At 49.2% G+C, this 230,686-nt stretch carries 176 protein-coding genes and 1 tRNA gene (2 of these 177 cut by a window edge); 81 read left to right on the top strand and 96 right to left on the bottom strand.

Features of this window, described 5'->3' with window-relative positions; all coding sequences use genetic code 11:
- The 5 genes in view from Enr17x_RS05780 to Enr17x_RS05760 are tightly spaced (at most 58 nt apart) and all read left to right on the top strand, a layout consistent with a single transcriptional unit that may run on beyond the window.
- Positions 1 to 4, top strand: partial view of a hypothetical protein gene (locus Enr17x_RS05780; protein WP_145306754.1) — the end only. The gene continues 1,133 nt to the left of window position 1, outside the view; only the last 4 of its 1,137 coding nucleotides appear in the window; its start codon lies beyond the left edge, outside the window; the stop codon is at positions 2 to 4.
- Between the two features lie 58 nt (positions 5 to 62).
- Positions 63 to 1,229: an NPCBM/NEW2 domain-containing protein gene (locus Enr17x_RS05775; protein ID WP_145306752.1), complete on the top strand. Its 1,167-nt coding sequence runs from the start codon at positions 63 to 65 to the stop codon at positions 1,227 to 1,229.
- A gap of 54 nt (positions 1,230 to 1,283) precedes the next feature.
- Complete coding sequence (locus Enr17x_RS05770; RefSeq protein ID WP_145306750.1) at positions 1,284 to 3,032, top strand: S1C family serine protease; 1,749 nt, start codon at positions 1,284 to 1,286, stop codon at positions 3,030 to 3,032.
- Between the two features lie 29 nt (positions 3,033 to 3,061).
- Positions 3,062 to 4,105, top strand: a complete 1,044-nt coding sequence (locus Enr17x_RS05765; protein WP_145306748.1) for a S1C family serine protease — start codon at positions 3,062 to 3,064, stop codon at positions 4,103 to 4,105.
- A gap of 20 nt (positions 4,106 to 4,125) precedes the next feature.
- Positions 4,126 to 6,120 carry a PDZ domain-containing protein gene (locus Enr17x_RS05760; RefSeq protein WP_145306746.1) on the top strand — a complete coding sequence of 665 codons (1,995 nt, stop codon included), beginning with the start codon at positions 4,126 to 4,128 and terminating at the stop codon, positions 6,118 to 6,120.
- Positions 6,121 to 6,175: 55 nt separating this feature from the next.
- Here the strand turns inward: Enr17x_RS05760 and Enr17x_RS05755 are convergent, their stop codons facing one another.
- The 3 genes from Enr17x_RS05755 to Enr17x_RS05745 all read right to left on the bottom strand — a co-directional run bounded on the left by Enr17x_RS05755 (position 6,176) and on the right by Enr17x_RS05745 (position 17,305).
- Positions 6,176 to 12,865 (bottom strand): hypothetical protein, encoded by a 6,690-nt coding sequence (locus tag Enr17x_RS05755; RefSeq protein ID WP_145306744.1) that lies wholly within the window; start codon positions 12,863 to 12,865, stop codon positions 6,176 to 6,178.
- Positions 12,862 to 16,212, bottom strand: a complete 3,351-nt coding sequence (locus Enr17x_RS05750) for a hypothetical protein (protein WP_145306742.1) — start codon at positions 16,210 to 16,212, stop codon at positions 12,862 to 12,864. Before Enr17x_RS05750 ends, Enr17x_RS05755 begins: the two co-directional genes overlap by 4 nt.
- Before the next feature lie 307 nt (positions 16,213 to 16,519).
- Positions 16,520 to 17,305 (bottom strand): inositol monophosphatase family protein, encoded by a 786-nt coding sequence (locus Enr17x_RS05745; protein ID WP_145306741.1) that lies wholly within the window; start codon positions 17,303 to 17,305, stop codon positions 16,520 to 16,522.
- A gap of 627 nt (positions 17,306 to 17,932) precedes the next feature.
- Here Enr17x_RS05745 and Enr17x_RS05740 point away from each other — a divergent pair.
- From Enr17x_RS05740 to Enr17x_RS05710, 7 genes are all read left to right on the top strand, one after another.
- Positions 17,933 to 18,505, top strand: coding sequence for an A24 family peptidase (locus Enr17x_RS05740; RefSeq protein ID WP_145306739.1), 573 nt, complete (start codon positions 17,933 to 17,935; stop codon positions 18,503 to 18,505).
- A gap of 54 nt (positions 18,506 to 18,559) precedes the next feature.
- Positions 18,560 to 18,976, top strand: coding sequence for a TadE/TadG family type IV pilus assembly protein (locus Enr17x_RS05735; RefSeq protein WP_145306737.1), 417 nt, complete (start codon positions 18,560 to 18,562; stop codon positions 18,974 to 18,976).
- Between the two features lie 114 nt (positions 18,977 to 19,090).
- The gene (cpaB, locus tag Enr17x_RS05730) at positions 19,091 to 20,191 is read left to right on the top strand and encodes a Flp pilus assembly protein CpaB (protein WP_232100963.1); all 1,101 of its coding nucleotides are present in this window, start codon (positions 19,091 to 19,093) and stop codon (positions 20,189 to 20,191) included.
- Between the two features lie 76 nt (positions 20,192 to 20,267).
- Positions 20,268 to 21,527, top strand: a complete 1,260-nt coding sequence (locus tag Enr17x_RS05725; RefSeq protein ID WP_145306733.1) for a hypothetical protein — start codon at positions 20,268 to 20,270, stop codon at positions 21,525 to 21,527.
- 15 nt (positions 21,528 to 21,542) lie between these two features.
- Positions 21,543 to 22,904 (top strand): CpaF family protein, encoded by a 1,362-nt coding sequence (locus Enr17x_RS05720; protein ID WP_145306731.1) that lies wholly within the window; start codon positions 21,543 to 21,545, stop codon positions 22,902 to 22,904.
- A gap of 2 nt (positions 22,905 to 22,906) precedes the next feature.
- The gene (locus Enr17x_RS05715) at positions 22,907 to 23,767 is read left to right on the top strand and encodes a type II secretion system F family protein (RefSeq protein WP_145306729.1); all 861 of its coding nucleotides are present in this window, start codon (positions 22,907 to 22,909) and stop codon (positions 23,765 to 23,767) included.
- Positions 23,768 to 23,817: 50 nt separating this feature from the next.
- Complete coding sequence (locus Enr17x_RS05710; protein ID WP_145306727.1) at positions 23,818 to 24,927, top strand: type II secretion system F family protein; 1,110 nt, start codon at positions 23,818 to 23,820, stop codon at positions 24,925 to 24,927.
- Between the two features lie 83 nt (positions 24,928 to 25,010).
- Here Enr17x_RS05710 and Enr17x_RS05705 read toward each other — a convergent pair whose 3' ends face one another.
- Complete coding sequence (locus Enr17x_RS05705; RefSeq protein ID WP_145306725.1) at positions 25,011 to 26,336, bottom strand: Gfo/Idh/MocA family protein; 1,326 nt, start codon at positions 26,334 to 26,336, stop codon at positions 25,011 to 25,013.
- Positions 26,337 to 26,652: 316 nt separating this feature from the next.
- Here Enr17x_RS05705 and Enr17x_RS05700 point away from each other — a divergent pair, with 316 nt between their 5' ends.
- A complete protein-coding gene (locus Enr17x_RS05700; RefSeq protein WP_145306723.1) occupies positions 26,653 to 27,342 on the top strand; it encodes a hypothetical protein in 690 nt (229 codons plus the stop codon).
- A gap of 52 nt (positions 27,343 to 27,394) precedes the next feature.
- Here the strand turns inward: Enr17x_RS05700 and arsC are convergent, their stop codons facing one another.
- The 5 genes from arsC to Enr17x_RS05675 all read right to left on the bottom strand — a co-directional run bounded on the left by arsC (position 27,395) and on the right by Enr17x_RS05675 (position 33,699).
- Positions 27,395 to 27,736 carry an arsenate reductase (glutaredoxin) gene (gene arsC, locus Enr17x_RS05695; protein ID WP_145306721.1) on the bottom strand — a complete coding sequence of 114 codons (342 nt, stop codon included), beginning with the start codon at positions 27,734 to 27,736 and terminating at the stop codon, positions 27,395 to 27,397.
- A complete protein-coding gene (locus Enr17x_RS05690) occupies positions 27,733 to 29,106 on the bottom strand; it encodes a sulfatase-like hydrolase/transferase (protein ID WP_145306719.1) in 1,374 nt (457 codons plus the stop codon). Before Enr17x_RS05690 ends, arsC begins: the two co-directional genes overlap by 4 nt.
- Before the next feature lie 17 nt (positions 29,107 to 29,123).
- The gene (locus tag Enr17x_RS05685) at positions 29,124 to 29,957 is read right to left on the bottom strand and encodes a sugar phosphate isomerase/epimerase family protein (RefSeq protein WP_145306717.1); all 834 of its coding nucleotides are present in this window, start codon (positions 29,955 to 29,957) and stop codon (positions 29,124 to 29,126) included.
- A gap of 27 nt (positions 29,958 to 29,984) precedes the next feature.
- Positions 29,985 to 31,523, bottom strand: coding sequence for a DUF1570 domain-containing protein (locus Enr17x_RS05680; RefSeq protein ID WP_145306715.1), 1,539 nt, complete (start codon positions 31,521 to 31,523; stop codon positions 29,985 to 29,987).
- Positions 31,524 to 31,587: 64 nt separating this feature from the next.
- Positions 31,588 to 33,699, bottom strand: a complete 2,112-nt coding sequence (locus Enr17x_RS05675; protein WP_145306712.1) for an FAD-dependent oxidoreductase — start codon at positions 33,697 to 33,699, stop codon at positions 31,588 to 31,590.
- A gap of 269 nt (positions 33,700 to 33,968) precedes the next feature.
- Between Enr17x_RS05675 and Enr17x_RS05670 the strand changes: the two genes are divergently transcribed.
- From Enr17x_RS05670 to Enr17x_RS05645, 6 genes are all read left to right on the top strand, one after another.
- On the top strand, positions 33,969 to 36,242 hold the full coding sequence (locus Enr17x_RS05670) for a BatA domain-containing protein (RefSeq protein ID WP_198000985.1): 2,274 nt from the start codon (positions 33,969 to 33,971) through the stop codon (positions 36,240 to 36,242).
- 13 nt (positions 36,243 to 36,255) lie between these two features.
- Positions 36,256 to 38,799, top strand: coding sequence for a vWA domain-containing protein (locus Enr17x_RS05665; RefSeq protein ID WP_145306708.1), 2,544 nt, complete (start codon positions 36,256 to 36,258; stop codon positions 38,797 to 38,799).
- Between the two features lie 131 nt (positions 38,800 to 38,930).
- Positions 38,931 to 42,932: a hypothetical protein gene (locus Enr17x_RS05660; RefSeq protein ID WP_145306706.1), complete on the top strand. Its 4,002-nt coding sequence runs from the start codon at positions 38,931 to 38,933 to the stop codon at positions 42,930 to 42,932.
- Between the two features lie 35 nt (positions 42,933 to 42,967).
- The gene (locus Enr17x_RS05655) at positions 42,968 to 44,008 is read left to right on the top strand and encodes a prenyltransferase/squalene oxidase repeat-containing protein (RefSeq protein ID WP_198000984.1); all 1,041 of its coding nucleotides are present in this window, start codon (positions 42,968 to 42,970) and stop codon (positions 44,006 to 44,008) included.
- A 264-nt stretch (positions 44,009 to 44,272) separates the two neighbouring features.
- On the top strand, positions 44,273 to 45,538 hold the full coding sequence (larC, locus tag Enr17x_RS05650) for a nickel pincer cofactor biosynthesis protein LarC (protein WP_145306704.1): 1,266 nt from the start codon (positions 44,273 to 44,275) through the stop codon (positions 45,536 to 45,538).
- A 94-nt stretch (positions 45,539 to 45,632) separates the two neighbouring features.
- Positions 45,633 to 46,175: a hypothetical protein gene (locus Enr17x_RS05645; RefSeq protein WP_145306702.1), complete on the top strand. Its 543-nt coding sequence runs from the start codon at positions 45,633 to 45,635 to the stop codon at positions 46,173 to 46,175.
- Positions 46,176 to 46,206: 31 nt separating this feature from the next.
- On the opposite strand, the gene Enr17x_RS05640 is transcribed toward Enr17x_RS05645, so the two are convergent.
- The 8 genes from Enr17x_RS05640 to fae all read right to left on the bottom strand — a co-directional run bounded on the left by Enr17x_RS05640 (position 46,207) and on the right by fae (position 55,121).
- Positions 46,207 to 47,385: a DUF1501 domain-containing protein gene (locus tag Enr17x_RS05640; RefSeq protein ID WP_145306701.1), complete on the bottom strand. Its 1,179-nt coding sequence runs from the start codon at positions 47,383 to 47,385 to the stop codon at positions 46,207 to 46,209.
- Positions 47,386 to 47,523: 138 nt separating this feature from the next.
- Entirely contained in the window at positions 47,524 to 48,507 is a 984-nt protein-coding gene (locus tag Enr17x_RS05635; protein WP_145306699.1) for a beta-ribofuranosylaminobenzene 5'-phosphate synthase family protein, read from the bottom strand.
- Positions 48,508 to 48,559: 52 nt separating this feature from the next.
- Positions 48,560 to 49,135 (bottom strand): DUF447 domain-containing protein, encoded by a 576-nt coding sequence (locus Enr17x_RS05630; protein ID WP_145306697.1) that lies wholly within the window; start codon positions 49,133 to 49,135, stop codon positions 48,560 to 48,562.
- 152 nt (positions 49,136 to 49,287) lie between these two features.
- Positions 49,288 to 51,834: a BamA/OMP85 family outer membrane protein gene (locus tag Enr17x_RS05625; RefSeq protein WP_232101063.1), complete on the bottom strand. Its 2,547-nt coding sequence runs from the start codon at positions 51,832 to 51,834 to the stop codon at positions 49,288 to 49,290.
- Between the two features lie 479 nt (positions 51,835 to 52,313).
- Complete coding sequence (locus Enr17x_RS05620) at positions 52,314 to 52,922, bottom strand: hypothetical protein (protein WP_145306694.1); 609 nt, start codon at positions 52,920 to 52,922, stop codon at positions 52,314 to 52,316.
- Positions 52,919 to 53,482, bottom strand: coding sequence for an RNA polymerase sigma factor (locus Enr17x_RS05615; RefSeq protein ID WP_198000983.1), 564 nt, complete (start codon positions 53,480 to 53,482; stop codon positions 52,919 to 52,921). Before Enr17x_RS05615 ends, Enr17x_RS05620 begins: the two co-directional genes overlap by 4 nt.
- 166 nt (positions 53,483 to 53,648) lie before the next feature.
- Positions 53,649 to 54,512, bottom strand: a complete 864-nt coding sequence (locus Enr17x_RS05610) for an NADP-dependent methylenetetrahydromethanopterin/methylenetetrahydrofolate dehydrogenase (protein ID WP_145306690.1) — start codon at positions 54,510 to 54,512, stop codon at positions 53,649 to 53,651.
- A 111-nt stretch (positions 54,513 to 54,623) separates the two neighbouring features.
- Positions 54,624 to 55,121 (bottom strand): formaldehyde-activating enzyme, encoded by a 498-nt coding sequence (fae, locus tag Enr17x_RS05605; protein ID WP_145306688.1) that lies wholly within the window; start codon positions 55,119 to 55,121, stop codon positions 54,624 to 54,626.
- A gap of 239 nt (positions 55,122 to 55,360) precedes the next feature.
- On the opposite strand from fae, the gene Enr17x_RS05600 reads away from it, so the two are divergent.
- Complete coding sequence (locus Enr17x_RS05600) at positions 55,361 to 56,698, top strand: ATP-grasp domain-containing protein (RefSeq protein ID WP_145306686.1); 1,338 nt, start codon at positions 55,361 to 55,363, stop codon at positions 56,696 to 56,698.
- 114 nt (positions 56,699 to 56,812) lie between these two features.
- Positions 56,813 to 58,165: an enolase C-terminal domain-like protein gene (locus Enr17x_RS05595; RefSeq protein WP_145306684.1), complete on the top strand. Its 1,353-nt coding sequence runs from the start codon at positions 56,813 to 56,815 to the stop codon at positions 58,163 to 58,165.
- A gap of 19 nt (positions 58,166 to 58,184) precedes the next feature.
- On the opposite strand, the gene Enr17x_RS05590 is transcribed toward Enr17x_RS05595, so the two are convergent.
- On the bottom strand, positions 58,185 to 58,880 hold the full coding sequence (locus Enr17x_RS05590) for a site-2 protease family protein (protein WP_145306682.1): 696 nt from the start codon (positions 58,878 to 58,880) through the stop codon (positions 58,185 to 58,187).
- A 553-nt stretch (positions 58,881 to 59,433) separates the two neighbouring features.
- Between Enr17x_RS05590 and Enr17x_RS05585 the strand changes: the two genes are divergently transcribed.
- Positions 59,434 to 60,726 (top strand): reverse transcriptase family protein, encoded by a 1,293-nt coding sequence (locus Enr17x_RS05585; protein WP_145306680.1) that lies wholly within the window; start codon positions 59,434 to 59,436, stop codon positions 60,724 to 60,726.
- A gap of 269 nt (positions 60,727 to 60,995) precedes the next feature.
- On the top strand, positions 60,996 to 61,487 hold the full coding sequence (locus Enr17x_RS05580; protein ID WP_145306678.1) for a hypothetical protein: 492 nt from the start codon (positions 60,996 to 60,998) through the stop codon (positions 61,485 to 61,487).
- Positions 61,488 to 61,575: 88 nt separating this feature from the next.
- Here Enr17x_RS05580 and Enr17x_RS05575 read toward each other — a convergent pair whose 3' ends face one another.
- Positions 61,576 to 62,496, bottom strand: coding sequence for a DUF1559 domain-containing protein (locus Enr17x_RS05575; RefSeq protein WP_145306676.1), 921 nt, complete (start codon positions 62,494 to 62,496; stop codon positions 61,576 to 61,578).
- 756 nt (positions 62,497 to 63,252) lie between these two features.
- Between Enr17x_RS05575 and Enr17x_RS05570 the strand changes: the two genes are divergently transcribed.
- The gene (locus Enr17x_RS05570) at positions 63,253 to 64,047 is read left to right on the top strand and encodes a DNA topoisomerase I (RefSeq protein WP_232100961.1); all 795 of its coding nucleotides are present in this window, start codon (positions 63,253 to 63,255) and stop codon (positions 64,045 to 64,047) included.
- Between the two features lie 14 nt (positions 64,048 to 64,061).
- Here Enr17x_RS05570 and topA read toward each other — a convergent pair whose 3' ends face one another.
- Positions 64,062 to 66,776, bottom strand: coding sequence for a type I DNA topoisomerase (gene topA / locus Enr17x_RS05565; protein ID WP_198000982.1), 2,715 nt, complete (start codon positions 66,774 to 66,776; stop codon positions 64,062 to 64,064).
- A 429-nt stretch (positions 66,777 to 67,205) separates the two neighbouring features.
- Here topA and Enr17x_RS05560 point away from each other — a divergent pair, with 429 nt between their 5' ends.
- The 9 genes from Enr17x_RS05560 (at position 67,206) to Enr17x_RS05520 (ending at position 81,116) form a co-directional block, all read left to right on the top strand.
- Positions 67,206 to 69,632 carry a SurA N-terminal domain-containing protein gene (locus Enr17x_RS05560; protein ID WP_145306673.1) on the top strand — a complete coding sequence of 809 codons (2,427 nt, stop codon included), beginning with the start codon at positions 67,206 to 67,208 and terminating at the stop codon, positions 69,630 to 69,632.
- Positions 69,633 to 70,094: 462 nt separating this feature from the next.
- A complete protein-coding gene (locus Enr17x_RS05555; RefSeq protein WP_145306671.1) occupies positions 70,095 to 70,862 on the top strand; it encodes an ABC transporter ATP-binding protein in 768 nt (255 codons plus the stop codon).
- Between the two features lie 58 nt (positions 70,863 to 70,920).
- Positions 70,921 to 73,569 carry a Gldg family protein gene (locus Enr17x_RS05550; RefSeq protein ID WP_145306669.1) on the top strand — a complete coding sequence of 883 codons (2,649 nt, stop codon included), beginning with the start codon at positions 70,921 to 70,923 and terminating at the stop codon, positions 73,567 to 73,569.
- A gap of 99 nt (positions 73,570 to 73,668) precedes the next feature.
- Positions 73,669 to 75,480, top strand: coding sequence for a DUF4340 domain-containing protein (locus Enr17x_RS30230; protein ID WP_145306668.1), 1,812 nt, complete (start codon positions 73,669 to 73,671; stop codon positions 75,478 to 75,480).
- Positions 75,481 to 75,800: 320 nt separating this feature from the next.
- A complete protein-coding gene (locus Enr17x_RS05540) occupies positions 75,801 to 76,304 on the top strand; it encodes a thioredoxin family protein (protein ID WP_145306667.1) in 504 nt (167 codons plus the stop codon).
- Between the two features lie 73 nt (positions 76,305 to 76,377).
- Positions 76,378 to 77,748: a hypothetical protein gene (locus Enr17x_RS05535; protein WP_145306665.1), complete on the top strand. Its 1,371-nt coding sequence runs from the start codon at positions 76,378 to 76,380 to the stop codon at positions 77,746 to 77,748.
- 83 nt (positions 77,749 to 77,831) lie between these two features.
- On the top strand, positions 77,832 to 78,713 hold the full coding sequence (gene panC, locus Enr17x_RS05530) for a pantoate--beta-alanine ligase (protein WP_145306663.1): 882 nt from the start codon (positions 77,832 to 77,834) through the stop codon (positions 78,711 to 78,713).
- 193 nt (positions 78,714 to 78,906) lie between these two features.
- On the top strand, positions 78,907 to 79,494 hold the full coding sequence (locus tag Enr17x_RS05525) for a sigma-70 family RNA polymerase sigma factor (protein WP_232100960.1): 588 nt from the start codon (positions 78,907 to 78,909) through the stop codon (positions 79,492 to 79,494).
- Complete coding sequence (locus Enr17x_RS05520; RefSeq protein ID WP_145306659.1) at positions 79,491 to 81,116, top strand: anti-sigma factor; 1,626 nt, start codon at positions 79,491 to 79,493, stop codon at positions 81,114 to 81,116. Before Enr17x_RS05525 ends, Enr17x_RS05520 begins: the two co-directional genes overlap by 4 nt.
- A gap of 45 nt (positions 81,117 to 81,161) precedes the next feature.
- Here Enr17x_RS05520 and Enr17x_RS05515 read toward each other — a convergent pair whose 3' ends face one another.
- Complete coding sequence (locus Enr17x_RS05515; RefSeq protein ID WP_232100959.1) at positions 81,162 to 82,202, bottom strand: SMP-30/gluconolactonase/LRE family protein; 1,041 nt, start codon at positions 82,200 to 82,202, stop codon at positions 81,162 to 81,164.
- A gap of 275 nt (positions 82,203 to 82,477) precedes the next feature.
- Between Enr17x_RS05515 and Enr17x_RS05510 the strand changes: the two genes are divergently transcribed.
- The 5 genes from Enr17x_RS05510 to Enr17x_RS05490 all read left to right on the top strand — a co-directional run bounded on the left by Enr17x_RS05510 (position 82,478) and on the right by Enr17x_RS05490 (position 86,022).
- Positions 82,478 to 82,551 (top strand) — tRNA-His (locus Enr17x_RS05510).
- A gap of 390 nt (positions 82,552 to 82,941) precedes the next feature.
- Positions 82,942 to 83,586, top strand: coding sequence for a D-sedoheptulose-7-phosphate isomerase (locus Enr17x_RS05505; RefSeq protein ID WP_145306657.1), 645 nt, complete (start codon positions 82,942 to 82,944; stop codon positions 83,584 to 83,586).
- Positions 83,587 to 83,593: 7 nt separating this feature from the next.
- A complete protein-coding gene (gene gmhB / locus Enr17x_RS05500; RefSeq protein ID WP_145306655.1) occupies positions 83,594 to 84,178 on the top strand; it encodes a D-glycero-beta-D-manno-heptose 1,7-bisphosphate 7-phosphatase in 585 nt (194 codons plus the stop codon).
- A 169-nt stretch (positions 84,179 to 84,347) separates the two neighbouring features.
- Positions 84,348 to 84,932, top strand: a complete 585-nt coding sequence (locus Enr17x_RS29470) for a hypothetical protein (protein ID WP_198000981.1) — start codon at positions 84,348 to 84,350, stop codon at positions 84,930 to 84,932.
- Positions 84,933 to 85,128: 196 nt separating this feature from the next.
- Positions 85,129 to 86,022 (top strand): DUF1559 domain-containing protein, encoded by an 894-nt coding sequence (locus Enr17x_RS05490; protein WP_145306653.1) that lies wholly within the window; start codon positions 85,129 to 85,131, stop codon positions 86,020 to 86,022.
- 43 nt (positions 86,023 to 86,065) lie between these two features.
- Here the strand turns inward: Enr17x_RS05490 and Enr17x_RS05485 are convergent, their stop codons facing one another.
- The 5 genes from Enr17x_RS05485 to Enr17x_RS05465 form a co-directional block, all read right to left on the bottom strand.
- The gene (locus Enr17x_RS05485; RefSeq protein WP_145306652.1) at positions 86,066 to 89,032 is read right to left on the bottom strand and encodes a response regulator; all 2,967 of its coding nucleotides are present in this window, start codon (positions 89,030 to 89,032) and stop codon (positions 86,066 to 86,068) included.
- Positions 89,033 to 89,458: 426 nt separating this feature from the next.
- On the bottom strand, positions 89,459 to 90,265 hold the full coding sequence (locus Enr17x_RS05480; protein WP_145306650.1) for a class I SAM-dependent methyltransferase: 807 nt from the start codon (positions 90,263 to 90,265) through the stop codon (positions 89,459 to 89,461).
- Between the two features lie 26 nt (positions 90,266 to 90,291).
- Positions 90,292 to 90,531, bottom strand: coding sequence for a Trm112 family protein (locus Enr17x_RS05475; RefSeq protein WP_145306648.1), 240 nt, complete (start codon positions 90,529 to 90,531; stop codon positions 90,292 to 90,294).
- A gap of 119 nt (positions 90,532 to 90,650) precedes the next feature.
- The gene (locus Enr17x_RS05470) at positions 90,651 to 91,670 is read right to left on the bottom strand and encodes a sugar phosphate isomerase/epimerase family protein (protein ID WP_145306646.1); all 1,020 of its coding nucleotides are present in this window, start codon (positions 91,668 to 91,670) and stop codon (positions 90,651 to 90,653) included.
- A 162-nt stretch (positions 91,671 to 91,832) separates the two neighbouring features.
- Complete coding sequence (locus tag Enr17x_RS05465) at positions 91,833 to 92,567, bottom strand: GntR family transcriptional regulator (protein WP_145306643.1); 735 nt, start codon at positions 92,565 to 92,567, stop codon at positions 91,833 to 91,835.
- 255 nt (positions 92,568 to 92,822) lie between these two features.
- Here Enr17x_RS05465 and Enr17x_RS05460 point away from each other — a divergent pair, with 255 nt between their 5' ends.
- The gene (locus Enr17x_RS05460; protein WP_145306641.1) at positions 92,823 to 94,103 is read left to right on the top strand and encodes a Gfo/Idh/MocA family protein; all 1,281 of its coding nucleotides are present in this window, start codon (positions 92,823 to 92,825) and stop codon (positions 94,101 to 94,103) included.
- Between the two features lie 69 nt (positions 94,104 to 94,172).
- Complete coding sequence (locus tag Enr17x_RS05455; RefSeq protein WP_145306639.1) at positions 94,173 to 95,579, top strand: aspartate aminotransferase family protein; 1,407 nt, start codon at positions 94,173 to 94,175, stop codon at positions 95,577 to 95,579.
- A gap of 84 nt (positions 95,580 to 95,663) precedes the next feature.
- Here Enr17x_RS05455 and Enr17x_RS05450 read toward each other — a convergent pair whose 3' ends face one another.
- The 3 genes from Enr17x_RS05450 to Enr17x_RS05440 form a co-directional block, all read right to left on the bottom strand.
- A complete protein-coding gene (locus Enr17x_RS05450; RefSeq protein ID WP_145306637.1) occupies positions 95,664 to 96,629 on the bottom strand; it encodes a tetratricopeptide repeat protein in 966 nt (321 codons plus the stop codon).
- A 211-nt stretch (positions 96,630 to 96,840) separates the two neighbouring features.
- Positions 96,841 to 98,385, bottom strand: coding sequence for an ATPase (locus Enr17x_RS05445; RefSeq protein WP_145306635.1), 1,545 nt, complete (start codon positions 98,383 to 98,385; stop codon positions 96,841 to 96,843).
- Between the two features lie 67 nt (positions 98,386 to 98,452).
- Positions 98,453 to 99,136 carry a hypothetical protein gene (locus Enr17x_RS05440; RefSeq protein WP_145306633.1) on the bottom strand — a complete coding sequence of 228 codons (684 nt, stop codon included), beginning with the start codon at positions 99,134 to 99,136 and terminating at the stop codon, positions 98,453 to 98,455.
- Positions 99,137 to 99,748: 612 nt separating this feature from the next.
- Here Enr17x_RS05440 and Enr17x_RS05435 point away from each other — a divergent pair.
- Together Enr17x_RS05435 and thpR are read left to right on the top strand one after the other, a co-directional pair.
- Positions 99,749 to 102,226, top strand: coding sequence for a Tex family protein (locus tag Enr17x_RS05435; protein ID WP_145306632.1), 2,478 nt, complete (start codon positions 99,749 to 99,751; stop codon positions 102,224 to 102,226).
- A gap of 49 nt (positions 102,227 to 102,275) precedes the next feature.
- On the top strand, positions 102,276 to 102,845 hold the full coding sequence (gene thpR, locus Enr17x_RS05430) for an RNA 2',3'-cyclic phosphodiesterase (protein ID WP_145306630.1): 570 nt from the start codon (positions 102,276 to 102,278) through the stop codon (positions 102,843 to 102,845).
- On the opposite strand, the gene Enr17x_RS05425 is transcribed toward thpR, so the two are convergent.
- The 6 genes from Enr17x_RS05425 to aroE form a co-directional block, all read right to left on the bottom strand.
- Entirely contained in the window at positions 102,842 to 103,735 is an 894-nt protein-coding gene (locus tag Enr17x_RS05425) for a DMT family transporter (RefSeq protein ID WP_145306628.1), read from the bottom strand. The genes thpR and Enr17x_RS05425 overlap by 4 nt on opposite strands.
- Before the next feature lie 35 nt (positions 103,736 to 103,770).
- Complete coding sequence (hisA, locus tag Enr17x_RS05420; RefSeq protein ID WP_145306626.1) at positions 103,771 to 104,511, bottom strand: 1-(5-phosphoribosyl)-5-[(5-phosphoribosylamino)methylideneamino]imidazole-4-carboxamide isomerase; 741 nt, start codon at positions 104,509 to 104,511, stop codon at positions 103,771 to 103,773.
- A 36-nt stretch (positions 104,512 to 104,547) separates the two neighbouring features.
- Positions 104,548 to 105,153 carry an imidazole glycerol phosphate synthase subunit HisH gene (hisH, locus tag Enr17x_RS05415; RefSeq protein WP_145306624.1) on the bottom strand — a complete coding sequence of 202 codons (606 nt, stop codon included), beginning with the start codon at positions 105,151 to 105,153 and terminating at the stop codon, positions 104,548 to 104,550.
- A gap of 151 nt (positions 105,154 to 105,304) precedes the next feature.
- On the bottom strand, positions 105,305 to 106,585 hold the full coding sequence (locus tag Enr17x_RS05410) for a prepilin peptidase (RefSeq protein WP_145306622.1): 1,281 nt from the start codon (positions 106,583 to 106,585) through the stop codon (positions 105,305 to 105,307).
- Positions 106,586 to 106,609: 24 nt separating this feature from the next.
- Positions 106,610 to 107,137 (bottom strand): shikimate kinase, encoded by a 528-nt coding sequence (locus Enr17x_RS05405; protein WP_145306620.1) that lies wholly within the window; start codon positions 107,135 to 107,137, stop codon positions 106,610 to 106,612.
- 12 nt (positions 107,138 to 107,149) lie between these two features.
- On the bottom strand, positions 107,150 to 108,646 hold the full coding sequence (gene aroE / locus Enr17x_RS05400; protein WP_145306618.1) for a shikimate dehydrogenase: 1,497 nt from the start codon (positions 108,644 to 108,646) through the stop codon (positions 107,150 to 107,152).
- Positions 108,647 to 108,923: 277 nt separating this feature from the next.
- On the opposite strand from aroE, the gene Enr17x_RS05395 reads away from it, so the two are divergent.
- The 3 genes from Enr17x_RS05395 (at position 108,924) to Enr17x_RS05385 (ending at position 111,151) form a co-directional block, all read left to right on the top strand.
- Positions 108,924 to 109,433, top strand: coding sequence for a cupin domain-containing protein (locus tag Enr17x_RS05395; protein WP_145306616.1), 510 nt, complete (start codon positions 108,924 to 108,926; stop codon positions 109,431 to 109,433).
- Positions 109,393 to 109,965, top strand: coding sequence for a TetR/AcrR family transcriptional regulator (locus Enr17x_RS05390; RefSeq protein WP_145306614.1), 573 nt, complete (start codon positions 109,393 to 109,395; stop codon positions 109,963 to 109,965). Before Enr17x_RS05395 ends, Enr17x_RS05390 begins: the two co-directional genes overlap by 41 nt.
- Positions 109,966 to 110,191: 226 nt before the next feature.
- Positions 110,192 to 111,151: a prenyltransferase/squalene oxidase repeat-containing protein gene (locus tag Enr17x_RS05385; protein ID WP_198000980.1), complete on the top strand. Its 960-nt coding sequence runs from the start codon at positions 110,192 to 110,194 to the stop codon at positions 111,149 to 111,151.
- 96 nt (positions 111,152 to 111,247) lie between these two features.
- Here the strand turns inward: Enr17x_RS05385 and ltrA are convergent, their stop codons facing one another.
- The 6 genes from ltrA to Enr17x_RS05360 form a co-directional block, all read right to left on the bottom strand.
- Positions 111,248 to 112,579 (bottom strand): group II intron reverse transcriptase/maturase, encoded by a 1,332-nt coding sequence (ltrA, locus tag Enr17x_RS05380; protein WP_198000725.1) that lies wholly within the window; start codon positions 112,577 to 112,579, stop codon positions 111,248 to 111,250.
- A 171-nt stretch (positions 112,580 to 112,750) separates the two neighbouring features.
- Complete coding sequence (locus Enr17x_RS29465) at positions 112,751 to 112,924, bottom strand: hypothetical protein (protein ID WP_198000726.1); 174 nt, start codon at positions 112,922 to 112,924, stop codon at positions 112,751 to 112,753.
- A gap of 968 nt (positions 112,925 to 113,892) precedes the next feature.
- Positions 113,893 to 115,842, bottom strand: coding sequence for a DNA mismatch repair endonuclease MutL (gene mutL / locus Enr17x_RS05375; protein ID WP_145306610.1), 1,950 nt, complete (start codon positions 115,840 to 115,842; stop codon positions 113,893 to 113,895).
- Between the two features lie 143 nt (positions 115,843 to 115,985).
- Positions 115,986 to 116,669 carry a UbiX family flavin prenyltransferase gene (locus tag Enr17x_RS05370; RefSeq protein WP_145306608.1) on the bottom strand — a complete coding sequence of 228 codons (684 nt, stop codon included), beginning with the start codon at positions 116,667 to 116,669 and terminating at the stop codon, positions 115,986 to 115,988.
- 32 nt (positions 116,670 to 116,701) lie between these two features.
- The gene (ubiE, locus tag Enr17x_RS05365; RefSeq protein WP_145306606.1) at positions 116,702 to 117,439 is read right to left on the bottom strand and encodes a bifunctional demethylmenaquinone methyltransferase/2-methoxy-6-polyprenyl-1,4-benzoquinol methylase UbiE; all 738 of its coding nucleotides are present in this window, start codon (positions 117,437 to 117,439) and stop codon (positions 116,702 to 116,704) included.
- 25 nt (positions 117,440 to 117,464) lie between these two features.
- The gene (locus Enr17x_RS05360) at positions 117,465 to 118,946 is read right to left on the bottom strand and encodes a UbiD family decarboxylase (RefSeq protein ID WP_145306604.1); all 1,482 of its coding nucleotides are present in this window, start codon (positions 118,944 to 118,946) and stop codon (positions 117,465 to 117,467) included.
- Between the two features lie 139 nt (positions 118,947 to 119,085).
- Between Enr17x_RS05360 and Enr17x_RS05355 the strand changes: the two genes are divergently transcribed.
- The gene (locus tag Enr17x_RS05355) at positions 119,086 to 120,069 is read left to right on the top strand and encodes a bile acid:sodium symporter family protein (RefSeq protein ID WP_145306603.1); all 984 of its coding nucleotides are present in this window, start codon (positions 119,086 to 119,088) and stop codon (positions 120,067 to 120,069) included.
- Here Enr17x_RS05355 and Enr17x_RS05350 read toward each other — a convergent pair.
- Positions 120,066 to 120,344 carry a transcriptional regulator gene (locus Enr17x_RS05350; RefSeq protein WP_145306601.1) on the bottom strand — a complete coding sequence of 93 codons (279 nt, stop codon included), beginning with the start codon at positions 120,342 to 120,344 and terminating at the stop codon, positions 120,066 to 120,068. The two genes, Enr17x_RS05355 and Enr17x_RS05350, sit on opposite strands and share 4 nt — an antisense overlap.
- Positions 120,345 to 120,849: 505 nt before the next feature.
- Here Enr17x_RS05350 and Enr17x_RS05345 point away from each other — a divergent pair.
- Both Enr17x_RS05345 and fbaA read left to right on the top strand, forming a co-directional pair.
- Positions 120,850 to 123,792: a hypothetical protein gene (locus Enr17x_RS05345; protein ID WP_145306599.1), complete on the top strand. Its 2,943-nt coding sequence runs from the start codon at positions 120,850 to 120,852 to the stop codon at positions 123,790 to 123,792.
- Between the two features lie 361 nt (positions 123,793 to 124,153).
- Positions 124,154 to 125,185 (top strand): class II fructose-bisphosphate aldolase, encoded by a 1,032-nt coding sequence (gene fbaA, locus Enr17x_RS05340; protein WP_145306597.1) that lies wholly within the window; start codon positions 124,154 to 124,156, stop codon positions 125,183 to 125,185.
- 76 nt (positions 125,186 to 125,261) lie between these two features.
- Here the strand turns inward: fbaA and Enr17x_RS05335 are convergent, their stop codons facing one another.
- Positions 125,262 to 126,146: a hypothetical protein gene (locus tag Enr17x_RS05335; protein ID WP_145306595.1), complete on the bottom strand. Its 885-nt coding sequence runs from the start codon at positions 126,144 to 126,146 to the stop codon at positions 125,262 to 125,264.
- A 324-nt stretch (positions 126,147 to 126,470) separates the two neighbouring features.
- Between Enr17x_RS05335 and ispF the strand changes: the two genes are divergently transcribed.
- The 5 genes from ispF (at position 126,471) to Enr17x_RS05310 (ending at position 131,447) form a co-directional block, all read left to right on the top strand.
- Entirely contained in the window at positions 126,471 to 126,977 is a 507-nt protein-coding gene (ispF, locus tag Enr17x_RS05330; protein ID WP_232100958.1) for a 2-C-methyl-D-erythritol 2,4-cyclodiphosphate synthase, read from the top strand.
- 85 nt (positions 126,978 to 127,062) lie between these two features.
- Positions 127,063 to 128,619: a cysteine--tRNA ligase gene (cysS, locus tag Enr17x_RS05325; protein WP_145306593.1), complete on the top strand. Its 1,557-nt coding sequence runs from the start codon at positions 127,063 to 127,065 to the stop codon at positions 128,617 to 128,619.
- 44 nt (positions 128,620 to 128,663) lie between these two features.
- Positions 128,664 to 129,194 (top strand): crossover junction endodeoxyribonuclease RuvC, encoded by a 531-nt coding sequence (gene ruvC, locus Enr17x_RS05320; RefSeq protein ID WP_232100957.1) that lies wholly within the window; start codon positions 128,664 to 128,666, stop codon positions 129,192 to 129,194.
- Positions 129,195 to 129,232: 38 nt separating this feature from the next.
- The gene (ruvA, locus tag Enr17x_RS05315) at positions 129,233 to 129,853 is read left to right on the top strand and encodes a Holliday junction branch migration protein RuvA (protein WP_145306591.1); all 621 of its coding nucleotides are present in this window, start codon (positions 129,233 to 129,235) and stop codon (positions 129,851 to 129,853) included.
- A gap of 265 nt (positions 129,854 to 130,118) precedes the next feature.
- Entirely contained in the window at positions 130,119 to 131,447 is a 1,329-nt protein-coding gene (locus Enr17x_RS05310) for an HD-GYP domain-containing protein (protein ID WP_145306589.1), read from the top strand.
- A 37-nt stretch (positions 131,448 to 131,484) separates the two neighbouring features.
- On the opposite strand, the gene Enr17x_RS05305 is transcribed toward Enr17x_RS05310, so the two are convergent.
- The 7 genes from Enr17x_RS05305 to Enr17x_RS05275 all read right to left on the bottom strand — a co-directional run bounded on the left by Enr17x_RS05305 (position 131,485) and on the right by Enr17x_RS05275 (position 136,888).
- The gene (locus Enr17x_RS05305) at positions 131,485 to 132,843 is read right to left on the bottom strand and encodes a glycerate kinase type-2 family protein (RefSeq protein WP_145306587.1); all 1,359 of its coding nucleotides are present in this window, start codon (positions 132,841 to 132,843) and stop codon (positions 131,485 to 131,487) included.
- A gap of 50 nt (positions 132,844 to 132,893) precedes the next feature.
- Positions 132,894 to 133,451, bottom strand: coding sequence for a nuclear transport factor 2 family protein (locus Enr17x_RS05300; protein WP_145306585.1), 558 nt, complete (start codon positions 133,449 to 133,451; stop codon positions 132,894 to 132,896).
- Entirely contained in the window at positions 133,451 to 133,669 is a 219-nt protein-coding gene (locus Enr17x_RS05295) for a hypothetical protein (RefSeq protein WP_145211813.1), read from the bottom strand. The genes Enr17x_RS05300 and Enr17x_RS05295 overlap by 1 nt, the downstream gene beginning before the upstream one ends.
- A 359-nt stretch (positions 133,670 to 134,028) precedes the next feature.
- Positions 134,029 to 134,673 (bottom strand): HAD family hydrolase, encoded by a 645-nt coding sequence (locus Enr17x_RS05290; RefSeq protein WP_198000978.1) that lies wholly within the window; start codon positions 134,671 to 134,673, stop codon positions 134,029 to 134,031.
- 26 nt (positions 134,674 to 134,699) lie between these two features.
- Positions 134,700 to 135,011 carry a Rieske (2Fe-2S) protein gene (locus Enr17x_RS05285; RefSeq protein ID WP_145306581.1) on the bottom strand — a complete coding sequence of 104 codons (312 nt, stop codon included), beginning with the start codon at positions 135,009 to 135,011 and terminating at the stop codon, positions 134,700 to 134,702.
- Positions 135,012 to 135,153: 142 nt separating this feature from the next.
- A complete protein-coding gene (locus Enr17x_RS05280; RefSeq protein WP_145306579.1) occupies positions 135,154 to 136,134 on the bottom strand; it encodes a lysophospholipid acyltransferase family protein in 981 nt (326 codons plus the stop codon).
- Between the two features lie 448 nt (positions 136,135 to 136,582).
- A complete protein-coding gene (locus tag Enr17x_RS05275; RefSeq protein WP_145306577.1) occupies positions 136,583 to 136,888 on the bottom strand; it encodes a hypothetical protein in 306 nt (101 codons plus the stop codon).
- Between the two features lie 85 nt (positions 136,889 to 136,973).
- Between Enr17x_RS05275 and Enr17x_RS05270 the strand changes: the two genes are divergently transcribed.
- The 8 genes from Enr17x_RS05270 (at position 136,974) to mnmA (ending at position 153,490) form a co-directional block, all read left to right on the top strand.
- Positions 136,974 to 139,787 (top strand): multiheme c-type cytochrome, encoded by a 2,814-nt coding sequence (locus Enr17x_RS05270; protein ID WP_145306575.1) that lies wholly within the window; start codon positions 136,974 to 136,976, stop codon positions 139,785 to 139,787.
- Positions 139,788 to 139,852: 65 nt separating this feature from the next.
- A complete protein-coding gene (locus Enr17x_RS05265) occupies positions 139,853 to 141,763 on the top strand; it encodes a CRTAC1 family protein (protein ID WP_145306573.1) in 1,911 nt (636 codons plus the stop codon).
- Between the two features lie 426 nt (positions 141,764 to 142,189).
- A complete protein-coding gene (locus tag Enr17x_RS05260) occupies positions 142,190 to 143,488 on the top strand; it encodes a DUF1501 domain-containing protein (protein ID WP_145306571.1) in 1,299 nt (432 codons plus the stop codon).
- Positions 143,489 to 143,620: 132 nt separating this feature from the next.
- A complete protein-coding gene (locus tag Enr17x_RS05255; protein WP_145306569.1) occupies positions 143,621 to 146,074 on the top strand; it encodes a PPC domain-containing protein in 2,454 nt (817 codons plus the stop codon).
- A 98-nt stretch (positions 146,075 to 146,172) separates the two neighbouring features.
- A complete protein-coding gene (locus Enr17x_RS05250) occupies positions 146,173 to 148,821 on the top strand; it encodes a DUF1549 and DUF1553 domain-containing protein (protein WP_145306567.1) in 2,649 nt (882 codons plus the stop codon).
- 74 nt (positions 148,822 to 148,895) lie between these two features.
- On the top strand, positions 148,896 to 151,028 hold the full coding sequence (locus Enr17x_RS05245) for a c-type cytochrome domain-containing protein (protein ID WP_198000977.1): 2,133 nt from the start codon (positions 148,896 to 148,898) through the stop codon (positions 151,026 to 151,028).
- Between the two features lie 152 nt (positions 151,029 to 151,180).
- The gene (locus Enr17x_RS05240; RefSeq protein WP_145306563.1) at positions 151,181 to 152,188 is read left to right on the top strand and encodes a cation diffusion facilitator family transporter; all 1,008 of its coding nucleotides are present in this window, start codon (positions 151,181 to 151,183) and stop codon (positions 152,186 to 152,188) included.
- Between the two features lie 192 nt (positions 152,189 to 152,380).
- Positions 152,381 to 153,490: a tRNA 2-thiouridine(34) synthase MnmA gene (gene mnmA / locus Enr17x_RS05235; protein WP_145306561.1), complete on the top strand. Its 1,110-nt coding sequence runs from the start codon at positions 152,381 to 152,383 to the stop codon at positions 153,488 to 153,490.
- A gap of 6 nt (positions 153,491 to 153,496) precedes the next feature.
- Here mnmA and Enr17x_RS05230 read toward each other — a convergent pair whose 3' ends face one another.
- Entirely contained in the window at positions 153,497 to 156,475 is a 2,979-nt protein-coding gene (locus Enr17x_RS05230; protein WP_145306559.1) for an MMPL family transporter, read from the bottom strand.
- A gap of 619 nt (positions 156,476 to 157,094) precedes the next feature.
- Here Enr17x_RS05230 and Enr17x_RS05225 point away from each other — a divergent pair.
- The gene (locus Enr17x_RS05225; protein WP_145306557.1) at positions 157,095 to 158,246 is read left to right on the top strand and encodes a hypothetical protein; all 1,152 of its coding nucleotides are present in this window, start codon (positions 157,095 to 157,097) and stop codon (positions 158,244 to 158,246) included.
- A gap of 85 nt (positions 158,247 to 158,331) precedes the next feature.
- Here Enr17x_RS05225 and Enr17x_RS05220 read toward each other — a convergent pair whose 3' ends face one another.
- Together Enr17x_RS05220 and gltX are read right to left on the bottom strand one after the other, a co-directional pair.
- Positions 158,332 to 160,050 (bottom strand): glutamine--tRNA ligase/YqeY domain fusion protein, encoded by a 1,719-nt coding sequence (locus Enr17x_RS05220; protein WP_145306555.1) that lies wholly within the window; start codon positions 160,048 to 160,050, stop codon positions 158,332 to 158,334.
- A gap of 56 nt (positions 160,051 to 160,106) precedes the next feature.
- Positions 160,107 to 161,678, bottom strand: a complete 1,572-nt coding sequence (gene gltX / locus Enr17x_RS05215; protein ID WP_145306553.1) for a glutamate--tRNA ligase — start codon at positions 161,676 to 161,678, stop codon at positions 160,107 to 160,109.
- 238 nt (positions 161,679 to 161,916) lie between these two features.
- Here gltX and Enr17x_RS05210 point away from each other — a divergent pair, with 238 nt between their 5' ends.
- Positions 161,917 to 162,579: a hypothetical protein gene (locus Enr17x_RS05210; RefSeq protein WP_145306551.1), complete on the top strand. Its 663-nt coding sequence runs from the start codon at positions 161,917 to 161,919 to the stop codon at positions 162,577 to 162,579.
- 46 nt (positions 162,580 to 162,625) lie between these two features.
- Here Enr17x_RS05210 and Enr17x_RS05205 read toward each other — a convergent pair whose 3' ends face one another.
- Both Enr17x_RS05205 and Enr17x_RS05200 read right to left on the bottom strand, forming a co-directional pair.
- A complete protein-coding gene (locus tag Enr17x_RS05205) occupies positions 162,626 to 163,000 on the bottom strand; it encodes a DNA polymerase ligase N-terminal domain-containing protein (protein ID WP_145306549.1) in 375 nt (124 codons plus the stop codon).
- Between the two features lie 11 nt (positions 163,001 to 163,011).
- Positions 163,012 to 164,151 carry a glycosyltransferase family 4 protein gene (locus Enr17x_RS05200; protein ID WP_145306547.1) on the bottom strand — a complete coding sequence of 380 codons (1,140 nt, stop codon included), beginning with the start codon at positions 164,149 to 164,151 and terminating at the stop codon, positions 163,012 to 163,014.
- Between the two features lie 273 nt (positions 164,152 to 164,424).
- On the opposite strand from Enr17x_RS05200, the gene Enr17x_RS05195 reads away from it, so the two are divergent.
- Positions 164,425 to 165,453: an endonuclease/exonuclease/phosphatase family protein gene (locus Enr17x_RS05195; RefSeq protein ID WP_145306545.1), complete on the top strand. Its 1,029-nt coding sequence runs from the start codon at positions 164,425 to 164,427 to the stop codon at positions 165,451 to 165,453.
- Positions 165,454 to 165,466: 13 nt separating this feature from the next.
- On the opposite strand, the gene Enr17x_RS05190 is transcribed toward Enr17x_RS05195, so the two are convergent.
- Positions 165,467 to 166,663 (bottom strand): metallophosphoesterase, encoded by a 1,197-nt coding sequence (locus tag Enr17x_RS05190; RefSeq protein WP_145306543.1) that lies wholly within the window; start codon positions 166,661 to 166,663, stop codon positions 165,467 to 165,469.
- A gap of 214 nt (positions 166,664 to 166,877) precedes the next feature.
- Here Enr17x_RS05190 and Enr17x_RS05185 point away from each other — a divergent pair, with 214 nt between their 5' ends.
- Positions 166,878 to 168,707, top strand: coding sequence for a UbiD family decarboxylase (locus Enr17x_RS05185; RefSeq protein ID WP_145306541.1), 1,830 nt, complete (start codon positions 166,878 to 166,880; stop codon positions 168,705 to 168,707).
- 267 nt (positions 168,708 to 168,974) lie between these two features.
- Positions 168,975 to 169,859, top strand: a complete 885-nt coding sequence (locus tag Enr17x_RS05180; RefSeq protein WP_232100956.1) for an alpha/beta hydrolase — start codon at positions 168,975 to 168,977, stop codon at positions 169,857 to 169,859.
- Positions 169,860 to 169,877: 18 nt separating this feature from the next.
- Here Enr17x_RS05180 and Enr17x_RS05175 read toward each other — a convergent pair whose 3' ends face one another.
- Positions 169,878 to 170,708 (bottom strand): tetratricopeptide repeat protein, encoded by an 831-nt coding sequence (locus tag Enr17x_RS05175; protein WP_145306537.1) that lies wholly within the window; start codon positions 170,706 to 170,708, stop codon positions 169,878 to 169,880.
- 42 nt (positions 170,709 to 170,750) lie between these two features.
- On the bottom strand, positions 170,751 to 171,803 hold the full coding sequence (gene sppA / locus Enr17x_RS05170) for a signal peptide peptidase SppA (RefSeq protein WP_145306535.1): 1,053 nt from the start codon (positions 171,801 to 171,803) through the stop codon (positions 170,751 to 170,753).
- Positions 171,804 to 172,235: 432 nt separating this feature from the next.
- On the opposite strand from sppA, the gene Enr17x_RS05165 reads away from it, so the two are divergent.
- Entirely contained in the window at positions 172,236 to 174,095 is a 1,860-nt protein-coding gene (locus Enr17x_RS05165) for a hypothetical protein (protein ID WP_145306533.1), read from the top strand.
- 86 nt (positions 174,096 to 174,181) lie between these two features.
- On the opposite strand, the gene Enr17x_RS05160 is transcribed toward Enr17x_RS05165, so the two are convergent.
- On the bottom strand, positions 174,182 to 175,078 hold the full coding sequence (locus Enr17x_RS05160) for a phytoene/squalene synthase family protein (protein ID WP_145306531.1): 897 nt from the start codon (positions 175,076 to 175,078) through the stop codon (positions 174,182 to 174,184).
- A 469-nt stretch (positions 175,079 to 175,547) separates the two neighbouring features.
- On the opposite strand from Enr17x_RS05160, the gene Enr17x_RS05155 reads away from it, so the two are divergent.
- The 3 genes from Enr17x_RS05155 (at position 175,548) to Enr17x_RS05145 (ending at position 178,714) form a co-directional block, all read left to right on the top strand.
- On the top strand, positions 175,548 to 176,450 hold the full coding sequence (locus Enr17x_RS05155; RefSeq protein WP_145306529.1) for a DUF1559 domain-containing protein: 903 nt from the start codon (positions 175,548 to 175,550) through the stop codon (positions 176,448 to 176,450).
- A gap of 283 nt (positions 176,451 to 176,733) precedes the next feature.
- A complete protein-coding gene (locus Enr17x_RS05150; protein WP_145306527.1) occupies positions 176,734 to 178,347 on the top strand; it encodes a CehA/McbA family metallohydrolase in 1,614 nt (537 codons plus the stop codon).
- Positions 178,348 to 178,456: 109 nt separating this feature from the next.
- Positions 178,457 to 178,714 (top strand): hypothetical protein, encoded by a 258-nt coding sequence (locus tag Enr17x_RS05145; protein ID WP_145306525.1) that lies wholly within the window; start codon positions 178,457 to 178,459, stop codon positions 178,712 to 178,714.
- Between the two features lie 8 nt (positions 178,715 to 178,722).
- On the opposite strand, the gene Enr17x_RS05140 is transcribed toward Enr17x_RS05145, so the two are convergent.
- From Enr17x_RS05140 to Enr17x_RS05130, 3 genes are read right to left on the bottom strand one after another with little or no spacing between them, the layout of a single operon-like run.
- Positions 178,723 to 179,967, bottom strand: a complete 1,245-nt coding sequence (locus tag Enr17x_RS05140) for a CehA/McbA family metallohydrolase (protein WP_261343513.1) — start codon at positions 179,965 to 179,967, stop codon at positions 178,723 to 178,725.
- A gap of 9 nt (positions 179,968 to 179,976) precedes the next feature.
- Positions 179,977 to 181,239 (bottom strand): hypothetical protein, encoded by a 1,263-nt coding sequence (locus tag Enr17x_RS05135; RefSeq protein ID WP_145306521.1) that lies wholly within the window; start codon positions 181,237 to 181,239, stop codon positions 179,977 to 179,979.
- 46 nt (positions 181,240 to 181,285) lie between these two features.
- Positions 181,286 to 182,467 carry an aldose epimerase family protein gene (locus tag Enr17x_RS05130; protein WP_145306519.1) on the bottom strand — a complete coding sequence of 394 codons (1,182 nt, stop codon included), beginning with the start codon at positions 182,465 to 182,467 and terminating at the stop codon, positions 181,286 to 181,288.
- Positions 182,468 to 183,063: 596 nt separating this feature from the next.
- On the opposite strand from Enr17x_RS05130, the gene Enr17x_RS05125 reads away from it, so the two are divergent.
- The 4 genes from Enr17x_RS05125 to dnaA all read left to right on the top strand — a co-directional run bounded on the left by Enr17x_RS05125 (position 183,064) and on the right by dnaA (position 187,197).
- Positions 183,064 to 183,696, top strand: a complete 633-nt coding sequence (locus Enr17x_RS05125; RefSeq protein WP_145306517.1) for an RNA polymerase sigma factor — start codon at positions 183,064 to 183,066, stop codon at positions 183,694 to 183,696.
- Between the two features lie 6 nt (positions 183,697 to 183,702).
- Positions 183,703 to 184,269, top strand: coding sequence for an anti-sigma factor family protein (locus tag Enr17x_RS05120; RefSeq protein ID WP_145306515.1), 567 nt, complete (start codon positions 183,703 to 183,705; stop codon positions 184,267 to 184,269).
- Between the two features lie 123 nt (positions 184,270 to 184,392).
- Positions 184,393 to 185,328 carry a GNAT family N-acetyltransferase gene (locus tag Enr17x_RS05115; RefSeq protein ID WP_145306513.1) on the top strand — a complete coding sequence of 312 codons (936 nt, stop codon included), beginning with the start codon at positions 184,393 to 184,395 and terminating at the stop codon, positions 185,326 to 185,328.
- 348 nt (positions 185,329 to 185,676) lie between these two features.
- Positions 185,677 to 187,197 (top strand): chromosomal replication initiator protein DnaA, encoded by a 1,521-nt coding sequence (dnaA, locus tag Enr17x_RS05110; RefSeq protein WP_145306511.1) that lies wholly within the window; start codon positions 185,677 to 185,679, stop codon positions 187,195 to 187,197.
- Between the two features lie 30 nt (positions 187,198 to 187,227).
- Here the strand turns inward: dnaA and Enr17x_RS05105 are convergent, their stop codons facing one another.
- The 4 genes from Enr17x_RS05105 to Enr17x_RS05090 form a co-directional block, all read right to left on the bottom strand.
- Positions 187,228 to 189,567 (bottom strand): tetratricopeptide repeat protein, encoded by a 2,340-nt coding sequence (locus Enr17x_RS05105; RefSeq protein WP_145306509.1) that lies wholly within the window; start codon positions 189,565 to 189,567, stop codon positions 187,228 to 187,230.
- A 469-nt stretch (positions 189,568 to 190,036) separates the two neighbouring features.
- Positions 190,037 to 190,666, bottom strand: a complete 630-nt coding sequence (locus tag Enr17x_RS29460; protein ID WP_198000975.1) for a hypothetical protein — start codon at positions 190,664 to 190,666, stop codon at positions 190,037 to 190,039.
- Between the two features lie 161 nt (positions 190,667 to 190,827).
- A complete protein-coding gene (locus Enr17x_RS05095) occupies positions 190,828 to 192,876 on the bottom strand; it encodes a type II and III secretion system protein family protein (RefSeq protein WP_232100955.1) in 2,049 nt (682 codons plus the stop codon).
- Between the two features lie 606 nt (positions 192,877 to 193,482).
- Positions 193,483 to 194,070: a hypothetical protein gene (locus Enr17x_RS05090; protein WP_145306505.1), complete on the bottom strand. Its 588-nt coding sequence runs from the start codon at positions 194,068 to 194,070 to the stop codon at positions 193,483 to 193,485.
- Positions 194,071 to 194,540: 470 nt separating this feature from the next.
- Between Enr17x_RS05090 and Enr17x_RS29455 the strand changes: the two genes are divergently transcribed.
- Positions 194,541 to 195,176, top strand: coding sequence for a hypothetical protein (locus Enr17x_RS29455; RefSeq protein ID WP_198000974.1), 636 nt, complete (start codon positions 194,541 to 194,543; stop codon positions 195,174 to 195,176).
- Positions 195,177 to 195,200: 24 nt separating this feature from the next.
- Here the strand turns inward: Enr17x_RS29455 and mtnA are convergent, their stop codons facing one another.
- Positions 195,201 to 196,283: an S-methyl-5-thioribose-1-phosphate isomerase gene (gene mtnA, locus Enr17x_RS05080; protein ID WP_145306503.1), complete on the bottom strand. Its 1,083-nt coding sequence runs from the start codon at positions 196,281 to 196,283 to the stop codon at positions 195,201 to 195,203.
- Between the two features lie 236 nt (positions 196,284 to 196,519).
- On the opposite strand from mtnA, the gene Enr17x_RS05075 reads away from it, so the two are divergent.
- Positions 196,520 to 197,194 (top strand): 3-keto-disaccharide hydrolase, encoded by a 675-nt coding sequence (locus Enr17x_RS05075; RefSeq protein WP_232100954.1) that lies wholly within the window; start codon positions 196,520 to 196,522, stop codon positions 197,192 to 197,194.
- Positions 197,195 to 197,248: 54 nt separating this feature from the next.
- Positions 197,249 to 198,538, top strand: a complete 1,290-nt coding sequence (locus Enr17x_RS05070; RefSeq protein WP_145306501.1) for a Gfo/Idh/MocA family protein — start codon at positions 197,249 to 197,251, stop codon at positions 198,536 to 198,538.
- A gap of 490 nt (positions 198,539 to 199,028) precedes the next feature.
- Here the strand turns inward: Enr17x_RS05070 and Enr17x_RS05065 are convergent, their stop codons facing one another.
- From Enr17x_RS05065 to Enr17x_RS05035, 7 genes are all read right to left on the bottom strand, one after another.
- Positions 199,029 to 199,982: an IS110 family RNA-guided transposase gene (locus Enr17x_RS05065; RefSeq protein WP_145306499.1), complete on the bottom strand. Its 954-nt coding sequence runs from the start codon at positions 199,980 to 199,982 to the stop codon at positions 199,029 to 199,031.
- Between the two features lie 430 nt (positions 199,983 to 200,412).
- The gene (locus tag Enr17x_RS05060; protein WP_145306497.1) at positions 200,413 to 201,711 is read right to left on the bottom strand and encodes a hypothetical protein; all 1,299 of its coding nucleotides are present in this window, start codon (positions 201,709 to 201,711) and stop codon (positions 200,413 to 200,415) included.
- Positions 201,708 to 203,240, bottom strand: coding sequence for a PQQ-like beta-propeller repeat protein (locus tag Enr17x_RS05055; protein WP_145306495.1), 1,533 nt, complete (start codon positions 203,238 to 203,240; stop codon positions 201,708 to 201,710). Before Enr17x_RS05055 ends, Enr17x_RS05060 begins: the two co-directional genes overlap by 4 nt.
- Positions 203,241 to 203,313: 73 nt before the next feature.
- Positions 203,314 to 204,345 carry a DUF1559 domain-containing protein gene (locus Enr17x_RS05050; protein ID WP_145306493.1) on the bottom strand — a complete coding sequence of 344 codons (1,032 nt, stop codon included), beginning with the start codon at positions 204,343 to 204,345 and terminating at the stop codon, positions 203,314 to 203,316.
- A gap of 271 nt (positions 204,346 to 204,616) precedes the next feature.
- Positions 204,617 to 205,291 (bottom strand): hypothetical protein, encoded by a 675-nt coding sequence (locus Enr17x_RS05045; protein ID WP_145306491.1) that lies wholly within the window; start codon positions 205,289 to 205,291, stop codon positions 204,617 to 204,619.
- 194 nt (positions 205,292 to 205,485) lie between these two features.
- Positions 205,486 to 206,445 (bottom strand): hypothetical protein, encoded by a 960-nt coding sequence (locus tag Enr17x_RS05040; RefSeq protein WP_145306489.1) that lies wholly within the window; start codon positions 206,443 to 206,445, stop codon positions 205,486 to 205,488.
- Positions 206,446 to 206,492: 47 nt separating this feature from the next.
- Positions 206,493 to 206,945 carry a hypothetical protein gene (locus tag Enr17x_RS05035; protein ID WP_145306488.1) on the bottom strand — a complete coding sequence of 151 codons (453 nt, stop codon included), beginning with the start codon at positions 206,943 to 206,945 and terminating at the stop codon, positions 206,493 to 206,495.
- A gap of 110 nt (positions 206,946 to 207,055) precedes the next feature.
- Between Enr17x_RS05035 and Enr17x_RS05030 the strand changes: the two genes are divergently transcribed.
- Complete coding sequence (locus tag Enr17x_RS05030; RefSeq protein ID WP_145306486.1) at positions 207,056 to 207,538, top strand: hypothetical protein; 483 nt, start codon at positions 207,056 to 207,058, stop codon at positions 207,536 to 207,538.
- Between the two features lie 34 nt (positions 207,539 to 207,572).
- The gene (locus Enr17x_RS05025; RefSeq protein WP_145306484.1) at positions 207,573 to 208,016 is read left to right on the top strand and encodes a hypothetical protein; all 444 of its coding nucleotides are present in this window, start codon (positions 207,573 to 207,575) and stop codon (positions 208,014 to 208,016) included.
- Between the two features lie 19 nt (positions 208,017 to 208,035).
- On the opposite strand, the gene Enr17x_RS05020 is transcribed toward Enr17x_RS05025, so the two are convergent.
- The 4 genes from Enr17x_RS05020 to glgP form a co-directional block, all read right to left on the bottom strand.
- The gene (locus Enr17x_RS05020) at positions 208,036 to 208,530 is read right to left on the bottom strand and encodes a carboxypeptidase-like regulatory domain-containing protein (protein WP_145306482.1); all 495 of its coding nucleotides are present in this window, start codon (positions 208,528 to 208,530) and stop codon (positions 208,036 to 208,038) included.
- Positions 208,531 to 208,628: 98 nt separating this feature from the next.
- Complete coding sequence (locus Enr17x_RS05015; RefSeq protein ID WP_232100953.1) at positions 208,629 to 209,669, bottom strand: DUF1559 domain-containing protein; 1,041 nt, start codon at positions 209,667 to 209,669, stop codon at positions 208,629 to 208,631.
- A 514-nt stretch (positions 209,670 to 210,183) separates the two neighbouring features.
- Positions 210,184 to 211,056, bottom strand: coding sequence for a sugar transferase (locus Enr17x_RS05010; protein WP_145306480.1), 873 nt, complete (start codon positions 211,054 to 211,056; stop codon positions 210,184 to 210,186).
- A gap of 363 nt (positions 211,057 to 211,419) precedes the next feature.
- On the bottom strand, positions 211,420 to 213,573 hold the full coding sequence (gene glgP, locus Enr17x_RS05005; protein ID WP_145306478.1) for an alpha-glucan family phosphorylase: 2,154 nt from the start codon (positions 213,571 to 213,573) through the stop codon (positions 211,420 to 211,422).
- Positions 213,574 to 213,981: 408 nt separating this feature from the next.
- Here glgP and Enr17x_RS05000 point away from each other — a divergent pair, with 408 nt between their 5' ends.
- The gene (locus Enr17x_RS05000) at positions 213,982 to 214,851 is read left to right on the top strand and encodes an NAD(P)H-hydrate dehydratase (RefSeq protein WP_145306476.1); all 870 of its coding nucleotides are present in this window, start codon (positions 213,982 to 213,984) and stop codon (positions 214,849 to 214,851) included.
- Between the two features lie 58 nt (positions 214,852 to 214,909).
- On the opposite strand, the gene Enr17x_RS04995 is transcribed toward Enr17x_RS05000, so the two are convergent.
- The gene (locus Enr17x_RS04995; protein ID WP_145306474.1) at positions 214,910 to 216,124 is read right to left on the bottom strand and encodes a C45 family autoproteolytic acyltransferase/hydolase; all 1,215 of its coding nucleotides are present in this window, start codon (positions 216,122 to 216,124) and stop codon (positions 214,910 to 214,912) included.
- A 437-nt stretch (positions 216,125 to 216,561) separates the two neighbouring features.
- Between Enr17x_RS04995 and Enr17x_RS04990 the strand changes: the two genes are divergently transcribed.
- Complete coding sequence (locus Enr17x_RS04990; RefSeq protein ID WP_145306472.1) at positions 216,562 to 219,072, top strand: MMPL family transporter; 2,511 nt, start codon at positions 216,562 to 216,564, stop codon at positions 219,070 to 219,072.
- Positions 219,073 to 219,368: 296 nt separating this feature from the next.
- On the opposite strand, the gene Enr17x_RS04985 is transcribed toward Enr17x_RS04990, so the two are convergent.
- The 17 genes from Enr17x_RS04985 to Enr17x_RS04905 form a co-directional block, all read right to left on the bottom strand.
- Positions 219,369 to 220,166, bottom strand: coding sequence for a phytanoyl-CoA dioxygenase family protein (locus Enr17x_RS04985; RefSeq protein ID WP_145306469.1), 798 nt, complete (start codon positions 220,164 to 220,166; stop codon positions 219,369 to 219,371).
- 179 nt (positions 220,167 to 220,345) lie between these two features.
- Positions 220,346 to 220,789: a hypothetical protein gene (locus Enr17x_RS04980; protein ID WP_145306467.1), complete on the bottom strand. Its 444-nt coding sequence runs from the start codon at positions 220,787 to 220,789 to the stop codon at positions 220,346 to 220,348.
- 87 nt (positions 220,790 to 220,876) lie between these two features.
- Positions 220,877 to 221,281 carry a hypothetical protein gene (locus Enr17x_RS04975; protein ID WP_145306465.1) on the bottom strand — a complete coding sequence of 135 codons (405 nt, stop codon included), beginning with the start codon at positions 221,279 to 221,281 and terminating at the stop codon, positions 220,877 to 220,879.
- Positions 221,278 to 221,727 carry an NUDIX hydrolase gene (locus Enr17x_RS04970; protein ID WP_145306463.1) on the bottom strand — a complete coding sequence of 150 codons (450 nt, stop codon included), beginning with the start codon at positions 221,725 to 221,727 and terminating at the stop codon, positions 221,278 to 221,280. Before Enr17x_RS04970 ends, Enr17x_RS04975 begins: the two co-directional genes overlap by 4 nt.
- A 68-nt stretch (positions 221,728 to 221,795) precedes the next feature.
- Positions 221,796 to 222,251, bottom strand: a complete 456-nt coding sequence (locus Enr17x_RS04965; protein ID WP_145306461.1) for an NUDIX hydrolase — start codon at positions 222,249 to 222,251, stop codon at positions 221,796 to 221,798.
- Positions 222,252 to 222,256: 5 nt separating this feature from the next.
- Positions 222,257 to 222,535, bottom strand: coding sequence for a hypothetical protein (locus Enr17x_RS04960; RefSeq protein WP_145306459.1), 279 nt, complete (start codon positions 222,533 to 222,535; stop codon positions 222,257 to 222,259).
- A 9-nt stretch (positions 222,536 to 222,544) separates the two neighbouring features.
- Positions 222,545 to 222,928, bottom strand: a complete 384-nt coding sequence (locus Enr17x_RS04955; RefSeq protein ID WP_145306457.1) for a hypothetical protein — start codon at positions 222,926 to 222,928, stop codon at positions 222,545 to 222,547.
- An 88-nt stretch (positions 222,929 to 223,016) separates the two neighbouring features.
- Positions 223,017 to 223,835, bottom strand: a complete 819-nt coding sequence (locus Enr17x_RS04950) for a DUF2314 domain-containing protein (protein ID WP_198000973.1) — start codon at positions 223,833 to 223,835, stop codon at positions 223,017 to 223,019.
- Positions 223,836 to 224,060: 225 nt separating this feature from the next.
- Positions 224,061 to 224,435: a hypothetical protein gene (locus Enr17x_RS04945; protein WP_145306455.1), complete on the bottom strand. Its 375-nt coding sequence runs from the start codon at positions 224,433 to 224,435 to the stop codon at positions 224,061 to 224,063.
- 656 nt (positions 224,436 to 225,091) lie between these two features.
- On the bottom strand, positions 225,092 to 225,853 hold the full coding sequence (locus Enr17x_RS04940) for an amidohydrolase family protein (protein ID WP_145306453.1): 762 nt from the start codon (positions 225,851 to 225,853) through the stop codon (positions 225,092 to 225,094).
- An 18-nt stretch (positions 225,854 to 225,871) separates the two neighbouring features.
- Positions 225,872 to 226,609, bottom strand: coding sequence for a carbon-nitrogen hydrolase family protein (locus Enr17x_RS04935; RefSeq protein WP_145306451.1), 738 nt, complete (start codon positions 226,607 to 226,609; stop codon positions 225,872 to 225,874).
- A gap of 70 nt (positions 226,610 to 226,679) precedes the next feature.
- On the bottom strand, positions 226,680 to 227,345 hold the full coding sequence (locus Enr17x_RS04930) for a dual specificity protein phosphatase family protein (RefSeq protein ID WP_198000972.1): 666 nt from the start codon (positions 227,343 to 227,345) through the stop codon (positions 226,680 to 226,682).
- A gap of 110 nt (positions 227,346 to 227,455) precedes the next feature.
- Complete coding sequence (locus Enr17x_RS04925) at positions 227,456 to 227,860, bottom strand: hypothetical protein (protein ID WP_145306447.1); 405 nt, start codon at positions 227,858 to 227,860, stop codon at positions 227,456 to 227,458.
- Positions 227,857 to 228,210: a hypothetical protein gene (locus tag Enr17x_RS04920; RefSeq protein WP_145306445.1), complete on the bottom strand. Its 354-nt coding sequence runs from the start codon at positions 228,208 to 228,210 to the stop codon at positions 227,857 to 227,859. Before Enr17x_RS04920 ends, Enr17x_RS04925 begins: the two co-directional genes overlap by 4 nt.
- The gene (locus tag Enr17x_RS04915; protein WP_232100952.1) at positions 228,210 to 228,734 is read right to left on the bottom strand and encodes a DUF5662 family protein; all 525 of its coding nucleotides are present in this window, start codon (positions 228,732 to 228,734) and stop codon (positions 228,210 to 228,212) included. The genes Enr17x_RS04920 and Enr17x_RS04915 overlap by 1 nt, the downstream gene beginning before the upstream one ends.
- Positions 228,735 to 228,913: 179 nt before the next feature.
- A complete protein-coding gene (locus tag Enr17x_RS04910; protein ID WP_145306443.1) occupies positions 228,914 to 229,303 on the bottom strand; it encodes a hypothetical protein in 390 nt (129 codons plus the stop codon).
- 70 nt (positions 229,304 to 229,373) lie between these two features.
- Positions 229,374 to 230,686: the 3' portion of a glutamate synthase subunit beta gene (locus Enr17x_RS04905; RefSeq protein WP_145306441.1), read on the bottom strand. Its footprint extends 196 nt past the window's final position; the window shows 1,313 of its 1,509 coding nt (coding positions 197-1,509); the start codon falls outside the window, past its right edge; it ends in the stop codon at positions 229,374 to 229,376.

Raw genomic sequence — 230,686 nt, 5'->3', positions numbered from 1 at the left:
ATAACATTCTGATTAATCTTTGTTCTCGCTTCTGAGTCTGTTCAGTCCCTGGAGAGTTTTTCATGCATTCCCTGCTCTGTGTTTCAATAACCATGCTACTGGCAGTTTCACCAGAAGTCGAAGTAACTTCTCTCAGTGGAGCATCAGTCACAGGGAATCTTCTGGCATTAAACAAAACAGCCGTCAATCTCAAACAAGGCAAAAGCGAGAAAGGGTATCCACTTTCAGAAACTTTGAATGTACGTTTCCCAAAAAACCGATTTCAACGCAGTCTGCAAGCACCATTAACAATTCGTTTAACGGATGGGTCCAAATTCCCTGTTCAATCGCTGCAAAGTAATGAACGTCAGATTAAAGTCAGCAACGATCAGTCAGGAACTCTGATTCTGCCAGCGAATCAGGTCTCGTCAATCCGCTTTGGAACATTGAATTCCAATATCAGTGCAGCCTGGGAAAAACTTCTGAGCAACAAGGGCAACAAAGATCTGCTCGTCGTCCAAAAGGAAAATGTGCTCGATTTTATTGATGGTGTAGTTGGCTCAATTACCGACGAAAAGATTCAGTTTTTCACTGGCGACGATGAAGTTGCCGTGAATCGTAAGCGTGTGTTCGGTATCATTTATTTTCGCCAGCCTGCTTCGAATGCGGCTCCCTTCTGCTCCATCCGCCTGACTAGCGGCGGGTTGATTAATGCCTCTGCGATCACGTATTCGGGGACCGAATTCACTGCTACACTGCAAAGTGGTGCTCAAGCTCAGTTTACTCCTCAATCAATAGCCAGCCTGGACTTTAGCCAAGGCAAAGTTCGCTATCTTTCTGATCTGGAACCGAGAAATATCGAGTATACACCCTTCTTTGATACCGTCTGGAAGTATCGCAAAGACAAACACCGCGACGGTGGTCCACTCCGACTGGACGGAAAAGAATATGCGCGCGGACTTTACATTCACTCTAAAACGCTCCTGCAATACCGGATCAAGGAGGAATACCGAAATTTTCGGGCAATCATGGGGATTGATGATTCGGTTCCCGGCATTGGATTTGTATATGTTGAAATTAAAGGCAATGGGCGGACACTCTATTCCGGAAACGTGCGGAGCGCCGACCCACCCATTGAATTAAATCTGGATGTTCGCGGCGTGCGCGATCTCGAAATCTTAGTCGATTTTGGGGACAATTTGGAGATCTGCGATCACCTTGATCTCTGTGAAGCGCGCTTACTTAAATAATCTGACAAGAGAACGACGAACTGTTTTGTAATATTGAAGCTTAAAGGTAATTAAATGCAGAAAAATGTCTTCTGTGCCACGCTCCTATTCAGCATACTTCTGATCGTGCCTGCTTTTGCAGAAGTCTCATCAGTTGATCCGGTTGTTCTGGCAGCACAAAAACAACGCATTGATGTCATCAAAGCAGTCTCCCCTTCTGTTGTTGCGATCTTTGGGGCTGAGGGCGCGGGAGGTGGCTCCGGCGTATTGGTGACCCCTGATGGCTATGCTCTAACCAATTTTCATGTTGTTTCGGGTGCAGGTAACTTCATGAAATGTGGGCTAAATGATGGCAAACTTTATGACGCTGTGATTGTCAGCATTGACCCTACTGGCGATGTCGCGCTGATCAAGTTGCTTGGACGAACTGATTTTCCCGTCGCCAAACTGGGAAACAGCGACAAAGTTCAAGTAGGCGACTGGGCCTACGCAATGGGGAATCCATTTTTATTGGCTACTGATTTTCAGCCGACGATTACCTATGGAATCGTCAGTGGAGTCCACCGCTATCAATATCCCGCTGGAACATTTCTGGAATATACTGACTGCATTCAGGTCGATTCCTCAATCAATCCCGGTAATTCAGGAGGCCCGCTGTTCAACGATCGCGGAGAACTGATCGGTATTAACGGTCGTGGCTCATTTGAAAAACGAGGCCGTGTTAATTCGGGCGCCGGTTACGCCATCTCCATCAATCAGATTAAACACTTCTGGGATCATCTAAAAAGTGGACGCATTGTTGACCATGCATCCCTCGGTGCAACGGTAACGACCAGCCTGGATTCCACTATTGACGTCGCCGAAATCCTGGAAGAATCAGACGCCTATCGTAAAGGGCTGCGGCTCGGAGATGAAATTGTCTCGTTTGCGGGCAGGCCAATTCGAAGTGTGAATCAATTTAAAAACATTCTCGGCATTTATCCCGCAGGCTGGACATTGCCGCTCGTGTATCGACGAGATGAGAAAAAGAACACCATCTATGTGCGTCTGCAGGCATTACATACCACTGCAGAATTACAGGAACAGGCTGGTCAAAAGAAAAAACCTCCGGCAAAACCTGCACGCCCCGGTGAAGAAAAGCCACCACAGATACCAAATCCTCATGCCAAGCCAGAACCCGCGCCACCAGAACAATACAAACACCTCTATGTTCCCAAAACCGGATTTACGAATTACTACTTTAATCAGCAGCAACAGGATCGATTACTCAAGGCCTTAAACTCAACCAGTAATTTCTCCGACCTAAAAGGAACTTGGACACTAACTGGAAAACAGGGTGATGGCAGTGAATTCACACTCACTCTGGCTGACAAAGGTGTGGGATTTGAATCTGGCAACGATATCTTTCTGCAATCACTGGAGACGGGAAATTACGTAGATGAACCGCCGGGAACAGGCGGCTTACTCGCCGCATTACACCACTTCCGTTTACTGCTATCGGGACAGAGTGAGCGCTTTACCGACTTTTATTACCTGGGCAGCGAACGCCTGGATGGGAAAAACGAACTGGTTGATGTGCTGGTTGCAACCCAGACCGGGACGATTTCCCGCTGGTACTTTAATAAAGCAGACCTGTCTCTGCGGGGATTTGATTTTTATCTCACCGAGAATTCAGAAGTGTGCTCAATTCGTTTTGAACAGTTCCAAACTCTCAATGGACAAAAATTTCCAGGTGAACTCGATGTGCTCTACGGAAACCGTCCTGTGATGAAATTAAAAATTGAACGCCTGAAGCTGGAACCATCAGACACTCTCAAGAAATAGCATCGATTTGTGATGAAGGTTGATCCTCAGTGATTAAGCAATATACCGTAAAATCCGTTTTCGTTTGTTTGTGCCTGATCGGTTCCGTATTGTCGGCCCCTTTGACCGCGCAGGCCTCGTCACAGTCAACGATCAAGTATGCCCTGCCTCGTCTGGTTAAGATCTTTGGTGCGGGTGGTGTGAAAAATCTGTATGGTTACAGCACGGGCTTTCTCGTCTCACCCGAAGGGCACATCGCCACAATCTGGAGTCCGGTTCTAGATACGGATCGTTTATCTGTGGTACTGCACGATGGACGAAAATTTGAAGCAGAAGTTCTGGGAGCAGAACCACATCTGGATCTGGCCATTATTAAATTAAAATCAGAACGTAAACTTGATCTTCCGTATTTTGATTATCGAGAAAAAACCGTCGCAGGTCCCGGGACCCGGATCCTGGGCTTCAGCAACATGTTTCGGGTCGCGACAGGGGATGAACCAGTTTCTGTCCTGCATGGCGTGATTGAAGCGCGAACCGATTTACCGCGGAGACGGGGTGCCTTTGAGCTTTCCTACTCGGGTGACGTGTATGTTGTCGATGCGATTACGAATAATCCGGGTGCCGCCGGTGGAGCCATTTTGACCTACGACGGCAAGCTCCTGGGCATGATCGGAAAACAGGTCCGTAACGCGAAAACCAATACCTGGGTTAACTATTCCCTGCCGATTGATGTGCTCAGTAAAAGCATCGAACAGATTATCACTGGTAAGTTCGATTCCAGTGAAGAGAAAAAAGAGCCAAAAACAGCTCCAGAACGCTATCGTCCCGTTGATTTTGGTCTGGTCATGGTACCGGACGTCCTGTATCGAACTCCCGCATATATCGACAATGTACTACCCGGTTCTTTAGTTGCCCAAGCGGGCCTCCAACCGGATGACTTGGTTGTGTTTGTTAACGATGAACTGATTAAATCCTGTAAGACTCTCAAAACAGAACTTGGAAAACTTGAGACCGGCGACTTGCTGCGTCTGGTGGTACGCCGGAACAATCAGCTGGTGTCCGTGGAATTCCAGGTCCCTCCCGAAAAGAAATAACCTTTCATAGCCTGACGATTATGACATACATTCGAAACATCTACATTCTTATTATTGCGTTGTGCCTGACTGGCATTTCTGTTGCGCAGGCTCAGCCACCAGCCTCTGATCTGGAGTCACTGGAAGAACGCGCTTTCAAACAGGCTGCTGCTTTTGTAAATCCATCCATTGTCAGAATTGAAACTGTGGGTGGTCAGGAACGAGTTGGAAAAATCTTAACTGGTACCGGACCAACCTCAGGCGTGATCGTCAGTCGCGATGGTTTGATCATTTCCAGCGCATTTAATTTCATTGGCAAGCCATCCTCTATCCTGGTGACATTACCTGATGGACGTCGTTTTCCGGCACAGGTTGTTGCCACCGATCATTTGAAGATGTTAACCCTGTTAAAAATTGACGCACAAAACCTGCCTGTGCCATTAGCCGTGCCGGAGAATGAACTTCAGGTCGGAATGTGGTCTATTGCACTGGGACGAACGTTCGATCTGGATCAGCCCAGTATTTCCGTCGGAATTGTCAGTGCCCTGGGGAGAATCTGGGGAAAAGCCATTCAAACAGATGCTAAGATTTCCCCTATCAATTATGGTGGTCCCCTGGTAGATATTAACGGCCGCCTGATGGGAATTCTGGTCCCACTTTCTCCGGGTGCTACAGGGGAAACCGCCGGTGTGGAATGGTATGACTCAGGAATTGGTTTTGCGATTCCCATGTACGACGTATTGAATATTATTCCTCGCCTGAATACTGGCAAAGATCTCCATCCGGGGTTGTTAGGTATCACAATGACTGGAAAAGGAGATTTATCAACCAATATGAAACTGGATCGAGTACGCTATGGAAGCCCGGCTCAAGTCGCTGGGCTCAAAACAGGAGATACTCTGACCAAATTGGATGGCAAACCAGTGAGTATGCATTCTCAGGTCAAGCAGGTACTGATGAGCAAGTACGCTGGTGAATCTGTCAGCCTGACTGTAACCAGAGAAGGAGTCCAGAAGCCTCTCACGTTTAAAGCCACCCTGGATGAAAAACTGGTTCCTTTTGAATCAGGTTTTCTGGGGATTCTGCCACAACGTGAATCAAAAACAGAAAACGGCCAGGGAGTAGGCGTACGGTTTGTCTTTTCCAATTCTGCAGCAGCGGAAGCAGGTCTGAAACCCAAGGACCAGATACTGGAGTTCAACAAACAAAAAGTGGCATCCGCAGAAGCGCTGGCATCAATGGTCAACCATCTGCGTCCCGGCGAAACTGCCACACTGCAGGTATCCCGAGATCAGAAACCACTGGCCCTTAACGTCAAATTACAGACAACGCCTAACACAGTAGAATCTTCTTTACCAACCCAGGCGCGACCCTCCCGAACGGCTGAAGAGAACAAGAAACAAAACATTAAAGTCGGACACTTTAAAGACCAGCTTCCCGGCAATGAGCAGAGCTTCTGGGCTTATGTTCCGGAAAATTATGATCCCAATTATGAGTTTGGTCTGATGGTCTGGATTCATCCTCCAGGGAACACAATGGAATCCACGATTTTTAAAGAATGGAAAAGTATCTGTGAACAACGTGGCATTATTATCGTGGGACCTGCAGCACAAGATGTCATTCGCTGGAATCAGGATGAAGCGGAATTTGTTAAAGAAGTCATTGAATCAATGAAATCACGCTATGCCATTGATGACAAACGCATCTTTCTCGTGAGCCATTCAAACGGTGCTGAGTTTGTGTTTCATCTTGCTTTTAAATACCGAGATCTGTTTCGTGGCGTCGCAGTTTCTGATGCATCCCTGCAAGACAGGCCACCTGAGACAGACCCCGATTTCCCACTCAGCCTGTACTTTGTTCTGAATGCCAATAATCCACTGAACCAGTTATTACAGCCGCGAATCGAGGCCATTCGTAAAATGAATTACCCGACAGTCTTCCAGCTTCTCAAGGACGATAGACAAGCCGGGCAATATCTGAAACAGCCAAATTTAGAAGAGGTCGGCCGCTGGGCAGATAGCCTCGACCGAATTTAATTCCTTCGGCTCATCGGTTTTTGACGTCACTGATATTTTGATTGAGACACGTGGATTACTCAACCGCGCTGTGCGTATTTGTTGTCGGAGGGTTTGCACTTTCAGAATCGGGTTGCCTGTTTTTGAACTCAACCATAATAGCCAGTGCAATGAATACCAGTCCCAGAGATTGAGGCGATAAAAACAATATCCAGAGGATACCCAGCGATAATAATCCGATAGCAGGTTGAGTATTCAACCAATCAGCAGAACGGGATTGTACGCATCTGCCAAGAATCGGAAGCAGAATCAGTAAACAAAAACCTGCTAGCACAACGTTCAGATATAAGTTCGGAATAATCCAGGCTTGCAAAGCATCAGAATCAGATGTTGAATCTTCCGATCCGGAATAATAACGCACTTTCTGGACTGACACTGGTCCCAATTTTTGTTGAAACCGCCGCGCGAAGGAGAGTGTGCCCCGATCCGAATCTTCGGCTTCTATAGGACTGACGTATTGTTTTATGATGAAAACACGTTCTTTCAATGTATCGAATCGATTCAATTCATCGCTGGTATTCTGGCCTTTATCAACCGGTTCCTCCATAATTCTTTCGAGTTGTGCAAATTCGCTTGCAATGGTTTTCCAGGTAGCACGTGAAAGTTGATTCTCTTCTTCCAACTCAAGTTCAAGCTCAGCAATTTTGAGTTGTTCCTCCAGCTTATCTGCGAAGTAGGTAAACGGGGTCACGGAATTGGAAAGGAATGTTCGGTGGCTATCTGAAGCAATAATTTTGATCAGATTTTTATCAAACAAAAAATTCGTCGGCTGTGGAATCTGCAACCGGGCTTTCTCCAGGAAAAACTGATGGTCAATTTGATAAGATTCCCAGAATAAAGTAATCTCTTCAATCTGGGAGCCCGCATTTAAAGGAATTGCAAGTATTGCTGTTTCTGGTTTGAGAGAACTATCACTCTCACCGTTGATCAAAACTGCCATCAGCTTTAATTTTTCAGGCCAATCCAAATTTAACACACGGCTGTTTTGATTAAACAGCTTGATCTGGGTCAAACCGTGTATGGTTCCCTGATCGCTTAAAATAATTTCGGTTTCCAAATAGGGAATAAACTCCTGGTTCGCTACGTCTGCCCTCCTGGAGACCATACTCAGTTTCCAAGGTAATTGCGAAGCCGTATAGACACGACTGCAGTCAATATTGGAAGACGCATCGCAACGAGCCTGAACCCAGGTTGGAATCTTATCTGGTAAAAGGGTTTCTTTCGTTTTTTTGTCTGTTAACTGAAATTGCTGAGTTGTTGAAAGTAGAAGATAATTATTTTGAATGTGAGAATTTTCGAGAGTTACCGGCGAGATAACCAGTTCACTGGCAGGCTTCAAGACCTTAGTCCTGACAGTGACTGTATTGTCTTTCGCAGTGGAAGTCATTGGTTGCAGCTCGACCCTCTGTAATCCATCAGGCATTTTATCCTGAATTTCAAAGGGCATCCCATCAACCGAAAACTCATTCCCATACTCTGCCGGAATCAGTAAATTCAGTTGTTTGTTATCAGCAGCCGGTAAGGAGAAACGCAATGATTGCGTCACCTCAATCTGCTGGTCCTCTACAGAGTCGATAATCGTGAGCGTATCAACGGCGATCGTCGATTTTTGCAATTTGACCAACAATGAAATGGGCTGTTCGGTGGAATCAACTTCCTGAAAACGACCAACAAAGATGAGATGCTCTGCAATCGCGGGCTGTGTGGAACTCTCTTGAATTGGACGAAAATGAGACAACGTCAACTGCACATCGAGTTGTGGCTTTTTGTATAAACTTAATAGAGACTCTTCAATTTTAACGCCCTGCAATTGAATGCCTGGAATTTCCAGGCGTCCCAATTTCCGAATTGGTAGCCACCCCTTTAGCGTCAGATCCTGCAATCCTGAAGTTTTATTTTTCAGAAATAGCGTAATTAGATTTCCTTTGCGATGCCAGTGTGCGAGCCGTTCTACATCTTCTTCTTTGACGGACAGTGATTCAATTCGAAGACCTTGCGGAACAATAATCGTATGGCGAAATGCAGGAGCCTGACTGATTCGCAATTCCGCAGCAAAAGTCCAATCGATATTCTTTCGATTCACGACAACAGTCTGATTCACCCGTGCTTTTCGTTCTGGATTTTTGGATTTGAGAACCAGCGAAATGGGAGCCGGCTGATTGACTTGAAACAACAGGACAGACGACTTCAAGATACTGTCGTCGATGGGTTTCCCAGAGGTCTTTGACGATACCGATAGAATACCTTCAGAAAGTGCTTCTGCCTGTTCAATTTCGAACTCAGGACCAGAGCGCACTCCAATTTGATGTGAAACAACTTTAATCGCGGCAGCTTGTGGATTCTGCTTTCCGGAACTGATATCGATTGGGAATATTTTGACTTCTGTCAGTGGATCGTTTGCAGGTAAATCGAAAGTGGCATCAATGATGAAATCACCGGTTTTCGATTCCGACAATTCCAACAGCAACTCTTCAGTCCCCCCACTCTCAGCCGGACGCAAAGCAGGCACCACTGTGATTCCCGCTGACTTCACGCTCCGCAAGATTGTTCCTGCAGGAATTTCCCAAGACAGATAATCGACCTTCCCACTCAGGACTGAGTATTTCACCTGAACTTCCATACGAATCAACGAAGGAGATACTTCAGCATTGGTTAAGACTGTTGCTTCCAGGTTCAGGGGAGTAGACTCCGAGTTCTGGCTCATCAGCCACTTAACCTTGAGCTCAGAATTCTCTTTGAGAAAAGAAGAAAACCGTTTCTTTCCTTCCAGTTGATATCGGGAAACGCCAGTCGTTTCGGTAAGTTCAACATAATAAATGGGATCATTGCATTGAAAGGTAAATTGATTGATTGCGACAGGAGGAATCCCTAATTCAAATTGTCCACTGGTAGCACTGAATTTCACCGCTGGATGTAAAGTCAGTTCTATCCGATGATCCTGGTAAGAAAATGGGAAGACTGGTTTTTTCGCTTCAACTGGCCCCTCCCTATTGGAAGCCACTTTTGACTCTCGTGATTGATCATTCTTCACATTTACTTGAATACTTTTCCCGTCTGAACCCAATAAAACAGGAACGATCTCGCCATCAACCCGACAGGAATCCGGGCCACTCAGATTTCCGCCAACGACAGGAAGTTGAATCGTAGCGAAGCCTTTCTCAACCGGAACTTTTACTTGAAAGCTGGCCTTCACCGTCAGTAATTGATTCTCTTGAATCTCAGCGTCATAGCGAGCTGAAGAAATCAGATATTCAGGCTGCTGTTTGGGAGCTGTCAGTAATTCTAATTGCTGAAGCAACTCAGGTGTGAGATAGGCAAACGATTCTTCTGGCGAACCTGAGGAGTCCGGCAGAAGAACTGTTTCCGTCCTCATCTTTATTGACTGAGTTACAGCAGGAGCTAAAACCGGCACGGGTGAATTTTGTGCATAGCCGGCAGCCGCTGAAGTGCCCAGAAATCCAATCATGATCATATGGGCTGCTGAGTAGATAGAAGAAGTCGGCTGCTGATACGCTTTTGTACTTTGATCCTCGATTTGTATTTTTGTTTCCTGCCGCAGGAACCGGCGGGGAATTAACATGACAATCAAAATGCCGGTAAAACAACTGCCAGCAATTTGTGCTAATGGCAAGGGGAATATCCAGGCCAGAGCAAGTGAGCTCAACGCCAGCATAATACAGAGCTTATCACGATTCGCGACACTGAATATTCTCAAAAGCAGTCCAACAAGAATTGTTAACAGTAACACAATCCAGGAGATAATCTTTGCCTGATCTGTATTAGATGTTTTCAGAATACCATACTTCAGCGGAAATAATACGATTGCATTCCAGCGAGACTCGGTACTTTCAGCAGGCCCCTGGTCTTTCCCCAGTACACCGAAGAATCTGCGAGTCAGTGATCCCTCAGAAATCGCCTGCTGCAGCACCATATCATCAGGACCACTTAAGAGTCTGATTCCTTCCGGTAGTGTAAAATTCCAGTCTGTTTCCAAGACTCGTTGATTGATTTGAGGAAACGGGATCTGGCGTGTCGCACTCAGCCCATCAGTTGCCGACGAAGTCTGATACTGTATCGTAATTCGATACGAATCCAACTGATCGAAGAGAGGAACTAGAAAATGGTTTTCTGCTTCAATCGGAGTGACGCGTTGCTGATTGACGGCTGTTGAAATCAGTTTGACATCAGACGGAAAATGAAACAAAACTTTATCATCGAATGTTTTTGATAAATCGAGGTCTATTGTTGCCTGATGCACATCAGGCTCTCCATTTCCGTGACCGAACTTTGTATCAACAACAATCGTTGCTGTGCCTTGTTCTAAACCAGCGCCAGATAAATCGGCCGCGCGTGTAATTGTTAATGAGACAGAAGGACCGTCGTAATCCCATTTATAGTTTCGCTGACTGCGTTTCAATCGTGTGCTGCTTGTAGAATCAGACATTGCGGACAAGCCGTCTGTCTTGATACGTAAATTCAATTCATCTGAATTTAAAACACGTACCACTCCGCGAAATGGCTTTGCCTGAGGTGCATAAACCAACGAAGCTCTGAAATTTTTTCGGAAGGGTCGACTACGCTCTCCACGAATTTCAATTTCACTAAAAATCGGTGCCTCAAAGGATAATTCCCATAGTTCGCCCGATTGAGGAAGCTGCCACTTCTGATGTTCTGAAGCCGGCAGTTTTCGACTGGTCAGTTTTGACTGTACACTGCTTTCGGTAGGCAGCGTCCACTCCACCGGTTCCCCCGCTTGTAAGAGATAGACGAGCACACGTTGAATCGCCCCTCTGACAGGCACACCATTCAAAATATAATTTTCCTGGATCAGGTCATCGTTGATCGCGATAAATGTGCTGGCAGTGACCTGAAGTGTCTGTTCCATTTTAGATAAATTGATCGCCCCCCATCTCGAACCAGAATACGGGGAAAGGTGAAAATAACGTGACAGATTTGAACCCGTGCCAACTGAATCGACAACTGGATAATTCCAGTTTTTCGGAAGTTCGCTGGCTGTAATTTCATCGACTTCTTTATCAGGCTCAAACAGCAAGCCGACATCTGAACTCGCTGTTAATTCTAAAATTCGATCAACATTGTCACACCCCAATGGTCTGACACCAAACAAGTCGATCGACCGTTTTAAGACAGGAACCAGTCGCTTGGCCTGGATCTCAAGTGAGTAGGGAGTCTCGGGAGAAACTGAAATTGGAAGTCGGGCACTTAACTTCTGTTGTCGACCACTCTGCTCTACATCCCAGACCAGATCACCAGAATTATTCTTAGCAGTCAGACTGTTGACCTGAGTAATTTCCCAACCTGCTGGAATCATTGCTTCCAGGCGATAGGTCGTTCCTGCAGCCGAAGCCCAATGAATCCGTGATCTTAAATTCCAGACTTTATCTTCGACCTGAATCAAACTATGTACTCTGGCGGAAAGGTTTAAATCTGGTAAAGCCAGGCGATACTGCAAGCGTGCATCAGGAGTATATTGCTTGAAGTCGTATGACTCTCCCTGCTCTTCTTGAATCAGCACTCCTGTCTGTCGCAAATCGGTTGAATTGATCGCATGTGTCTGTAATGGTGAGGATATATCAAGATGTACCGTCCCGCCCAGAAAATGGGCCTGTTTTAATTTCAGTCGAGGGATGGTCACATCTCCCTCCAGAGACGGTGATGCCAGTGCACGAATCGTTAAGGGACGGCTGATTCCCACTAGAGGATCAATGAGATCTACTGTGATCAGATTCCGGCCTTTCTGCTGTTTCACCCCAAATGGTAAAGCCAGATCATTTCCCAGAGTCACTGAATAAATTTCATATTCCGGGGGCGCTAGAAATTCCAGTTTGTGGATAGGGCGATTCAATACTTCAACCTGAAAGTCTTCCCGAAGCCTTAAACCATCTTCCCGGATGCCGACCTGAGCAAATTGATGATACAGAATTTGTGTCGGCGCCTGTTTCTGTTTCTCTCTCTGATAAATGACGGCTTGAAACTCGGACTGCCCGCCGAGTTCGATCTCCCATAAATCATAATCACGCAGATCCGATTTGGATGGCCCTGAAACATAGCCCGCTGATGTAGTCAGAACCATTCCCCGAGGTACATTCAGTTGAATACGCGAGACCACAGTTTCGGGTAACTGAAAAGTAAACTCCGTTCGCTGAGGCAGTCGTCGGCCTTTTAAGCTCCACTTCCCGTTCAGAGAATCGCCAAAATGATCGACAAGCAGCAATGTTTGTCTATCTGGAGCTAGCCCCCAGACTGCATCCTGCTTACCCCACTTCAATTCATGAATCGCCAGATTCAGTTTTGACAGATTAATAAAACCTGGCTCATTTTGGGAGCAATGCAGAGTATAGTCCAGCCGACCATCGACCAGGTGATCACCTTTCAGTGTCGCTATATAAGTAGCATCCTGAATCCAGGAATTCGGGGGAGTATTTTTTTTTAACAGCGCGGCAGCTTTGAGTGATTGATATTTCTTTAAAGGAACAGGATACCAATTCCCCTCAGGCCATTGAGATGGATCACGACCTGAAACGGTGATTTCTTTGATTCGCAATGAAGGAGAAAGATTCACCACGCTGTTATCCGCAGCCGAGAGACTTCTGAAGCTCAAGCAGCAGAAAACACCTACAATGATCAAACAGATCGCTTTGCAGGTAGATCGCTGTCGACTTTTGAAACCGGGAGTCACTCTCATCGGCTGGCTCCGGCTTCTGACGAAGAGACCGGATTATCAACAACTTCCGATCCAGGCCTGACAGCCGTAATGTCCTCCGGATCCACTTCTGAAGGTCGAATACGATCGGAATATGAAGGGGGAGGAATAAAATCACTGGGTGCTGAAAGCGATAACATTTTTGATTCGCGTCGCTTTCGCGAAGTCCCATTAATCAGTGCTGCGACAACAGCCAGAAGTAATCCAAAGACGGCGGGCTGCAACAGAACTTCCACCGGGGCAGCATACCATAGAGCAACAGTCGAAACAGCAGTCATCATGACCAACAGAATCAGTGCGCTTCTCAGAGCTGAGATACTCATTAAAATAAATCCCAGCAATAAGGCAGTCCCGGCACCAATAAACACAATCATAGAACGAGAGAGCGCATGAAACTGTAACGAAGTAGCGGGCCCGATCCGATAGAATTGATAGTCGTTTACACCCATAAAATCAGTCCGTTGGGGCGGCGTATTCTTCATGGCCACAGGGATTTCTTCCTGACCTGAAAACAGTCGCGACCAGAAGACTCCCTGATGTTCCCAACGAAACTGGGGAGTGTACCCAAGTGGAATCGTAAAGAGGTGTTCGCTATTAGGCAGGCTGACTTTCCACATGGTTTTTTCGACCCAGAGATTATCGGAAAATTCCGCAGCACCAACTGTCAAAGGGCTGAACTGAGAATCGCGCTGGTGTCTGTTCGAACTATAATCAATCGTCAGGATATTCGAAGCCAGTTCTTTATTTTTTACAACTGGCAAACTAAGCTGGTATTCCTGAGCACTCCCCTGAACCAGATTCGCCTTAACCGGTTGATCGTTCCACCAGATCTCATCGATTTTGATGCCCGAGTTTTCTGGCATACGGAACGAAATTGTTCGCGGTGATACCGGAAACTGATATTGTGCACGTGCCTGATAAGAGCCAGCCAAATCGATGCTGCAATCAATCCATGCCTGATTGATCGAGTACGATAAGAGGGACCCTGATTCACTTTTTTTGAATTTGAGATGAATATCAGCTTTGGGATCCACAGCACGCCAGAAGGCATTATTATTCATGGCCAATTGTTGCTGCCAGGCTGCATCCATACTTTCGACTTCGAGTGACTGTGCCTCTTCGTCGTTCATAATCAAAAGTTCAAACTGGCTCTCTGAAAATGCCATATCATCAGAACGAATCAATGGAACGTAGATTTCCGACTGAGAAGCTTGTGGTAATAAGTAGACTGCCGTGATTTTGACTGACCCAAGCTTTTTGGTGCGCAAAGAAAGCCGGGCATTCTGGATTGGATCGGTTTCATCCGAAGTCCAGGTTGGAACAAGCGGATTCTGCTCATCGTCCAGATAAAAATTAACACGATTTTTCAGCGACAAAGGCACCAGCAATCGAATTTCAGAGAGTGGTTCATATTCAATCTGATATTGTATTTCCTGCTCAACCCGGGTTGTAGAACTATCCATTTCTAATAAAGCGATACTGGTGGCTGTAATTTCCTGGTTATGAATTGAAACGACAGCAGAAAAATCATTCACTCCCGGCTGAATCTGGATCATATTCTTTCGCAGAACCTGAACTTCTGCTGGTAGCTTGAACTGGTCCAGTTGTACTAATGGCGTTGACAACACCTGCGTTTTCGGCGCAGGGGTCAGATCCGTTACGACATTCGTATCATTCGCAAGTACCAGTGAAGTAGCTGACAGGCTGGGAGCTTCAATTTCGGGAAGCGAAAATTGAAATGGTTCCTGGTCTGCAATCACAGGACGCCGGGCACGAAATGAAATTTCGAATTCTCCCTTGGAACGTTTCAACAGATGAATTTTAATTCTGTCAGGTTGAGACTGATCTACTTCAATCGCTTCCGTCAAAGAAGGTTCCTGCATCAATTCCAGTTCCCAGCCTTCTTCATTTCGATGAGGCCAGTTGAACGAAACTTGATCCAGCGCACCTTGAAAGACGTTGATTTTCACCCGTGCTTCCAGTTCTGCCCGGTTCCCAAACATCTGCACCAGATAAAATGGCTTGGCAGAGAAGTACGGCTTGACTCGTTCAATATTCAGCGGAAGTTGAAATGGCTGTTTCAGAAAGCGATATGAGCTATCCAGGTCTTTTTGGTTAGCTTTAATCTGGTAGACAAACCGATTTTGTCCTTCAGTGCGAAAGATGCGATAACCATCCAGCGCCTGAATATCAATCAAACCTGTTTGTCGTTTGGCTCGATTCACATCAAAGCCATCGATCAGAAAATGCCCGCTCTGCTCTGGAAACTCTGCCTCCAGAGTCCAATGCAATTCAATTGGCCCTACCGTGGGTTCAATCAGCGAGACGTCTACCAGGTTATCTTTCGCCACTTGATGACTCTTGTAACCATCACATTTTATATCCAATAATCGAAAAGCCTCGGGCAACTGAACCTGTACTGTCTGGAAACTACCCGTCAATGCTTTGATTGACTGGTTTGCATTGAGAAGAACTGAGTCTGATGTAAAATCGGTTGTGATCAGTGTCTCGACCTGTAATACGGTTTCGACTTTCTTCTCATCAGGAATCGGTTGCCACGACAGATCGAGCTGCTCTCCCAGCCCAAACAGTTCAACTCGACTCTGTTCATCCGAAATGGCCTGCTTCGAGACGGCGACTCCACTGGGAACTTCCAGACTGATTTGGGACAAAGGAACGGTCAGTTGTAAATTACTCACGGCGGTTTGCGGCAGCAGCAATTGCAGACGCCGTGAGGGCAGCTGCTGTTTGAGTGAAATACTTAACGTCAGATTCAGCTCATGTGTTCCCTTACCACGAAACCACCACAGGTAACCATCCGTACGATTAAAACCGCCCGGGCTGGATTCGCCTGCACCAGTATAGCTGGTTTTGAGGAAGATTGATTCATTCAGTTTGATTGGAACACGAATCCATTTTTTTTCTTCATTGATTAGCACAACAATCCGGGCATCAAGAATGGCACGATCGTCTTTGATTGTACCTGTCAATGAAACGGAAGAGACCGCGTAGTCGGGTGATTGTTCCACCTGCTCAGTCTGTTTCTGTTTTAAATATTCAAGTATCTGATCCAGTTTGAGATTGGGCAGAGGAACATATTGGCCATCGGCTCCTTTGAAGTAGACTTCCCGTTGGCCTGACGTTTTTGAGGACTCATCTGTAATCAGTCTGGATGGGTCCGAACTGGAATCAGACTTTGCAGACTCGTTACCACGTTGGGGCTGGCTGGCAGAATTCAGAAGTCTGGCTCCTAAATCTGTTTTGGGGTCGCTCTGTTTCTCGCTGGTCCGCTCACCTGACTGTTGTTGTGCGTAAACGTTGTCAGACATACGCTCCACGCAGAAGAACAGCAGTAAAGGCAGTCCCCATAGGACAAAAACAAAACGAGAAAGATATGACATAATCGCAATTTGATCCCATATTGCGGGAACCGGAAAACTCAATATCAATTTAACTCTTTGACATGAAAGGAGCTAAATTGGTTCCATAACCGAGGAATTCTCCCACGTGGCTAGACCGAAGCGCCCTTGCAAACAGTGTTCACGCGTATCAACACCGTATAAGAAAAGAATGCTATTCGGTCCTTATATCATACGTCGCTTTTCGGGCACATTAAAGAAGGAATCTCAAAGCTGACTAAAAAAGCGGCCCGGCTAACAACGTTTGCAGTTCTGAATGAATATTTGTTCCATTTGTCGCTAAAATACTCGGCGTTTCAATGGTAAATGAGGCATCTTCAATCGAGGTCACCACCCCACCCGCTTCTCTGCAAATCAGTACGCCGGCCGCCATGTCCCAAGGTTTTAAGTTACTGGACCAGTATCCTTCCATCCGCCCTGCCGAGACGTAGCACAAATTGAGTGCCGCTGAGCCGGTTCGCTGTAATGTTTGTGCTTCGGGCAACACGCGTAAGAATCGATCGACGGCAACATCCTGGCCTGTTGTACTAACGGGTAAACTGGCAACGACCATTGCCTGATCAAGAGACGGAATACGGGAAGTGTTAATTGGTTTTCCATTCAACAGTGCTCCTTGCCCACGAAAGGCGGAAAACATTTCATCGCGATTCGGATCGTATACCACTCCCAGAACCAACTCTCCCTCGTGCTCCAACCCTATCGATACGCAGTAGTAAGGAAAACCATGTACATAATTCGAAGTACCATCCAAAGGATCGATGACCCACCGATAGTCTGATTCTCCTTCCGCGTGAGTCAAACCTTCTTCACCAAGCATATGATGATCTGGAAATCGCTCGCTGATGTGTTTCACAATTGCGGTCTGTGACGCGAAATCGGCATCCGTTACCAGGTCCGATCTTCCTTTCTCTGAAACGCGAAACTCGTCGACCCAGTCCAAGAGGCATTTTGCGCCCAACCGCGCGGCAGTTTCCGCAGCTTCAATCAGATCAGTGGAATTCAATGTTCAACCTTCCATGCAACACATTTTGAACTCAGTCTTCTGAGCACTTCGTATCATGTCCAGAATATTATTTTGGCAGGGGACTCAGAACCAGAGAAAATCCCCAGGATTTCATCCGATTATCGTGATCATGAAGAATAATCGAATTAATGTCATTCTATGAATCATGCCGCGGCTCGTGAACCGTCAACGTCTGGAATTCATCATTCTTTTATAGTCTTGCTGAGCCGCATTACGCCAACGGCTTACTGCCTCTGAGGCTTCAGACTCCCAGCAATAGCAACTGGTTGCGCAGGAACGCTCACCTGTGTCTCATGATGAACGCTCCCGAAACTTTGCTCAATATATCTCAGCAGACTCACCTGAGATCGGTTTATAGCAATTATGGTCGTTCTCTGGTTTCTAGGCAAAAGAATGATTCTATCAATCACATTGATCAACGTTGCTTATTCAAAACAGCGAAGCCAGTCAAGGTGTGGATTTTTTTCAGATTGAAAGTATCAGGTTGGAAACATGAGGTATATTTTCAACATCTAGTATCAGGTTCAGAAATGTTTTTCTAAGAACCTTATCTGCCTTGTTCGGTAGAAATTTCCTAACCAGACAAATTGATTGAAAAGATAACAAATGGATTTTCCGCTCACAGAACTCTCGCTTTACGTCATGGCAATCAGCGTCGGGATCTTTACGGTCATCGCTGCGATTACGGATTACAAAGCCAGAAAAATCTATAACGTTCTGACAGTTCCCTTCTTTGTCTTAGGCATTATTTATCAATCCGTTTTCAACGGTTGGGAAGGTCTGATGTATGGAGGTCTCGGTTTCCTGGCTGGTTTTGGTTCATTTTTCCTGATCTGGATGGCAGGCAGTGGTGCTGCGGGAGACGTCAAAATGATGGGGGCACTCTCTGTCTGGCTGGGCTTTAAAGCCACACTGGCCGTCATGATTGTAGGCACACTCTTTGTACTGGTTGGCTCATTCATGATCCTGTTCTGGAGTGTCATCAGACGCGGTGCACGAAAAACAAAAGAAACATATCTGGCAACGGGTAAGACCTTAAAAGGCAAGAAGAAAAAATACAAAGCAGAAACCATGGAACAAAAACAGAAACGCGGTCTGATGCCATTTGCACTTCCCGTGGTATTGGCGACTTGGAGTGTGACTACCTGGATGGTGGTGAAATCCATCGTATTGCAGTAATGGATGTAGAACAAAACATATAAGTATCAGGAAATCGATGAAAGTATTTCTGCCGTGAATGTAAAACGAATTCAAAAGAATCAGAAACGAACAGCTCGCAAGGGGTTCCTGAGCATGGAACTGGCCTTGGTACTACCGATCTTCGGTATTGTTCTGTTTGCCCTTTTGGAGTTTACGCTCCTGTTTTACGCACGCGCAGATGTCGTCGAAGCCAGTCGGATTGGTGCTCGTCTGGCAACGCTGCCAGGTGTGACCCAGGAAAATGTGGAACAGGAAGTATTGAAGATTCTGCCTCCCCAACTGGGACAAGGGGCTGTTGTGAAAGCGGATCTGGGAGAAAACTCAGGAGATCTTGTCATGGTGGCTGTCAGCATCCCCATGACATTGGCTTCCCCCAATCTGCTCTGGCCAATTGGCTATGACATCAAAGGACAAAAATTGTATTCAGAAACCAGGATGATTAAAGAGTAAATCTCAACTGGTTTGATTTGGAAATAATCGTGTAGCCCTCCGACGATTTAACAGGAGGGAATGTTGGAAGTCAGGTTGAACTCCTGCTTCATCAAGTTACGGGAGATTGATCCGGTGAAAAGTCTGACCCCTGCAAAAGTATCACTGTTGATGTTTGGCGTCTTCGGCATACTGATTGCAGCTTATATCGGAAAAAGATTATTGGCGGGAAAAGAAGAAGCTCCGCCGGTTGCGACACGAAACATTCCTATGGCGATTAGTGAATTGGAACCAGGTACACTGGTCACCGAAGAGCACCTGGGACTGGGACCGATTGCAATCAAAAATTTGAAACCGGAAATGATGACATCGAATCGAGTCATTGTCGGCCGAATCGTGAAAGAACGAATTCCGGCTGCGACTCCCATCTCGACCAGCCAACTCTATCCTGCCGGTGAAACACCACCAATTGAAGTCGAGCCCGGAATGCGAGCCATCTCGGTACCGCTTGAATCCTCAGTCGATCTTGTTGATGGATTGATTAAGCCGGGGGAATATGTCGACGTTCACATGACCCCCACGGGTATGAACAACGACAAACGCTTGAATGGTGGGATGACGTTAACCTTATTCAAAGGGGTTCGTGTTATCGCCATTAACCGCAGCTACACACAAAACAGCAGCTCCCGGCGAGGCACCAATGTGACTCTCGAATTAACCCCGGAACAAGCCAATATCATGATTCTCGCCCGTGACCGTGGCGAGATCACAATGAGTTACACCCCTGAAGGAAAAGGAAACGGTGGGGTCGCGATCAACAATGCAGACAAAGCGACGTTATATGAAATCCTGGGATTGAAAACACCGGAAAAGCCCAAAGAGGAAGAACCTCCTAAACCCTTTGTTATCGAAGGCTACTACGGTTCCAGTCGCAGCGTTAACCAGTTTGACAGGAACGGCGTACGAATTGGTGATTATAACAACTTCAATCGTGGTGGAAGCCGTGCCTTTAATTCAGGTGGATATCTCAATCCAAACTGGGGGCGTGGCAGTGGCTATGACAGCGACAGTGGCTCCATCAGTGCCCCCGTTCGTCCGACACCAGGTGCCCCTGGGAGTGCTGGACCATCCGCACAACGAGGCTCGCAAAGTAGCCCGAACGTTCAGAGCTTTCCTGATCGGCAACAAGGTCCCGTCGCCAGTTCCTATTCAAATAATCGGCCTGCAGGACGGTAGTTGACAACCTTGTTAATGCCTGCTTCCAGGATTTCTGCCATAGTTCTTCAAGAGACGAATACCGAAATTCACAGTCATGAAACGTTACACGCGAACCCAAATCACGAAACCACAGCACGTCGGTCGACGAGGAGTGATCACTCCTCTTGCTGCGATGGTGCTGCTGGCTGTCATGGTGGGGATTGCACTGATTGTGAATCGACTGTGGCTCGATGCTGCAACCTTGGAAGTCACGACGTGTGTTGAGACCGCGGTGCTAGCAGCCGGTCACGAACTGGCAGCAGATGAATTACTGAAGGAAAAGCCGGATTATCAGATGCTCATGCAACGGGCGGAAACATCGGCAAACCGCGCGTTGAAATTGAATACCGTCGCCGGGCAACGCATCGGAATAGAACTGACGAAAGATGACAATCTCCTGTTTGGGAAAATTGTCCCCGTGGCTGAGACCGGTGAAAGACGGTTCTTACAAACCGATCATGAGCCACTGAGTGTGCAAATCAAAACCGATCACACCAGCCGCATCAATAATCCCGTAGCAGAATTAATGTCTGAAGTTACCCGGACCAATCTGGGAACTCCTGGAACACAGATCGAAGCATCTCTCGATAATCACGTCGTCGGCATCCGCCCTTTTGAAAATGTGGCAGTTCCTGCGTTTCCTCTGGCAATTCTGAAAGATGACCCAACGGGAAAACACACTGAAACCTGGGAACTCCAGATCGTTCAAAAAAAAGGAAACGATGAATACCAATTCGACCCAAAGACCGGCAAAGTCACTCGTGGCTCGGATGGTATCCCTGAAATCAAGCTGACGGGAAAACCACGACGGGGAGATATTTCTGATGCCAATATGCAGATTCTTGATTTTAGCTCAGAGTTCCATTCCGAAGCGGTTGTAAGGCAGATTTTAACTGGCCTCACAAAAAAGGACCTGAAACAGTTCCACGGAGAACTTCTGTTTGAAGCACAACTCGTTCAACTTAAATGTAGTCCGAATATTGAAAATGAGGAGCAGGACGCATTTCAAGATATGCTCGGCCAGTGCCGCATCTGTTTTCTGTATACCAAAGTGAAAGCCACACCAAAATCATATAACGGCACTGCAGATTGTTCAAACATCGTGGCAGGTCGAATCATGGCCATCCAGCGGCTTGAGAATCAGGCATGTGAAATGATTCTGCAGCCCGGTGTGATTACCTCACGCGCGGTCGTGCTGGCGAAACCAGAGCCAGTGGACAACGAAAACGAGTCTGCATCGAATACGGAATCCTCGGCAGACGACAAAAAACAACCTATCAACAAATATATTTACAAGCTTTATCTGACCCAATAAGGGTGGAGATGACACATGGTACTACAAAGCGAAACCAGGGCAGCTAATTCAACCGTTGATGCCAAAAAAGCCTTTCAGAGGTTAAAAACGCAACTGCATCATCAGATGGTTGATGCGATTGACTATTCCAAAGCAGGTGAACTTCCGGAAGAGGAACTGCGTGGAAAACTACGTGGTCTGGCTGAACATCTTTGTATGCAGCAGGAAATCAATCTCGATCATGAAAACCGTGAAATCATGGTTCGCGAAATCCTGGACGAGATCTACGGTTTTGGTCCACTGGAACCTTTAATGAGCGATCCTGAAATCAGCGATGTGCTGGTAAATGGTGCCGACCGGGTTTTTGTGGAGCGGAATGGAGTGCTGGAAGAAACCGACATCAGTTTTGCGGATGATGCCCATCTGATCCAATTAATTCACCGATTGGTTGGACGCGCCGGACGACGTATTGACGAAGTTTCTCCAATGGTCGACGCCAAGCTTCCCGATGGCTCTCGTCTTAACGCAGTGATTCCTCCATTGGCTCTGAAAGGGCCTACCCTTTCCATTCGCCGTTTCCGTTCACAGGCACTGTTATTTGACGACATGGTGCAGATGGGATCATTGGCTCCCGACATGGCAAAATTCCTGGAAATGGCCGTTCACGGACGGCTCAATATCCTGATCAGTGGTGGTACCGGTGCTGGTAAAACGACACTGTTGAATAACCTCAGCCGTTATATTTCCGGCAAAGAGCGAATCGTCACTATCGAACAAACCTCAGAACTTCAGCTCCAGCAACCCGATGTGGTGTCTCTGGAAGCCCGCCCTTCCAACATTGAAGGTCAGGGAGAAATCAATCAGCGTGATCTGTTAAAAAACAGTCTGCGAATGCGTCCTGACCGAATTATCGTCGGCGAATCGCGTGGCGGTGAAGTATTGGAAATGCTGCAGGCGATGAATACCGGTCACGATGGTTCGATGAGTACTGTTCACGCGAACGATACCCGTGACGCATTAGACCGATTGGAATTGATGATCGCTCTTTCGGGTGCGGAACTTCCCAACTCAATTGCCCGGCGTTATATCGCTTCGGCCGTGCACCTGCTGGTACACATCACCCGTCTACCCAATGGTGAGCGAAAAGTGATGCGTATTTCTGAACTGATCGGCTTCCAGAACGGCGAATACATGGTGGAAGACCTGTTCGTCTATCGAATTACCAGCGTTGATCCGGATGGTCATGTCAACGGTGCCTTTTATGCAACCGGACATCACCCTGTTGCGATGAACTGGTTAACTCAAACAAACTTTAATGACTGCGAAGATCTGTTTCATGCCCGTGAATTAGAGCTAACGGACCGTCAATCTGATAAGCAGGATGGACAGGAGATTTAACTATGGCTACAGACGCCACAATGAATTCAATCAATCCTGCAGATGATTTTTCAGAAATCTTGCGGGATCGAAATAAATATGCTGTCTCTGATTCAAATCAGATCGGTAACCGTGTGAATGGGGGATTCGATGAATTGATCATCCATTCCGGAGTCGATGCGAATCCGGCCGTGATTCTATTTTTCTGCCTGCTAAGCGCGATTCTGTTCGGTGGTCTTATTTTTGTGTTACAGGAAAATTTCCTGTCCACGTCGCTGGCATTTATGGTGGGAGGAATGGCTCCCATCGGTTATCTGATTTACCTTCGCAGCCGACGCCAGAAAAGAATCAACGAACAACTCTCCGATATGATTGACGAATTGGCGCGTGCCGCCAAGACAGGACGCAGTTTGACTCACTGTTTCATCAATGTGTCAGAAAAAACGCCTGCCCCATTAGGAAACGAACTCAAAGAATCTGCCCGGCGACTGGAAATGGGTGTCTCCATGAAAGCGGCTCTGGATGGGCTTTATGAAAGGACGGGCGTTGCTAGTTTGAACATTCTTTCTATGGCGTTGATCGTGCATCAGGAAACCGGGGGAGACCTGGTGAAAGTACTCGAGCGACTGGCACGAACAATCCGTGACCGTATGTTGTTTTTGGGGCGTCTCCGCACTGCGACCGCGGGTAGCCGTGCTACTGCAGTACTGATGATTTTACTTCCCCCTTTGATTCTGGGCTTCTTCGTCTTACGTGATCCCACTTATTTAACGACCTTGATGGCATCATCATGGGGACGGGGGGCGACGTTTACCGCTATTGCATTACAAGTCATTGGATCTTTATGGGTTCTGCGAGTTTTGAAAACAAGTCAACGTACCTGATCCAACACAATAAATATTCAGACCTGCCATAAATTGGCGAGGGCAACCTTATGTTTACACCAACATCAATTACAATTTTTTATGCCGCCTGTGGTGTTATCGTTCTGTGGATGTTATATCGCATCATTCGTAAACGAAATCAACGTCCTGTCGAGCACGAACATGAACGCGTTAAACCAGAGGCTGAAACGATTTCGCTGGAACATTCTGTCTCTTCGTCAGTTTCAACTCCCCCTTCCTGGGAAAAACGACAACTATTCTCTGCAGGAGACTCAACAAATCAAAACGCGGGGCACAAATTGCCGCCGATTGAGGCTGGCGATGTTCCAGCGATGGGAACTGATGATTATGTATTCGGGTCGGCGACCCCTGCTCTGGCTGAAATGATGCCGGAGTCGGATGGCCGACGTCTACAAACCAAAAAAGAACTTCAGGCTGCCGGCTATTATCAGCCCCACGCCCTCCAGAACTTTTCGGCGATTCGCTATCTGTCGATTCTGGGAACCCTGCTCTTTTTTGGTACGATCTTACTTCTCGCCCCGGAACGCTTTGAAATCCCGATTCTGATTTCAATGCTTCTGGTCCCAATTCTCGTCTGGGCAGTTCCCTTCCTGTTTATCACCAGCAAAGCTTCAGACCGAAGAAGTGAAATCGAACAGGGGATTCCAGACATGCTGGACATGCTGAATATGTGTGTCTCGCAGGGGATGACTGTTCCGCATGCTTTAAAGAAAGTCGTTGGCGAACTGGCAAAAGTTTATCCTGCTCTCGCCCAGGAAATCCGTATCGTGATTGAGCAATCATCAATCGGAACATTTTCGCAGGCGCTGTCAAATTTCAGTAACCGGATTGATGTTCCGGAAGTGCATTCCTTTGCCTCGTTGTTGATACAGACCGATCAAATGGGAACTAATGTAACGTCGGCTTTGCAGGAATACAGTGATAATATGCGTGAAAGTCTGTCACAACGGGCAGACGAAAAAGCGAATAAAGCGACATTCAAACTGCTGTTTCCGACAGTACTCTGTCTGATGCCGGCCATTTATATATTTCTACTCGGACCGGCAATTGTAGAGCTCTCTGACTTCTTCCACTCCGGCGGAAGCGACAGTCTGAACAGCACAACAGACTTGTTCCAGCAGGTGGGTACTCCACAATAATCCGCTTGATCTATGGAACACAAAAAAACGTCCTGACAGTTATGGTACTGCCAGGACGTTTTTTTATCATGATCCGATGTCATTTAAAGTAACGGCAGTTCCCAGGCTTTCCGGTATTCGCGTCCCAGTAATGAGTTTGCCAGTTCATTCCCGACCACGCGGTTTTGCGTGGGGTCGAATTGAATCTCTCGACCAGCCCGGTAGGCAACATTCCCCAAGTGACACAATGCACTGGAAGTGTGGCCAATCTCGATATCAGACGTTGGCTTGTTGCGTGTCTTGATACAATCAATAAAGTTCCGATGGTGCGTCGTTGCCTGATCGCTGGTTCCGGAAGTGACTGCCTCTTTCTGGTCGTAGACCTTCCAGCCTCCCCGGTCAACAATCAATGTACCCTTATCCCCATAAAAGGCGGCTGCAGCATTGCGACCTTCCATGCCATGCGTGCTCCAGAGGCGGTGTTCCCAGACAATCGTCTTTCCGGGATAATTATATTGAACCATCTGGGTATCCGGAGTTTCCTGATCATCGTCGAAGAAATATTTTCCGCCTGAGGCAGAGATGCGCTCCGGCAAATCGACATCAAGGCCCCAGCGTGCAATATCCAGCATATGCACGCCCCAGTTTCCCATTTCACCTGTCCCATAATCCCAGAACCAGTGCCAGTTATAATGAAACCGGTTTGGATTAAATGGACGGTTGGCGGCGGGACCCAGCCAGAGATCATAATTGACTCCTGCAGGAACTGCTGTATTTTTCTTTTTCCCGATAGATTTTCGTCGGTGAATAATCCAGGCTTTAGCCAGTTTGACCTCACCCAATTTTCCACTCTTTACGAAATCAACGGCTGACTGAAAATGAGCGCCGCTTCGTTGATGGATTCCGGATTGCACCACACGCTGATGCTTTCTGGCGGCTTCAACAATTCTCAGGCCTTCCGTCAGATTGTGTGAGACCGGTTTTTCCACGTAGACATCTTTGCCGGCCTGACACGCCATAATCGCCATCAGAGCATGCCAATGATCGGGTGTCGCGATGACGACCCCATCAATTTCCGGATCATCCAGAACCCGCCGAAAGTCGGTGACAAATTGTGGCGCAACCCCCTGACCTTTGTCAATCGATTTGACCGCAGCCGGAGCGACAGATTCATCGACATCACAGATCGTTTTGATACGTACATCGGGAAAACCGGCCATACTGGATGTCAGAAACTTTCCCTGTCCCCGGACACCAATGCCAGCCAGAACCACACGTTCATTGGGTGATGTTTCCGCCTGAGTCATTTCGCTGGTTAGCCCAACCACACCGGCAGCCATTCCTGCTGCCATACCAGCCGCATTCCGCGCACTCCGATCCAGAAACTGGCGACGATTCACATCTCGTTTCAGAAATTCCTCAACGTCCACAAAAAACCTCTTGCTTTAACTCGTTCTCACATGGGAACTTTTGAATTTGTTTCAGATCATGGATTTATTCTGTACAATTGACTGTCTATTATTATAACAGGTAAAAGAGCATTTTATATCCCTTCATCCTATAGAGAATACGCATTTCTGTCACATTTGTGGGCAGTCACTGATGTGTCAGGCGGAAAAACTGGTAGACAAGCTAGAATCCTGCCGTTACTAATAGAGTAGTAACAGCGCGGGACTGTCGTGTGGCAGCCGATTTCCCAGCAAGATAATCATCAAATTAACGCAGACGAAACAAAGAACTTGCAGTATGCCTATCAAATTTCGATGTCAACATTGTGATCAGTTGATGGGAATCTCTCGCTCCAAGGCGGGAGAGGTTGTTGACTGTCCAACCTGCGGCCTATCTGTACGTGTGCCTGGTCTGGATGGAGAGATTGCTCCAATTCCGCAACCGAAACTGGATCTCAAAGATGCCGAATTAACGAACGCACTCGATGAACTGGCAGCCATCGGCGCTAATGTCACTCTCGATAAACAACAGCATGTTGAGCCTGATTCAAACCTGCAACCTGCTGCCCCGGTGAATCCTGCACCACAGATACAGTCTCCGCACGAAGAAGCATTCAAAGCAATTCCCGTCAAATCAGTCAGTCCTGCTGTCGCCCCCCAACAAGTCGAATCAGCGAATCCGATTCAGCATCCTGAAACTCCGGTCGTACCCGTTAGTCAATTACCAGTCGAGCCGGCAAACCAGACCGAGATCAATCACGAAGAAGAATTGTCCAATCTGGCCAGTCTTGCACAAAAGCGTGCTTCGGACGTCCTGGCTGAAAAAAAGAAGAATCGACTGAAACGCTCAGCCAGATACGAACTGCCAACGAGTACCTGGATTATTATCCTGATCACGTTCGCCGCACTGACATTCTCCATCGGCCTATTGGTCGGGCGTAACATGTCGTCGCCCATCGTGCCGACTGTAAATGCAAATCAAAGCTAGACCAGCCTCCGGTCAAGCACAGGAATGTCAGGGGAACCCACGCGGGTTCTGCTCAAAGTAGAGTCTTGACATTCTCGGGAGGCCGACCAAGGATCGCTTTCCGGCCTTGAATGACAATGGGACGTTCTATTAATTTTGGATGTTCTACCATGATCGCGATCGCTTCATCGCGCGTCAGTTCGCGTTCCGCAAGTTTCAACTCGCGATAGATGGCTTCGCCTTTCCGCATTAACTCACCCGGTTCCATCTTTAATTTTTTCAGAATGGAATCCAGTTCTTCCGTAGTAGGAGGTGTCTTCAGATATTCGATCACCTCGGGCTTGATGCCCGCTTCTTCAATCAGCGCCAGCGTTTGTCGGCTCTTGCTACAACGGGGATTATGATAGATTTTCATTTTGCTGTTCTTTTTTCATCCAGCAACGCAGACAGTTGCGCTACAATTTCGGGGAGTTGCGTGTGCAGTTCATAGACGTCCCAACGATCAGAGGGCTTTTGATAAAGTTGCGTTTTCAGCGACTCATCCAAACATGAAGATTCTTCAGAATCTAGAGTTTCCCGATCTTCTCGTAGACAGAGATAATAAAATTCGGCAGTCCGTAATGCAATCGCGCGATCGCTGGCGGCATAAATCACGGGTTCCGAAAGTGTTGTCTGATCATGGAGTATTGTCAGTAAGTTCGATCCTGCACTCGTAATTTTCTCGCGAGCAATACCCGACCAGGATAACAGCGAAACAGGAATATCTGCCGACTGAGAGAGGAATTGCCGCCGCGTTCCCTGTTGCTCATTTTCCGAATCAAAAATCAACAGTGGGACATGCGTCGTTTCTTCAAACAATCCCCAGTTATCCACCTGCCTGACAGGCCCCAGCAATTCAGATCCGCCTCGCGCTGCAGTCACAATCAGCAAAAGTGACTGTGTCTCAGCATACTCCAAAAGTTGATCCAGCAGACGTCCAAACCATTGATCCAACAGTGTGACATACCCGGCATAGACGACTCGTGCCATCTGTCGTTCATGATCTTCCAGTTCAGACCACTCTTCAGGATTGGTAAACAATTCTGCGACAACGGTTACAAGTTCCTGCCAGTCTTCAACATCGAGGTCTGTCTCTGAATCCGAATCTGTTTCTGTAAAGTCTTCGTCGAACTGCTCAAGATCCTCTAAGGTTTCCGCTTCTTCCGAAGGTTCGTCTTCACTCTCTCCCTGATCAAGGACTTCATCCAGGTACAGTGTCGAGAAAAATTCGGGCGCGAGTGGCAGGAGCGGAACGCCTTCAGACCGAATCCAGATAAGTTGGTCTTGGGAACATTCCATCCATTCCGGCAGCCGCTTCAGGGCGGCTTGCATCAGTTGCGCAATCGGCGTGTTGACCTCACTGACCTTAAATCCGTTCTGGCCTGAAACCGTCTCAACCTGATCAAACTGATTGAAATAAGTTTCCTGCGCCCGGGTGATCGCATTCCGCCCGGTTTCACTATCCGATTCCAATAGTAAGGTGGATTGAACCCCCTGCTCCCGCAGATGCTCAAAGAGAGTCGCAACATGCTCATTCGACTGCGTTCCGAAGGCGCGGGGAATCGTTTGACCGGTCCACCACGGGCAGGAATTTTGTGATGAAAGATCATTTGCGAAATGCTGATCAAAAACAACAGAAAGAGAAGCCAGGCGATCGAAATTGGGAGTTTCAATCCACTGATGGCCATAACAGCCCAACATGCAGGAAGGAAGTTGCTCAAAACTGACGACGAATGCTTTTTTCATGGAATTGCTTGTACCACTTATGAACAAAGTGAATCAACCCATTCTTTACATTGCACCGCATACGCGCGGGCATCATCAGCCGTCACAATGCCTTCTGCCTGATGTACGGTAAAAAAGCTGTCATAGCCAACCGCCTGTAGTCCATCGACCACTTTCTGAAAATCAATCCCACGCCCACTCGCGTCCCAATAAGACAACAGCTGGAACGGGCGATCTCCCAGACACCAGGTTTCCAGATGATCCGGACCATCATCGGTGATCACCAGATTCTGCACATAAACATTCATCAGCCAGGGTAGTATCTGTCTCAATGTTGCTTCGCCGTATTCCTGACCACACATCAGCAGACTTGCCGGTTCATAAATCAAACCAACATTGGGACGATCGATCTGCTTGAGAACAGCAACCGATCGTTCGACTTCTTCAAACAGACAAGCAGGATGAAACTGATGCACCAGCTGCATTCCCCGCTCCGCAGCCTGATCCGCGGCCCGTTGCGCATGGACAATATCTGCCTCGGTTTTCAAACAAATACGAACCATGCGGCTGCCCAGAACTTCTGCCACGTGCAGACTGGGTTCAATATTTTTAAGAGCATCGGGCGCCTGGTCGTTATTTTGTGGGATATTTAAGTCGGCAGTGACCATGGAAACCACGAGCCCCGCCTGATCAACAATAGAACGAACCTGTTCCAACTCTTCTTGCGAACTATGCACGCCTGCCACGCTGGCACGCATACACAATGCAGAATATCCCAAGTCGGCAGCGATCGCAGTAATTTCTGAAAAGGGGATGTTTAATTTCGTCTTGCAGGCAGCTTCAGCGATCCTCACTGAAAGTGACAGTTTCATCGTATGGCCTTCAATTCATCTTCGGAATCAATTTGAGGGAGTAACTTGTACTCTACGAGAAACAACGGGAACAGGCAATTTCCCCGCAGCCCATTCTTTAGCAATTTCACTATTGGGATAAGCCGACTCAACTTCCACGTGGTACGTTTGCCAACTGCCTCCTCTGCCGCCACGCATCAATTGATCAGCATTCTTTGCTTTCAGTTTGATTTTCTTGCGAATTCCCACTTCCGGTAAATACCACTCTGCATAGGTGCCCGCATCAGTCTGTACGGTGACATGAAACGTCATCGGACGAAATGGCGAGATGTTCTGTAGCCAGCCTTCAATGCGAGGCGGCGCAAGACGTGAATAGGAGGTTGCCGTCATTTTCACGATGGCCATCTCCTGTTTGTGTTTTTCCAGATGCACAGTTCGATCATCCAAGGGGGGCAATTTCACTTTTTGATCCAGAATTGCTCTCACCAGTTTCACCTTAAACTGGAGATGCAGGGATTCCGGACGAACTTTCATGATTTCGACAAACTCATCATATTGCTCCTTCGGCGTTAATTTTTCGAAGGGCTCTTTTGATGAAATATTTTTTATGTATTCGACATATTCTTTCGGATACTGGGTAACCAGCATCCAATGTAATCCCCAGGCGTGGACGTAGGCATCGCCAGATAAAATACTTCCACTGAAGGCACCATTGTAGGAAACCACATGCCCCCAGTTCAATAATTTAGCGACTCCAGAAAGCAACGCATAATGAGAATTAATTCGATCAGGACTGACATTTATACGATCCCCTTTGCCTTCAAAACCAGTGGCAATGCCTTCCATAAACCAGGACGGAACCGGCGCCAGCCGCTTGGCAACTCCGCGATTGGTTGTCTGCAAATGAATGGCTTCGTGTAACGGCGTTTCAAAAGAACTGCACTCACTCATTCTGAGAATCAGGTTGTTGGAAATATGCGAATAATAGGCGAGTACATTTTCAACTCCTTCTCCGAGCGAAGACGTTTCTTTGGCATATTTTTCAAAATCGTCATCCGACTCGAAAATGAGCATCGCCATCGGAAACTCATATTCCTTCAGATCAATATTCATCTTTCGGGCATAGGTCTCGAAGATGACCTCCACGTTATGCATGAAACGCCCTGCCTTTTCCAGGAACGTTTTAACGCGTAGTTCGGTTCTATCAGAACCATCCAGTGGCGCCGCCAGCACAACGCCAACGACAAACGGCTCCTGTAGATGAAAGCGGAATTTTTCACTACCAAACTTTTTCAACAACCCCTCCGACATCTGCTCGGCAGTCAGCGGTTGCGGTGCTGCTTTGAGAACCCGTTTTTTAATTTTCCCCTGCGGCACCATTTCCAGATAGCCATCTGGTTTCAACAGGCCATGCTGCATCTCTCCACGATATTTCCCCGAACCGTAGAGCGTTGCTTCAATCGTCTCGGTCTTGCCCGACTCATCCACGTATGTGAAGAGGTCAGCCTGAAGATTGGTAATCCCCAAAGTGCAAGTGAAGGTAAAAATCAGCAGGCTTACAATGTATTTGAAAATGCCGTTTCGCATGGTTTTCCTTATGTCGTTAATTCATTATTACCAGATAATGCTAATGGACAGTCTCTGGGCGTTTTTAGTTCGTTTTTATGGGAACCAGTTGCAAGGCATCGACAATGACATGCCCGTTGGTCCCTTTATTGGTAATCACCAGAACTTCCTGTTTTCCTTTTTCAAACGCAAATCTTCCCAGTGAATGATATTCACCTTGATTCGGTTTTTGTCGCTGATTCACCAGAATCGTTTTGGAACCATTGGAATGCTGGACGGTATAGGGGGTATTTGTGGCTCGATTGGAATTAGGTGCGTAATAAACGCGAACGTTGTACAAACCGCTTTCGGGGATGTTCGCGGAAAAAGTGACCTGCATTTCCCCCTTGTTGCTATCGCTATCATGCTGATATCCATACGCAACATAAGGAGTATTCGATGAACTTTTTTTCCAGCCTAACGTCGCTTTGGCATCCCGGTCATCAACTACAATCCCTTTTAGTTGAGCAACGCGAATCGGGGGAACACGTCGCGGACCATTCCAGGCCAGAACCTGTTTATCCTGTAATAGTCGCTTGCGCAGCTGGGGATAGTCAATATCCTGTACAGCTTTGTCCGCATCGATGGCCTGACAGGCGGCTGTCGCCGCGGATTGCCCGAGCACCATGAAGACTGGTTCCATACGAATCGAACCATAGGCGATGTGCGATGCGGCCATCGCGACCGGAACCAGTAGGTTTTCACATTCTGCTTTTTTCGGACGAATCGAACGATAGGAAATCGGATAAGGATGCGGCACCCCCACCTGGACGTCGCCTTCATTCAATGTTTTTCCATTGATGGCATAACGCTGCTGATTGTGCGAGTCCATTGTGTAAGCGGCCATTCCTACGCTGTCTTCCGCTACGATTTCGGACATACAGTTCTTTTCCGTCATCACATATTCCGAAATCATCCGCCGCGCTTCGCGAATGTAAAGCTGGAACGGCCAGCCCTCTGTATCCTGGAATTCGTCTTTGGCCGGCTTCCAGGTCTGAAACTTCTTGCGAACTGCTGCGGGAACCCGAGGGGAATTCGCCAGCGTCCACATAAGTCCCTGCTGGTAGGTTAAATGCTCCTGAATAATCTCCGCACGCTTCTGATAGTCGGCATTTGGATATTCGTAATTCATCCCGATATTATCAGTTGAGATCGCAAAGTTATTATTCGTATCGGTTTTCCGGTTCGGCATCAGGCTGGGTGCCCAGGGAGCACGATGGTCGCCTGCTTCAAAATTTCGCAGCAATAGTTCATAACGCAGTGGATCATAATTGTCGGGTTTCACCCACTCCCGCTGATTTTCTGGAACATCGGTCGTACACATCCGAAAACAGTAAGCCTGCACGCGATGATCGCCTTCGCCATCCTCACCGCCGGGACCTTCCTGCTGGACTCCCGGCAATAAACCACTTTTCGGATCACCGGGGATGACATACGGATCAACTGGTTTGATAAACTGATGATAAACGGCATTTTGAGTTTGAATTCCATTGAGTGTTTCACCATATGTCACATTTGATTCACGTCCGACATGGTAGGATACGCCGGCAACCGCCATCAGGTCACCTTCGTATGTTGCATCTATGAATACCTTACCATTGATGACCAGACCACTTTCCATTTTGATGGAACCGATGCGTGCCCCTTGTTTTTGAACACCCTGCTTCAGGTCCAGACGCTGACGTTTTAAAACCGGCACCGACTCATCATCGAGCATTTTTTCAAATGTTGCTTCGGCTACATGTGGCTCGAACGTCCACATTTCCGCTTCATTACTCTTTTTGCGACGGCTTTGATACTCGGATGCTTTCTGATAGATCCAGGATTCAGGTTGACTGTAATGCGTACCCAATGCGCTGTAAAACTCGCGGGCAATCCCCCCGATCGCCGCCTTATTTCCAATATCCGTCGCCCCCAGGCCTCCGGAAGACAACCCTCCCAGATGGCTTCCCGGCTCGATTAATAACACAGATTTCCCCATTCGTTTTGCCTGAAGGGCCGCGGCTATCCCTCCGGAGGCTCCACCGTAGACGACAACATCATAAGCAGGCTGTACCTGGCTCGGCTTGATTTCCTTCGCATTCACTGTCGTAGTAACGACGAATAACAGAATCATTACTAACGCGGGGCGGACCATTTTCGTATAAACAGAGAGCATTCCCTAAACCTCACTACGATGACGGAGTTAATTAATCGGATGTGAAAAACCAGCTGACATGTTTACATGCCCCTGTTCAGTCCATCATAATCCTTGAACAGGGATTTAAAAACCGGTTCGCCCGAAAACTGTATTTATGCCAGACTTAAATTGTTAATTGTGTAAGCAATACCATTTACGACGATTCCTACATATAATGAAGGATGTTCCTTTTTGGGAACACCCCGTGTATCCGTTCCTCATTCATCCCCCAGACACAGCAGGCATTCATGATATTTGATTTCCTCAATCCGATGATGCTACTCGGCCTGCTGGGGATTTCATTACCCATCCTAGTGCATTTGCTTAGTCGTAAGCGCTACGACATCGTACACTGGGGAGCGATGCAGTTTCTGGAACTGGGTCGACGCACCCGGCGCCGCATTCGTCTGGAAGGCTGGCTGCTGCTGGCTATTCGCATGCTCTTGATTGCACTCATCACGTTTGCGCTCGCGCGTCCCTGGATCTCTGGCGGCTTTTTATCAAAATTTATCTCCACACAATCGCGAGACGTGGTCTTCATTATAGATGGTTCCTACAGTATGGGCTGGGAGGGAGAAGCGACCACGCCGCATTCTGCCGCCATACAATGGATTCACCGTTTTATGGAAGAACTGAACTCGGGAGATACCATTACCGTCATTGATGCCCGCGACCAACCGCGACTCGTGACCGAGTCTCCCACGCATCAGTTCGAACTGGTGCGGGAAAAGTTGAATCAGCTGCCTCCCCCCTCCGGTTCATCCAATCTGGCCAATTCGGTTTCCAAAGCCATTCAGACTCTGAGTACAACATCGAATCTGGAACGGGAAATTATTGTCCTCACGGACGACCAGGCGTTCTGCTGGTCTCCACAAGACACCATTCTCTGGGATCAGGTGAATGACCTGCTGCAGCAATCGGCGGTCCCCATTGATCTATGGGCGACTAATGTCGCAGGAGAAAAGAATCAGGGGGTTCAATCCAATTTACGGGTCGAGAAATTAACCGTCTCCCGTGAGGTCTGTGTGAAAAATCTCCCCGTAAAAATCGCGACCACCATCCGCTACGATGGCCCTGAACCATCGCTGATCTCTCCGGTCTATTTTGAAATCGATGGCCAGCGGATCAATGAAAAAACACAATCAGTGAAAATTGAAAATCATGGCGAATCCGCCATCGAATTCCAGCATCGCTTCGAAGACGAAGGAACCCACGTCGTCAGCGTTGTATTGGAACCGGATCAACTTCCGGGCGATGATCGTTCCGATGCGGCCTTGCATGTCACCAGCGCCCTGCCGGTACTGCTGGTCGATGGCACCCCCAGTTTTGACCCCACACGCAGCGAAGTCTTTTTTGCTAATCTGGCACTCATGGCTCCCACAAATCGTACCCCCTGGATCCAGACGACCATCATTGAAAAAGAACAATTGAATGCCGAGATCTTAAAAAATCAAGCGGTCGTCATTCTGGCTAATGTGGACACCCTCACCGAAACACAAGCGGGCGATTTGATTGACTTTGTCAATCACGAAGGGGGAGGCGTGATGATTGCGCTCGGAGATCAGATCAACCCCGAGCAATATCAAAAACTGTTATTTCACGCGGAAGGCTTGATCCCCGTTGAGCTCAAAGCGAATGAATCGAATCCGGGAATCGACTTTGGCAATTTGATTCAAATCAACTCAGATAGCCTGCAAACTCCCTGGCTCACTCGCTTTCGCGGTGAATACGCCAGCGGCCTGACATCAGCCCGGTTTAACCACTGGTGGGATGTCGAAGTGCTTGATGCAGCCGTTGAACTTCCTGAAGAACAGGCTGAGAAATCGGAGACCAAACCGCGATCAACGCCTGTCAAAATCGCTGAACTGAGTAATGACAAACCGCTGCTGTATTTAATGAACCACGAGCGCGGTCGCGTGTTGCTGCTGACGTCATCACTGGATGCCGACTGGAATAATCTGCCGACCAAACCCGATTATGTTCCCTTTCTGCATGAAGCCGTGTTCGAACTCTCTTCGGGGCGCGTGTTCCGCAACATTAATACTGACGAACCCATCGTCGTCCCGGTACCAGCCAAGACAACAATCGAACAGTTCGAATTTCTTGACCCGAACAACAATCCGGTAATCGGTACGATTGATCCCTCTGCAAACGGGGCAACATTTCAATCTCAAAATACGTCGCTGCCTGGCATCTATGCTCTGAATCCCAAACAAGGCGTGAAAACCGAATTGAAATCTGATCGCTTTGTCGTGAATTTTGACCGCAGTGAATCGGATCTGACGCCACTCACCGAAGCGCAACAGAAAAATTTGAGTGACGATTATCATTTGACATTTTTCAAAACACTCGATGAACTGAAACAGGCGATGTTTTCAGACGTTTCGGAAACGGAATTTTGGAGAGTTTTATTATTGATCTTCCTGCTGCTAATGGTGGGAGAGCTATTTCTGACAAGACGACTGGTACAGGGTGGACATGCCACTCTATCTGATAATAATCCCCCCGATTCTACTATTTAAGATCTTTGCTGACATGAGTGAACGGCACTTCCAGTTTAACAGTTTCGAATTGAGCGGATGGACGATTGTCAGCGTCTGCGCCGTCGTGCTCGCGCTGGTCACCATTGTCCTGCTCTTTCGCTACGAGCGACGGCTGGTTGCGCCTAAAGTAGGAAATATACTGATCGCGCTGCGCGTGACAACACTCATCTTCATTCTGCTCACATTTCTGGAACCGGTACTGACCTGGTCTTTCAATACGGAAAAAACAGGGCGGCTGGTTGTTGCCGTCGATGTCTCCGACAGTATGAACACCCAGGATCGTCATGCCAGTGATCTGGAAAAGCTGCAACTGGCACGAGCGTTGAAAATGATCGGCAACGATCAGATTAACGATCGACTGGATCGCTGGGAAAACGCGTACTCTTTAAAACAGGAACCGCCGTGGGTCGATGAAAGCGAAACGGCTAATCCGGAGAAAAGAGCTCAACTCGGGGCTAGTCGCAAACAGAATCTTGAAGAAATTTTTGCGGAAATTGACAAACTGTCCCGTAAGGAAATTGCACAAAAACTGTTATTGAATCCTGCCAATCCGATTTTGGAGAAACTGCAGCAGCGGGGACAGGTCGACCTCGTCCTGTTTGCCGGCGAGGCGGTTTCGGCTGAGAAAACAACACTGGAAACCGGGCTCGATCAAGTTCCGGATCAGGTCCATATGGGCTTATCTAACCTCTCGCAGGCGCTCAAAGCCTCCACGGGTAGTAGTGAATCCGGAGCCTCACCAATTTCCGGATATATCCTGCTCACAGATGGTCGCGACAACAGCCAGCTCAATCCGGTCTCCACGGCGGAGCAACTGGGGCAAATGCAGGTGCCGGTTTACCCTGTGATTCTGGGTTCTTCGCATCAGCCGAAAGATATTTCGGTTGCTGCCCTCGATTATCCTCAAACGGCATTCAAAGACGACAAACCGTTACTCAAAGCCCGCATTGGTACCAGCGGCTATGAAGGCCAGGAAGTGCGCGTGGTCTTGAAACAGAACGACCGCGAAGTGGCTGTGAAAAATTTTAAGTCTCAGGGCATCAGCAAACTGCTTGAATTTGAACTCAATTCCGGAACACTGGGGCGACAGGAATTCAAAGTCGAAACGAATCTCCTGCCGGGAGAAACCCGCGATGACAACAATGAAAAGAGCTTCGCAATCAATATTGTAGATGATAAATCGCGTGTGTTGCTGGTCGAAGAAACAGCGAGGTGGGAATTCCGGTTTCTGCATAACGCTCTGGAACGTGACAAACGGATTGAGCTGCAGCAGGTTCTGTTTGAGCAACCTTATATGGGGCTCCTGCCGCAGCCATTTTTTCCGAATCAATTATTGATTAAAACCCAACCCGATAACGAACAGCTGAACCTGGAAGAAAAAACCCATCCCTTCGCAGATAAAGACCTGATTATCATCGGCGATGTTTCACCAGAGCATCTGGAAAACTGGGAGCACATCCAGACCTTCGTCGCCGATCAGGGAGGAACACTGGTTTTGCTGGCAGGGAAGAAATATCTGCCTCTGGCACACCAATCTCCAATTCTGAATGAACTGTTGCCGCTCAAAAATCTGAAAGTGGTCGACTGGAACCAGGGAAACTTCAAAGTACCTCCCGCCGAGCGAGGCATGCGGCTGCAACTGACGCCCGAAGGAGAAGCAGAACCGCTGTTCCAGTTTGACGTGAATCCGGCAACCAACCGGGATATCTGGAAACAGCTTCCAGGACACCTCTGGTTCCTGCAGGGAGAATTGAAACCGGGCGCTTCGGTATTGGCTTATGGTATTTCACCGTTCAATGCGCCACTCGATGAAGAGAAAGATGGGGTGATCATTCAACGGCAATACGGTTCCGGAAAAGTGATCTGGATCGGCATCGACAGCACCTGGCGCTGGCGGTATCGAGTAGGAGACCGGTATCACCACCGCTTCTGGGGACAACTGGCGCGCTGGGCTGCCCGCAACAAAGCATCCGCCGGCAATGAATTCGTCAAATTCAGTCTGAGCAAGACTGACATTGATGCCGGAGAAATCACGACTGCGACGGCACGTTGGACCCAGGAATATCTGAACCGATTCCCGGATGTGAAAACCAGCGTGACCATCTCCAAAGCATCCGAGCCAGACAAAGTCATTGCCTCATTTGATCTCAACAGGCAAAAGAACCAACCAGTGATCCATGAAGCAAACCTGCCCTCACTTCCTGCCGGAGAATACCAGCTGAAACTGATCACCTCGCCTGAAGTTGCGGAGGGAAAAGAGATCACGACACCGCTGTTCGTCCATGAAATTAAAACCATTGAACTGGGCAATCTGACTTCGAACCCACAGTTGCTATCGGAAATGGCAAAATCCAGTGGCGGCAAAATGCTGACACCCGGGACTCTCGATCAACTGCTGGATCTATTGCCCAATTTAAGCCAGGAAACGACCAGTCAGGACGAAATTTCTCTCTGGGACCACTGGCTGATTCTGACCCTGATCATGGGGATTCTTACGGTAGAATGGGCGATTCGCAAACTGAATGGCTTGCCTTGACAAGATTTTAGGCTCCAAACGGCTTTTTCAGCACGATTTCACACCAGATCTTGTTACAATATCAGGGTACCCGGTCTGCAAGGGCCGTTCGCCTCAAAATCATTCAACCACCATTTCTGCTGAGACAAACTATGGATGGGCAGTTAGATCATTTTGTTAATGAACTGAAACGTCAGTTGAACCAACTCGATCGTAGAATCCGCTCTCTGGCTCTGCTTCGAGGCATGGGTTTCATTGTACTCGTTCTGATCTGTCTGGTCACGTTGCAGATCAGTCTGGACTTTCTGTTTTCTCTGGGTACGAAGGCGCGGATTGTATTGAGTTCGTTTTCTGTCACGGTACTCGTCGCCTGTGTCTGGTTTGCGATGCTGCGTCGCGTCTTTCATAAAAGAACGCCGGTAGAATTAGCTGCGATTGTAGAAGAATCGCAGTCTGCTCTGAACGAACGGCTGACATCGGTACTGGAATTATCCACCGCACAAAATGAATCCAGTTCGGTTGTGATGCGAGAGCGTCTGGCCAGAGAAACCATTGCTTCGTTGACGACCTTCAATATTTCTGACACAGTCCCCTCTGATCGCGCAATGCGTTTTATCATGAGTGCGGGCATTGCTCTATTGATTTTTTTGACGCCACTGTTGATCTGGCCTGACGCTTATCGTCTGCTACTCTCGCGGAGTGTCATTCCCTGGGGAAATTTCGCGACAGTCAGTTCGCTGTACTTTGACGTACAACCCGGCGATGAAACGGTTGCCCGCGGTGAAGATCTGCAAATTATCGCTATCCCACACTGGCACACCAAACAACCCGGGACAATCGGTGAAGTCTGGATTGAATGGGAAGATGCCAAGGGAGAACAATTTTCGCGACGGATGGATCTGGATCCGGAAGCCGGCCATTACCTGACTCAATTCTCGCGTCTACTGACGGGATTCCAATATAAAATCACGACTGATCGCAGCCGCAGCAAACAATATGCAATCCAAATCGCAGAGCCACCTTCAATTTTAGAGACTCAGTTAACCATCGTTTCGCCTGAATACACCCAGACGAAACAACAGGAAATGACGGTTCTTCCCAGCGAAATCAGTGTCCTCGAACAGAGTCAGCTCACGATCAATCTGACCTTTGATCGCCCTGTTTCAGAAGCAATACTTCAGTACCAGCTTTATACATCTGGTGCGAATCCAGAAGAACGTCCCCCGGTTGAGCAGAAATTGTTTGTTTTGAGTGATGACCTGCTGACCGCCCAATTAGAATTCCCGGTTCACAAAAAGAGTTTTCTGTTTCATATCGCACTCACAGGTCAAGAAGGCAATCTACAGACACAGACATCAGAACATCTGGTCAAAGTGGTGCTTGACCGCGCACCGGAAATTGAACTCTCGATCTATGATCAGCCGGAGTTTTTCAAACCAGAGGACAGCCTGACGGTACCCGTCAAAGTCATTGACGATTTTTCTGTCGAAGAACTGGAAATCCATGTTAAGAAACTGGATGAAAAAGCAACCATCACTAAAGTTCCCGCCGAATTGCTGGGCACCGCTTCCGTGGCCTATGAATTCAAGATTCCACTTACTGACCTGCAGGCACAGCAGGCTGATATTTTCACCTATCGCGTACGTGCAGTCGACAACCGCGAGGTTCCCTCTCCCAATGTGGTCTGGTCGACACCCCGTGTCTTCGGAATTGATAAAAACGCGGAAGAGCAGCTTTCGGCAGGCGTCATTTCCCGCCAGCAAAAATTACGTGATGAACTGAGAAAAATTCAACAGGACTATAAAGAACATCAGCAGAACGTAGATCAAAAGATTGCCGATCTGAAAAAATTAAAAGAGCAGGATCAACTTGCTGCCGGCGATCAGATTGAACTGCAAAAAATGACACAAGAGGAACGCAAGCTCGCCCAGCAACTGGAAAATGTGGCAAATGAGTTTCTGCAACTTCCCCTCTATCAGAAACTGGCAGCACAAACACAAGATGTGGCGCGAACCGATTTCGTTAAGAATCATGACACATTGAAATCTGCGGCGAGCTCAGAAACGGTCAAACAGGCGAAGGCCGACCTGAAACCCGTGCCCCGAGCCATGACCGCTACCGAGAAAAAACTCGAGAATCTTGTTCAACAGTATGAAAAACTGGTGGAACTGGAAAATGATTTACTGAATTTGAACCGACTTGCGGAAGAGACCGACCATCTCGCCGATGACCTGCTGGCATTCAACGATAAACTGGAGTCCACAACTCAGCAACCCCAGGCCAAATCAGACAACAAGCAACCGCAGGCGGGAGAAAAAAATGAGCAAAATCCTCCATCACCAGAACAACAGCAGGATCAGCCTCATCAGAAGCTGACACCGGAAATGGAAAAGGAACTGGCGAATCTGCAAGCGGAACTGAAACACCGCCAGGCCAGCCTCGCGAAGGATCTGGACAAGCTTTTAGAACGCAGACCCGAGTTGGTTGATGCTGCTCGTAACCATCAGCTAAAACAACTCGATTCACTGGTTAATCAAACCTCACAGCTGGTTGAACCCCAACAACAGCTGGCTGAAGCGATTCAGCAGCAGGCGCCGGTCGCAGCGAGCCGGCCAGATGCCGCTGCCCCCCAACAACAGGCGGCCCCACAAGAAGCGACGCCTTCCGGGCAAGCTTCACCGCCGGCTGCCAACGGGAACGAACCACAGACAGCCGCCTCAAATGCCGCCAATGCAGAACCAGCGGCCAACGTCCAACCGGCCGAAGCCAACATGAGTGGTGAACCATCACGGGCTAAAGCGGAATCCGTCCGCAATTTACAAAAACAGCAGCAGATGCTGGCCCAGGCAGCAGCCAATCTTGCTCTAGAAACCGCACAACAATTTGGTCCCGAATCGGAGCCGACCCGCAAAGCGACACAACTCGCAGAAGAAGCGATCAAAGCACAGCAGGCAGCTAATACCGGCCAACTTCATGAAGCAAGTCAGGCCGCTAACCGCGCAGCGAAAATGGCCGAGGCGATGATGCAGGCTCAACAGTCCAAAAAAGAAGAATCGACAGAACGCGATGCCTTCCTGGAACAGGCCGAACAAATGGCTAACTTGCAACAGGAGTTAGCAGGAAAACTGGCGCAGGCTTCCAACTCGGAAGAAATGCGTCAGGAAGCCTTGAAGAATTCACAGAAAGCCCTCGCCCAACAGACACAGGCGTTATCCCAGCAGTTGGCAGAGACTTCTGAAAAACTGGAAACCGATCCGATCAGTCTGAAAAAAGAGAGTCAACAGGCCGAACGAACACAGAAAAAAACAACCGAAGCCGGCCAGGCGATGCAAAAAGCAGTCGAAGGGCTCTCAGCGGAAAATCTGTCTCAGGCAGCAGAGCAGGCACAGCAGGCAGCCCAGGCACTTCAAGATGCAGCCCGCAAAGCACAACAGGCGGGAACCCAATCTCAAAAAGAGTCTCCCGTACCTGAAAAAGTAGGCGATCAGGTTACTGATGCTGCCCGACAACTAAGAAACGCACAGAAGCAGTTGGAGCAAACTCCCGAATTCAAAAATGCCGGCGATCAGACAATGGCACAGAAAAAGGAGACTGCTCCCCGCGATGCGAATTCAGATTCGAAGCAGGCAAAAGCGTCTGAACAAAAACAGGATGGTTCCCAGGGACAAGATCAGAATAGTCAGACAAAAGCGGAACCCGGCGACGATTCACAATCCAGTGAACAGCAGGCTTCCAAGAATTCTCAAAACCAGAGTCAGCAGTCAGAGAAAGGAAAACCATCTGCTTCCAAAGAAGCAGCCGAAGCACTCAAACGGGCTGCGGAATCCCTTTCACAGGCGGCAACCGAATTAAAGTCGAAAGCCCAACAGGGTTCTGATCCAGGTAAAGGACAACAGTCCCAGACTGCTTCTAAAAATATGGCACCTGGTAAAGGACAAGGAGAAAGTGAAGGAGGAGGCGCCAAAACCAGTGTGGACTTTTCCCAGCTCAAAACCAAATTAAAAGCGATGTCGAGCCGTAACTGGGGTGAACTTCCCGGCAATCTCGATACGGAAATTCTTCAGGGCTCTCGCAGTCGAACTGATCCGGAATATGCCCGCTTGATCAAACATTATTTTGAAGCGATCGCCAAATCCAAATCCGACAGCAAGTAAGAATATTTTGCGTTATGAATAATAGGAAAAAACTCATGTCGCGATGGCTGGCCGTATTTCTGCTTTTGGGATTCTCCCTGGAAACGACTACTGTTTGCCGGGCGCAGGGACTTGATCAACAGAAAAAACAGCTCGACGCAAGTATTCAACGGGCGGTGCAATTTTTATCCAAATCGCAACAGCCTTCCGGCGCCTGGTCATTTAATTCTTATGGAGAATCGACGGCTGCAACTTCGCTGGCCATTATGGCTTTCATGGCAGCCGGTTATGTTCCGGAAGAAGGCCCTTATGGCGACCAAATCAATAAAGGCATCGACTGGGTACTGGCTCATCAGATCGACAATGGTCTGGTCGTGCATCATAAAAGTCACGGACCGATGTATAGCCATGGGATTAGTACGCTGATGCTGGCGGAAGTTGCGGGTATGCTCACCGGGGAACGCGAAAAAAAATGCCGCCAGGTTCTGGAACGTGCCATTAAATTGATTGTCTCTGCACAGGATATTTCCAAAGATAAAAGAAACACAGGCGGCTGGCGATACACCCAAACCAGTAAAGACAGCGACCTCAGCGTCACTGGCTGGCAGTTATTAGCCCTGCGTGCCGCAAAGAATATCGGCTGTGATATTTCCGCTGACCATATCGATAAAGCAGTCGCCTACGTGCGACATTGTCGCGGGCGAAACAATGTCGGGTTTGCTTATCAACCCGGCGGAGCCCCCAGTGCCACGCGAACCGGCACCGGTATTCTCGCTCTGGAAATTTGCGGGAAACATCATACACAGGATGCCCTGCAAGCGGGCGATTATCTCGTGCAACGTCCGTTACATCCGGATGAATTTTATTATTTTTATGGCGCCTATTACTGCAGTGTCGGCATGTTTCAGATGGGGGGAGAATACTGGAAAAAAACCCGGGCAACCATCGTTCCCCAGTTATTGGAAATGCAAAAGCATGATGGCAGTTGGCTGGCGAACAAAGGTAGTGAAAAAGAAGCAGGGAAAGTCTATGCCACAACACTGGCTGTCCTCGCACTTGCCGTCGAATACCAGTACCTGCCCATCTATCAGCGCTGAATTCACCCTGCTGCTGTGGTGAATCCGGTATCAAAGGACTCTGGAATCAGACCAGTCGCTAGAATCTTCTGGAAATCGCAACTGTTGGTGTGATTCAGCTGAATCAGGCCTTTCGGTTATCTGTCTGCTATCAATAGAGTTACCTTGATGAAACTCGGTTCGGGAACACCGAATTGACCTTGGAGAACCAGCCGGTTATCTTTAGAATCCGCTGTTGCGACTGACCCGTTTACTTCCCATCTTGACTCCCCTGGATACCTGATCGTGCGGATTGCTTACTTAGATTGTTCTACTGGAATTAGTGGTGATATGACTCTGGCTGCCCTTGTGGATGCGGGAGTGAACCCAGACGAGATCATCGCCGGCATTGATTCCCTTGGTTTGCCCGGCGTCACGCTCTCATTCTCTTCCACGATGAAAGGGGGCTTTCATGCGACTTCAGTACAAATTGAGCATCCCGAGCAACACGCCCATCGTCACTTAAACGATATCGTCAAGATCTTAAAACAGTCGGATCGGCTTACTCCAAAACAGTACGAGATGTCGCTCGCTCTGTTTTCCGCGATCGCGGGTGCGGAAGCCAAAGTGCATGGTTCGACCATTGAAAAAGTACACTTCCATGAAGTCGGGGCCATCGATTCCATCGTGGATATCGTGGGAGTCGCGATCGGCTTCGACCTGCTGGGCGTCGAACAAATCATTTCCAGCCCGATCCCAACGGGTTACGGTCAGATTAAAATTGATCACGGCATCTGCACGGTACCAGCCCCGGGAACGGCGGAACTCCTGAAAGGCATCCCCCTGGCCGACATTCCAGTTCAAGCTGAGCTGACCACTCCCACGGGTGCCGCTATCATTTCGACACTCGTTGATCGTTTCTCCATGCTGCCTCCCATGACGATTGAAGAAATTGGATACGGGGCTGGCACCAAAAACTTCCCAGAGCGTGCCAACCTGTTGCGTTTGTTTGTCGGCGAATCTATTTTAGCCAGCAATATCGATTATGTGACACTACTCGAAACAAACCTGGATGATGTTTCGGGAGAGGTTATTGGCTATACAAAACAAAAACTGCTGGCAGCCGGTGCGCTGGACGTTTATACGACGGCGATTCAGATGAAGAAAAGCCGCCCGGCTGTTATACTGAGCCTCATTTGCAAACCAGAATCCGCCGACAAACTGGAATCGATTCTGTTTCAGGAAACAGAAACGCTGGGTATCCGTCGACATCAGTTGCAGCGTTCCATTCGTCCCCGTCAACAACAGCAAGTCAAAACCACCTGGGGAGAAGTGGAAGGAAAAATTTCGCTGGCACCAAACCAGCAAACGATTTTTACTCCGGAATATGAATCGTGTGCAAAACTGGCAGAGAAACATCAGGTCTCGCTCAGAACCATCTATCGTGCTGCCGAGGCTGCTTTCCTGTTTGATGAAAAAACAGCGGCTTCCTTCGACACGGAAGCGAATGTCCCCCACGACCACGACCACGACCACGACCACGACCATGACCATGACCATGACCATGGATAAACGCTCTTAGCTTGATCAGGAAGATCGGCAGAGCTAATTAGATTCAACTTCGTCAATTCAATTTTGTTTGGAAGTAAAGGATGACTTGCCAATCATGTTTGACTTTAGTGATACCAATTTCATTATAACCGGCGTGTTGATGCTGCTTGTCGCCTGGTCTCTCAGGAGAAGCTTTCGCGAACAATCTCGAATCAGCAAACGAGATCCACTGGAAGAAGCCCAGAAGGAAATTGCGACCCGCGAACAAAGCCAGTTGAATCGGCTCGATCAACTTGAAGTCAAACTCTACGAGTACGGCAGAGAAGTCGAATCCCGTAGCGATGACCGCTTGCATATGCTGGATGAATTGCTGCGTGATGCAGATCGAGAAATCAATCGCCTGCGCCAGCAACTGGCGTTAGCTCAACAGAACAAGGGGACAACGCCTTCCTCATCTGAAGAGCCGGGGCCGGATATTTTAGTCTATGATAATTCCCGTAAAATCACCGCGGCTGCAGAACGCCGCTTAATGATCGTCTACTTGAGTCAGGCTGGATTCTCGTCAAGAGAAATCAGTAACTGCTTCCAGTGTGATCAGTCTGAAATCGAAACCATCATAGCTGAAGAAAACGAGCCTCCCAGCACAGAGACCGCTTGAAAAGAAACTGTGTTTTGTTTCTACCGTCCGTTTACCCGGTGATCAATTCCGCGATGGGAGATGCCTCGACCAGCTTCAGTTCCTGATCATTCAGCTGTGCCAGACTGCTGCCGGGATTGAGTCCCAGGTGATGATAAATCGTCGCCGTCAGTTGGGACGCGTGAACCGGACATTCCACCGGCGCACTGGCTCGAGCATCGCTGGCTCCCACCACCTGACCACCGGGTGTGCCTCCGCCTGCAACTAACGCCGACCAGACATGAGGCCAATGATCGCGACCACCATGCGCGTTGATTTGAGGCGTTCGACCAAACTCACCAGTGGCGACTACCAGTGTATCGTCTAGTAAATCTTTCGAAGAAAGATCGTCGAGCAGAGTCGATATCGCTTTATCAAAAGCAGGTCCCAATGAATCGCGATACTCGTAGACTTTTCCGGAAGTTCCAGCTCCCGTACCATGACAATCCCAGGTCAACTGTTGATGTAGATCATCGAATAAATTGACGATCACACAGCGGGTACCGTGTTCCACCAGTTGACGTGCCTGCAGCATCAATTGGCCGAAGCGATGTTTTCCATACTGCTGCTGAATGGCCTTCGATTCTCCTTCAATTTTGATCTCATATTCTCCATTGGCAGAAGACTCGCCAACGGTGGTCGCAGGGGCGAACTCTTCTCCCAGAAAGGTAGCCTGCTGACCGCGGTACATATTCACGCCCAGTGAACTGACTAGACGCGGCAAGACCACAAAGGGAGGTGCATCGCCGCGTGGCCCAAACTGGCGTGAAATGACAGAGCCAAAACAGGGATAGTTCAATGCTCCTTTTGACAACCTGCCTGTCTGAAGCAACTGGTATCCGGTTTCATGAATGGGCGCTGCATCATGATACAAAGAACGGACGAGTGAAAACTGGCTGGCACGTTGAGCCAGTTGCGGAAAGGCTTCACTCACCAACAATCCCGGTACCGACGTTGAGATCGCTTTGAGCGGCCCTCGAATTTCAGCCGGTGCTTCCGGTTTGGGGTCAAATGTTTCCAGTTGGCTGGCGCCCCCTGTCATCATGATCAGAATACAGTTCTTCTGCGAACGATCATTTTGGGCAGCAGATAACGCTGCCCGTTCGGACATAGACAATCCAACGAAGCTTAAACTTCCGACACGGAGAAAATCCCGGCGGGAAACTTCGGATTGATTTTGCTTGGAATTCATAACCTATCTTACCAGTTCTTTTCAGAATACGATGTCTTTTCGGGGGTGATACTATTATACCAGCCTTGGTCTATAGTCGAAGAATTCATCCTCTGGAATTCAGCCTGTTTTGGAAACTTCGAAACCAAATTCATAAGTTCATGCAGACTCTTTGATATGAATCTGGGCGCCTCGATTAAGCGGATTGACCGTTCTCAAAGAACACGATTCCCCGTAACCTTCTACTAACAAGAGACTTGAAACATTGTCAGCCTCAGCAGAACTGGGACAGACAACTGACAAAGTCGGCCCCCAGGACGTTTGGGCGATTCCCTGGATTCCGTTAGTAATTAAGAGTGATTCCAGCTCTGCCATCTGGGGATGGGCATATATGCCCCCCTGAGCGGGCTTGAAAAACTCACCGACCGTCCGTCCAAAGTTGGTCAAACCGGCGCTGAACTCGGGAAAATCGTGTGTCAGAACCGCTGGCAGAAGTTGCATCAACACCAGTCGACAGAGTTGTTCTGTGATGGCAACAGGCATCGGCCCCAGCCGTTGAATTGCATCCACTTCAACAGTTCCGGAAATACCTGCCTGATCTTTGGGTGTGATCAGCAAAATCCTCCAGTCTTCAGGGAAGTCAGCATGCGCTACCAGCGGACTGATCTGCTCCAGGTCTCTCTTACCTCCCTCAACCAGAAAGCCGCCACAATCAAAACCATGAACTCCCAGCGCTGAACGAGCCCCACGCCCGACTCGCCGTGCCAGCTCGACGGAAGACTGCTCCTGCTCTTCTGAAAGTAAAGAAATCGCACGTGCTAAAGCCAGACTTAACTGGGTTCCAGAACCAAAGCCACAGTGCATTGGAATTTCGGATTGTAATTCCAATGTGAAGAAACGCGGCTGTGAAGAATCAGGAAGATAATTCCGTACCGCAGCAAGAGCCGCTTCAACTTTTGAGTAGTAAGCATCACTGCATGTAATGTGATCCTGACCAGCGAACGACTCTTTTACGGAAAGCACAAAATGTGGTGCATCAACCATCAAGCCAATGCCACCAAATTCGCGGCCCGTCGTGGGAGCCAGTGAGAGCAACCCCCAATGCAATCGGCTTCCGGTTGTAATCCTCACTTCGCGTAGCATGATCAATATTTTCTGCGACTGTTTCAATTAAGTGATAGGAAAGCACAAATGATTACGATTTGATTTCAGCATATGCTTTGGAAATATATTCTTCCAGTAAACAAAACGCGGTCTCTTCGTGAGGGCCTGCTGTTTTTTTGACAATTTCCGCTAGAGCCTGATACTGAGCCTCTAATTCGCTTTGTTCAATCAGATGCGTCCGCGTTGCCAGAATCGCAGCTTCCAATACAGCGTGCTTGGCACGATTGAGTCCGAAATAGTCACGAATCCGTCCCTGATGTACCACAGTCGCCTGCATTACAGTACGAGCCGCGGTTTCGTCGATGCTCTCAATCTCAAATTCGTACCAGCGACAGGCAGACTGCAGAACCTTCCCATCAATTTTTTCGGCGGGAAATGTTTCCGGGAGTTCATCCAACTGGCCGATCGCGGCTTTTGCCAGTAATAAAACATCATCGACTACGTGCAGGACTCCGCAACGGGTTTCTTTCAAATTGCTGAATGTGCGTGATGTCTGAAACGGACGCAACACAAACTGGGACATCTCTGGATTCACCACAGGCCCCATTGGCGCAATATTCAATTCCCCCTGCTGATTTTGACTGGTTACAATGCCTTCCAGAATCATCGACGCTGCTCTCTAAAGTAAGATAGATGCACTTAACAAGCTACTATCATAGTCCAGAGTCAGCTCTGTTGAAACCAGCGAACGCTTTGAATTCAGGACCTGTTGGCAGTTTGCTGGAGAGAACAGCATACTGGTCAGATCAGACTGAGAGATTATCGGGTAAACCCGACATAGAAACTGAAGACCTGTGTTTCGTCGAAAGACTCCTTCGCCAATGGCACAGAGAAGTCCAACGCCACGGGGACTGGCCCCATTGCAGGCACGGTTAACCGCAGACCGGCACCGACAGAAACACGGAACTGATCGAGAGAAACATGATCTTCCACTGTACCGAAGTCACTGAAGAAGACCATCTGGATCATCTCATCAGCGGTAATCGGAACCATGTATTGAGCACTACCCAGGAAACTCCAGCGACCACCAATGGCGACGCCATTTTCACGAGGTGTTACTCCCCGGAATTCGAAACCACGGAAGGTCTGGAAACCACCGGCATAGTACCGTTCAAAAACAGGTGTATCGGAATCGGTCCAACCCAATGAAGCACTCAACGAAAGAATGTGGCGTCCGCCGCCATCAGGTCGTTTGTAAATCGTGAAGTACTGACTGGCGTTTGTTTCCAGACGACTGTAATCGAAATCGCCAACAGCCTGCTCTGCAGCAAACTCAAGAATATGTCCTTCCGCAGGCAGGAACGCGGCATCACGTGTGTCATGCGTGGCTGCAAGACGGAATGTATTCAATAAGTTATTTCCGACAGACTGTTGTACGATAGGAGGTGTTGGTGTGCGTGGATTTCGCAGGTCGACATTTTCCAGGCGGAATTGACCGTTGATAGACCATTCCTGCGTTAACTGACGTCCCAGAGACAAACGGGTACCAACGCGTTCTTCATCCCAGTCTGTATAAAAGCGTGTGAAATAGAATCCACTGACTCCCAGACTGAAGTTCGTATCCAGAAAATAGGGATCAGTCCAGTTCACCAGATAACGGCTGACCTGATCACCGGGGACGGCTTCTGCTCTGAAACGTTGTCCGCCACCGCGCCAGGCGGTTCCATCCAGAATATCTTCAAAACTGCGTGGTGGTCTGAGGATATCAAAGTTTTCTTCCTGCAGAACGATCGAACCGACCACACCCGCATCACTGTTCACTCCCACGCCGAACATCAAACGACCAGTGCGACTTTCGGAAGCATACACATCCAAGTCCACCCAGCCAGGTTGCTGTTGGGGAAATTCGGTTCCCATCGGGTCACCCAGAGGGCTGTTCCCGAAAAGTGGATTCAAAGCTTCCGGAATCCCGTTGTCATAGTTCTGTGCCCGGAAGACTTCTTCCTGGCCGGAAAGTGTTTTGAGAGGAGCCTGTTTCTTTCGCGGTGCCTGATAACGGTTGCGCCGGGAAACCTGGTTCTGCTCCCGTTCATGGTTTTGCCCACGAACAACGTCATCCTTGCGTATGGCAGCGAGTTCGCGCTGAGGGTCAACCTTGGTCACGCTGATACGTGGCCCCTGCTGAGGTCCTGCCTGGAAGACTTTCCCCCCTTCAATGCGGCGTTTACTTTTGGTGATCAAACGCTGATTTGCCAGATCACCAGGGGCAACCAATAACGGATTCGTCAAAACCGAGCTCTTGGTTCGAGGATTGTCACCAGAAATATGTGGAGTAATCTTTCGGATTCGATAGGGTTTGTCTTCGCTAATCTGATAAACCAGATCGACTTCGCCAGGCGCTTCCAGGAAACGGGGCACAGGATTGACCTTGGCAAACAAGTGGCCGCGTTCCCCGTACTTGACGGTCAACTTTTCTACATCAGTCGAGAGAGTCCGGCTGTTAAAAAACTCACCTGAAGCCAGCTTGATATCATTGCGAATTTCATCTTCTGAGAAGATCCTGTTTCCATCAATCAGAATATCGCGAATCTTGTAGCGTTTCCCCTCATTCACCGTGTATTCAATCTGCACACGAGAACGGTCTTTGTTATAGCCGACTTTCTCGTCAATTTTTACATCGAAAAATCCCAGGCCATTATAATACTGTTTGAGTGAGACCAGATCGTCTTCCACGGTGGAAGGATCGTATTTTCCTCCGAGAATACTTAGCCCCAGGGGTGCTTTTTTCGTAAGCAGTTTTGTTTTGAGAACGCCTGAGCTGACGAATTTGTTTCCTCGAAATTTGATACCGGAAACAACAACCTTAGGACCTTCTTTAATTTCAAAGATGACTTCACGGTCGTTGGGGTCGCCGCCTTTGCTCAAATTGATTTCCGCAAAACGATAACCACGTTCGACGTAGAGCTGTTTTAAGCGATGCACGGATTCCAGGTTGGCAGAAACGTCAAAGGGTGAACCAACTTTTAATCCGGTGGTTGCTGCCAGACGTTTTGTTTTGACTTTTTTGTTTCCGCGAAATTCGACCTTCTCAACGATCGGACGTTCTTTGACTTTGAAGATTAGCACCAGTCCCTGCTCGGTTTTTCGATAAACCGGCTGGACACTGGAAAACCAGCGTGTGGCAAACAGCAGTCGAACATCTTCCAGAACCTGATCACGAGTCGCAGGTCGGCCGCGTTGCATTTTTGTTTTTTGTAGAATGGCGAGTGCTGGAATGGATTCGTTACCTTCCACGCGAATATCAAACAGCGGATCGTTCAGTGAAACCGAACGCTGTTCTTTTTCCTGCGCGAAGGCTGAGCGCATCACCGGGGTCATCCCGTTGCTGCAGGCTCCGAATAATATGATCTGTACCAGGATCAGGCTAAACGCCCATCTGAATGCGTTGCCGCATCTGGTGTCAGACAAGACACCTCTTATCATGGCGAGTCCAATTGTAATTTTTGCGAGAAAAGATATGAGGTTCACTTTAATGTGACAGGTCGGAATTCTCTTTTTCAATTCCCCTGTGATCTCAGGGAGGATATGAGAAAAGGGAGTGTAAGACAGGAAAGTTACCCTCTGGTAAAAAGTGGGTTGCGTAGAAATAACGAAAATCGAAAACAGCCGCAAGACGAGTTTTTCAATGACCATCAGATTTGCTGACTTCGATTGAAAAAAGTACGCTGCCTTGCTTTCGAGCGTGTAAGAATTACAAGAATTGCCGTCTGATTCGCACGTTTCCCATGGAAATAGCAAACTCTGTTGGATTAACGGTAAGCTGGTAAATCAGGGAAATCGCGGGCTTATTCAGCAGTCGACTGTAAATGGCAAGCTACACAGGAGAGTACCACACTTTGGACGGATGCTTGTTCGCGTTCGGTTTTGGGAGAGATCGAGTTCGCTCCATTTTCGCGCTGGGCAATCCAGAGGCATGGTTGCTGACCCGGAAGGCTGTTGGCAGTTGGTGAAAGTGGACTCTTTGGTGCATCCAGGGACATCCCCCACCCCATCAGAAAACCGGCGACCAGAATCAATGCCGCATTCAGCAGTCGCTTTTGATACCGCTTTGGTGCAGGAGTCTGCTGCTTCTGACTGGTGCCAGCCTCTGATCGTAAGCGTGTTGCCGCCTGTTCAGCCATGCGGACCGTCTCTGCCGAGAGAAATGGTTGCCCGGTTTTTGGAAAAATGGACGGAGATTCCTGCTCTGCTGACTGCTGAAAATCGGAAGGAAACTTGTCAAACTCATCCAGATCTGTTGATTCATCCAGAATCTGCTGAAATGATTCCAGTGCCGGTGCAAGAGTTTCCTGCATCTGCTGACAACGGGGGCACATCTGCAGATGCCAGAGCAACTCCTCACATTGGTGATCTGTGGGATGAGTCATTAATTCAAACGCTTCGTCACAATTCATGAGACATCTCCTTCCGAAGTAAGTCCTTCAGAAAAACGATGAGACAATTGAAGCAATCCGTTTTTCACACGTACTTTTGCCGCAGACAAACTGCATTCCATCGTTAACGCAATCTCTGAAAATTTCATGCCGCCAAAAAAACGAAGCCGCAAGGCATCAGCCTGGACTTCCGGTAGTTCTGTCAAATACAAAGCCAGTAGTTCGAACTGTTCTGTCTTGAGCGCCGCCTGTAAAGGAGTTTCCGACGAACTGGGCTCGGGAACCACTGTCGCGGCAGCAGCGTTAAATGAAGACCGCACCAGTTCACGGGGGTGTCGTAATTCCCGCTTATAATGCCGACGACACAGATTCAAAAAAATCGTCCAAAGCCAGGTCGAAAAGGCAAACTCCGGGTTGTAAGACTTGCGTGCCGCAAAAGCAGACAGGAAAGCTTCCTGTACCAGATCTTCCGCAGCGGCGTGCTTGCCATATTTACTCCAGGCGAATCGGAGTAACCGATCACGATAGCGCATCACTAACTCATCGAACAGAAGATATTCTCCTGCACAAATGCGTTTCATGATAGTAGCATCGTCCAGCATAGAGGATTCCGAACTTATCCGTCTGGTTTTGTAAGTAGCAATACCGCTCTGAGTTTAAAGCGATTTTCTGTAATCCAATTCTAGCGAGTCCCTTCAGGGAAATGCAACCTGAACAATTTCTTTCTCAGCCGGTTCCCTCCAGGCATCATGAATTCATATTGGCACCGATTTGATAGATCTCTTCCGTATCAAGTAGCAGGTCATTCGTTTCGAAGAGCTGACGAAGAGCGGCTTTATGAATTTTCATCTTCGTCCCGCCAACTCCGATGGCGCCATAACAGAGAATCCCATCCCGGTCGGTTGCTTTATCCATCACGTCGACGTCTTCAATCCCGGCGGGTGGAACAGCATTGAGGTCGATCACCACCTTGAGTTGCTTCATCGGTTTCCAGCAGGCAGCAGGAATGAGCTTAACCCCTGCCGCGCCGGCAGCTATAATCAGGTTGGTTTCCTTGTTCGCTTCTTCCATCTGCTTGTGGTCTTTGAGTGACAATGATTTCAGTTTTGCGTCATCCACCATCGCACTGACCGCTTCACAAGTTACCTGTGCACGCTCTTCCGAACGGGAAGCGACAATCACTGTTGCCCCTCGCTTTGCGAGTAATTGTGCAGCGCGTTGCCCTACCGGTCCGGTTCCTCCCAGAATCAAAGCCGTTGTTTCAGAAAAATCCAGATGTTTTCCGGCTGCTAAGACTGCCGCTGCGGCTGTGGTATTGGAACCGTTGGAATCCATCATCACAGACACCCGCACGGGGCCGAAAAATGTCCCTTTGATTTTTTTGGATAAGGTTTCGCCGGAACAGACATCACTCCCACCAACGAAGATTGCCGTATGATGTAATTCTTTCGGTCCTCGTGTGAACATGGCGCCATGTACCAGTGGTTCGACATTGACTGGAGTCACATCGCCGTAGCTCATGATTTCGTCTACATCGGAATCGACGGCAACCACGCGGTCAAAAGAACTGGGATGCGCATCGGTATCCAGTTGAATCAGTATTTTTTTCATGAAAATTCCCCAGCAAGATTCATTTCAGGAAATCAGAAACAGACCAAAGAAATACCCCTGTTCCGAAAGAACAGGGGCATGAATTCGATAATTCCACCAATGTCAGAAATTCTAACCAGCGTAGAAGGGGTGAGAAGCTTCACTCTTCTTAGCCAGCATTTCGTCAGCAGAAGGCTCGTTCTTCATTGCACGAGCAATCGCTTCTTTGGTCGCTTCGTAATTGTAATCGAAGATTTTTTTGTCGTCATCGGCTTCCCAGTGGATGAAAACACCACAGACGATAACCAGATCTTCGCATTGATCTTTGGGAATGACTCCTGCTTCTACACTGTCTGCGACTGCTTTCGCAACGGCGTATTGAGCGGGGCCAAACATCTGAACGGCCTGTTTTGCACCTTTGATCGTGACCTTGGTGACCATGACTGTTGCTGGCTTTACTGCCAGATTAGGCGATAATACTGCCAACAGGTTACTGTGACCCATTTTCTGGCTGGACAGTGCATTTGCAAATGCTGCCCCGACAGGACCAGTCTTGTCACCAATCAACAAATCGATATGAGCAACTTCATTACCTTCACCAACAAGTGACTCACCGACAAACATTGACATTCTTCGTTCTCCATTTCGTATTAGGTTCTCACAGTTATGCATTAAGCACAAATTTAAAACGGATCACGAATACCGCAGTCCTGGACGGACGGCGAATCTAACAGATGTAAGCTTCGCCTTGGATCATTCGTAGCCTATGCTATGTAATAACAATTTAAGAACAGGATTGCCAGTATTCCGCTGGTATTCGCACTAAATCCTCATAAAATTATCATGTCATCCTACTAAATCGCAATTTGATGAATCACCACCCCCCCAATGATATCTCCGGAAAACCGCGTCTGCTGATTGTTGGCGCCAGTACGCGAGCTGCCGCGTTTTCGGCTGTGCGTGCTGGTTGGCAGCCGGTCTGTGTAGATCAATATGCAGATCAGGACCTGCGAGAAATCGCTGAAGTGATCCCGAAAACCGAACCCACCGCACACTGGATCCAGGCACTCCACCAGCTCCCTGCTCTGGATTGGATCTATACTGGTGGCATGGAAAATCATCCGGAACTCATTGAACAACTCAACCAGACACACCGTCTGAGAGGTTGCGGCCCGGAAAGCCTGCACTACGCCCGAGATCCCTTTTTTCTGGAACAAATCCTCAAAGGCAAACCCATCCAGGCTTTGCCCTGCCAGCTGGCCAGTTCGGTTCCTGATGACGGTGCTCGATGGTTGCATAAGCCGTTTAAGGGGGCCGCTGGTCTAGGCATCCAGTTTCTGAATCCGCTCTCTCCTGCCAGTACGCTGGACCAGGACTACTATCTGCAACGGTTTCAGTCTGGAATCCCCCTGTCTGCCCTGTTCATTGCATTTCGTCAGACCACGGTACTGACAGGGGTTTGTCGGCAATTCATAGGGAATGAGGCTCTGAATGCAAACGCATTTCAATTTTGTGGCGGGATCACTGCTTCCCCGGTCCTGCGCCACCTTCGCAGTCCGCTGGAAGCTCTGGGGCAAACCATCGCCGATGCCTGTCAGGTTCATGGTCTTTTCGGCTGTGACCTCATATTCGATCCGGCGAAGCAAGGGCGTTTCTGGTTGAACGAGGTCAACCCACGTTACACGGCACTCACGGAACTACTGGAACTGCAGTATCAAACGCCGCTTCTCGAATGGCATTTGGCTGCCTGTCGGTCTTTTGAGGAACACCAGCAAGAAGAAACTTCCACCAATACCCTGAAAAAATTCCTTTTCGAACAGGAAAAACAGAACTTACCGCATATTTCCAAAGGAATTTTGTATGCCCCCCGGGATTTGGTTGCCCCTCAAACAGAGGGAAATCGTATGTGTCTGCAACAGCCCTTTCAAGTACCAGAGAACGGCGATATTCCCAGTGCCAAGACCATCATTCCCGCCGGTTCGCCTGTCTGCACCATGTTTGGGAGAGGCGAAAGTTATGAATCCAGCCTGAAATCCCTGGCTGACAGAATTGTCTGGTACAGACAACATTTTGAATCCACAGTTTGTCAGACCAGAACGACCTCGGACGTCTTTAACATGCTTCACTCTCTAAAGAAATCGGAAAACCAACTTTTTTCCGGTTTTTTCTCAAGCTGGAATGAATTGGGTTCGTTTCTTGAAGATTGAACTCATTGGTTATAAAATCAGGTTTAGTATTGGCGTTCTCCAAGACGACATATAAATCAAAGATGAACTGACTCGCTGGTTTGTCACGTAAAATGAAGGAATAATTTTAGACCGATGCCCAAGTCAACAGATATCAAAATTGTTGAGGCAAAATTTTCAACCGAAGAAGTTCCCTTTCGAACTCCCCTCAAGTTTGGCGGGAGAGTCATGGATAGCAGTGTGCTATTGAATGTGGAAGTCATCGTTGAAACACGCAATGGAAAACAGGGTATTGGTATTGGCAGTATGCCTGCCGGAAATATCTGGGCCTGGCCTTCCTCGGTGGTCAGTCCGGAAGACGCATTGAAAGCGATGATCGAATTCCTTGAAGAGGCGGTAGAAATCGCCAACATCTGTCCGGAAGTCGCGCATCCGATCGACCTGATGTATCATATTTCGGCTGAATACCATTTCATGGCCAAGAAGCTGACAAAACGACTGGGCCTGCCGGAAGAGATTCCCGAGTTAGCGCAGCTGGTTGCATCCAGCCCTCTCGATGCGGCCATTCATGATGGTTTTGGACGTGCCAATCATATCAACAGCTACAACGGCCTCTCTTCGGAATACATGACTCACGATCTGTCAGAATATCTGGACGATCAATTCTCCGGAGAATATCTGGATCAGTACACGCTCCGCGACCCCAAGCCAACGCTGCCGTTGTACCATCTGGTCGGTGCACTCGATCCGATTACCGAAGCAGACATCAGCGAACGTATTGACGACGGGCTACCTGAGACGTTGGGCGAGTGGATCAAAGCAGACGGACTGACGCACCTGAAAATCAAACTTTCTGGTGACAATATGGACTGGGATATCAGCCGCGTGATCGCCGTTGAAAATGAAGCAGTCAAAGCACAAGGCGAACGTGGCAACGACACCTGGTGTTACTCACTCGATTTTAATGAAAAGTGTGAAAACGTCGATTATGTTCTCGATTTCCTGAACAAAGTCCGCGAACAGTCTCCGGCCGCATTTGACCGGGTACAGTACATCGAGCAGCCAACCAACCGCGATCTCAAAGCAAACCCTGAAAACAAAATGCACGAAGCGGCCAAGATCAAACCTGTGGTGATTGATGAATCACTGGTGGATTATGAATCACTGCTGCTGAGCCGCGAACTGGGTTACTCGGGCGTTGCCTTGAAAGCCTGCAAAGGGCAAACAGAATCATTGTTCCTGGGTGCTGCCGCTCAGAAATTTGATATGTTTCTCTGTGTTCAGGACCTCACCTGCTGTGGTTACTCGTTCCTGCATTCCGCCAGTCTGGCAGCCCGCATTCCGACCATCGCCGCAATTGAAGGCAATGGACGACAGTATTGCCCGGGACCGAACAAAAAATGGACGCGTTCGTATCCAGGCATGTTCAAGATCACTGACGGAACAGTCAAAACAGCTGAGCTCAATGGTGACGGCTTAGGATTCTAAGCACCCGGTCGATTCTTTGCTACCAGGTATTATTGCGCTGCTGGTACGACTGAAAATTGAAGAAGGCGAACAGAGCGAACATGATGCCGGCGTAGCGAAACTGCTGCTTGAAGAAGTAGAAAGCCAATGCGCCCGCGACAACCATTGAGATCTGCAGCGCCAGCACATCGCCCCGATAGCGTTTGAATGCTTTGCAAAGATCCTCGCAAATGTGTCCCCCATCCAGCGGCAGTACCGGGGCGAGATTGATCAACCCCCAGTACAGGTTGATGAAATACAAGTAGTGAAAGGTGACGGTGACATAAAACAGCCCTTCACGGCTGAATTGACTCCAGAAACCGAAATCGATAGAGATCTTCCTGAAGAACATCACCGCGCCCAGAAATGCAAAACCGGCAAATGGCCCCGCGGCAGATACGATAATCGAACGACGGGTTGTCATCCCGGAATAAGGCTGAAACATAGCCAGTCCACCGAAATGATACAGGACAATTTCCGGAGGCCAGCCAAAGTGTCTTGCCGTCAATGCATGCCCGAGCTCATGCACCAAAATGGAGACAAAAACACAGGCGATCCAGATAAACGTCATTTTAATGTCATTGGGGTTCCAGCCCATAAATGCTGATACAGCCCAGAATAGCGGATGTACGCGAATCGGAATCCCGAATAAGGAAAACCGCAAATCAAACTCGGTGGGAGCTACATTTCCCAGCATCTTCAAAACTTTCTGTTTTCACTATCTTCAAGTTGGCCCTGATTTTTCTGCAGAAATCAGAGGGAACAGAGACAGCGTACTCGATCACCGTCGGGAATGCACTCCTGCAACATTTCTGATTCTGCAGAAATGTATCGTGGTCCTGAAATCAAGGCAATTGCAGTTCGCCTGATGCCGGGAGTGTTATTTTTTATATCTATTTTTAATCGCTCTGTTTATAGAATGTAATTCATGCCGGAATCTTAAGGCTTTATCCAGATTCACAAGACTTAACATTGACGCATCTCACGAAAAGGATACGATTTGCAACATAATGGGCAGTGGGTCGCACAAGTTCTGACTCTGATTGTATCCTGACGGATCGCTCAGAGCACTACGGGGATACCCCGTGGGAGAAGTATTGACCATTCTACGACACGTGAAGTATGGCTACGATAGATGGTTATCGTAGCAATACTTCGCCACAGGATCGGTTGTGCGGCCCGCTGGCCATTTCTATTTTTTTATCACTTTTCTGACGATCACCAAACTGACCTGACTGCAGGATTTCTGAATGGGCTTCTTTGATTTCATACGCCAACTCTTTTTTGGCCCCGCACCAGATCGGTCTGTTGCGCGGCCTGAGACGAGCGCGAATGTTAAACCGTCGAAAGCACCTCGAATCTTTCGCAAACCCCGCCTGAGCCCTCTGCGATACAATAAAAAGAAAAGATTCACACCACCTGAAAACGCTGATGTAGGTTCCCTGCCTTACAAACTCGCACGTCCTTATGAATTGCTGCGCTATCGATCGGAAACCGATCATTATCTGGATATGACCCAGGATGGAGATGCAGCCAAACTGAGCCGCTTTGACCTGCCCGTTTTTTCAACCCCGGAGGACATCGCACACTGGTTGAATCTTCCACTGGGAAAGCTTGCCTGGTTGACACACCGATTCAATCAGTCAGATCGCCCGGATGATGTGAAGGAATCGCATTACACATATCATTGGTTGCCGAAACGAAATGGATTTCGGCTAATCGAAGCCCCGCGTCCTTTTATCAAAATGGCGCAGCAGCAGATCTTGCAGGAAATCCTGAACCAGATTCCCGTGCATGACGCGGCACACGGATTTGTCACCGGCCATTCCCCCGTCACAAACGCAATACCGCACACGGGCAAACGTGTGGTTGTCAAATTTGATCTGGAGAACTTTTATGCCAGTGTGAATTTTGCACGCGTCGTTTCAATCTTTCGCAGCGTAGGCTATTGTCGCGAAGCCGCACTCTGGCTGGCCCGGTTAAGCACCACTGCAATTCCCATGAATATGCCATTTCCTGATGGAAGCCTGCGCCCGCTGTTACCTTATCTTTCTCGCCATCTGCCACAAGGGGCATCCACGTCTCCGGCACTCGCGAACCTGTCGGCGTTTTCGCTGGACGTCAGACTCTCAGGGTTAGCCCGCTCTTTTGATGCAGACTACACGCGTTACGCTGATGACCTGACCTTTTCCGGCTCCGATCAGTTTTTGCGTTCGCTGCGTGTGTTTATTCCGCTGGTGAACCAGATTATTCGTTCGGAACGATTTCAGGTGAATCAGTCGAAACGGCGCGTGCTGCGAAATAACCAACAGCAGAAAGTGACCGGCGTTGTCGTCAATGAACATACCAATGTCCCTCGGAAAGAATTCGATCTGCTGAAAGCCATACTCACAAATTGCATTCGCCAGGGGCCAGTGGGACAGAACCGGGAACAGCATCCTGACTTTGCCAGCCATCTGCGCGGGCGGATTGCTTATGTGCAACAACTTAACCCGAATCGCGGTCAGCGACTGCTGCAGCTCTATGAACAGATTCGCTGGTAATTCCAGCGCACAGTCACTCTCAATCAATCCTGTTATGCTTTCTGATACAGAGATATTCCGTTCTTGCCAATACTGGCGAACCAGGTGGAATCAGTTTGACTTTTAAACGCTGAATATGTTCTAATGAGCGTTCATAAATCATCTCATGAATAAGCACCATCCTGACTCTCTCTCGATGTTAGTCTTACTGACGAAGGAACGCTCGATTCAATAAACCGTTCTCAGACTTTTTCATCTCATGTCTCATTGCATTATAGAAAGATTGTTACATGCCCAGAATGTTTCCAAGAATATCGGTTCCTGGTCTACTTCTTTTGTTTGCGGGAACACTTACGGGATGTGGCAGTGATGTCACGTTATACAACGTGAAAGGAAAAGTCGAATTTGATGGAAAACCATTGCCCTATGGTCAAATCAAATTTATTCCCGATTCATCCAAAGACAACAAAGGCGGGGGTGGCTACGCGGAAATTATTGAGGGAGAATACGATACCGCAAAAAACGGAAAGGGCACGATGGGAGGCCCACATATTCTGGAAATCAGTGGCTTTGACGGCGTCACTCAAGGCACGCCTCCCACGGGGGAAAATTCCGAAGAAGAAACGGAATATCTGGCGAACGGGAAGATGTTGTTCTTTGGCTATCGTACGGAACTCGATTTGCCCGAAGAAGAAGCGACGCAGGATCTGACAATTCCCGCGGATGCTGCCAAGCAAAACCCGTATGACCAAAAGAGAAGAAGAGCTGCCAACGAACCATAGGCTCCCATGTGGCGCTCTTCTCATCAAGTTCCAGTTACTCAAACACCAAAGCTCCTCAACATGACGAGGAGCTTTGGAAAGAAGTAGACTACTCTAAGGTTAGAGTTTCGCCATCATCGCGGCTACCGGCAGCCAGATATGTCGCGAAGTCAATGTTTTCCGAGATGAAACGAATCGAACCATCGCCCAGCATGAAATGACAGCCCCCGACATGCTTGCTGCCAAAGCTGGCATCGTTGAAGTACGCACTCCCCGATTTATAACCGGCTGAATTCATCACCGTCGCAATATTACGGCAGGAATAGGATGCCGAAGTATTGGAATCAGTTGTTTGCGTGCCTTGGGTCCAGGGACGACGCTGATTGGTATATCCGGCTCCCGCTACTTTTTGTGGATCCCAGGATAGTTCTCCCATAATGAACGTATTGGTGGTTCCATCGTGAATATCGCGGATCTTGATATTTGAATTTCGATAAAGTATTCCGTTCGTTGCCCAGCCACCATGATTTTGTGTGGTATAACCCTTAATATCATATGTTCCTCCACCAGGCTTGGTCCCTTTGGCCCCCATGATTCCATAATAATGATGAGTCTTTTGACGCGTGTTTCCATTTACGTCAGTTTTCCCATAGCTGGGGCAGTGCAGGATCGCAAACGATTCTTCTCGCAAAGCTGAGTTGGCGGAATTGTCGTAAGGTACATCAAAATTAAATTGATTATACAGCGGCGCCTGATCTACAAAGGGCAGCAGCATGACATGGAAGCCCATGCGGTTTCCGTTCCCAAAATATCCGGGAGGAAATCCTGAGTGCGTCTCATGATAGTTATGCAGAGCCAGTCCCCATTGCTTTAAATTGTTTTTACAGGAACTTCGGCGGGCTGCTTCACGCGCCTGTTGAACGGCAGGTAAGAGCAAGGCGATTAAAATTGCGATAATCGCAATCACAACGAGAAGCTCAATCAGGGTAAAGCCTCTTTTTCTCACAGACTTCTTTTGAGAATCCTGCATCACGCAACCTCCATAAAAAAATTAGGAATAAGAATTATAGATAACACATCACAAACGAAAAAATCCGTACTTGTTGACTGATTTCGAACAGACTTAAGTTTTCAGGCAAAACTGGTTTGAGTGATAGAGAAACACGAATTGATCGATGTTTGATACAGCTTCCCAAAATTCGAAAAGCGGAACTGCATTTACTTTTAACGATAGATCCGAACGGACACATCAACTTTTTTGTGCTGGATCAAATCCCTTAAGATCAAAGGAACTTAGATTAAGAAGAAATGAAAAATTGCTTAAACCCAGACTTCACTTACTATATCAAAGCTGTACCAAGATTCAAGCTCAGCACTAAACCCTCAGACACCCCAAAACCCTAAGTCATTAAAAAATAATAACTTACCTCACTCCAACTCATCCAATATTCTGTCGTTTTGTCGCAACTTCAAAAGATGATTCATGTTCGATCTCCTATCCCCCTATTTCTGAGTCGCTCTTCTACTGTTGAAACCGTCCACTCTGTAATTCCAAATCGTTGGTCAGAACCTGTCATTCTTGATGAAACAGTATTCCTCTAAGGTGAATTCTCGATTTGGTATTTTCGTCTTCAACTTTGATCTGCTAAAAAAGACTCAAAGCAAGTTCTCGAATCACTCTCCCAGGAAATATCGCTTTAAGCGTACCCCCTTCCACCGTGGAAACAATGAGTTTTTTTGATCCCTGTTTGAACGGGCTTCGTTTTTCAATCAGGGAGGCAAGTTCGTGCTAACACCGTTCGATCAGTTAGGAATTATTGTGGGTGGATTTCTTCGTATCCTGTTTAACAATCCTTACTTCAGAAACCTGTTAAAACCTTTGACACGTTTCTTTGTCGGATTGATTGCGATCCCGATCTTCCACCTGATTCTTAACAAAGTCGTACGCGTTCAGGATATCGATGAGGAACTGGAAAAAGACCTCGAACAATGGTTTCGCGGTTCACTGTTATTGTTGGCAGCCACCGCCAATATGGAAGCAGCTTTGTTCGGTTGGGTTCCCATGAGTCTGCAGGGAACCGAAGGCTGGGTTTTAATGGGCTTCCGCATCATGCTGGCCATCGGCGTGATTGAAGCGATGCCGGATCAGGAATTATTTTCGATCATTCACCCTGGTCCGCCAGTCTTGAACTTATCCAGAGAATACGGAATTTTCCGGGAACTGAAAGAGAAGTGGCGAGCGATTCTGAAGGGAGTTATCTGCCAGCATGTCAACCGGTCTTCACCAGTGTTTGCCATTCTCGCTGCGATCGCCGTTGATACCGTAGGCTGGGTCTGTTACGGCATTGCTATCACTCAATACCTGATCATAGGCCTGGTCACATCGCGTGACCGCGCACTGGACGTGCTCTCCGAATTTGATCGGCAAGTCACACTTCGCCGTCGAGAGCTGATCGAAGAATTCGACCTGAATGATTCAGATGTCAGAGCAGCAGCTCGAAAGCGATGCGCTGAGGAAGCAGAACAGGAAACACTTCCCCCCGGCGCAGTAGAAGTGGATGAAACCAATGCGTCCGCCTGACCGGGATCGGCCGCTTATTCTTCAGACGCTTTTTTCTTGGCGGTTTTCTTCTTCGCTGTTTTTTTTGTGGCAGCCTTTTTGGTTGTCTTCTTTTTCGCAGCCGCTTTTTTGGTTGTCTTTTTCGCGGCTGCTTTCTTCGTTGTTTTTTTCGCTGCTTTCTTTTTGCCTGCTGACTTCTTTTTCGTTCCTTTTTTCGCCGCTTTGGCTTCAATCCATTCGAGCGCCTGCTCCAGTGTTACCGTTTCGACTTCATAACCTTTGGGAATGGTCGCGTTAATTTTACCATGCTTGACATAGGGTCCGTAACGACCATCGAAGATGGCGACCTGTTCTTCGTCTTCCGGGTGTTTCCCCAGTTCGCGAATCGGTGTGGGAGCACTGCGTTTGCGGGCCTGCTTCAGTAATTCAACGGCCCGATCCAGGCCGATGGTCAGAATATCGTCTTCCTTGCCCAGCGACTTATAAACTTTGTCGTGCAGCACGTAAGGTCCGAAGCGACCGATGCCTGCGTTGACTTTCTTTCCGGTTTCAGGATGCTCGCCTAAGAAGCGTGGCAGACTCAAATATTTCAACGCCAATTCAAAATCAATGGAATCCGGATCGACGTTCTTGGGAATACTGACGCGTTTGGGCTTGGGACCATCTTCGATAACATCCCCTAACTGCAAGTAAGGACCAAACGGACCGTGCAGCTTATATATGGGTGTGTTCTCCTCGGGATGCATGCCAAGAGACTTCGGCCCTTCACTCTTCAGGCGAATTAATTTCTGTGCCAGTTCATTCGTCAGATCAGCGGGTGCAATATCATCGGGAATGGAGGCAGAAACCGGTTCCTCTTCTGATTCATCTGAGACATAGGGACCATAGCGGCCTACACGAACCGCAGACTCGATCCCTTCGAGATCCAACGTACAGATTTCACGCGCGTCGATGGTTTCTTCTTTGGATTTCACCTGCTCATCCAGGCCTTCTTTGCCACGATAGAACTGGTTTAAATACGGTAGTCGATCCCCTTCTCCAACGGCAATATCGTCCAGTTCCTGTTCCATAGCGGCAGTAAACTGCAAGTCGACCAGATTCGGGAAAAATTTTTCGAGCAGTCGCGTCACAGCCAGTGCTGTAAAAGTCGGGACAAGCTGGCTGCCTGATTTTTTCACATAACCACGATCCTGAATCGTACCGATAATGGAAGCGTACGTACTCGGACGACCGACGCCTTCGCTCTCCATTTTACGAACAATGCTGGCTTCCGTATAACGCGCGGGAGGTTTCGTTTCGTGCTTGAGCGGTTCGACCTGACTGGCTTCCAACGCCTGGTTTTCTTCCAGAGGTGGCAGCATGGATTCACTGTCATCCAAGGCTGCTTCCGGATCATCAGAACCTTCGACATACGCGCGGAAGAAGCCGGGAAATTCGACGTGCCGCCCGGTGGCCCGAAATTCGGCATCCGCGGCGGTGATCGTGACGGTTTGAAAACGTAGCTTGGCTTCTTCCATCTGCGTGGCCATCGTCCGCTTCCAGATCATCGCATACAGTTTGGCCTGTTGCCCCTTCAAACCGATTTCTTCAGCAGTTTTCATCTGCTTGCCGGCAGGACGAATCGCTTCGTGTGCTTCCTGTGCCCCTTTGGATTTCGTATCAAAGCGACGGACTTCCGGGTAGAGATAGTCTTTGCCGTATAAATCTTCAATCCGCTGGCGTGAAGCAGAGACGGCTTCGTTTGAGAGATTGACACTGTCAGTACGCATATAAGTAATGTGACCGTCTTCATACAGTCGCTGCGCGACCTGCATGGTTTCCCGGGCCGACATATTCAGCTTGCGGTTCCCCTCCTGTTGCAGTGTACTGGTCGTAAATGGCGCGGGTGGTTTCCGTGACTGCAGACGCTGCTCGACCGAGGTGACTTTCCAGTCTGACTTTTTAACACGCTCCAATAAGTCAGCGGCCTGCTGCTCATTAAGCAAGAGGACATTGGCACCCTCTTTCAGTTTCCCCGTCGATTCGTCGAAGTCTTTTCCGCTGGCAACTTTCTTGCCGCCTACAGTGGAGAGCATCGATTCAAACTCGGCGCCTGCGTCTGTTTTCAGCTGCGCCTTCAAATCCCAATAGGTACCACTTTTAAATGCCAGACGTTCCAATTCACGCTGTACCAGAATTCGCACTGCCACCGATTGCACGCGACCGGCTGAAAGACCGCGGGCGATTTTCTTCCAGAGTAGCGGGCTCAATGTAAATCCGTACAAACGGTCCAGGACGCGGCGGGTTTCCTGAGCCGAGACCAGGTTCAGGTCAAGTTCTCGAGGATTGGCAATCGCCTCCTGAATGGCTTCTTCGGTAATTTCCGAGAAAACCATGCGTTTTACAGGAACTTTGGGCTTGAGCAGTTCGGTCAGATGCCAGCCGATGCTTTCTCCTTCGCGGTCTTCGTCGGTCGCGAGAATCAGTTCTTCTGCATCTTTCAAAGCGTCCTTGAGTTCCTTAACCGTTTTCTTCTTCTCTTTAGGAACCAGGTAATACGGTTCAAATTCCGATTCGACATTGACGCCTAAGGTAGCCCATTTGTGTTTTTTCTTGAATTCAGAAGGGACATCGGAGGCTTTGGTGGGCAAATCGCGAACGTGCCCCATACTGGCCAGGACCTTATATTTACTCCCTAAATAGCTGCCGATTTTCTTGGCTTTAGCCGGTGATTCAACGATCACTAATGCTTTCAGCTTCTTCTTTGCCACCAGACTTGCCCTTCCTGAGAAACCGACGTAAACCTTGTTAACAAGGCCATCCTGACTACAATACGCGGCTCAATCGTTCCTGTTTTATATTTTTTGATTCGTTTCACCGGATCAATTCGATAACTTCATCCGGCAATCCATACCCGCCACAAAACTCTCTGTCAAGCCTGTATTTATTTTTTCACGCCGGATGTTCGCCTTGAATGAGGCACTTTTTGTAATAAGAACAGGCAGGAAACAACAGGATTCTTTGATAGAAGACTTTCACGAATGGCCCGAATAAATTACAACACATAAAATAATCGGAAAACTCTTTTCCAATTAGAAGATACGAAAAGCGGTGATCTCGTCAACCGGATCCGGGTGGCGCGTGAATTTCACTTTAGGAAATCGATTTTATTCGACTTGCAGACTGAAGAAGGAAACAGAATGGCCTCGCCACTGGAATTGTTTCGTAAAAACCAAAAAGTATTAATGGTGCCGCTCACCATCCTGGCTATGTTCGCGTTTATCGTCATGGACCAGTTGAACCCCAATCAGTTCCCCCCCATTCTGGGCATGCTGGTATTTGGTGGCCTGTTCTGGTACCTGGGGAAAGACCGCGGTAAGGGAATGCTGTTCGCCATCATCGGAGGTGTTGTTGGCCTTTTTGTCGGATATACCGTAATGCCCCGCCAGGGTGCCGCGATGGTTGTCAAGACAACCGCTGGAGACATCGAACAGAGAGAATTTCAAACTCTTGTCAAAAATCGCCAGATTGCGAACCAGTTTGTCATCAGAACGTATTTTGAATCTCTACCGGAAGAAGAACGGGAACGTGCCCAGGCACCTCGGGGCGCTCTGTTCGGTTTTGGCCGAGATACCGAAGACGATATCATCCTTGAATTTCTGTTCCGTAAAGAAGCAGACAAGATGAAGCTGGTTGTTTCAGATGACGCCGTCACGCAATATGTGTCCCGCTATACAAACAACAAACTCAGCCGGGACTCCTTCAAGAAAGTCTGCCAGGGCATTGGAGTCACAGAAGGTCAGATTTATGACATTCTCAGAGATCAGCTCAAGGCCCGGATGGCTTTTCAATTGCTGCGACCGGAGGTATCTCTGACACCGGATCAGTACTGGGGCTTCTACAAAAAATTCAATGTCCGCGAAGAACTGGAAGTTGTTGCTCTGCCGGTCAAAGATTTCAAAGCCCAGGTGGCTGCGCCTACCGAAGCGGAGAAGAAAGCCTTTTATGAAAAATACAAAGGGGTGTTCCCGAACGAGACGGGCCCCGGTTCTCCCGGCTTACGTCAGCCACAACGCGTTCAGGTTGAGTACCTGATGGTTGACTATGAAGACACCGAAAAGTTGGTCCCGCCTGTCACAGAGGCTGAGATTAAGGCTTTCTACGAAGAAAATAAAGAACGTCTTTACAAGAATAACCCCATTCCAGATTCACCTGATCTTCCGGCACCGTTTGCACCTCAAAGCCCAGCTGCTCCTAAAATGAATCGGCCTGTAGAAGCTGAGAAACCTGGTAGTAGTGCGAAAAAGCCGGCTACCCCGGACGCCCCTCAACCAGCGCCGACAAAAGAAACAAAACCAAAGGCTGCTCCTGAGAAGCCCAAGGAAACTCCCGAAAAGAAAACAGAGAAGAAAGAAGAATCCAGCGCCCTTGATTCGGAACTCACCACCTTTGTTTCACTTTTAGATGAAAAGCCCGCTGAGACACCTGTGGTCGCTCCCAAACCGGGTGCGGCTCCTGCGACGACCAAACCGGAGAATCCGACTACCGCACCGGCACCACTGGAGCCGTACCGTCCTCTGAACGACGATCTGAAAAGCGAAATTCGCGATCAGCTGCTACGCGAACGGACACTGGCGCTGATGAAGGAAAAGATCACCGCCGCTGTCACTTACATGAATGACCTCAGCTATCGCATTACCAGTCCGGCTGAAGGCGTGGCCCCTCCTACTCCGGAAGAGGTCACTAAAATGTTGAAAGAGTATGCCGCCAAACATCAATTGATTTACAACATCACACCAATGATGTCTGCACAGGAGATGGAAGAATCGGAGAAGTATCCTCTGGGTACGGCCAAAGAGCCATCCTTGAATCAGTTTGCCGCTCAACCCCGAACTGTCATTGAACAGTTATTTGAGACACCAGTTGACCTGCTTTACTCAGCCTATGAAGCGGAAGATTCCTTCTCCAGCGGTTTGATCTCGTACTGGAAAGTCAAACATGTCGACGCTACGATTCCAAAGTTTGACGACCCTAAGATCGACGAACAGATTACCGCCCAGTTAAAACTGGAAGCGGCTCGACCTATTGCCATGAAACGGGGTGAAGAACTCAAAAAGCTGATCCTTGACGCTGGTGATAAAACGATGTCCGAAGCGATCTCCAGCCAGACGATTACCGGAAAGAAAGAGGGAACGGAACTTTCCACAACGACGACCGAATCGTTCAGCTGGATGCGCACCTCAACAGCGGGTGCCAGCAACCCGTTCTCGATGCCTCGCCCGGAACTATCAAGCATTTCAGCCATCGATGGTGCCGGCAATGAGTTCATGGAGCAGATTTTCGACAATATGAATGACGGAGACGTAGGCGTGCTCATGAATGCCGACAAATCGGTTTGTTATGTTGTGAAAGTCATGAACCGCATTCCTTCGACAGAGGGTGGCTTAACCGCCATGTACCAGGAATTCCTCAAAACGGACCTGTTCTTCTTCTTCTCACCTTATCTGCCATTGGCTCAAATGGAGCAACAGCAGACGAATTTTGAATGGAGCCGCGAGCTCGAAGAGAAATACCAGGTACAGAAATTCTTCCAGGAACTGGCAGAAACAGAAGAACGGGTCGAATAAAATCGTCCCGCAAAACCAATGAATTCCGAATCGGTTGTGCCTTAACAGGTACAACCGATTTTTTTATTTCCCCTGCCTTGATTTTGGCCGCTTTCGGAATTATTTTTTGCAAAACCAGCGAGAAAAGGGCTGGACATCAGGAAAATTGATGATTAATCATAGAGAAACAGATTGGGTATTTCTTGAGTCTGCGACTGCCTGATGGCTTCGACCATCAAATCCGACTTCAGGGCGTATCAAGAGAAAATAATAACCTCACAAGTTCGAAGAAGATCCAGCTAACTCAAAAGGGACTCTCATCCTTTGTTGTGTTTTTAACACGATCCAGTTAAAAATGAACGAGTTCAATAAGCTTGTCGTTTTTCAAACAGAGCCGCTATACTTCTGAAAAACAGCAAGCCCTTAGCATTCACGTTTTCTGTTGAATCAACCCACGAGACAATCATCGGGAGTATTATTGCAATGTCGGAACAGGTTCAGCAATCTCCTGCCGGACAGGCAGCAGGCACATCCCAGGAGAAGATGATCGAAGCCATCGGATTGAGCAAATTCTATGGCCAGTTTACCGCCACAAAAGATGTGACATTTTCAGTCCCCCGTGGTCAGGTTGCTGCCTTTCTGGGCCCTAACGGCGCCGGAAAGTCCACTACGATGAAACTTCTGACAGGTTTTCTTTCCCCCAGTGAAGGTCAGGCGAAGGTCGGTGGTTTTGATGTGAGTACTCATCGAATCGAAGCCAGCCAGAAACTCGGCTATCTGCCGGAAAACGGTCCGCTCTACGAAGAAATGACGCCACAGGGATTTCTGAAATATGCCGGCGGCGTGCGTGGCATGTCGAGTGCGGAGTTGAGCAACCGGCTAGAGTTCGTCATGGAAAAATGCGATTTGAGCAGTGTCTGGAAAAAACCGATCCGCAAGCTGTCCCGAGGTTTCCGACAACGTGTAGGCATGGCCCAGGCTTTGCTGCACGATCCAGACATCTTAATTCTAGACGAACCCACCAGTGGCCTGGACCCGAACCAGAATCAATCTGTGCGCGACTTAATTCGCAGCCTGGGAAAAACAAAAACCATTCTGCTTTCGACACACATCCTGCAGGAGGTCAAAGCGGTCTGCAGCCGCGTGATTCTGATCAATCAGGGATCGGTCGTGTTTGACGGATCTGTGGATGAGCTGGGAAGCAGCCAGGATGATATGGAAGCCCGTTTCCATAAACTGACACACGCGTAATTTGTTTTTCACCGACCAATTTAGTTTCATATAAAGCTGACGTAAGGACCCTTCCATTATGTTGCGGAACAACGTTGTATTGGCCGTATTCAAGCGAAACGTACAAAGTTACTTTTCCGGAGTGCTGGGTTATCTGTTTATTGTTGTGTTTGTGGTAGCAGGCGCGTTTGCTGCCTTCAATCAACAATTCTTCGCCAACAATCAGGCGAACCTGGATCAGCTGAGTCTGTGGTATCCCTTACTGCTCCTGTTCATAATCCCTGCGATTACCATGGGGGCCTGGGCCGATGAGAAAAAAATGGGAACGGACGAACTGCTGTTTACCATGCCTGCCTCAGATCTGGAGATCCTGCTGGGTAAATTTCTGGCAGTGCTTGCCGTATATACAATTGCCCTGCTGTTTTCGGTGACCCATATCTTTGTCTTATGGAGCATTGGAAACCCTGATATTGGGGTCATGTTTACCACTTATTTTGGGTACTGGCTGGCCGGTGCCTCCTTACTGGCGGCTGGCATGTTTGCTTCTGCCTTAACCAGCAGTACCACTGTGGCATTTGTCTTGGGAACCGTGATCTGCGCCGTGCCGGTCTTCATCGGGCAAGTAGCGCCCTCCAGTAATCTGATTCAGGGTTTGAGCCTGGTCGAACAGTTTCAGGACTTTAGCGCCGGCGTTCTTCCGCTGGGCTCCATACTGTATTTCATCTCGCTGGCTGTCATGATGCTGTACTTGAACCGGATTCTGATTACACGTCGGCACTGGAGCGCCCAGGAACAAAACTCGATGGGCCTGCAGTACCTGGTACGTACTGTGTCTCTGGCCGTCATTCTGATCAGTGCGAACGTGATTGTCTCCTATGGCAGTAGCCGTATCGATATGACCAGCGAAAAGGTCTACAGTCTCTCCCAAACCACCAAAGATCTGATCGCCAAAATTGATGAGAAAAACCCGATTACGATCGAAGCCTTTATCAGCCCTGAAGTCTCACGAGAATATGTGCCGATTCGCAAACGACTGATCGGCCTGCTAAGAGAATACAATCAACTGGGTGGAAAACGACTGCAAGTTCGTTTTGTCGACGTAGTCCCTTTCAGTAAAGAGGAAGAAGAAGCCCGCCTGTTGAATATTTCACCCCAGCGGGTTCAAACCGAACGAGGCGGACGGGCGTTTGTGGATACCATTTTCATGGGAGCCGTCGTCAAAAGCGGCACAGATGAAGTCGTGATCCCCTTCTTCAACGTAGGAACTCCGATTGAATATGAATTAACGCGTTCAATTCGTACAGTCTCAAAAGATGAGCGGCTGACCGTGGGAATTTTAAACACCGATGCCAGCATCTTCGGTGGCCTGAATATGGGCCAGGGAGGCAACCAGCCCCCCTGGCTGATTGTCAGCGAGCTCAAGAAGCAATACAAAGTCGAACAGGTCTCGCCCGATTCCCCCATCAGCGATACCGCTTATGATGTTCTGATCGCGGTTCTGCCTTCTTCGCTGACACAACCACAGCTGAAGAATCTGGTTGACTATGTTAAAAAAGGAAAACCGACTCTAATCTGCGATGACCCGTTGCCTGTCTACGGTGGCGGTCGAGGAATCCAAAACGCACCCCGCATGCCCAAACCGAGTCCCGGAGGCGGGATGTTCGGCATGCGTCAACCGCCGCCCACACCCAAAGCCGATGAAGGACGTTTAACTTCGTTACTCAACGTACTGCAGATTGCCTGGGATAATGGTGAAGTTGTCTTTGATTACTTTAATCCGCATCCGGAATTTGCCGAAGTCGTGCGTCCCGAGTTGATCTTCATCAGCCCGAAAAGTGGCACACGTAGTGCGTTCAGCTTGAACAGCAACATTACCAGTGGATTACAGGAAATCCTGACCTTCTTCCCGGGCAGTATTCGTCCGCGGAAAGACAGAGATCTAAATTTTGAGCCGTTACTTCGAACCGGCCCGAATTCGGGATTGCTGGCCTGGGGTGAAATTACCAGTCCGTTTTTCAATTCGATCCGGATCGCCCAGGAGCCACCACGTGTGATTGACGAACATGCTCACGTGCTGGCAGCGCATATCACATCGACACCGAAATCAAAAGAGAAAAATATCAATGTGATCTTTGTTGCTGATGCTGACCTGATTTCGGACGAGCTGTTCAACATCCGAGAACGCCAGGCGTTTGGCTTAAAAATCGACAACGTGACATTCCTGTTGAACTGTGTCGACCAACTGGCGGGCGATGACTCTTACATCGCACTGCGCAAACGCCGTGAAAAGCACCGTACGCTGACTCTGGTGGAACGGGAAACGTCTGTATTTGTAAAAGAACGAAATGAAGAACGGGAAAAAGCCACAAAGGACGCGGAAGCCAAACTGTCCGAAGCCCGTGACCGTCTCAAAGCCGAGCGGGATAAAATTGAGCAGGATAAATCGCTTGATAATCGGACAAAACAGATCATGCTGCGAATGGCTGAGGAAAACGAAAGCCGACGCCTGGAAGTGGATGAAGCCAAAATTGATCGGGAAAAACAGCAGCAGATCGAGAAAATCAAAGCCCAGACGGAACGTCAGATTCGAGAAATCGAAGATCGCATCCGCTGGTACGCGATTCTTGTTCCGCCTTTCCCGGCAATTCTACTGGGAATCTGCTTCCTGTTTTTCCGTATGAAAAATGAAAACCAGAATATCTCTCCTGACCGGAGACTGAAGAAATAGTCGGAGGCCGATTCTCAGAATCACCTTTGATTTGAAAATATAAAACGACGTCTTGATTGAATTCAATTTAAACCATTGTTTTAAGTAAAATCGTTTGCCATGAATGAAACGACCAGAACACTGACCTTTGTAGGGATTGCGGTGGCAGCACTCGTCGCCGCTTACGTGACCGATCGCACATCTCAACCCACGGAGTTGACAGGCTACGAGAATGTGGGAGAAGAATTCTACCCGGACTTTGCTGACCCGACGCAGGCGAAGTCGCTACGTGTCGTCAGCTACAACGAAGACTCTGCCACATTGAAAGTCTTCAATGTGGAATTTAAGGACGGCGTCTGGAAAATCCCGTCGCACCACGATTACCCGGCTGATGCAGAAGATGAACTCGCTGAAACAGCCGCGTCACTGGTGGGCGTTGTGCGTGGTGCGTTAGAAAGCCGGCGCAAAAGTGATCATGAACGTTTTGGGGTGATAGATCCACTCGATGAATCCAACACGAATCTCAAAGGACGCGGCCAGCGGTTAACTCTTTCGAAAGAAGGGGGCGCACCGCTGGTTGACTTTATTGTGGGAAAACAGGTTCCCGGTGAGCCTAATGAATATTTCGTGCGTAAAGTGGATGAAGACTCGGTCTATCGCACCAAACTCAACGTCGACCTTTCCTCCAATTTTTCTGACTGGATTGAACCCGATCTGCTGAAAGTGGATCGAGATCGCCTCGTTGAAATCATCGTCAATAAATACTCAATTGATGAAGGTAAGCGGCGGATTGTGAATCGGGAACTATCCACGCTCACTCGGAAAAATCCGAAGGCCCCTTGGGAGTTGGAAGGGTTAAAACCGGAAACCGAGAAGCTGAATACCAGTGATGTCAACCAGATGATCAATACACTGGATGACTTAAAAATTCAGGGGATCCGCCCCAAACCTGCAGGTATTGCGGCCGAATTGAAAAAATCAGGTAATCTGCGCCTGGATCCACTCGACTTTGTCGACCTGCAAAGCAAAGGATTTATTTTAGCCAGCGATCCTCAGGGAAATCAGCAACTGGTTTCGAATGAAGGGGAAGTGATTGCAGCGACAAATCAGGGAGTCGTCTACTCGTTGTACTTCGGAGAAATTTTCACTGGTAGTGCGCTGGATATCGAAGTAGGAAACAGCGGTAAAGAGAAAGACAAAAAACCGGAAGAGAAATCCAAGGCTGCTGATTCAGCAAAAGAGACAGAGAAAAAAGCGGATGAAAAAGCAGACGATGGTGCATTGAAAACCAGCCGTTACCTGTTTGTCACGGTGACATTCGACCCGTCTTTTATTGGTGATCCCCCACAAAAACCAGCAGAACCCAAGAAACCGGCTGGCCTCAAAGAGAAAACCGACAACGAGAAAAAAGAAGAGACCAAGCCAGCTGATCAGGATAAAAAAGAGGACAAAGCCAAAGCGGAAGAAAAACCCAGCCCTGAAGCTGAGTATGAAATCGCCATGAAAAAATATCAGTCTGAGCTGAAAACCTACGAGAAGCAGCTCAAAGAATATGATGAGAAAGTGGTGAAAGGGAATGAACTGGTTCAACAGCTGAATGAACGATTTGCAAACTGGTATTATGTGATTTCAGCAAACAGCTTCGAGACGCTTCGTATGTCGCGCAAAGCACTGATTGAGCCTGTCGAGAAGCCGAAAGAAGAATCAGGTAAGCCAGGCCCTGCAAATCCGACCGGCGGAAAACCAGCAGCCAAGCCTGCAGGTCCCACGACCAAGCCAGCACCTGCTCCAGCTCCAAAACCTGCCCCTTCGAAAACGGACGCGAATGATAAGCCAGATCAACCTGCCGCGAAACCGAATGCTGGTAAACCAGAGGCTGCCAAACCGAAAACCAAACCCACGCCACCGAACGCTCCCCCCAAAAACAACTGACCATTAAACCAGTCCCCTGTTATCAAGCCAAACCTGCGACGGGCCTCAGATCAGAGGCCTTTTGTGGAGTTTTGGCTTTTTTTATGGAGTGAGAGTCGACTCTGTTCCGGTTAGGTAAACTTTGCCGGCCATGTTCCTGTTATTCAGGTGATTCGGATTGAATCGCTCACAGAACTTCCGCCTGTCCTACCGATAGAGCATAGTGAACGATTTATAACAATTTTGTAAGTTGCTCACACTTTACCGGGTCAATCCGTTATCATTTACATAGGTTCAGCTGCAAAGGAATTGCAGTTTGTACTTGTGAAGGAGTCACAGATATGAAAAGACTTCCCAAGCGAATCCAATGGGGCATTATCGGCTTTTCAGCTGTTTTATTAGTCGGCTTGTCGATCGAACTCTCCAAAGCGGGAACAAAAGTCGAATCAGCGAGTTCGTCTGACAATTACATCAAATGGCACGCCGATCTGGAAACAGCGCATCGGGCGTCACTCAAAAGCAACAAGCCGGTTTACATCGTGTTTGATGCCAGCTGGTGCACCTACTGCCGAAAACTGGAAAAAGACACGCTTTCTGATCCCCGAATGGCTCGTTATCTGAATCAGGCGTTCGAACCTGTTCATCTGGATTTCGATAAAGACCGGAAAATTGCAGATGTTTTGAAGGTGAAATCGATTCCCTGCACAGTCGTTCTGAGTTCAGAAGCCGACCTGCTGGCCCGCCAAGTGGGCTACTCCAAGGTCCCCCGTTATCACTCCATGCTGGAAAAAGCCCGTAAATTACAGGCTGTCATCCACCACATCGAGTACTCGGAAGGCCGCTGATTTCTCCTGATATCCCTTATTCCGTACAGGCGCAAATCTTGATAAATCTTCGAAGAACGTGTACTTTGCGCATATGAATAAAAGCAAAGAGCCTTTTGGCATCAATCCGTCGGGTGAAGGTGACTCCTGGGAGTCCCTCGCAGGTGATCTGTTTGGCATCGATTTCGACCAGCAAGTCGAACCGGTGCCTACGGACTTCGATGACAGTCTAGCTGAAGAAATCGAAGAGGAAACTCCCGACGAACCGGAAGCCGTTGAGCAGGAACCGGCTCCCATTTCAGCGAAATCAGAATCACCCAATGATTCTGTCGACGACGATGAGGACGACGACTTTTTTGGTGCCTCTCTGTTTGACGAAGACGAGATCAGTCCCACAGAGGAAAGTCCCGCTGAAGTTGAGCTGGAAGTTGAAGAAGACGACGAGGATGTAACAGAAGACATTCTCGACGTTTTTGAAGACGATGACGAAGAGGACGAAGAAGAAGAAATCGAAGAGGATTTCGTTCCCGCTGCTACGACCGAAGAAAAAGCCAGTGCTGACGAAGAGGATGAAGAAGAAGATACCTATTGGGATGCACTGGATGGCTGGAACTGGGACGAAGAAGATTCTTCCCTGGCAAAAGTGAATCAGCCCGAAGCTTCTGATGACGACGAGGACGAAGAAGTAGCAGTGGCAGAAAACCCAAAACCTGCTCAAAAGAAGCCTGCAAAGTCGCGATCTCAAAAACCCAAAAAGAAAAAACCTTCAAAAAGCAAACCGGTCGCGCGCACCGATGAGCGTCTCGATGATGACGACTCATTCGGTTTTGGTCTCATCTCTCAAGAAGTCGCCTTTGACTCCGATGATGACGAAGATGATCTCGAAGACGAATCAGAGGCCGTTGCCGAAGAGAGTACTGAAACGGAAGAAGAAACCGAAAAAGCGGTCGAAACAAAACGACCCCGTAGACGCCGACGCCGCAGACGAGGTCGCTCTCGTAAAAGTGAAGAGTCTGCTGAAAGTTCTGAAGAGGAACAAGAGCAGTCAGAAGAAGAAACGGAACTTGAAGCCGAGACTGAATCTGATGTTCAGGAAGCGGAAGAAGAAAGTAAACCCAAGCGTTCAAGACGACGTTCTCGCAGACGCAAAAGCCCAGTTGAAGCCGAATCTGCTGATTCGGAAGAATCATCGGAAGACGAAGAAACTTCTCATCCTGATAAAGAAGCATCGGAAAATAAATACCCGAATGTACCGAGTTGGGAAGAAGCGATTTCTTACCTGCTGAATCCCAAACTGGTCGGTGGTAGTAAGTCTGGTAAAGGCGATAACGAAGACAAAAGTTCTTCTCCGTCCTCTTCCTCTGCAGATGACCAGAGTCGCAGACGACCGAAACGATCATCGCGCCGCCCGTCCAATAAGCGGGGCGGAGGTGGGAATCGCCGTCAGACTCCAAAGCAAAAGTAATCATCACTGCCTGAGGAAACCTGGCTGCATCTTGCTTTGATTACAGGAGCAAAACGGCAGCCTGTTCTGAAAGAGTTTTGATAATGTCAGCTTCATTTACTTCTCCCGTGGAAACTGTCGCAGAAATTCCGGTACTGAGAAAACTGGTTGATGCACAGCGTAAGCAGAATGCATCGATTGGTTTTGTGCCTACCATGGGGGCGCTACACGCCGGTCATGTCAGTCTAATTGAAGCGGCACGACGCGACTCTGATTTTGTGGTGGTTTCGATCTTCGTCAATCCAACACAATTTGGTCCTAACGAAGATTTTGATCAATATCCTCGGGTGGTGGAACAGGACCTTGCCAAATGTCACGAGGCAGGAGCCGACCTTGTCTGGCTGCCTACCACTAAGATCATGTACCCGGAGAATTTCTCAACCTGTGTCATCGTCAAAACGCTGTCTCAGGTACTGGAAGGAAAAACACGCCCTGATCACTTTGAAGGCGTGACCACAGTCGTCACCAAACTCCTGTTGAGTTGTTTGCCGGATGTCGCGTACTTCGGTGCCAAGGACTATCAACAGCAGGCGATTATTCGTCGCATGTGCCTCGATTTAAATATCCCCGTGGAGATCAAAACCTGTCCGATCATCAGAGATACGGATGGCTTAGCTTTAAGCAGCCGCAACGCTTATCTCTCTGAGTCTGAACGTGAATCAGCCTTATCGCTTTCACGTGCTCTGAAGCTGGCCGAGGAACGAGTGAACGCCGGAGAGACAGATCTGAATCAACTCAAAGCGGACATGCAGCAACTGATCAGCACAACGCCGCTGTTAAAACTGGATTATGCCACGATCGTCGATGCAGACACACTGGAAGAGATTTCCACCCCACAGCCAGCCATGGTCGCGTTGGTCGCCGCCTATGCCGGCGCCACCCGCTTGATCGATAACTGCCCGCTCTCTGCCGAATCAACGCAATAAAACGATATTTTCTGGCTGGTTCTGCCGAACTGATATTGACGTAACGCTTTCGAAAATAAGAAGATAGTCAACAACCGTTTGCGTAGATTCTCTCAAAACCCGTTTTTCCAGAGAAGAGCGGGAACTAAGTTCGGCCTCTGTTCGTCCATTACATACTGTGACCAACAATGATCAACACCTGATTCAAGAATGTTTGGCAGGTCGCACTGAAGCGTTTGATCAACTGGTCCTGAAATATCAGGATCGTCTGTACCGAACGTTAGTGCGGATTCTGGGCTCCAGTGACGATGCGCGCGATGCCGCCCAGGAAGGTTTTACACAGGCATTCTTTAAACTAAAGACTTTTCGAGGGACAGCCGCCTTTTATTCCTGGTTGTTCCGCATTTCCTTTAATGCGGCAATCACACAAAAACGAAAAAACAAACGGACGTCCACAACACTGGATACACAAGACAATCCTGCCAGCCAATGGCTGGTTGATTCACACCCCGAAACTCATCCCCCCGATGTCGTAGAGCTTTCTGAGCGAAAAAAAATCGTTCATATGGCATTGAATGAGCTACAAGAAGAATATCGCACCCCTTTGATCTTAAGAGAACTGGAAGGGATGTCTTACGGGGAGATTGCCGAAATCACGGAAATCCCTTTGGGAACAGTCAGGAGCCGTATTTTTAGAGGAAGGAATGAACTGAAACAGAAACTGAACATGCTTTTTCAAGATCAACCGCAATCGCATGTTCCTGAGTCTGACCACGAGTCATCGATAAGTGAAACAAAATGAGTAGTCAACCACCTTCAAACGAAAACCTGTCGGCTTACTTCGATCATGAAGTCTCGCCCGAGGAACGCCGCGAACTGGAATCGCTGCTGGAGGATTCTCCGGAAGCACGACAGGAGTTGCATGAATTCGGCGAACTGTCCCGGCTGCTACAGGAAACTGCCACAGAATCGGCGCCTCCCGAACTCGCGGCTTCGATCCGCCGTCGTATTGAGCAGGAAACCCTGCTGACTGATACCAGCTCAACCGGTGTCAAACACGGCCCTTCCCTGCTGCGTTACCGAATTGCTGTCGCGATTAGCGCCTGCTCTTCCATGGCGGCACTGGTCTTATTTATTTTATTGATGCAAATCCCGGAACCTGCACAACAATTCTCAAACACTGGTCGATTTTCATTGCGGGCTCCTGCTGAGGCTGAAAAGGAATCACTCGTTTTATCACGAAACACATCCCCCCAAGATGCTTACAACGTTGCTCTGGAAGATTCTATATCCTCTGGCAAGAAAGACAAAACAACAATCACTGCTGAGACCGCCCCTTCGGTCGCACTGCGTTCGGCCGAGCTCCCCCCTGCTTCAGAACCCGCCCCCAACGAAGGACTGGCGATGCCTGCACCCGAAGCACGAAGAATGGAGGGGAATTTTCGGATCACGAATTCTGTCGCTGAGAAGAAAGCTGCCGAGCATCTTGCGACACTTGGAGTGGCAGTTCAACCACGTCCCGCGTCTGGAATTCCCAGCCATGTTCCCGTCGATTCCATTCGCATTGGAGATGCATTTCCTTATTTTAGTGAAATCAACGGAAAAGTCGCCGTGATTGAAGTCCGCGTGGTGGATGTAAAACGGGCACTGGGAACGATGGAATTACTGTTGGCCCGAAACAATATTCCGGTGAATCTAAAGAAACAGTCTGACGTTGAGCGCCAGCTACAACGTTCTCGCAATTTAAAAACCAAAGCGGCCGGCCAAAAGGTGCGAAAAGCCCAAGATGCAGGCAACTCTGACAATGAACTATTTGCCGTGTATGTGGAAGCCACAGACACACAACTCGCATCTGCACTGCAAGAATTCCAGAACGACCTCAAACAGGATCAGCTTGTTGGTCTTACCTTGCAACCGGCCATTAACGAATCTTCCTTGATAGATCCGGTTGAAGAATTACCTCAACTGCTGGCATATCAACAACAGTCAACGAAAACGGCAACAAAAAAAGCAGAAGCCAAAGGCGTCACGGATCTGGCATTAAACGAACAGAGTAATGCAGTGAAGCCGTTCGCAAAGGGCGCCCGCGCCAAGGAAACTGCTGCAGCCGACCTGAAGCAGCAATCACTCCAAACTGAATCAAAAAAACAACGCTCCTACCAGACACGCTACCGGATGCAACTTCCACCAGAACCACTGGGACAAAAATCCAAAATGATTCAATGGAATATGCCACGCGTTCCTGTGTCCGGGGAACCAACCGCTGCATTGAATGGACAACCACTGGTAGCGTCAAAACCGAGCTTGCCCCCAAATACCCACTGGCAGTATCTGGGTAAGACACCCGTTTCCAATTCGCCCGTGAAAGTTCTCTTTGTCTTCAAGGGCACAGCCACTCCCGCCACAACCCCGGCACCCAACTAATGAGGGTGCCAGGAAGTGGCATGAATTGAGCGAAGTCGTTTGCCGCTACTTTGCGGGACCGACTCGACCTTTGGTTTTGGTCGGGATGCGGACGAGGTAAGTATCTGCAGTCAGATACAATGTCGATCCATCATTGCCCCAGGCACAGTTGGCAGTCCGTTCGCCTGTGCTGATGCGTCCCAGCAATTCGCCGGCTGGTGTAAAGACATAACAGCCGCCAGGGCCTGTCGCGAAGACGTTGCCTTTCAAATCCGTTTTCAAACCGTCGGGCAGGCCAGGCAGTTTACCGACCGATTCCGTCGCATCATAGAATACTTTGCCGGTTCCGAGCGTACCATCTTGATTAACGGGAAATGCTTTCCAGATCGCCGCTTTCGGATCAGACTGTGCGACGTACAATGTTTTTTCGTCGGGTGAAAATGCAATTCCGTTGGGACGGGTCATTTCTTTTGTGAGCAGGGTCAGCGTGCCATCGGTTGCCAGTCGATAGACGCCACAGAAGTCAAGTTCACGCCGCGGATCATCATACCGATTGGGCAGACCGTAAGGAGGGTCGGTAAAATACAGGTCTCCGTTTGATTTGAAGGTACCATCATTGGGGCTGTTTAACCGCTTGCCCATATAATTATCAACCAGCGTCCGTTTGCCGCCCTCTTTGGTCAGCACGGAAACACGGCGATCGCCGTGTTCGCAGGAGACCAGACGTCCCTGGGGATCGAGGAACAGTCCGTTGCAGCCGGGCTCATTGCCATAGGGAGTGACTCCCGTATAACCCGAGGGCTTCATGAACAGGCTGGCACCTTCGCCTTCTTTCCACTTCATGACCGAGTTACGGGGAATATCTGAAAACAGCAGAAATCCATCTTTGGCATCTCCCATCCAGACCGGTCCTTCTGACCAGTCAAATCCGGAAGAGAGAACCTCAATCTTCGCATCCTTGTCTATCAGTTGATCGAGGCGTGGATCAAGACGAACGATTTCTCCAAGTGTGGGATAATTGGTCGAATCCTGAGCCTGAACTTCTGATTGAGAAAGGCTCAATACAAAAGTCGCGAGAATCATGCAGGTGAATCTAATGGTTTTCATGCGCTTTTTCCCTGTTTTTAATCAGTAAAATCAATGTAAATTCATCGGGGAACTTTGAAGTATCAATTCTACAGATTGTTCGCAGGAGATGCACGTATAGAGGAAATATTCTTGATTCCGTGCCTTGGAATACTTGCATACCGAAATCAGCTTCGATAACGTAGCAATTGAATCATTTCTCGCAGCCAAGGTCTTTTCAGGTGTCTGAGGATTGGTTAGAATCATTAAAATTCTGAGAGAAACTGGTCGAATTATCAGCCAGTTGGTTCCATATGGTGGGTATAGCTCAGTTGGTTAGAGCGCCGGATTGTGATTCCGGAGGTCGCGGGTTCAAATCCCGTTACTCACCCTCTTTTTCTTCTCCTCAGGTAAATCGATTGCGATTTCTGCCATCCCCTCCTGCTTTATTTTGGCAGTCTCAAACCTTACGAAAACGCGAATCTCTGCGTGCTACGATTGTACTATTTACAATCAGTATCCATCTTTCATAGCACTCCAACTCTCGGTTTCATATCGACTTACAGTCTCAGCTATTCCGTATGATAACTGGAGCTGATGTGCATCAAAGAGTCTTGAATCTGCGAAAACTTATCTTGCCTGTATTTTTCGAATTCCAGTATACTGGCAGCTTGACTGAAATCATCACCAGTCAAAATTGTTTTCAGCCGGTCTGCAGGAAAGACCACTATGAAATCTCGTGATTTTGAGAGCGCATAACCAGGGACGGAGAGCTGATCTCATGCATCAGGCCAGTAAAATTATCTGCCGCAATTTGGAACGATCCATTTCTGCCAAACAACAGCTGCTCGAAGATACCCAAATGCAGCAGGAGTTTTCGAAAGCCGTCGATCTGATCCTTCAGAGCTATCAAAGCGGAGGCCGATTATACCTGGCAGGAAACGGAGGCTCCGCAGCAGACGCGCAGCATCTGGCAGCCGAATTTGTCTGTCGCTTGAGTAAAGATCGGGCATCAATACCAGCCGAGGCATTAACGACCGATAGTTCGATTCTGACTGCCATTGGGAATGACTATGGTTACGATGTGGTCTTCTCGCGACAACTGGAAGGCAAGCTGACCGCGAATGATGTTTTCCTGGGAATCACGACCTCTGGCAATTCTCCCAACATTGTGAAAGCAGTAGAGGCCTGCAAGGAAAAACAGGTTCCCAGCATCATCTTTACCGGACACGGCGGCGGTGAAGTCCGTTCGCTTTGCGACGTCTGCGTGATTGCTCCTGGTGAACTGACAAGCCAGATTCAGGAAGTGCATCTGGTGCTTGAGCATACTTTATGCGAATGTGTCGAAGCTGCTCTGTTCAACTTCAAACTGGATCTGGGTTCATCCACCTCAGACCAGCCTCTCTCTCTGAAACGGGCAGCCTGATTCAGTAATGCAGGAGAAGCCGGTTCCTAACAAGTCATTGTTTCTCGACCGAGATGGTGTGATCAACAAAGAGAAACACTATCTGTATCGAATTGAAGACTTCGAATTTGTTGACGGAATTTTTGCACTCTGCCGTGCCGCCGTGAAAAACGGATTCTGTTTGATCGTCGTCACCAATCAAGCAGGAATTGCGCGCGGGTATTATACCGAAGCTCAGTTCCTGGAGCTGACGGAATGGATGAAACAGGAATTTGCCCGGCGCGACTTGCCGCTGACGGATGTGCTTTACTGCCCCCACCACCCACAGTATGGGGGAGAACAGTATTGCCGCCAGTGCGAATGCCGCAAACCGGGACCCGGTATGCTGCTGGATGCAGCTCGGAAATATGACCTGGATCTCTCAGCCTCAATTTTCGCAGGCGATAAAGGGTCTGACATCGCCGCTGGTCGAGCTGCCGGCATCGGTACTGCTGCTCTGGTCGGAACCGGACACTCGGTGAGTGCACCGGATCGGCAGGCAGCTGACCTGTATGCCGATTCACTCGCAGAGCTCAAAGAGAACCTGTTTCCAGCGACCATCGCGGACAACTAGACTGTGTCCGGATTTACATCAGCAACTGCAGGGCTCATCAGACTGTGTATCAGTGGTTCTACTTACCTGCACAGCATGCTTGATGAATATTCCATAAAGCTCCTATCTGGATTATCCAACCAGGATTGCTTTTGGGGTCGATCAGAATTATGGTCGAATTGTGATGAGGATGCCGTTTCGTAAATTATCCTGGGTTCTGGGAATTGCAGGCCTGTTGGGGATTCTACTTCAATCTCTGCAGGTACAGGTGGAACATACGCACTCCAATGGCGATACTCCGCACAGTCACACGCACGGGCATAGTCACTCACACGGTCACTCGCATCATCATGGACATGACCACCATCATCACAGCCACGATGCACATTCGAAATCGATTCCGCCTCAGACTCATATTCACGTCACTCTGCTCTGGTGGGAATTCACATTGCACACCAGCTCACCCCAGCCGGACTCCGTGGCAGAACAGAACGGTGCAACCTCAACTGAAAACTCGTCGGCTGATTTAACTGAACCGGAACGACGACAGTCGATAAAAACTCAGGAGCCGCTGCTTGGCTCACTTCACTGGTCGCAGATCATTTCGGAATGGTATTCTGCCTGGCAATCAGTGCTTCCCCCTGACAAAAACAGACTGCCTGTTCAACAGGGGCATATCAGTCTGAATCTCCTTGCCGCCACCTGTTATCAATCGTATTCTGAAGCGCCCCCCGTACCACCGCCGGAAATTGTTCTTTCTGTTTGCTTCACCTGATTTCTGTAGCGAAGCCTGTTAGCGGCTTCAAGCGAAATCTGCGCGCATTCCCCCCTTGCGGATATCTCTGTTGATACCACTAGGGTAATGCTGCGCGCAACTCTACAGAATGATTCTTAACAGAAAACGATTCCCGTCTGCGCAGAACTTGCGCGGAACGATCGTCGTTTACAAATAGAAAGATCATTTTCATTCCATGAAAGAAAAACAAATACTTCGAAGAGGGTTCACCTTGATCGAGCTACTGGTGGTCATTGCGATCATCGCGATCCTGATTGCCTTACTCTTGCCCGCTGTTCAGCAGGCGCGAGAAGCAGCCAGAAGACTCTCATGTAAAAATAATCTGAAACAGTTGGGGATCGGGTTACATAATTACCACGATACCCATGGCTGCTTTCCACCGGGATATGTTTATAAGCCGGGGACGGGAGGCAACCAGTCCGGCTTTGGCTGGGTGACAATGCTGCTGCCGATGCTGGATCAAGCCAATCTGTATAACCAGTTTGATCTGTCAGAACCAATTTTCAGTGCGGTGAATCTGGTACCACGCGAGCGACACATCCCCGGTCTGTTATGCCCGTCTGACCCGGTTTCTGAAAACGGGTTTGTTGAGATGGGAAGTTCGGCAGAGCGATATGCGATGGGTTGCTACGTGGGCAATTTCGGTCCGCCGGATCTGGACGCGAACCAGGAACAACGTACGGGAATGTTCAGCCGCAATAGTTCCACACGTTCGCGTGATGTCACTGATGGGCTTTCCAATACGCTGTGTGTGGGAGAGCGTCAGAATGGCGAATTCAGAAATGGCGCCGTACACGGGAACCATTTTGAATACGAAACGACCTGGGCGGGTGCCGTCCGGGAAATCACTGATGCCACAGACGACCACGGCCATATGGTTTTATTCCAGACAGGCCATGTTCCGAACGCGAGTACCAGTGATGACCGCGATGTTTCTGCCCCGCATGTGGGTCTCGCGCAATTTCTACTGGGTGATGGTTCGGTTCGTTTGATCGGCGCCAGTATCGATTTCGGCGTTTATACAGCGCTGGGAACGATTTCCGGCCGAGAGGTCATTGGCGAATATTAATCATTTGTCCGGATCAACTGAAGTATGTCGCATGCTCACATCACTAGACGGTGTGAGCATGCTTTCGATTTGTGTACTGACAGATCAGACCAAGCAACTGCTTGCGATTGATCGGCTTGCTGGTATAGGAGTCACAGCCAACAGCCAGACAGCCTTGCAGCTCTGAGGTCATGGCATGTGCGGTAATCGCGATGATCGGCCTGGTGTAGCCGGCTCCTCTTAATTCTCTGGTCGCGGTATAACCATCCATCACGGGCATCTGAATATCCATCAGGATAATATCAAAGGGTGTGCCCTGCTCTTCGGCTGCCAGTGCTGCTTCGACAGCCAGCTTTCCATTCTCAACCATTTTCAATTCACACTGCCACTTCTGCAGAATGAAGGAAATCAAATTCTGATTATCGACGGAATCTTCTGCCACCAGAATTCGTGGTGAGAAACCAAAATGGTCTTTCAGATTACCTGTAAGATCCGCCGGTAAGTCATCCGCGTCCTCTTTCTGCCCCTGCCTGCCAGAATCATATTGAAGCAAATTTAATTTTTCCGGATTCCCGACAGGAACCTTGAGAACAAAAGTACTTCCTACAGATGAAATACTGTTTACAGAAATCGAGCCGCCTAACATTTCAATCAGCTTTTTGCATATCGTCAGACCTAAACCCGTCCCGCCGAATCGGCGTGTCATGGACGCATCAGCCTGCGTGAAGGGTTGGAACAGTTTTTTCAACTGGTCGTCCGTAATCCCGACGCCCGTATCTACAATTTTGATTTCCAGGCAGGGAGAAGGGCCTTCAGTCAGGTAACGCGAAATGACGCGTACCGAACCTTCGTCGGTAAACTTGATGGCGTTACCAATAAGGTTGACCAGAATCTGTTTTAGCTTTGTTGGATCGGTCTGAATATACTCGGGAATAGCCCCGTCATACTCAGTCAGATATTCAATCTGTTTCTTTTCTGCTCTGACCTTCAATAAGATTTCCACATTATTCAGAATCTCTGCAGGAGAACAGCACATCAACTCCACAGTCATCTTTTGGGAATTGATTTTTGAAAGATCCAGCAAATCATTGATTAAGCAAAGCAGATAATCCCCATTCTGTTTGATCGTATCAATCATTTTTACCTGAGAGCCCGGCTCCAATTGTTCCATCAGGATTTCGGAATACCCCAGAATCGCCGTCATGGGAGTTCGAATTTCATGACTGATATTCGCCAAGAACAGATCTTTGGAAATATTGGCTTCAACCGCTTCCTGCCGGGCCGATTTGAGTTCCTGAGTCAAGTGGTCGTTCGCGATCGCTACTCCAATCAGTTCCCCCAGGGAATTCAGGAACAACATCTGGTCCGGATCGTCATCCGGAAAGATTTCGCTGAATAATACGAGCGCTCCCAGCGGTTCTTTGCGATGCGTAATGGGAATTAAATAGTGACCATGAGATGCATTCTCCTGTCGCTCCTGTCTGGTCGCACAATCACAATGACACTGATTCACAATCTGCATCAACCGAACGGTTACGGGATAGGGAGCGTACTCCTCGGCGAAATTAAATCCATGGTAGTGTGTGGGAGGCCCAGTAAGAAATTCTCCGTACTGCGCAATCAATTCGCTTTTCTGAGTCTTGTCATTATTGAGGTAGAGACAGCCTCGATTCAGACTTTTATATTCGGGAACTTCCAACAAACGCTTCAATACCTCATGCAGTTTGACCTTCAACGTTGACTGCTGTTGCAGGCTCTTAGCCACCCCGGCTCGAATAACTGCCTGGATGTGTTTTTGTGCCTGTTTTTTCTCATCCAAAACTTTCTCTGTAATATCACGTTGCAGTGCCACATAGGAGATACAATCTCCTCGCTGATCAAATATCGGGGAGACCGTCATATCCACCCACCGGTAATCGTCCAGCCAGTTCTGCTGCTGGCGCGTATCTTGCCCGAGCAACGGCAGACTGTTGGAAAGTCTTTGTGCCGCTTTTCGGCGATTGATCAATGATCCCTGCCAGGTATTTCCTGACAGCAACTGACCCCACATTTCACTGTAGACTCCTTGCGGGTTGAGTTTACTTTTGATGAACCGGGGAGTCCGTCCAATCGCTTCCTCTGCCGACCAGCCATATAGTTCGGAAAAAGCGGCATTCACGTAATTGATCACGCCCCGTGTATCCGTAATGAAGACGGCTTCCGCGCTGGATTCAACGGCACGTGCCAGTCGTTCCACCTCTGCTCTTTGTTGTACCAGCTTGGTAATATCTGTCGCCAAAGCAACAATCGCCGGCTTAGAAAAAACGATTGTCTTCTGGAGATAGATCTCAACCGGATAGTTGGTTCCATCTTTTCGGGTAAATTCGGCGTTTAAAAATGCCTGTGAATCGGAACCTGTCAGAAGTGAATGAACGGCTGCTTTGATTTCAGATGCCGAGTCCTCTTCCATAAATTGAAAGGGAGACATCATCTGCAATTCCGGGACAGGGTACCCCAGGTTATTTGTGGCGCCGCGACTGGCATAGAAAATCCGATATGATTCTGCGCTGAAAATATAAATCTCATTCAGCGATTCTTCCAGAATATTACTCAGTGCCATCTGAATCCGGTCGGACTTTTGAATCGCGATAATCTGAAGCGTGTTTCGAATTCGTTTGTTGACGAGAGAATCACGATAAGGCCGTATCAGGAAATCATCGACGCCGTGCTCTAAGGCGCGTTCAATTTTTTCCGACTCCTGAAATTGAGACGTCGCCAGGATCGCGGTATTAGAGAGTGCATCCTGAGATTTATAAAACCGGATCATCTCAATCGGATCCGCTTCCTGTAGATCGAGACTGAGAATGATGACATCGGGTTGAATTTTCAGTCCCAGCATCAGCGAGGCTTTTGCGTTCAATGAGAAATGGATTTCATATCCTTGATCAGCATTGATTGCCTCAAATTCGCGAAAGTGATTGATGTTCTCATCGACATACAGAATACAGGGAGCCCAATTCCTTTGCTGTTCCAGCAAATTCAAAAACTGCATACTTTAAACCTAACCTGTCTAATCATCAGTGCCAAAATCATAGAAGGACTTAGTCATGTTCACCAACGCGTCTTGACTTATGTCGGGTGTAGATCATCAGTTGGCTTGAGTCATTCATCTCTATTGAATCGGGTCAACAATTCTGGGAATCCAATCAATTACGACAAAATAGAACGCGCAGCGGCGCGGAGAAGAAAAAACGCGAGTTAAATGCACCTGTCTGCAGAAGCGTTCTTCCCTGCTCTTCCAGCTCAAACGGCTTGACAGGGGGTACCTCAGGAGGAATTATCCTGAAATGAAGAAAAAGCACAGCCCGTTGTTGTGCTAAATTTTTGAGAGAAGTCAACTTCGTCCAGCATAGATTGATATCTGTCACTCAATATTTGCCGGGGCCAATCACAACTGTCTATGCAAAGAGAATGAGGTTTATTCCTCAACCGTTTTCTCGAAGACCAGGATATGCTGGCGAGGTAAAACCCCTATGGTCTCTTTCCATTTCAGATTCAGTTCCGGGCGAGAGACTTCTTTTTTGGCCTGTGCTTCGGACATCTTGTGTACAAGTTTAATCGGAACCGTTGGATCTTCTTTGCGATATTCCACCAGCGCAACCCGCCCTTTGGGTTTGAGGGCTTTGGAAATTTCCAGCATCATCTCGTAGGGAAATTCAAACTCATGATAGACGTCGACCATAATCACCAGATCAATCGACTCGGGTTTGAGGCCGGGAGATTTCTGAGTTCCCAAAACGGGGTGAATATTTTCCACCCCCACTTTCTGGAGCTTCTTCGCCAGCAGATCGAGCATTTCCTGTTGCACATCGACGGCATAGACTTTACCGCCCGGACTCACATGCTCGGCCAGAATGACGGAAATCACACCACTACCCGCGCCAATATCTGCGATCGCCATGCCCGGCTTCAATTTCAGTGCTTTGGGAAGCAGAGAGAGTCGTTCTTCCCGCTCACGTGAAATCCGCTCGAGCCAGGGCGCGCCTTGATACCCCATCACACGGGCAATTTCGCGACCGCGATAGAATTTTCCAATCCCATTGGGATCGTGATCCCGCTTATATGAATAAAGCGGATTTTCATCAAACTTTGGATCGGACTTGGAAGCGGTACCCGCTGGCTCTTGTGCGTTGGCGGGTAATGTAAACGAAATACCTGCAAGAGAAAAACAGAGAAACCCGATGAAAGTGATATGTAATGACCATTTCTTCGACGAACTCTGCATGGTAAATCCTCTGGCTGGTACATAGATCAGGAAACGAGTTCTCCCGTTTCCGGATGGCGGTTGTGACGTTGCATGATGTCGGCCCACTCTTGTTGTGGAACTTCGGTTGCTTCATCGATCAGCATCACGGGAATGCCATCCTTAATCGGATACTTGAGCCGCGTGGCTGGGTCGACCGAAACCAGAAAGTCACCGTCACAGATGAGCTTTGTTTTTGTTTTCGGGCAGGCAATGATGTCCTGCAGATTTTGTGGATCAAACGACATTGTTTTGTACTCTTGAACGACTTTATTTTTTTATTGTAGCAAAGAAATGGGGCGAACGACAGTTTTTTCTGAAACCAATGCTTCCTGTCTTTCGCCCCCTGCTGACTGCATACTGTGATTTAGAAACCACGCAGTTCCTGAATGTCTTTGAACGTGCGCAGATCATAATCAATGCCCACATAATCCAGCACGGAACAGAGTGCCCGAACTGCGACACCGATTCCATCGGGGCCGCTGAAGCCTCCAAACTGGCCGCCACCTTTCAAGTGCGGCTCGACTTCCAGAAAGACACCAGGCACACCCAGTTTCTTCATTTTCTTTTCCATCTTAGGCAGCATTTCGCGCAGCTCACGCAAGACAAACTCGTGACCGGCATCACCAACGTTGGCCGGCACAAAATTCTTCAGGCGTTCTTCATCGACAACGCCCGTCCATTCCAGATCCCTATCGACGGCGTAATCTTTGATGTGCAGCCAACCCATTGATTTGCTCATATCATGAAACTCGCTCAAGCACTGCATTGCATCTTTATTCTGTGCAGCAATATTTCCGCCATCATAAATTGTGACCATATTCGGCCGTTTGACTTTGCGAGCCAGTTCCGCCAGCAGCGGGCCTGTTTCTCCGATCAGGTTCGGTTCGATTTCCAGACCATAAACCAGGCCTTCTTTCGCACACAGGTCCACAATCTGACCAATCTGATCGACGGCCTGATTCATATATGGTTTAGGATCTTCGCCTTTGGGAGGATAAAACGAGAAGCCGCGAATCAGTTTCGTTCCCAGCGTTGTTGCTGCGTTGATGGTATTCGCAACTTCTTTTTTCAAATATTCCTTGAAGGGAACAAATACATTGTGCGAGCCATCATCTTTGTCGACGAGTTTGATCTTACCGACACGTGCTCCGATGCTCGTCACATTCATGCCATATTCATCATGCAGCTTGAGCAGAGCTTTGTACTCTGATTTATTCAGGTCGACCACATGCTTGACGTTGCCATCGCCATTCACGTCGATAAATCGAGGGCTGTAGTATCGCAGCCCCAAAGCAGAAAGTGCCACCATTTGTTCGATGGCTGTTTTATGATTGGCTGCTTCATCTGCAAATGCACTTAAAATCACACGTGGATTATCTGACATGACGGTTGTTTGCCTTTTATTTCTAAATCTAAAGAAGATACGACTGCGCTGTTGGTTTGCACCAGATCGAAGTCATTTTTGACAGGTTTCAGCTAAGTTTCAAGAGCTAAGAGAAGATCCGACTCGCTTTTCAACGGCATTTCACAAATTCAACAGAATCTGTCACACAATCAAACGGTCGGGCCGCATTCGGGCCGCATTTCTCAAATGCATGGTCATAGCCGCTGCAGCCGTCTCAGAATCGCCGTTGTTTAATGAGTCCAGGAGAACAGTATGATCATATAGCCCGCGAATCATAATTTCAGGAGATTCACCGGCTGCAGAATAGGAAACGCGTTTATAACTCCAGCATTTGTTAATCGCTTCGCAAATCGGCAAATTGCCACAATGGTCTGCGATACTCAGATGTAAGGCATAATCGAAGGCGCGGGAAGCGGCCCCCCATTTCTGCAAGTGAGCGCTGGATAAATCACCATCTTCGTACTGCTGCTGACAGATTTTGACCTCAGACGCCAGAGCCTGTAATCGTATTACCTCTTCTGCATCCATCCTGTTAGCAGCCATTCCGGCAGCAGAAGGTTCCAGCAGTAATCGCAGTTCATGGATTTCGACCAGCCAGTTCTCGGCCCCTTCTCTGACAACAGCCCGATGATTTTTCTGCTGAATCACAATGCCGTCCGCCTGCAGCCGTGCCAGTGCCTGCACCACAGGTGTCCGACTGACGCCGATTTCACGGGCCAGCTGCGTGCTTTTTAATTCGGTCCCGCCGGGAAGTTCACAACGGATGATGCGCAACAAAAGCTTTTGATACACCTCATCGACGAGCGATGGACTTTCTTCATCCTCAATGACATTTTGTCCATTCGTTTCGACGACTGAAGAAGGATCTTTATTCACAAGAGTCTCATTTCCATTGGAACCAGGGGGTGAAATCCAGGATACGATTCATAGCAGACCGACGCGTGGAAACCCGGAATTCTTCGGCTATCACAGGGGAGAAGAGGCTTGACAATTCCTCTTTCAACGCCTAAAGTGAATTCACTTTTGCGATTTTCGCAGCTTTATTAAGTTTTATCCATCTTTATTATAGCAATATAACTGAAATTACCAGCCAATAAAATCCCATATATTGAATTCACTTAAGGATATCTTATGAGCACCGAGACAAACCAGAACAAACTTAAAGCAGGTCTGGTCGGATTTGGAATGATTGTCGACGAGACTTACCGTCCTTTTTTTGAAACGGTCTACGAAACGGGCCTTTATCAACGCGCCACGGGCCCCGTTGAAGTATCACTGGACGCGGTCGCAACTCGCACCGGCTCCCGAGCTGAAAAGTATCTGGCAGAACGGAGTGAAAAAGTAGGCGGTTTCGAAAGTTACGCCGGTGACAACGCGATTGAGGAAATGGCGGCGGCTGGTCTGAATTTTGCCTGTGTGGCGTCTCCCGATGATCGGCACTTTGATTCCTGTAAAAAGCTGCTGGAAGCAGGCACACACCTGATCGTGGAAAAGCCTTCGGTTTTAAAACTGCAAGAGTTGGACGAACTGGTCGCTTTAGCCGAGAAAAATAATGTCACCGCCAAAGTGGTCTACCACAAACTCTTCGATCCCGATCACAAAAAACTCCGCACACTCGTGTACGATGATGTTCTGAAGCATGTGAATAGTGGCTATTGCTCTCTGTTGGAACCCAAAGCAATTTCCGGAAAACAGTTTGCCCAATGGATCACGGGACGCAACCCCGGAACCTATGTCGCCGTGCATTATATCAAGTTGATCGATTTCACGTTCGGCGGAAAATTGAAAACACTCACTGCTTCCGGTCAGCGTGGATTAGTCGGCGATAAAGACGGTCCAACCTGGGACAGTTGTCAGTTGCGGATGATCTATGAATATGAATCCGGTCGTGAAGCCGCGTTTGACATTCATACATCCTGGGTCACACCGGATAACTTCCCCGGGTACGTCGAACAGGAAGTTCAGTTCCGTTTCGACAATGGACTATGGAATGGACACTCTCGCAAACGCGGTGTGGAATGCACGGTCGAAGACAAGACTCCCTTTGAGATTAAAAACTCGATGAACAACCACTTCAACGGAACCTTCGTTGAGCCGTGGAATGAGCGTTCACAACGAGGCTACGGAATTGAAGTTATTGAACAGTTTGCCCGTGAAGTCGCGCAGATTGAGTTTGGCGGCCCGGAATCAGAACGGCAACAACGCTTAGAACAGATTCGCTCTTTCAGCTACAACGATTTATCCGCAGACCGCCAGACCGTCGCAACCGTGCAGGCATTGGAAGCGATTCTGGAAAAACACGCACAAGGCGAGCCCGACTGCGTGGTCCGTGTCAACGATGACAAGGGAGGCCTGGTGCTTTATCGTCCCGGCTCAACAGAAGCAGAAGTGCTTTACGACGGAACCGTTTAACTCACAACAACCTGAAACAATTTTTGTAACCCATTTTTTATCACACTCTGTCATCTAAAAGAGAAAACCATGACTACAGCCATTCAGTTTGACAACGAAAATCAATCTAATGACATTCGCCAGGATTTGTTTCAGACAGAACCACTGGCATTAAGAACCTTCACTCCCAGTCAGGCAGTACTGGCGAAATCTGCAGGTTGCTATCACTGGACACCGGAAGGTCGTCGCCTGTATGACTTCACTTCAGGCGTGCTGGTTGCCAACCTGGGTCACAACCCTCGCCGCTGGATGAAACGCTTCAGCGACTACCTGGGCTGGAAACCGGAACACATTACCGGCGAAGGAGAAGGCGACTACTTCGAAGCAGCGACACTGACGGCGTATAACGCGGTGACGGAAATTGAAACGGAAGCCAGCAAACGCCTGATCGCGAACATTCAATCCTTCACAGGGGGCAATCGTTGCGACAAAGTCATGTGGGCCGCTTCCGGATCGGAAGCTGTTCAAAAAGCACTCTGGGCATGTCTGCACCGTGACCCCGAGCGGGATATCATTCTGGCGACTCGATATGGTTTCCACGGCAAAAAAGGGCTGGCAGGGGCCGTCACTGGTTCCGAAACAGACGCAGATCGAGATCCGCGCGTGAAGTTCATCAGCTTCCCCCGCACGGAATGCGATGACATTTCCAAATGCAATGACACTCTGGATACCTCTGTCTATCAAAAGGAACTGGAAGATCTCTGGACCGAATTTGGTACACGGATTAACTGCCTGATTACCGAGCCCTACCTGGGTGGCGGGGGAAGTTATCATCCGCAAGTGGCGTATCATAAAGTCCTGCAGGACTTCTGCCGTGCCCATGACATCATGTTGATCTTCGATGAAGTGCAGGCCAACTTCGGTCGTACCGGCTGCATGTACGCATTTGAGAATTATCAGGTCGAGCCCGATTTTGTTGTGCTCGGCAAAGGTCTTGGAAACGGCGTTCCCGTTGCGGCTGCCGTTGGTCGGGATGATGTCATCGCCAGCCTGAAATACGGCGAAGCATCTGATACCTGGAGTGCCAACCCACTCTCCTCTGCTGCGGTCCTGGCGACGCTGGATGAGTTCGAAGGAACGGATGTGATGGAAAACACCCAGAAACTTTCGAAGCTGTACATCGATGGTTTGCAGAGCCTGAAAGAAACCGGTGTGATCGCGAAAGTTCGCGGTGAAGGCATGGTCTTTGGAATCGAATGTGCCGAGCTGGGTGGCAAAACCAGCCAGGAAGTCGCCATTGAACTCGTCAAAACCTGTTACCTGGGTGAGGAAGGCGGAGACGGAATTCACCTGCTGGGAGCACTCGCCGGCAATGTCTTACGCGTCAGCCCACCAATGACGATGACAGAAACAGAAGCACAAGAATCGATTGCACTGCTGAAACGATTGTGCGTGAAACTGGCAGAGCAACTGCAGGGTGCAACCGCCTCTGCTTAACACCAAATGAAAGACTGTCAACGAAACAGGCCCCGATTCACATCGGGGCCTGTTTTTTTTATTCGATTAAACTCATTGCAAAAACTAGAACTGTCGTTGGTTCCGCCACTGCTCTAACTGTTCGGCAGTCAGATTAGGCGGCGGCGTATTCCCCGCACTCGTTGCCGACTTAGGCGCGGTCGAGATGCCGGCCGGGCTCATCCCCTTAGAGATACCCGGTGCTTGCCGTTTGACTTGTGCTGTTTTTTTCTGGTTCGTTTTTGAATAGGAGGCCTGTTGTGCTCCTCCAATCTTGCCGGTGGCACCGCCGGTTGTTACACCAGCCAGCATCAGACGGTTCTCTTTTTCGCGACGGATTTCGTCAAGCCAGTACTGTGCTTCGTTGAACTCCGGTTTCAGCAGAACGGCTTGAAGAAACTGCTGCTCGCTAGCCTGCAGTTGTCCCCGGTCCCTCAGAATGTAACCAATGTTATAATGGGCTTCGGCTTCGCCCACCGCACGAATCAGATGCGGCATGGACCCCTGATAGTCGCCCGCGGATGCCATGGCGATACCCAGTTGATAGCGAATGTTTTTATCAGCGGGTGCCGACTTCACAGCATCTTTTAACAGTGCAATTGCCTGATCCCACTTTTCCTCAGCCGCATAAAACTGACCGATACTGGCACGGACCTTCGGATCTTCCGGTGCCATCTCCAGAGCTTTCTGAAATCCTTTTTCAGCAGCGACTTTTCGACCGGCGACCTGATCCAGACGCGCCAGACCGAGAACGGCTTCAATTGATTTCGGGTTCTCACCCAAAGCCACTTCGTAGGAAGAACGGGCCGCATTCATATCACCCATTTTTTCCTGGAGTTGTCCATGCGTAATATAAAACTTATCCGGATTCTTCAGCTTCTGCTTAGCAACAGACACCTTCTCTTTCAAAGTTGTGGGTGCTTCATCTGTACTGGCAACAAATTTCTCTCGCATGGAAGAGCAACCGGTGCATACCAGTAATGCACAAGCAATTCCAGCGATCCATGTCTGTTTTGTCATCCGTACTGACATTCTATTACCTCCATGAGGTGCACTTACAAAACTTGAATTCTGAATTCTTCATGTTGGCCTTCCAATGGCGGTCACTCTTGGCGTTGTACTGTCTGATGCCGCCATCAGTGATGACAGAACAGTGAGCCAGGACAAGAGTGATCATGAATGAATCTATTTGCTTTAAGGGGCCTTCAATAAAAGGCTTACTAAAGATATTGCAGGAGAGAAGCTATATTTGACAGAAGAAACGTTGCGCCGCTTCTGATATGAGTTGAGTAGAAATGATGGGTTCCTGTCCTTTAAATCGACAGATTGATTGAAGAATCTCCAGTAAATCTCGCGGGTCGCTCGATCTGGGAGACTTTCCCTGGTTGTAGTAGGTGTCATATAGATAACTTACAAAAACTGGGCTATATTCGACCCCCCGCTGGCGGCAACAAAGCTGGGCAATCTCTGTGAAGACTTCACGGGACGGCGCACTGATTTCAATCTTATGACGAATGCGACGCAGAAATGCCTCATCGACCAGATCTTTGGGATCCAGATTGGTCGAGAATACAATAAGCTGTTCAAAGGGGATGGCAAATTTCTTTCCGGTCGCCAGTGTTAAATAGTCAACCCGATCCTCAAGCGGCATAATCCACCGGTTGAGCAGGTCTTTGGGACTGACCAACTGTCTCCCGAAGTCATCAATCAGAAAGACGCCCCCATTGGCTTTGATGTGAAGCGGAGCCGTATAAAAATTGCTGGTTTTGTTATACCGCAAATCGAGCATGTCCAGATTCAGCTCACCGCCGGTTATCACGACCGGACGCCTGATACGACGCCAGCGCAAGTCCGTATCCGGTTTGACCCAGTCTTCCATTTCCGGCATTCTGCCGGAAGTTTTCGGATCGGTATTATTGCGTGCTTCCAGTTCGTGATCGTCGGTCGTCTGATGAATGGTCGGGTCAAACAGCGTAATGATGCTGTTCTCCATCTGGATCGCATAGGGAACATAAATTTCGCCCCCCTGACGATTCAGAAACCGGCCCAGGCCTTTGGCGATTAAGGTTTTCCCGTTCCCCGGCGGTCCATAGATAAAAATAGATCGCCCGCTACAGACCGCAGGGCCTAATTCATCCAACAGACCTTCGCGGATAATGAAATCCGAAAACGAGTCTTCCAGCCGTTCCGGCGTACACTCGATGCCGACCACGGTCTGTAACTGGCACTGGCGCACATAAGCGTCTAAGGGTACCGGTGCGGGCCCGACATAACGACATTGTTCAAAGGCTTCTCGCGCACGGATGCGACCAAGTTCAGTCAGATTAAAACGATACGAAGAACGGCCGATCATATTCCCTGAGGTGACTTCAATGCACTTATCATCTTTCAGGAAAGCCAGCGCCACATCGATAATGCTGAACGGCAGATGCGCGCTGCGGGAAATTTCAATTCCCAGTGCGCTCCCCTGTAAATACAACTGCTTCAAAACCAGATTGCACAGCTGAATTAATGATAAACCGGTCTCTTCCAGCGTTTGCGGCGCGGGAATCACTCCTCTTTCGTTTTTGGCTCCCGGGAAGGGAACTTTATCCGCTGTCTGCTCTGGCTGTCCAACACTGCCCGGATCTGCTGCGGTCTGTTTTTTCTGAAACAGATCGCTATAGAGGTCAGTCAGGTCGTGGTGATTCGTCGTGGGACGAATCACCTGTTCTGAAGACTCTTCGTACTCCAGGGATGACTCCTCGGATGGATTGCGAGATTCCTCGTCGGTCGGGCGATCTATCATTACAGGTTTACGATTAAGCTAACTTGAACAGGGAATTCGATCGGAATGAACACAAAAAAGGCCGGTCTTAATTACCGCCGTTTGCTGCTGTGCCACCACCCGCCGTATATTGAATGCGCGGAGGTAAAATCGAACCGACATACGCACGGTATTTCAGATCTTCTTCACGCGCGGGTCGACCATAAGTGGGTGACAGCCTTAACATCGCAGAAGGAACACGCTGGTCACCAACCATTTGTGAAGCCGCATATTGCACATTTGCCAGACGTTCCTGACTGGCAATCGATTTATTGGCAGTCTGCACAAAAATGGTGCGACGGCTTTCCGGAGCATGTTCCAGAATCCAGCGCAGATGTAATAAACCAGCCTCGGTTAGTTTGTTTCCATCCTGCTCGAAGTGATAGGCATACAAGGTAGTCTGGTCAGTCCAGCCATTGTGAATTTGCCGTTCCATGACGTCGCGGACGTAGGCCTTATCTTCGCAGTTATAAGGGTAAGGCCAATAGGTTGCGCTATGGTATTTATTCCAGAAGCGTCGTGGTGGACCGGTTGGTCGGGGATAGGGAGGCCAGAGTTCGCCGAACTTATATTTCTGACGCGACCCGACAGGCCTTGCGGCGCGCTCCGCCCATTTTGCTTCTTTTTCCTCTTTGGAACAAAAAGGCCACCCCGCCTGCGCGTCGAGGCCATTTACCAGGCTAACCATAAACAAGATAAGCAGATACGTATTAATTTTGACGGCAGTCGTCATGCCATCCCCCCCATGAAATGACTGTACTGGAATCCTCGTCTATTCGCGCAACTCGTGATTGCGCAACCCAGACCGATGATTTCTCGAGATTGTCCTTTTGTCTCTTATCGGCAGAGGAGAGGTCCGGTCCTAACGAGAAAAACGATTCTGCCGAGAGAATGAGAGAGATAATTTCATACACCAGCGCACTCCAATTCGTAATCAAAGTCATTCTTGCCTGTGCTACAAACAAAATTAGAAATGAACACTGCCGCCTGGTCAGGCTTTTGAAAGGAATAGGATTCAACCTGAATCATGTGCGGGATAAATTGCTTGTTGATCAGTTTTGATCCGTCAGAAAATACAGATTAAAAAGACCTTTAATAAATTCTCTGGTGTTAAAATTCGCGTTATGTGTGTCCTGTTTTGATCTGCGTGAGCCTATCCAATACACGCCGGGCTCACTACACTTTCAGGTGAAACAATTCGATCGACTCCGAGGTTGTGGAACGGGCATTTCTATTTTTTCTTAAAACAGTTATTCTTATAGAGAGTCGTGTAATAGACCCTGTAGTTTTTCAGAATCCAAATATATATTTTCGAAACCATTGATCGGGACGAATCGAGATCGAAATGGATGCGGTTGAGATACAAAAGAATCATTCCAGCACGCCCTTCTCTGCACAAGATGCAGAGAAGATGGCTTCGGAATTGAATCTCACATCACAGCAGATCCTGAATGTGATTGCTTTGCTGGACGAAGGAAATACAGTCCCCTTTATCACCCGCTATCGTAAAGAGCGGACGGGCAATCTGGATGAAGTTCAGATTCGTGATATTCAAAAGCGAGTGCAATCGAAACGGCAAATCTGGGAACGAGCATCCACAATCCTGCGATTGATCGAAGCGCAGCAGAAACTGACTCCCCGGCTGAAAGCAGAAATCGAAAAAGCCGATACCCTGAAACGTCTGGAAGATCTTTACCGCCCTTATCGCCCGAAGCGAACGTCCCGCGCTGCCACCGCGCGTAAGCATGGGTTCGAACCTTTGGCCGATGCCATTTGGGCCGGCGATCCCAGCATTCAGAATTTGACGGAAGCGGCAAAACAATATACCAAGGCAGAAGAAGGCGCCCGCACAACAGAAGATGTGCTCAAAGGGGCCTCCGATATCCTGGCAGAAAAAATTGGTGAAGACCCCGATGTGCGTGATATCTCCCGTAAGATCGCCTGGCGGTCCGGCCGTCTGGCAGTGACTGCCACCAAGAAAGCAGAAGAATCCGGTCAGGAATACCGCGACTATTTCAATTACTCGGAACAGGTCGTCAAAGTGCCCCATCATCGCACGATGGCCATGAACCGGGGAGAAAAATCGGGCGCTCTGCGTATTCGGTTCGAATGGGCGGAAGACTCGGCCTGCCTGTCTATTATCCGTCATCTGAATCTGAATGATCACCGCTTCAATTCGTTTTTAAAAGAAGTGGTTACCGACGCGTTACAACGTTTGATTCTGCCCAGCCTCGATCGTGAAATTCGTCGCGAACTGACGGAAAAAGCAGAAAAACATGCGGTCTCGGTGTTCGCACAAAATTTGAAAAACTTACTACTGCAACCGCCGCTGCAAGGTCAGCGGATTCTGGCCATCGACCCCGGTTTACGCACAGGCTGTAAACTTGCCGTGCTGGATGAGATGGGTAACTGCGTTGCCACCGATCTGGTGTATGTCACCGGTTCAGCCGAGAAAAAAGATTACGCCCGCAACAAGCTGGCCGACATGCTGACCGAGCATCAATGTAAACTGGTCGCGATCGGCAACGGGACTGCCTGCCGGGAAACAGAAGAAATCATCACCGAGATGATTGAACAGAACCAACCCGAGGCCCGTTACTTAATTGTGAATGAAGCGGGCGCGAGTATTTATTCTGCCAGTCCGGTTGCCCGTGAAGAATTTCCCGATCTGGACGCAACCATTCGTGGCACCATTTCGATTGGCCGCCGTCTGCAGGACCCATTGAGCGAGCTGGTCAAAATCGACCCACAACACCTGGGGGTCGGCATGTATCAGCACGATGTGAATTCCAAGCGTCTGAAAGAATCACTGGATGAAGTAATTGAATCGTGTGTGAATTATGTGGGCGTGAATCTGAATACCGCCAGTGCTTCACTGTTACGGCATGTCTCTGGAATGAATCAGTTGATCGCCCGCCGGATTACCGAATGGCGCGACAAGCATGGCTCATTTCAGAATCGTAAGCAGCTGCTCGATGTCGCGGGGATCGGCGATGCCACGTTCACCCAGGCCGCCGGTTTTTTGAAAATCGATGTCGGTGATGAGCCGCTCGACTCCACTTGGATTCATCCCGAAAGCTACGAGCACGCTCATAAAGTATTCACACAACTTGATCTACCGGAAGATAGCTTGAAAGCAACGGCCAGCGATCGTGCTTCGATCGTTGAAAAAGTCAGCCAGCTCGACAAACAGGATCTGAGCCGAAATTTAAACATCGGCTTGCCAACACTGGAAGACATCCTGGAAGCGATTGTGCGTCCCCGCCGCGATCCACGTTCTGACTTGCCGGGTCCGATCTTCAAACAGGGAGTGCTCAAGCTGGAGCAACTGGTTGAAGGCATGGAACTGCAAGGCACGATTTTGAATGTGGTCGACTTTGGTGCGTTTGTGGATGTGGGCCTGAAAGACAGTGCCTTGATTCACGTCAGCGAGATGGCCAATCACTTCATCGAAAATCCGTATCAGTTTGTCTCAGTTGGTGATGTGATTACTGCCTGGGTACTGGGTGTCGACTTGGAACGCCGCCGCGTCTCTTTGACATTGATCAAACCGGGCACCGATCGCCAGCCGAAAAAGGCACAACGACCGAAGCCGGATCAATCCAAACCAGCACAGCGCCCCCAACAACCGGGAAAAACCGAGAAAGCCAAATCGGCAGCCGCTGCCCCCGGTAATCAAAACAAGCCGCCCCGAAAAAAGCGAAAAAAATCTGGCAAAAAGGGGTCGCCGCCACCTAAACTGACGGATGAAATGAAAACCGGAGAACAGCCCCTGCAGGGCTTTGACCAACTCAAAGCGCTTTGGAACCAGAAGAAGAAATAGGGAAATCGATATTCCGCTTCGCAAACGGAATCCCAGATGAATTATAATAATGCACGCCAACCAACGCACACGCACATTTATCGCCGTCCCCATTGAACCGCCACGGGGTCTTAAGAAATTAATGCAAAAGCTGGAACAGCTCGGCTCCGCCGTAAGACCGATTCCTGTGGACCAGATGCATATCACCCTGAAGTTTCTGGGGCCAACGGAACTCGATGACATCATGCCCATCAGCTCGATTCTGAAAACGATGCGAACGGAATTCCCGCGTATGAAACTAGCGTTCAAAGGCCTGGGTGCTTTCCCGCGTGTAGAACGACCAAACGTCATCTGGGCCGGCATCAGTGATGCCAGCGTGCTGACAGAAATGGCGGAATTTCTGGAACGGGAAACGGAAAAACTGGGTTATCCCCGCGAACGCAAAGGCTTCCATCCACACCTGACACTGGCCCGCGTCAAAGCCAAGCCCCCCCAAGATCTGTTTGAAATTCTGCGGGATCGCGAAAATGCGGAATGGGGAGAGGCTACGGTAGACACACTCAAGTTTTATCAGTCCGAACTCAAAACAGAGCGGGCACACTATCATGAAATGCAGACGGTAAAGCTTGCGGCACGCTAAGCATTGTTCGGTTTCAGAATCTGTTTCGGTCGGAAAAACAGAAACCGCACGAGCAGTCCCAGAATAATCAGCGAACAGCCGATGAGCGTCTCCATCGAAACGGTCTCGCCCCAGAACAGCCAGACCCAGATCGGATTCAAAATCGGTTCAGCCAGTACCAGCAGAGCGGCTTCCTGTGAATTAACCGTTTTGACCGCATGCGAAAAGATGACATAGGGAGCTCCCAACTGGACCACACCTAACAAAGCCAGGAGAAAAAACTGCTGGCCGGTTAGAGAAACCCCCAGACTCCCCACCCAGGGAGCCACGATGCCCGCTGAGGTTAAGAGGCAGAGCGCGACCAGCCAGGCAGGATGTTCGTCGCGGAGGACGCGAAAGAAGAGCACAACCAGTGAGTAACACACACCACTAGTGAGCGCGATCAAATTTCCGGAAAAGTTCTCACTCGCCCAGTCGCCGGCCACGATACAAAAAATGCCAGCCAGCACAATCAGGATCGCTAGAACTGATCCGCGTTCGATGCGTTCCTTTAAAAACAGAAAACCAAACACCATCGCCCAGACGACGCTGGTATTCTGCAAAAAAATCGCAGCCGCGGCAGACGTTTTTGTCATTGCGGTCATGAACAGTAAATTCATCGAAGCAAAGGCGATCAACAGCGGAATCAGACCGGGTCGCCAGCGCACGTATTTGAACTTCACAAACGGCAGCAGAAACAAACCGGCAAACAACGCGCGATAACAGGCCAGGATCAAGCCGCGATCTGTTTCGGGAATCGACTCGAAGGGAGGCGACTTGATAAACACGCCACTCAAGCTCCAGAGTACCGAAGCCAGCAGCACCAGCATCCGCGCACGGAACAGTTTCGCCTGTTCAACTTCATCCGTCATGAAATGCTGTCCGTTCCTGCGGCTCCGGAAACGCCTTACCCCTCGGCGGCGGTAATGGCGGCGGGAACTTCAATCGTCCCCTCATACAAGGCTCGGCCAATAATCGCACCAACTAACTTCGGCTGTGCTCGACTGACTTCCGCCAGACGGGTTACGTCTTTGAGTGTCGTCACCCCACCTGAAGCGATCACGGGCAAACCGAGCTCGGCCAGTGCAATCATATCCTGAATTGTGCCTTCATCGACGCCCTGCATCATGCCGTCATTAGCGATATTCGTATAAATGACAGCCGCCAGTTCCACGCCCACATATTCTTTCGCCAGATCAATCGCCGAGGTTTCCGAGACATCGAGCCAACCTTCAGTGGCCACCTTGGAATCGCGGGCATCCAGCCCCAACGCCAGTCGATTGGGGTAGCGCTGGACCATTTCTTTGAACCACTGTGGATCTTTGAGAGCCTGCGTGCCGACAATTACGCGGTCGATGCCGACGTCGTCCAGCATGAGCTGAATAGACGCTTCATCGCGAATCCCGCCCCCCATCTGACAGGGAATGGAGACGGATTGTACAATCTTGCGAACGACTTCCTGATTGACGGGCTTGCCCGCTTTCGCGCCATCCAGGTCGACCAGATGCAAACGTGAGGCGCCGCCGTCTGCCCAGCGCTGAGCCATTTCGGTGGGATCATCGCCGAATACGGTTTCCTGACCGTAATCACCTTGCCTGAGACGAACGCATTTGCCTCCCCGAATATCGATGGCGGGCAGTATTTCCATAGCTGAGCTGACTTTCTTTTTTCTATAAAACTTAGTTTAGAAGGAAGCAAAATTTTGTAGTAGCTTCAGTCCTGCGTCCTGGCTTTTTTCAGGGTGAAACTGTGAAGCGACGATATTGTCGCGGGCCACCATCGATGCAAAACGGCAGCCATAATCGGTCCAGGCAGCGACATCCGATTCATTCTCGGGTGCAACGTAGTAGCTGTGAACAAAATAGAAATAGTCGTGATCGGGAATGCCTTCCAGAATCGGGTGCGGGGCCGTGCGTTCAATCTGGTTCCAGCCCATGTGGGGAATTTTCAGATCGGGTTGATCTTCGAAACGCACGACTTTTCCCGGAATGATTCCCAGCCCCTCGTATTCGCCGTCTTCATAGCTGACATCAAACAGAAGTTGAAGCCCGAGGCAGATTCCGAGAAAAGGCTTGCCGGAACGGGCGTGCTCGAGAATCGGTTCGACCAGCGACTGATCTTTCAAGGCCTGAATGGCATCTCGGAAGGCGCCTACGCCGGGCAGGATTAATTTGCTCGCTTGAGAAATCTTATCCGGGTCCGAGCAAATAACTGCTTCGGCCCCGACTTTTTCAAAGGCTTTCTGGACGCTCCTCAAATTGCCCATTCCATAATCGACGATTGTAATCATAGTGTTATCTTATTCCAGGTCTCAATCGAATACGCACAGTGACGCCGTTAATGACACATTCGAGGTTTCAAAGTTCAGCGCGTGCCGCCGATTCTAGTGTTTGCCACCGTTTTTGTGAATGATGCCCACCCAAAGTGTCCGTTTTGGGAACTTATCGTCCTTTTTTCCACTGATGATTGTACTGTGTGCCCCGTCCGGCGCGGGTATGTGCATCGGCGCCCCGCTCCCAGCGTCCCTGATTTTCATCCACATTTTCGCCTGACTGATAGGTTAACTGATCGGCGGATGTCCATTCATCCAGCCATTCTTCCTGCCAATACAGGGGAATTCCCAGCATCCATTTCATCATCTGGGTGAACAAGAGACAGGCAGCCAGTAAGACCAGCATCAGAATGGAAAGAATTGGCAACAGTGGGCCCATATGACAGATACGTTCGGCGAGAGGCCAGATTTGAGGCCAGCCCAGCAGCACCAGTAATGCCCCCAGGCTAAGGTACGGGCCAAAGGGAATTTCGCGCGACTGTTTAAAAAAGATGGAAACAGCGACTACCGCCAGAGCACACAAAGGGGAGATCACAAACACGGTGACGGTTGCCTGCCAGCCGAGGAAACTGCCGATGACGGCCATTAAGATGACATCACCAAAGCCCATCGCTTCCTGCCGCAACGTCCATTGACCGATGATACGAACGGCCCAGACGACGCCGCCACCAACGACCAGTCCAACCAGACTGACTGCCAGGCCGTGCAGGTGCGGATACATCTCAATCCACCGAGGCACTTTCTCAACAACAAAGGATGCACGATACTGTTCCGGAAAATACAGTCCCATTAAACGGACGATCGATGGTTCCTGAAACCAGACCGGCACCAGATAGAGATAGCCAAACACAAAAGATCCGACAACGCCGAAAAACATCGCCGGCATCGTCGCCCCATCGGGAATAATTTTGAGATCGAAGTCGATAAAGGTCGCGATCATCAATGATTCGATCAACACCAGATGAAAAGCATAGCGCAGATTCAACAACGCCACCGGCGACAGCAGAGAATTCTTCATCGCAGCAGGATCGGGTGCATACGCGGAAAACAGGCCGCTGTCCTGCAACGTGGACTGACCGCTGAGCGGCACTTCCGCGCAATACAGGAGCACAAAGATCACGCCGTTTAACAGTTCCACCAGTGCTTCGCGCTGGGAACGTTTATAGGGAAAGGTCGAATCGCGGGATCGCGTGAGATAAACGCCGATAATGGGAATATGATAACGCGACCAGAGATGCCGCATGCGGCGTGCGACGCGTGCCCAGGCGGCCCCGACCTTTTCTTCACGCGGGATTTCTTCGATGCAGAGATTAATCAGACGTCCCAAAACTGTTCCCAACAGAAACAGCAGCAAGAGTATCAGATAAGGGTTGATGCCAAAGGGAGTCATAATCGGGAAAACTTTCGTCGTGCCTTAATCGGTGGAATCCAGAGACGTCATAATTTCATCGACGATTTGGGAAACAGTTTTGGAATCGGTCTCAACGGTGATTGTCGCTGCCTCCCGATAGAGTGGTTCGCGCTGGTCGAGTAGATTCTGAATTTCCTCGCGCTGGGAAGCACTCGACGTCAACGCAGGGCGGCGGCTGGCTGTGGTGGCATCACTTGAAATACGCTGTTCCAGTGCCGACACGCTGGCATTGAGCCAGATCACTGGACCAGCCTCGCGCATTTCATTGCGTGTCTCCGTATTCAGAATTGCCCCGCCGCCCGCGGCAATGATCAGCTTGTCGCGACCGAGCAGACTCTGCATGACCTCGCGTTCTATTTGGCGGAAGTGCACTTCCCCTTCTGCGGCAAAGATATCTGTGATCGATTTCCCGGCGACTCGCTCGATTTCGTCGTCGGCATCCATCCAGGTAAAACCGAGTCGTTCTGCCAGAGGCGCAGCGACGCTGCTTTTGCCACTGCCCCGGTAGCCGATTAATGTGATGACTGGCATGCGACGGTTCCCTTAGAGTTTTCCGACAGCGGAAATCCCTTTGCGCAATGTATTCCGCATGACTTCCAGGGGAGGTTCTTTTCCGGTAAACAGTTTATATTGAGCGGCGGCCTGGCGGACGAACATTTCAATTCCGGAAACCGTTTTGCAGCCTCGCTCCCGCGCCTGTTTCAGGAGTAGAGTATTTTCGGGATTATAAACGGTATCGAAGACCAGCATCTCTTCCTGCAGAAAATTCTGCGCAAACGGTGTCTCATTCACTTTGGGATGCATACCGACCGCAGTTCCATTAACCAGAATGTCATATCGACCACTGCCCCGGTTTTCCCATGTACTAAAATTACAGCCCAGATCCTTGGCCAGCTTCTCGCCCCGTTCGCGGCTGCGATTGGAAATCGTCAACGCACCGCCGGCAGCAACAATGCCGGCGCCGATCGCCCGCGAAACACCACCAGCTCCGAGCAGCAAGACCTGCTTGCCATCAATCGGATCAGTGGTTGCGTTCCCCTCGGGATCGAGTCCCAGGCGAATACTGTTGAGGGCCGCATCGTAGTCGGTATTACGAGCCTGCCAGACATTGTCCCTATCACGAAACAGCGTATTGGCCACGCCCATACTTTTTGAAGCTTCGTCTGCTTTTCCCGCCAGCTTGAGGGCTCCCGCTTTATGCGGAATCGTGACACTATACCCCTGCACGTTGAGCCATTCGAATTCTTTCAATGTTTCCGGCAGACGATCTTTGGGAACGCGAAACGGCAGATAAACGGCGTCTAACTTATCATGACGAAACGCTAGATTATGAATCAGCGGACTCAGACTATGGGCAATCGGATCGCCAATCACGCCATACACGGGCGTCTCGGGACCAATTTTGTCGTAGCGATAAATGCGTGTCATCTCGGAAAAGGAGAGTTGTCCCGGTGCCAGTTCCCGTTCGCGACTGAACGTGGCATAAGTGAAGGGAGAACCATATTTGCCACAGAGAATCCGGCTGATTACGCCATATTCTCCCATGCAGAAACCGATGGTTGGTACCTTGGCGTTCGCCACCAGTTTCAGCATGCGTACCGAATCGTCGGGAGAGTTGGCCATCGTGACCAGCTTGACGATATCGGGATCTTTCTCGCAAAGTGAAGCGTAGATTTCTTCGAGGTCATCCGGCGTTTCATCAAAGTTATGATGACTGATGATGCGTTTGGTTTTGCCATAGCGGGGAATTTTGTCGGCGATGTCATCTTCAATGTCGACATACTCAACTTCCGAAACGATGGCCGTCCTGAGCAGCGCCTGTCGCTGTTCTTCAGACCGATTCCAGCGGCCTTTGTCTTCCGGTCTGCGGCAGGTGATCACGACGGGCGTCGGCCTGTCCTTAATCAGACGATTCACATCGGGAGCACGGGCGATCCAGTCCAGACGCATCTCCACCAATTCCGCCCCTTTTTCTGCCAGGGAGCGGTGTTCCATCATCACCATTTTGTGCCGGGTTCGACCGATGCTGACACAAATCATTGAATTACTTCAGCTTTCTATTTTGATCGGAACGATCTGTGAATGCGGTTTTCGCTTTGCTTTCCCCACAGATCGATGAAATAACGACTTAGCAGGTTCACAGTGTAACCAATATCGTACCCCGACTCAAACAAGTGTCTACGTGTCTCAATGGGTAATCTGAGACGATTCCCATTGTAGGGATTATACCAGATTGCCGTTGACTTAATATAACGACCGCTATATAACGATCGTTATATTAACAATTCCGCTTTCTTAAATATCGGGAGACAAATAGATGAGTGAGACCACCGAGCGTGCACAACACGGCACAGGATTTGACTGTTTTGAGGCGGGTCCCATGGAAAACTGGGGCCAGTTTCAGCTCTCTCCGCCGGAATCGCCAATACCGGTGCGGGGGAAATATTTTCTCAAGAAATACCTGAATTCCGAAGGGTTAGAGATGTCAATCAACGTCCTGCCGCCAGGGGCCGCGATGCCGTTCGTACATCGTCATCAGGAAAATGATGAGATTTATTTTATCCTCAAAGGGAAGGGACAATTTCAAGCAGGCGCGGAAGTGCTGAATGTTTCGGAGGGATTCTTTATCCGCCTTTCGCCGGAAGTGCCGCGCGTCTGGCGAAACCATTCGGAGGAACCGTTATACTATCTGGTGATCCAATACCATTCAGAGAGCCGCATCACGGGCGGAATCTCGGATGGAAAAAGACTGAAGCACCCAATTGCCTGGAAAGAAAGTCCTGAAGATGAATCAACCCACGGACCGGAAACAACGTTCACGGAATAAAATTCTGGACGCCGCCCTGCGAATGTTTAAGCGGCAAGGTTACGTGGGAAGCGGCGTTGACGGCATCATGGAAGAAGCCGGCATGACTTCGGGCGCGTTCTACGGTCACTTTGATTCGAAGTCGGATGTTCTGGGAAGTAGCCTCGTGCATTCCTTCATTGAAGACCAGGCGGCGATGAACGGCGCGCTGGAGAAGGCAGAGACCCCCGAAGATCTGGCGAACATCATGCTGCGTTACCTTTCCAGTAAACATTGTGAGAATGTGGAAGAAGGCTGCTCGATTCCCCCCCTGCTCTCCGACCTGGGCCGGGCCGATGAGGAAACCAAAACACAGTTCGAAGAGGTGATCAACTGGTTGACCGAGCAGTTCCTCGAACGTTCGGGCAACCAATTTACCCGGCAGGAAGTGCTTGCTACGCTGGCACTCTGTTTCGGCGGACTGTCACTGGCCCGCGCGGTCAAGTCTCCTGCTCTATCGCGTCAGATTCTGTCAGCCTGTCGTAAAAATTTACCATTGAAGAAGGAAGAATGAGATTTACTTTATGAGAGTTGAAGCAACAACAGACCCGGTTCACCAGAGATTCATTTTGCAGCACAAATCACTTTCAGACGCACCTTTTGTACAGAAGCCAAACCCCTTGCCTCCTGTTTCCCAAACGAAATGCCATATCACTGGTACTATTCATAATCCTAGACTGATATAATTGAGGGGTTCTTAGAGTCTTCTTTTTCCATAGCGCATGCAGAAAGGCTCCAGTATGCTTGCCTTCAGTTCCCTTTTGTTGATGGTGTCGGCGGGTGCCTTACCCGAGGATCAGGTTACCACGACGCAGGTTCGCGAAACGGTTCAGCGCAGTATTCCTTATATCGAGGAAAAAGGGCTGTGGTGGATTGAGAAAAAGAAATGCGTTTCCTGCCACCGTGGGGGAAATATGGTCTGGAGCCTGCATGCCGCAAAACAACACGGCTTTGAAGTCAGCGATCAGCTGCAAGAATGGACCGATTGGTCAACCGACAAATCGCTCTCAAAAAATGACAAAGGCAAAACGGTCGGGCTGGGAAACAAGGAAGGGGTGGTTCAGATTCTCTTAAGCTCAGGTCATTCCAGCATCGCCCCGGATCAAAAGGAGACTCGCCAAAAACTGGCCGCACTGCTTCTGGACGGCCAACAGCCGGACGGTTCCTGGAAAGCGGGTGGGCAGCTCCCGTTTCAAAAGCGGCCTGCCGCGGAAACAAACACGGTCTCTACCATGTGGCTGGCACTAACGCTGATCAGAGAAGGGAATGAAAAGAGCGCCCCCGTTGTTGAAAAAGCGATGCAGTTTATCAATGCCAGTCCGCCCGGAAAGAGTACTGAATGGTATGCGGTGCGATTACTGCTCGCAGTTCAGGCGAAGGATTCTGAAGTCCGCGATCAAATGCTGAAGCAACTTCACAGTCTGCAAAAACCGGATGGCGGCTGGGGCTGGATGGTAGCTGACGAAAGCGACGCACTGGGAACAGGTATGGCATTGTATGCATTACTTGAAGCAGGCGTGAATCGAGAAGACGCTTCGATCAAACAGGCACAACAGTTTCTCGTCAGTACACAACGCAAAGATGGTTCGTGGCCTGTAAAGGGAACCAAAGAAAAGAAAAAAGCGAGCGTTCAGGAAACCGCCATCTATTGGGGCACCTGCTGGGCCGTCATCAGTCTGGTCGAGAGCCTGCCGCAATAGAAAAGATAGGGGTAGGAAGGACCGGTTGCTTCCGGTCCCCCCTCCCTCCGAACCGGACGTGCGGTTCTCCCGCATCCGGCTCTCCGGTTGGTAGTTTTACCTCTGCGAGGATTGACTGGCCAGAACATGGGATTGTTTCAAGGAGAACAGTCCCTGTTCGGCAAAATAAGCATTGGGCCAGCGTAAATGATCGTGTCCTCGTCCGCGACCTTTGCCTTTACGACGTTTCCGAAGTATACTTCGCAGACGCATGCGAACCCACTGATCCAGGATGGTATACGTGGAAGGCTGGCAGTGTTGAAAATAATTGAACCAGCCACGTAGCGTCGGGTTGAGCTGTGCAATGATGCATTGAAGGCTATGCCCGTTCGTCCGCCTCGTCTTCTGCCGAATGGAGTCTTTGAATTTCTGGAGACTTTTCTTTCGAGGGAAGCGATAACGCCCCTGGAAAGTGTAACCCAGAAAATCGAAGCTCCCCTCGGCCATGTCGACGATGTGAGTCTTGTCCGGATGCAGCGTCAGGCCGGCTTCCGCCGTCCACTGCCGCACCATCTCCAAAGCTCGCTCGGCGTCTTCCCGAGTTCGACACAAAATCACGAAGTCATCTGCGTAACGGACCATCTCAATTCCGGCTCCCGCCATCAAATGGTCGAGGGGATCGAGATAGATGTTGCTGAGCAACGGGCTGATCACCGCTCCCTGGGGGCTCCCACGATCGGGAGTCCATTCGGCAAGGTCATCTAGAATCTGTTGACGCAGAAACATCTCGATCAGCGTCAGCACCTGGCCGTCGCTGATTTTCTCCCGGACCCGATTCATCAACTTATCGTGGGGAATTGTGTCGAAATAGCTCTTCAAATCTGCATCCACCACATATGTGTAACCGCTTTCGAGCAGCGTATCGACACGCTGTAGCGCATCCTTACAGCCGCGCCCGGGACGGAAACCATAGCTTTGCTCGGCGAAATCCCGTTCGAAGATTGGTTCCAGCACTTGGCGTAATGCGGTCTGCACCACCCGATCCCGAGCTGTGGGAATCCCCAGAGGACGCAGTTCCCTGCTCCCCGGCTTGGGAATCCACTGTCGCCGGATTGCCTGCGGTTGGTAGTTTCCTTCCCGCAGTTGTTGCGACAGCTTTCTCAGGTTCGGGATCAATCGCTCGGCGAAGCGTTCGCAGCTGACGTGATCCACACCAGCTGCACCGCCGTTGGCGGCTACTCTACGAAACGCCTGATACAAATTTCGATCACGATCGACTTTATCGATCAGACTGAACCATTGGCCTCCTTTCACCCCCGTTTCGAGGGCCGTCAACATGCGGTCTGTCCAGACACATGGTTCTACCCAGTCCCAGCGGGACGAAGCTTCTCCGACTTGTTTAGCCGCAAACGGCACTCGCGTCGGTTTTTGTTCCCTGTTTCGGTTCATTCCACATCTACCTTCCTGCATCCCTTTGCTCCACGGGCGTTACCCCGCTTCTTCGCTAATATGGATGCTCTGACTCCTACCCAACTGGCTCTTCGTACCGGTCGGCTCCAGAGAATCCGGAATCCGGCACATGAACGCCATCCTTAAGATCGGGCAGGTCTCCCTGCTTCATCACATCAAACCTTCAGACCATTCCGTCTCCAACCACCCCTCGTTGCCCCCGGGACCGACCTGGTTTTGAACCACGGGGCTGACCGTCGCGGAACCGCTGGCAGCGGTCCCGCACCCACTCGGCAGAGTTTCGCACGACGTCACTTGGGCTTCGCCATTCCCTAGCTGGCTCACCACAACGAAAAGCCGAATCGAGTTCGTTATCCTACGGACTAGTCGTTCACATCCGGTTGCTCTCCACCTCCTCTCACGAGAACGCAGTTACCTTCTGTTACGAAGTTCAGGTCAAACTTCGGCAAGGACTTTCACTTCGCTGATTCAATGCGCTTGCAGGCGCACTAGGGGTCGACCCTATGTGGCCGCCCGCTGGGACAGGGTTGCTTACAGGGAAAACGTACGAATTCTTTTAACTGGTTCCATTCAAACGACCATAAATAATGAAGCTCGCCAGGCGGACAGGCACACAGGCACTGCCCCTACAATTTTTTCGCGAGGTATTCGGGAATTATCGGGCACGGCCGGACAAGCCGGGCCGTGGCACAGGGGAGCTTATTGGGCCATTGCTTGCCGCTCAGTAAGTAGAGCGTTTTGATCAGTTCTACTACTGGATTTTCATCTGCGGCCCGTACATTGACATCGGGTAGAATTTGCTCGTGTGGGATCGGTCTCTATTGTTTGCCGGTTCGAATATTCTTTTCAGGGAGGATACGGGAATGCTTTTCTGGTGTCTGCTTTGCTGTGCTTTGTTTTCAGTCTGTTGTGTGACTCTGAACCATCTTCTTCAACGGCGTGAGGGCGTCAAGCGGGGTTTGGTTGCGAACCACTTACGAACGCTTAGTGATACCCTGTCAACAGGTGATGATCGTGCCGCGAACGCTTTCGATAAGCGTATAATTGACGGTGCTCAAAACCGAACCTTGCTGGGGAAAGCCACTCAAATCGTGCTCTACACAGGGACTTTTGTAGTGCTCTCTTCAGCAGGTGCGAAAATTCTCAACTGCTTTTGTAGTGCTCACTCGCGCGCGCGACGTTATCTCCGCATTGTGGTTCCCGTCACGTTGCTGTCAAGAGAATGTTTTCGCACCGGAGCAGCGGAAGGAAACAGCAGGTCAGATGAATTTAAGGCGGTACTGTTTACGAGGTTAGCCCATGCGCCCGAACTGGCGGTCGAGTTCGGCGTGACTGAGCACCAGGGCCGAGGGTCGGCCGTGAGGGCAGTGATGGGCGTCGTCGATCAAGTGACGCTGTTCCAGCAGGCTATAAATTTCTTCCTGTGTCAGCCGCTGGCCGGCTTTGATGGCGGCTTTGCAGGACATCATCGTGATCAGGTCGTCCAGCAAATCCCGCCTTGAGGGTTGCTTGGAATTATCGAGGTTGTCGGCGATGTCGCGCACCAGTTGTTCGAGGTTCGCCTTTTTAAGCATCACGGGATAACTGGTCACGAGCAGTGTGTTGCCGCCGAACTCTTCGATGCCGAGACCGAAGCTACCCAGTATTTCCGCGTGATCGAGAATCAGGGCGGTTTCCTTGGCGCTCATTTCAATCGTAAGGGGGACAAGTAACTTTTGAGATTCGACCGATTGAGCGAGAACACGTTTTCGGAAGTACTCATACATAATACGTTCATGCAAAGCATGCTGATCGATGATGGTGAGCGCGCCTTTGATTTCAACGACAATGTAACAGTTCAACACCTGAATCGGTCTGAGATCGGCGGTGGCAGCTTCGGCGAACTGATCTGCGGGTCGATCAATGTCGGGGATGACCAGGTCGGCTGGTTCTGCCGATACTTCCGGTGCCTGTGCTGAATGCAACTGCTCGGCGACCTGCTGAAAGTGAGAAAGCGGAATGGCGTCTTTGCTGGTAAACGGAGCTGCGAGATCGGGGGTTGAGGAAATGGAACGGGGGGCGGAACTGATCTGGACCGTGGGATGATCTTTGGCAATTTGACCCAGTTGTTCTTTGGCCCAACTGGTCAATTCCATTTGGTTCTGTTTTTGTTCTGGTGTAGGCGGCGGTGTAATAGCAGCCGGGTCGATATCCCCTTTTTTCCCGAGTGACATCTGCGATTGCAGATCCATGCTGAGGAACTGACTGCGCAATGTGGAGAGCAGTTGACGATACAGATGCTGGCCGTCGCGGAAACGGACTTCGGATTTGGTGGGATGCACATTCACATCAACCATCGAAGCGGGCATATCGAGATAGAGAAACGAAATCGGCTGTCGCCCGACCATCAATAAGCCGCGATAGGCTTCGGTCAACGCATGCTGCAAGGTGCGGTCCTGAATCCAGCGACCGTTCAAAAACAGGTACTGTCCTTTGCGGGTCGATTTATTTTCGCTGGGATGAGAGACGTAACCCCAGATGCGAATGTCGTCGACTTCGGATTCGACCCAGATCAGATGGTCGGCCAGTTTTTTGCCGTAAAACAGTCGCAGCCGATCGATCAGATTATCGGAGGGAGGCAGATCGAAGATGACTTTATTATTATGACGCAGGACCATATACAATCGCGGATGAGCGAGAGCCGCGCGGGTGAACTGTTCGCTGATGTGACCAAATTCCGTTTTGGTCGTTTTCAGAAACTTCCGCCGCACGGGTGTGTTGGCGAAGAGCTGGCGGACTTCGATGGCGGTGCCGAGCGGACAGCCACAAGGCTGCGGCTTGCCGGCGGTTCCCGTGTTGACTTCGAACTCGAGCCCCTGAGACTGATCGGCGGTGCGGGTGCGAATGCGAAATCGGCTGACTTCGGAAATGGAAGCGAGCGCCTCGCCGCGAAAGCCCATCGTCTGCACGCTGAAGAGGTCGTCGGCGGACGTAATTTTGCTGGTCGCGTGGCTGGAAACGGCGAGCAGCAGATCCTCGGGATGAATGCCTTCGCCGTTATCGACGACGCGAATCAGGTCGGCCCCGCCGTTCATGATGTCGACCTCGATGCGGGTCGCTAAGGCGTCGATACTGTTATCGAGCAGTTCTTTGACGGCACTCGCAGGGCGTTCGATCACTTCGCCGGCGGCGATTTTATTGATCACGCTGGTATCGAGTTGATGAATGCGGGAAATTGCTTCCACGGAGGCCTTCCGTTCCATTAGTAGATCAGTCCATTTTTTTGTAGTAGCGTGCGTCTCTTTATACTGTTTTTAACCGGAAATCGGTCGAATCGCAATGAAGACTCGGAGAAGAAGTGGACAGACTTGATGCAATGGCGGCTATCATCCACGGTTGCTGATTCTTAATTGCCCCAGCGCTGATGGATGTCGTGTTTGATTTCCAGATGATCACAGACGCGGCCGGAAATGAAATCGACGAGATCGTGAATCGTCACCGGATTATGATAAAAACCGGGCGAGGCGGGCATGATCGTCGCACCGGCCTGCGTCAGGCGGACCATATTTTCCAGCGGAATCAAGCCGAGCGGTGTTTCGCGGGCGACGAGAATCAGTTTGCGGCGTTCTTTCAAATGCACGTCGGCGGCACGATGAATCAGATTACCACAGGCGCCCGAGGCGATGCTGCCCAGCGTTCCCATCGAACAAGGACAGATCACCATGCCTTCTGTCAGGAATGAGCCGCTGGCGATGCCCGCGGAAAAATCCTGATAATGATGATAGACCAGTTTCCCCTGTTGCAGATCGGAATCGCCTAAGACAGAACTCAGTGCGAAATCTTCGTTGGAAGCATGCCGCATTTTTTTGAGCGTGCTGTCGGCGGGCAGACTGGCATGATCGGGGAGCAGTTGATTTGGATCAAAGTTTTCCAGATCAATTTTCAAGCCGAGTTCGTGCTTCATGACATGGGCAGCGGAAGAGCTGATCGTCAGATGCACGGTGCGGCCGGCGGCCATCAGAACTTCAACTAACCGGACGGCATAGATGGCACCACTGGCTCCGGTGATTGCGACGACTACATTTGACATGAGGGCATCCCCCGTTTTCTTTTCTGAACTTTTTATTCTGAAGCTTCGGCAGCTGCACTCGTTTCGTTCGCTGGTTTCACGCCGGCATACAGCGTGGCGATTCCAAAGGTGAGCGGATACCAGCGGGTTCCCTGCAATCCGCATTCATCCATCATATCAGCCAGTGCCTTGCCGTGCGGAAATTCGGAAACAGACTCGGGCAGATAGTTATAGGCTGACTGCTGGTTGCGGGCCAGTAATTGTCCCATTTTCGGGAGGATATGTCGAAAATAAAATTGGTAGCAGGCACGAAACAGCGGATTGGTCGGGATCGAAAATTCAAGTACCGCGACCTGACCGCCGGGCTGGCAGACGCGGATCATCTCTTTGAGTCCCTGTCTGGTATCGGCGACGTTTCTTAAGCCGAAGGCGACCGAGACAATCTGAAACTGATTGTCAGAAAACGGAAGCTGCTGGGTGTCTGCTTCGAGAAAGCTCAGCGATGTGCTGTTATTTTTCTTCAATGCCAGCTTCAACATTTCGTGGGTGAAATCGGCACCGACAACTTTGGTTTTTCCGCCCGCTTTTTTGAGATAGGAAATTGCCAGATCGCCGGTCCCCGTGCAGACATCCAGAATTGGCGCTGCACCTGCGGGAGCGACTTTGCGAACGGTGCGCCAGCGCCAGTAATAATCGACGCCGCCCGACAGAAAGTGATTCATAAAATCGTAGCGGGGCGCGATTTCGCCAAACATCTGCTGCACTCGTGAGCCGGTTTTGTCTACATTCATAGCTTCAGTATCGATTCAATTTCTTTCAGGAAAGGCCGAGTTCATCAAGACGGCTCTGTACGCGTTGTTGTATTTCGGTCGGCATCTGTAAAGCTTCAGGCCATTCACGGGGATGCCCTTCTGCCGTAGTTTTGCGAGTGGCATCGAAGCCCAGTTTGTGGCCGATGCCCTTGACTGTTGCACTGTGATCGTAATCGTCGCCGGGCCCTTCGGAAAAAATCAGGTCACGTCCGGGATTCACATTCGTGTTGACGCGGTACCAGACTTCAGATTCGTCATGCACATTCACATCGTGATCCACAACAACAATCATCTTTAATGATAGTAAGCGTTCCAGACTCCACAATGCATTCACGACGCGACGGGCCTGATGCGGATAGGATTTCTGAATACTGACAAACATCAGATAGCGGCCTGTCCCTGACGGCGGGAAATGGACGTCGACCAGTTCCGGGACCACCAATTTTAACAGGGGACGAAAAATGCGTTCGGTGGCTTGAGCAAACAAAGCTTCTTCAGCCGGAGGGGCGGCGGGAATCAGCGCGGGCCAGATCGGATTGGCGCGATGCGTGACCGCAGACAGATGGAGGGGCAGAACGTTTTCGGGTGGACTGTAATAGCCGGTCGGGTTCGCGACCGGCCCGACTTCCAGTGGATCAGCGGTCGTATCGATGAAACCTTCCATCACAATTTCGGCGTGCGCGGGAACTTCGAGATCAATGGATCGTCCTTTGACCAGTTCCAGAGATTGATTCCGCAGAAAACCGCTGAAGGCATAAGGGTCGGTCAAAGTCGGCAACGGCGCATGTGCCGAATAGAGGCCGACTGGATCGCCGCCCAGAACGATGGCGACGGGCATCTGCTGGTCGCGGGACTGATATTTCTGCAGGAGCTGATAGCCGGCGTCGTGTTGGCTCCAGCGAATTGCCAGCTGCTGATCTGAGATGACCTGAATCGGTCGGGCATTCACAAAACGGGCATTGGTATCCGGGTCGAAGGTGACAATCTGACCGGCAGTAATCGTAGGAAATGCTTCGTCGGGCCAGTTTTTCAATAGAGGGAATTCATTGAGGTTCACATCGCGGCCCAGTTTGACGACCTGCTGACAGCTGGCGGTTTTGACGATCCGGGGTTTGATGTTGAGCAGTTGTGAGAACTGCGGAATCATCTTCAGCGAATCGAGCCAGCCTTCCGGGAGATCAGGAGACAAGAGACCGGCGACGCGGTCGGCAATCGTATCCAGCGAATCAGTGCGTAAGATCTGCAGCAGTCGTGGGAGACTGCCATACAGGTTCGTTAAGACAGGAACCTTATGCCCTTTGACCTGATCGAACAGGAGCGCGGGCGCGGGTCCCTCCGGGTTTGATTTGATAACATGCTCGGTGATGGCGGCGATTTCAAGTTCGGACTCGACAGGTGCCGAGATACGGACCAGTTGCCCGGCTTCTTCAAAGTTCGCTACAAAATCGGCCAGATGGTCCGCATTCATCATTATGGTGTTATTCATAGAAATTCAGGAACACATTGTTTACAGTCAGGAATCATAACCAATTCAGAACTATCAACAAATGATCGCGGCTGTGAACCTCTCAGAATATTACGATCCCAATTCGCTCAAAATTTGACTGTCACCGGATATCGGAACCATGCTTCAACGTTTTTTACTCTTCTGGCTGATTCTGCTGTCTGTGGTGGCGGTCTTCTGGGATCGGATGATTCCCGTCGATTTTCATCCGTTTCATGACTCTCAACCCTATCTGCCGTATTTATTCACGGCGACGATGTTTGTGATCGGTTCCCTGCTGCCGGGAAACGAGGTTCGCGATGTCTTCCGCCGCTGGCACACGGTTTTGAGTGGCACATTTGTGCAATACACGGTGATGCCGGGACTGGCCTTTTTGATGAGTCTGTTCTTTCTAGACCAGCCCGAATTACGAATTGGCGTGATTCTGGTGGGCTGTGTACCTGGTGCGATGGCTTCGAATGTGCTGACGCTGGCAGCGCGAGGGAATGTGAGTTACTCGGTCTGTCTGACGACATCCGCGACCCTGCTCTCCCCGTTATTCGTGCCTCTGGTGTTGTATCTTGCGGTTTCGGGGACGGACATTGATGCGCTCGCACTCGCTCAGGATTCCTTTGTCAAACTTTTGACTCAGGTGGTATTACCCGTGATTTTCGGGCATCTCCTGTCGCAGTTGCATCACGGTTTCAGCCGCCTGATGCAGATGTTTGGGCCGACATTCGCAAATCTTTCCATCCTGTGGATCATTGCCACAATTATCAGTCTGAATCAGCAGCGACTGCAGAATGTGTTTCTTTCCCTGGCTGTTGCGCTGCTGGTCATCAACCTGCTGGGCTATGTGCTGGGATATCTTGCAGGTGGGGTCATTAAACTGAATGAACCGATGCGGCGGGCCTTGACGCTGGAAGTGGGCATGCAGAACGCAGGACTGGGAGCAGTCCTGGCAGGGCAATTGTTTCCGGGGAAGGAACTGATCGCATTGCCGCCGGCGCTGTATATGTTTGGTTGTATGCTGACCGGAACGATTCTGGCACAACTCTGGTCACGTCAAACCCAAAGCCAGATACTGAAAGAGGAGCCATTGAATCAGACGACGCTGGAAAATTAAGTTTCTTCCAGACGTGCCTTGAGTTCGTCGCGTTCTTTTTTGGTCACATCAAGATCAAACATCAGATACTTGACATCGAGACGGAGTTGAGCCAGCGCTTCCTGAATCAATCCCAGAATGCGTCTGCGTCGTTTGACAGATTCTACGACGCGAGAATATGAAACTTCCAATAGCGCCTGATGTTCGCGCGGGAGCTCAGAAATTTTCTTGCCCAGATCAATTACTTCTCGGGGCAAACTTGCACTATCTGATTCGTCGGTCAGTCGGATATTCATAAGTTTCATTTCTCAGTTTGTGCCAGAACTTTCTTTCAAATCCACAATCCACATGGGAAAACTGAGAGCTAATAGAACAGATTTCATGCCGATTATGAATATTTAAAAAAGGATTTGCGATAAGTGGCTATTATCAAATAACTTCGACAACTTTGATCACTACAGCAACCTTTGATCAGTTTCGCAAAAATGAAAGGCTTCGTATTGGCGAAGATTGCAATTTCTTCTAAAATCCCCACAGTTTGCAGCCATTTTTAGCTGATTCAACAGTACGTTGATTAAAAACAACGTGTTTGAGGGATAACTGCAACGAAAAGCGGACAGCAAACAACAATTCGTAAAGAATGCTGAACGACGATCGGTTTGTGTAAGCTGGGAAATTTATTCGGCTAGCGTTTATTCGTGCCATTTGAAACCCGGTCGACTTTGTTGTGCAAATCAGTATAGTAATTGATCTATTAATCAAAAATTTTTACCCCAGGGATGGGTTTGAGTCTGGGCATTGATGCCATCAAAAATTGGTAAGCTGATTCAAGGACGAAGCATCTTTCTGGTAGTTCTGATTCTGGAACTACTGGGCGCGTCGGAATTGCGCGCAGAGTCTTTCAAAGCCAATTTTGATGACACATCAAGAGTCAGCTGGCAAGTTCGCATTGATTCCTCACAGGCGCAAAAGAAATGGCACGTGCGGAATACAACCGTTCCTCACGCAGGTGCAGCTTGCGAACATTTGCAAATTGTCACAGGGAATCTGGGTTCCTTAATTGAGCTTTCCCATCGGCTCCCCTCCAGCCGCATTATCAATGAATTGACTGCGTCCCTCTGGTTCAAATCAAATCGACGTGGTACGCGCATCGGATTGGAGGCGGTGCTGCCTCATCAGATTGATCCGGAAACGGGAGCGATGGCTCGCATCTATCTGATTGGAGATACCTATACCGATGAGGGTAAATGGCAGGAACTGCGCTGCACCACAACCGACACTCTGGTGAATCAATCTGTGGGACTCTTAAGAGGACGAAGTAAGCTACGTCAGGTCGATACACGTGATATGTATGTGGAACGTGTTTTGATCGTGACTCGTTCTTCATCGGATAAAGTCGAATTCCTGATGGATGACCTGAAACTCTCGCCGATTGTTCATCCAAATCAGAGAGTTCTGGAAACCGCGGCCGCTTTAAATAAACAAAATGCAAAACCGATCGTCGAGTTTTTACTGGATCGAGTTCAATTGCAGGGGACTCCCATGTTTCCCCGCATGTCTCGTTTTCACGGTGAGGATCTGGCAGAACTCAAGCAGGCGGGCCTGAATGTCATCTGGGCTCCCAAGTTTGATGATTATAACTTTTTATCACAGCTACGCAGTCAGGGTCTATGGGCAATGGCAACCCCGCCCCGCCCGAAAGATGAACATGGGGACTTTCTGGCTTCTCGCGATGCGACTCTGATCCCTTTTGATGAACAGACTGCCCCGATCATCTTCTGGAATCTGGGAACTCAGATTCCAGGAAAACAATGGGATGAAATCCGCAGCCGAGTAGGACAGATTCAAAGTGCCGACCAGCAGTTCAAACGCCCGATCATGGCGGATGTTCTGGGAAAAGAGCGGCAAATTGCTCGTGAGGTTTCCATGATTGGTTCCAGCCCTCATATTCTCAATAGCGACATCAGTCTACTGGAATACCGGGATACGTTGATCGATAAAACTCGAATTGCCCCGGGCCGTTTTTTATGGACCTGGATCCAGACCGAACCGACTTCAGCGAACGCACGCTGGAGAAGTTTATCTAATAAATCTCCAATCATCATTGAGCCGGAACAAATTCGCATGCAGACTTACGCAACCCTTTCGGCTGGTTGCCGTGGTAATGCTTACTGGACGACTACGCGGCTTGATGACACAACGATTCCAGGGGCACTGGAACGAAAACTGGTCATTCGCCAGTTAAATATGGAAATTGATCTGATTGAGCACTGGCTGGCAACAGGGTCGGTGATTTCTCATGTGCCTTTCAGTTTACAACAAAAAGAATCGCCTCGGATCAAGCAGTTGAGTGCGGCCTTTAAAAATTCCGGCGCCAAACGATTGCTGCGTGATGAGCTGCTCTCAGAGCGGGAAATGCTGATCCAGCGTGAAAATCAGGCGAGGCAGGAAATGCAGGCGGCGATCATTCACTCAGAATACGGAACCCTGATTTTACCTGTCTGGTATCGAGAAGGTACTCAGTTTGTGCCCGATCAGTTGGCCGGCAACGATGCGACGATTGTGATTCCTGGTGGTAATGTTTCCGCCTCGGTCTGGGAGTTGAGCACCACGGAAATCAAAAATCTAGAACGCAAGCGAGTTAACGGCGGTGTGCAGATTACGATTCCCAAATTTGATATGACCTCCATAATCATCATGACGTCGGATCAGGGACTCATCCAAAAGCTGCGGAACAAAGTCGCCGCATTGAGTCGACCTTCTGCGGAAACCTGTGTGCAATTATGCCAGGCGAAGCTGGAACGCTGCCAGAAAACCAATGGAGAACTGGTTCAACTGGGCGTCAGTCAGATCGCCCGCATGGATGGCCCTGCAATTCTGAATCGAGCTCAGAGTTTAGCAAAACAGGCTGAAACGGCTCTGGCTGCCCAGGACTTTCATGCTGCACGCACTCATGCACGCGATTCAATGCAGATGCTGCGTATATTGCAACGCAGTCAATGGCGTGAAGCGACGCGTACGCTCTCCTCTGCCATGTCGAGCCCCTATACCGTCTCTTACAGTACGTTACCGGACCATTGGAAGATGGTCTCGAAAATCGGACGGAGCGGAAAAAATATTGAAGCCAACCTGTTACGTTCCGGCGATTTCGAAGACATCGACACATGGGTGGTGGAAGGCTGGACGCACGAGCAAAATGCCATTGAGGGCACTCAAACGATTGCAGAGTTGTATCCCCGCGACAAAAAATCCGGAGACTTCAGCCTTCGATTGCTGGCAGCCCCTCTAAGCCGCAACCAGATGCCCGTCCACATTGAAGGTCCTCTGGTCAAAGTAACGACGCCTCCTCTTGCCGTACGCAGCGGACAGATCGTGCATGTGACTGGCTGGGTAAAAGTCTCCAGTCCCATAATCGGAAACCCGCAAGGAGCAACCTTTCAGGACAGCATTATGGGGCCGGGAGGCGCTCTGCACTGGAATTTACAAAGTGGCTGGCAGAAAATCGACCTGATTCGGGAAGTCCCTCAAACCGACAATTTGATCCTGACGCTCTCACTCAATGGGATGGGCTCGATCCTATTTGATGATTTACGCGTTATCGCCTATACACCTGAGCCGAAACCGTATCAGCAGATCAATGCTGCAGAAACACCTCCCCTGCTTCAATCAGCCGATGAAAATTCATCCGGCTTTAATTTATTGAAAAAGCTGCCGAAACTGGGGCCCTTTCCAGAGAAACCGTAAGGATTTTTAAGGTTTTCGGCTTTCTGAATCAGGCAACATTCATGAAAGCGAAATCGCCTGACACTTGAATGCCGGGACAGAACTTGATAAGAAACGGTATAGAAACAGGGCTAAAGCTGACTCAACGTACGAACCCCCTGTGTAAAAAAGTTCTTGAATGGCCGGAGTTCTCAACCCGATCTCTCTAAGAATTCATTTCCGGTTCCACGCAGTTCAGATTCAATCAGAAATGTGAACGACTCAAGCTCATCCGAGTAACAATCGTGGACAGGCCAGATTTATTTTGTCAGATTGACTTTGAAGTTTCAGAATCAACCGACTGGAACACCTTTTAAACTTTTTAACTGAACAGGAAAAACCAATGCCAATTGCAACCCCAGCTCAATACGCAGCGATGCTGGATGCCGCCCAGGAAGGCAACTATGCCTATCCCGCAATGAACGTGACCTCCCTGACAACCATCAACGGAGCACTCAAAGCATTTGCAGATAAAAAATCAGACGGAATCATTCAGGTTTCTACTGGCGGTGGTCAATTTGCTTCAGGTCTGGATCAGAAGGACGCCGTCTTAGGTGCCATTATTCTGGCTGAAGCAACTCACCGATTGGCAGAACGTTATGACGTACTGATCGCATTGCACACAGACCACTGTCAGCCTGGTAAAGTCGATTCATTCCTGAAGCCGCTAATCGCAGAAACGGCACGACGTCGTGAAGCAGGGCTGCCAAACCTGTTCCAGTCTCACATGCTGGATGCATCAGAGTTGCCGCTCAAAGAGAATCTTGAACTGTCTGTTGACCTTTTGAAATTGTGTGCCGCCAACGAAATCATTTTGGAAGTCGAAGCCGGCGTTGTGGGTGGTGAAGAAGACGGAGTCGATAACTCTGACCAGCCTGCTGACAAGCTTTACACATCTCCTGAAGATATGGTAGCCGTCTACGAAGCACTCAACGGCCTGGGTCGTTATATGTTTGCTGCCACATTCGGCAACGTACATGGCAGCTACAAACCGGGTGCAGTCAAACTGCGACCGGAAATCCTGAAAGAAGGTCAGGAAGCTGTGATTGCCAAGTATGGTAAAGAAGCCGAGTTCGATCTGGTATTTCATGGCGGTTCAGGGACTCCTGAAGACCAGTTGCGTGAAACACTGGAATATGGTGTGGTAAAGATGAATATCGACACCGACACCCAGTACGCCTTCACGCGACCTGTCGTTGATCATATGTTGAAAAACTACGATGGCGTATTAAAAATTGATGGAGAAGTCGGGGTCAAAAAAGTCTACGATCCTCGCAGCTATCTCAAAGCCGGAGAAATGGGCGTTGTCAACCGCATGGGTGAAGCCTGTGACGACCTGTTCTCCACCGGAAAAACCATCTTCGGTAAGGTCTAATCAGACAACCGGAAATGAAAAACTAAAAAAGCGGGCTTGTTTCAAGAGAAACAGCCCGCTTTTATTTTTGATCCCATTATTTTGAGCGGACGAGATCCATCTTCGACATGTTTGCCAGTCGCACGACCAGGAGTTTCTGGATATCGGATTTGTGACCTTCCCCACGGAAGAACAGATGCCCGGCTGAGTTCGGGGCAACTTCGTCTGCCGCCGTAATGACTGTCATTTCTCCCACATTGAGAGTGACCTCGAATTTCTGATTATATAACGGCGTTGTATTTTGCCGGTTCTCGAGCTGCCAGCCGATCGTAGTCGGCGTACGCCTTAGTTGCTGTGCTCCGTAGTGCATTTCGGGCGTAAACTCCAGCCGCGCCCAGCCATCCTGAACTTTATGTGCTTTCACACGCATCACGCAACGGGCTTGCTCAAACTCCTTGATTTCCAGCTCCTGTTCCGCATCATCATTGAATAATTCCAGTTTGCATTGTTCATAGAAATCACTGGTTTGAATGTCTGTCGGCACGCCGGAACGCAACATTAATCGCCGACCGGAGAGCAACAGAGATTCTTCCTGTTTCGTGACGCCTCCCAGATGAGACTTCAAGCCAAGTAACGTCTGTAGTGCCATCGGAGGAACAGAGCTGACGTGCCCCACACGAAACCCGTTTTGCTTCAGATTCTCCTGATCCATGAGATCGACAGCGCCGATTTCATCGATCTCATTCCAGAGTGTCGAGCCTAAAAGTGGATCACTGATCGGACGTTCGATAAAGACAATTTCTACCTGCATCGCATCCTGGGAGACCGGAATGGAAGGTAGTTTTTTGATTGTTCTTTTATCGACATACTTCCCTAATCCTAAAACGGCTCCTTCTTCCATCAACGCGCAGCCCGTAATCGTGGCAACCAGAAAAACCAGTGCCAATACCAGGAACCATGATTTGTGAAGAAGTGTCTTCATGAATGCTTGAAGATGAGTAGAGAAAAGTCGAGAGAAATGAAATCTGTTTGAAGATTCAGAAGGGATACGGAGTCTACCGGGAATCCCAAATTGTGTCAATTTGAATATCGAACCCTTTAGCCAGGAATCGACCCGACCACCAATTTCAAGAATTCGAGATACTGATAATGACAAAAGGACTTGGGAATCTCGGCTCATATTGCCATCTCAGACGGCTCCAGCTATGATCTGCGTGCCTTCATACGGACGTGAAACCATATATTCACAAGAACAGTAAAACCTTGTTTTTGGAACAAACTCCTCGGAACATCGTGACCCTAACTCATGGCACCACCATCCGCTTCAGATCATTTACCAGATATGCGAATTGGCTACGGGCAAGACTGCCATCGGCTTGAATCCGGCTATCAGCTGGTCTTGGGAGGGATTCCCGTTGAATTCGAAATGGGACTCGTGGGGCATAGTGATGCGGACGTTTTGCTTCACGCAATTACCGACGCCTTATTGGGGGCAGCCGGTCTGGGAGATATCGGGGAAATGTTCCCCAATACCGAGGAACGGTGGAAGGGTGCAGATTCGCGCGATTTGCTGGCAGCTGCGTTTAAGGAAGTTCAACAGGCGGGATGGCAAATCGTAAACCTGGATTGCACAATTTCGGCGGAACGTCCTAAACTAGTCAGCTACAAACCATTAATTCGGAAATCGATCGCCGGCATTCTCAGCCTTGAAACACAACAAATTAACGTCAAAGCCAAAACAGGCGAACGCGTCGGTCCTGTGGGCCGGCAAGAAGCGATGACGGCTGATGCCGTTGTGCTCCTGAGGCGATAAGCCAGACAGTGAAAACAAATCAGAGCCCGCATCCAGTCGGGCACATTTTTATTGATAACAGAAAGTAATTCAGGTATCTGAGACAATGACACTAAGAATTTACAACACTCTGAGTCGAAAAAAAGAAGATTTCCAAACCATCAAGCCGGGGAAAGTCGGGATCTATCTATGTGGTCCTACAGTTTATAAACATGCCCATATCGGCCATATGGTCGGCCCGGTGATCATCGATACAATCGCGCGTTATCTTAAATATAACGGCTACGAAGTCAAATTTGTCAACAACATCACCGACATTGACGACAAGCTGATTAACAGAGCAGCCGAGCTGAATACGACCGTGGAAAAACTGGCTGCGGAAATGACTCAGGATTACTTTGATAATCTGGAAACAATGGGCGTCGACACCATTACCGATTTCCCCAAAGCTACTGACTACATCCCGGAAATGCAGGAGATCATTCAATCCCTGATCGACCAGGGATATGCATATCCCCTCGATGGGGATGTTTATTTCTCTGCGGAAGCGGACAAAAAATATGGTTGCCTTAGTGGCCGTAAGATTGAAGAGATGATTGCAGGCACACGCGTGGAAGCAAATGATAAAAAGAAAAACCCCGCCGACTTTGCCCTTTGGAAAAAGTCTCGAGCGGGAGAACCTGCATGGGACAGCCCCTGGGGGCCTGGTCGTCCGGGCTGGCACATTGAATGCTCTGCCATGAGCCGCAAATTGCTGGGGGATTCATTTGATATTCATGGCGGTGGCCTCGATTTAATGTTTCCGCATCACGAAAATGAACGCGCTCAGTCGGAATGCTGTACTGGAAAGTCCTATGTGCGATACTGGGTTCACAATGGTTTGATGCAGGCCAGTGATGCCCCTGGAAAAGTTGGTGGCCAGCATGACCGCCACGGCGACGTCGTCGTCGATCAGGAAGCGCAAGAAGCAGACAAACTCTCCGGTTCCAAAGGAGCTGCGTCAGTTAAGGAACTCTTTGCCATTCATCCACCAGAACTGGTGCGTCTGTTCTTGTTGTCCACACATTACCGTAGTCCGATTGCTTTCAGTGACGAAAACATCCAGGAAACCGGCAAAGGAATTGAAGGATTCTATCGCTTCTTCGAGACATTCGAGCGGATTACCGGCGACAGTTTTTACGACCTTCCGACATCAGAAAAACGCGAGCAATCAGTTGCTCTGGAAGGAGCTCCGTCTGAATACTTCCAGCAACTTTCAGAATTACGCCAGCGTTTTCTGGAAGCCATGGATGATGATTTTAATACAGGTGGTGCGATCGGCATTCTGTTTGAAATTCGATCAACACTCAATGCATTAATCCATTCGCAGAAACTGGACGGCGCAGGAAAACAAAATGAAAAAATGATAGAAGCCCTCAAAACAGGTGCTACTCTGTTAAAGGAACTGGCAAACCTGTTGGGTGTATTCCGCAAGGCCCCTGAAAAAGAACAGGCCGCTGACGATGGGCTTGTTAATCAGTTAATGGAACTGGTTTTGGAGATTCGCAAGGATGCCCGTGCCAGCAAAAACTGGGATATTGCAGATAAAATTCGCGATGGTCTAGCCGCTTGCCAGATCACCGTCGAAGACCGTCCGGATGGCAGCTTGTGGCGCCGTGGCTAGAGTCTATATTGTAAGATCAATATTTTGATCAATTTGAGCCGTGCATGAAATCAAACTCGACAATGGATGATGGAGAGTTAACCACACCGACTCGTTTTCTGGGAATCGATCCGGGACTCAATCGGACTGGTTACGCGCTGCTGGAACAATCCTTGAAAGGTCCTGTCCTGTGTGAAGGGGGAATTATCCGCTCTACAAAGGATGCCAATCTCGCGTCCCGTGTGCATGAAATCGGATCGGGAATCCGGGAAGTCATTGAAGAGTTTCGGCCTGACATCATGGTGATCGAACAGGTTTTCACAACTCCAAAATTTCCCAAAAGTTCAATTATTATGGCGCATGCCCGTGGTGCTATTTTATATGCTGCACATGATGCGGGCGTGCCGGTTGCGCATTATACGCCGACTCAGATCAAACGGTTGATTACAGGCAGCGGTCGCGCTTCTAAAGAACAAATGCAACACGCGATCAAAACAGAACTTGGACTGAAAACCATTCTCGAACCGAATGACGTTGCGGACGCATTTGCTGCCGCATTGTGTCATTACCATACGATTCGCGTCACCTGCTTCTAACAGGTGAATTCACAAATTTACAACCTGAATGAGTAAGCATGATTACGAATATTCGCGGCGAACTAATTGAACTCAGTCTATCCGAGGCTATCATCTCGGTAGGAGCCTTTGACTACCAGGTCTTCATACCGGAATTTGTCCGCCGCCAGCTACAGCCTCTGATTGGTAAGGAAGTCAGCTTGAAAACCATTCAGTACATCGAAGGTAATCCGCAGAAAGGAAGACTGACTCCCCGCATGATCGGCTTTATGAGCCATGCCGAACGTGAGTTCTTTGAACTGGTTTGCTCGGTTGATGGCGTTGGTGTCAAAAAAACATTGCGTGCCATGGTGCGTCCTGTCAAAGAAGTAGCGACTGCCATTGAAGAAAAAGACGTCAAGCAACTCACAACGCTACCGGGAATTGGGCCTGCCGTCGCAGAACGAATTGTTGCCAAGCTCAGACGCAAAATGACGAAATTCGCACTAATTGTCGCTAAAGAATTTCCCACAGATGAAGCAAATACCGATGTTTACGGCGAAGCATACGAAGCACTGCTTAGCTTGGGATATTCGGCTACCGAAGCGCGTGAAAAAGTCGAAACCATCTCAGCTGAGGGAAAAAAATTCAAGAGTATCGAGGAATTTTTAACTGCCCTCTACCAGCAAGAACGCAGTTAAGCGTCCGAAACCAGTGTAAATTCATTTCCGTCATAATCGCTAAAAACGGTAGATCAGTTCTGATCCAAGGCTGATCTGGCGACCCTGCGCCCTACCATAGGCTTTGCATTTGGTCTAACGCGCTACCTGACCTAGGCTTCATTAATCTCCATTCTCCCTGATCGGAACAATGAAACCGATTCATTCAGCTCTCTGTGTCATACACTGAGTTCAAAAACCCAAATGAATCATCGCAGGTAATCAAAGAACAACGGCGTCTCAATTCATGGTTGTAAAATCCGGCAAAAAACAAGCCAGTCCTTATTCTTCATTGAATATTGATCGACTCCGTATGGGGGTCAAATTACAGGCTCCGATTTTTGATGCAGATAGCGAAAAAAACCTTTTGCTGCTGGCCAGCGGAAAAACCATCACTAAAGGGACAATTGAGAATTTAAAGAAACGAGGCATTCGTAGCGTACGGGTTCACGAACGAGACCTGCATAACCTGATGCTGGGGCCGGGAGAGAGCCAGAATACGCAATCGGACTCCCTGCAGGAAAATCGCCTGAAACGTCTCCAGTTAGCATCTGCCTATACCGCTGCCCAAAAGCAGGCCGCACTGGAAACTCAAAGAACAGACTCACCGTGGCAAATCCAAACAAGTTCTTTTTTAAACGAACTCAAACCGGTTCCTGTCTCGCGATACTCGACTGGATTAAAAAATAAATATCAAGAACAATTTACAGTCCAGACGAAAATCACAAACGATATTTACACACAGTTGCTGATCACAAAACGGATCAGTATGCCCCAGATTTATGATATTACCAATATTTCCTTCTCGCAAATGAGACAGGATATGGACCTGTTTGTGCTGGAAGGTATTACGCCGATTGAAAACGGCAATTTTTGTCGACACGACTTGCAGATGTCGAGTCTGGCAATGGCGATCGGCACTCAGTTGGGTCTCAGCCGACACAATTTGATTCAACTCTCCATTGGTTGCCTGTTACATGACACCGGGATGAATAAAATCAATTTCAAAGCGCTAATGAGTCAATCGCCTCTCAGTCCGATTGAAAATCTGGAACTGCAAAAGCATCCCATCATTACCTTTGACCTGCTAAATAAGGTACATGAAATCCCAACAATATCCAAACTCATTGCCTATCAGATTCATGAGAGATGTGATGGTTCAGGTTATCCTCGTGGCCAGAAAGGCAACCAGATTCATCCACTTGCGAAAATTGCCGCTGTAGCAGATGAATTTATTGAACTGGTTTCCTCCAGGCCAAACAAAGCAGGGTTGTTGCCCTACCAGGCTGCCGAAAGCCTTGTCTATGACGCTTCAATGGGTTTATTTGACCGCAATGCTGTACGTGCATTGTTGCAATCCATGTCTCTTTATCCATTGGGCTCGCTTGTTGAACTCAATAACGGACAACATGCGATCGTCGTTCGAACCAACCGGATTCAATATGACAATCCGATCGTCGAAATCCTGGATGAAGACGGCATTCCTCAGTTAACGAACCTGCAGGATTACGACGACATGCATGTGGTTCGTGCTGTTTCCCGGGACGAATTGCAAACGCCTGTCTTTGCAATCTAACATCTAACTTGCGAAGTCCGTCAGCGATTCCACTAGCTTATTCCACCAATGCCACTCTCAGATCCATGACATTCGTCTGGGTTGCTCCCGTTTTCAATAATCCCCCTACCTCTGCGAGACAGGGATACGAATTATGGTCTTTCAAAAAAGGGGCCGGATCAATCGACATTGCATGTGCACGTTCCAGAACCTGCGCATCGAGAATGCCGCCTGCGGCGTCAGTGGGACCATCTTCTCCATCTGTTCCCCCTGAGAGAACACAGATACCCGAAAGGTCTTCTTCCCATAAACGCTGCATTGCCGCCAGTACCACTTCCTGGTTTCGTCCTCCCTTACCCGGGTTTGGTGTCGAAGATAAATCGACCACGGGTTCTCCCCCACTCAGGACACAAGCTGGTCTGGAAACAGGACCTGCACCGTCTCGAATTTTGAGGCAGAGTTCTGCCAGTTCGATTCCGATTCCTGACGCCGTCCCCTCATTCTCAGACCCTAGAGTAACGATTTCATAACCGGCCTCTTCTGCTTGCTGCTTCGCGGCTTTGAGTGCAGTTGCATTACTGCCAATAATCTGATTGATCACTTTCGTTTGTCTGGAAACTTCCTGTGCTGGCGAACGTGCAGGATCCGCCTCTAATACACTCCAAACACTATCGGGTACCTGTTGTCGATCAGAGACAAAACGCTGCAGAATTTTCAATGCTTCAGCCGGAGTCGAGGAATCGACGACGGTTGGTCCAGAGGCAATAATATCCAGCGGATCTCCGACGACGTCGGAGATAATCAACGTAATCAATGTTCCGCAGGTTGCCGCTGCAGCGAGTCGGCCTCCTTTGACCTGTGAAATCTGTTTCCGTACACAGTTCAATTCCTGAATGGTCGCACCGGAAGACATCAGTAGTCGGGTGACCAATTGTTTGTCTTCCAGAGTGACAGGAGGCAGAGGCGCTGGTAACAACGCGCTACCTCCTCCTGAAATCAGAACCAGGCAGATATCATCCTGTTGCAAGCTGGATATTTTCTCTAGGATTTGCCGGGATCCATACACGCCTTCCGCCGTGGGTTCATTCAGGCTTGCCGGTCGTGCCGGATAGAGATGAATATGAGACAAAGGCCTGACACAGTCTGCAGGAACATTCACCCAACCTGAGGTGCGCTGTTTCAGCAATGAACCATACAAGGCAGCTTCCACGCCCGCAGCCATACCGCTGCCAGCTTTCCCGGCTCCTACTACCAGCAGATTTTCATGTCCCTGGAGGGGAATTGAATGCCCACAGACTGTCAGACTATGTTCGTTAATCTGAATGGCATTACGAACAAGGGTTTCTGAATCGACGGCTTTGACACCTGCTTTCCAGATTTCCAATGCGCGTTCGGATACAGAGGAAGCCTCAGACATTGATACCTCGGAAGAAAGAATTCGGCATAGACGAAAAAACGAGCAGCTTGTTAAGGATCGACCTTGTCCGGGGACGATTCCTCGACTGTTGTATTTAACGAACGTGCGAGCTCTTTTGCAAGGACGCGTCCCTGCACTTCTTCCGGGGGAACGTTTTCTTTGATTAATTTTTCCCGATACCGCTGATCTTCCTGGTCGTACCAGAGCGGGTCGACCTGAGCTTGTGTGACCGCATCTATTTTCCAGACGCCGGTCTTACTTTTTACCAAGTGGATATCGGGCTTGATGGCATATCCATTTTTCTGAATTTGAATACTAACCTGAGCAGTTTTGCCCGTTAATTTGACGTCGAGAATTCGATAGTCGAGGGGCGCAGAACTGTCTTGTGAGTCCTGTTTCAATTTCTTAGCCAGATCGGCTTTCTCAGGTGTAAGCAGACCGCGAATTTGCTTCTCATTCCCTGTTTCCAGAGCCTGCACAAACTCAAGCGAAATCTGCTTCACCTGATAATGTTCATAAACCCGCTGTGCTCCCAGAATGACCAGATACAGCCCCAACAGAACCAGAGCGGTGATCAGAAATTTTTGAGACAGAGGCCGCGTGACCATCAGGCGCCCGGTCGAAGATGGCTATAAGCGGTTAAGATGGCGTATAGATCAGAGGGAATTTTTACTTCGTCTTCTGAAAAATCAGAGACCCATGTACGACGATAGTAAACTGCTTCCGCCAAGGCGTCTGCGATTTCCCCAAATCGAACGTTGACCAGACTGTCATTCTGTTCGAGCGATTCTTCTTCACCTGTGAAAATTCGAAGTCGATGTTGCATGGAGGATCCTTCCTATATCGATCTCGTAGATTTTTGACCGGCTGAATCCCCAGCCAGGCAGAGGTGTTTCCCTGCAAACAAAAATCAATAGACTAAAGCTGAACAATGAAAATCATCGGAAATGTTCCGACTCAGTTATTATTATCGGCTTAATCAATTTGGCTTCTTGACTGAAAAGTTCAGTTTTTTTTGATTTTAGTGACTGCAAGGTCTACCCGGTTTACCTACTCTAAAATCAGGTGTGTAAAAATTACCAGCCAATCGGCGAATTTCGCGCATTCAAGCCGATCCGGGAAATTTCAAACAGCAGACTTTGCCGGGTACTATCGTCCTGGACCAGATTCTGTTTAGGAAATCTCTTAGGAAAATCCAAGTAACGCAGGAAGTTCATGCATAGAACGAAACGTCTTGGCTCCATGCGCTTCGAGCTCAGCTGGTGAACTATGGTCGGCGTAACCAAGTACGGGAATCCCTGCCGCTACCGCTGCCTGCACTCCCAGATGACTGTCCTCGATCACCACACACTCTTCGGGATGAACTCCCATCTGTGAAGCCGCATAAAGGTAGAGATCCGGCTCCGGCTTCCAGACACCCAGGGTATAAGCAGAAAAAATTCGTCCCTCAAAGAAGTGGAGCAGATCCGTAATTTTCAAAGTGAGGTCCATTTTTTCTTCAGGCCCATTAGAGGCAACGCATTTTGCAACCGGAATCGATTCCAGTGCTTCACGGACCCCCTGAATCGCCTGTAAATCAGTCTGAAATACGTCTGCCATTTGTGCTCGAACCTGAGTGGCAAAATCATCCGGCAATTTTTTCCCCATTTGGTCTTCGACTACAGCCAGACAGTCGGCCAGTTTTCCGCCTTTAAATTGCTGGACTGCCTGTTCGGGTGACAGCGGGAAACCGATCTCGGTGATCATTTCTGCCAATACACGGTTTCCCAGGGTCTCACTGTCGACCAACACTCCGTCACAATCAAATATGACCGCTTTATACTTTGTCACGCGAATGAATCTCTCTTTTTCAAAACTTAGTCAGGAAGTTCGATGTAAATCCCATCTTCTTCTACAAAAACCGGAAACGTGGGATGACACAGACGATCATTCAGACAATGCTTTCCAGTCGTCACATCAAACTGCCAGCCATGCCAGGGGCAAGTTACCACTGTACCGTCCAAACTGCCCTCACCCAGTGGGCCACCTGCATGCGGACAGACTCCATCCATCGCGTAATATTGCTGATCAACATGAAATAAAGCGATCACCCGGTCTCCGGCTACGAATTCTGCTGCAGAACCTGCAGGAACTTCACTCACATCCGTAATCCGTACTTTTTTCCCCATTTGCTTCTCCGGATGGTGTTTTCTCAGAACAGATTCCAGTAACCAGTGGAATCGCTCAAACTGGTTGCTTTCCAGACAGCTGTGCGTTCAGTGACAAAGAACCTCTAATGAGGTTGTAGTTCACGGGACCGTCTGAATCAATTCAGGCTGCTTTTTTTTCCGGAAGCGGTTCTGGCTGGCGTTTCTTTTTCGCACGGACACGCGGCTCACTTTTCCAGCGACGATGGACCCAGAAATATTGTTCCGGAGATTTTCGCACCGCATTTTCCAATGCTGTAGTAAACTGCTGCGTAATCTCACCCACGGGATCATTAGAAACACATTGAGTGGAATCGATCAACTGTTCACATCCCATTTCGAATTTCACCCATTGGTTCCGTTCAAAATCATCGGGTAGTCGGCGGGCATAGCCCACACAGATATACGCCCGATATTCCAGTGCCAGCAACGCGATCGATTTGAACGTGGAAGCCGGTTTGCCAAAAAAGTTGACAAACAGCCCCCGCTTGCCGGCATCCTGATCGCCGAGCAGTGCCAGATGTCCGCGGCGTTCGATTGTGGCGACCATATCATCGTAGCCGCCCTTTTTCGCCATCGCCCGATGCCCCGTATGCTGGCGGAATTTCTCAAACCATTCGTTGAGAAACGGATTGTCCAGTTCGCGGGCGACAACGCCCATGGGAAACCCAAACAGACCAAAGACCGAGACGGCAACTTCCCAATTCCCGTAATGCCCGCTCAACAGAATGACAGGTCTGCCGGAACATAACGCGGTAATCAGTTCCGGCGGATAATCAAAATCCAGTACGTTAAAGATATTTCCACGGTGTAACTTTCGTGGTAACTGGATGATTTCGACAACCATCCGAAACAGATGCACCCACATACGGTAGATCGTTTGCTCAATTTCTTTCTCGGAAAGTTCATCGCCAAACGCGGTCCGTAAATTTTCCGCTGCCACTTTATATCGGGTCAGCTTGCGGGGCAGGCAATAATGAATGATAAATGCCAGGCCTTTTGCCAACGCCACCGATTCTCTCATCGGTAAAGATCGCACGATGCAGACCAAAGTGCGGAATACCAGATATTCCAGTCGATACCGTGCCATTCGCCAATTAATCATGAATTGATTCCCCCAAGCTTCCCTGCTCTGTTTTTGGATTTCGCCTGAAATTTCGACGAAACACGGTAAAAGTGTCTTCGGAAAGGGAAAATTCGTCAACCCCCAAATTCAGACTTGCTCCCGGCACTTTCAGCCCACTTCGCCGATAAAACCGAACAAAATCCGCAGGAACCAAATTTTATGCTCGGATTTGAACGGATATCCGTATATATTGAAAAGGAAAGTTCTGGTTTTCAGCTCATTTCTCGTCATTTCAGCATGTAGTTTCTATGTCAAACCGCTCGTACTCACAATCCGCCGTCCGTTTCCTGCTGTTCGCAGGTGCGATGTGCGTATGGAGTTTGTCGGCGGTCCAGACAGCGAATGCGACGTGTGGTGATTACCTCTCACATGCAGGTCAACCTGACGATTCCGAAATGATCCTGTTGCATCAACCTGACCAGTCTCCTCAAAAAAGACCCTGCTCGGGTCCTGACTGCCAGAACCACCAGCCTGATCCGTCGCCGGAATCTCCGCTGATTGTGATCACGATGATAAAACCTGCCTGCTCTGGTTCATCAGAAACACTGATGCCTCGCTCACCTGATTGCGGATCAATGGGTTCTCCCCCTTTGCTGCTGACAACTGCCTCTCGACAACGAATCGACCGTCCTCCACAAAATGCCAGCTTCTGAAACGCGCTCGTCAACAGAAACATGGTTTCTGTCGTTTCATGAAACTTGCTGCGTGCATGTGCTCTTTTAATTTCTGGCATGCGCGTGCGCTTCTCACTTTTGCTTAGCGCAGTTTGATACAGCAAGTTTTGTCTCTAGCCATTTTGTGCAGGATCTATTGTCATCATGAGTTCCTCTGATTCTCCCGTGACAGAATCACGGCCGCGTCGTATCGTCCGCCGCGCTATCGGACCGAAATTACGTAAGGTTTTCTATCTCCTGTTATTACTGGTTGCCCTCCTGGGTGCGAATTCAATCTATCTGGTCAGTATTACGGTGTACGACTGGTTGAGCGGCGAGACCCTGGAAAACTGGTTTTATCAATATATGTTTCTGGCACATTTGATTCTGGGACTGTTGTTCCTGGCACCGTTCATTCTGTTTGGCATAGTTCACATTTATAATACGAAGAATCGTCTCAACCGCCGCGCGGTGCGCGTAGGCTTCGCACTCTTTATTACTTCCTGTCTGCTATTGATCTCCGGAATTTTATTATTACGTATTGGTTCATTCGACCTGAAAAACCCGACGGCACGTTCCATCACGTATTGGTGTCACGTGCTCTCCCCGCTGTTTGCCCTCTGGCTGTATTGGCTACATCGTCTCGTTGGTCCCAAAATTCACTGGAAGGGAGGACTGTCTTATATGGGCGTGATTACCGCCATGGTGGTCGGCATGTTGATGTTTCATTCGGCCGATCCGCGCAAATGGAATGTGGTCGGACCTGCTTCGGGTGAAAAATATTTCTTCCCGTCCCTGTCACGAACATCAACTGGTGATTTCATTCCCGCACAGGCATTGATGATGGATAACTACTGCCAGAAATGTCATCCCGACACACACGCTGACTGGAAAAACAGCGTGCATCATATCAGTTCCTTTAATAACCCCGCCTATCTGGCATCGGTCCGGGAAACGCGCAAAGTCTCTCTGGAACGCGATGGGAATCTACAGGCATCCCGCTTCTGTGCCGGCTGCCATGACCCGGTCCCCTTTTTCAGTGGCGCGTTTGATGACCCCAATTTTGACGATATCAATCATATTACGTCACAGGCAGGCATCACTTGCACGACCTGCCATGCCATTACTCACGTCAACAGCGTGCGCGGTAATAGTGACTACACAATTGAAGAACCAATTCATTATCCCTTCGCATATAGTGAAAACCCGTTTCTGCAATGGGTGAATAATCAACTGGTCAAAGCCAAACCCGCATTCCACAAAAAAACGTTCTTAAAGGATTTGCACAAGTCCACCGAATTCTGTGGTACCTGTCACAAAGTGCATTTGCCGGAAGAACTCAATCAATACAAATTCCTGCGAGGTCAGAACCATTACGATTCCTTTTTACTGAGTGGTGTTTCGGGACATGGAGCGCGGAGTTTTTATTATCCGCCTGTAGCACAGGAAAATTGCAATAAATGCCATATGCCTGCCAAGCCTTCGAATGACTTCGGCGCCCGCCACTTTTATGACTCGAAAGAACTCAGCGTTCATAACCATCTGTTCCCAGCAGCGAACACGGGAATTGCCGCTTTACGGAATGACCCGGAAACCGTCGCCGTCCATCAGGAGTTTCTCAAAGATAACTTGCGCGTCGATTTCTTCGGCATCCGGGAAAAAGGCAACATTGATGGAAAATTAATCGCCCCTCTGCGACCGAAAGTCCCGACTTTAAAACCGGGAAATAAATATCTGTTGGAAACGGTCCTCCGGACCTTAAAAGTCGGTCACCATTTCACTCAGGGCACAGCCGACTCAAATGAAATCTGGCTGGATGTGACGGTCAAGAGTGGTGACCGAATTATTGGTCGTAGCGGTTCACGTGAAGAGGATGGGACTGTGGACCCCTGGTCACACTTCATCAACGCGTTTGTGATCGACAGAGACGGTAATCGCATTGCCCGCCGCAATGCACAGGATATCTTCGTCGCTCTCTATAATAATCAGATGCCCCCCGGTGCCGGGCAGACGATCCATTATGAACTGAACCTTCCGGACGACTTGACTGCTCCCGTGACGGTGGAAGCCAAGCTGCAGTATCGAAAATTCGATACACACTACATGCAGTTTGTAGCGGAATCACTCGAATCGAAAGGGCAAGAACTCTCCTGGAAGAAAAAGGGAGTTCCCTATGTTAATACGTTGCCCATTACAACGATTGCCTCCGATACCATTACGTTTCCGGTAGAAGGCGTCACCGCCGAGATCAAAAATAAAACGGTTAAAATCCCGGAATGGCAACGCTGGAATGATTACGGTATCGGACTATTCTTGAAAGGCAAAGCGGAACTGAGACAAGCCGCCGAAGCGTTTGGTCAAGTCGATCAACTGGGCCGCTATGACGGCTCTTTGAATCTGGCACGTGTCTATTTCCGTGAAGGTCGTTTACAGGACGCCGTTGAGATTTTACAAAAAGCGGCTTCGTTTACTGATCCGCCGGCTCCCCCCTGGACGCTGGCCTGGTTGAGCGGCAAGGTGAATCAACAGCAGGGCCACCTGAAAGAAGCCGAACGTAACTTCCGTAGTGTTCTGGAAGACCAGACAGAGGAACGCACCCGTCGCGGTTTTGATTTCAGCAAAGATTATGTTGTCATCAATGACTTGGGGCAAAACCTGTTTGATCAGGCTAAGCGATTCCGTACCAAAGAAAATCGAGACCAGCGGGATCATTTTCTGAATCAGGCAGTCGAACAGTTTCAAAAGACTCTGGTACTCGACCCGGAAAATGTCACCGCACATTACAGCTTATCATTGATTTATGACCAACTGGATCAAACCGAACTTTCTGAACAGCATCGAAAGCTGCATCAGAAGTATAAAGTGGATGATACAGCCCGCGGTCTCTCCGAACGAAAAGCCCGTGAAAAGTATCCTGCAGCCAACCATGCTGCCGAGCATCCGGTGATTTATTCATTAAACCGGACGGTCAAACCATAACAAATCGACCTCTCCTGGAATGTTGAGCCAGGAATGTCATAAGACTATATACAAAGGATAATCAAATGGCAGATCAAAAAAGTGCCAACCTTGATCCAGAACTGGAAGAAGAGACAGAGCAGAACGATGAATCCATCGGTCGTGCTTTCTGGTATTCTCTGGCTGTAATGCTGGTCTTAGCGATAGTGGGAGGAACCTTCTTCCTGTTGCGTCAGCTTCGTCAGCCGGAAAACATCGTAAAGGAAACTCCGTTAGCGTTACCGGCAGAACGACAAATCGAAGCAATAACGCTTCCCAAGATTCCCTTTAGCGATATCACACAGGCGGCTGGAATTGACTTCGTTCATAATAACGGAGCCGCTGGTGAAAAACTGTTGCCGGAAACAATGGGAGGCGGAGCTGCATTTTTAGATTACGATAATGACGGAGATCAGGACCTGCTGCTTGTGGGTTCAAATGACTGGCCCTGGAGCCAGCCACAGAAAAAAGAAAGCACTAATTCCTCGCTGGCGTTATATCAAAACGACGGTACCGGGAAATTTAAAGATGTTACAGACGATATGGGCTTGAACGTCTCGCTGTACGGCATGGGCATTGCTTGTGGCGACTATAACAACGACGGACTCGTGGATCTGTTTATCTCTGCATTGGGAACCAATCGCTTATTCAAAAATGAAGGAACGCGTTTTACTGACGTCACAATGCAGGCGGGCGTCGGTGGTCCTGCACAGCTCTGGAGCACCAGTTGTGGCTGGTTTGATTACGATCGTGACGGAGACCTGGATTTACTGGTTTGCAACTATGTGGAATGGACGCGTGAGTTTGACCGTGCACAGAACTTTACACTCAAAGGTGGAATTCGAGCCTATGGTCGTCCGCAAAACTTCAATGGCGTTCCTCCCCTACTCTACCAGAACCAGGGAAATGGTACATTCAATGAAGTTTCTGAACAGGCTGGCTTGAGAATATTCACCCCTAGAACAGGAGTCCCTTTAGCAAAATCACTTGGATTGAATTTCTACGATTTTGATCAGGATGGATACATCGATATTTTCATTACCAACGATACGGTTCAAAATTTCCTGTTCCACAATCAACAGAATGGCACTTTCACAGAAACAGCGGTGATTTCCGGAGTCGCCTTTGACATGAATGGTAATGCGCGCGGTGCAATGGGAATTGACATCGCCCCATTTCGAAATGATGACACACTGGGCATCGCCATTGGAAACTTCGCCAATGAAATGACGGCCCTTTATACGTCGCCTGGAAAAAAGATGGAGTTTATTGATGAGGCCATCTCGAACGGGCTCGGGCCACAAACGCGACTGGCGTTAACGTTCGGCGTCTTCTTTTTTGATGCAGATTTAGACGGTCGACTCGATCTGTTTGCAGCAAACGGTCACTTGGAAGAAGATATTAATATCGTGCAGGAACGTCAGCATTATGAACAGGAACCACAACTGTTCTGGAACTGCGGTGCACAACATGAGACAGAGTTCCTTCCGCTGGGCCAATCTCTGGTTGGATCCGACTTTGCGCAACCTCTAGTTGGCCGCGGCGCCACCTTTGGCGATATTGATAATGATGGAGATCTGGATCTGTTGATCATGACTACCGGAAAAACGCCGCGTCTACTACGAAATGATCAACAAACAGGCCACCATTGGGTCCGTTTCCAGCTCACAAGTGACCCCACCAAGGGAAACAAAGGTTCTACACCTGCTTCTAACCACGATTCTCTGGGTGCACAGGTTCAGATTAAAACGCAATCAGGCGTACAAAGTCGTCTGGTGATGCCAACCCGCAGCTATCTGTCACAAACTGAACTCCCCATTACCTTTGGGTTAGGTGAAGAAACGGAAATTGCATCGGTAAGCATCCGATGGCCATCGGGAAAAACAACCAAATGGGAAAATTTGAAAGCAGATCAGTTGTATCAGATTTCCGAACAAAACGGACTTGTTGAAAAATAAAAACATCCTGTTTTACCGATGTTACTATTTTCGTTGAGTTAATAGAAATCAATACGAAATCCTTGACAGATTCATATCAATCTTGTCTGATGTATCATGCTTTAAAGTAGTTCGATCATGAATGGTTTCCAAAATTGTCCTTGAATTACTGCATGTAGATTTGGCATAATATGTATCAGACGGTTTTAATCGATTCCTCCCCCCACTGGATTAATGTGTTAGAATTAGAAAACATTACCAGAACCACCTACTGAAGAAACTCTGATGTGACTAGTGTAGATCAGAGCCATCCGCCAGATAAACTGGCTATACTCCAACCTGACAAGACGAGTGCTCAAACCCAATAACAAGTGTTAAGCCTCTGGCTCTTAAAGAGCCATATACCAAACACAAATTATTCCCCACCTCGGAAATGGAGATTTCACAATGAGCTTGAATCAATCGCGTCGCGACTTTTTGCATGTTGGCTTTGCGGGCGGAATCGGGCTGACTCTGCCTCAGTTTCTGCGCATGAAAAGCGCTCAGGCAGAATTGAAACACTATGAAAGTAAAGAAGGTACTGCGAAGTCCGTTATCTTCATTTACCTGCCAGGTGGGGCCGCTCATCAGGAAACATGGGATCCCAAACCTTATGCACCGGTTGAATACCGGGGGCCAATGAATTCAATCGACACCAACGTCTCGGGCGTTCGATTGAACGAAAAGCTCGTGAAGACAGCCAAGCTGATGGATAAACTGACCATCTGCCGTTCCATGTCGCACGGCGAAGCGGCTCACGAACGGGGAACACATAACATGTTCACCGGGTATCGCCCCAGCCCTGCTCTGCAATTCCCCAGTATGGGAAGTGTTGTGACACACGAATTCGGGCCAAAGAATAACATGCCACAATATGTATGCATTCCAAATCAGCCTAACGAATTCGCTGGTACAGGCTACTTGAGTTCATCCTTTGCTCCCTTCAGTGTAGGGTCAGACCCTGCGTCAAACGGCTTCAAAGTACGTGACCTGAATCTGCCTGGCGGTGTCGATACCAATCGATTTACTCGACGACGCTCTCTACTGGATTCCGTTAACGAGTATTTCGTTTCCAAAGAAAAATCAGATTCCCTGGATGCTGTCGATACTTTTTATAAGCAGGCCTATGACATGGTCTCATCGAAAGCGTCCCAGGAAGCTTTCGATTTGAATAAAGAAGACGCGAAAGTCCGTGATGCTTATGGACGAAACCAGGCTGGTGCCCGGATGCTGTTATCACGGCGTCTTGTTGAAGCAGGTGCTCGCTTTGTCACCATGACTTATGGTGGCTGGGATATGCATGACCGGATTCAAACCGGAATCGACAGAAACCTGCCTTCATTCGATCAGGCTTTCTCAACTTTGATCTCAGACCTGAGTGATCGTGGCCTGTTAAAGAGCACACTGGTTTGTGTTTGTAGTGAGTTTGGCCGAACACCTAAAATCAACGCGACAGCCGGCCGAGACCACTGGCCGAAAGTCTTTAGTGTCGTTATGGCCGGTGGTGGAGTCAAAGGGGGACATGTCTATGGTGCTTCTGACGCCATCGCCAGCGAACCAGAAGACAATCCTCTTTCCGTCATGGACTGGGCCACAACCATTTATCATTGTCTGGGAATTGTTTCTGACAAAGAACTGATGGCTCCCGGTGATCGGCCCATCGAAATTGTCAATGGCGGTAAAGTCGTAAAAGACCTGCTTGCCTAGTCAGACAATTAAAAATACGAATCGCTTGAATCAGAATTGTTAGTACGGGTTTGTTGACTCGTGCTAACATTCTCGTTCTAGCGAAAATAAAACTGATTCTCGAACATCAACATTTCCAAGGGGGGAACCGTGATGCTGCAGAAGTACAGATCTGTTTGCACCGGAATTTTGACAATCGCACTGAGTCTGGTACTCGTAGATCTCGCCGGGGCTGCTGACCCCAGCCTGAACTATGTTCGCCCACGAGGCGGACAACGAGGCACGGAAGTCAGTCTGACTTTCATTGGAGCCCGGCTCTCCGATGCGGTTGAAATTCTATCTTACAAAAAAGGATTTGAGTTTAAAGAAATCAAACCCAACTCCAAGAACGCCAATGTCTGTACTGCCATCGTCAAAATCGCCCCAGACTGTGATCTGGGAGAACATACCTTCCAGGTTCGCACCAAAAGTGGTGTCTCTGACTACAAAACATTCTGGGTCGGCCAGTTTCCTGAAGTCGCCGAGAAAGAACCCAACAGCGAATTCGAAACACCACAGCCGATCGAATTGAATCAGACCGTTACCGGCGTCATTCAGAATGAAGATGTCGATCACTTTGTTGTCACCGCGAAAAAAGGACAACGCATCTCAGCAGAGATCGAAGGCGTTCGTCTGGCAACGACCCTACTGGACCCTTATCTCGCGATTCTCGACGAAAAGCGTTTTGAATTGAAAGCAGAAGACGATCTGCCACTCCTCAGAAATGACTCCGCAATTTCAGTGATTGCTCCAGCAGATGGAAAATATACGATCTTGGTTCGCGACAGTTCTTATGGTGGAAACGGCGCTGCTTTCTATCGCCTGCACGTGGGAACGTACCCCCGTCCGACAGCCGTTTACCCGGCTGGGGGCCAGTTAGCCTCAAAACAAAAAGTGACGTTCAAAGGGAACACGGTTGATAACCTGGTACAGGAATTTCAACTGCCCGATAAACCCAATGATGAATTTGAACTCTTCGCATCAGACGCGGGCGGAAGTGCTCCTTCCGGTAATGTCTTTCGTTTATTCCCTCATGGTAATTCCATGGAGCAAGAGCCTAACAACGAATTTAAACAGGCTTCGCCTGCGACGCTTCCGAATGCTTTTAATGGTATTATTGAAAAAGAAGGCGACATTGATTACTTCAAATTCCAGGGCAAGAAGGGGCAGACACTGGAAATCGAATGCTACGCACGTCGCGTTCGTTCTCCACTCGACCCCGTAATGTATCTGTATGATGCGAAGTCCAAACGAGTCGCTTCAAACGATGATTCACGAGGACCGGATAGTTACTTCCGATACAAGTTCCCCGCAGACGGTGACTATTACCTTTCGATTACAGATCACCTCTCTCGGGGTGGTGCCGATTTTGTTTACCGCGTCGAGATGCTTCCCGTTTCACCATCACTTGAACTGGGAATTCCCAGAAATGCACGCTATTCCCAGGAACGTCAGCGGATTGTCGTCGCCAAAGGGAACCGTTTCGCGGTTGTGGTGAGTGCCAAACGAACCAACTTTGGGGGAGAGATTGTACTCGACTCATCAAATCTTCCTAAAGGCATCAAAATGGTTGCCGAACCGATGGCAGCAAATTTAACGACAATGCCTGTTGTCTTTGAAGCAGCCGCTGATGCTGCCGTGGAAGGCGAGCTCATTGCACTAACAGGGCGACACGCTGACCCGAAACAGAAAATTGAAGGTGTTTTCAAGAACCGGGCTGACTTGGTTCGCGTCCGCAACAATCAGTTACTGTGGATGAAAGATGTGGCACAAATTCCCGTCGCTGTTGTGGAAGAGCTTCCTTTCAAACTTGATATCGTCGAACCCAAGGCACCTCTGGCTCGTAGTGGGTCCATGCAACTCAAAGTCGTGGTTACTCGTAAAGAAGGGTTTGATGAACCAATTACCCTCCAGTTTCCTTTCCGTCCGCCGGGAGTGGGTGCTTCCAGTCGCGTGACGATCCCTAAAGGGAAAAACGAAGCCTTTTATCCGCTGAATGCAAATAGCAAAGCAGAAATCAAGAAGTGGAAGGTATTTGTCATTGGCTCAGCAAACGTAGGAGGTAATGCCTGGGTTTCTTCTCAACTGGCGAATCTAGAAGTCTCTGACTCCTTCGTCGACCTTCAATTGGCGCGTACTGCCGTTGAACAGGGAAAAGAGACCGAAATTCTCTGCAAGGTGAGTATGAAAAACCCGTTTGAAGGCGATGCCAAAATCAAACTGGTTGGTCTGCCTCCCAAAGTCACAACCGAAGACATCTCTTTTAATAAAGAGAGCAAAGAACTGATCTTCAAAGTGAAAACAGATCCTGCTTCCCCCCAGGGACGACACAAAAGTCTGTTCTGTCAGGTGGAGATCCCCATGAATGGCGAGACGGTCGTGCATACTACTGGTCGCACTGAACTCCGAATCGATAAGCCACTCCCACCTAAAAAAGATGAACCGGCTAAACCCAAAGCAGTCGCAAAAAAAGCGGAGCCGAAAAAAGAAGCGCCTCCCAAGCGACTGACACGATTGGAGCAACTTCGTTTAGAAGCCAAGAAACGTCTGGAGTCCGGTACTAAATAAATCAATAACCAATAGTTCGCTCAGTTTCCAAGAATTGAACTCTTAGTTTATATCACCTTCCTCAACTAATTTCTGTTGACGAAAAAAGGTTTTCGATTATGTGGCGTCATCAAAATTCATTTCGTAGTGTACTCTCTCTACTGTTTATCGTCAGTGGACTCTCTCTCACCGTAGCAGATGAGAAAGCACAACCAGCCAAACTGGCTCCAGCGAAACCAACCGCAACTCCGACTCCCGCAAAGCCTGCCCAGGCAAAACCGGCTGAAGCGAAACCAACCCCTGCTAAGCCTGCTGAAACAAAGCCGACTCCCGCGAAACCTGTTTCTCCGAAGCCAGCACCAGCAAAACCAGCTGCTCCGAAACCAGCGCCTGCCAAGCCAGCTCCCAAAATGGTGAAACTGAATGTTTATCCTCAGAACATTCAACTCACGACGAGCCGCGATCGTCAGTCGGTCATTGGTCAGGCTGTTTATGACAACGGACTTACACAAGATGTCACCAGCCAGTTACAAATCAAACCCGCTAAAGCAGGCATTGTCCGGGTTGATAAAAACATGATTTACCCCGCCGGTGACGGTGAAACCGATTTACTTGCCAGCTTTGGTGGTGCGACGATCAAACTACACTCTAAAGTAGTGAAAGCGAAAGAAGATCGTCCGATCAGCTTCAACCTGGATGTGATGCCTACCTTCATGCGTGGCGGCTGTAATACCGGAAGCTGCCACGGTGCCGCCCGTGGAAAAGATGGTTTCCGTCTTTCTCTATTCGGATTTGATCCCAAGGGAGATTACGATCGTCTCACACGTGAACTCAGTGGACGCCGCATCAACCTCAGTTTGCCACGGGAAAGCCTGTTACTTGAAAAAGCCATCGGTGCTGTACCTCACACGGGTGGCAAACTTTACGAAAAAGATTCTGAACTCTACACACAAGTGCTCCGCTGGTTAGAAGCAGGAGCTCCCTACGATGCAGGTGCAATTCCTACCGTCACAAAAGTTGATATTTACCCTGAAGGCGGCGTCATGGACGGTAAAGGAACCAAGCAACAGGTTTCTGTGCTCGCCTATTATTCTGATGGCACAACCCGCGATGTGACTTCACTGTCATCATTTTCTTCCAACAACGATAACTCGGCAACAATCACTAAAAATGGTCTGATCACTGCAAATAATCGAGGCGAAGCCTTTGTCATGGCTCGCTTTGACACACATACGGTTGGCTCACACTTTGTCGTCTTACCCAAGGGACTCAATTTTGAATGGCCAAACATCCCTGAAAATAACTACGTCGACACCCTGATCCATAACAAATTGAAAAAGCTCCGCGTCGTTCCTTCTGAAGTCTGCTCGGATGCCGAATTTCTGCGTCGCGCCAGCCTTGATATTTGTGGTATTCTGCCCACGATCGAAGAGTTTAACCAGTTTGCTGCTGATAAAGATCCCAAGAAACGTGAGAAGCTCGTTGACAAACTTTTGAACCGCAAAGAGTTTGTAGAAATGTGGGTCATGAAGTGGTCTGAGTTATTACAGATCCGCACAGTCAATAACCGAATCAGCTATAAGTCAGCACTATTGTACTACAACTGGTTACAGGAACGGATCGCCTCCAACGTGCCAATTAACATCATGATCCAGGAAATCCTTGGATCTAATGGCGGTACATTTGCCAATGCCGCAACGAACTACTACGAAAACGAACGGGACACATTGAAAGTGTCTGAAAATGTAGCTCAGGTCTTCATGGGAATGCGTATTCAATGTGCTCAGTGTCACAATCATCCATTCGACCGCTGGACCATGGACGACTATTACAGCTTCGCAGCGTTCTTCTCACAAATCGGCAGAAAACGGAGCGAAGACCCTCGTGAATCAATTATTTATAACCGGGGTAGCGGAGAAGTTCGACACCTGGTTGATAAGCGTGTCATGAAGCCAAAATTCCTGGGTGGTGAAGCACCTGACACGCGTGGTAAAGACCGTCGTGTTGTGCTAGCACAATGGCTGGCTTCCGATGATAACCCCTACTTCGCGACAAACTTGAGCAACATTGTCTGGGCTCACTTTTTCGGCAAGGGAATCATTAATGAAGTAGACGACGTTCGCGTCAGTAATCCTCCCGTGAATCCGGAACTGCTGAATGAACTCGCCAAACGCTTTACCGAATACAATTATGACTTCAAGAAAGTCGTTCGTGATATCTGTACTTCACGAACCTACCAGCTCTCAACTCAAACAAATCCTTCTAATGAACGTGATCTGACAAACTTCTCCCATGCACTGCCTCGTCGTTTACGGGCCGAAGTGTTACTGGACTGCATCTCTCAGGTCACGAGTGCTCCGAACAAATTCCGCGGACTCCCCTTGGGTGCCCGTGCTGTTCAGATCGCAGACGGAAACACTTCCACTTACTTCCTGACAACATTCGGTCGTGCCAAACGCGATACTGTTTGTTCGTGTGAAGTGCGAATGGAGCCGAGTCTTTCACAGGCATTGCATCTGTTAAATGGTGATACCGTTAACAGCAAAATCGTCCAAGGCAAGTTTGTTGCGTCCCGAATGAAAGAGGGGAAAAAACCTCTGGAAATCATTGACGAAATGTATATTTCCTGTCTGTCACGAAAGCCTACTGACAAAGAATATTCATCTTTGATCCAAGTACTTGATGAAAACAAGAAAGACGAAGCCAATACGTTGAACGATGTGTTCTGGTCTTTATTGAATTCAAGAGAATTCATCTTTAATCATTAAGCCAGCTACTTGTTTCAACTTGTCAACTTCAGGGAGTTCCCTAAAGGAATTCCGCTTTTAATATGGTTATGACTATGAATAAATTATTTTCTAATCACTGTTGTCATCAAATCTGCAAGCCATTTGTGATTGTCGGTTTGATTGTCTCGCTGATGTCATCAGCAGTAGTTGCTGATGACAAAAAGCCAGCAGACAACAAGAAACCCAAAATCACATTCGACGAACACATCAAGCCGATCTTCCGTGCGAAGTGTTTCGCCTGTCATAATACTGACAAAAAAGCATCCGGCTTGGATTTGACGAACTACACTGGCTTGATGCAGGGAGGTGCTGCCGGCGAGTCCATTGATCCCGGAGATGCAGATGGCAGCTATTTATACATGCTGGTGACACACGATTCTGAACCATTCATGCCTCCTAAGTCCGATAAACTGCCTGACAAAGAAATTGCCTTAATTCAAGAATGGATTAATGGTGGAGCACCAGAAAATGCGGGCAGTAAAGTGGTCATCAAGAAGCCAAAATTCGACTTCGCATTAAAAGGAGCCTCGTCTGGAAAACCCGAGGGACCACCACCAATGCCTCCGCGTTTAAGTCTGGAACCAGTTGTCCACACCAGCCTCTCGACAGCAGTCACTGCTCTCGCAACCAACCCCTGGTCTCCATTAGCAGCGGTTGCCGGTCAGAAGCAGGTCCTGTTGTATAACACTAAAACATTACAATTATTAGGCGTTTTGCCTTTCCCCGAAGGTGTTCCTCACGTTCTCAAATTCAGCCGTAATGGTAGCTTGCTACTGGCCGGTGGTGGCCATGCTGCTGCCAGCGGACGTGTCGTCGTCTGGGATGTTAAAACGGGAAAACGCCTGTTTGAAGTCGGCGATGAACTTGATTCAGTCCTCTGTGCTGACATCAGCTCAGACCAGAGATTCATCGCTCTGGGAAGCCCCAGTAAAGTCATTCGCGTTTACTCTACCAGCACCGGAGAACTTGCTTACGAAATTCGGAAACACACCGACTGGATGACCTCTCTTGCTTTCAGCCCGGATTCAGTCCTTCTGTGTTCTGGCGACCGCAATGGGGGTGCTTTTGTCTGGGAAGCTGCCACTGGTAGTGAATACCTGACGCTAAAAGGACACAAAGGTGGCATCACAGGAATCTCCTGGCGTTCTGATTCCAATATCGTTGCCACCAGCAGCGAAGACCAGTCAGTCAAACTTTGGGAATTGCAAAACGGAAATAATATCAAGTCTTGGAATGCACATGGCGGTGGGACTTCCAGTGTCGAATTTGCACGCGATGGACGTCTCGTCACATGTGGTCGGGATAAAGTCACTAAACTCTGGGATCAGGCAGGGAAACAACTGAAAGCCTTCCCTGCTTTCACTGATATCGCTGTCGGCGTCACAATCTGTGATGAAACCAACCATGTAATTGCCAGCGACTGGACCGGAAAAATCAAAGTCTGGAATGCGGCAGATGGCAAAGAAGTTGGCGCGCTAACGGCCAATCCCTTACAGCTTTCTCAACGACTGGCTTCAGCTACATCCAGTCTGCAGGCCTCTCAGTCAAACCAGCAGAAGCTTCTGGCTGTCGCTCAGGCCGATCAGGCTGCTGTCGCAAAAATTAATGCCAACATCGCAGCGACACAAAAACAGCAAACGGACCTGCAAAATAGTTTGAATGGTTTGAACGCGAATCTGGCAGCTGCTCAAAAAGCCATCACGGCTGCTCAGGCGAGTGCGACAAATTCCACCAAGCAAATTGCTGCAATTGAAGCACCGCTGCCCGCGATTAAAGAAGCTTACGCGAAAGCAGTTGCCGTTAGTAAACAAGTCGCTGGCGATAAAGAGCTGGCAGAAGCAGCTGCAAAACTGAAAACAGCGATCGATAAACGCGAAGCTGCCAAAGCGGCCGAGCAGAAAAACCTGGCGACGCATCAGGCAACAGTGAAAGCTAACCAGCAAAAAGTGGCCCAGTACACTCCCCAGATCAAGCAGACCACCGATGCTCTGAACGCTGCGAAAGCCAAAGTCGCGGCCATTCAGAAAACACTAAAACCTGCAACCGACAAGGCAACGGCTTCTCAAAACGCAGCCAATGCAGCAACGACGGCCTTGACGGCAGCACAAAATGAGGTCAAACGCTGGCAAGCCGAAATTGAATTTTCCAAGAAATTCAACAACGTTCAGGCAAGTGCTTCCAAATAAGTAAGCTCTTCATTTAAGCAAAAGCCCCTCATGTCAACAATCGAGGGGCTTTTTTTTTGCGCATCCACCAATGGCACTTCCCCTCGTATTCTGTTATTTTAATCCACAATATAACAGCGAGTACGCATCAAATACAAAAGGGGTAGATCAAGATGGCACAAGGTAATTCCCGGTTTGCGGTCGTTGCCGCTCTTGTGGGGAATGGGGTAATAACAGTTGCAAAAGGGGCCACATTTCTAATTACCGGCTCCGGAGCCATGCTTTCCGAAACGATCCACTCTGTTGCCGATTTTTTGAATCAGCTGTTATTACTCATCGGGTTAGTGCGCGCTGACCAGGCCCCTGACAAACGATTTGAATATGGTTACGCCGGCGAGCGATATGTCTGGGCGTTGATTTCTGCAGTAGGTATCTTCTTCTTGGGATGTGGCGTCACCATCTATCACGGTGTACAATCATTATTCCATCCCCCCACACTGGATATGGGAGAAATGAAGTGGGCCATCGGGGCCCTGCTGTTTGCCCTCGTGATCGATGGAATTGTGTTTATCCTGGCTCTGAAAGGGGAATGGAAAAATGCAGCCCTTCACGGTCGTCCCTTTCATCATTATCTACGCAACGAAGCCGATCCGGCTGCCGTTGCTGTAATTCTGGAAGATGGTGCCGCCTGTCTGGGTGTGATTATCGCGCTGATTTCGATTCTCTTAACCCAATGGACGGGCCAACATTACTGGGACGCGATCGGATCTATCGGCATTGGAGTCCTTTTGGGTGGAATCGCGGTCTGGCTCATCATCCGTAATCAGGAACTATTGGTGGGCCCCAGTATTCCCCCACAAACGAAGGAGCAAGTCACTCGCATTCTCAAAAACAATCCATTGATCGAAGAAGTGATCGATCTCCGGTCGCGTATTCTTTCCATAGACAATTATCGAATCAAAGCCGACCTGAGTTTTAGCTCGGAAGAATTATCCAGACGGCTGAAAAAGAAAGCACTCGCCGCTTATCCCGAAATTAAAACCGAACAGGACTTCGAAATCTTTTGTCAGAAGTATACAGAAGATGTACTGGAGACTCTGGCTGAAGAGATCGATAAAATTGAAGCCGAAATTCAACGGCAGATCCCGGAAGCACAACACCTCGATCTGGAAGCAAACTGAACGGAAACCGAGTCGGTTCTAGAGAGTCATTCGTTCCAGAGAACGCTTTTTAACCAATTGTCCGTCAATTTCAAATGAATTCGGGGGTTTACTCTGTCTTCCTGCCTGTGATCGCATCTGCAGCCGCCTATAATAAGACAAGATAGTTTAGGGCGGCTTCTTTCTATTTTTATTACATTGAGTTTTTCTGATATGTCCCAGCGAGTTGTTTTGGCGATGAGTGGCGGTGTCGATAGTTCCGCAGCCGCTCATTTACTATTGGAACAGGGCTACGAAGTCATCGGGCTGTTTATGCGGTCTGGTGCAACAGAAGAAACTGCCTGCGCCGTTGAGGATAAAAACAGTCTCCCAGTGCTGAATGTGAAAGCGCACAAGCAGGGTTGTTGCTCCGCCAGCGACGCCGCTGATGCACGTCGCGTTGCTGACATGCTGGATATCCCCTTCCATGCACTCAACTTCCAAGATGCATTTGGACGCATTAAAGATTACTTCGCCGATGAATATCTGGCTGGCCGCACTCCCAACCCCTGTGTGATGTGTAACAACTGGCTCAAATTTGGCAAACTATGGGACTTTGCAGAGCAAGTTGGTGCGTCTTATATCTCCACCGGACACTATGCCCAGTTGAAACCAATCGCCAGCGAAAGTCGACCGGCACTGGTACGTGGCCTTGATCGTTCTAAAGATCAGTCGTATGTTTTGTTTGGAATTCAGCCGGACTTGTTGGAGAAAATCATTTTTCCTGTTGGTGGATTTATAAAACCGGAAATCCGGGAGTTGGCAGGAGAAGCTGGCCTGCGTACCGCCAACAAGCCGGACAGTCAGGAAATATGCTTTATTCCCGACAACGATTATTTCGGTTTTCTCAATCGTTATCGTGGCCAGCAGGAAACAGCGGGAGAAATGGTCGACACGCAGGGGAACGTCGTCGGCCATCATAGTGGCTACGAAAATTATACTATCGGTCAGCGCAAACGACTGGGTGTGGCCTTTGGAACTCCCAGGTTTGTCATCAAAATTGAGCCGGAAACCAAGCGTGTGGTGATTGGAACACGCGATGATCTGGCGCGTCGAACATTAGAAGCCAATCGCTGCAACTGGCTGATTGAGAGTCCGGGCTCTGAACTTCGTTGTCAGGCACAAATTCGCTATCAACACAAAGAAGCCGACTGTACTGTCGAAATTCTGGATGAAGACCGGTTCCGCGTGACGTTCGATGATCCGGAATATGGTGTCGCACCAGGTCAGGCCGTCGTACTGTATGACCAGGACCGTGTCTTAGGTGGCGGCTGGATTATGTAGCACCGATCAGGCAGCCGCTTCGGCTTCCATTCGGTCACGATTCTGTCGCTTTTTCTTGCGGTTGCTTTGTCGATCGTCGACATCATCCATACTCACAGAATCAGCGGCTTGTGCGCGATTCGAAATCCAGGTCAACAATGCCGGTAAAGTCACCAGGGAAACAAACAGACAACAGCCCACACCAATCACAAGTACCAGTCCCACGCTATATAACCCACGGTGTGTTGCCACCATCATGCTCCCAAAACCAATCATGGACGTCAGCGAGGTCATCACAATCGCATTGATCGTGCTGGGAGAAGTCTTGTAGTCGTCGCGTTTCATCCGGAAATCATGTACTACGTGGACGCCATCATCAACACCAATTCCTAAAATCAAAGGCAGTACAATCAAGTTCGCCGGATTCAAGTCGATTGAGGTCATCGCAAGAATTCCGAACATGACGATCCCGCCCACCACAGGGGGAAGCATCGTTAAAAACATATGCCCGACACTCTGGCGATCTAAAACGAAAGCCACGCCAAGACACATGATCAGAAACAGGCCTATAGCCGCTTCCACGCTGATCGGTGTTCCCCGATTAAACAATATAAACCAGGTACAAACAGCTAAAATGATGGCCGGTATCATTGCGAGTACTGCATGACGGCGGCTTAAATAATCGATTAACAAGACCACACATATCACGGCGAGAGCATAAATAGAGGCTGTCTTATAACTGACTTTGATCTGCTGTGCTGCCTCATAATTTTGTAACGGCGTTCCGGTTACATCCGGATCAACAGAACGCACATCCTTAACGAACGCCTCCAGTGGCTCAATCTCCCAAATATGATCACGAGGGTAGATTTGAATCAACCACTTTCCTTCCGCACTGACAAATCGAGATGTCAGAGAGCGGGGAAGATCTGAAAAACGTACCGGAGTTGAATCAGAAGCACCATGCAGAGCTTTGAACTGACCTAATAGGGAAGCCGTAGTGCGATACTGAAACTCATCCAGGAACCGAGACTGCTGAGCCAGCGACATCGATTCAAAATGGTTTAAAAAACGATCGAGTACACGTGCAGTTGATTGGGCTGTCGGATGGTTATATCGAGATAATAAAACATAAAACTGCTCGAGCTTTCGTCCGATAACCGAGGGGTTCAGCCGATTGACTGGTGGAATATTCAGTGGCAAATGAGCCAGCTGAGCGCGAAAGGACTGGACCAGTAAATTCGTTTCTTGAGATGAATGAGCGGGAACCCGAGATGCCAGCTCTTCTACATGATTGACAGTAGGCAACGCTTCAAATTTCCGCCGTAAAATACGTGCCTCTTCTGGGCTGTCGGCAACCGCGACAGCGAACAGAAGTGAATTCTGTGCGTCGTTAAAAATTCGCTTCTGTACTTCTACGGACTCCAAACCAGCAGCCTGCAAATTGAGCAAATTGTAATCATAAACTACTTTTGATGACCAGCCATTATCCGTTTTTTGAATCATCTGGCTACCACAAAAGGCAACCACTGCCAGCGATCCCAAAGCAACGCCGCGCGGAAACCGCACAATCATTTTTTGCAGCCATTTTCCCTGGAATGGTGTAGGCATCTGTTTGACTTCAACGTCTCGGTCGGCCCGTGATAAAAGAGCCGGCAAAACGAAAAACGTTGCTACGGCACACAAGAGAATTCCACCACCGCCAATGAATCCAAGTTCAGCGATCCCCAGAAACGGAGTCAGTCCTGCACAATAAAAAGCCAAAGCGGTGGTCACGGCGGCAGCAACAATCCCAGTACCTACAGTGCGTGAAGTTTGCAATAGTGCAGGTTCCAGGTCTTCACCGCGGTGACGTAGTTCGATATATCGTGCCAGATAATGGATACCGAAATCGATACCCAGTCCGATTAGAATGACGGCGAACGAGACCGAAAGAATATTCAGATGCCCGATCGTTAACGTCGTGTACCCAAAGGCCCACGCCATGCCGGCCGCCAGCATGATTAATGTTAACAAAGGATGACGAATTCCCCGAAATCCGATAAACAGCAGTAAGCCTACACCAAGGCAGGAAATGATTGAGGCATTGATCATATCCGCCTGAGACTTGCGCATCTCATCATTTTCGAGTACCGGAATCCCGGTCAGACTGATTTTTGCATCCGGGTTTTCGGCTGCCACTTCACCAATGATATTCCGCATCTTCTCAATGGCTTTCGTAGCGCCGTCAAAGCCATCTTCCTGGTGTACAGGAAAGACCTTGAGAAAGCCCATAGTCCCCTTTTCATTCAGCAGATAGATCACTTCCCGTGATCGCTCTCGCATCCGTTCATTGACGGGAACAATAGAAGGCCAGGGAGACTGAAAATCACTCTGATCAGCCAGATAACGGGCCATACTGGTCGATAGAATCGCAGCATGATTGAATAGAGGCTCTAACGATTTCTCTCTGTCAGCACCACGATAACTGGTAGACCGTGATTGAATCTGGTAGCGCAACCGATCATAAAGTAAATCAACCTGAGTCAAATCCCAACGTCCATTACGGTAAATGGGGCCGTACTCGTCCAATCGCTCTAATCCTGCCTGCAACTGGCGTGGCGTCAGGTATTGCAGTCCCTTGGAAGGCAAATCGCCAGGATTAATCTGATACAGGGCATTTTCAAATAATTCCGGATGCTGTTCAATGCGTCGCCCTAATGTCCGTAAGACAAATTTAATGGACTCGGGTGTATCTGACTCAACAACACATACGAGATCTGAAGAGCTGCCAAAACTCTCAGTATAATTAATCCATTTTTTATGAAAGGCAGCAGTGGGATCAATCAGATCCGCACGATCTGTTTTGAATTCCAGACGAAATACAGTCAGCAACACGCAACCAATGGAAACGACCAGCGCAAATGACAGGCTGAGCTTGGAGTGGGTGACCACAAACTGGGTCATCGCAGCCAATGTCTCGCTGAGAAACGAGCGTTCCTGATTGTCGGAGGAGAGATTATCCACAGAACACTTCCGTGTGTTACTTAAATCGATCTCTCGTTCGATCTTAACAACCGGGTAGAAGTGAAGGGATCGAGTAAATGAGAGTGTTTACCGTATATGAAACAAATGATTTTACAGCAATATCCTTATTGCCTACAACATGAATCTTGCCACTATTAAAGATGTAAGTCTATTAAAATCAGATCTTTAATACATGTAAGATCATACCATGTCAGCTCATAGTTTGAATACATGCAATCGAGGAGGAACCTCCCGGAAAGAAGTACGTATTTTGCCCGATAACAAAGATTTCATCGGCTATCTACCATTCCTGAGATCAACTTTCTCTGAGTAATCCCATGAAACCGGCTCTAAAATTCTGACAGTCCGACGAACTCCGAAAAAGGTTTGATTTCCATAACTCATTTGAAACCAGCCCATTAGATGAATTCCAGCAGGCTTCTGCCAACTCCCCCTCGGCATTTAGCTGAATCCGACTTGACCCAAAATTCAATATTTCATAAAAAACCTGCCCCATCGCAATGGTTGGTCAGCAAGCTTTAGCTTTTCCAGACATTGCACACTTCACTTTACTCTTTCAAATACCCCCTCTCAAAGACTCTCTTTGTAGGACATGCTCATGTTAAAACGCGTTATCCGTTCAATTCCCGTAGTGGGGATTACAGTGTTTTCTTTAGCTGCAGGCACTGCACAGGCTCAGTGGCTGCCTTTTAACAACTGTAATTCCTGTGCACCACCACCTGTCATCCAAAACTGTTGTCCACAGCCAGTGGTGCAGTGCCCAATTCCAGTGACCCAGACCACCTATCGGCAGGTCCCTGTGACTGAATATCGCCCGGTTCAGCAGACAGTGATGAAACCTGTGGTCGAAACTAAATACGTCGATCAGCAAGTTACCGCCTATCGTCAGGTGCTTGAGCCAAGAACGGTCGATGTACCTTGTACGACCTATCAAAATGTCACAGAGTGCCGACAGGTACAAAAAGACATGGGACGCTGGGTGACTCAACGCCAGTGTATCCCACGTGTCTCACCCTGTGCCTATGACAGCCGCCCGAATTTGATGGGCTGGATGAACCGTACTGGTTACTCCATGCGAATGGCGTTCACTCCACAATATCGTACTACCAGACATTATGTACCGAATGTGGTCACACAGAATGTACCTGTCACACGTCAGGTTGCCGTGCGCCAGACTCGCAAAGTGACTTACAACGTGGCACGTATGGTTCCTTACACAACGACCCGTAAGGTTGCAGTGAACTCAACACGTTATGTCAAAACCACAGTGACCGCCATGAAGCCAGTCACTGTCATGCGATCCATTCCGACCACTCGCACTGCTTATGTCTATCCGTCCAACGGTGGATTCAATGGAACTGCAACTGCGTTGCTACCCACACCTGAGCCTTATATGTCAGCGGGTGCACCTGAACCAATTCACAAACGATCGGCTTCGAACAAGAAAAAATATGATGATTCGTTTGATGCGAACGGTGACAAGTACGAACGTGATCCCGCTTCTGATCCACGACGATCCAGCCTGGATGACGACTCTTCCTTCCGTCGCTCTTCTTATGAAGCCCCTCAGGAATCAACGGCTCCGGCATTCCCCCCCACACGTCGTGCCGGATACGAACCTGATACATCAGATAGACCTCTGCCGTCTATCGTCCGTGCCAGTGGCTGGACACGTCGTGTTCCACGCTCTGAAAAGACAGCTCCGGTTACATCGAGCAGCGATATTTCCGTGGCACAGCGAACACCCTGATTCAAAGTTTGAAACATGAGCACTTTGAAGTGCATGGGCTCACTCGTCGAACCTCAGTTCGACGAGTGTTTTTTTATGCGCTCTGCTAATTCTTCTTGCCTTTGGGTTGATTCTGAGCCTGCTTTTCCAGTTTGGCCCACGTATCACGCAGGGTCACTGTTCGATTAAAAACGGGGGTTTCATCTGTTGAATCTCTGCTGTCAACGCAAAAGTAGCCCAGCCGTTCAAACTGAAAACGGCTGCCTGGTTTCGCGGATTTTAAACTCGGTTCCAGTTTGCACCCCGTCAGAACCTGCAATGATGCCGGGTTGAGATTGGTTTTGTAATCTTCGCCTTCCGGAAGATCTTCTGGATCGGGCGTACTGAAGAGATGGTCGTAGAGCCGAACTTCGGCGTCTACAGCGTGTGCTTCAGAGACCCAGTGGATCGTGGCTTTAACCTTTCGGCCATCGGGGGCATTGCCCCCCTTCGTTTCAGGATCGTAAGTACAACGCAGCTCGATCACTTCTCCAGCATCGTCTTTGATCACATCGACGCAGGTCACAAAATAGGCATACCGAAGCCGGACCTCTTTGCCTGGAGAAAGCCGAAAGAATTTCTTGGGAGGATCTTCCATGAAATCTTCTTTTTCGATGTAAATCACTTTCGAGAAAGGTACCTTCCGTGTTCCCGCAGACTCATCGTTGGGATTATTCACAGCGTCCAGTTCTTCAGATGTACCTTCAGGATAATTCTCAATCACCACGCGCAGCGGGTTCAAAACCCCCATCACACGCGGTGCCACCTGATTCAGATGATCGCGAATACAATTTTCCAGAACGACTTTATCGGTCATGGAATTAAATTTGGTGACACCAATTGTCTTACAGAATTCGCGTAATGCTTCCGGAGTCACTCCCCGACGACGCATGCCACAAATGGTTGGCATCCGCGGGTCATCCCATCCCGAAACAAAGTTACCCTGCACCAGTTCCAGCAATTTCCGTTTGCTCATGACGGTATAGGTCATATTCAAACGAGCGAATTCAATCTGCTGCGGATGAAACACTTCGAGTTCGTCCAGAATCCAGTCATATAAGGGACGATGGTCTTCAAACTCGAGGGTACAAATCGAGTGCGTGATTTTTTCAATTGAGTCGGAAATACAGTGCGTGTAATCGTACATGGGATAGATACACCATTTATCCCCCGTTCGGTGGTGATGTACGTGCCGCACACGATAGATCACTGGATCACGCATGTGAAAATTCGGTGACGCCAGATCAATTTTGGCTCGCAGAACAAACTCCCCCTCTTTGAATTCGCCATTTTTCATGCGTTCAAACAGGTCCAGATTTTCTTCTACAGATCGTGAGCGTCCCGGACTCGGTTTACCGGGTTCGGTCGCCGTTCCGCGGTACTCGCGCATTTTGTCGGCCGGTAAGTCACACGCGTAGGCTTTGCCTTTTTTGATCAGAGTCATAGCAAATTTATAAAGCTGATCAAAATAGTCGGATGCAAAATACTCACGATCGTCCCAGTCAAAGCCAAGCCACCGCACGTCTTCCTTGATGGAATCTACGTATTCCACATCTTCTTTTTCCGGGTTCGTATCGTCGAACCGCAGGTTACAGAGGCCGCCCGGATTTTCATTCGCGATGCCAAAATTCAGACAAATTGACTTGGCGTGACCGATATGCAGATAACCGTTCGGCTCAGGGGGGAAACGGGTATGCACACGTCCGTCATGCTTGCCCGTACGATTATCTTCCTGAATAATCGCGCGAATAAAATCAACTGACGTTTTTTCTTCGGGAGCTGACATCCCCTACTCCTTAAATGATTCATCAATCACAGGACCAGCCTGTTTTTATTTTTTAATTACTCACTCTGACTGAGGGCAATCGCCCGGTCAATCCGTCGAACGCAAGACTCTTTTCCCAGAATGGCCAGGCAATCGAACATCCCGATCCCTGTCCCTTTTCCACTGACGGCAACACGCAAGGCATGAATGATCTGCCCCATGCCGATGCCCTCGGCTTCAACAAAATCATGCAGCAGTTTGTCTAAGCCTGCTGCGCTGAAGTCACTGGTCTGGGCCAATTCATTTTTGACTTTCTCCAACAGTGGTACGGCATCTGTCGCTTTCCGAATTCGCTTTTTGAACGCTTTAGGATCATATTCCAGCTCATCGTCGGCCACAAAAAACTCATCAAAGTCCAGAATATCGCTGGCGATTTTCAGCCGGTCTTCCATGCCCACAATCACTTGGCTGATCCGTTGACTGGTTTCCGGATCGGCTGCATTCTTTACCAAGCCGGCTTTCTCCAGATACGGACCGCAGTGTGCCACTTTTTCATCCAGAGACAACTGGTTCATCCAGTGTGCCTGAAAACTGAGTAGTTTATCCGGATCCAAACCTGCAGCAGCTTTGACAATCCGATCCAGCGTAAAGTTCTCAACAATCGTATCTAAGGACATGATTTCGGTCTTGTCATCCAGAGACCAACCCAGTCGCGCCAAAGCATTTAGGATCGCTTCCGGCAGATAGCCGATTTTTTCGTAATATTCGACCATCACCGGATCCAGGCCATCTGCGTTTTCCAATCCAATCCGAGGAAAAACGGCTTCCGCTTTATCAAACATTTTTTTGAACTGTGGACTCTTGCGATACTTATCGAGTTTTCGCTTACTCAGTTTTTCTTTCCCACCAGGTGCTGCCACAAACGGAATGTGTGCAAACTGCGGCAGTTCATAGCCAAGTGCCTGATAAATCAGGACCTGCACCGGAGTATTCGAAAGATGCTCCTCGGCCCGGATCACATGAGTAATCTGCATTTGTGCGTCGTCGATAACCGTCGCCAGATTATACAGAGGCGTACCATTGCCCCGCAAAATGACCGGATCGGGCATCAGACCGGCATCAAATTCAACATGCCCCCGCACAGCATCATCAATCTGAATTTTCTGATCGCGGGGCACCAGCAACCGCACCACTGACGGGCGGCCTTCTGCTTCGTATTGCTCCTTTTCACTCTCGGTCAGTTCCAGTGAACGACGCAGATTCAGGAAGTTTCGCTTTTCTTTCTCTGCTGCCTCTCGATCGGCCTGAATCTGCTCGGGAGTTTCATAACACCGGTATGCTTTTCCTTCCGCCAACAGTTGATCGACGGCTGACCGATAAAGGTCATTCCGCTCCGATTGAAAATAGGGGCCATGTTCGCCCCCAACTTCGGGGCCTTCATCCCAATCCAACCCCAGCCATTTAAACGCCTGCAGAATCGGACCGAGTGCTGCAGATATGTTGCGTTCCTGATCGGTATCATCAATGCGGAGAATGAATTGCCCCCCATTATGCCGTGCCCAGAGCCAATTAAATAAGGCAGTACGCATCCCCCCAATGTGCATATAGCCGGTCGGACTGGGGGCAAAACGGGTTCGGACGGTACTCATAAACGGGCTCTTATTCTTTCACTTTAACAGTTGGAACTTATGGTTCCTGCTGGATAAAACAGGGAAGGCGCCAAAGCTTCTTTCAACAGTCCTGATTCGGACGACTGATCATAAAAGACCTTCAGCGGTTCGACAAGTATATTTAAAGATACAACTTAGCGTTATTTTGCCTTTTCTGTAGATTCTCGCCCACCGGACCGGTCTTGACGCTTCTCCCTACCGCACCTAGCATTTTGGCATGAAACGCTTTCTCTTACTTCTATTACTACTGTTACTCCTCCTGGGAGGGGTCGCCGGTGGACTATACTGGTCTGCTGCCCAAGTGCCTGAATTTTATCAGGAAGCACTGCAGGAACAGTCACAGCCGGAAGTCAGGCAAGAGGAAGCAAAAGAATTTGTTCAACGTTCAATGCAGGTTGTCAATGACGTCCGTAACAAAGAGCCGGTCTGGTCGCAGGAATTCAGCGAAGAACAGGTGAATGCCTGGTTGGCAGAAGAATTACACCAGAAGTATAACGAATGGGTACCGGACGGAATTTCTGACCCCCGCGTGAAATTCGAAAAAGATCAAGTCGAACTGGGATTTCACCTGACACTCAAGAAATGGTCGGGCATCATCAGCCTGAAATTCAAACCCTGGCTGTTGAAAGAGAATCAACTCGTCCTCGAGCTGGATAAAGCCCGTGCCGGCTTACTGCCTATTCCCATTGATGACGCCATTACCGATCTGATTCAGGAAGCACGGTCAGACGGCTGGTTTATCGAATGGGGACAGATGAACGGAAACGATGTTCTGTTTGTGTATCTGGATCGCGGTAAATCAGAGCTGCCCGACTTGACGGCCCTCGGTGTGGAGCCAGGCGTATTTCGCATCGCTGGAAAGACCGAGGTCAAAAAATAGTCTGCGCTAGTTTCAGAAAAGCTTTGTTCTCTAGTTTGCATCTTAATTAAAAGAATGCCGTGTAGTTCAAACTCCACTGCTTTTCCTGATCCTTTTTTTTGAGCGTCACTCGTCCTGCCAGTTCCTCGCCAGTCAGCAACGCGACCAGACTGTCATCGTTATATTCCAGCAGCGTTAATGAACCACGATCCCAGCGGCTGACTACTCCTCGATCTCCGCTGACCGGGCCTTCGTATTCGAGATAGGCAATTCGATGATCGGGTAATACTTCTGCGACGAGATCGATCGATGACTCATCCGAAGCAGGATCAATCTCCGGTGCGCCGGGCAGTCGCCAGGTTTTCAGGACCCCTTCATATTCAAGCATCAAATCCCAATGTAGCTCAGGAAAATCGTGGCGTAGTATCACATACTGTTGCATAATGTGGCTCTTCAGGAAATGGCTTGATTAATGAGTTCATCCCAGGATTCAAAATAGCGGGCAATGGAAAACCGCTCGGTGGCGTGCAAATTCTTTATGGCGACCTCTTTTCGTAAATTTTCATCTTGCATGTATGCCCTCAGTAAATCCGCCAATTCGCGAATCGAAGTCGATTCACTTGCATCTTTAGTTGGTAAAAGCGTCACTTGTAATTCTTCCCGCGCAATATCAGCCAGAGCGCCTTTACAATCAAAACCGGCACACGCTAAGCCACGTGACATCGCCTGCAGCAATGCATTCGGGAAGCCTTCATATCTTGAGGGCAGCACAAAAATTGCTCCCTGGTCCAAATATAATTCAGGATCGGTTACCCAGCCTGTCAACTCAATCTGCTCCTGCAATTCGCGCTCATTAATGGTTGCCTGTAACGAGTCCCGCAGAGGCCCCTCACCTAAGATTCGCAAGTTCCACTCTTGGAAATCGTGAGCGAGTAGAGAAAAGGCATCGATCAACAAATCAAATCCCTTTTCATACGAGAGTCGCCCCATTCCGTAAATCAGATGCGACGGCGAACGCTCAAGCACATCCTGTTCTGTGACAACGTGTACATCGGGTGAACGAGGCGCAGGCACCGCATTCGGAATGACTTCAATCAGAGTCGACTTGAGCCACTCACGAAAATAATCGGCGACTCCCTCTGTCTGAACGACGACAGCAGTGGCGCGCGGATACATGAATTTACGCAAGGCTGACCAGAGACGACCCATCGGATGATGCCGTGGATCGGAACGTTCTGAGATCAAAACCGGCCACTTCGATTTGTGGGATGCCAGCAGCGTCAGCACATTCATCCGATCAGTCAGGCTGATGACAACATCCGGCTTGGACTGGCTAATCGCTTCCCGCAATTTTTTGATTCTGTACCAGTTATTATAGACCGCTTGCCACAAATGATTTGAATCCTGCATGAGCCCCAATGCATGTCGCTGTACTAATTCTGACAGTTGAAACGTATCAGTCTCTGCAGAATCCAGGGTAATCAGGGTGACCGTCTCTCCTTCCTGAGCCCAATGATTGGCCATCATCGCAGCAACACCTTCCGCGCCGCCGAGGCTGAGAGAAGGAACAGTGATCGTCAGTCGTCGCGGCAAGCTACTCAGTCCTCTTCATGTAAGCCATTATCAATATATAAGATACAGCGTTGATCACTCACAGCGATCCCATCACCATTCAGCCTATCGCATCGGCCCGAAATCGACAAGGGGGACCAATTTGATCCTGAATACCAGAGGGGAATTGCTCTACACCTGAATCCCGATATTTGTTAAATTACAGTTCCTTTCTTCCGTCTTACCGAGACAGACTCCAGAATCTCATTCGATCCCTTCAGTATACTCGTCAGTCGCAATACCACGGATGGTACCATGGCCAACAAACCCAAACAAAAAAAATCGCTCATCAAATCCTGGAAACTACGCGGACTGACATTATTGTTAGTTGGTTTGCTGGGCGGAGGCATGTTTCATTTCGGGATCAAACCGAAGCAGGTCACCCGGTGGGTTACGGATTTTGTCTCTTCCACGATCTCCAGTTCGACTCCTTCAGACTGGACCGCTACAGAAGTCGATTTGCCACGGAACGAGAATACGATTCGGATCGCTTCGTTTAATATTCAGGTTTTTGGCCAAAGCAAAATGCAAAAGCCACAGGTCCCGCAGATTCTGGCGCGCATCGTTCAGCAGTTTGATGTCGTCGCAATTCAGGAAATTCGGTCACAAGATCAGACAGTCATGGATGATTTTTTGAGTATTGTCAATTCTGGAGAACACCGCTACGCCTATCTCCTCGGCACCAGACAAGGCAGGACCGCCAGCAAAGAACAATACGCATACTTCTACAACACGGAACGCATTAGAGTAAATGAGAAGTGGACCTACACGGTTATCGATAAATATGACAAATTACACCGTCCACCTTATGTCGCTCATTTCCAAACCCTGAGTCCGTCCAGTGAAAACCCTTTTACCTTTTCCCTGATCAACATTCATACCGACCCGGATGAAACCAAACAGGAACTCAATGTTTTGGATGATGTCTTCCGAGTGGTCGCCAACGACGGTAGCCAGGAAGACGATGTGATCCTGCTGGGAGATCTCAATGTCGATGATCAGCACCTGGGAGAGTTGGGGATGGTCCCCGATTTAATGTGGACCGTTTCCAAAACACCAACCAATACCAGGAAATCAAAACAGTACGACAACATTCTGTTCAGCCGCCATCGCTCGCAGGAGTTCACGGGCAATTCCGGCGTGTATGATTTCCAGACGCGTTTCAAACTGTCTGAGAAAGAAGCCTTGAATGTTTCGGACCACCTACCCATCTGGGCAGAGTTCCACATTTCTGAAAACGGCGCAGTGCGTCAAGCATCAGTGGGTGTAACTGAACCACGCTGAATCCTACTTGAATTCAACGAGCTGCGTCATCCGTTGTGCGCAGAGTCAACAGACTGATTTCAGGACGGCAGAACCAGCGTAAGGGGTGAATCCCGGATACGCCCCGACTGACATGTAGCATCGTCGAACCACGGGCAAACGTACCACTGGCATAACGAGTACCGTGCAGACTGGGGGCAAATACGGGGCCAATCAATGGGAGCCGGACCTGCCCGCCATGCGTGTGACCAGAAAGTACCAGATCATATCCCTCTCGAACGGCCCAGTGAAAATTGTCGGGCGTATGACTGACCAGAAGCAGAAAGTCAAACTCTGATTCGCTGTTTTCTTCTGAAGCAGATCGTCTGCTTTCTGGATGCGTCCCCATCCAGGGAACTTCAGTTCCCGCTAGTTGCAGTGTATGTCCTGCATGCTGCAAACAAAAGGACGTCGCGGAGAGATCAATCCACCCCATTCCTGAAAGCGTTTCTCTGATCTGCAGACTCTCCTGATGCCAGTCATGATTACCAAGAATAAAAAAACGTCCCAATGGTGCCTGCATCGGCCCCAGTGTGTCGTCTAGCCAGTCGAGACATTTCATTTCGTCCAGCAAGTCGCCTGCGAAAATAATCAGATCGGGTTTTGATTCCTGGGCAATCCGGCACAGCTCGACAAAATACTCCCGTTTCAATGTACCGGAAAAATGGAGGTCGCTGACATGCAATATCGTCAGGCCTTCCCAATTCGCCGGCAGCCGAGGGATTTGGAAAGTTTTCCGTGTGAATTCGACACTGAAGACCTGATTCAAAGGAAGCCCTGCTAGATAATGATAGGGCCCTTCTCCGATCAAATCCTGATTGAGCCGCTCTCGCATCTGAATCAGTTCAGACTGTGTTTCGGTCTGCTGTCGGGGTGGCTTGTAAAACAGATGCCGAAAGGCGGAATACATTAAGCCGAGAAATCCCAAAGTGCAGAGCAGTAGAACAGGCTTCCACCAGAAAGAAAGCTGACTCCAGGTCCCGCCAACTAAAACCCCCGGAGCATAAAGCCCCACGGAGAGAAATAGGACAATAGGGAACAGAACGATTGCCAGTTCCAGAATATGCCTTAACCGCTTGAGCCAGGCATCATGTATCGGCAAGGCATGTGTGCGATTAATAACCATGATCCAGAGCTCAGCATGTCCGATCGACAGCATCAGCAATATCAGTCCATTGGCTATTGCTTCCATGATGATCTAAATACACTTCGCTGAAAATGGATCAAAAGATAAATACACATCATACTACAGGCGAATCATAGAAGATCGATGCCGGAAAGCAAACACAAACGGAACAGCAATCCAGTGTTCCACGGACTTCTGCGTGGTAAAATTCTCCAGCAGCCGTTAATCTGCTGATTGCAACGAAGACAAATTAATTTTGTATGAATGGGACCGTGCCCCGATGGGATACCGTGGACTGCGAGAGTGTGTCAGCGATCTGGAACGAACAGGCCAACTGATCCGGATCGAACAGGAAATTGACCCGAATCTGGAAGCAGCGGAAATTCAACGCCGCGTTTATCAGGCGGGGGGACCTGCCCTGTATTTTGCCAATGTCCGCGATTGCCGGTTTCCCATGGTCAGCAATCTGTTTGGTACCCTGGAACGTACACGCTATATTTTTCGGGATGCCTTGGCAGCAGTCAATCACCTCGTCGAATTAAAAGTCGATCCGTCCCAATTCTGGAAACATCCCTTTCGCTATCGCGATGTCCCTTTCTCATTATTGCATATGCTGCCTCGCTCCCGATCGCAGGGCCCTGTCATGGAAAATCAGATCCAGATCCAGGATCTGCCGCAGCTCAAAAGCTGGCCCGATGATGGTGGCCCGTTTATTACCCTGCCTCAAGTCTATACGGAGTCTCCTAAGCGAGGCGGATTGATGAATTCCAATCTGGGCATGTATCGCATTCAACTCGGAGGCAATGACTATCAACCAAACAAACAGATCGGCATGCACTACCAGATTCACCGCAGCATCGGCGTGCATCATGCAGAAGCGATTGAAAAAGGAGAGCCGCTCAAAGTGAATGTTTTTGTCGGTGGTGCGCCTGCGATGACCTTATCAGCCGTGATGCCGTTACCCGAGGGGCTCTCCGAACTCACTTTCGCCGGGGCGCTCAGCAAACGAGCGATTCGCATGGTTCGCAACAAACAGGGATTACCGATCTACGCAGATGCCGACTTCTGTATCACTGGCTGGATAGATCCGGAGCAGCTACTCCCTGAAGGACCGTTCGGCGATCATCTGGGTTACTATAGTCTGGCGCATCTGTTTCCAGTGATGAATGTAGAAGCCGTCTATCATCGTAACGACGCGATCTGGCCCTTTACCGTTGTCGGACGTCCTCCCCAGGAAGACACGGCTTTCGGTGCTATCATCCATGAAATCACAGGGCCTGCGATCCCGTCTGTGATTCCCGGCGTCCATCAGGTACATGCAGTCGATGCCGCTGGAGTCCATCCATTACTGTTAGCCGTCGGCAGTGAGCGGTATACCCCCTATGATCAGGAACGTAAACCGCAGGAAATTTTAACAAATGCCAATGCGATTCTGGGACAAGGACAACTCAGTCTGGCGAAATATCTGATGATCGTAGCTCGCGAAGACAACCCGGAACTGGATGCCGAAGAGATCGAAGCATTTCTCTCCCACCTGCTGGAACGCATTGACTGGAATCGCGATTTACATTTCCAGACCTGCACCACCATGGATACGCTCGATTACTCGGGAACCGGATTTAATTCCGGCTCCAAGCTCGTGATGGCGGCTGCGGGTCCTGTAAAGCGCAAGTTACCAACGGTACTCCCGGAAAGCGGTATGCTACCCAGTGGCTATTCTGATCCACGGATCTGCCGACCGGGAATCCTGGCCGTGAAAGCTCCGGCCTTTCAGGAACAGAACACTGATCTTCGACGTTTCTGTTCAGAGCTCTCTTTAACCCATTCTTTCAATCAGTTTCCCTTGATCGTGCTCGTCGATGACAGTAAATTCACCGCCACCAATCTGAATAATTTTCTCTGGACTGTGTTTACACGATCGAATCCAGCTTCTGACATCGACGGTATTGAAGCCTTTACGAAAGACAAACATTGGGGCTGTCGGGGAGCTCTCGTCATTGACGTACGGATCAAGCCACATCACGCGCCGCCACTCATTGAAGATCCAGAAATCACAAGACGAGTTGATCAACTGGGGGCTTCCGGTGGGCCGCTGTCTGGGATCATTTAACTCGCATGCCAGATGGCTTGGTTTCTACTGCAAAGTCAATTGTACCAAAATATATGGATTCAAATATTCTGGAAATTGCTGGAACAACACTTGCAAATCAGAAGAATGCTTTTAGACACGAGGGGCACACCCGGTTACAATTTAAACGATTCCAAGTATGCAATGGTGAGAAGTAATACTCAGACTCCGAAACAGGTACAAGCGATGCAATACCAAACACCTCAACGAAAATTGTATTACAATTTTTTTCTTGTCTGCGTAACAATAATGTTGCTCATTGCTCACTCCGTTTCTGGACAACAGAATAAGCCGAAAAAAAAACGACCGCCATTTCGCTGGGTGAATGAGCTCAAACAGGAACTTCCGGGCGTGCAACACGCAACCTTTTGCAGCCCTTCCATGAAAGTGGATGTCGGTTACTGCATCTACCTGCCGCCGCAGTATAACAATCCCCAAAATAGAACGAAACGCTTTTCCGTCGTATATTACCTGCATGGTGGTCGCCCCGGCAGCGAGACAAAAAGCGTGCGGTTGGTAGAACACATTCACAAACAGATTGCTGCAGGTAAGGTCACACCGATGATCTATGTGTTCGTGAACGGGGGACCGGTCAGCCATTATAATATGCCGGATCGAAAGCATGCGATGGGGGAAGACGTCTTTGTCAAAGAGTTGATTCCTCATATCGACGCGACCTATCGAACGATCGCTGCACGTAAAGGCCGTGCTATTGAAGGCTTTTCCCAAGGCGGTCGTGGGACAACACGGATCATGTTTAAGTATCCAGAACTTTTCTGTTCGGCAGCGCCGGGTGGAGCCGGCCATGCAACAGAAAAACGTATCTCAAAAGAAAACGGGCGTGAAAGTGCGAACCTTGTTTTCGTTAAGGGTGACAATACTTATGATCTGGCCCGCAAATATGCGATGCATCCCGAGCCAGCACTTCGGATCCTGATTCATGTTGGCACAAAAGGTTTCAATTACCAGAATAACCTGGCGTATATGGAATTTTTGAACTCGCTCAATATTCCCTTTGAACAGCTCATCGTCCCCAATGCACCACACAGCGCGATGCAGATTTATGAGAAAGAGGGCCTCAAAATCATGCAATTCCACGCCGATAATTTTCGCCGGGCAGCTCAGAAAAGCTGAAACGTCCTTGCTTGTATCTTATGACTTAGGCAGCCGTTTCAGCATGCGCCTCGCTTTGCTTTTCCAGCGAACAAACTTGCGGGCAATCCCACTTGGACTGCCATTAATATCAAGAAGCATGCCTTGTAGTGTTTTGCGTGCCGCCTGATGATCGCCGGCTTCTGCCTCGAGTGTCGCCAGAATAAACAACGCCTCAGGCTGCCGCCAGCGTTTGGTGTGTTTTTCCAAATATTCCCGCGCCGTTTCTGGAGGATCCAGTTCGCACAACGTTTTGCAATACATCAGAGACACATCACCAAATTTATATTCCGGCTCCTCTTCGAGAATTTTTTGACATCGTGATTTCGCATTTTCGAAATTTTTGAGTTTCATTTCGATCTGTGCAGCACCCCATAATGCCTGTAGATTGTCCGGTTCTTTTGCTAGAGCCTGTAGGTAGGCATCCAAACTTTTCTGATCTATGCCCGCTTCTTTCAGCGCATCCCCCCAACGTACAAACTGATAAGGATTTCCGATCTGTAACGCCGCCGTCTCAAGCTCATTCAATTTCCGCTGTCGAAAGAACGGCCTGGCAAATTCAGGAAGCTGAAACTGATTGGTTGGCAGCCAGCGGATTAAGAAATAAATAAATGCACCCACAGGCTGAAAAACAAAAATCACCCAAAACCACAAAAAACGGTCTGGATCTTTCCGGATACAATCAACCATCATCCAGATCCAGAACAGAAAATACAGGAACCCTAAGATATCCCATATTGCGTTCCAGACAGGTGACGGCGCACCATACTGACTGGGATCATTCAGATAAGGATTCTCAGCGGGAGACAATGGTTCTTCTTGTGCAAACATACGCTCATATTATTTCTGGTAGAGACGCTCACCTGTCATGAGTTACTGCCAACCCGGCAATTCACCCATCCAGGAGGCAAAGTACATGGCTCGTGGAACAGTGGAATCTAACAATGCCTGCTTTCGATTTTCGATCTGACTCGCTTCGGCTGATCCCAGTAAAACATCAGCCAGTGATTTCGGATGAGAATATCTTATCACACACACCTTGCTAAGTCCCATAATTTCCTGCAGGCGAGCGAGCGCGTCTTCCTGGTAGCCAATTTCGTCGATTAATCCATTCTGTTTGGCATCCGTCGCAGGATAAATCTGCCCCGTCGCCAGTTTTTTCACCTGATCATAATCAAGATCTTTTCGATTGTCCGTAATGACATTTAAAAAACGTTGATAGGACTCATCCAGAATATGATCCCAGATAGCTCGTTCCCGATCAGTAAGATTGCGAAACGGGTTTAACGCGTCTTTGAATTCCCCCGTTTTGAGTGGATCTGAGACAACCCCCACTTTCTCTGCCAGACCACTTAAATCAAAGCGGGGAATAATCACTCCTAATGAACCGGTCCACGTTGTTGGCTCGGCAAAAATCACGCCTTCTTCACCAGCGCCCATTGCAACATAATAACCGCCCGATGCAGCCATCCGCTTCATATAAACGACAATCGGTTTTGTTTTCCGTAATTCGACCAGTCGGTGATAAATTTGATGACTATCGGCCACCAACCCACCCGGACTGTCAATTTCTAATAAGATGCCTCTTACCTGATCATCTTCATGTGCTCGTTTAATAGAACGCAAGATTCGCTCCGTGAACGGGGGCATGATGGTTCCCGTAATCGAGATGATGGCGATCTTTTCTTTGGCAAACTGATCGCCGGTTTCAAACTGCTCTGCCGGTCCGCCACCAATAGTAAAGTATTCCTGATACCAGGCAAAAAAACCTAAATTGAATACCACTGAGATTAGCAATAACACAACCAGCCCGCGCATCAGCCACCGCCTTGAGCGTGGAGGGGGAGGTGGGCATGGTTTCTGATGCTGCTGTATCGATTCAGGACGTTTCTCTACAGATTTCTCCTGTGCAGACTGCTCTTCCATATGCATAACTCCCTTTAATTACTCTATTTCCGCAAGAGAAACAGACTTTGTTTCCTGGTTCCATTCCATACTGGTGCGAAATGGCAGCAATTTTGCCCCATTGTAAAACAGGCAATCTGCAAACGATAGCAACACTACAGCAAGATTATCAATAAAAACGGTCGTTCGGGTTGTTTCAAAGATCCCGCCAGAATCTATTCCTACAACCGACATAGGCATCAAAACCGGAGCAGATTAACGACGATAGAAAATCCAGCAGGGCTTAGTCTGCATGATTGTGTCGATTATGCAGAACCAACCATTTGAAAGCAATATTCCGATTAATGAAGTCTTATCGATTCGAGAAATCATTCAATTCGGGACTATTTGAGTGCTGCTGAATGAAAGTCATTTGGCCTAACTCAAGACTCAGGAACCAGGAGATTTCAGGAGATGAAAGCAGGAACTCGCTTCTCCGCTCGCGTTTTAATATTCAGCGCGATTTCTGGCTTAGTGCTGACGAATTCGAATTATCTGACAGCGGAGGAAGACTCCGCTCAGATTTATTCCAGTCAGCCGCAAAGCACCAGGACAGTGCGGAACCCACAAAACACCCTTATGAATGCCATTCAACGTGAAATGCATTCAGCACGTAGTACTGCAAAGCCGCGTGTTCTTTTCCGACAGACTGAAAAGCAACCATCTCAAATTCAGCAGGTAGGATTAACCCTGAAGCCGAGAGGATTTTTTCAGAAGAAAAGTAGTAAGAGCAAAACACAAACTAAGAAACCAGAAGAAAAGCGCCCGGTGATTGTTCGAGGTGCCACTCAGACTGCTGGCCCGCAATATAAGACTGCGGTCCCTCAACCGATTGCAAAGCCTGGTCAAAGTGAAATTCAACGTCAATTGGAAGCGTTGTACCGCAGAGATGGCCGACAGATGCCTCCGATGCAGCTAAACGCATTACCCAAAACGGCGAACGCTGGTTCTGGTGTGGGTGGACGGGGTACGGTAAAGCAAAATCCAGCACCCCAGTTGACTCCTGCTCCACAGAAAATGGTGGGGGCTCCCCAGCAGAACATAATTCCACAACCGGAAGAAAAAAAGAAATGGTATGAAAAGTTCTTACCTACCAAAACCAAGCAAACTCCCAAGCGACTGCCTCAATCGCACCAGGTTGTGAAAAAAGCACCTGTTAACGTTCCTGTAGCGGAAAAAACAAAAGCACCAGCCTTACCGCAACTGCCAGCAGCACCGGCTCCGGCTCAACCTTCGATTGTTACAGGACCACAGACACTTGAGACAGAGACAGAATCGGTTGTTAAAACTCCGATGCCTGTTACGGAAGAACTGGACGAAGACAAGCTTGAAGAGTTAGAAGAAGCAGCCGAACGGCTTGAAGAGCAACGTATTGCTGCTGCCAAACAAGCCAAAGAATCTGCTGTGGAAACTCCACTGATCGAAGAAAAAACAGCCAAAGTGGCTCAAGAAAAAATCCTGATCAGCCCGGAAGATGATTTCAATAATCTATTCCCGGAAATGTCCGAAGAAGAAGCCGATAGTCTTAAGAAACCCAAAGTGGCTCAGGAAGCACCTGCGAAGGAGTCACCCAAGACGACGCCCTTCAGTGGCCTGGTACTTGAAGAAGACGGCTTGAAAAAATCAGCAGAAAAGTTGACTGAACCGTCCGTACCCGCCAAGGAACAAACGCCACAGATTGCACAGGAATCACCAAAAAAAGAGGTGAATCCATTCGAACCACAACCCGCAGCTAAAGCGGCTCCTGAAAAAGAAGTGAATCCGTTCGAAGTTCCCGCTCCCAAAGTGGCTGAAAAAGAAATGGAGAAATCAGAAGACAATCCATTTAAGCCACAACCGGAACGAAAACTGGATATGCCACCTGCTCAACCAGAGAAACAGGTCGCAACTACAGAACCGGATAGTTCGATTGAAAAGAAACTGGCACTCATCGCCAGCCGAGGAAATATCAAAGGTCTGAAAGGATTCTGCCCGGTCGCTTTACGCGACAACAGACTGCTCGTTGATGCTCGGCCCGAGTTCAGCTCTTCCTATAAATCGATGAACTATCAGTTCGCTTCACTCGAGAATAAATTGAAATTTGACCGGGAGCCTGCGAAATATGCACCCGCTGCCGGCGGAAGTGACCTCGTGCTGTTAGTTGATCATCAGGATGATAAAGAAGGAACTCTGGATTATGCATCCTGGTATAAAGGTAGACTCTACCTGTTCAGCAACCAGACTAACATGAATGTATTCATGAAAACTCCAGCATTATATGTTGGCGTAGAATAAACCGTGAGCTTTGTTCCTGCTGCTCCTGGTAAGCTCCCGATAATCTCACCGATTATCGGGAGCTTTCTTTTTTGTGTCTCTGATCTTCATCTGGCAGAGCGACTGGAATTCCAACGTGAAGCGACAATGGCTTCGCCCGCAATCAACAACTTCCGCCACTTAGGTAGGCCTGCCCGCGACGAATAGACATCATACTCCATTCGCTCAATTTCACTCAGAATCCCCCCATAAATACGATACATGGCCTTTAGGATCCCTTGGCCAGCGGGGGAAATAAAATCGAGCAGACGTTCCGAGTTCTGATAAAACTCTTTTGTCCGTTGCACTTCAAACTGCATCAGACTTCGAAACCGTTGATCATAGTTCCGTGCTTGAATATCGTCGGGTGTGTAGTCAAAGCGGTCCAGATCTTCCAGCGGTAAATACACACGTCCCAGCTCGATGTCTTCTGATAAATCACGCAAAATGTTAGTCATTTGAAAAGCAAGGCCGCATTCAATTCCCGCATCAAAGGCACGCTCATCATGAAACCCCCAGATGTGAATACAACACAAGCCGACCACCCCGGCCACGTGATAACAATAGTCAGTTAGCGCATCAAAGGTTTCATACGTTACAGGCTCTAGATCAGACTCCACACCCGTAATGACATCGAAAAAATAACGTTGTGGAATTTCGTAACGACGAATGATATCCAGTAATGCCGGGAAACAGGGATCAAACGGGAGCCCCTCTGAATGTGCCTGATATGTTAACACCCGCTCCAGCTCACATCGCCACTGCTTTAATGAAGCAGCTCGCTCCTCGGGTAACCGTTGCGGATGATCTCCCAGATCATCGACGGTCCTCATATAAGCATAGAGAACGCACATCGCCTGAAACTGCTCTCTGCGCAATGCCAGAAAGGAATAGTAGAAGTTCCCTGCAGTCTGTTTCGCCAGATGCTGGCAGTAAGCATAGGAATCTGAAAGGGATGCAGTCATCGAATCTCGTAAATCAGCTGAACACAGGCTGGTTATCAAACATCGCTCCGACATCATAACCACCGCCAGTTCAAATTCAAATCCGCCTCTCTATTCAAAAGGATAGATCCGGTTCATCAGAATTTCACGTAATTTCAGCCAGGCGCAGGAAACGATCAACCGCACAAATTTACACAGCACCAATTCAAAGGAAGCAGCCCGCTCTCGCAAACGATTTCCCCTTGATTTTGCTGGGAATCCTCTAAAAATAGACAAAATCATATCCGCTGCAGCTCTTCTTTAGAGCGTACAATAAATATGGCATACATCCCCAAATGCTGGATTCCTAATCGCGACTCAATCACGCACAACAGAAACTATTACAATTTATTTGCAATAGACATTGACTACTGCAAATGATTTGCAATAATGATCACATTGTTGCACTTAATTTATGTTCTCGATTTCCAAAACGTTCTGGAGTCCAGTTATGAATAGTACCAGGAACACCCGACGCGGCTTCACCCTGATTGAGTTACTGGTTGTTATTGCCATTATTGCAATTCTGATTGCCTTGCTTTTGCCAGCTGTACAACAGGCACGTGAAGCAGCACGCCGCAGTCAATGTAAAAACAATTTGAAACAAATTGGTCTGGCGCTACATAATTACCATGAGACTCACAATATCTTCCCCCCTGGATGGATCGGCGTTCAGCCGGGCGTAGGCGCCAATGTTGAATACGGCAGTGGTTGGGGCTGGGGAACAATGGTTCTGCCTTACTTGGATCAGACACCACTTTATAACAAACTTAACTTCAATCTCGATATAAATAACCCGGCACAACCCGCCGGATTAATTGACCAGACTCTCACAGTATTTCGTTGCCCTTCCGATCCTGCGGACAATACATTTGATCTTGAAGAAGAAGGAAATCCGGGAAATGTCCTCGCCAAACTGGCTGTCGGTAATTACATCGGAGTATTTGGCAGTGATGAACTGGACGATTGTGAAACCGTCCCTGCAGGAACAGCCTGTAAAAGCACGGGACTCTTCTACCAGAATAGCAATACCCGTTTCCGTGATATCACTGATGGCACTTCTCAGACTCTGTTTGTCGGCGAACGCAGAACCGACAAAACTGCCGGCTGGTATTCCACCTGGGTCGGTGCAGTTCCCGAGGGTGAAGAAACATTCGCCCGTGTACTCGGCGCGACTGACCATGTTCCCAACGACCCTGCCTCTCACTTTGACGATTTCAGCAGTCATCATACAGGGGGGACTCAGTTTCTGTTTGGCGATGGGCGCGTTCGTTTTATCACCGAGAATATCGATTTAGGTGTCTATCAATCCCTCTCCAGTATTAGCGGAGGAGAACTCACCAGCTTCGACTAAGCTGCTTGAAAAAGAGAGACAACACGCGAGCGGAAGGCGCAGCATGTTATGACCAGATATTGAATCAATGTCTGGTCATTTTTTATTTCCCGATCAGTCCAGCAGGCTTTGCAACAGATTCACGACCGGGTACTCTGAAAGAAGCTGGAAATCACTCTGATCTGCTGTCTTAATCTTCCACCAAGGAGACACTGTGATGTATTTCATTCGGAAGCACACATTGCTGAAATGTCTCATCTTTTCGTTATTTTGCAACCTCGGCCTGTACAGTGTGCAACAAACAGTGTCTGCCGATCTTGCTTTGTTACAACTGCCGACAAAAGCAAAACAGACATCATCGCGACAAACAGAACAACCACAGTGCAAAGTAAAACTACGTCTGATTGAAATCCATCCATCTGGAAACAAGCAGAATGTTCCCGGACTGCTACGTGTTTTCAATGCCAAGGGAAATCGAGTTCCGATCCCCGAATTACTCAACCGGGGAACAGGCGTGAAGACCAGCCCGAAATCAGAACAGACGGGCATTCACAGTTGGTCGGTCATCCCACGGGAAGTTCAAATCCAACTTCCGCAAACCAAATTGATCCTGGAGGCACTCTCTGGTTTGGAAACTGAGCTCACTCGCAAGACCATCAACCTCTCGCAAAAGTCATCAGCCAACATCACACTGCCACTGACACGTTTTGCGAATCAGACTCCCAACTATAAAACGGCAAACACTCATCTGCATATTATGAAGCTCAGCAGAGAGAACTGTAATCGCTATCTGAAACAGGTCCCGGCAGCAGATCGACTCGATCTGGTTTTTATCTCTCATCTGGAACGCGCGATTGCAGACAAAACTTACATTACCAACCGCTATTCAAATGCAGACTTCAAGATACTCTCGAAAGAGTCTGGAGTTTTATTTGGCTGGGGAGAAGAGCATCGGCACAACAGCTCCGGACATGACGAAGGCTACGGTCATGTGATGCTGCTTGACATCAAACAACTGGTCCAACCGGTCAGTATCGGTCCAGGAATTATGAAACAGGGAACTGATGGCATCCCTCTATCGCGCGGCATTCAAACCGCACGCAAAGATAAAGCTACGGTGATCTGGTGTCATAATGCCTGGGGTACGGAAGCAACGCCCAACATCATTCAAGGTGACGTCCATGCCTTGAATATTTTTGATGGCGGCACACGCAGTACATATGAAGACAGCTATTATCGCTACTTAAATGGGGGTTACAAAACACCCTTTTCTACAGGCACCGACTGGTTTCAGTACGATTTTTCACGCGTGTATGCAGCCTTGGATATTCCTTTAACAACAGCAAACTGGCTGGATAGTTTAAAAGCGGGAAAAACCTTTATCACCAATGGGCCTTTGCTCGATTTACGGATCAATGGAAAAGGGATCGGCGACCAACTGCAACTCTCAGCAGATAATAACCACATTACGATTCATGCAACTGGGAAGGGAAGAGTTGATTTCGAAAAACTGGAGCTGGTTCACAACGGAAAGGTCATCGCAACCCGAAAAACAGATCCTCTACAGAACCATTTTGAAGCAATACTTGAATTGAAGTTAAAAATCGATCAACCAGGCTGGATTGCATTACGCACGCCCTCTCCCTCTGTGCCAAATAATCCGAAACGACAACAGAAAACACCCCTCAATGAATATGGACGTGAATTATTTTCGCATACCAGTCCGATATACCTTAAGTGGGAAGGGAAAACAAAATTTGATTTGAATCAGGCACAAGCATTCCTGAAAGAAATGCAGCAAAACCGGGAGAAAATCGCAAAACAATTTCTATTCGCCGACAATCATGAACGAGCCCAAGTTCTGGACGTTTACTCCGACGGGATCGAAAAACTCTCACAGGAAATCAAAAGTCATTAAACACAGACAGGATTCAACTCTTGAGTATTGCTGATGTTTCTCCTAAAATAAGCAACCCGGCAGGAGTTGTGCTAAGGCCTGCCCTCATTGACTTCAGAAAGATTTTGAAATGAATCGATTCCAACTTACTCTGGTTTGCATGATCACATTAGTCAGTTGTCCACAACTTTTTGCTCATCCCGGACATGGAGCAGAGCAAGTCACAAACCCGCATGGCATCCTACATTATCTGACAGAACCCATTCACTTGATCCCCTTTGCCGCAGTAGTGCTGTTTACAATTCTGTTTGTCAGTGGAAAAAAACTTCTGCAATATAAACGCGATCAGCGTCAGAAAGTCATCGTCTCCCGGGATGACATCAAATAAAAACGGTCTCAATTAGGGCGGACTGCTTCTTCTGCACGTTGGAGATAGGTGCGAATTGCCCGCTGGTAAGACTGTTCGGCTTCAGGTCGCTCTTTTGCAGCAATGATTTTGTTTCGATTTTTCCAGAGCAACTTAATCGTCTCCGCACACCAGAGTGCACTCTCGCGCGAGGCGCGAATTGGTTTCTGGTTCACAATCACATTCACCGGGTTCGTGTGTAATTGTGGGAACTGACGTACTGCAATCCAGCTGCTATATTCAACGGGAACATTGAACCGGAGTTGATGGATCTTCCCGTCTGCTGGGACAGTCTGCTTCGCGACGACTTGACCGTTCTTCACAATTTCAATCAGCCTCTGACCGCCGGTGACAAATTCAGAATTACGCGGGGCATGCAGGATGCGAGTATCTCCCTGTGCCCGACGTCCCTCCGGAGCATCTAATAATCCGTAAGCGACCGCTTTCGGAGTTTCAGTAGCAAAGCAGACTGCTGCTTTAATCTCTACCGTTCCTGCCTGATCCAGGGAAACATCTTCAAATCCGGGAGACGCGCCGTTGACCTGAAACTTCAAAGCATGGGCAAACCCATCCGAGACGTAGGAGCGTCCTCGCCTGATTCCATCACACCACTGGCTGAAATCGAGTTCCTCCACGTCACCCAATTGCACATAGACTCTCCCCTGCCCAACACGTCGACTGCTCATGCAGGGAAAATCTGTCTCGCCACTGACTTTGAGCGGAAATCCACAATTCAAAATATGATACCAGGTATTCCATTCGGGAATACGTTCCGTATCCATCGCACTTACAAAATCACAAACACCTTCCGCGGTACTCACGCAAATCTCCATTGCTCCGCCGCCGTTCATCTCAGGAACAGCCAGATTCGGCAATTCATCTGCCGCCTGCTCTAACGCGTGTGTCAATTCCTGTACACTCAATTCACCGTTGCCATCCTCGTCTGTTTGCTGGAAGGGTTTGGCTAATAATCCTTGTGCTGCTTCGTTCGAGTTCAGGGTCTGCGACTGGTCCTGATCCAGACTCCGTAACATGCGTTGTGCCGCCTGAGGAGGATTGACCCGGAGTGCCGAATGAGGATAACCAGTGACGCCTCCCTGCTCTTTACACCAGCGCAACACGGGCACGGTCCAACTCGGCCAGCCGGTTGTGGTTCCCAGTGTGCCGGGGTAAGTTTGGTTTTGCAGATTTAACAAACAGACATGCCCCAACGCGGCGGAACCGAAGCCGCTGATTTCCAGATCTTATTTCAACACAGTCAAAGGTTCGCTCACCCGGTCTGCCGTCGAAGCGAAAAACTGCCGCTGCGCATCAAAACAAGGTCCCCAGGTTAATACGCACCCTACATTCAGCCCCTCCCCCTTCACCTGGTTGAACATATCTCGCGGCGTGACTCCCTTAGTCGGGTTGTCATAATGCGCACAGCCAGCAGCATGAATATGATGGTCACCGGAATAAAAACCGTAGTCGCGCGGATTTACCCAACGTTTTAAAGGTACGTCAATTGTCTGTGAAGTATCCTTTGAAATCGTGACTTCTTTCGTGAGTCGCTGGTACTCCGGTCCCCGACTGAATTCCATTTGGAGTTTTCCTGAGGGGAGTAGTACCGTCTCTCCATCCTGCCGGTAGATCTGTGGCTGGAAAAAGAAATCCGGAGCGAGCCGTTTGGCCTGTAAAGGAAATACCCGCCCTTGTTGATCACGGAATTCGAGCCTGGCAGCGGTAGGCTGGCCGTCATAATCTCTGATCGATAATTTCACGGGAACCGCCGACTGCACATCAAACAGCACGGGAACTTCACCCCGAAAGCCGATATCCTGTGTTCCTGCCCCTACATCAAATTCTAAAGTCGCTTCCCGTTTTCCCGATTCATGGCTGTAGATCAATGCAATCGCGTACTCGACTTCGAGCCCACTTAACTTGACAGTCATCGGGTTCGCCTGAAACAGTTCGACCTCCAGGAATCGATCTTGTGCGTTTTTCGTATTCACGTTCCGATTTAATTCGGTTTGTGCCTGTCGTTTCAAACTGTTGAGCGCGGCACCAGAATAAACGGGGCCAGCCTGCGGACTGGAAATTCGTAACTGCCTTGTCACTGTACTCTGATTGATCACCTTAACCACGAACGGTGTAAACCCGCCCTGCTGTAACACAGCCCGGGCAGGCCCACGAGCGACTTTAGTACGGACTTCCGGGTTGAGAGAAACCACGCACAACACTTCGGAATTGAGTAATCGCTGGATCGTATTCGCATCGCGTTGATCACAGGCGGATTTCAGTTTCTGAACCAGCGGTTTCGAAAGCGGCGCCCCCAGGTAATCAAGTGCCGCAATCAGCCGTTTTACGTTAGCCGCCAGAGGTTGCCCTTCGACGGCTTCCATAGCAGGCTGGTTCGGATCTGCTCGAACAGATTCTGCTTGCACCAGCACCGAAAAGAAACAACATAAAATCCCTGCAAGGTAAGGCACCTGGCAGATCTTTGTATTACGAGGGAAACCATGTGACATTATTACGTGACTCCCACTCAAGCAAATGGCTTACAACTTGAGTTGACTACTCGACGGAGAATTTATGAATGGTTGTCTGCTCGTAAACTTCTCCGGGTTTCAAAATTGTGTTCGGAAACTCTGGCTGATTTGGTGAATTGGGAAAATGTTGTGCTTCCAGACAGAGCCCACCATTTTTGGGATATCCCCCACTTGCTTCGGTTCCATCCAGGAAATTACCGGTGTAGAACTGAATGCCAGGCTCGGTTGTGAAGATCTCCATGACACGACCCGAATCGGGATCTTTGACCTTCGCCGTAAATGCCGGCTGATTCTCAGAAGGATTCACAACCCAACAATGATCATAGCCCCCTTCGACCTGTGCAATACGTTCGCCGATTTTATGAGCTGAGGTAAAGTCCATTGGTGTCTCTTTGACTGAAGCGAGTTTACCCGTTGGAATTGCGACATCGGAAACCGGGAGATACTGATCGCAGTTCAGAACCAGTTCCTGATCTAGAACGGTTCCTTTTCCAGCCAGATTCCAGTAACAATGGTTGGTTACATTGATTGGCGTGGCCTGATCACTGGTTGCCGTATAGTCGATCTTGAATTCGTTGTTATTATTGAGCGTGTAAACCACGTTTAACGTCAGCTTACCGGGATACCCTTCTTCACCATCCGGACTCACCAGGCTTAAACGAACGCCTACCTCATCTTTCTTGGAAAAGCTTTCCGCTGCCCAGACTTTCTTATCGAAGCCCTGCTCGCCACCATGTAAGTGACTGGGAGGGTTATTCTGAGCCAGTTGATACTCTTTGCCCTCCAGCGTGAATTTACCATCGGCAATCCGATTCGCATAGCGACCGCAGATTGCGCCAAAATAAGGGCCTTTTTTCTCATACTCGGCTAACGAATCAAATCCGAGTGTGATGTTTTCCGTTTTCCCCTCACGGTCCGGTACATAGACGGTGGTGACAATCGCGCCATAGTTGATAATGCTGACACTCACGCCTTTATCATTGGAAAGCAAAAACTGGGTGATTTCCTGACCGTCAGCTGTCGCTCCGTAAGGCTCGCTTTGAATTGCCAACTGAAATTCATTTCCTGTATTCATTGCAGCATCCTTAGAAGTTTCATTCTCTGAGTCGCCTTTTGAGGAACTAGCGGGGGGCGACTTCTCCTGCATGCATCCCGTCAACATAATTAAGACGCCTAATAACCCGCTACAGAATTTCCATTGAATCATCAAAGTATCCTCTCCCTCAGGCCTCACAAATTGACAGGCTCAATCGTCAGCAAACCAGAATAACAAATCCCGCTGTAAATGTAATGCAGAAACAAAGATTGAATCATGCGAACGTTCACCCTCTCAGTGCCGAGTCTTTTGAACCAGGACGCTAAACTGGTCGTGTTCGCTCGTTTGGAAAACGGGGACTATTTGTAAATCCTTAGAAATGAACGATCTTCTGATTTCTTGCCACAAACATCACTTGTAGTGCTGCCTCACACGTCACACCAGTCAGACCGTTAGATTCGGCACGAAAGTCAAAACCAAATCCGTCCCAAGTATCCGCACGGACACTAAACCAGCATGAATATTGTGCGATTTTTATGTAAACAATCAACTTAAAATAAGACTTTATAAATACTTAAGTAATTACATGAATCCTGAGTCAAATACTCCCCAAAACGAAGTTTTGCCATGTATAATTAAAAGCAGGCACAGGGATTCGAGTCTTTTTTTATTTCGATTACAGAATTTACAATAAATTCCCATCATTTCTCCCCTCTTCATCGTAAGAAAATCAAAGCGTGTCATTAACGCGGAGAGGGGAGGTAGACATGCAGTTAGAAATGGTCGATAAAAAAATTGAGGAAAGAGACTCTCTACCATCTGGTGGCGTAATTAGTGATGCACGGTTGGTGGAAGCAGTTCGCAAGGGTGATGACAATGCGTTCGGAGAGTTAGTCCTTCGTTATGAGAGACGACTCATTCGTGTGTTGATCCAGTTTGTCAAAAGCCCGGAATTAGCAGAAGATCTGGCTCAGGATACGTTCCTGAAAAGTTATGAGAGGCTCGATCAGTTCGATACATCCCGGCGCTTCGGTCCCTGGTTGTTTCGTATTGGGGTTAATCAGGCGCTGGATTATCTACGAAAACAGAAACGAAGAGGGTGGTGGCTGTTATTCAGCGACAGTCCTTCAGAAACACCCTTTGATCCTTCTGTACCGGATCCAAGGAATAAGCTCGATATCAATCAGGAAGTTCAGGCGATTCTGGAAGAAATCCCCGAAAAGTATCGGACCGTGCTCGTTTTGCGAGATCTGGAAAACTTTTCGACATCCGAAATCGCTGCGATTCTGGATCGCAAAGAAGCGACAATTCGCTGGCGCTTAGCGGAAGCAAGAAATCGCTTTCAAAAACTGTGGTCTAACCGGCAAAATGTTGAAAACTCCATGTCCGGCAAGGAATAAAAAGACATGTACTGCACGCAATGCAATGGTTTAAAGTCACGAGTCGCTCTGGCCGTCGGTAACGATTTGTCCGAGGCTGAGCTACGACTCCTGGAAAAACAGCTCAAGAACTGTGAGCAATGCCGTTCCCAGTATGAGGAGCTGCAACAAAGCTATGAAGCACTTCAGAAACAGTTTGACAACGCGCCTGTGCCTTCATTGCAGGATAGCGTCTGGCCTCAGGTTTCTGCCAAAATTGTAGCACGTCGTCGGAGAAATCGCCCGACACAGTTCAATTTTCTCTTACCAACCCTGACAACGGTTGCCTGCTGCCTGGCCCTGCTGCTGGTGACAAATTCACCACAGACAGATCCACCTGCGTTTACTACGCCAGTAGGTTCCCCACATCCGGTAGGTCTGCTCGGGAATAATAATCTGAATACCATCGATAATAATTTCCATGACCTTCAGGATCAGCAATGGGGGGCACCCGACGGATTATTGAAGGCAAATAGCAATCCCTTTGGGTATAACCTGCCTCGATTGAGGCACGATATGACAAATACTTCTAATTTACACTCAGTTAAATTTTAAGAACTCCTCTCCTTTCCAAACTAAGGCTGGTCAATCGACCAGCCTTTTTTTTATGATACTACTGAAATTGCATCGAGGTCTAAGCTGCTGAACTACCTTTGAGTTGGAAATTAAAATTTGCCCATGTCCATTACCGTCTCTCTCGCGACTACTGAGGAACAGTCTGAAGCGTCTGCATTTATCTTTGCAGATTCTTCAGAAGCAGAACGAGAGATTCAAATTCAGGAATTTCTGGAATCCATCAATGGCAGCAATAGTGACCAGCACCAGATCCTGATTGCCAGAGAAAGCGGAACGCTGGTCGGCGCAGGCGTACTGGTCTTCACGGACACCGCGACAGCCTTCTTCTGGCCCCCTTTTAGCCAAAGCAACGATTGTGCTGACGCGATATTACAGGAGATGGTCAGACGAATCGATCGTTCCGGGGTGAGTATCGGTCAATCGCTGCTTAGCCCGAGACAACTCCAGCAACGAAAACTACTGACCCGGAATGGATTCCCCCACCTGACCGACCTGCTCTTCATGAGACATCCTCTGACCAATCTCAGTCAGTCCAGGCTTCCGGTACAGAAGCCGCTCGAATGGGTTCAATATGATGAACAGCAAAACCACCAGAGATTCCTGGATCTCCTGGATCAGACCCATCAGTCTTCGCACGATTGTCCAGTACTGAATGATATTCGAACTGCAGAAGAATCTTTAGTGTCACATCGCAGTTCCGGTGACTCTGACCAGCGCTACTGGTACCTGTTTCATCGGGCCGGAATTGATTTAGGCGTGCTACTGCTTTCGGAACACCAGGCGGACAACGTCTGGGAAGTCGTTTACATGGGAGTCGCTCCCGAACAACGGGGACACGGCTACGGAACTGCTTTTATTCAGCACGGACTACAACAGGCGCAAGCCCAACATCAATCCGCCGTCATACTCGCCGTTGACTACAAAAATTCCTTTGCGATAAAGATTTACGAAGATTTGGGATTTGTCAGACAAAACACATTAAGCGTCCACGCGCGATTACGTTCGCAATTCCCTGAAAAAAAACCAAATATTAATTAACATGTTTTGAACAACAGTCTGTTCTGCCTGATAAAATAATTTTTCGCCAAATCTGTTATTTTCTACTGGTAAAACGGCTTTTGATTTCGGTCTCAAAATTCTGAAAAATTTCCTCTCCGTTTCTGTTTGACTCTTTGCCAATTCAAGCTAGTATCGGAATCACTGAATGAGTAAACGCAGCGTCGCTAAAGACAATTGCCTGAGATCTTTTCGATGCTGTTATCAATGGAGCTTTTTAGCGCATCATTTCCAAATATACCTCACAACCATGATCGATACTGAAAAAGCAGGATTTCGCTTTTTCCTGTATTATGGGTGGAAATTTTGCGCGCGGGGGGAGGGTGCAAGATGCAACCCACGTCTTTGGCAGTGGAGGGTACGCTTTGTGCTTCGTCAACAAAGCGACCAACGGAAGCCAAGCTGGGGCCTGCGACAACTGAATCCGATGCGCAATCGATCTACCAATTACTTGCGCAACAGGTCGGCGAACGTAGCTTCCAGAACTGGTTTGCAGGAAAGGTCAGTCTTAAACTGGATGGAAACTTCCTTGTTGTAGGAGTCGCCAGCCCGTTTTTACTGACTTGGATGCAGAAAAAGTTTTCCTCACCTATTTACGCGACCGCTGTTGCCTGCATTGGCCCATCGGCTGAATACCGCTTTGAAGTCAATCCTGAGCTAACCGGTCAGGAAAACAGCAAATCAACAAAAAACCAGTCCGCCGATGTCGACGCAGATCCTTCGGCGGACTCATCCGCGACCACTTCGGAACCGAAACCAGATCGTGAACGGCTTGACCAGAATCAAGCGTGCAAGCAGGCTCCCTATAAAGGCAGACGATTTTCCGATCTCAGCTCATTTGTCACCGGAAAGTCCAATCAACTCGCGTTCATGGCAGCTCAGCAAGCCAGTGATGAGCCTGGGGCACTTTATAATCCGTTATTTATTCACGGCGGAGTCGGCGTTGGCAAGACCCACCTGCTGGAAGGGTTCTACCGTAAAGTCCGACAGCAGTACCCGTCTCTACAGGTTGTATTCCTTACCGCAGAGGCATTCGGAAACTATTTCTCTAAAGCACTGCAGGAACGGTCGCTGCCCGGCTTTCGTCAGCGATTCCGTAATGTCGATGTCCTGATCATCGATGACATCGATTTCTTTGAATCCAAGCGAATGTTTCAGGAAGAACTGCTGCACACAATCAAACATCTGGAAAGCCATGGTCGCCAACTGGTTTTCTCGTCTGACAGACATCCCCGTCTGCTGACCAAAATGAGTGAGGAATTAACGACGCGATTTCTTTCTGGTTTAGTCTGCCGAATGGAATCGCCCGAAACCGAGTTACGACTTGAGATTGCCCGCCAGCGTGCCTTGAAATTAAAAACCCCCATCACCGAAGGCGCTCTGGATTATGTCGCCCGACGTTTTACTAATAATGTGCGGGAACTGGAAGGGGCCATCAACTGTCTTCAGACCTACCATGTCATGACCAGTCAGAAAATCACCACCACGATGGCCCGACAGATTCTGGCGGACTTGGAACGGGACTGCATACGAATTATCAAACTGGATGACATCAAGCAAATCGTCTGCAATACATTTGGAGTTTCTGAGGCCGACTTGAAATCGTCACGCCGCGCCAGAAATATCAGCCAGCCTCGAATGCTGGCCATGTTTCTCGCCCGAAAGTTGACCCAGGCTGCGTACAGTGAAATCGGCGACTTTTTTGGCGGTCGTAATCACAGCACTGTCATGTTCGCAGAAAAACAGGTCCGAAAATGGCTCGAAAATCACTCGTCCATCCAGGTCGCACTTCAGGAATGGCCGACAGAAGAAATTATTGAATCACTGGAACAACAGCTCCTGGCCAGCTAACACGAAAAATCCGAATTCATTCTCTATCTCTCAATACTGCCCCTGCTGAGTGGGAAAGCGATACTGTGTCGCAGGCTGCTGTGAATCAGACGGATCTGCTCCCCACTGAAAGGGAGACGAGGACTGTGGGTTAGCTCTCTGGTTAATCAATGCCTGTCTCTGATTCTGGCTTGGATTCATCCCAGTTCCATAATTATTTTGCTGAAGCCCCTGATCCTGATCCGTATTCATCGTCCGCACATTAGCAGGTGCGACTGCCGGGTTACTGGAATACATGACTGATGGAGGCAGTGTTGCGGGAGCCTGTTGCATACTCTGGTACTGCAGCGACGCATTTTTCACAGCCCCTTGAGGATTGGCCTGATTGGAATATTCATACCCAGCCTGACGAATTCCACCTGAGGACTGCTGCTGATAGATCGGCTGCCCCACTTGTGCCTGCTGAATATTTTGGCCTCCTGGTCGAAACACATTCTGGGCTGGGACCTGGGCAGACGCTGGTATAATCGTTCCGGCATTCATCTGAGCACTCAATGATGGAGAACCATTGGGAGTGTGCGGGCTTCCTTCGGCAACAGGAAACATCTGACCGGGGCCCAGATTCATTCCGGTCCGCACCGCTTCACGAATCAACTCCTGATCACTTTGTTGCTGAATCGTTCCTGAAGCAGGTTGCTTCTGCTGAGCGGGAGACTGTGTCGCATTGATCTGGTAACCGGGAAACTGACCGGGCACATGATACTGGTTTCCATATAAAGGCTGTCCAGCCCGGGGAACATTCGCTGGCATGCGTTGTTGGGGAACTTGTTGCACTTTCATTTGCTGCCCCCCGCGTGGCAGATTCTGATTCTGGCCTGGCTGCTGTCGCTGTAACCCCTGTGCAATCGGATTTTGATAAGACTGATTTTGAAGCTGCCTTTGAGGAGCTTGTCTTAGTTGTCGGGGGTTCTGGTTCTGAATTTGTTGCTGTTGTTGTTGGTATTGATTCTGTAGTTGTTGTTCTTTCAATGCCCAATAGTTTGACGCTTGTGCAGCCTGTGCGATTCCCGGATCTCCCACAGGAGGCCAGGCCTGAATCTGAGTTGATGCGGCAGCAGGAGCGGTTGTTGCAGGAAAAGCGGCTGTAGGATTCGGCTCCGCAGGAGCAGACTGGTATGGCTGAGCATTTTGCTGATTGTCAACCGGCATCTGAGAACCAGTATACTGCTGTACCATCGCCTGATTTGGATTGATCGCCGGCAACTGTGGTGCTGCAGTGGCACTCCGCGCCTGGATTGCTTTCTCCCGTTCGCGTTTCATCATTTCAGCAATCTGTAACGTCGGATTATTTCCGGCTTGAGACATCACAGGCGCAGTTGGTGCCTGAGGGTTCCCGGCAGCAGCGTACTGTACCGGCTGTTGATAGTCTGACTGAACCTGTCCCACCGGTTGAATCCGGGGGACTGAGTGATCGGGAGCTCCCATCTGTACCGGATTCTGTTGTATTGGATTCTGTTTCTGTGACTGGTGCTGAATCTGCGAAGGAGTCATACTTGCCTGAGCAGATCGCTGATTCGGATCGACCCCTGGAAACAATTGTGCAAATTTCAATTGTGCCTCTGCTTCGTTGCCTGTCATCCGGAACAGAGCCAGTGCCTGGTCGTACTGCCCTGTACGCCCGTAGAACCACCCAAGATGATCGAGTGAGCGAACATGACCGGGCTGATATTTCAGTGCTTCCTGTAAATACCGTTCGCCGTAATCATCACGCCCTTGTAGCATATAGGAATATCCGATATCACTGAGGAGATCTGAGTTCGATGGATCTAATTTAAGTGCCCCCAGATAGTAGGCTTCTGCTGCCGGAAAATTCTGTTTTTTATCTTCAATAATCGCCAGACGATGCAAGGCTTCAAAATTATCCGGATCCATCGAAAGGACCCGTTGATAATATCCCTGTGCTTTCTCAAAATTTCCTGCCCGGTCGGCGTCATATGCCAGATTCAGTTCGCGAAGCACCTTCGACTCATCTGCCGCGACCTGGGGCTGTTGAATCGGATTTTGTGTCGAATTTAAAGGTAAAGCTTGAGATTCCACCTTCGCAGCCAGACGTCTCAGCATCTCATCTTGATTTGAAACCCCGGCCAGACTCTCTGGATATTCTGATGGCCCATTTCTTTGCTGTCTTTCCAAACGTCCTTTTGCACGCTCGGCAGCCATCGCTTCTCTCAGATTTTTCTGAATCGCTGATTCCTCTTCCGATTCAGTTGACTTTTGAGAAAGCGACTCATTTTTCTGAAAGCGGCGAGAAAAGGGAGCAGACTGACATCCACACAATGTAATGCAACAGAATGTCAAAAAAATGGTATGTTGAAACATGCGAGTTTTCATCGGGTATCAACCTTGATCCAGCAAGTACAGAGCAGATTGCTCTGCTTTATTTGATTCAATAATTTCATCGAAGCCATTAATCAACAGCAACGGCAATAGCTAGATTCCTGAGAAGACAGCGAAAACGTTTGATCGTTGTCTGGGTCAGAACCGGCTTTGTCGAGGCTTCTTCGATTGAATGAATAGCCTGGAAATGGGAATTGTGATTTAGGGAGAATTTTGAGAGAAATGATTAGACTTGAGATTCAGGCGAGGATTCTATGTCGTTTCGCAAATCATGTCGATACGAATTTGACAACGAATTGCTAACGCTCATTTTTGAGGTTTTTTGCTTAGAATGAGACCTCATTTTGTCTCTTAAGCCATTGTCAAATAAGAATTTAAAAACGCCACAAAAGCAATGCTCTTATGGCGTTTTTGATCGTTTGAGGGTTTGAATTCCGCTTTAGCCAACGGGACCGGTCTGAAATTAAAATCCGACTCCACCGCCCCCACCAAAGCCACCGCCGCCAAATCCACCACCACCGAATCCGCCACCGCCTCCTCCAAACCCGCCGATTCCTCCACGAGTTGAGATAAAGCGATAGTAATCAATTTCGGCTTCACGAGAATTCAACGAGCGACCATACGGCGTCGAGACAATCGTCCGCTGATCAGCATCCTGATTTCCCAGGTCGGTTAAAATTCGGGCAACCAGTTGTCGTCGATAGGCGTCTAGCTCGGGTGCGTAGTTATTATCACTTCGCTCCACAATCACGGGATATGGATTGCTCCGCATTCGGGCACCGATCTCGAGAATGTGATCTTTTCCATTGGTCGTCAGCTCGGCACTGTTCTCAACAAATTCGTTGCGGTTAATAATGAAATCGACAGCTTCCGCGTTGGACTCCATTGTGTGATAGTGCGCACGATTGACACTGCCCAGTGGGTAGACCTCAGGAATAGCAAAAGAACGCTTATGGAATCCCCAATTGCCTCCGCCACCACCCCAGTGGCATTTTCCACACTTTCCTCCACCCCAGCTGCAGCAACCGGCAACCAGCACTACGCAGGTAGTAGAAAGGATCATTTTATGAAATATTGATAGTCGGGCCATCATGTCCCTCAATTATTTTTAACGACGTTTTTGCATTTATCATTTCCAGCTTTCCACTTCGCTTAATAAATCAAGCAAAATCGAATCTGGATTCTAAACCAGAAATGATGTTCTCACTGATTTCACACAGCCAGAAATAAATAACTCATCACTCTGGGCATTAACTACTTTGACCTGCTCCAGGGAAATTTTGACCGGCTTTTCTGAGGCTCGGCAGATTCCCGTCTCATCCGGGGATCGACATAACCTGCCGGTTGTACCCAGGTATTATTATCATTGGTTCTGTTCTGGAATCGCTCTTTGATCATTTGAGTGAACCCACGCTGATTCTGCTGTTGCGAGATACTGTCCTGATATGCTCCCGCTGACTGAGCCTGTGGACCACTGACCCCTGGCGCTGGTGGCGGAGGTAGCGGCTGATGCTGGTTCGAACGAATCGGCCCCGGTGGTCGAACCGGTCGTGGCTGAGCCGGGATGCTGTTCCCTCTTTGAGGAATCGGCTGTGGTGTTGCCCCTTGTTGATACGTCCCCGTGTTCATCGGCGGATAATACGGCGAAGCTGGTGCAGGATTAAACATTCGATATCCCACTGGCACCCCTTGCCCTGCCTCACGACCGTAAGGCTGTAACTGATAAACCTCTTTGTCAGGAGCCCCTTCTGTCATCGCATATTTATACAGTTCCTTATCTCCGGGGATGGTCACTTCATGTCCGGGATAAGGTGGTACTTCGTCTTCTTCCATTGGACGAACCAACTGAGGCGTCACTGTAATCAACAGTTCTGATTCACCCCGGCTCGACTGTTTTGAACTGAAAAGATAGCTGCCGACAAGGGGAATTTCTCCCAGCCAGGGAATTCGTGTGACTCCGACAGAAGAATCACTGCCAAACAAACCAGCCAGAACAATCGTTTGTCCTTCGCGGAGTTCCACTGTCGTCTGGGCTCTTCGGGAATTCAAACCGGGAATCCCCTGAACCGAGTTGGAATCATTGATCTGACTGTATTCCGGCACAATTCGCATTCGAATCAAATCTTTGTCAATCACGATCGGCGTCACGACAATCGAGGTACCAAAACCACGGAATGTCGTGGATGTTCCCTGAGCACCACCAACTCCAACAATCGTCGGCACGGCAAATTCACCACCGGCAAGAAAACTCGCCGAGTGGCCACTTAACACCGTTAACGTCGGCCGCGCCATAATTTTCGTTGTACCGTTCTGTGCCAACGCATTGATCAATACATTCACTTCACCGGCTTCAAAAATACCCGTCAGCGTGGAAGGAACTCCCCCCATCGTTGAGCCGATAAATTGACGACCGTTATCAAACAGAACCGCTAAATCAACACCCAGCTGCCGCATCATCGTACGGTTCATCTGAGCAATCGTTACATGAATCATCACCTGAAATTCGCCGGGAATCTCCAACATATTGACAATGAGTGAAGAGGCGTAATCGAAATTGACTCCTGCATACGTCGAATCAACCCCGGCCCCTCCATAACCAACCCCTGTAGCATAAGGCTGAGGACCTCCCAGATTCCCGTCATAGTTGATCACTTCACCACGGATCACAGACAGGATATTCGCCGCTTCGGTTGCATCGGAAGCTTCCCCTTTAACGATGATTTTTCGTGACAGAGGAATCAGGTAAACTTTGCTGTTCGGAAACAGAACTGCAATTTTGCGTTCCAGTTTGCCGTAATCAATCCGACGCTGGCCTTCCAGACTCGGATCTTGAATAGTATGAACCAGGTAAGTAATCGGGGTATCGTCCCCTTCAAACCAGAGTGTTAGAGTCGTCGTTCCCAACTGCAAACCAACAATGGAAATTTCTGTCGGCGAGTAAGTAACAAATTCGATAATTGAAGGATCGGCAATCGCATACCGCCTGATTCGTGAATTCGTGATGATCAACTGACTCCGCCGAATGATGATTTCCATTTCATCAAAAATACCCGGCGTGGATCGGATCTGTGATGGCAAAGGTTTTCGCGTAATTCGTCCCGTATCCTGCACCATCTGAACCCGTGGACCACGAGTCTGGTGTTGCACGTTCTGAATGGGAATCATTCCCTGAGGAACCTGTTGTGGTTGTTGATACTGTTGTGCCTGTTGATACTGTCTGGCATCGCCTGGAGAAACTTGAATCGGTGCGGGGGCGTACTGCTGGGCATCTCTTTGTACAGGAGGAACGGGCAACTGCATCATCGACGGCCCCTGAGCCTGCGCAGGCTCAGACATTGATAATAAATATGTTATCACAATCGCGATCAGTTGAAGCGCGTTGTTAAATCGATGCTTCTTTAATAATCGAATTGCCGATCCATGGCAGTTCTGCTTGAACATCCGCAGTTGCTCCCCAATTACCTGCAAAGAGGAAAAAGGTAATTCGCATAATATCAGTGTTTTAATACAGGTTGATTCATCGCCCGAAAATACGAAACGACCGGATTGAGAATCTGTATTTCAATCTATTTTTATGACAGTAAGTTTTCCCTAACGTACTGCAAAACAATCACTTCGAGGCACGCATCAATTCGCGACGATCACTCTAAAAATTGGGGTTTCTTATCCGAATTCCAGAAATAGAGAACGTAACTTGGGTAGATACATACCACATTGTATTGTTTGTATCGGCTAATCACGAAAAGAGGATTAGACTGGTTCGACTTAATTTTCCTCTTCTACCACGCAAGATACGAGTAAACCCCTATAACTCAGTGATAAAAAAAACGCCCCGGCGGAAAACCGGGGCGATCGAAGACAACAACAAATCGATCTCAACTTATCTATCAATCTCACTTGATGTTAGGATTACCAGCGATAATTCGTATCGCGGTTATAAGTCGGAGCACCTGGATTGTACCAGGGACGGCGGTAACTATAGGACGGAAATCGTAAATGACCATATTCATTCGATCGATAAAACCCAGGGCCGAAATGACGGGTATAAGGATCGGAAGACAGCCCCCGATTTTGCGCCCCGGTATTTGCTTCATTATAGCCACCAAACCAGGTCTGACCGGCTCGAATACCCACGTTTGGTCCCGCCATGCCATAGGTACCGCCGGGACCTTGAGTCGCACTATAGTAATATGGTGAGCCGACTTGAGGAACCACATTATTAGGTAACCAGTATTGATTGCCACCCCGAACATAAGGACCACCCTGATAACCCGGCACCGGACGAGTTAACGCATCCGGATTGGTAGCAGGTCCCGCCTGTGGCTGAGTTTGCGCATTTGCGGCGGGGTCCGGTTGTGGTGCCACATTGCCAGGGGGCGGCGGCAACGTGGCTGATTTTCCCAAATCAGCGCCGGGGATGACAACATCATCGGCGTAGACAGATCCAGAACCGATAAAAACCATCACCATGATCGTTGTAATTTTAAACTGTTGCATAATTACTCACTTACACCTCATGTCAGTATTTCAAATGATCATCATGATGATGAAAAGAAACATTCATCAGACTATTAAGTAGCGCGTCTCGCTTCGTTATCCGAATTTATCAATGATCACGATGAATGCCGCAAAACTTCAAATGGACATCACTCGCGTCTACTATCAAACCTACATCATTTTTTGACGCGAAGCCGATCAGCACGATTTTTTTTGAAATCAGAGCACGCTTTCGGCAGATTCTGCCGGTCCATTTTCACTGGATACTCTAACCCGATTTGAAAATATTCAGGTTGTAGCACCCGTATGTGATTTACATCCTGCGAATTTTGTGATGAACCTGAAGAACAGACCGCTGGATCTACCGATAATTAAGAGTACGGGAGAGTCTCTCTCTAACAACAAGCTTAACGATTGTGCCAGTTCACAGAGCATCGTCTCTGTCTGTTTGATACAGAGGAATTTCGGATATGTCGACCACCATTTTTGCCATTGCCATTGCTGCTGCCGTCAGCGGAGATCCTATGATTTCGAGCGGCCAGTATGGCGCTACCGAACTTCCTTATGAGGCTGCTTACCCCATGACCAGCGAAGGAGTCACCAGCGGAATCTATGGAGACCCTCTCTACCCGTTCGATTCCCAATACCCCTGGCAGCATGGCTACTTTCAGGAAATTTCTCCTTATAGCGGCTATCACTATTTCAAACCGTACAACTACCGGCACGTACTTTCGCAAACACAAACCGCGTCCGGCTGGGGTATTACGCCTCAATTAGCCTACTCGCAGCATTTCTGGAATCGATATCAGGAACAGGCCACCTGGAAAAATTATACCCTGCCGCCTCGCGAACAAGATATCGAAGAAATACAAAAACGTAAGAGAGCGTATCAGGAAAAACAAAACAGCTCGACCTATCTGCAGCAACGGCCTGCCATGGTACCGGTTCAATATCAGACAGCCCAACCTTATCAGCAACAGAATTCCTATCAGCAGCAACAGCCCCAATATCAACCACGGTATCAGCAGCAATACCAGCAACAACCTGTGCAGCCGCAGCAGTATCAACAGACAGCACCGGGATACAATCAGGCACCCCGCTACTAAGAAGCTGATACCGAGATCTATTATTTATGCAGGGTCGGAACCAAGCACACGCAAGACTTCTTCTTTCGTGACCGGTTCAATCAGACCGCGCTCGGTGATAATCCCTTGAATGTATTTCGCGGGCGTTACATCAAATGCCGGGTTATAAACATCGACTCCGTCAGGCGCGGTCTGCTTACCGAAGCCGTTGGTAATCTCTTCAGGCAATCGTTCTTCAATCGGAATTTCCTCGCCGCTCTCCAGACTCAAATCAAAGGTACTGGAGGGGGCCGCGATATAAAACGGAATATCGTGTAAACTGGCAAGCAGTGCCACCGAATACGTACCGATCTTATTCGCCGCATCGCCATTCGCGGCAATCCGATCCGCACCGGTCACCACGGCCTGAATTTTCTGTTCCTTCATCACCCAACCCGCCATCGAATCGCTGATCAACGTCACGGGAATTCCACGCTGCATCAATTCCCACGTGGTCAATCGCGCGCCTTGCAGTAATGGTCTTGTCTCATCTGCATAAACGTGAATCTGCTTTCCCTGTCGGGCCGCTTCAAAGAATACCGCCAGCGCCGTTCCTCCACCTGATGTTGCCAGACCTCCGGCGTTGCAGTGTGTGAGAACGCCATCCCCCTTGGAAAGCAGTTCCGCTCCTACCTCACCAATCTGATGACACATCTTCAAATCTTCGACCTCAATCAACTGCGCTTCTTCCAGCAGCAGTTTGTGCATCTCAGGATTGGAAAGATCCGGGGAACTCTCTGCCAGCTTTTGCATCCGCTCTAATGCCCAGAACAGATTGACGGCGGTCGGCCTGCTTTCTGATAAATACGTCGCAGCTTCAATTAATCGCTGATCGAAGTCAGGCCGCTCCGTTCCCGCGCCGGTTTGTAACGCCAGCACAACCCCATAAGCGGCGGCTATCCCAATCGCCGGCGCACCGCGAACGCGCAACTTCTTAATTGCTTCCCAGACCGTCTCGACATCACGACATTCGATCTCTCGAAACTCCGTTGGCAGCAATGTCTGATCGATCATCTTCAGATATCCATCTGTTCCGCCAACCCAGCGCATCGTCGCAACATCAGCCCCTGCTTGATTCTCTAAATTCATATCCGTTCTGCTTCTATTTCAATGACCATGTGAGAAACTCATTTTCTTATATCATAGCGATTCTAATCAAAATGTCCTCAAACAAAAAACCATGCGCTTTCGGCGGGTTTTCCATTGATTCTGGTAATCGCACTTTGGTATGCTCGATCCTGCACACCTTTTTAAAGATCCTTAAATATCACAGGATTTTCCTTCCTGACTTACAAGCAATTGCGAAATATCAAGGAATCAACACGATGCTTCAATTCACGACCCGAAAATTCACTGCCCTTTGCCTGTTGGCTTTCGCCAGTCTCGCTGTCACACCTCTGATCGCAGAAGAACATTGCGACAGCGATTTTGTCAGCATCTTCAATGGTAAAAACCTCGATGGCTGGGAAGGTGCCACCGACGGATATTTCGCCAAAGACGGCATGCTCATCAGCAAAAAAGACAGCGGCGGAAATCTCTTCACCGACAAAGAATACAAAAATTTTGTGCTCCGGTTTGATTTCAAACTCGAACCCGGCGCGAATAACGGCATCGGCTTCCACGTGCCACGTCATCCCAAAACCAGCCCCGCTTATGCTGGAAAAGAAATCCAAATCCTTGATGACACGGCTAAAAAATACGCCAAGCTTCAGAAATACCAGTACCACGGTTCTCTTTACGGTACCGCTCCCGCCAAACGCGGTCACCTCAAACCGGTTGGAGAATGGAACACACAGGAACTTCTCGTCGATGGCAACAAAGTCAAAGTCACATTGAACGGCACCGTCATTGTCGACTTTGATATGACCGACGCCAAGAAAAACGGCACCATCGATCACAAAGATCACCCCGGCCTGAAACGGGACAAGGGACATATCTGCCTGTGTGGTCATGGCGCGAAAATTGAGTTCAAAAATCTGCGGATCAAAGAACTCAAGTAAGTGACAGAGTTTTCTACTTCGATCACTCCTTAATTTCAAACAGGATAAGTACGCATGAGTTCTGAAAAGAAAGCGGCTTCCTCTGAAGTCACGCGCAGAAGTTTCCTCCAGACCGGCAGCACCGTCGCAGCCGGCCTGGCCTGGACCGCACAAAGCTACGGCAGCATTCTTGGTGCCAATGACCGGATTCGCGTCGGCTTCATCGGCGCGGGCGGCATGGCCAACGCCCACATGAATACATACAACGCCATCAAGGAAAAAAATAACGTCGAAGCCATCGCCGTTGCCGACTGCTGGAAAACCCGGGCTGAAGAAGGCAAAACCAAAACCGGCGCCCAGCATGCTTTTGACGACTATCGCAAGGTTCTGGAAATTAAGGACATCGACTACGTCACCATCGCCACGCCGGAACACTGGCACGCACAAATGACGATCGACGCGTTGGATGCCGGCAAAGCCGTCTATTGTGAAAAACCAATGACGCACAGCATCCCCGAGGCTCAAGCCGTCATCAAAAAACAGAAAGAGACCAAGCTGCCGATCCAGGTCGGCGTGCAAGGCATGTCCGATGATTCCTACTCCTCTGCCGCCAAAGCGATTGAAGAAGGCGTGCTCGGTCAGGTCGTACAGGCCCAGATCGAATACGTCCGCCGCTACGGTTCGCAAGGTCCCTGGCGTCGCCCCGGTCTCAAAGACGATGAAGCCAAACCGGCCGATCTCAACTGGGACGCCTGGCTCGGACACGCACCAAAGATTGACTGGAACCCGCACCACTACTTCGAATGGCGCAACTATTCCCAATACTCGGGTGGCATCTGCACCGACCTGTTCATTCACCGCATCACGCGAATTATGAAAGCCTGTAACCTGCTTTACCCCCGTCGCGTTGTCGGCATGGGTGGTATCTGGCAGTGGAATGACGGACGCAACCTGCCCGATAACTTCGAAATGATCTGCGAATACCCGCGCGGCATGACAGTCTACGTTCTCGGCACGATGAGCAATCGCGTCGGCATCGATCACTTGATTCGCGGCTATCGCGGCACCCTCTACTTCACCCGTGAAGGCTGGGTTGCGAAAGACAAAGATGGCAAGGTACTCGCGGAACATAAAAAGTCGGGTGCAGAAGATACCAAGCTGCATCACACGAATCTGCAGAATCATCTGCGCAACGGCGAAGCACTTAACTGCCCGAGTGAACTCGGCCTGGCAGGAGTCGTCGCGGTCAACATGGCGAATGAATCCTGGCGTTCCGGTCAGATGATGGGCTGGGATACCAAAAACGAAAAGATGGCTCCCGCCAATACCCTGGAACTCAGCCATTTCCCCGAAACCAGTTCCTGAAATAGAGCCGCGCATGTCGCTCATCCTTGAATATATGAATTCCTGTTGACAAATTCAGGAATCGCACAAAATACAAAAACGCCCTGTTTTCAGGGCGTTTTTTCGTATAGACACATCCACGCCCTCAGCTAACATGCGGAGATAACGTCGCGCGCGCGAGTGAGCACTACTGGTTCAGGTGAAGTTTCGAAACCACTGAGAATATCAGCACTATAAAACCCGCTTGTTTCAGCACGATTTCCCAAAACACTGCTCACCCGCACCTCAATTATCAAACGACATCGCAACGCTTGATCGGTCCCAAACAGGGAATTGAAAGCACTTCTTAGCATATCATCACTCCTTCGAAAGTTAATTTTTGTCGCTCCCTCTTGACGCCTCCACGCCCCGCAAGAAAATTCATACTAATTAGTTTGTCAAATCCAGGTAGGGGCAACAGTGAATGCGATATCACGAATCTGATTCCAAATGTAGCGACTGTCTTAAAAATTCAGGAATTTCTCACGTTTGCCTCCCATTGTTTTCCTTCTTTGACCATGGTGTTGAGAATGATGAGCAGTTTGCGCATGGCAGCCACGAGTGCGACCATTTTCGGTTTTCCGTTTTTGACGAGCCGTTTATAGAACGCACTGATGATCGGGTTGTGCCTCAAGGCCACTACGGTGGGCATGTATAATCCGTTCCGGATCCGGACTCGTCCGCCGCCAATCGTCCGTCTTCCCCTCATGGTTCCGCTGTCGCGGTTCGTGGGTGCGACACCGACTAACCGTGAGATCTGCTTTCGATTCAGGCTCCCCAGTTCCGGCAGATCTGAGATGAGCAGAGTTGCCGTGATACTGGCGATGCCTGGTACCGATTGCAGGATTTTCGAACGTTTACGGGACTCCTCGTCGGCGTCAATCAGTGCCTTCAGTTCCTTCTCGATCAGCCTGAGCTGTTCTTTGTGGAAAGCAATGGATTGTTCAATCATCTTGATGACGTCCTGGTCCACAATGGTCTCCAGACGGTTCTTTTCCTGGATGATCATCTTGCTGGTCTGTTCCCGGCGAGAAGTAAATTCACGCATTTTCTGCTGGGCCTCTGTTAAAGGTGGAGTGAGCCGTGGGTCCATCACCTCGGCATATTCCCTGATGATGCGCGCGTCAATCTCATCGGTTTTGGCCAGTTGATTCTTCGCTCGGGCAAAGTCCCGGATCAGTCGGGGATTGACGACAGAAACCGGAAACTTGTGCTGGTGCAGACAGGCAACCAGCCTGTTTTCCCAGCCGCCGGTTGCTTCCAGACAAACTCGAATTGGCTGAAGCTTCATGAGTGTGGCGATTAACTTTTTTCTCCCGGCTGGTGTGTTCTTGTAAACAACGGACTTGGAACGATCTGGGAAACTGACATCAAACTTGGCTTTTGAAATATCAATCCCAACGTCTTCTGTGTTAAGCTGATGCATGCTAAGGCCCTTCCTTGCAAATACGAGCTGGTGGTGGTGCACCGCTCTGGCGACTGTACGGGTTAAGGCATGAGAAGCGAGTGGCGATCCAGCTACAACTCGGTCTTTAAGACCAGGGGCCGACACGATCTGACACTCGCCACCAATGTTTCCCGCCTTTAAAGGCGGGAAACATTGGCTTTATCTGCCTATCAAAACAAAGAACTCTAGACAGTCAAGAGCAGATACAAGGGGTCGACCCGCACTATCGACGTGCTCAACATGAAACCGCTTGAACGTTCCAGCCACTTCCTTCACAGGTAGAATCCTAAATGAATGACACAAGGCGGGCGGACACATGGGTCCGCACCCTACAGAGATCATGGAATCAACGAGCACTTCAGATACGATACGCATTCTACCCGAAAGCCACTCGACCCACGAACTGAAACTACGGCACTGGTGCTGATTCAGTACTTCCCACCTGTTCCCACACCCGTTTCAAATCCGGTATCGTCTCTGGAAGAATCTGCAACAGATTTTGACGATCCGTCGCTGTCAATTGATGAGTCAACAACGATTTATCAACCCCAGTAATCACCCCCTTCATTCGCTGATAGATATAGGTTCGCACGGGTTCAGCCAGTGATCGAAACGCCTTCGAATAAAGCATGTAACTGCAGGGAAATCGAAACAGCCGCCGCTTGAGATCGAACTGTCGCAGAGACCGCCCCTGGGAATCAAAGGGGCCCCGTTTCGCAAACTCATTCGCAAACGAAGAAGTCCCTTGAATCGGATATTTCAGTTCCACTTCTTTCTCAAACAACAAATACTTCACCAGCTGATCTGCTTCCTGCTTCCAGACTGCGTCCTCTTGCTCTGCATCACCGCGATGCACATCAATCTGCCAGGCATAGTTCGTGCGGATGATAAAATTGTGCGCGTCGATCTGATGCTCAAAAACCATCAGTGCCACAAGATCACTATGCGGGGTTGGATAGTGGGCAATCGGTGTCAGTGGCGAAAGGTCCTTGAGATTCAGCCCTGTCTTGTTTTCAATCGGCTTCTTTGGCCGCTTTGAGGAAGGCAGGTGAAAATTTCCCATGTGCGTTGTTTTTCCGTGCGTGCCCGTCACATACCAGCCTCCCCAACGCTCTGAAAGCGGACTGGAATGGTCCGTTCGAAAACTGCCCGCCGAGATCACCGGCAGCCCCACCGGATCAACGAACATCGAGCGCACTAGTAAACCGGGGATGTTCTTCGTTCGCGAGGAAGCATGACAGGTCATGCAACTTGCCACCTGTCGCTGAAGTTGAGGCTTCTTCGCCGGCGTCTGCTTCAAAGTATAAAACACCATCCCCAGTTTTTCATCAGTCACCATCAGTTCCAGCATCCCATCCTGAACAAAGCCGACATACGCATCGTCACTGAAATACAAAGCCCGCGGTCGATCCGGCCCGATCAAATGCCGTTGCAAACTCGTTTTTGAAAACGGCAGCATTTGTGATGAAACAGAAATCTTTAGATCCTTGAGCAACGGAAGCAGATAACCGAAATCGTCTGCATACGTCCAAGATTTTTCGCCGGCATCCAACGCCCGCTGTAATTGGGTGATCACATTCTGCGGCGTCGCATCACTATAGTTGACCGGTGCAGCTTCAAAATTAAGAGGCGGCGCCGCCTCGGCAAATGGGCTCTGCAACAATATGACTGTGAAAAGCGCAATCAGATTTTGATGAAACACATTCATTGCGCAGCCCCTCCGGTTGTCGTCACTTTATCTCCCTGCTGGTTTTTCGCCGCAACAGGAATTTTACGAATGCAAAACAAGCGGCCCCCCGTACGCATTACCAGCGCACCATTCACCGCTGCATACCCATATTGTACCGGATCGGCAAAGGTCAAACCATTGCGCGTTCGTGGTCGTCCACCGGTATTGCCGCTGTTATCACCCGCAGTCCTGCCACCGGATTGCGGCACGGTACTTCGTCGCTTTCCGGCTTCCGCCCGACGTTTCAGGTCGGCTTCCCCCGCCTCGGTCGCACCGTCAATCAGTTCGTTTTCTGCCAGAATCCGAAACTCCCGCCCGGCGGCAATCACCGTCGTCAGACCATCCTTGCCGGGAAAATAAATCCGATCACCGAGCCCCAAAGGCGTCGCCCAGCAGGGCTGCCCCAGCCGTTTGATATACACCTGCTGGCCCGTTTCCGCATCGAAACAATACACGACCCCCACCTTATTCACCCAGTACGCCAACCCCTGATACACCATTGGCGAACCAAAGGTCGGCATGGCTTTACTGGTTTTCCAGAGAATCGTCTGTTGAAATTCTTCGCCAACACGTTTGACCTGCATCGCAAAATTCGATTTCTTCGCATCCGTCAACCGCTCGTCGTGCATGCCGGGAGACGCACTGACTAAAAACTTGCCATCACCAAAGGTCAGTGGCGTGCAGGCTCGATTGCCTCCGACTTCCTCAAACGTCCACAACAGTTTTCCCGTAGACGGATCATAGCCGTCCACACTACCACTCGAACTGCAGACGATTTGATCGGCTTGATCAATCTTCAACAGCGCGGGTGAAGCGTAACTCTGGCGGCTGAAGCGGTCGGTTTTCCATTTCGTCTTTCCCGTCAGCTTATCAACGGCGAGCAGATACGAGGGTCCTTCATGATCAATCAGTACGATCACCGTGTCCCTGGTCTGCACCAGTGAAGCAGCCAGACCAATGCGGACTTCAAATTCGCCGTAATCCTCCGTCAAAGAACGCGACCAGAGCTGCTTGCCGTCATGGTTCAGCGCCAGCAGGTTCCCCGTTTCGAAGAACGCATACACGCGCTCCGCATCCACAACGGGGGTCGGTGCCGAACGACTCTGAAAATAATTCCCGCGCACCGGCTGTGAGGAAGTGGTCTTAAAATCCCAGAGCAGTTTCCCCTGCTTCAGATCCAGCGCGACCACATGACAGTCGTTTTTCATCTCCCCTTCAATTGACGTCACAAAGATTTTCTCGCCCCAGATCACAGGACTCGACTGCCCTTTGCCGGGAATCTCAGTCTGCCAGGCGATGTTCCTGGTCGGCGACCACGTCAGCGGCAACGAATCAGCGGTCAGCGCTGTCGCTCCTGCGCCTTGAAAACCGGGCCAGCGCTGCACGTTTGATTTTTGGGTTGGTGGTTCTCCTGCCAGACAGGTCACTAATGTAAACAGCACAATGCCCGCTGATAGCAGGCTGCTTCGCCAGCCTGCCAATCGTGAATTTGATACACGTTGATTCATCTTGGTTTCTCCTTGGAAACGTTAGAAATCGATTTTATTATTTTGAATGAAACAGCACGGTCAACGCCGGTTGCTAAAACTCGCCGATGACTTCACCGCCTGCTTTTGTTCCCAGTGCCCGCCAGAGAGTGAGATCGATATTCTCACTCACTAACCGCACCGAGGCGTCTCCCAGTCCGACGTGCACGCCACCGACATGCATACTCCGCGGTGCAAACCAGCCAAACCCGTTGCGGTGCACATCGGGCACATTCGAATTCGGCGTCATATAGGTGTTAAACGACGTCAAATGCTCGCGGCCCCAGATCCAGGAACTCCGTCCACGCCCGTCAACATTACCGGCCGCAACCGCTGCCGCCGCGATATCCGGATTGTGTCCCGGAGCACTCGTGAAGCCTTCACCGGCAGCACCCATTCCGCCGCCCCGATAACGGGCCATCTGCCGCTGTGGATCAGTCACCAGACCGCTGCCGTCCAGTTTATTCCCCATTAACGACTCTGACAGAATCAATGTATTCGAAGAGCCATCGGTCAGATCACGAAAGCGGCTGGCAGAGCCCCAGAAAAACATTCCGTTCGTCCTTGCCCGTGTGTCATAATTCGTGTCGGTACCGTCTCCCGTACAGACAACGTAATTCGTGCCGGCAAAGACGCCGGTGCCGGTATTCGCATTTTGAAAAATAGGAGACTCCGGCTCACTCGGACATAGAAACAGAGGCAACACCTGCCCTGCAACCGTATTGTGAATCGGGTTCATCGACTGACTGCCCCCCGACCCCACCATCAATGGCACATCAAAGTCGATCAGATTTTGCAGGTTGCCTTGATCCACAAACGGCAGAATCCGCGCCTGCACCGAGTAGCCATAGGCGCTCTCGGAAGACAAACCGGGAAACACGCGATACGCGCTTTCATAATTATGAATCGCCAGACCAATCTGTTTCAGATTATTTTTACACTGTGCCCGCCGGGCTGCTTCCCGCGCCTGCTGGACCGCGGGCAACAACAGGGCAATCAGAATCGCAATGATGGCGATGACGACTAAAAGTTCAATTAACGTAAACCCGCCGCGCGCACGCCGCCGGTCAATTTCAGGGAATAACATGGAATTTCCTCGCAAGATAAAGATTAATCAGTGTGGTTCTATTCAATTCGCAGCGCGTACCTTCCGCGCAGAAGTGAATGTGAAGTTTAAAAAACGTCTGAATCCGCGAGGTCTGTGCGGCCGGTGGTAGCACGCTCACAGCAGGCCCGTAACCTGCTTTGTGGAGAGCGAGCCGCGTCCCGCCGTAAGCGCACCAGCACAAGCCGCACGTCCTTCCGATCAACAGATTCAAGTGCGCAGCAGCACCCCGGAACAAAGCGCGGAGACGAATTCAGACTATCGCTGTCGCAGCCGAGACCACACGAGGAGGTGGCTCGGGGGGCTCAACCGCACGTGCGGGAGCAGTCAGCGAAACAGGCACCGACCAGACAACAGGATCAGCATGAATCAGGCCGGCCTGAACTTCTGGCAGAATCGCCCAGGGCAGACTGTTCCAGAACAATCCCTGCCCCTGACATTTCTGCACGAATACGCCAATTACAAACTGTGTCTCACTCTCTTCCTCAGTCGCTTTGACTGCAGGCACGTTCGCGGGTTGTGAGTGAGAAGAAGAACAGCAACCCTTTGTTTTAGAAGCCGTTGGAATGAGTTCGCTTGCCTTTGCCGACTTGGTTTTTGAGCAACAGCCGCCCGCTTTACAGACGGAATCGGCGGATTCTCTGGCAGCGGCTGCGATGACGTAAGTCGGGGGAGTAACACCATTTGCCTCAGCCCAGGCCACTTTTTCCTGGTTGGTAAAACAGCAACAGCCCTTCCAGCACGCTTCGGCAGACTGACAGCCACACGGGCGATTCTGACAGGGGTAAGCGGCACTCTGATCTTTTTCGACCGGGGAACGGGAGGCAACCGGCAGCGGAACAAACGAGGCGCAAAAAGAGACGAGCACCAGCAAGCTGACCAGCCTGCGTGCCCTGAAACGCCTTAAATTATCGAGCCAGACAAACATCAATTAACCTCGCGCCAAATCTCATCGACGCCGTAAATAAACATCTCGTTGGCTCGCTCTCCACACAACCAAGATTATCAGGAATACTAACGTAAGGCAAGGATTTACGCAGCTTGAATCTTGAGCCAAAGCGAAGTCTGCTGTTAACCCATCGCGATAAATTGCTCAGGTAGTGAACTGCAAGTCATGTTACCTCAAGATATTTTATGCCTCCGATTTCTGATGATCGCGAATAAAATGATGATCATCATGAATACATTTACAATAATCAGCAGCAACCGTCCTTGTTCGTTGTTGCTTTTCGCCTTATCAAAACCATCAATCCCAAAATGGGCCAGAGAAAATTCCTCTTCAGAGACATTCCCTTCCTGAACTTCGAGCCGCTCAGCGCGCAGCGTATTCTCTGCGATAACATCACCATTCTCAATTGTCGTATCTTTGAGAATCACTTCCCGCGGGACAGGTATCGTAAAAGGCGTGTCATACTTGATGACTCCCGAGTATTGAACGATTTGCTCTTTCATGTCTGGAAGTTCGAATCTGGCAATAGCCTGATATTCGGAGAGAGCCATCTGCTCATCTTTTAAAAGAAATAGCTCTACTCTATGAAATTTATATTTTAAAGGGTCGATCTCCAGAACGACCTTAATTACTTCGTATCTTTCTTTGGCAGAAGTAACGGAGACAATCTTGGTTGAAGGAGCTTCAAATAGATCCTTCAATGACGCATTCATGATATGAAACGCCGCCAGAACATATGGTTTCGACCATCTGGACTCGCGCCCCTGAGTCTGAGTGTCAAAGGACACAATCGTAAACTCGGATTCGTTTTTTCTCTGCTGGATATCAAAGACAGTATCCCCGTTGAGAGAACGAATACGAAGAAACGGGGCATCCTTGAGGGGCTTTTCTGTCTGGTATTCTGTCCGCGATTGAAAACTGTCGTTATAGACCAGATAGGTATTTATAGTGTCGTGGTCAATTCGGTCGTGCTGCATCCGGACTCGCACATTCGCAAGCCGTTTTCGAAGCGTCATCAAGTTTTTCAGATAGACCTGTTTGAAGGTGGCTGCTTTATATTCCTCTGCTCCAAGTGTGTCAACCAATACAAATACAGACAATGCCCCTAGAATAAAAACGTATTTTTTCATCATGGCTTCAATCTGGATCTTACTGTCTCATAATTTTGAATGACAAATAACTATTCGACAAAAACTGTCAAAGGAATCTTTCCATAATCGGAACAGAACAGTACCAATTTCTGTTCTTCGCCTCGTTTAAAATAGTTCACCGGAGCCTTTAGCGAGATGGATTTGGTCTGGTTGGAGTTGACAGTGAAAGGAAGATCAGAAAATTCGACACAACTACATCGATGACCAATTCCATAGATTTTGAACTGAGTCTCCGTTCCGTTGATTAAATCCAGAGTTCCCATCTCTTTTGCATACTGTTCTTCTCTCTCAACTGGCCCGCCCATATGGAGAACGGCTGAAACTCCAAGTTGTCCCTTCGACTGTCCTGCCCCTGCGAGACCCAGACGTGGGATGCTGAAATCATCATCCTGAAACAGAACGATGGTCCAGACCAGAAATCCTACGAATAATATGACGAGGATCAATTCCTTGATATTCTTTATCTTAAACCAGTTGAGCATAGTGCACCAAGAAGTTCCATTAAACGGGGTACTGCAACATCCTTATGGAAGTCCGCGAAACATTGATTTAAAATAAACAAGAAATTGTCTTTTTATATCATAAAATTCCTATGTTCCAATCAAAATCCTTGATCTATCTCTGCATTCTGATCGGCGCCGGTCTGGGCTGGTGGTATGCCTATAATATGAGTTTAGGAAAAATTGTGTTTGTGCCTGGTAGAATGGTGCTTCATGAAAGTGAGGCGAGGCATTTCCAGATTGTGTATTATAGCGGTGCGGTGCTCGGTGCCATTGTGGGAGGTTGGAAACAGCAAACGTCGTTCTGCCTCGCGCTCGCTGGCATGACTGTGGGACTGATCGTCTTTTCCATCTTTGGTCCGCTGGAAACAACGATCGAATCACATCGATTTCAACTGACTTCCTATCATCTGGTGATGCACAGAACCATTCAAAACACCATCGGCATGCTTTTAGGCGCGTTGCTGTTTCTCTTCTGGCCTGAGATAGGCGGGTTCCTGAATCGTATCAGCGGCACACTTCCATCGGACGACACAAACACAACTTCCCTATCCCGAAAAATGACTGATCAATGAGATGTCTTCACTCTCCGGGAGTAGATAATAGATTATGAATTTTGATGACAAAATCATCGCAATTTTTGAAAGCGATGCATTCGATTTATCATGGCCCGATGATGATTCTGACCCGAATGAACCACCGCTCGGGAAGGATCTGGCAGATTTCCTGCAGGCTCGATTACAGGAACAGTCAATCGAAGCCGATGCTCCCTTTGATTCAGAAACGGGCTGGGAATTTTTTGTAACAATCGAAGGTGTTCAATATTCCCTGCTGGCCCATTGGGCTCCCATGGGGGAACCTGAGTCTGATATCTGGGTGATCCAGCCCCAGATCTTACAAGGCTGCCTGAAAGCGTTATTCAGTAGAGATCAGGGACAAAACCCACGCGACTTGCAGCCTTTGTTAAAAGCCATCAAACCCATTCTCAATGAGTCGAACGTTTTTTCAGATGTCAGATGGTTAACGAGGGATGAATTTTCCGCCGTGTATTAGCCTACGACTCTATCCTACCTCAGTCTGTGAGCTCCAGCTTAATCTCATTGTCACCCGAATCTTTCACATTTACCGTCAGCCCCGAGGTATCGAACTGGCTGTATTTCTCGGGAATCAGGTATTTGGTCTTCCCGGCGGCGCTGGGTGGGGGTGTCTTGCCGTAGTTGGGTGAGTTCTCATCGAAGTAAGAATTGTCGGCTCCTTCAACGACGCTTTTCACCACGCTGACCTTATGCGAACCGGCAATCGCACCGTCGCCGGGCGTGAAGGTCATCAATTCAAATTCGCCCGCGTCATTGGTGATTCCCGATGCGCCCCGTGCCTGGCCGGTTCCCGTACTCTGAAATGAAACCGTCGCTCCCGCTACGGGAGATCCGTTATATAAAACGACTCCTTGAACCGGATACACGTTTTCGTGATCCCCTTCTCCAACCTCTCCTTCACCACAGCCGGCGAGAACCAGTGAGGAGAAAATGACGAAAACAACCTTGAAGCGATACGCAAGCTGTAACATGTTTGATCCAGATCGAAAATCATGTGAGAGAAAAGTAACTCTGACTCCTGGTCCACGAAGAGACCAGGAGTCAGTACAAACAAATACCGCTATGAAACTTATTTGAAGTTCACTACTTCAGAGCAGTTTCGTGTGCCCAGAGCTCCCCAGATGCCATAGGGGCTCGGCGTGGTGACACGTCCCGGAGGGGTCGCCGCGGAATTACCGGAATCGATATTCTCGCTGATGAAATGCACGGCCCCATCGGCAAACAGACAGTGTGCGCCGCCCGTGTGTGCACTCGCTGCAGAATAGATCGCGTTATTCGGATCTTCCGAGTTCGAGCTGTTGGTACAGGAAGGCGAGTTCGGCGGCAGAATTGTCTGGAACCCTGTAAACGCCGGTCGGCCATCGGCCCAGCGATCTCCCCGCAGTCGGTCACCATCACTGCCGGAGATGTAACGTTCTTTACTGGCCAGCGTCGCCAGACACAAGGAGGGATTGGTGTGAACGCTGGCCGTGCTTTTGCGAACCTGACCATACACTTCCAGATTGTCACCGCCATAAGAGGGAGACATGCGAATTTCCGACATCGCGATGGTATTGCTGGTACCATCGGTAATGTCGCGAATGCGAAATACATTCGTTCCACCAAACAGCCCCCGCACACGTTCGGGTTCCCGGTTCTCCAGTTCGGTAGTGCGGTCCCCTTTGTTGAACACATAACTGGCTTTGCCCCGATCACGATTCTGAAACGCACTATCGGAAGGGCAAAGCAGAGCGGGAATATCCTTATTCCAGTAATCTGTCGATCCCCAGGGAACGGTCCCCTGATTCGTCTGGCCCGTAATCTGATTGAACAGGTTTGCCTGATCAAAATGGGGCAGCAACCCGAAGAAGGCACTTAAGCGGACACCATTATTCGTCGTACCGTTACCGGTGCCGGTCAGACCGGGAGGAAACGAACCGAATGTTTCATGATAGTTGTGCAAGGCCAGTCCCAGTTGTTTGAGATTGTTCTTGCAGTTCGAGCGGCGTGCTGCTTCACGAGCCTGTTGTACTGCAGGAAGCAGCAATGCGATTAAAATGGCGATGATCGCAATCACCACCAATAACTCAATCAAGGTAAATGCGCGGCGAGACTTCAGATGCAATTTCACGTTTCTTCTCCTTCATAAATCATATAAGAACACAGAAAGTTCTGATCGGGGAAATGAAAATCAGGTTCAATCGACACAAGGAACAGGTTGAGTGAGAAGCGGGAGAAAGCATTGCTGAACCCTCTTGAATTCTTCACCAGATTCACTTATGACTGTTATGACCCACTTAATATACACATTGGTTTATTAATATACATGCGTATTAATCAAGTCTACATAAACGCCACAACAACTGTCAATCGGTTCATTTCAATAAACCACCAATTTGCATATTTGTATAGTTTACTAACTAACAAGGTGGGATCAGGCAGATAAAACCCTCGCACTGTGTGCGATAGAGTGGAGCAATATCTGGAAAGAAAACGAGTTAGACGTGTCGACTGGAACCTGTGATTCACACAAAATCAATCGATTCACCAGTCAAACGATACTGAGACGGCGCAGGAAAACGCGCAGTATTAGGAAATGGGAACTCGTGTGTGCCACGAGCTCAAGGTAGCGACTCATCTGAAAATTATAAGGCGCCACTGCCGGTCAGGATCACACGGATCGTGCGGAACAGGATCTTCATGTCATTCCAGAAACAACAGTTCTGTAAATACATCAGATCAAGTGAGACTTTTCTGCGAAAGCCTTCGATGTTGTTATCGTATCCGTTTACAATTTGTGCCACACCAGTCAGACCGGGCTTCAACCCTAATCGATTGATATAGTTCGGAATCTCTTTGCTCAATCCTTCGATGAATTCCGGGCGCTCGGGACGGGGGCCGACTAAGGTCATTTCCCCTTTGAGCACATTCCATAACTGCGGCAGTTCATCCAGTCGTGTTTTCCGCATAAAACGTCCCAGACGCGTGACGCGCGGATCGCCCTGTACCGCAAACTGGGCGCCATTTTTTTCAGCATCTACAGTCATCGTACGAAACTTGTACAACGTGAATGGCATTCCGTAGCCATTTTCATCACGCCGATCCGAACCAGAAACACGTCGATCGGAACTCAGATCGAGTTCGAGTAAATCGATCTGCTCCTGACGGCGATCACTCTTTGCCTTGTTTCGTAAATTCAAACCGACCCGAGTCTGTTTGAAAATAGCAGGACCAGGCGAAGTAAGTTTGACCAGAACTACCAGAAACAAGAGCAGTGGAGACAATAGAATCAACATGGTGAATGAGACAACAATGTCGAGCGATCGCTTCATAAAACGGGTCCGCTCTGTCAGATTGCGAACATCGACGCGTGGCTCTTCTAACTCCAGACGGGTTAACCAACTGGTATTCCGCCAAAGCTCCACATCCAGATAACCGTTCACCAGATCGGATAATTCTCCCGGAGGAATTTGACCTTTATAGGGAACACTGGACTGTCCTGCTGCCATCGAACTCATTGGGTAAACGCTTTCTGCTGAATCGAGCTATCTGTGAAGCACTCCCCCGCGACAAAACTCGCACACCCGGACTTCAAATGCAGACCAGGCTCTGAATGCCTTGCGACATCGGCCTGCGATCCATTCGAACTCCGGGCAATTTCAGGTGCCGGGGGGACACTCTCATAAGTATTTCTACTTAAAAGTTAGCTCGTGCATTCTCATGATGTAGAGTCAGAGTTTCAGAAAGCCAGGTCGCAAACAAACTCTGTCGCGACAATAGCAACTGCCACAAAAAAAACGGCTACAGGAAAGAAAGGGATTCTCTCTCCTGTAACCGTTTTGAGGGTTATAAGCCGTGATTATCAATCCGAGGCTTGATGCTTAGAGAGACGAATCTCCCTTAATCTGGCTGGATAAACCGCCGGCTGCCGGCAGGTACATTTTTTCTGCGTAGTCCATCACCATCCGGTCGGCATTAAACCGCCAACCCAGGGTACGAATGGCACGTTTCATACGGTGGATCCACCCCAATGGAAGATCGTCTTCGTTGCGACGATAATACAGAGGGATGACTTCTTCCTTGAGGACCTTCATCAGATTCAATCCATCGCGGTCATCCTGAATCTCCTGATTTACGTGCGTCCGTCCTTCTCCAATGGCAAACCCGTTGCTGCCGTCAAAGGCTTCCGCCCACCAGCCATCCAGAATCGAACAGTTGAGTCCGCCGTTCAAGACCACTTTCTGACCACTGGTTCCCGAAGCTTCCAGCGGACGACGTGGATTGTTTAACCAGACATCAACGCCCTGCACCAGATGCCGCCCGAGGTTGATGTCGTAATCTTCCAGCAAGACGATCTTACCGCGGAACGGCGGCTCCTGCGTCAGTTTGAAGATCCGCTGAATAATCTGCTTGCCGCGCTCATCAGCCGGGTGCGCTTTACCCGCAAAAACGAACTGCACAGGCCGATCAGAGTCTTCAATGATTTTGAGGAAGTTATCCATATCCTTCATGACGAGGTCTGCCCGCTTATACGGTGCGAACCGTCGGGCAAAACCAATCAGCAATGCATCCGGATTCAAAGCCGTTGATAAATGACCGATTTCCGTATCGGATGTCCCGCGGCGTTGTGCCTGCTTCACCAGCAAATCACGCGAAAACTGGATCAGTCGGTTTTTCAATGCCTGATGCGTTTCCCAGAGATCCCCGGGCGAAATTTCTTCAATCCCCGCCCAGACATCGGCTTCCCCTGTTCGGTAATACCATTTCGTCGGCAGCACACGGTCATAAATCACACGCATCGGTGCTGCCAACCAGGTCGGCATGTGCACACCGTTGGTGATGTGACCAATCGGGATTTCTTCTTCGCTGCGCCAAGGCCATAACGAAGCCCACATCCGCCGACTGACGACGCCATGCAGGTTCGAAACCGCATTCGCCAGACGACTCAGTTTGAACGCCAGCACCGTCATACAGAATGATTCGCCTTCGTTTTGTGGATCAACGCGGCCCAGGCTCATCAACGCATGATGATCGAGCCCCAGCTGATCTCCCAGCGGGCCCACGTGTTCTTCCAACAGACCTGCATCAAACCGGTCATGACCGGCGGGAACCGGCGTATGTGTTGTGAAGACACAGGCAGACGCCACATCCCGTAAGGCATCGTCAAATGAAAACCCGTCTTCATGCATCCGGTTGCGAACACGTTCCAGAGGAGCAAACGCCGAGTGACCTTCATTCATATGAATCACACTCGGTTCGATGCCAATCGCTTCCAGTGCACGAACACCGCCGATGCCCAGCATGATTTCCTGACGAATTCGCGTTCGCTGATCACCGCCATAAAGCCGAGCCGTCAGATTACGATCTTCTTCACTGTTTTCGGGAACGTCCGTATCCAGCAGATACAAGTTCACGCGGCCGACATCAATCCGCCATACCTTGGCAAAGATTTCGCCCGAACGCGTCGAAACGGAAATCGAAACTGGTTTTCCATCCGGCGTTAACGCAGGAGAAATCGGCAGGTTCCTGGTTTTCGCTTCCGTGTACGATTCCTGCTGCCAGCCCTCTTTATCGATATGCTGTGAGAAGTAACCCTCTCCGTAAAACAGACCAACGGCCACCAGAGGCAACCCCAGGTCCGATGCACTTTTCAGATGGTCGCCCGCCAACACACCCAGGCCGCCCGAATAGATATGCAGCGATTCATGAATCCCGAACTCGGCTGAGAAATAAGCTGCACAGCGATGCCCTAAGATCGTGGCATTCGTGGAACCCCAGGTTTCAGAACGTTCCATGTATTCCTGCCAGCGACGGTAAGCTACATTGACGCGGGAATGCAGACTGAGGCTGCTTAATTTTTTATCCAACTGTTCCGGCGAATACTCTTTTAAAAGCAGCACCGGGTTATGGTTCAGTTCAGACCATTTATCTGGATCAATCAGATGAAAAATCTGAGTAACGTCAGGCTGCCAGCTCCACCACAGGTTACCGGCCAGGTCACAAAGTTTTTCATAAACAGTTTTTTTTGTAGCCATTGAAGATCCATCCAATCAATTACGATGTATGTAATTCTGTCAAACCCCAGAGTCTTTCCGGGGTGATTCTCATTTGAGTTCCACTGCCTGATCGAACGCGCAGACGCGATGATGTGAGTATAATGAAATATATTTCATTCCAAAAAGGCAAACAAAGTATAATGAACTCTTCCTTCACGGGGAGTCTTACGGGTCATCGTTTCAAAAGGATAAATAGAAGTTCCACATATTCCCTCCACCCCATTTTTCTCAGTCAACCTATACTAACCACCGAGAATCTGTTGCAATACTTTAGTACAAGGAAGAAAAACCGAATGACTAAACCAACGGCCATTGAAGCCGCTGGATACTTTGCCAAAATGAAGTCCTATTTTAGTCGTGTAATTTCAATATGAAAGAAGTTTTGTCATGAATATTCAACGAATTTCTGACCTGCCAGCACTGCCGCAACGTCCTGATAATTCGCACAAGGGAACGTTCGGAAAAGTTCTGGTCATCGCCGGAAGTTCGGGAATGAGTGGCGCCGCCTGCCTCGCGGGAATCGGCGCCCTGCGCAGCGGTGCAGGACTCGTCTTTCTCGCGATTCCAGAAACGATTCAATCCATCGTGTCCACAGTCAATCCCTGCTATCTGACGATCCCGCTCACCCTGAATCAGAATTCCCAACTCACAGCCGAATCTGAAACGCAGCTCATCAACCAGATTCCCGGCTTCAATGCCATCGCTATCGGCCCCGGTTGCGGACAACAGGAATGGTTCCGGAAATTAACTTTCAAATTATTTGAAGAAGTCCAGCAAACTTTAATCGTCGACGCCGATGCCCTGAATGCACTTGCCAGTTCAGATAAACGGCTCCCCAACGCAGCAGGCCCGCGGATTCTGACGCCGCACCCCGGCGAGTTCTCACGACTGATCAATAAACCCATTTCGGAAATTGAACAAAATCGAGAAGCCCTGGCAACGACTTTTGCCAAAGAACATGGTGTGACACTCGTCCTGAAAGGTGCACACACTGTGATCACCGATGGCACGCGTCTCGCCATTAATCCTACCGGCAACAGCGGAATGGCAACCGGGGGCAGTGGTGATGTACTCACGGGAATAATGACCGCACTGGTCGGTCAGGGCATGGATACTTTTGAAGCCGCACAACTCGCCGCTTATGTCCACGGACTTGCCGGAGATCTGGCTGCACAAGAAGTGTCTGAAATTGCGATGATCGCCTCGGATCTTCCAGAATTTCTGCCTGAAGCCTGGCTGCAACTCTTCGAGGAATAAACCAGCAGACAGGCGCAGGCCCGCGTAAAATATGCCTGCCCGCTGGTCTTCCTGAACGCTATTCTGATTTCTGTGAAACCGCCTGAGCAACGGGCATTGGATAAACAGGGGCCTTGGCATCCGGCTTTCGTTTCAGCAATTCAGACAATTGAAAACTGAAATACTTCTGATTCGCAGCCGGCTCCCCGTCTGTGCTGGCATTCGCTACCCAAAGCTTGGTCGATTTGGGCTCGAACAATACGTTATGCAGATTCGATTTCATCGCCACCGGACGGCTCATCAATTCAATTGCCGACTCCGCCGTAAAGGAACCGTAACCATCCTTTACGCGTTTCGAAAGTTCCTTATAACGATCGCCGGCTGATAACAGAGCCGCGTCCTTCACCGGATTGGGAAGCAGTGGATGCGATTCGCCGGGCTGAATCAGTTCCATTTTTTCCCAGCTCGTCGCCATACCAACCGACCGATTCGTTTTACCGTCGGCAATCACGTAATAATATTCACACGTCCGATAGTTATCGCGAAAGACGGCAATTGCTTCATCAAGATTCTTGGACGTCTCCAGCACTTCTCGTACGAGAAATGCCATCGGCACTCCAGACCAGTGCCCCAGTCCGCGGCCCCCCATTTCGCCAATCGAAACGGATTCCATATTCATACCGGTCACCGATCCGATGAAACCGGCATAAGAAACATTCACAAAAGGAATGCCTCCCTTGGGCTCCGCCACGACCAGCACGGCATGATCCTGTAAACCCCAGTCACACGCGTAATCTAACACGCGACCGTGATACAGTGTCCCATTCTTCGTCGCGGAATTCGCAATCGAAAATCCGCTGCAGTGAAACATCTCCGGAATAAAATTGGTTGCCCGTACATCTTCATAGGCAATCTCGGCCCCGTCAGCCAGACCCCGCATTTCATCGACATACTTTTGAGGCGTGTAAGGCTTTTGAATTTGAATCACCGTCTCAATTGCCTGGCGCGGTTTCAATTTCACCAGCCCCAGATCAACCAGTGTGGTCTCCCCCTTCTCGTTCAACAGATTATACATGTTCTTCCGCACATGTTCCTTTAACAGAACGCCCTGCTGATAGCCCATTTCATAATGGGTCCCTTTGAGGTGCAGTACGAAATATCCGTCAATTTTCTCCAGCCAGCCCTCACCACAACGTGCAATCGTTTGCGCGGAAGCCGTCACCGGCGACAGGCAAACCACAACCAAAAGGATTAATATAGACAATCCTGAAAAATGGCGCTGACTACGAAGCATGAGAGATTTCCTTTTAAGTCACCAGAACGATAGATAGTAGAGAAATGAAGTGATCCCAGTTCAACCCGAATTCGACGTTGATATACGCATTCACTGCAAGCTTCAGAGACAGCCCTTAAGAATCAAAACGGCTGACTTCTTGTCGTAAACCATCGGGATGCCTATTATGACATAACAAATCGCAGATACAAAATCAATTTCCCTCGTGAACATAAAAAATGAACATAAACACACATTTCATCTTCACCTGACAATTCAGCTCTGCTTGGCCTTGCATTTGTCTACCCGAATGTGTGAAGATTGACGACACGAAGACCTGAAGTTACTGTAGATACCTCACGCATTTTGTCCCGGTTTCAAGAAACTCTTTTGAAACCGTTTCGTGTCTTCAAAATTGTATTTTACGTCTCTTCATCAGCTCTTTGTTAGCATTCTCTATGTTTCGAGTCCTAGGCAACACTGTAGTCCGCTATTGGCAAATCTTTCTGGTATGCTGGGTTCTGGCATTAATTGGAATTTCCTATGCCGCGCCCGAGTGGTCTTCTGTAGTACAAAATGGTGAATTCGCGTTTCTGCCGGGCGACTCCCCCAGTTTACAGGGTGAAAAACTCTTCAAACGCGCCTTCCCCGACGACCTGCTCGCCAGCAGCATTGTGATCGTCGTCCGCCGTGAACATGGCGACCAGGGGTTAATGCCCAAAGATCTCAAATTCATTGAGGAAAAACTCAAACCAAAACTCGAAGAGATTGCCCATCCGGAGGAGTATCAGGACAAAACGCAGTCGGATCAGAAAGAAGGCCAGGCAACAAAAGAAGAGACGTCTGACCAAAAGCAGAATCCCTCCAACATCTCGCGCATCCGCACTTATACCGATAAAACCATCGGCGATCTGCTGCAGAGTGAAGATAACAAAGCCTCTCTGGTGATTGTCGAACTCTCGACAGAATTTCTCGATCAAAGTAACGGCAAGACAGTCGAAAGTATCGAGAACCTCATCCAGCATGACGATGAGTTCAAAAAGTCGATTGAACCCGGCCTGGATATCGCACTTAGCGGCATCGCCACCGTTGGCCGCGATATGATTCGGGCTGCCAATCAGAGCGCGGAAGCAACTGAACTCTGGACCGTACTCCTGGTCATTCTCCTTCTGATCATTATTTACCGTGCCCCGATTCTTGCTTTGATCCCGTTATTTACGGTCTTCGTTTCCGTCAAAATTGCACTCTCCGTTCTTGCGATCCTGGGAGACTGGGGCATCGTCGGGCTCTTCTCAGGCATCGAGGTCTATGTCACCGTCATTCTCTATGGTGCCGGCGTCGACTATTGTCTGTTTCTGATTGCCCGCCATCGGGAAGAACTTGATAAAGAATGCACATTCAAGGAAGCCATTTCCAACTCCATCGCCACCGTCGGTTCTGCTCTGGCCGCCAGTGCCGGCACTACAATGTGCGGCATCGGCATGATGGTTTTTGCTGAGTTCGGCAAATTCCAACAGGCGGGCGTCGCTATGGCTCTCAGTCTGTCGTTTGTGTTGCTTGCCTCACTCACACTTTCCCCGGCCCTGCTCTGTCTCGCCGGACGATTGGCCTATTGGCCCCAAACGTTCTCGGAACGCGTGGCAATTTCTGCTGGCTGGTTGACGCCGTCCAGCGTCATGGCTCGACTCATGCAACGAAACTGGACCGGCTCCATCTGGGATTCTGTCTCACTGGCGCTACTCAAAAGCCCTGGTAAAATCTGGCTCTCGACATTCCTGGTTCTGTTTCCCTTCGCTCTGATCAGCCTCGCCTGTTATGGAAATTTGAGTTATGGCCTGCTCTCAGAACTCCCCAGCGAAGACCCCAGTGTCATAGGCACCAAAGCCGTTCAGGGACACTACCCGGCGGGCGCTACAGGTCCATTGACCCTGTTGTTCAAAAATCCGCAGATCAACTTCTCGGATGCGGAAGGCCGCGCCGCCATTGAAGGTCTCACGGACGATTTACTGAAACAGAAAGACGAACTCGGCATTGCCGATATCCGCAATATGACCAAACCCTTCGGCATTGGCGCAGCCGATGAGATGGAAAAAGCCAAAGATCTGCGCGGGCTGGCAAAGATCAGAGCCATCAGCCGGATCAAACTCATCAAAAACTACTATGTCAGTTCAGAACCTGATGACGAAGAAAATCAAAACCATGTGACGCGCATGGATCTCATCCTTGAAAAAGATCCCTTCTCGCATGACAGTATGAAACAGCTGGAACGCGTCAAGAAAGCCGTCAAAAAATCACTCCCCCCGGAATTGCAGGATAACAGCGAACTCTTTTATATTGGTGCCACTGCCAGCATCAGTGACCTGAAAAACGTCACCGATCAGGACCAGGCACGTATCGATATTCTCGTCCTGGGTAGCGTCTTCATCATTCTGGTGATCCTGCTCAGACGACCTGCGATTTCCGCGTATCTGATCGTCAGTGTCTTTTTCAGCTACCTGGTCACGCTAGGCATTACCTTCGCCGTCTTCTGGGCACTCGACCCACATAACTTTACCGGCCTCGACTGGAAAGTCCCCATGTTTCTCTTCACAATTCTGATTGCCGTCGGCGAAGATTATAACATCTATCTGATTACCCGTATCGACGAAGAACAGAAAACCAAAGGTCCCGTGGATGGCGTGATCTCTGCATTAAAAAATACCGGCGGCATCATTTCCAGCTGTGGTATCATCATGGCCGGTACGTTTTCTTCGCTGATGGCAGGCACCCTGGTCGGCATGCAGCAGCTCGGCTTTGCCCTCGCCTTCGGCGTTCTGCTCGATACCTTCATCATCCGCCCGATCATCGTACCCGCCTATCTCATCATGCTCTATCGCGGCTACTTCGGCTCCTGGGGCAAATATCTCGGGGCCGCCCAGTTCCTCGAAACCAAACCCAAGCCCGAACTCGACTCACCCCACGTTAAATAGAGAGTATTCAAGCATGTCCCGCGTCGCACTGTTGGCTCAACAACCGCGCGTAGGGGTCGACCCATGTGTCGGCCACGTATGAAGCGTCTTCACCAGGCATACCATTCGAACCCGATACTTGTCCCATCCCAGGCATCATTCCAAACCGCCTCACCAGGCGGGCGGACACATGGGTCCGCACCCTACGAATGGTGCCGGTGCCAACAGCACCATTTCGTATCTTTCGTGGTAGCAAAAAATAGCGTGGCACTGTTGGCTTGCCAACAGTGAAACTGAAAACCCGATCTTGACGCCGCCTACTGCCTCGTATGAACAATCAATTCCGGCAGCGCCGCGGAACGGGAATCACGCACCGGCGGATTATCGGCAGGCCGAAACGTAAACACCGCCGAGAACTTCGGCTGGTTCGTATAATTCCGGGTCGCTGCATGAAACGTTCGGCAGTGAAAAAATAACACATCGCCCGGATGCAATTCTGCAGCGACACTCGTATCAATCAACTCCTGATTCTCAGGCACATCGGGCCGTAGAAAAATCCGCTCGTCCAGTTGATCGGGCTTGAATTCCATCCGATGCGTTCCGGGGATCACTTTCAAACAGCCGTTATCCAGATTTTCCTCACCCAGCGCCACCCAGACACTGATTAGCTCTTTGCGTTCAAACGACCAGAACCGGATATCCTGATGCCACAATGTATCGCTGCTGAACTCAGGCTGCTTGGTCATTACACAATTATGATGCGCCAGCGGCATCACATAATCGGGTCCCAGCAACTGAGCCAGTCGTCCCACCAGCGCCGGATGATTGATCAGGTCGGTAAAGCACATCCCGCGACTGTGCGCCTGCTTGAGCCGCCGCACCGTTTCCCCCCCCATCACATTTCGTGAAGGGGGCGAACCCGGGTATTCCACATCGGCTTCATACTCCACCGGCTCCACGACCCGCGACAACCCGTCTTTCGTCGTCGCCAGCATCTCCTGCCTGAGCGACTCAGGGCAAAGATTCCGCAGAATCAGATAGCCGTCTTGCTCGAATTTCGCAAATTCCTCCGACGTCAACCGGTCATTCGTAACAGACTGTGATGAAGAAGCCATAGTTCTCAAGCTCTAATCAAAAAGGACTTCAGTCGGCACTCAATTAAAGAACGCAATTACCGATCCGACTTACAGGCATATCATACAATTCGAGATCTGAAATTTAAAGTAGCGAAATCCTCTAAACTCGGGTTCTTCCCGGGCAAAGAATCGTTGGGAGGGCTCCAAATTGGAGTAAATTAAGCATCAAATTCAATCATCGGTGACTCGACCCGTCCGCCCCAGAATTTCGTAATCGCTGCAAACCGGGATCCCTTCGCCAGAAAGTCATAACGCTTTTTGTCGGCCTCAACCTCATAGACGTAGCGTACACTCATTCGCCCGGGAGGGAGTTGAATCGTCCAGTCATGTTCTCTGGCCGGTGGTAGTTTGTCAGGCGTTTCCAGATCAAAGGCAATTCGGCCACCGGGGCGAAGCACAAATTCATCCAAAGGCGTGATCGAAAGATACGCTGTTCTCCATTCCGCAACTTTTTCGCCCGCCGCATCAAGGAATTGCAAACCTGTCACCTCAGGATAAGGCAGCAACAGCCGCTCGCTGCTGGAAGAAAACGCGAGCCGAAAAACAGGAGGCCGTTGACCAGCGTCGACCGCTTCCAGAGATAGTTCAAAATTCGATTCCATGTATTGGGATTTCTCCTGTTAAACTTTACTTGAGACTGCATGAAAATTTGCAATAGGCTTCACATACAGGTAAGAAAAAATAAACGATCAATTTCCATCTTGATCTTCGTGCGCATCAACGGGACGTTTACTCGACCAAGATGCCTTGACTCGATCTGTCGATTTCATCAACAAAAATACGGGGCCATAAAACAGAATATAAAATACAAATCCGAAAACAGCCGCAAACCCAGGTAGCGGATTGTCAACCTGCCCTTCCTCTACGGTCCCCCATGTCATGAGCAGCAGTATCCCCCAGAAAGCGATGCTCCCCAGGAGAAAGCCGAGATCGCTCCAGACCGCCATCAGAATCAGCGGCACCGCCAGTAAAGACACCCCCAGCCAAATTTGATTCGCCTTCAAATAAGACAGCACAACCGGCGGCACAACAGCGAGTAACAGCAGCACAAAACCGGTACGCGACGAAATCTGTCGTTGATTGGAATCATTCATCTTACACCACTTTTTAAGATTTCACGAATCTGGTCCAGATACCGATTATCAACGGCATTCAGCGTAATCATTTCCTGAAGTGAGATCCAATACAATTCAAACAAAATCGGCTCCAAACTGCCATCACCGGGTGTCTGCTCTGCATACCGCCAGCGGTCCTGACGCTCCCCATCATATTCCAGATGATAAAACCAGCCGTTGATCGTTTCCAGTTTCCCAAACGGCGTCAGGTCCACTGTTTCATTTGCGATAAAGGATCGAATCGAAAGTGATCCCAGTCCGGTCTCTTCGCGGGCTTCTCGCAATGCTGCCGCTTCCGGAGTCTCGCCCGGCTCGATCGTGCCTCCCGGAATTTGTGTGCCCGCGTTCGGAAAATCCACATGGTCAAATACCAGCAGATGCCCCCCGTTTGTAATATATGTAAAGACGCGGTTGCGGTAAATCATTTCATTGTCCCGGCGGGGTGGCACTGGTGGCTTGCCACCAGTGAAAAGTAGTGGGGTGATCCCTCACATCAATTGTCCCGATTCACAATCAGCTGCAGGCCAGGCTGCGGATTGTTGATCGGCTCTTTCAGAAAATCCGGCTTGAGAACGATGTCCGCCAACTGCTCCCGTGGAAACCAGGCAAACACTTCCTCATACTCCGCTGGATTCCCATTCAATTCTCCCCCGTTCCAGGCGACTTCATAAATCGTACAAAGTTCATGAAAGCGCGTGCCGTCCAGGTCAAAGAAATTCTCCACGATAACTGTCGGCCGGATCACCTCAAACCCCGGTCCGATCTCTTCAGTTAATTCCCGGTGCAGCGCGGCGTGAGAGTCTTCATTCGTTTTAATCCGTCCCCCTGGCAGAAACCACCAGTCATGCCCCCGAGGTCGGCACAACAGCACCTCCGTCCCACGCGTGACAATCGCCGCCACACGCAGATTGACGCAATAGCCATTCAGATCAACAGTGATGTCGGTCATGGAAATCACTTCTTCTTTCGAGGCTGCACTTTCACCCAGCCGGTCTCTTCAAAAATACACCACCCATGATACTCAATCACGTTTCCCTTGCGTATCCGGGCTTCGATCCAGGAGAAACCGTTTTCGTCAAGCTCATGGATTCGTGAAGAATACTTTCGTTGAATCAACTGCTTCATGAAGCGGACACAACTGGCATGCACAGTAAATTTCGGGTTATCCCATTCCTCAGGCAGACTGACAAACCGTACCCGATCATTCACTTTTAACTGTTTGGGATCAGGCATCACTTCGTCTCAGTAGTCAATCTCAAAGTGCCAGTCTAGCTTCTGCTCTGCTGCCAGACTAAGGAGCCGCTGACACTCAAGCAAATCTTCTTGAACCCCCTCAGACTGTCCTGCCGGATGCGTCAGCAAGGCGGAAACAGTGGTCAATCCATCCTCAGCCGAGAATTGCTGAAGCTCTGGTAACTCGATGTCGTCCATGTCAGCGTCTTCTCCTTCAAGAAAAGCAGCCGCCTCTTCGGCATCAATACTGAAAAAATCAGACAAGGGACGTACGCCTTGCTCTCTTGCAGCCTGATCCAGCGCATCAATCGAGCGGGAAAGTGCTTTCCCATCTATGAATGTATCAACCCCATCAATGTCTCGTTCCAACACAATGAAAAATGCAGCCCCCATCAGAGTTCCCTCTAATCTATTCAAGTCAATATTACTCTATAGTACTCAGGTACCTGAAAATGTTTTCGGTCATCGACGAATCAATATCTCACTCCGAAAGCAGTTTGATCACATGCTTCCAGCCAAAAATGCGGGCCAGATCCAAGGCCGTATCGCCGTCCGGGGTTTTTAAATTTTTATCAGCGCCATGCTTCAGCAGGATTTTGACAATCGTCGCATTGCCTGCCAGTGCATCACGGTGCAGCATCGTCCAGCCATCTTCGTCGGTTGCATGCAACATCTCTTTCGACTCTTTCAGCGACTCTTTGAGTGATTCTCCCATGTTGATACTCATCGGATGCTCAATTTTGGCTCGACGTCGTTCTTCGGGATCAATGACCGACTTCTTGCCAAACAGACCCAGGAAGCCCGCTGTCTGTTTAGGCTCGACATAAACCACTTCAATCTCTTCCGGATCGCCGAAATCCAGCCCCCAGGCCTGATCGTGCTCTTTCCTCTCTCGAGGAGACATTCGCGAACGGAGCAGGTTCACGGTATACGCACCATAAACTTTGCCTTGGATTGAAAACATCCAGTCGCTGATTTCGGACACGGGTTCACAAACCGGATCACCGGCACTGATATTCGTCAGCCACGCCGGCGAATTGAGCAGGGTTCCCATAAGTTCTTTGCCGTCACATTGAATTTCGCTGACCCACATATGCTCGGTATCAGGATCGCCGGGCGCGACGTCCAAATCAGTAAAGGGGACTTTGACCGCAGCCAGATCCAGCCCGGGAATGATGCGACGGTATTCCCACGACATCTCCCGCCAGAAATAGCGAAACGTTTTTCGTGCCTGTTTGCTGGCGGCTTCCATCTCCGGGTCATCGCCTTGATTCATCACGATATTATCTTCGTTACTCATAGCCCGTTCCTTTGCTGGGAAATCAAGATGTCTATTCAGGTCCGGCTCCCATTATGACAGGACACATTTGTGGACCTCAAGCAGGAATCAGACTTTCTGTCCGTAACTCAACAGAAAAGGAATTCAAGGGAAAGCTGGCGCACAGCACAAACAATGTACTTTGTGGAAACATCGCGAGGTGCGCTCTTACCAGAGTGCCTGACTGGCACTTGCGAATCAAAAAACCTATCGCCGATACGTCCCGACCGATTTCCCATTCGCCAGAAACGTCACCGTGCCACCCTGCACGTTTACATCGACGGCTTTGACCTCAGCGTCAATCTTAGCGACTGGTTTGCCATCCACTTTCAATTCCTGGGGCGCCACCACGATTTTGTAACCGGCGGTATCAATCATCGCCGTATCTCCTGAAAACCGGGTTTGTAAAGACCAGGCATCCGAGCGTGCCTGCACCGAACGACCGTTGGCCAGTCGACCGCTGGCCGATCCTCCGAAATCGGCTCCCTGGATCAACACTCCTGCCACAAAGACCATCAACGTCAAACAAAAAACAATGATGCCTCGGATAAACCAGCCAGACTTCTGAAAACTCACTGACATCTCGACCTCCCTGTGAAAATGAGTGACTCGCCGGGGGTGCACAATAAGCCATCCCCGAAAATCAGTCAATCACAGTTCGAACAACGTGCCCTGACCTCGGTGTTTCAGTCCCCCCAGGTGATCAAACGCTCGTACGTCCTCCTATAACTCGTCCGGCGACTCCCGCTCCCAACGTAGAAGTTCTTTCCGAAACCGATGCGCTTCCCGCTCACTGGTTGTGTAGCCAGGTCGATAATTCAAATGTGTCACGATCTCGGTACGACACCATACCCCCCGTTCACAGAATCCATAGGCTTCGATCAGGCGATCACACCGGCACCCATCAGTATAAAATTCAAACCTCGGAGGCAGTTTCCAGAAATGACTTTGAATCATCAACACTCTCTTCCGGTAGTTCGTGCGCTATGGGAAACCTCACTCCCTGCTGCCAGGTAAGTAACAGGCAAGGACCATCTTTCCCTTGCCAGTTTGCAAGGAGGGAATCACACACCGGACACCGAAGAGGTGGCTGCGGGACATAGCTATCAAATAAACTCACAGGCTCTAATCATAATAAAACGAGAACAAAACACTCAGTACAAAAACTCTGTCGGATCAACTCTCTCTTGTCGGTATCGACCATGACACGATTGGCGTTCTGAAAGTTCATTCCCGCATCAGTCACGTATGCGATAAAACGCGAATGCGTTCTCCGAAAAGACTCTCCCAGCCGCTTCTGCTCCCAGAGTTTCCGCAACGAGCAAAAAATCCTCATCCTCATAAGGCCGCGGTGCGCGGGTGGAAGGCACATCGGTGCCAAACATCAGAGCTTCGGGATTAGCAGAGTACAAATCCTTTAACGCGCCCCGCACATCAAAATCGACCCGACCAAAACCGGTTGCCTTCACACGCACTCCCTGTTCTGCCAGGCGCAGTAATGTCGAAAACCCCACCTGTGACAATCCCAGATGATCAATGCTCACCGCAGGTAAGGCTGACAGAGTCTGTTCCAGTTCATCCAGTTCCCGCGAATCAACATAGAGTTCCACATTCCAACCGGCAAGCTCATAAACCCGCTGCGCCATCCGATCTAACTGCGACAGCTCTTCTGAACCGCCCCGCTTCAGATTGAACCGCAGGGCACGTACACCGGCAGAGTCAAGCTCCTGCAGTTCTGCATCTGTCACCGTAGCCGGCACCTGGGTGACTCCCACATAACCAGGACCGAGCTTCTTAAGGGCATCGATCAGATACGTCTGGTCAAACGCCTGAAACGAACCCGACACGACGGCTCCGCCACTCAAATTATAATCCTGCATCCGTCGCGAGTAATCTTCAACCGTAAACGGCTCCGGCAGATATCCCTGATTGGGAACCAGCGGAAAGCGATCATCAATGATATGAAAGTGGGTATCGAATAAGGGAAACGTTCCGATCATTTTTTTCGTCCCTGACACTCAAACCGAAATCTCATGCACCAGCAGTCCTTCCTCCATTAAAGGCACCTGCGCCACGACTTCTCCGCCGGGATCAATCACCGCCGTCGGTCCGTAGGAAATCTGTCCGTCCCGTTCGCCGGTCACGTCGGAGGAAAGCAGCCAGAGCCCCGTTTCCCGCGCTCGTTCTGCGCGAATCGCGTTGTGTTTCTCTTTCCACGTTTCCGCATTTTCCGGATGCAGCATATTGTAACAGGGACAGACCACCAGCGCCGCTCCCTGGTTCGCAACCGCCGCCGCACGCTCTGAAAACTGAAGATCAAAACAGATATTAATCCCGAACCGCAGCCCGTTCACTTCAAAAACTGGCGTCTCCGTGCCTGCTGCAAACAGTCGCTCACCCGCAGCCAGCTGATTCTTACGATAGTGGCCCAGCAGTATTCCTCGCTTCACAACCACCGCCGTGATATACAGACTCTCTTCTACCTTTTCGATCATTCCAATCACCAGCGTCGGGTGAATCGGCTTGAGCTTTTCGAGAATCTCGGAAAACTGAACTGATGCCAGATCAATGGCCCGCCGCCGTGCCTGCCGTTCGTCCACAACATAACCCTGCAGATAACATTCGGAAAAGCAAACGAGCGCCGCCCCCTGCTCCGCGGCATGCGTTGCCTGGTCGATAATCTCTTCCAGAGATCGCTCAAGATCATCCTGCACATCAAACAACTGACAGGCGGCAACGGTGAATTGTTTTTTCATGTTTTACCAGTCAAAAAAGTGAAACGGGACAGGCTAAAAAGAAAGGCAACACACAGTATACCATCTCGAATCAAATAGTCTTACTAAATTCCTGCACGATTCGCCATTGTTCTCGACTTAGCCGTACCAGAGGCCGTTTGCTTTGAATGAATTGAAGTGCCGCTTCGGGAGTCTTCGAATGCCCTGTGTAGATCAATAATGCTAAAGCAAAGACCCCCGTACGACCATGGCCTTCCGCACAATGAATCAAAAGTGGCCCCTCAAGCGCCGCCGTTTTCTCAATCCAGATTCGCAGATCCTCCACAGTGGGAACTGCGCGATCCAGCACGGGAAAGCAATCATAACCGCCCGATCGCAACGCCTCTGGCTCACTGAATTCACAGGTTAAATCAATCACATGTTCGATTTGTTCCGGCAGCTCATTTGACAAGAGTCGCCGACTGATGAAAATCGTTTCTGTCAGCGCATTGATTGCCGGTTCCGGCCTGACAAGCCTCAGCAAATACCAGATGCCATTCAAATACAACAGATACGGCAGCAGAATCAACCGATTCAGCGGTGCAAGCAGGCCGCGCTCCGATTTCCCAAACACACGCGGCCCCAGATAAAAATAGCCCGCCGCCACGACCCCAAAACTAAACGCCGGCCACAGCAGCAGCCACCACCACCCCTGGTGGATTACCGCAGTCGCCGTCAACAAAAATGCGATCGCTAGAATCAGAAAACCAAAGTTCATAAATCTATCCGTCCGCCGATCATCAACTCCCATTCTGTTAAGACGCTCTAAGAAAAGTCCTTTCAGAATGCGCTCTTCCTCAAACATTTTATTCATAAATCATACTCGGACTAATCGGATCCTTGATCATCTAAGTATTTCCAGGGCAAAAGTCCACGCTGCTTTGCATAGGGAATTTCATTTCCATCAGAGGCAATCTCATAAAAAGTATTTTTCCGGAATCGATATCGTCTTCCGCAACTCCGGCACTCGAATTCATCTTGAACCGGTGATCCCACATCCTTCCTCATAAATTCCAAACCATACTTATCCTTAGATCCACAACGGCACTTTGGCTGATCACCCACAAACTGATTATGCCAAATCACGATAGCATAGAGTAAGCCAACCGGAGTCCACCCGATAATAGTGCCCCAATAAATTCCCTGCTCAACATCACCACACCAGTTGCCAACTACAGCTCCACAAACGGCACAGACGATAATCCAGGCAGGAAGTAGCTGACAAAAATTCATGCCGAGGTCTCCCAGGCATAACGAATAAAGGTTCCCTTCTCCTCGATCAGAATCTCCTGCCCATTCCATTCACTATCGATCACTTCAATCACTCTGGACTGTGCCCCAGGTCCCCTGCCCAAAAATTGTTCCAGATTATAACTGACGGAACTCGAATACTCGTAATCCTGAAAGGCGATGCCCTCTGTTTGGAATGGAAACTGACCAGACACAAAATGATCTGTTTCTGCAGTCGCACTATAAAATGCCTCCAGATTGTGAAACTGATTCGATTTCGCGATAGCAATCACCAGATACTGTTCCGAACTGATGCACTCAAATTCATAGTGGTCTAGAATCATAATTTTCATTAATGGAGTTCCCCTCCCCTCAGCCGATCCAGTTGCTCAATCACCTCAAACACAAACCGCGTCTTCGTATCATTAAACGGCACGCGATGTCCGATCGTCCTCTCCGCCCAGCCCCGTGCGCTGCCGCCATCCTGATTGAATTCCAATGACATTGCCGTCCAGTCGCAAACCATCTCGATCAAGTCCACGTCGGTCATCTCATTCGGGTCAGCATGGAATTCGGGATGGTGCCGATTGTTGGTCAGATGATGCCGGATGGCGCGCTGCACCGCTTCTTCCATCCCGTCGGGATAGGTGAAGGGAAGATTCCGCCAGCGACAGCGATGAAATTCCGTCAGCCAGATATAAGGCACCCGTTCCTCAGGTCCAAACTTGGAAGCATCATGCACCTTCGCCCGTTCGATCAATTCCGCGCCACACTCCCTCTCCGCAGCCAGTAAGGTCAGGCATCCACGAACCCGCTCGATATGCTCTCTCGTCCGGCGTTCATAAAACGTAATCATTTCCGGCGTTGGATCGGTCAAGGATTTCTCTTTTATAACTTATGATCAACTGATGACGAGTTCGCAATTTGACTTCGGCTGCAACGTTCATACTACATACCAAACATGGAAATATCAGCATGTTTTCTGGATCAGATTGCATTTTCAATGGATCATGCGGTTTGCGTATCTGCGACCTCAATGCCATGACTCGTGACGCACTAAGACTCCAACTGCTCCAGCCACTTGGAAAACCACTCAGCAGGCAACTGGACTTTCGAAAAATCCAGGCTCTGCAACTCTTCCAGGGAGTAGGAATTATCCAGATTCATTTGCCATTGCATGTGCAGATCGAAGGCGACGTCGGCGACTGCGGGGTCGATCGGGTTTTCAAAGTCGAACTGGGCCATGTGAAAGTTGTCGGCCCACCAGGCAATTTCCTGATGCGTATAGGGCGACTTCTCCCCCTCCAGCGCGCCGCGCAATACCTGAATCAGCGATTCTTTCGTCAGCGGTAGATCAATAACACCACAATTCGTTTCCGTCCATGAGCCGACATACTGATTTCGTCCGGGCCGCTTGGGATCGGGTTGAAAATTGTCACTGGACATCCCGGAATGGCCTCGACGTAGAATCAGATTGGTGTATTCGACAATACAGGTTTAACGTCCGAACCGCCGCTTATGGCAGTTCGGTAGCTCCCATCAGATAGCGATCGCATTCACGGGCAGCGCCGCGGCCTTCGTTGATCGCCCAGACGATCAGACTCTGACCTCGGCGGCAGTCGCCGGCAGCGAACACGCCTTCGATATTGGTCGTGTACTGCTCATGCTCGGCTTTGAAGTTCGAGCGGGCATCTGTTTCCAGGTTGAGCTGCTCACTGATGATGTGCTCGGGGCCTAAGAAACCAAGTGCCAGGAAGACCAGATCGCATTCAAGTTCCTGTTCCGAACCGGGAACCACGCTGAACGGAGGGCCGTTCTCGACCGGTTTGGACCAGTCGACTTCGCAGACCTTGATGGCCCGCAGGTTGCCTTGACCGTCGCCAACAAATTCGACCGTCGACATCTGGAACATCCGCGGATCTTTCCCTAAGACAGCAGCCGCTTCTTCATGACCGTAGTCCACACGGAAAATTTTCGGCCATTGAGGCCAGGGGTTGTTCGCTGCTCGTTCATTGGGAGGCTGCGGCACAATTTCCAGGTTGATCACACTCTCACATTTCTGTCGCAGTGCAGTCCCCAGACAGTCATTCCCCGTATCACCACCGCCGATGACGACAACTTTCTTGCCTTCAGCATTGATGAAATTTTCCACGGGTGAATTCTGATAGTGCGTGTTTTCCAGGCCGGATTCCAACAGGCTTTTGGTATTCTTTGACAGATATTCCATCGCGAAATGCACGCCTTTGAGATCACGTCCGGGAATCGGCAGATCGCGGGGCTTCGTGGCTCCGGTGCAGAGCACGACGGCATCGAAGTCCTTCATCAACTGGTCGGCTGTGATGTCCACGCCGATCGAAGTATTCGTGATAAACTCGACCCCTTCATCGGCCAGCAGATCCACGCGACGTTGCACAATCCACTTTTCCAGCTTCATGTTGGGAATCCCGTACATCAACAGGCCGCCAATCCGGTCGTCACGTTCGTACACGGTAACACTGTGACCGGCATTATTGAGCTGAGCGGCAGCTGCCAGACCAGCGGGACCGGAACCAACAACGGCGACTTTCTTGCCGGTGCGGACTTCGGGAGGATTCGCCACGACCCAGCCCTGATCGAAGGCGTGATCGATAATCGAATTCTCAATGTTTTTGATTGTTACGGGTGGCTCATGAATCCCCAGTACGCAGGCCCCTTCGCAGGGAGCCGGGCAGACGCGGCCGGTGAACTCGGGGAAGTTATTGGTCTTGTGCAGACTGTCAATCGCTTCCTGCCAGCGACCGTTATAGATGTGGTCGTTCCATTCCGGAATCAGGTTATTGATCGGGCAGC

Source organism: Gimesia fumaroli (assembly GCF_007754425.1).
Taxonomy (GTDB): Bacteria; Planctomycetota; Planctomycetia; order Planctomycetales; family Planctomycetaceae; genus Gimesia; species Gimesia fumaroli.
This window is presented reverse-complemented; position numbering and strand designations above follow the sequence as displayed.

Bases quoted from the DNA above. Each gene is read 5' to 3' on its own strand.
- Enr17x_RS05700 (WP_145306723.1), top strand. From the start codon at position 26,653: ATGCCTATCAAATTTCGATGTCAACATTGTGATCAGTTGATGGGAATC.
- Enr17x_RS04960 (WP_145306459.1), bottom strand. From the start codon at position 222,535: ATGCCTGATCCCAAACAGTTAAAAGTGAATGATCGGGTACGGTTTGTC.
- Enr17x_RS05505 (WP_145306657.1), top strand. From the start codon at position 82,942: ATGCATCAGGCCAGTAAAATTATCTGCCGCAATTTGGAACGATCCATT.
- Enr17x_RS05265 (WP_145306573.1), top strand. From the start codon at position 139,853: ATGGCAGATCAAAAAAGTGCCAACCTTGATCCAGAACTGGAAGAAGAG.
- Enr17x_RS05165 (WP_145306533.1), top strand. From the start codon at position 172,236: ATGAAAGCAGGAACTCGCTTCTCCGCTCGCGTTTTAATATTCAGCGCG.
- Enr17x_RS29460 (WP_198000975.1), bottom strand. From the start codon at position 190,666: ATGATGGCCCGACTATCAATATTTCATAAAATGATCCTTTCTACTACC.
- Enr17x_RS05620 (WP_145306694.1), bottom strand. From the start codon at position 52,922: ATGAATTGTGACGAAGCGTTTGAATTAATGACTCATCCCACAGATCAC.
- Enr17x_RS05715 (WP_145306729.1), top strand. From the start codon at position 22,907: ATGGCTACAGACGCCACAATGAATTCAATCAATCCTGCAGATGATTTT.
- Enr17x_RS05665 (WP_145306708.1), top strand. From the start codon at position 36,256: ATGAGTGAACGGCACTTCCAGTTTAACAGTTTCGAATTGAGCGGATGG.
- Enr17x_RS05560 (WP_145306673.1), top strand. From the start codon at position 67,206: ATGGCCTCGCCACTGGAATTGTTTCGTAAAAACCAAAAAGTATTAATG.
- ltrA (WP_198000725.1), bottom strand. From the start codon at position 112,579: ATGAACCGAAACAGGGAACAAAAACCGACGCGAGTGCCGTTTGCGGCT.
- Enr17x_RS05555 (WP_145306671.1), top strand. From the start codon at position 70,095: ATGTCGGAACAGGTTCAGCAATCTCCTGCCGGACAGGCAGCAGGCACA.
- Enr17x_RS05710 (WP_145306727.1), top strand. From the start codon at position 23,818: ATGTTTACACCAACATCAATTACAATTTTTTATGCCGCCTGTGGTGTT.
- Enr17x_RS04980 (WP_145306467.1), bottom strand. From the start codon at position 220,789: ATGGAATCGAATTTTGAACTATCTCTGGAAGCGGTCGACGCTGGTCAA.
- Enr17x_RS05440 (WP_145306633.1), bottom strand. From the start codon at position 99,136: ATGACGACTGCCGTCAAAATTAATACGTATCTGCTTATCTTGTTTATG.
- Enr17x_RS05755 (WP_145306744.1), bottom strand. From the start codon at position 12,865: ATGAGAGTGACTCCCGGTTTCAAAAGTCGACAGCGATCTACCTGCAAA.
- Enr17x_RS05350 (WP_145306601.1), bottom strand. From the start codon at position 120,344: ATGAATATCCGACTGACCGACGAATCAGATAGTGCAAGTTTGCCCCGA.
- Enr17x_RS05600 (WP_145306686.1), top strand. From the start codon at position 55,361: ATGAATCACCACCCCCCCAATGATATCTCCGGAAAACCGCGTCTGCTG.
- Enr17x_RS05670 (WP_198000985.1), top strand. From the start codon at position 33,969: ATGATATTTGATTTCCTCAATCCGATGATGCTACTCGGCCTGCTGGGG.
- Enr17x_RS05185 (WP_145306541.1), top strand. From the start codon at position 166,878: ATGGGATACCGTGGACTGCGAGAGTGTGTCAGCGATCTGGAACGAACA.
- Enr17x_RS05435 (WP_145306632.1), top strand. From the start codon at position 99,749: ATGGATGCGGTTGAGATACAAAAGAATCATTCCAGCACGCCCTTCTCT.
- Enr17x_RS05680 (WP_145306715.1), bottom strand. From the start codon at position 31,523: ATGCGAAACGGCATTTTCAAATACATTGTAAGCCTGCTGATTTTTACC.
- Enr17x_RS05030 (WP_145306486.1), top strand. From the start codon at position 207,056: ATGTTCCAATCAAAATCCTTGATCTATCTCTGCATTCTGATCGGCGCC.
- Enr17x_RS05470 (WP_145306646.1), bottom strand. From the start codon at position 91,670: ATGTCAGATAATCCACGTGTGATTTTAAGTGCATTTGCAGATGAAGCA.
- Enr17x_RS05270 (WP_145306575.1), top strand. From the start codon at position 136,974: ATGAGTTCCTCTGATTCTCCCGTGACAGAATCACGGCCGCGTCGTATC.
- Enr17x_RS05425 (WP_145306628.1), bottom strand. From the start codon at position 103,735: ATGACGGATGAAGTTGAACAGGCGAAACTGTTCCGTGCGCGGATGCTG.
- ubiE (WP_145306606.1), bottom strand. From the start codon at position 117,439: ATGAATGTAGACAAAACCGGCTCACGAGTGCAGCAGATGTTTGGCGAA.
- Enr17x_RS05540 (WP_145306667.1), top strand. From the start codon at position 75,801: ATGAAAAGACTTCCCAAGCGAATCCAATGGGGCATTATCGGCTTTTCA.
- Enr17x_RS04990 (WP_145306472.1), top strand. From the start codon at position 216,562: ATGTTTCGAGTCCTAGGCAACACTGTAGTCCGCTATTGGCAAATCTTT.
- Enr17x_RS30230 (WP_145306668.1), top strand. From the start codon at position 73,669: ATGAATGAAACGACCAGAACACTGACCTTTGTAGGGATTGCGGTGGCA.
- panC (WP_145306663.1), top strand. From the start codon at position 77,832: ATGTCAGCTTCATTTACTTCTCCCGTGGAAACTGTCGCAGAAATTCCG.
- mnmA (WP_145306561.1), top strand. From the start codon at position 152,381: ATGTCCCAGCGAGTTGTTTTGGCGATGAGTGGCGGTGTCGATAGTTCC.
- Enr17x_RS05075 (WP_232100954.1), top strand. From the start codon at position 196,520: ATGCTTCAATTCACGACCCGAAAATTCACTGCCCTTTGCCTGTTGGCT.
- Enr17x_RS05660 (WP_145306706.1), top strand. From the start codon at position 38,931: ATGGATGGGCAGTTAGATCATTTTGTTAATGAACTGAAACGTCAGTTG.
- Enr17x_RS05280 (WP_145306579.1), bottom strand. From the start codon at position 136,134: ATGATTAATTGGCGAATGGCACGGTATCGACTGGAATATCTGGTATTC.
- Enr17x_RS05060 (WP_145306497.1), bottom strand. From the start codon at position 201,711: ATGAATGTGTTTCATCAAAATCTGATTGCGCTTTTCACAGTCATATTG.
- Enr17x_RS05485 (WP_145306652.1), bottom strand. From the start codon at position 89,032: ATGCAGTTTTTGAATTTGCTGGAACAGCAAAGGAATTGGGCTCCCTGT.
- Enr17x_RS05145 (WP_145306525.1), top strand. From the start codon at position 178,457: ATGAATCGATTCCAACTTACTCTGGTTTGCATGATCACATTAGTCAGT.
- Enr17x_RS05740 (WP_145306739.1), top strand. From the start codon at position 17,933: ATGGATTTTCCGCTCACAGAACTCTCGCTTTACGTCATGGCAATCAGC.
- Enr17x_RS05025 (WP_145306484.1), top strand. From the start codon at position 207,573: ATGAATTTTGATGACAAAATCATCGCAATTTTTGAAAGCGATGCATTC.
- Enr17x_RS05115 (WP_145306513.1), top strand. From the start codon at position 184,393: ATGTCCATTACCGTCTCTCTCGCGACTACTGAGGAACAGTCTGAAGCG.
- Enr17x_RS05520 (WP_145306659.1), top strand. From the start codon at position 79,491: ATGAGTAGTCAACCACCTTCAAACGAAAACCTGTCGGCTTACTTCGAT.
- Enr17x_RS05245 (WP_198000977.1), top strand. From the start codon at position 148,896: ATGAATAAATTATTTTCTAATCACTGTTGTCATCAAATCTGCAAGCCA.
- Enr17x_RS05300 (WP_145306585.1), bottom strand. From the start codon at position 133,451: ATGGTCACGCGGCCTCTGTCTCAAAAATTTCTGATCACCGCTCTGGTT.
- Enr17x_RS05385 (WP_198000980.1), top strand. From the start codon at position 110,192: ATGCTTGCCTTCAGTTCCCTTTTGTTGATGGTGTCGGCGGGTGCCTTA.
- Enr17x_RS05595 (WP_145306684.1), top strand. From the start codon at position 56,813: ATGCCCAAGTCAACAGATATCAAAATTGTTGAGGCAAAATTTTCAACC.
- Enr17x_RS04985 (WP_145306469.1), bottom strand. From the start codon at position 220,166: ATGGCTTCTTCATCACAGTCTGTTACGAATGACCGGTTGACGTCGGAG.
- Enr17x_RS04910 (WP_145306443.1), bottom strand. From the start codon at position 229,303: ATGTCCAGTGACAATTTTCAACCCGATCCCAAGCGGCCCGGACGAAAT.
- Enr17x_RS05210 (WP_145306551.1), top strand. From the start codon at position 161,917: ATGAAACGCTTTCTCTTACTTCTATTACTACTGTTACTCCTCCTGGGA.
- fbaA (WP_145306597.1), top strand. From the start codon at position 124,154: ATGCCAATTGCAACCCCAGCTCAATACGCAGCGATGCTGGATGCCGCC.
- hisH (WP_145306624.1), bottom strand. From the start codon at position 105,153: ATGATTACAATCGTCGATTATGGAATGGGCAATTTGAGGAGCGTCCAG.
- Enr17x_RS05360 (WP_145306604.1), bottom strand. From the start codon at position 118,946: ATGAATAACACCATAATGATGAATGCGGACCATCTGGCCGATTTTGTA.
- Enr17x_RS05645 (WP_145306702.1), top strand. From the start codon at position 45,633: ATGTTTGACTTTAGTGATACCAATTTCATTATAACCGGCGTGTTGATG.
- Enr17x_RS05675 (WP_145306712.1), bottom strand. From the start codon at position 33,699: ATGCTCTCTGTTTATACGAAAATGGTCCGCCCCGCGTTAGTAATGATT.
- ispF (WP_232100958.1), top strand. From the start codon at position 126,471: ATGGCACCACCATCCGCTTCAGATCATTTACCAGATATGCGAATTGGC.
- Enr17x_RS05285 (WP_145306581.1), bottom strand. From the start codon at position 135,011: ATGGGGAAAAAAGTACGGATTACGGATGTGAGTGAAGTTCCTGCAGGT.
- hisA (WP_145306626.1), bottom strand. From the start codon at position 104,511: ATGGAAATACTGCCCGCCATCGATATTCGGGGAGGCAAATGCGTTCGT.
- Enr17x_RS05445 (WP_145306635.1), bottom strand. From the start codon at position 98,385: ATGATAGATCGCCCGACCGACGAGGAATCTCGCAATCCATCCGAGGAG.
- Enr17x_RS05000 (WP_145306476.1), top strand. From the start codon at position 213,982: ATGAATATTCAACGAATTTCTGACCTGCCAGCACTGCCGCAACGTCCT.
- Enr17x_RS05255 (WP_145306569.1), top strand. From the start codon at position 143,621: ATGCTGCAGAAGTACAGATCTGTTTGCACCGGAATTTTGACAATCGCA.
- Enr17x_RS05720 (WP_145306731.1), top strand. From the start codon at position 21,543: ATGGTACTACAAAGCGAAACCAGGGCAGCTAATTCAACCGTTGATGCC.
- Enr17x_RS05725 (WP_145306733.1), top strand. From the start codon at position 20,268: ATGAAACGTTACACGCGAACCCAAATCACGAAACCACAGCACGTCGGT.
- mtnA (WP_145306503.1), bottom strand. From the start codon at position 196,283: ATGAATTTAGAGAATCAAGCAGGGGCTGATGTTGCGACGATGCGCTGG.
- Enr17x_RS04965 (WP_145306461.1), bottom strand. From the start codon at position 222,251: ATGACCGACATCACTGTTGATCTGAATGGCTATTGCGTCAATCTGCGT.
- Enr17x_RS05205 (WP_145306549.1), bottom strand. From the start codon at position 163,000: ATGCAACAGTATGTGATACTACGCCACGATTTTCCTGAGCTACATTGG.
- Enr17x_RS05220 (WP_145306555.1), bottom strand. From the start codon at position 160,050: ATGTCAGCTCCCGAAGAAAAAACGTCAGTTGATTTTATTCGCGCGATT.
- Enr17x_RS04995 (WP_145306474.1), bottom strand. From the start codon at position 216,124: ATGCTTCGTAGTCAGCGCCATTTTTCAGGATTGTCTATATTAATCCTT.
- Enr17x_RS05040 (WP_145306489.1), bottom strand. From the start codon at position 206,445: ATGATGAAAAAATACGTTTTTATTCTAGGGGCATTGTCTGTATTTGTA.
- Enr17x_RS05135 (WP_145306521.1), bottom strand. From the start codon at position 181,239: ATGTCACATGGTTTCCCTCGTAATACAAAGATCTGCCAGGTGCCTTAC.
- gltX (WP_145306553.1), bottom strand. From the start codon at position 161,678: ATGAGTACCGTCCGAACCCGTTTTGCCCCCAGTCCGACCGGCTATATG.
- dnaA (WP_145306511.1), top strand. From the start codon at position 185,677: ATGCAACCCACGTCTTTGGCAGTGGAGGGTACGCTTTGTGCTTCGTCA.
- Enr17x_RS04970 (WP_145306463.1), bottom strand. From the start codon at position 221,727: ATGATTTACCGCAACCGCGTCTTTACATATATTACAAACGGGGGGCAT.
- Enr17x_RS05615 (WP_198000983.1), bottom strand. From the start codon at position 53,482: ATGAAACGCATTTGTGCAGGAGAATATCTTCTGTTCGATGAGTTAGTG.
- Enr17x_RS05105 (WP_145306509.1), bottom strand. From the start codon at position 189,567: ATGAAAACTCGCATGTTTCAACATACCATTTTTTTGACATTCTGTTGC.
- Enr17x_RS05515 (WP_232100959.1), bottom strand. From the start codon at position 82,202: ATGAAAACCATTAGATTCACCTGCATGATTCTCGCGACTTTTGTATTG.
- Enr17x_RS05195 (WP_145306545.1), top strand. From the start codon at position 164,425: ATGGCCAACAAACCCAAACAAAAAAAATCGCTCATCAAATCCTGGAAA.
- Enr17x_RS05120 (WP_145306515.1), top strand. From the start codon at position 183,703: ATGTACTGCACGCAATGCAATGGTTTAAAGTCACGAGTCGCTCTGGCC.
- Enr17x_RS05065 (WP_145306499.1), bottom strand. From the start codon at position 199,982: ATGCATCAGCTTAACACAGAAGACGTTGGGATTGATATTTCAAAAGCC.
- arsC (WP_145306721.1), bottom strand. From the start codon at position 27,736: ATGAAAATCTATCATAATCCCCGTTGTAGCAAGAGCCGACAAACGCTG.
- Enr17x_RS05580 (WP_145306678.1), top strand. From the start codon at position 60,996: ATGCCCAGAATGTTTCCAAGAATATCGGTTCCTGGTCTACTTCTTTTG.
- Enr17x_RS04955 (WP_145306457.1), bottom strand. From the start codon at position 222,928: ATGGGGGCTGCATTTTTCATTGTGTTGGAACGAGACATTGATGGGGTT.
- Enr17x_RS05310 (WP_145306589.1), top strand. From the start codon at position 130,119: ATGGTTGTAAAATCCGGCAAAAAACAAGCCAGTCCTTATTCTTCATTG.
- Enr17x_RS05655 (WP_198000984.1), top strand. From the start codon at position 42,968: ATGTCGCGATGGCTGGCCGTATTTCTGCTTTTGGGATTCTCCCTGGAA.
- Enr17x_RS05395 (WP_145306616.1), top strand. From the start codon at position 108,924: ATGAGTGAGACCACCGAGCGTGCACAACACGGCACAGGATTTGACTGT.
- Enr17x_RS04930 (WP_198000972.1), bottom strand. From the start codon at position 227,345: ATGAACTTTGGTTTTCTGATTCTAGCGATCGCATTTTTGTTGACGGCG.
- mutL (WP_145306610.1), bottom strand. From the start codon at position 115,842: ATGGAACGGAAGGCCTCCGTGGAAGCAATTTCCCGCATTCATCAACTC.
- Enr17x_RS05535 (WP_145306665.1), top strand. From the start codon at position 76,378: ATGAATAAAAGCAAAGAGCCTTTTGGCATCAATCCGTCGGGTGAAGGT.
- Enr17x_RS05390 (WP_145306614.1), top strand. From the start codon at position 109,393: ATGAATCAACCCACGGACCGGAAACAACGTTCACGGAATAAAATTCTG.
- Enr17x_RS04945 (WP_145306455.1), bottom strand. From the start codon at position 224,435: ATGTCAGTGAGTTTTCAGAAGTCTGGCTGGTTTATCCGAGGCATCATT.
- Enr17x_RS05250 (WP_145306567.1), top strand. From the start codon at position 146,173: ATGTGGCGTCATCAAAATTCATTTCGTAGTGTACTCTCTCTACTGTTT.
- Enr17x_RS05160 (WP_145306531.1), bottom strand. From the start codon at position 175,078: ATGACTGCATCCCTTTCAGATTCCTATGCTTACTGCCAGCATCTGGCG.
- Enr17x_RS05275 (WP_145306577.1), bottom strand. From the start codon at position 136,888: ATGCCAGAAATTAAAAGAGCACATGCACGCAGCAAGTTTCATGAAACG.
- Enr17x_RS05020 (WP_145306482.1), bottom strand. From the start codon at position 208,530: ATGTTACAGCTTGCGTATCGCTTCAAGGTTGTTTTCGTCATTTTCTCC.
- fae (WP_145306688.1), bottom strand. From the start codon at position 55,121: ATGTCAATGTTTGTCGGTGAGTCACTTGTTGGTGAAGGTAATGAAGTT.
- Enr17x_RS05405 (WP_145306620.1), bottom strand. From the start codon at position 107,137: ATGCCAGTCATCACATTAATCGGCTACCGGGGCAGTGGCAAAAGCAGC.
- Enr17x_RS29455 (WP_198000974.1), top strand. From the start codon at position 194,541: ATGTCGACCACCATTTTTGCCATTGCCATTGCTGCTGCCGTCAGCGGA.
- Enr17x_RS05355 (WP_145306603.1), top strand. From the start codon at position 119,086: ATGCTTCAACGTTTTTTACTCTTCTGGCTGATTCTGCTGTCTGTGGTG.
- ruvC (WP_232100957.1), top strand. From the start codon at position 128,664: ATGAAATCAAACTCGACAATGGATGATGGAGAGTTAACCACACCGACT.
- Enr17x_RS05070 (WP_145306501.1), top strand. From the start codon at position 197,249: ATGAGTTCTGAAAAGAAAGCGGCTTCCTCTGAAGTCACGCGCAGAAGT.
- Enr17x_RS05045 (WP_145306491.1), bottom strand. From the start codon at position 205,291: ATGTTTGTCTGGCTCGATAATTTAAGGCGTTTCAGGGCACGCAGGCTG.
- Enr17x_RS05585 (WP_145306680.1), top strand. From the start codon at position 59,434: ATGGGCTTCTTTGATTTCATACGCCAACTCTTTTTTGGCCCCGCACCA.
- Enr17x_RS05460 (WP_145306641.1), top strand. From the start codon at position 92,823: ATGAGCACCGAGACAAACCAGAACAAACTTAAAGCAGGTCTGGTCGGA.
- Enr17x_RS04940 (WP_145306453.1), bottom strand. From the start codon at position 225,853: ATGATCGGAACGTTTCCCTTATTCGATACCCACTTTCATATCATTGAT.
- Enr17x_RS05335 (WP_145306595.1), bottom strand. From the start codon at position 126,146: ATGAAGACACTTCTTCACAAATCATGGTTCCTGGTATTGGCACTGGTT.
- Enr17x_RS05190 (WP_145306543.1), bottom strand. From the start codon at position 166,663: ATGGAAGCAATAGCCAATGGACTGATATTGCTGATGCTGTCGATCGGA.
- aroE (WP_145306618.1), bottom strand. From the start codon at position 108,646: ATGATTTGTGTCAGCATCGGTCGAACCCGGCACAAAATGGTGATGATG.
- Enr17x_RS05590 (WP_145306682.1), bottom strand. From the start codon at position 58,880: ATGCTGGGAAATGTAGCTCCCACCGAGTTTGATTTGCGGTTTTCCTTA.
- Enr17x_RS04920 (WP_145306445.1), bottom strand. From the start codon at position 228,210: ATGAAAATTATGATTCTAGACCACTATGAATTTGAGTGCATCAGTTCG.
- Enr17x_RS05750 (WP_145306742.1), bottom strand. From the start codon at position 16,212: ATGTCTGACAACGTTTACGCACAACAACAGTCAGGTGAGCGGACCAGC.
- Enr17x_RS05410 (WP_145306622.1), bottom strand. From the start codon at position 106,585: ATGACTCCCTTTGGCATCAACCCTTATCTGATACTCTTGCTGCTGTTT.
- Enr17x_RS05240 (WP_145306563.1), top strand. From the start codon at position 151,181: ATGGCACAAGGTAATTCCCGGTTTGCGGTCGTTGCCGCTCTTGTGGGG.
- glgP (WP_145306478.1), bottom strand. From the start codon at position 213,573: ATGGCTACAAAAAAAACTGTTTATGAAAAACTTTGTGACCTGGCCGGT.
- Enr17x_RS05630 (WP_145306697.1), bottom strand. From the start codon at position 49,135: ATGATTCTGGAAGGCATTGTAACCAGTCAAAATCAGCAGGGGGAATTG.
- Enr17x_RS05610 (WP_145306690.1), bottom strand. From the start codon at position 54,512: ATGAAAAAAATACTGATTCAACTGGATACCGATGCGCATCCCAGTTCT.
- sppA (WP_145306535.1), bottom strand. From the start codon at position 171,803: ATGGAAGAGCAGTCTGCACAGGAGAAATCTGTAGAGAAACGTCCTGAA.
- Enr17x_RS05260 (WP_145306571.1), top strand. From the start codon at position 142,190: ATGAGCTTGAATCAATCGCGTCGCGACTTTTTGCATGTTGGCTTTGCG.
- Enr17x_RS05775 (WP_145306752.1), top strand. From the start codon at position 63: ATGCATTCCCTGCTCTGTGTTTCAATAACCATGCTACTGGCAGTTTCA.
- Enr17x_RS05180 (WP_232100956.1), top strand. From the start codon at position 168,975: ATGTTGCTCATTGCTCACTCCGTTTCTGGACAACAGAATAAGCCGAAA.
- Enr17x_RS05370 (WP_145306608.1), bottom strand. From the start codon at position 116,669: ATGTCAAATGTAGTCGTCGCAATCACCGGAGCCAGTGGTGCCATCTAT.
- Enr17x_RS05155 (WP_145306529.1), top strand. From the start codon at position 175,548: ATGAATAGTACCAGGAACACCCGACGCGGCTTCACCCTGATTGAGTTA.
- Enr17x_RS05055 (WP_145306495.1), bottom strand. From the start codon at position 203,240: ATGAATCAACGTGTATCAAATTCACGATTGGCAGGCTGGCGAAGCAGC.
- Enr17x_RS05130 (WP_145306519.1), bottom strand. From the start codon at position 182,467: ATGATTCAATGGAAATTCTGTAGCGGGTTATTAGGCGTCTTAATTATG.
- Enr17x_RS05095 (WP_232100955.1), bottom strand. From the start codon at position 192,876: ATGATGCAGTTGCCCGTTCCTCCTGTACAAAGAGATGCCCAGCAGTAC.
- Enr17x_RS05090 (WP_145306505.1), bottom strand. From the start codon at position 194,070: ATGCAACAGTTTAAAATTACAACGATCATGGTGATGGTTTTTATCGGT.
- gmhB (WP_145306655.1), top strand. From the start codon at position 83,594: ATGCAGGAGAAGCCGGTTCCTAACAAGTCATTGTTTCTCGACCGAGAT.
- Enr17x_RS04950 (WP_198000973.1), bottom strand. From the start codon at position 223,835: ATGAGTAACGAAGATAATATCGTGATGAATCAAGGCGATGACCCGGAG.
- Enr17x_RS04925 (WP_145306447.1), bottom strand. From the start codon at position 227,860: ATGAATTTTTGTCAGCTACTTCCTGCCTGGATTATCGTCTGTGCCGTT.
- Enr17x_RS05640 (WP_145306701.1), bottom strand. From the start codon at position 47,385: ATGAATTCCAAGCAAAATCAATCCGAAGTTTCCCGCCGGGATTTTCTC.
- Enr17x_RS05685 (WP_145306717.1), bottom strand. From the start codon at position 29,957: ATGAAACTGTCACTTTCAGTGAGGATCGCTGAAGCTGCCTGCAAGACG.
- Enr17x_RS05490 (WP_145306653.1), top strand. From the start codon at position 85,129: ATGAAAGAAAAACAAATACTTCGAAGAGGGTTCACCTTGATCGAGCTA.
- Enr17x_RS05050 (WP_145306493.1), bottom strand. From the start codon at position 204,345: ATGTTATTCCCTGAAATTGACCGGCGGCGTGCGCGCGGCGGGTTTACG.
- Enr17x_RS05035 (WP_145306488.1), bottom strand. From the start codon at position 206,945: ATGCTCAACTGGTTTAAGATAAAGAATATCAAGGAATTGATCCTCGTC.
- Enr17x_RS05010 (WP_145306480.1), bottom strand. From the start codon at position 211,056: ATGAGTTCGATGGCAGCAGGACAGTCCAGTGTTCCCTATAAAGGTCAA.
- Enr17x_RS05345 (WP_145306599.1), top strand. From the start codon at position 120,850: ATGCCATCAAAAATTGGTAAGCTGATTCAAGGACGAAGCATCTTTCTG.
- cysS (WP_145306593.1), top strand. From the start codon at position 127,063: ATGACACTAAGAATTTACAACACTCTGAGTCGAAAAAAAGAAGATTTC.
- Enr17x_RS05550 (WP_145306669.1), top strand. From the start codon at position 70,921: ATGTTGCGGAACAACGTTGTATTGGCCGTATTCAAGCGAAACGTACAA.
- Enr17x_RS04975 (WP_145306465.1), bottom strand. From the start codon at position 221,281: ATGAATGATTCCAATCAACGACAGATTTCGTCGCGTACCGGTTTTGTG.
- Enr17x_RS05575 (WP_145306676.1), bottom strand. From the start codon at position 62,496: ATGCAGGATTCTCAAAAGAAGTCTGTGAGAAAAAGAGGCTTTACCCTG.
- Enr17x_RS05455 (WP_145306639.1), top strand. From the start codon at position 94,173: ATGACTACAGCCATTCAGTTTGACAACGAAAATCAATCTAATGACATT.
- Enr17x_RS05635 (WP_145306699.1), bottom strand. From the start codon at position 48,507: ATGCTACGCGAAGTGAGGATTACAACCGGAAGCCGATTGCATTGGGGG.
- Enr17x_RS05480 (WP_145306650.1), bottom strand. From the start codon at position 90,265: ATGCAGAGTTCGTCGAAGAAATGGTCATTACATATCACTTTCATCGGG.
- Enr17x_RS05225 (WP_145306557.1), top strand. From the start codon at position 157,095: ATGTTAAAACGCGTTATCCGTTCAATTCCCGTAGTGGGGATTACAGTG.
- Enr17x_RS04935 (WP_145306451.1), bottom strand. From the start codon at position 226,609: ATGAAAAAACAATTCACCGTTGCCGCCTGTCAGTTGTTTGATGTGCAG.
- Enr17x_RS05295 (WP_145211813.1), bottom strand. From the start codon at position 133,669: ATGCAACATCGACTTCGAATTTTCACAGGTGAAGAAGAATCGCTCGAA.
- Enr17x_RS05175 (WP_145306537.1), bottom strand. From the start codon at position 170,708: ATGTTTGCACAAGAAGAACCATTGTCTCCCGCTGAGAATCCTTATCTG.
- Enr17x_RS05305 (WP_145306587.1), bottom strand. From the start codon at position 132,843: ATGTCTGAGGCTTCCTCTGTATCCGAACGCGCATTGGAAATCTGGAAA.
- Enr17x_RS29470 (WP_198000981.1), top strand. From the start codon at position 84,348: ATGCCGTTTCGTAAATTATCCTGGGTTCTGGGAATTGCAGGCCTGTTG.
- ruvA (WP_145306591.1), top strand. From the start codon at position 129,233: ATGATTACGAATATTCGCGGCGAACTAATTGAACTCAGTCTATCCGAG.
- Enr17x_RS05760 (WP_145306746.1), top strand. From the start codon at position 4,126: ATGACATACATTCGAAACATCTACATTCTTATTATTGCGTTGTGCCTG.
- Enr17x_RS05450 (WP_145306637.1), bottom strand. From the start codon at position 96,629: ATGTCAGTACGGATGACAAAACAGACATGGATCGCTGGAATTGCTTGT.
- Enr17x_RS05690 (WP_145306719.1), bottom strand. From the start codon at position 29,106: ATGAAAAAAGCATTCGTCGTCAGTTTTGAGCAACTTCCTTCCTGCATG.
- thpR (WP_145306630.1), top strand. From the start codon at position 102,276: ATGCACGCCAACCAACGCACACGCACATTTATCGCCGTCCCCATTGAA.
- Enr17x_RS05625 (WP_232101063.1), bottom strand. From the start codon at position 51,834: ATGCGCTCAGCCTTCGCGCAGGAAAAAGAACAGCGTTCGGTTTCACTG.
- Enr17x_RS05475 (WP_145306648.1), bottom strand. From the start codon at position 90,531: ATGTCGTTTGATCCACAAAATCTGCAGGACATCATTGCCTGCCCGAAA.
- Enr17x_RS05125 (WP_145306517.1), top strand. From the start codon at position 183,064: ATGCAGTTAGAAATGGTCGATAAAAAAATTGAGGAAAGAGACTCTCTA.
- Enr17x_RS05770 (WP_145306750.1), top strand. From the start codon at position 1,284: ATGCAGAAAAATGTCTTCTGTGCCACGCTCCTATTCAGCATACTTCTG.